The organism is Paenibacillus sp. O199 (assembly GCF_001636635.1).
Lineage (GTDB): Bacteria > Bacillota > Bacilli > Paenibacillales > Paenibacillaceae > Paenibacillus > Paenibacillus marchantiae.
The window spans coordinates 1-192,355 of the sequence record NZ_LGRP01000003.1 but is presented as its reverse complement, the minus strand read 5'-3'; the positions used below and the strand labels follow the sequence as shown (position 1 = coordinate 192,355).

The 192,355-nt window shown below is 43.1% G+C and carries 148 protein-coding genes, 5 pseudogenes and 2 riboswitches; of the genes and pseudogenes, 28 read left to right on the top strand and 125 right to left on the bottom strand.

What is annotated here, in order from left to right; all coding sequences use genetic code 11:
* Positions 1–27: 27 nt before the first annotated feature.
* Positions 28–162 carry a TetR-like C-terminal domain-containing protein gene (locus A6049_RS33900; protein ID WP_240321330.1) on the top strand — a complete coding sequence of 45 codons (135 nt, stop codon included), beginning with the start codon at positions 28–30 and terminating at the stop codon, positions 160–162.
* A gap of 344 nt (positions 163–506) precedes the next feature.
* Here the strand turns inward: A6049_RS33900 and A6049_RS06045 are convergent, their stop codons facing one another.
* Positions 507–1,340 (bottom strand): alpha/beta fold hydrolase, encoded by an 834-nt coding sequence (locus tag A6049_RS06045; protein ID WP_063563769.1) that lies wholly within the window; start codon positions 1,338–1,340, stop codon positions 507–509.
* 108 nt (positions 1,341–1,448) lie between these two features.
* Between A6049_RS06045 and A6049_RS06040 the strand changes: the two genes are divergently transcribed.
* The 3 genes from A6049_RS06040 (at position 1,449) to A6049_RS06030 (ending at position 3,473) form a co-directional block, all read left to right on the top strand.
* The gene (locus A6049_RS06040; RefSeq protein WP_063563768.1) at positions 1,449–2,006 is read left to right on the top strand and encodes a TetR/AcrR family transcriptional regulator; all 558 of its coding nucleotides are present in this window, start codon (positions 1,449–1,451) and stop codon (positions 2,004–2,006) included.
* A gap of 316 nt (positions 2,007–2,322) precedes the next feature.
* Positions 2,323–2,649, top strand: a complete 327-nt coding sequence (locus tag A6049_RS06035; protein WP_063563767.1) for a helix-turn-helix domain-containing protein — start codon at positions 2,323–2,325, stop codon at positions 2,647–2,649.
* Entirely contained in the window at positions 2,637–3,473 is an 837-nt protein-coding gene (locus A6049_RS06030; protein WP_095205989.1) for an IS3 family transposase, read from the top strand. The genes A6049_RS06035 and A6049_RS06030 overlap by 13 nt, the downstream gene beginning before the upstream one ends.
* 115 nt (positions 3,474–3,588) lie before the next feature.
* Here A6049_RS06030 and A6049_RS06025 read toward each other — a convergent pair whose 3' ends face one another.
* The 22 genes from A6049_RS06025 to A6049_RS05920 all read right to left on the bottom strand — a co-directional run bounded on the left by A6049_RS06025 (position 3,589) and on the right by A6049_RS05920 (position 34,601).
* The gene (locus A6049_RS06025; protein WP_063563766.1) at positions 3,589–5,328 is read right to left on the bottom strand and encodes an ABC-F family ATP-binding cassette domain-containing protein; all 1,740 of its coding nucleotides are present in this window, start codon (positions 5,326–5,328) and stop codon (positions 3,589–3,591) included.
* Positions 5,329–5,619: 291 nt separating this feature from the next.
* The gene (locus A6049_RS06020) at positions 5,620–5,829 is read right to left on the bottom strand and encodes a hypothetical protein (RefSeq protein ID WP_063563765.1); all 210 of its coding nucleotides are present in this window, start codon (positions 5,827–5,829) and stop codon (positions 5,620–5,622) included.
* Between the two features lie 177 nt (positions 5,830–6,006).
* The gene (locus A6049_RS06015) at positions 6,007–6,789 is read right to left on the bottom strand and encodes an SDR family NAD(P)-dependent oxidoreductase (RefSeq protein ID WP_063563764.1); all 783 of its coding nucleotides are present in this window, start codon (positions 6,787–6,789) and stop codon (positions 6,007–6,009) included.
* A 93-nt stretch (positions 6,790–6,882) separates the two neighbouring features.
* Entirely contained in the window at positions 6,883–7,458 is a 576-nt protein-coding gene (locus A6049_RS06010) for a dihydrofolate reductase family protein (protein WP_063563763.1), read from the bottom strand.
* A gap of 333 nt (positions 7,459–7,791) precedes the next feature.
* Positions 7,792–8,439 carry a hypothetical protein gene (locus tag A6049_RS06005; RefSeq protein WP_063563762.1) on the bottom strand — a complete coding sequence of 216 codons (648 nt, stop codon included), beginning with the start codon at positions 8,437–8,439 and terminating at the stop codon, positions 7,792–7,794.
* A gap of 620 nt (positions 8,440–9,059) precedes the next feature.
* Positions 9,060–10,334 (bottom strand): glycoside hydrolase family 125 protein, encoded by a 1,275-nt coding sequence (locus tag A6049_RS06000; protein ID WP_063563761.1) that lies wholly within the window; start codon positions 10,332–10,334, stop codon positions 9,060–9,062.
* A gap of 158 nt (positions 10,335–10,492) precedes the next feature.
* Positions 10,493–12,121: an alpha-amylase family protein gene (locus tag A6049_RS05995; protein WP_095205987.1), complete on the bottom strand. Its 1,629-nt coding sequence runs from the start codon at positions 12,119–12,121 to the stop codon at positions 10,493–10,495.
* 8 nt (positions 12,122–12,129) lie between these two features.
* Positions 12,130–12,957, bottom strand: coding sequence for a carbohydrate ABC transporter permease (locus A6049_RS05990; RefSeq protein WP_063563760.1), 828 nt, complete (start codon positions 12,955–12,957; stop codon positions 12,130–12,132).
* Positions 12,957–13,844 (bottom strand): carbohydrate ABC transporter permease, encoded by an 888-nt coding sequence (locus A6049_RS05985; RefSeq protein WP_063563759.1) that lies wholly within the window; start codon positions 13,842–13,844, stop codon positions 12,957–12,959. Before A6049_RS05985 ends, A6049_RS05990 begins: the two co-directional genes overlap by 1 nt.
* Positions 13,845–13,949: 105 nt before the next feature.
* Positions 13,950–15,242, bottom strand: a complete 1,293-nt coding sequence (locus tag A6049_RS05980; RefSeq protein ID WP_063563758.1) for an ABC transporter substrate-binding protein — start codon at positions 15,240–15,242, stop codon at positions 13,950–13,952.
* Positions 15,243–15,365: 123 nt separating this feature from the next.
* The gene (locus A6049_RS05975) at positions 15,366–16,874 is read right to left on the bottom strand and encodes a response regulator transcription factor (protein ID WP_063563757.1); all 1,509 of its coding nucleotides are present in this window, start codon (positions 16,872–16,874) and stop codon (positions 15,366–15,368) included.
* Positions 16,855–18,627 carry a cache domain-containing sensor histidine kinase gene (locus A6049_RS05970; protein ID WP_063563756.1) on the bottom strand — a complete coding sequence of 591 codons (1,773 nt, stop codon included), beginning with the start codon at positions 18,625–18,627 and terminating at the stop codon, positions 16,855–16,857. The genes A6049_RS05975 and A6049_RS05970 overlap by 20 nt, the downstream gene beginning before the upstream one ends.
* A gap of 246 nt (positions 18,628–18,873) precedes the next feature.
* Entirely contained in the window at positions 18,874–20,994 is a 2,121-nt protein-coding gene (locus A6049_RS05965) for a galactose-binding domain-containing protein (protein WP_240321321.1), read from the bottom strand.
* Positions 20,995–21,248: 254 nt separating this feature from the next.
* Entirely contained in the window at positions 21,249–24,302 is a 3,054-nt protein-coding gene (locus tag A6049_RS05960) for a glycosyl hydrolase (RefSeq protein ID WP_063563755.1), read from the bottom strand.
* 17 nt (positions 24,303–24,319) lie between these two features.
* On the bottom strand, positions 24,320–25,321 hold the full coding sequence (locus A6049_RS05955) for a glycoside hydrolase family 130 protein (protein ID WP_063563754.1): 1,002 nt from the start codon (positions 25,319–25,321) through the stop codon (positions 24,320–24,322).
* Between the two features lie 32 nt (positions 25,322–25,353).
* On the bottom strand, positions 25,354–26,181 hold the full coding sequence (locus A6049_RS05950; RefSeq protein ID WP_063563753.1) for a carbohydrate ABC transporter permease: 828 nt from the start codon (positions 26,179–26,181) through the stop codon (positions 25,354–25,356).
* A gap of 13 nt (positions 26,182–26,194) precedes the next feature.
* On the bottom strand, positions 26,195–27,097 hold the full coding sequence (locus A6049_RS05945) for a carbohydrate ABC transporter permease (protein WP_063563752.1): 903 nt from the start codon (positions 27,095–27,097) through the stop codon (positions 26,195–26,197).
* 79 nt (positions 27,098–27,176) lie between these two features.
* Positions 27,177–28,541, bottom strand: a complete 1,365-nt coding sequence (locus A6049_RS05940) for an ABC transporter substrate-binding protein (RefSeq protein WP_063563751.1) — start codon at positions 28,539–28,541, stop codon at positions 27,177–27,179.
* A 171-nt stretch (positions 28,542–28,712) separates the two neighbouring features.
* Positions 28,713–30,371, bottom strand: coding sequence for a response regulator (locus A6049_RS05935; protein ID WP_063563750.1), 1,659 nt, complete (start codon positions 30,369–30,371; stop codon positions 28,713–28,715).
* Positions 30,368–32,173, bottom strand: a complete 1,806-nt coding sequence (locus A6049_RS05930) for a sensor histidine kinase (protein WP_063563749.1) — start codon at positions 32,171–32,173, stop codon at positions 30,368–30,370. Before A6049_RS05930 ends, A6049_RS05935 begins: the two co-directional genes overlap by 4 nt.
* A gap of 492 nt (positions 32,174–32,665) precedes the next feature.
* Positions 32,666–32,977, bottom strand: coding sequence for a hypothetical protein (locus tag A6049_RS05925; protein WP_063563748.1), 312 nt, complete (start codon positions 32,975–32,977; stop codon positions 32,666–32,668).
* 127 nt (positions 32,978–33,104) lie between these two features.
* Positions 33,105–34,601: an alpha/beta hydrolase family protein gene (locus tag A6049_RS05920; protein WP_063563747.1), complete on the bottom strand. Its 1,497-nt coding sequence runs from the start codon at positions 34,599–34,601 to the stop codon at positions 33,105–33,107.
* A gap of 1,080 nt (positions 34,602–35,681) precedes the next feature.
* On the opposite strand from A6049_RS05920, the gene A6049_RS05910 reads away from it, so the two are divergent.
* Positions 35,682–36,980: a hypothetical protein gene (locus A6049_RS05910; protein WP_063563745.1), complete on the top strand. Its 1,299-nt coding sequence runs from the start codon at positions 35,682–35,684 to the stop codon at positions 36,978–36,980.
* Positions 36,981–37,220: 240 nt separating this feature from the next.
* Here the strand turns inward: A6049_RS05910 and A6049_RS05905 are convergent, their stop codons facing one another.
* On the bottom strand, positions 37,221–37,694 hold the full coding sequence (locus A6049_RS05905; RefSeq protein WP_063563744.1) for an HIT family protein: 474 nt from the start codon (positions 37,692–37,694) through the stop codon (positions 37,221–37,223).
* A 320-nt stretch (positions 37,695–38,014) separates the two neighbouring features.
* Here A6049_RS05905 and A6049_RS05900 point away from each other — a divergent pair, with 320 nt between their 5' ends.
* From A6049_RS05900 to A6049_RS05880, 5 genes are all read left to right on the top strand, one after another.
* Entirely contained in the window at positions 38,015–38,518 is a 504-nt protein-coding gene (locus tag A6049_RS05900) for a DedA family protein (RefSeq protein WP_063563743.1), read from the top strand.
* 46 nt (positions 38,519–38,564) lie between these two features.
* Complete coding sequence (locus A6049_RS05895) at positions 38,565–39,131, top strand: class I SAM-dependent methyltransferase (protein WP_063563742.1); 567 nt, start codon at positions 38,565–38,567, stop codon at positions 39,129–39,131.
* An 88-nt stretch (positions 39,132–39,219) separates the two neighbouring features.
* On the top strand, positions 39,220–39,900 hold the full coding sequence (locus A6049_RS05890; protein WP_079693707.1) for a response regulator transcription factor: 681 nt from the start codon (positions 39,220–39,222) through the stop codon (positions 39,898–39,900).
* Positions 39,901–39,999: 99 nt separating this feature from the next.
* Complete coding sequence (locus A6049_RS05885; protein ID WP_095205999.1) at positions 40,000–40,992, top strand: ATP-binding protein; 993 nt, start codon at positions 40,000–40,002, stop codon at positions 40,990–40,992.
* A 34-nt stretch (positions 40,993–41,026) separates the two neighbouring features.
* Positions 41,027–41,623, top strand: a complete 597-nt coding sequence (locus tag A6049_RS05880; protein ID WP_240321320.1) for a class I SAM-dependent methyltransferase — start codon at positions 41,027–41,029, stop codon at positions 41,621–41,623.
* A 218-nt stretch (positions 41,624–41,841) separates the two neighbouring features.
* On the opposite strand, the gene A6049_RS05875 is transcribed toward A6049_RS05880, so the two are convergent.
* The 6 genes and pseudogenes from A6049_RS05875 to A6049_RS32485 all read right to left on the bottom strand — a co-directional run.
* Positions 41,842–42,873 (bottom strand): phosphotransferase, encoded by a 1,032-nt coding sequence (locus A6049_RS05875; RefSeq protein WP_063563739.1) that lies wholly within the window; start codon positions 42,871–42,873, stop codon positions 41,842–41,844.
* A 106-nt stretch (positions 42,874–42,979) separates the two neighbouring features.
* Positions 42,980–46,195, bottom strand: a complete 3,216-nt coding sequence (locus A6049_RS05870; RefSeq protein ID WP_063563738.1) for an MMPL family transporter — start codon at positions 46,193–46,195, stop codon at positions 42,980–42,982.
* Positions 46,196–46,265: 70 nt separating this feature from the next.
* Positions 46,266–47,828 carry an MFS transporter gene (locus A6049_RS05865; RefSeq protein ID WP_095205984.1) on the bottom strand — a complete coding sequence of 521 codons (1,563 nt, stop codon included), beginning with the start codon at positions 47,826–47,828 and terminating at the stop codon, positions 46,266–46,268.
* Between the two features lie 267 nt (positions 47,829–48,095).
* Positions 48,096–48,425, bottom strand: coding sequence for an ArsR/SmtB family transcription factor (locus A6049_RS05860; RefSeq protein WP_063563737.1), 330 nt, complete (start codon positions 48,423–48,425; stop codon positions 48,096–48,098).
* Positions 48,426–48,590: 165 nt separating this feature from the next.
* Positions 48,591–49,055 carry a GNAT family N-acetyltransferase gene (locus A6049_RS05855; protein WP_095205983.1) on the bottom strand — a complete coding sequence of 155 codons (465 nt, stop codon included), beginning with the start codon at positions 49,053–49,055 and terminating at the stop codon, positions 48,591–48,593.
* A gap of 66 nt (positions 49,056–49,121) precedes the next feature.
* A pseudogene (locus A6049_RS32485) lies at positions 49,122–49,304 on the bottom strand (hotdog family protein); the annotation flags it as partial.
* Between the two features lie 398 nt (positions 49,305–49,702).
* Between A6049_RS32485 and A6049_RS05850 the strand changes: the two are divergent.
* Positions 49,703–49,978: a hypothetical protein gene (locus tag A6049_RS05850; protein WP_063563735.1), complete on the top strand. Its 276-nt coding sequence runs from the start codon at positions 49,703–49,705 to the stop codon at positions 49,976–49,978.
* Between the two features lie 445 nt (positions 49,979–50,423).
* Here the strand turns inward: A6049_RS05850 and A6049_RS05845 are convergent, their stop codons facing one another.
* Entirely contained in the window at positions 50,424–50,846 is a 423-nt protein-coding gene (locus A6049_RS05845; RefSeq protein WP_063563734.1) for a MarR family winged helix-turn-helix transcriptional regulator, read from the bottom strand.
* Positions 50,847–50,989: 143 nt separating this feature from the next.
* Here A6049_RS05845 and A6049_RS05840 point away from each other — a divergent pair, with 143 nt between their 5' ends.
* The gene (locus tag A6049_RS05840) at positions 50,990–52,474 is read left to right on the top strand and encodes an MFS transporter (protein ID WP_275078607.1); all 1,485 of its coding nucleotides are present in this window, start codon (positions 50,990–50,992) and stop codon (positions 52,472–52,474) included.
* A gap of 550 nt (positions 52,475–53,024) precedes the next feature.
* Here A6049_RS05840 and A6049_RS05835 read toward each other — a convergent pair.
* Together A6049_RS05835 and A6049_RS33890 are read right to left on the bottom strand one after the other, a co-directional pair.
* On the bottom strand, positions 53,025–53,996 hold the full coding sequence (locus tag A6049_RS05835) for an aldo/keto reductase (protein WP_063563733.1): 972 nt from the start codon (positions 53,994–53,996) through the stop codon (positions 53,025–53,027).
* Positions 53,997–54,259: 263 nt separating this feature from the next.
* Entirely contained in the window at positions 54,260–54,601 is a 342-nt protein-coding gene (locus A6049_RS33890) for an SDR family NAD(P)-dependent oxidoreductase (RefSeq protein WP_275078611.1), read from the bottom strand.
* A 213-nt stretch (positions 54,602–54,814) separates the two neighbouring features.
* On the opposite strand from A6049_RS33890, the gene A6049_RS05830 reads away from it, so the two are divergent.
* Positions 54,815–55,285 carry a MarR family winged helix-turn-helix transcriptional regulator gene (locus A6049_RS05830; RefSeq protein WP_063563732.1) on the top strand — a complete coding sequence of 157 codons (471 nt, stop codon included), beginning with the start codon at positions 54,815–54,817 and terminating at the stop codon, positions 55,283–55,285.
* A gap of 244 nt (positions 55,286–55,529) precedes the next feature.
* Here the strand turns inward: A6049_RS05830 and A6049_RS05825 are convergent, their stop codons facing one another.
* From A6049_RS05825 to A6049_RS05810, 4 genes are all read right to left on the bottom strand, one after another.
* Positions 55,530–55,829: an immunity 53 family protein gene (locus tag A6049_RS05825; RefSeq protein ID WP_240321318.1), complete on the bottom strand. Its 300-nt coding sequence runs from the start codon at positions 55,827–55,829 to the stop codon at positions 55,530–55,532.
* Between the two features lie 30 nt (positions 55,830–55,859).
* Complete coding sequence (locus A6049_RS05820) at positions 55,860–56,945, bottom strand: protein kinase (RefSeq protein WP_063563730.1); 1,086 nt, start codon at positions 56,943–56,945, stop codon at positions 55,860–55,862.
* Between the two features lie 73 nt (positions 56,946–57,018).
* Positions 57,019–57,531 carry a hypothetical protein gene (locus A6049_RS05815; protein WP_139295623.1) on the bottom strand — a complete coding sequence of 171 codons (513 nt, stop codon included), beginning with the start codon at positions 57,529–57,531 and terminating at the stop codon, positions 57,019–57,021.
* 300 nt (positions 57,532–57,831) lie between these two features.
* Positions 57,832–58,866, bottom strand: a complete 1,035-nt coding sequence (locus A6049_RS05810; RefSeq protein WP_063563728.1) for a glycosyl hydrolase family 18 protein — start codon at positions 58,864–58,866, stop codon at positions 57,832–57,834.
* 352 nt (positions 58,867–59,218) lie between these two features.
* On the opposite strand from A6049_RS05810, the gene A6049_RS05805 reads away from it, so the two are divergent.
* A complete protein-coding gene (locus A6049_RS05805; protein ID WP_063563727.1) occupies positions 59,219–59,665 on the top strand; it encodes a hypothetical protein in 447 nt (148 codons plus the stop codon).
* A 141-nt stretch (positions 59,666–59,806) separates the two neighbouring features.
* Entirely contained in the window at positions 59,807–60,256 is a 450-nt protein-coding gene (locus tag A6049_RS05800) for a hypothetical protein (RefSeq protein ID WP_145921902.1), read from the top strand.
* Between the two features lie 139 nt (positions 60,257–60,395).
* Here the strand turns inward: A6049_RS05800 and A6049_RS05795 are convergent, their stop codons facing one another.
* The 10 genes from A6049_RS05795 to A6049_RS34540 all read right to left on the bottom strand — a co-directional run bounded on the left by A6049_RS05795 (position 60,396) and on the right by A6049_RS34540 (position 70,654).
* Complete coding sequence (locus tag A6049_RS05795; protein WP_063563725.1) at positions 60,396–61,703, bottom strand: 6-phospho-beta-glucosidase; 1,308 nt, start codon at positions 61,701–61,703, stop codon at positions 60,396–60,398.
* A complete protein-coding gene (locus A6049_RS05790) occupies positions 61,688–62,680 on the bottom strand; it encodes an N-acetylglucosamine kinase (protein ID WP_063563724.1) in 993 nt (330 codons plus the stop codon). The genes A6049_RS05795 and A6049_RS05790 overlap by 16 nt, the downstream gene beginning before the upstream one ends.
* Before the next feature lie 113 nt (positions 62,681–62,793).
* Positions 62,794–64,437, bottom strand: coding sequence for an extracellular solute-binding protein (locus A6049_RS05785; protein WP_063563723.1), 1,644 nt, complete (start codon positions 64,435–64,437; stop codon positions 62,794–62,796).
* A gap of 72 nt (positions 64,438–64,509) precedes the next feature.
* Positions 64,510–65,403, bottom strand: a complete 894-nt coding sequence (locus tag A6049_RS05780) for a carbohydrate ABC transporter permease (RefSeq protein WP_063563722.1) — start codon at positions 65,401–65,403, stop codon at positions 64,510–64,512.
* A gap of 22 nt (positions 65,404–65,425) precedes the next feature.
* Positions 65,426–66,379 carry an ABC transporter permease gene (locus A6049_RS05775; RefSeq protein WP_063563721.1) on the bottom strand — a complete coding sequence of 318 codons (954 nt, stop codon included), beginning with the start codon at positions 66,377–66,379 and terminating at the stop codon, positions 65,426–65,428.
* Positions 66,380–66,513: 134 nt separating this feature from the next.
* Entirely contained in the window at positions 66,514–67,392 is an 879-nt protein-coding gene (locus A6049_RS05770) for an AraC family transcriptional regulator (protein WP_063563720.1), read from the bottom strand.
* Positions 67,393–67,670: 278 nt separating this feature from the next.
* Entirely contained in the window at positions 67,671–68,441 is a 771-nt protein-coding gene (gene bglS / locus A6049_RS05765; protein WP_063563719.1) for a beta-glucanase, read from the bottom strand.
* A 528-nt stretch (positions 68,442–68,969) separates the two neighbouring features.
* The gene (locus tag A6049_RS05760; RefSeq protein ID WP_063563962.1) at positions 68,970–69,860 is read right to left on the bottom strand and encodes a GNAT family N-acetyltransferase; all 891 of its coding nucleotides are present in this window, start codon (positions 69,858–69,860) and stop codon (positions 68,970–68,972) included.
* 207 nt (positions 69,861–70,067) lie between these two features.
* On the bottom strand, positions 70,068–70,403 hold the full coding sequence (locus A6049_RS05755; protein WP_063563718.1) for a hypothetical protein: 336 nt from the start codon (positions 70,401–70,403) through the stop codon (positions 70,068–70,070).
* A 149-nt stretch (positions 70,404–70,552) separates the two neighbouring features.
* Entirely contained in the window at positions 70,553–70,654 is a 102-nt protein-coding gene (locus tag A6049_RS34540; RefSeq protein ID WP_161490553.1) for a hypothetical protein, read from the bottom strand.
* An 8-nt stretch (positions 70,655–70,662) separates the two neighbouring features.
* Between A6049_RS34540 and A6049_RS05750 the strand changes: the two genes are divergently transcribed.
* On the top strand, positions 70,663–70,956 hold the full coding sequence (locus tag A6049_RS05750) for a carboxylesterase family protein (protein ID WP_063563717.1): 294 nt from the start codon (positions 70,663–70,665) through the stop codon (positions 70,954–70,956).
* 223 nt (positions 70,957–71,179) lie between these two features.
* On the opposite strand, the gene A6049_RS05745 is transcribed toward A6049_RS05750, so the two are convergent.
* A complete protein-coding gene (locus A6049_RS05745) occupies positions 71,180–71,743 on the bottom strand; it encodes a class I SAM-dependent methyltransferase (RefSeq protein ID WP_063563716.1) in 564 nt (187 codons plus the stop codon).
* Positions 71,744–72,343: 600 nt separating this feature from the next.
* Between A6049_RS05745 and A6049_RS05740 the strand changes: the two genes are divergently transcribed.
* Complete coding sequence (locus A6049_RS05740; RefSeq protein ID WP_063563715.1) at positions 72,344–72,829, top strand: hypothetical protein; 486 nt, start codon at positions 72,344–72,346, stop codon at positions 72,827–72,829.
* Between the two features lie 274 nt (positions 72,830–73,103).
* On the opposite strand, the gene A6049_RS05735 is transcribed toward A6049_RS05740, so the two are convergent.
* The 9 genes from A6049_RS05735 to A6049_RS05695 all read right to left on the bottom strand — a co-directional run bounded on the left by A6049_RS05735 (position 73,104) and on the right by A6049_RS05695 (position 90,199).
* Positions 73,104–73,976: an AraC family transcriptional regulator gene (locus tag A6049_RS05735; RefSeq protein WP_063563714.1), complete on the bottom strand. Its 873-nt coding sequence runs from the start codon at positions 73,974–73,976 to the stop codon at positions 73,104–73,106.
* A gap of 421 nt (positions 73,977–74,397) precedes the next feature.
* Positions 74,398–79,461, bottom strand: a complete 5,064-nt coding sequence (locus tag A6049_RS05730) for a golvesin C-terminal-like domain-containing protein (RefSeq protein WP_063563713.1) — start codon at positions 79,459–79,461, stop codon at positions 74,398–74,400.
* A gap of 262 nt (positions 79,462–79,723) precedes the next feature.
* Entirely contained in the window at positions 79,724–80,932 is a 1,209-nt protein-coding gene (locus A6049_RS05725) for an SGNH/GDSL hydrolase family protein (RefSeq protein WP_063563712.1), read from the bottom strand.
* A gap of 17 nt (positions 80,933–80,949) precedes the next feature.
* Entirely contained in the window at positions 80,950–83,181 is a 2,232-nt protein-coding gene (locus A6049_RS05720; RefSeq protein WP_063563711.1) for an FAD-dependent oxidoreductase, read from the bottom strand.
* A gap of 84 nt (positions 83,182–83,265) precedes the next feature.
* A complete protein-coding gene (locus A6049_RS05715; protein WP_063563710.1) occupies positions 83,266–84,888 on the bottom strand; it encodes a response regulator transcription factor in 1,623 nt (540 codons plus the stop codon).
* Positions 84,888–86,555: a sensor histidine kinase gene (locus tag A6049_RS05710; RefSeq protein WP_240321317.1), complete on the bottom strand. Its 1,668-nt coding sequence runs from the start codon at positions 86,553–86,555 to the stop codon at positions 84,888–84,890. Before A6049_RS05710 ends, A6049_RS05715 begins: the two co-directional genes overlap by 1 nt.
* A 162-nt stretch (positions 86,556–86,717) precedes the next feature.
* Positions 86,718–88,304: an extracellular solute-binding protein gene (locus A6049_RS05705; protein WP_063563708.1), complete on the bottom strand. Its 1,587-nt coding sequence runs from the start codon at positions 88,302–88,304 to the stop codon at positions 86,718–86,720.
* Positions 88,305–88,368: 64 nt separating this feature from the next.
* Entirely contained in the window at positions 88,369–89,238 is an 870-nt protein-coding gene (locus tag A6049_RS05700) for a carbohydrate ABC transporter permease (RefSeq protein ID WP_063563707.1), read from the bottom strand.
* A gap of 13 nt (positions 89,239–89,251) precedes the next feature.
* Positions 89,252–90,199 (bottom strand): ABC transporter permease, encoded by a 948-nt coding sequence (locus A6049_RS05695; protein WP_053781115.1) that lies wholly within the window; start codon positions 90,197–90,199, stop codon positions 89,252–89,254.
* A gap of 357 nt (positions 90,200–90,556) precedes the next feature.
* Here A6049_RS05695 and A6049_RS05690 point away from each other — a divergent pair, with 357 nt between their 5' ends.
* A complete protein-coding gene (locus tag A6049_RS05690) occupies positions 90,557–91,033 on the top strand; it encodes a MarR family winged helix-turn-helix transcriptional regulator (protein ID WP_063563706.1) in 477 nt (158 codons plus the stop codon).
* Complete coding sequence (locus A6049_RS05685) at positions 91,023–92,405, top strand: alpha/beta hydrolase (protein ID WP_063563705.1); 1,383 nt, start codon at positions 91,023–91,025, stop codon at positions 92,403–92,405. Before A6049_RS05690 ends, A6049_RS05685 begins: the two co-directional genes overlap by 11 nt.
* A gap of 219 nt (positions 92,406–92,624) precedes the next feature.
* Here A6049_RS05685 and A6049_RS05680 read toward each other — a convergent pair whose 3' ends face one another.
* The 17 genes and pseudogenes from A6049_RS05680 to A6049_RS05610 form a co-directional block, all read right to left on the bottom strand.
* Positions 92,625–93,425 carry a glycosyltransferase family 4 protein gene (locus A6049_RS05680; protein ID WP_240321316.1) on the bottom strand — a complete coding sequence of 267 codons (801 nt, stop codon included), beginning with the start codon at positions 93,423–93,425 and terminating at the stop codon, positions 92,625–92,627.
* A 283-nt stretch (positions 93,426–93,708) separates the two neighbouring features.
* Positions 93,709–94,938 (bottom strand): glycosyltransferase family 2 protein, encoded by a 1,230-nt coding sequence (locus tag A6049_RS05675; RefSeq protein ID WP_063563703.1) that lies wholly within the window; start codon positions 94,936–94,938, stop codon positions 93,709–93,711.
* 206 nt (positions 94,939–95,144) lie between these two features.
* A complete protein-coding gene (locus A6049_RS05670; RefSeq protein ID WP_240321315.1) occupies positions 95,145–96,392 on the bottom strand; it encodes a sialidase family protein in 1,248 nt (415 codons plus the stop codon).
* 3 nt (positions 96,393–96,395) lie between these two features.
* A complete protein-coding gene (locus A6049_RS05665; protein WP_063563701.1) occupies positions 96,396–96,761 on the bottom strand; it encodes a hypothetical protein in 366 nt (121 codons plus the stop codon).
* 155 nt (positions 96,762–96,916) lie between these two features.
* Positions 96,917–97,144, bottom strand: a complete 228-nt coding sequence (locus tag A6049_RS32475; protein ID WP_240321334.1) for a hypothetical protein — start codon at positions 97,142–97,144, stop codon at positions 96,917–96,919.
* Between the two features lie 35 nt (positions 97,145–97,179).
* Positions 97,180–97,680 (bottom strand): class I SAM-dependent methyltransferase, encoded by a 501-nt coding sequence (locus tag A6049_RS05660; protein WP_481852249.1) that lies wholly within the window; start codon positions 97,678–97,680, stop codon positions 97,180–97,182.
* A gap of 17 nt (positions 97,681–97,697) precedes the next feature.
* Positions 97,698–99,972: pseudogene (gene secA2 / locus A6049_RS05655) on the bottom strand (accessory Sec system translocase SecA2).
* 183 nt (positions 99,973–100,155) lie between these two features.
* Positions 100,156–102,462 carry a copper amine oxidase N-terminal domain-containing protein gene (locus A6049_RS05650; protein WP_063563700.1) on the bottom strand — a complete coding sequence of 769 codons (2,307 nt, stop codon included), beginning with the start codon at positions 102,460–102,462 and terminating at the stop codon, positions 100,156–100,158.
* A gap of 395 nt (positions 102,463–102,857) precedes the next feature.
* Positions 102,858–103,031, bottom strand: a complete 174-nt coding sequence (locus A6049_RS33190) for a hypothetical protein (protein WP_161490550.1) — start codon at positions 103,029–103,031, stop codon at positions 102,858–102,860.
* Between the two features lie 169 nt (positions 103,032–103,200).
* Positions 103,201–103,405: riboswitch (cobalamin riboswitch) on the bottom strand.
* 112 nt (positions 103,406–103,517) lie between these two features.
* Entirely contained in the window at positions 103,518–105,065 is a 1,548-nt protein-coding gene (locus A6049_RS05645; protein WP_063563699.1) for an ABC transporter substrate-binding protein, read from the bottom strand.
* A gap of 7 nt (positions 105,066–105,072) precedes the next feature.
* The gene (locus A6049_RS05640) at positions 105,073–105,834 is read right to left on the bottom strand and encodes a response regulator transcription factor (protein ID WP_063563698.1); all 762 of its coding nucleotides are present in this window, start codon (positions 105,832–105,834) and stop codon (positions 105,073–105,075) included.
* Between the two features lie 3 nt (positions 105,835–105,837).
* Positions 105,838–107,565: a sensor histidine kinase gene (locus A6049_RS05635; RefSeq protein ID WP_063563697.1), complete on the bottom strand. Its 1,728-nt coding sequence runs from the start codon at positions 107,563–107,565 to the stop codon at positions 105,838–105,840.
* A gap of 174 nt (positions 107,566–107,739) precedes the next feature.
* Positions 107,740–109,245 carry an ABC transporter substrate-binding protein gene (locus A6049_RS05630; RefSeq protein WP_063563696.1) on the bottom strand — a complete coding sequence of 502 codons (1,506 nt, stop codon included), beginning with the start codon at positions 109,243–109,245 and terminating at the stop codon, positions 107,740–107,742.
* Between the two features lie 83 nt (positions 109,246–109,328).
* A complete protein-coding gene (locus A6049_RS05625) occupies positions 109,329–110,258 on the bottom strand; it encodes a carbohydrate ABC transporter permease (RefSeq protein ID WP_063563695.1) in 930 nt (309 codons plus the stop codon).
* 15 nt (positions 110,259–110,273) lie between these two features.
* Positions 110,274–111,218: an ABC transporter permease gene (locus A6049_RS05620; RefSeq protein WP_063563694.1), complete on the bottom strand. Its 945-nt coding sequence runs from the start codon at positions 111,216–111,218 to the stop codon at positions 110,274–110,276.
* 232 nt (positions 111,219–111,450) lie between these two features.
* Positions 111,451–112,221 (bottom strand): annotated as a pseudogene (locus A6049_RS05615) (aldo/keto reductase).
* 168 nt (positions 112,222–112,389) lie between these two features.
* A complete protein-coding gene (locus A6049_RS05610; protein WP_063563693.1) occupies positions 112,390–112,929 on the bottom strand; it encodes a cysteine hydrolase family protein in 540 nt (179 codons plus the stop codon).
* A 188-nt stretch (positions 112,930–113,117) separates the two neighbouring features.
* Between A6049_RS05610 and A6049_RS05605 the strand changes: the two genes are divergently transcribed.
* Positions 113,118–113,489, top strand: coding sequence for a hypothetical protein (locus tag A6049_RS05605; protein WP_063563692.1), 372 nt, complete (start codon positions 113,118–113,120; stop codon positions 113,487–113,489).
* 73 nt (positions 113,490–113,562) lie between these two features.
* On the opposite strand, the gene A6049_RS05600 is transcribed toward A6049_RS05605, so the two are convergent.
* A complete protein-coding gene (locus tag A6049_RS05600; protein ID WP_063563691.1) occupies positions 113,563–114,861 on the bottom strand; it encodes an NCS2 family permease in 1,299 nt (432 codons plus the stop codon).
* A 442-nt stretch (positions 114,862–115,303) separates the two neighbouring features.
* A complete protein-coding gene (locus A6049_RS05595; RefSeq protein ID WP_240321314.1) occupies positions 115,304–116,161 on the bottom strand; it encodes a GNAT family N-acetyltransferase in 858 nt (285 codons plus the stop codon).
* Between the two features lie 274 nt (positions 116,162–116,435).
* On the opposite strand from A6049_RS05595, the gene A6049_RS05585 reads away from it, so the two are divergent.
* Entirely contained in the window at positions 116,436–116,837 is a 402-nt protein-coding gene (locus tag A6049_RS05585; RefSeq protein ID WP_063563688.1) for a VOC family protein, read from the top strand.
* A 117-nt stretch (positions 116,838–116,954) separates the two neighbouring features.
* Here the strand turns inward: A6049_RS05585 and A6049_RS05580 are convergent, their stop codons facing one another.
* From A6049_RS05580 to A6049_RS05550, 7 genes are all read right to left on the bottom strand, one after another.
* Positions 116,955–119,159 (bottom strand): ABC transporter ATP-binding protein, encoded by a 2,205-nt coding sequence (locus tag A6049_RS05580; protein ID WP_063563687.1) that lies wholly within the window; start codon positions 119,157–119,159, stop codon positions 116,955–116,957.
* A 40-nt stretch (positions 119,160–119,199) separates the two neighbouring features.
* Complete coding sequence (locus tag A6049_RS05575) at positions 119,200–119,784, bottom strand: DUF1854 domain-containing protein (protein WP_063563686.1); 585 nt, start codon at positions 119,782–119,784, stop codon at positions 119,200–119,202.
* A complete protein-coding gene (locus A6049_RS05570) occupies positions 119,781–122,078 on the bottom strand; it encodes an ABC transporter ATP-binding protein (RefSeq protein WP_063563961.1) in 2,298 nt (765 codons plus the stop codon). The genes A6049_RS05575 and A6049_RS05570 overlap by 4 nt, the downstream gene beginning before the upstream one ends.
* Positions 122,079–122,525: 447 nt before the next feature.
* A complete protein-coding gene (locus A6049_RS05565) occupies positions 122,526–123,761 on the bottom strand; it encodes an MFS transporter (protein WP_063563685.1) in 1,236 nt (411 codons plus the stop codon).
* A 244-nt stretch (positions 123,762–124,005) separates the two neighbouring features.
* A complete protein-coding gene (locus tag A6049_RS05560; protein ID WP_063563684.1) occupies positions 124,006–124,455 on the bottom strand; it encodes a nucleoside 2-deoxyribosyltransferase domain-containing protein in 450 nt (149 codons plus the stop codon).
* Positions 124,456–124,520: 65 nt separating this feature from the next.
* Positions 124,521–125,321, bottom strand: coding sequence for an HAD-IIB family hydrolase (locus A6049_RS05555; RefSeq protein ID WP_063563683.1), 801 nt, complete (start codon positions 125,319–125,321; stop codon positions 124,521–124,523).
* Between the two features lie 456 nt (positions 125,322–125,777).
* Positions 125,778–126,521, bottom strand: a complete 744-nt coding sequence (locus A6049_RS05550) for an SDR family NAD(P)-dependent oxidoreductase (RefSeq protein WP_063563960.1) — start codon at positions 126,519–126,521, stop codon at positions 125,778–125,780.
* Between the two features lie 159 nt (positions 126,522–126,680).
* On the opposite strand from A6049_RS05550, the gene A6049_RS05545 reads away from it, so the two are divergent.
* Positions 126,681–127,814: a LuxR C-terminal-related transcriptional regulator gene (locus tag A6049_RS05545; protein WP_063563682.1), complete on the top strand. Its 1,134-nt coding sequence runs from the start codon at positions 126,681–126,683 to the stop codon at positions 127,812–127,814.
* A 72-nt stretch (positions 127,815–127,886) separates the two neighbouring features.
* Here A6049_RS05545 and A6049_RS05540 read toward each other — a convergent pair whose 3' ends face one another.
* The 8 genes from A6049_RS05540 to A6049_RS05505 all read right to left on the bottom strand — a co-directional run bounded on the left by A6049_RS05540 (position 127,887) and on the right by A6049_RS05505 (position 137,735).
* Positions 127,887–129,188, bottom strand: a complete 1,302-nt coding sequence (locus tag A6049_RS05540; protein WP_063563681.1) for a sensor histidine kinase — start codon at positions 129,186–129,188, stop codon at positions 127,887–127,889.
* The gene (locus tag A6049_RS05535) at positions 129,163–129,861 is read right to left on the bottom strand and encodes a response regulator transcription factor (RefSeq protein WP_063563959.1); all 699 of its coding nucleotides are present in this window, start codon (positions 129,859–129,861) and stop codon (positions 129,163–129,165) included. The genes A6049_RS05540 and A6049_RS05535 overlap by 26 nt, the downstream gene beginning before the upstream one ends.
* A 337-nt stretch (positions 129,862–130,198) precedes the next feature.
* Complete coding sequence (locus A6049_RS05530; RefSeq protein WP_063563680.1) at positions 130,199–131,236, bottom strand: branched-chain amino acid aminotransferase; 1,038 nt, start codon at positions 131,234–131,236, stop codon at positions 130,199–130,201.
* Positions 131,237–131,520: 284 nt separating this feature from the next.
* Complete coding sequence (locus tag A6049_RS05525; protein ID WP_063563679.1) at positions 131,521–132,519, bottom strand: NADP-dependent oxidoreductase; 999 nt, start codon at positions 132,517–132,519, stop codon at positions 131,521–131,523.
* A gap of 300 nt (positions 132,520–132,819) precedes the next feature.
* Positions 132,820–133,572 (bottom strand): SDR family NAD(P)-dependent oxidoreductase, encoded by a 753-nt coding sequence (locus A6049_RS05520; RefSeq protein ID WP_063563678.1) that lies wholly within the window; start codon positions 133,570–133,572, stop codon positions 132,820–132,822.
* 83 nt (positions 133,573–133,655) lie between these two features.
* A complete protein-coding gene (locus A6049_RS05515) occupies positions 133,656–134,228 on the bottom strand; it encodes a TetR/AcrR family transcriptional regulator (protein WP_063563677.1) in 573 nt (190 codons plus the stop codon).
* Positions 134,229–134,322: 94 nt separating this feature from the next.
* On the bottom strand, positions 134,323–135,360 hold the full coding sequence (locus A6049_RS05510) for an aldo/keto reductase (RefSeq protein WP_063563676.1): 1,038 nt from the start codon (positions 135,358–135,360) through the stop codon (positions 134,323–134,325).
* A 383-nt stretch (positions 135,361–135,743) separates the two neighbouring features.
* Positions 135,744–137,735 carry a Na+/H+ antiporter gene (locus A6049_RS05505; RefSeq protein ID WP_063563675.1) on the bottom strand — a complete coding sequence of 664 codons (1,992 nt, stop codon included), beginning with the start codon at positions 137,733–137,735 and terminating at the stop codon, positions 135,744–135,746.
* 353 nt (positions 137,736–138,088) lie between these two features.
* On the opposite strand from A6049_RS05505, the gene A6049_RS05500 reads away from it, so the two are divergent.
* Positions 138,089–139,195 carry an FAD-dependent monooxygenase gene (locus A6049_RS05500; RefSeq protein WP_063563674.1) on the top strand — a complete coding sequence of 369 codons (1,107 nt, stop codon included), beginning with the start codon at positions 138,089–138,091 and terminating at the stop codon, positions 139,193–139,195.
* Between the two features lie 170 nt (positions 139,196–139,365).
* Here A6049_RS05500 and A6049_RS05495 read toward each other — a convergent pair whose 3' ends face one another.
* The 10 genes and pseudogenes from A6049_RS05495 to A6049_RS33880 form a co-directional block, all read right to left on the bottom strand.
* Positions 139,366–144,525, bottom strand: a complete 5,160-nt coding sequence (locus A6049_RS05495) for an NPCBM/NEW2 domain-containing protein (protein WP_063563673.1) — start codon at positions 144,523–144,525, stop codon at positions 139,366–139,368.
* A gap of 156 nt (positions 144,526–144,681) precedes the next feature.
* A riboswitch (cyclic di-GMP riboswitch) is annotated at positions 144,682–144,773 on the bottom strand.
* 193 nt (positions 144,774–144,966) lie between these two features.
* A complete protein-coding gene (locus tag A6049_RS05490; RefSeq protein WP_063563672.1) occupies positions 144,967–145,455 on the bottom strand; it encodes an NUDIX hydrolase in 489 nt (162 codons plus the stop codon).
* 371 nt (positions 145,456–145,826) lie between these two features.
* The gene (locus A6049_RS05485; RefSeq protein ID WP_063563671.1) at positions 145,827–147,041 is read right to left on the bottom strand and encodes an MFS transporter; all 1,215 of its coding nucleotides are present in this window, start codon (positions 147,039–147,041) and stop codon (positions 145,827–145,829) included.
* Positions 147,042–147,536: 495 nt separating this feature from the next.
* A complete protein-coding gene (locus A6049_RS05480) occupies positions 147,537–148,718 on the bottom strand; it encodes a NupC/NupG family nucleoside CNT transporter (protein WP_063563670.1) in 1,182 nt (393 codons plus the stop codon).
* Positions 148,719–148,720: 2 nt separating this feature from the next.
* Complete coding sequence (locus A6049_RS05475; protein ID WP_063563669.1) at positions 148,721–150,037, bottom strand: purine/pyrimidine permease; 1,317 nt, start codon at positions 150,035–150,037, stop codon at positions 148,721–148,723.
* 45 nt (positions 150,038–150,082) lie between these two features.
* Positions 150,083–150,790, bottom strand: coding sequence for a purine-nucleoside phosphorylase (gene deoD / locus A6049_RS05470; protein ID WP_063563668.1), 708 nt, complete (start codon positions 150,788–150,790; stop codon positions 150,083–150,085).
* A 159-nt stretch (positions 150,791–150,949) separates the two neighbouring features.
* Complete coding sequence (locus A6049_RS05465) at positions 150,950–152,386, bottom strand: AcpB/EbpR/MafR family transcriptional regulator (RefSeq protein ID WP_063563667.1); 1,437 nt, start codon at positions 152,384–152,386, stop codon at positions 150,950–150,952.
* Positions 152,387–152,960: 574 nt separating this feature from the next.
* Complete coding sequence (locus A6049_RS05460; RefSeq protein ID WP_063563666.1) at positions 152,961–153,590, bottom strand: DapH/DapD/GlmU-related protein; 630 nt, start codon at positions 153,588–153,590, stop codon at positions 152,961–152,963.
* A gap of 72 nt (positions 153,591–153,662) precedes the next feature.
* Entirely contained in the window at positions 153,663–154,220 is a 558-nt protein-coding gene (locus tag A6049_RS33885; protein ID WP_240321327.1) for an MATE family efflux transporter, read from the bottom strand.
* Positions 154,221–154,556: 336 nt separating this feature from the next.
* Positions 154,557–154,921: pseudogene (locus A6049_RS33880) on the bottom strand (MATE family efflux transporter); the annotation flags it as partial.
* A gap of 253 nt (positions 154,922–155,174) precedes the next feature.
* Here A6049_RS33880 and A6049_RS05450 point away from each other — a divergent pair.
* On the top strand, positions 155,175–156,074 hold the full coding sequence (locus A6049_RS05450) for an AraC family transcriptional regulator (protein ID WP_063563665.1): 900 nt from the start codon (positions 155,175–155,177) through the stop codon (positions 156,072–156,074).
* 265 nt (positions 156,075–156,339) lie between these two features.
* Here A6049_RS05450 and A6049_RS05445 read toward each other — a convergent pair whose 3' ends face one another.
* Positions 156,340–157,245, bottom strand: a complete 906-nt coding sequence (locus tag A6049_RS05445) for a LysR family transcriptional regulator (RefSeq protein ID WP_063563664.1) — start codon at positions 157,243–157,245, stop codon at positions 156,340–156,342.
* A gap of 129 nt (positions 157,246–157,374) precedes the next feature.
* On the opposite strand from A6049_RS05445, the gene A6049_RS05440 reads away from it, so the two are divergent.
* The gene (locus A6049_RS05440; RefSeq protein WP_063563663.1) at positions 157,375–158,388 is read left to right on the top strand and encodes an alpha/beta fold hydrolase; all 1,014 of its coding nucleotides are present in this window, start codon (positions 157,375–157,377) and stop codon (positions 158,386–158,388) included.
* A 68-nt stretch (positions 158,389–158,456) separates the two neighbouring features.
* Here the strand turns inward: A6049_RS05440 and A6049_RS05435 are convergent, their stop codons facing one another.
* Positions 158,457–158,885, bottom strand: coding sequence for a MarR family winged helix-turn-helix transcriptional regulator (locus A6049_RS05435; protein WP_063563662.1), 429 nt, complete (start codon positions 158,883–158,885; stop codon positions 158,457–158,459).
* Positions 158,886–159,043: 158 nt separating this feature from the next.
* Here A6049_RS05435 and A6049_RS05430 point away from each other — a divergent pair, with 158 nt between their 5' ends.
* Positions 159,044–160,354, top strand: a complete 1,311-nt coding sequence (locus tag A6049_RS05430) for an amidohydrolase family protein (RefSeq protein WP_063563661.1) — start codon at positions 159,044–159,046, stop codon at positions 160,352–160,354.
* A 173-nt stretch (positions 160,355–160,527) separates the two neighbouring features.
* Here A6049_RS05430 and A6049_RS05425 read toward each other — a convergent pair whose 3' ends face one another.
* The 10 genes from A6049_RS05425 to A6049_RS05380 all read right to left on the bottom strand — a co-directional run bounded on the left by A6049_RS05425 (position 160,528) and on the right by A6049_RS05380 (position 173,506).
* On the bottom strand, positions 160,528–161,514 hold the full coding sequence (locus A6049_RS05425) for a glycoside hydrolase family 43 protein (RefSeq protein ID WP_063563660.1): 987 nt from the start codon (positions 161,512–161,514) through the stop codon (positions 160,528–160,530).
* Positions 161,515–161,602: 88 nt separating this feature from the next.
* Entirely contained in the window at positions 161,603–162,625 is a 1,023-nt protein-coding gene (locus A6049_RS05420; RefSeq protein WP_063563659.1) for an endo-1,4-beta-xylanase, read from the bottom strand.
* A gap of 51 nt (positions 162,626–162,676) precedes the next feature.
* A complete protein-coding gene (locus A6049_RS05415; protein ID WP_063563658.1) occupies positions 162,677–164,233 on the bottom strand; it encodes a glycoside hydrolase family 43 protein in 1,557 nt (518 codons plus the stop codon).
* A complete protein-coding gene (locus A6049_RS05410) occupies positions 164,234–165,187 on the bottom strand; it encodes a carbohydrate ABC transporter permease (RefSeq protein ID WP_063563657.1) in 954 nt (317 codons plus the stop codon).
* Positions 165,187–166,152, bottom strand: a complete 966-nt coding sequence (locus A6049_RS05405; RefSeq protein WP_063563656.1) for an ABC transporter permease — start codon at positions 166,150–166,152, stop codon at positions 165,187–165,189. The genes A6049_RS05410 and A6049_RS05405 overlap by 1 nt, the downstream gene beginning before the upstream one ends.
* A 106-nt stretch (positions 166,153–166,258) precedes the next feature.
* Positions 166,259–167,932 (bottom strand): type 2 periplasmic-binding domain-containing protein, encoded by a 1,674-nt coding sequence (locus tag A6049_RS05400; protein ID WP_063563655.1) that lies wholly within the window; start codon positions 167,930–167,932, stop codon positions 166,259–166,261.
* Between the two features lie 117 nt (positions 167,933–168,049).
* Entirely contained in the window at positions 168,050–169,585 is a 1,536-nt protein-coding gene (locus A6049_RS05395; RefSeq protein ID WP_063563654.1) for a response regulator transcription factor, read from the bottom strand.
* On the bottom strand, positions 169,575–171,398 hold the full coding sequence (locus A6049_RS05390) for a sensor histidine kinase (protein WP_063563958.1): 1,824 nt from the start codon (positions 171,396–171,398) through the stop codon (positions 169,575–169,577). The genes A6049_RS05395 and A6049_RS05390 overlap by 11 nt, the downstream gene beginning before the upstream one ends.
* Before the next feature lie 44 nt (positions 171,399–171,442).
* Positions 171,443–172,969, bottom strand: coding sequence for a response regulator transcription factor (locus tag A6049_RS05385; protein ID WP_063563653.1), 1,527 nt, complete (start codon positions 172,967–172,969; stop codon positions 171,443–171,445).
* Positions 172,970–173,152: 183 nt separating this feature from the next.
* Positions 173,153–173,506 (bottom strand): VOC family protein, encoded by a 354-nt coding sequence (locus tag A6049_RS05380; RefSeq protein ID WP_063563652.1) that lies wholly within the window; start codon positions 173,504–173,506, stop codon positions 173,153–173,155.
* Positions 173,507–173,723: 217 nt separating this feature from the next.
* On the opposite strand from A6049_RS05380, the gene A6049_RS05375 reads away from it, so the two are divergent.
* Positions 173,724–174,188, top strand: coding sequence for a CBO0543 family protein (locus A6049_RS05375; RefSeq protein WP_063563651.1), 465 nt, complete (start codon positions 173,724–173,726; stop codon positions 174,186–174,188).
* A gap of 25 nt (positions 174,189–174,213) precedes the next feature.
* Here the strand turns inward: A6049_RS05375 and A6049_RS05370 are convergent, their stop codons facing one another.
* Positions 174,214–175,500, bottom strand: coding sequence for a cellulase-like family protein (locus A6049_RS05370; RefSeq protein WP_063563650.1), 1,287 nt, complete (start codon positions 175,498–175,500; stop codon positions 174,214–174,216).
* 97 nt (positions 175,501–175,597) lie between these two features.
* Positions 175,598–178,993, bottom strand: a complete 3,396-nt coding sequence (locus A6049_RS05365) for a DUF5107 domain-containing protein (RefSeq protein ID WP_063563649.1) — start codon at positions 178,991–178,993, stop codon at positions 175,598–175,600.
* A 127-nt stretch (positions 178,994–179,120) separates the two neighbouring features.
* On the opposite strand from A6049_RS05365, the gene A6049_RS05360 reads away from it, so the two are divergent.
* Positions 179,121–180,017, top strand: a complete 897-nt coding sequence (locus tag A6049_RS05360; RefSeq protein WP_063563648.1) for an AraC family transcriptional regulator — start codon at positions 179,121–179,123, stop codon at positions 180,015–180,017.
* Between the two features lie 117 nt (positions 180,018–180,134).
* Here A6049_RS05360 and A6049_RS05355 read toward each other — a convergent pair whose 3' ends face one another.
* The 10 genes and pseudogenes from A6049_RS05355 to A6049_RS05315 all read right to left on the bottom strand — a co-directional run bounded on the left by A6049_RS05355 (position 180,135) and on the right by A6049_RS05315 (position 192,187).
* Positions 180,135–181,364 (bottom strand): multidrug effflux MFS transporter, encoded by a 1,230-nt coding sequence (locus tag A6049_RS05355; protein ID WP_063563647.1) that lies wholly within the window; start codon positions 181,362–181,364, stop codon positions 180,135–180,137.
* 335 nt (positions 181,365–181,699) lie between these two features.
* Positions 181,700–181,849: pseudogene (locus A6049_RS32470) on the bottom strand (universal stress protein); the annotation flags it as partial.
* A gap of 66 nt (positions 181,850–181,915) precedes the next feature.
* Positions 181,916–183,151, bottom strand: coding sequence for a CynX/NimT family MFS transporter (locus tag A6049_RS05350; RefSeq protein WP_063563646.1), 1,236 nt, complete (start codon positions 183,149–183,151; stop codon positions 181,916–181,918).
* Positions 183,152–183,372: 221 nt separating this feature from the next.
* Positions 183,373–183,939, bottom strand: coding sequence for a helix-turn-helix domain-containing protein (locus tag A6049_RS05345; RefSeq protein ID WP_063563645.1), 567 nt, complete (start codon positions 183,937–183,939; stop codon positions 183,373–183,375).
* A gap of 146 nt (positions 183,940–184,085) precedes the next feature.
* A complete protein-coding gene (locus A6049_RS05340; RefSeq protein ID WP_063563644.1) occupies positions 184,086–186,344 on the bottom strand; it encodes an FAD-dependent oxidoreductase in 2,259 nt (752 codons plus the stop codon).
* A gap of 23 nt (positions 186,345–186,367) precedes the next feature.
* Positions 186,368–187,195 (bottom strand): carbohydrate ABC transporter permease, encoded by an 828-nt coding sequence (locus tag A6049_RS05335; RefSeq protein WP_083584613.1) that lies wholly within the window; start codon positions 187,193–187,195, stop codon positions 186,368–186,370.
* Between the two features lie 15 nt (positions 187,196–187,210).
* Entirely contained in the window at positions 187,211–188,095 is an 885-nt protein-coding gene (locus tag A6049_RS05330; RefSeq protein ID WP_095205980.1) for a carbohydrate ABC transporter permease, read from the bottom strand.
* 122 nt (positions 188,096–188,217) lie between these two features.
* Complete coding sequence (locus A6049_RS05325; protein WP_063563643.1) at positions 188,218–189,525, bottom strand: ABC transporter substrate-binding protein; 1,308 nt, start codon at positions 189,523–189,525, stop codon at positions 188,218–188,220.
* Positions 189,526–189,618: 93 nt separating this feature from the next.
* The gene (locus A6049_RS05320) at positions 189,619–190,386 is read right to left on the bottom strand and encodes a response regulator transcription factor (RefSeq protein WP_063563642.1); all 768 of its coding nucleotides are present in this window, start codon (positions 190,384–190,386) and stop codon (positions 189,619–189,621) included.
* Positions 190,364–192,187, bottom strand: a complete 1,824-nt coding sequence (locus A6049_RS05315; protein ID WP_063563641.1) for a cache domain-containing sensor histidine kinase — start codon at positions 192,185–192,187, stop codon at positions 190,364–190,366. The genes A6049_RS05320 and A6049_RS05315 overlap by 23 nt, the downstream gene beginning before the upstream one ends.
* Between the last annotated feature and the right edge of the window lie 168 nt (positions 192,188–192,355).

Genomic DNA, 192,355 nt, shown 5'->3' with positions numbered 1-192,355 from the left:
GTTCCAGGACAATATTTAGCTGCTTATATGGGAAGTGCGATAATAGGGGTATTTCAACAATGGTTGGAAAGTGGCACGAAAGAATCTCCTCTTGAAATGGCTCGTATCCTAACAACCATTTCGGTTAATGGTCCCTTCTTCGCAGCTGGTTTAAAAAAATAATTCACCCAGAGAATCTGATTTTGACATTAAACATGGGTCGTAAGGAATGTGAATACTAACCGACAGCGCCAGAGATCAGGACTATTGACGAATTCTTGCGAAACTAAATAACCAGCCGCCGGTAGGATTACAGCGACTGGTTACTTAAAAGAACAGTATTAATATGAAACTCTACACTTATATGCCAATGATCGGCACATAGTTGACGCTGTGTAGGGAAACTTCGAATGCAGCCAGCTTGCCTTAAACCAGGGACGGATGATTGCTCATCAACCCCTTTTAACATATCCTTCTCAGTGCTCTACTCTCAAATTCACTTTGACAGCTTTTCACCGCTTCTTACATTAAACAAACAATTCTTCTAAAGTGTGAGCAAATTCCTGCGGCTTTTGAGCATAGCCTAAATGAGCGCCTGCGATGGAGTGAATCGGTAAACCAAGTTTCTCGGATAAGTCTTTGACTACATCTTGAGGAAAGGAGCCAACGGAATCTGTTCCATTAAATAAGACAATTTTAGCTTTTTGATCGGTCAGCTTGTTGATATCGATTTTACGGCTAGTATATTGGCGAATTTCATATTTGAACCAATCAACCATTCCTTTAACCACGGGATTATCAACTTTTTCAATCGAAACTGCTGGCTTAGCCATCATCTGGGTATCCATCGGAACGGTATGCATAGCTTCAGCGAATAGTTTCATGGCTGCTGCCATTCCCTCTGTTTGAAAAGTTTCAACTATTTTATCATTCATTACTGCCCATTCTGCGGAATCAGCCAAAAATGTGTTAATAGGCGGTTCATGGAATGCAATTTTTTTAACAATATCAGGATGGTCTTGCAAGGTTTCCATTGCGACAATTGCTCCTGAACTGCTGCCTAAAATATATATAGGTTCATCACTTAGATGTTTTGCCAAAGCAGCTACATCATTAGCGTCGGTTTCAAGACGGTACGTGCTATGTGGATTGTGAGCATCTTCTGGCAACGGTGATGTTAATTCACTCTGTCCGTAGCCGCGGCGGTCATATGTTACCACAGTATATCGGCTTTGTAGAAATTTTGCGGTGCCCGTATAAATATCCCCAGTGCCATTAGCTCCCGGAATAAAGAGGAGAACAGGACCTTGGCCCACTGTTTCATAATGTAAATTGGCACCATTAACTTGTAATCTGCTCATTGGAAATCGCTCCTTTAAAAGTATTTGAAAACTATTGCTAACTCATGACATGAACTATATACTCATGGTATGAGTTGGTCAAGTCAGCAAACAAAAAAGGATGGAATTATGACAAAGAGAATTAGTTTATCAAGAGAACTTGTCCTTGAACAAGGATTAAAAATCAGCAGTGAACTGGGCTTTGATAAGCTGACCTACAACGGGTTGGCCCGTTCATTATCCATTCAGCCACAGTCGTTATATCGGTATGTAAGTAATTTGGAGGATTTAAAAAGTGGAGTTGTAGCTATCTACATAAAGGGCTTGGTCGACTTAATCTACCATGAATTATTAACGTACTCTGGAAAAGACGCGTTACGTAAATTCGCATTATGCGTAATTTCATATTCACAATCTAAACTCACATTCCCAGAAATGGTTGGAGGACTGGCTGAATTCAGCTATACCGAAGCCGTTTCGCAACAAATGGAACATTTGCATAACATTTTAGTTGAACTTATTAAAGCCATTACAAAAGATCAATCAAAGATTGAACAAAATGAACAATTATTTCTGAGTTATGTACTTGGACATCTGCAACTCATGAATAATGGGATTGCTCCGAAAAAAGTAAATATTCAACAAAACTTTGAAGAGAACATTGAACGATTATTCTCGTTATTTTAATGGAGGCGACTTTTATTATCCTTATCTGAATTACAATTATTCCTTAAAGTTGCTCATGCGGATCAGAAAGTTGGACTCCATCCTCATAGCAACAAACTATTAATGAGAAAAGTCAATGGTCCTTTATAGGAAGGAAGAATCATTATCTACTGTTCTAAAATAAAAGCACCCCAAGTGAACCACTGACTACGACAAGAACTATCAAGAAATCAATGCAATAAAAAAGACACTGATATTTTATGAAGTGCACCCCTTAGAATAGACATTGGAAAAACCCCTAGGTTTAACCGATGAAATTCTAGGGGGTGCATTTTTTATGGCGGTAAAGGGACAAAAGTTTAATACATATTCGGAGAAAATTAAAAAAGAGGCTATTCGTCTACATATTGATGAAGGATGGACTTATCGAAAGATTAATGAACATTTGGGGATTCATGACCCAGGACGAATGAAGAGATGGATGCGAAAATACCGGGAGCAAGGTGAGTTCGGACTGATAGATCAGCGAGGTCGCCGAAAAGAATACATGGATCAAGACCGCTATTTGCAAAACCTGAAACGGGAGAATGAGTTGCTAAAAAAGTGCTTGGTAACCTGGAAGGAGGAAGCAAACAAGAGAGATTTCAGATCATGGAAAAAGTAGCGGCATACGGTGATATCCAGAAACTATGCCATGTGTTTGGCGTGTCCAGGAGTGGGTTTTATGCCTATGTAAAACGTAAACGAATCGATCGCGATGCAAAGGCGAAGAAACAGGTGCTTCAAACGTATCAACGATATGAAGGCAAATATGGTTATCGACAGCTCCAGTTGTTCCTTTGGCAAGATCAAGGGATTTGGATGAACCACAAAAAGGTGCTCCGTCTGATGCAAATGCTCGGTATTCAATCTCGAATCCGTCGTAAACGACGCTCCAGCAGCTCGTATGCACCTGCGCAGCGTGTAGCAGAGAACCTCTTGAAGCGAGATTTCAGTGCAGAAAAACCGAATCAGAAATGGGTAACGGACATTACCCAGTATCGTGTGGGAGAGCGCTGGATATATCTTTCAGCCATAAAGGATCTGTTTAACAACGAAATTGTGGCTTACGAAATAGGTGAACGCAACGACAATGAACTCGTGCTCCACACATCCAGCAAGGCGTTTGCGAAGCAAAAAGACGTGACCGGACTGGTCGTTCACAGCGACCAGGGATTCCAGTACACGTCTCATGCTTACCACGACATGCTGCCAAAGGTTGGCGCCCGAATCAGCATGTCTCGCCGAGGAAATTGTTATGACAATGCCTCTATGGAGAGTTTCTTCTCGCATCTCAAAACGGAAGGACTCTATCCTTATCATATCCGAACGGTTGCTGAAGCACAAAGCAAAATCGGAAAATATATCCGTTTTTACAACCGAAAACGGCCACAACGAAAACTAAAAAAACTGACGCCGGTAGAGTACCGACGCCAGTTTGCAGCCTAGGGTCTTTTTATAATGTCTACAAAATGGGGTCTTGACCATTATTCATCAGTGTCTTTTTTATGGATACTTTTCAACCAACATCATGTTTCATCGTTGAACTCAAGACTAATTCACTTTAAAGCAACTTAATTAGCTCTTCTAGCTCATCGACCAAACCTTTTGCAAGTTCAAAATTCGTATCTTTTAAAGCCAATTCTATTTTCATTTCAACAGACTTTTTCTTTTGTTCAATTTCTAGATAGTCTTCATTAAAATGACTCGCATAAATCATCTGTCTAAATTCTAGTATACTCATTTTACTAATCGTCTTGTCCTCAATAATTAAAACATAATCCATACCATTAACAACAGAATAGAAATCATGAGAAATCATGAGAATCGCACCTTTGTAGTCCTCAATAGCTTTCTCCAATGCGATTTGTGTATAGATATCTAAATGGCTTGTCGGTTCATCAAGAAGCAGTAAGTTTGCTTGACTGGCAGAAACTTTAGCCAACTGAAGCATATTTTTTTCTCCGCCAGATAACGATTCGATCTTTTGATCCAGGATTTCTCCTTCAAAGCCATAGTTTGAAAGATACGATCTAATCTCATCATAAGTTTGAAACCCGGCATCTATGAATTCATTTAGTATAGTATTCGAATCTTTTAGCATTTCGCCTTGAACCTGAGATAAATAAGCCACATTAACGTCAGCATTTATTTCAATGGAATTCTGATTATTTTTAAAGATTTCTCGGAGTAAAGTCGTTTTCCCGGTACCGTTCGGACCGATCAGGGCTACTTTATCTGTCGATTTGATCTCGAAGTTCACATTTTCCAAAAGCAACTCGTCAAAGGAAACGCTATAATTATTAACGTTAACCACAACGGTGTCTTCCATTTCCTTATCGATACCAAAACTGATATTCGGCTGCTTGATATCGACAAATGGCTCTTTGATTCGACGTGCTTCCAATCTCTCTTGAAACTTGACTCTGGCTTTTAACGCTCTGCCTCTGGAGGCTTCCGAATTATACGTGGCGATCTCTCTAAGATTGTCGATGATGTGATCGTATCTCTCAATTTCTTCAGCTTCAGCAACCGCAATTTCTTGCAGCTCGATCTTAGTCTGAAGCAGCGAGAAGTTATAATCGATATACCGCCCATCAAACTCTTGGATCTCCGTGTTTTCAAGGTGTATAATTTTGTTGAAACAATGATTCAATAGATATCGGTTGTGTGTCACAACTAGCAGCATTCCCTTGTGGGAATTAATAAGTTTTTTAAGCGCATTTAGGTTTTCAAAGTCTAAAAATACATCGGGTTCGTCCATAATCATTAAGTCTGGACGACTGAGCATTTCCTTCATCACTTGAATAAGTTTGAATTCCCCACCACTCACATCGGATATACTAAGATCCTTGAGCTTCATGAGGTTGGCCAGGTTTAGCTGCTTATTAATGGTGTTTTCGAAATTATCCCCATCCATTGCCTCGAAGGCATCCAAAGCCAATTGAACCTTTTCCAGCAGCGAATCCATATCCGACGTGGTAGCCATCTCCGCATAAATGGCTGTGATTTCATCTTGCATCTTGATGAATTCTTCTCCGATATATTCAAAAACGGTCATTTCTTTCGTTTTTTCGATTTGCAAGAACTGACTTACATACCCAATTCTGCAAGTTGGGTCTATCTCTAACTTGCCATCGAACAAATATCTTTCCGGATCCATCAGTATATCTATCAGTGTACTTTTCCCACTGCCACTTGTTCCGATAAAAGCGCAATGTTGTGCCTCTTCAAACGTAAATGAAATGTTATTATATAGTTCCTTTTGTGGAAATGAGAAGGATAAGTTATCAACTTTTATCATAGTGTTACCTTTCTTTACAACTAAAATGGTGACTATTATTAAATATATTGTCGAACACAGACTTTTAGAGTAACACTGTTTACCCCCAAGTTCAATCTATTTGTAGCCCCTTACCCTCACTTCGAAATTCTAGTACTTTCTTTAAAATGGTGACTTGTTGGACGATTCTCAGAATTAATCATTGAACTTGTACCGTAAAAACAAAAAAAGCCGCTAATTGCGACTTTCAAAGGGATCTACCTTTCCCCCGACACATGTACGTACCGGTTCCAGTCATTTATAACACTCCCTTCACTCTTTCTTTTTTTTGAAGAAATCGAACTTGATCACATAATCAAAGAGAAAGGTGATTGCAACAGCTCCAAGTGGAATCATTGCATAGGCCCAAGGCGGATTATTCGGAGCTTCACCAGGGGGTGCGTCAATTAAAATCTCAAAAAGAACAACACAGTAAATTACGGCCAAAACAATACCTGTTACGTTCCTATCTTTTTTACGCATAGCTACTTTCACCTCCCTTACTTACGTTATTCTTCCCGTTAATCGACACCATGTTCTTATCGATTCCAGCATTCGGTACAAACTCTTATCCCTTGCCATTATTTTTCAGGAAAAAAAGCCCCAATTTGGGGCTTGTTATTGAGTCACACTATTAACATATACCCCTACATATCATTTTTATAATACAGAGGATGTACCACCATCTATGTTCACGGCAGTTCCTGTTACATAGGAGGCTGCACCCGACACAAGAAAAGCAATCACTTTTGCCGCCTCTTCTGTTTGACCTATTCTCTTGAGTGGGATACCGTGAATGGGGTTAGAAGCGAACTCCTCCCAACTCTGCTCTGGTGCTGAAGCCTTCCACATCCGCTCAATCTGATCGCTACGAATCAGACCGATGCACACGGCGTTAACACGAATATTGTCCTTGGCGAGGTCTTTGCTCATGGCCTTCGTTAGTGCAAGTCCTGCCGCCCGACTGACTGATGTTGGCAAAGATGATGCAGATGGTGTCTTCCCTACAGTCGCCGTCACATTAAGGATGGAACCGCCACCTCTTTGACGCATATGAGATACTGCTGCCTTAGAACTGTGGACTGCTCCTAACAATTTCAAATCCAGATCTGAATACCAGCTTTCGCTGCTAACCTCTTCAAACGGATTAGCCGCAGCCGTTCCAGCATTGTTAATCAAAATTTCCAATCCACCGAAATGCTGCACAGTCTGCTCTACCACACCTCGTACCTCTGCTTCTACTGAAATATCTGCAGAGATGACCAGTGCATCTGTCCCTGTCGTTTGCTTAATACGTTTCGCCGCAGCTTGAAGCGCCTCTTCGTTGCGGGCAACGATTGCCACCTTTGCGCCTTCCGATGCTAGAACAACTGCTGTCTCTAGTCCAATTCCTTTGCTACCGCCTGTTATTAGTGCAATTTTATCCTTTAATCCTAAATCCATTTGTATTTCCTCCCTTATTGCCTCCACTAATTGAACTAGACTGGTTATATTCAACTATCATTCCCGTTAGCGTAATCATCTTAAGTGACAAGGTCATCTTACCGTCTGGTAAACGAGGCCTATCGCTCCAGAATCAAAGGTCTTGTTTTCGATTAGCTTAAGATTAATCTTCTCCTTGAAACCTTGGAATAACGGCAATCCTTTACCGATCAGGACAGGAGAAACCGTAATTTTATACTCATCAATTAAATCAAGCTGCATAAGATGGTGTGCGAACCTAGGACTACCGAGGATGACCATATCCTTGCCTGGCTGCTGTTTGAGGTTATTGATCTCTTCCTCGACATTTTCTTTCACGAGTCTGGAATTATTCCATTCAACTTTCTCCAGTGTCGTGGAAAAAACGATTTTGGCTGTGTTTTCGATCCACTCGGCATGATTCCGTTCATGCTGCGAAGCTTCTGGGTTTGAAGGCACAGATGGCCAGTAACTGTGCATCATCTGATAAGTCCCACGCCCCCAAATGACAGTGTCGGCAGTACTCAGAATTTCTTTCGCGTGTTTCTCCAAATCAGCATCGTAGGAAACCCAGCCAATGTCCATTTCACCATTCGGCCCTTCTACAAAACCGTCAAGCGATGCGTGCAGAAATAGAACGAGTTTTCTCATTTTCAGTTCTCCTTTGTTCAAGAGGGATATTTACATTTTACATTTACTACATTTTACCATAATTTAAGTTGGGTTGTTTCTTATGGATTGCTAATCTCTAACCTGTCCGTTAACAAAAAAAGCAGCTGAATTTGGTATTACCCCCTTTTAGTCGATAAGGGATCAAAGACATCTTTAAGATGGACTTATCTTGCCTAACGAAGGGGATAACACCAATATTGCCACTTTCAAAGTTGAACAATTTCATATCCATCGATATTTATTCCCGACCGTAAAGTAAATTACACCATCACTCTATTAATAACTACAACGCCTTTAGCTAGTGCAATTCATTTATTGTGCTTGTTGTTCATCTGCATAATACCTTTCATATTCTTTAGTCAACGTGTATCGCTGTACACCTTTGCACGCATTCATCGCTTCCTTAGTGTGTTGGATAGCCAGTTCGCGCCGACCCAATTTGCGTTCTATTTCAGCAAGAATCGCAGATCGCATCCATTGTCTTCTAATCGATTTCAGATGCTCCCTTGCTTGCTCACTCTTCTCTTCCTCCGAAAACAAAAACGTCTCGTAATATGTACGATAATCTGATCTGCGCATCTGGAGTACCGCTTGCCGAACGGCAGTGATGTCCTTGCGATAAGCACCGTAAGCTGCCTGATATATCGCTTGCCTCGATTTTATCGTCGTCTGTTTTCTTAGTTTTTCCATCGTGATCTCGACTTCATCATCCAGTCTGTTGGCAGTCACATAAAAAATATAAATATAAGGCGTATGATGATTTTTACGTAAAAAAGCTTCCACACGGTCCATCCGGGTTTCCCATGCCATTGGGTACAAAACGTGAATCGTAAACGCAATAAGTGTGGCCACCAGCACCGTTCCTACGATAAGAAAAACAGATTGTTCATTCCACAACATCATCAGCACAAATACAAATACAACGGAATAAAACGTAACATTCCACCTACTCATTCTCATCTATCATTCCCTTCAGCATCTAAATCATGAAGTATCTATTATATCAGAATTAAAACTTTATATTGTATAAATTTAGGAGACAAAGATTGATATCACCAACAAAATAGAATTTCAACAGATATGGTGAAAACAAGTCTTCGATTGCCACTTCACACATTGCACTTTGGAAAATCAAATGATTTATTGCTTCATAATTATACATATCTGTTCAGGATCCTCGCGTTTAAGTGTTGCCGGGGTTTTGTATTGAAAATATAGCCACTCACTGGGATTACCTGCTACCCCTGGTGAGTACAATGCATATTTGAGAAACGTGCTTCCTGTACGCTGTGAGAACCATACGTATAGCTCGCTGTATGTAATGACAACAAAACAGGGCATCTTCAGTAGATGCCCTGTTTTGTTTCAAAAAATGGTCTTCCATTCATCACACTTGTTAAACACCCAAATTTGTTTTGTATTCAGCATTTTGCAAATGTCCGAATTGCTGAAAGATTCATCCCCGTCCCAGTTTCTAAATGAGCCACTGAAACAATACAGATTCCGCTTTAGGTTCGTATTAGGTTTCGGTTCTGGGTTGAGATTGGAATTGAGATTAGAGCCTGATCGAATCTCGATTCTTATTCTCCTTCATCGACATATTTCATTATCAGCTCACTGCAAATGGAGTTGGCCCAGGCGAACCAAGGTCTGGTGAATTTCCCGGGATCATTGACATCAAAACCTTCATGCATAAACCCGGTATCGGCATCTGTTGTCTCCAGCAGAACCAGCAACTGTTCCAGCTCTTCAGGGTCCTCGGTAGTCAGCCCTTGCATCGCCAAGGCAATATGCCAGATGTAATTATGCGGGGTATGCGGACTGCCAATCCCCTTTGCTTTTTCACCAGCAAAATAATAGGGATTATCCTTACTCAGAATAAACCGTCGGGTGTTCAAGTACACCGGATCATCGGCCTTGCAATATCCAAGATAAGGAAGGGACAACAGGCTGGGCACATTCGCGTCGTCCATCAGATTGTAGTTGCCCATTCCGTCCGTCTCATAAGCATAGATTCGTCCATATACGGGATGCTCCGTGATCGCATACGTCTGAATGCCTTCTTCGATCTCATCCAGCAGCAGCTGGGACCGGCGGCCGATATCCTGATGTCGTAGTACATCTTTATTAATCTCCACAATATAGCGCAGAGCCACGGCAGCGAACATATTCGCCGGAACCAGATACCCGTAAGTGCAAGCATCATCGCTTGGACGGAAGCCGCTCCAGGTCATCCCGGTATAAGCTACAGGCGTGCCGCGCCCACCATAACTCAGCGTATCCGTCTCCGGGCAGTTCAATCGCTCAAACGTGTACGGAGATTGCTCGTGGCGCTGTTCTTTTGTCCACAGATCGAGGATATTCAAAACTGCTTCCTGAAAAACATCGTCGAAAATCTCAATATCGCCGGTTGCCTTCCAGAACAGATACGCCAGCTGTATCGGGTAACATAGGGAGTCGATCTCGTATTTGCGTTCCCACACCCAAGGATTATGTTCGGTAATATCGTCCTTGTGGCCGTGATTATTGCCTTCGCGGTTGAACGCATTGGCATACGGGTCCAGATTAATGTAAAACATTTGCTTGCGGATTACCCCTTTGATCATATCAGCTAGCTCGGAGTCCTTCACGGCATCGCCAATATAGTGCCGCACCTGGGCAGAGGAATCTCTCAGCCACATTGCCGGTATATCTCCCGTAATTACAAAAGCCGTTCCGTCTTCAAGTTGCTGAAAGGTGGTCTCCAGCGTGTTGGGATAACAGTTCTTGAACAGCTGCGCCAGTTTGGGGCGGTGGGAAAGCTTGCTTGTTACACGTTCAATCGTCTCCTTGATAGCGGTGATGTCAGATTTCATTTCCATAATCCTCCGTTGTTAATTATTATTCTATCTATATTTGGGCTGAGCCAAACTCAGCGGTTCACGTTGTGAATAAAGACGCTACATATTCAAAAGGTTCTTATGCTCTATTCGCACTTTATATCAACCTCTGATTCTTAAATTCAGCCTCTATATCAGTTCCAGCTAAAATAGCCCGAGCAGGCTTCGATACTCCCCTTATCCGTCCAGTCATAATCTGAAATTACCCCACCCGATTTCCAGCGGGAAGGTGCCATATTGGAGAGCCAGTCCAATGGCTCAGAGACTGCTGTAGCTATAGCTGCCCGTTCAAAGGCTTCGGTGACCGCCTTGCGCTGTTCACTGCCCATGGCTTTGGGATCGGCCGACACGAAGAGCGGGGTGCCGCTGCGCGACAGAACATCCAGCCACTGTCTGTTCATTTTCCAATCCACATTGTTTGTCAATCCCACACAATCAGCGTCAACGGCATAGAGCGTGTCATGCTGAGGCATTCGGAAGGCCAAGGTGTTGATCCCCATCCGGCGAGTGCGTTCCCATTGAAGACCACTGGTATCGTCGCCGGTACGCTGAATTTCAAAGATGCCTGCCGACAAGTGGGACAGTGTGTTGCAGCCGATAATGAGCGTATCTCCAGCATTACGTTTGATCGCCTTGTACAACGCAAGAATAATCTCTGCAGATGTTCTGGAACGGTCGGCGAAATGCCAGCCGTCATCGGTAATACCCATGCCAAAGCGGCTGCCCCAACGACCAAACAGATCATAGGTTGTAAAATCATGCTTCAGCAACTTGTAGCCCCAGCCTGTATAACGGGCTACATAGTCTGCGATGGACTCCAGCACCTCCGGAATGCTGGGATCCAGAATGTAGCCTTCCGGCTGTTCCGCTTTTGCTAATGGATTGTTTAGCAGCCACTCCTTGGGCGAATCCATCGTTGTCAACAGCGGGCGGAACCACATGCCAGGACGCACGCCCGTCTCTGTCATTTGCCTGGCCAGCTGTTCCATATCTGGGAACAGCTGCTCGTCCGGCAGCCATGGCTGATGGCGGCTCGCGGCAAATTTGCCCCAGTTTTTCTGCCAACCGTCGTCAATGACCATGTATGGACGATTGACAGAAGAAGTGGCCAGCGAGGACATCAGCTTGCTGTCTTCAAGAATCTGTCCATGGGAGCTGTGCCCATAGGCATAATACCAGTTGTTTCCCCCATAGACGGGGAATTTCGGCAGCACCGGTTGCTCGCACATTACACGGCAGAACGCCTGCGTTGCCTCAAATGGTGTCTCTCCAAGCTCTCCCTTACGGCTGACCACTTCAGCCGCCTCGAGCTGGCGACCACTCAGTAGCACGCCCGTACCCCCACATCGCACATCAAGGACCAGCGTCACCCAGTGGGCGTCCACGAACCAACAGCATAGCGAGGCAGGCCCGGTCTTCACGCCGTAACCATGCGTGTTGCCGTCTTGGAGGGCCATGAAATACCAGGGCATCTCCCGGTCTGGCATAATACCCGCCCATTGCAGATCACCATAAGATCTCTCCCAGTGGTCGCCGAGCAGTCTAACATGCTCGCCGATCTCCCGGTTCCATCTCAGCGCAATCCGGCTAACCGGAGTCTGATCGGCAGATAGACTCACGCCTAGGCTTCCGGTCTGCTTACGTACCTCTACCCGGATATCCTTATCCGTATATACGCCGCTTTGTGACTCCATGCGGCTCCAGCTTTTGTCCTCCTGGACCAACACGATTTCGGGAAGTTCAATAAGATCAAGATAAGCCATACCATTCCTCACCCTTTCACAGCACCCGATGAGATGCCTTTAATAAATTGTTTCTGGAAAATCAGAAATAACACAATCATAGGTGCCGCCGACATTAAACAACCCGCCGCCACCCAGTTCATCTGCGATTGGTACTGCCCAACGAATCTGGACAAAGCCACCGTAAGATTCTGCACATCCTTGTTCTGCAAAATATAGAGCGACATGCCGTACTCGTTCCAGATACCCACCCCTTGTAGAATTACCACTGACGCCGTAATCGGCTTCAGCAGCGGCAGAATCAGCTTGAAGAAAATACCGATTCGGCTCGCACCGTCAATATAACCGGCTTCATCCAGTTCTTTGGGGATCGAACTGATAAAGCCCGTATAAAGAAAGATGGACATCGGCAGTGAGAAGGCCGTCTGAACCAGAATCGCTCCCCATAGCGTGTTCAGCGCATGCATTTTGATCAAAATCATATACAGTGGCACAATCAGCGTCAGCGAAGGAATGATCATACAAGCGATAAAGGTGGTATAGATCGCTTTATTCAGTTTAGACTTGTTTCTCGACAGCGGGTATGAGGCCATGGAAGAGACCAAGATAACAAGTAGTAACGTAAAGACCGTAATAATAATATTGTTCATGAAAGCTGTGCCGAGACCCGCGCTTTTCCAAGCATCCACAAAGTTCGCAAATACAAACTCTTTCGGAATGCTGATCGTCGACTTGTAGTCGGTTACATCCTTCAGTGAGATGTTGATCATCATATAGAAAGGGATCAGCGGAATCAGGCATATGATTAGACTGACAACGGCAATGAAGATTTTCTTGACGGTATTATTCCGCTTCATCAATATTCGACCTCCCGTTTCCGCAGATTACCCAGCACAAGCAGACCGACGACACCGATAATGACGAACATAAAGTTTCCGACCGTTGTGGCATAGCCTGCATCCTGCTGCCCCGAGTAGACGGAGTACATGAATGTGGACAGGGACGAAGTTGTATATCCAGGTCCGCCATTCGTCAAAGCCATGATAATATCGAACAACTTGAGACCGCCGATAAGATTGTACACGACATTAATGGTGATGGCTGGCATAAGCAGCGGCAGGGTAATCGATCTGAACTTAGCAAAAGCAGAGGCACCATCCAGATCGGCCGCTTCATAGTAATCGGAAGATATCGACTGGAGTCCAGTCAGATAGATAATCATCGCCGGTCCAATGAACTGGAACGTATTCACAATAATGATGCTGGTTACAGAGCTGCTCCATTGATTAAGCCAGTTCTTCGGCTCTATGCCGAACCAGGAAATCACTTCATTCATCGTTCCGCCGTTATATTGGAAGAAATAGTACAAGATGTATCCCATAATGAGCGGTGAGACAATAACGGGCAAATACACGATCGTACGGACAACGCCCCGCAGACGGAATTTCATATCTACAAACAGTGCATACAGCAGCCCGAATAAGTTCTGGAAGACGGTACTCAGAATTCCATATAAAAAGGTATTGAAAATGACAAGCCCCATATCTTTATCCGCAAACAGGCGGGCGTAATTTTTCCACCCAATAAAATTCCGTGCTTCAGAGTAACCGTTCCAGTCAGTAAATGAGATCATAATGCCCTGAATGAACGGGTAGGCAATAAAAACAAAGAAAAAGATCAGTGCAGGAATGTACATTACGTTGATGCTTGACTGGGAATGTCTTATCTTTTTGAAGGTGTTCATTCGGCTTTACTCCTCCTATCTGTATTGCTTATCTTTGGCCTGAAATGAAGATACCTTCATCAGTCCCAAAGAGGGAACTTATGAAGGTACGTTATCCATCAAACCTTATTTATCGAGCAACCGGGTATAGCTATCGTTCATGTCCTTGGCAAATTGATCCACTGAGTACGACCCGGTGAACAGCATTTGACCGTATTTGGAGATAGCATCCCACATTCCACTTGGCAGGAAGGCCCGGTCAAAGTAAGGCACAATTCTCGCATTTTTGGAAGCTTCGTAATAAGGCGTCATCTCTCCCAAGTCCACATTGACATCGGTAAAGGCCGAGCGGATATTCGCTTCTTCACAGAGCTGCTTGTTGATCTCTGGCTTGGCAAAATACGCGATGTATTTCTTAGCAGCTTCCATATGCTTCGTGTTCTTCGAGATCCCCCAGGCATCAGTCTCTCCACCAACCAATACAGGCTCATCCTTATCGGAGAAGGTCGGAATTGGGAAGAATCCGATTTTCACATTGGGATTGTATTTCACTGCGGAATCCTTGATTCCAAATCCGGTGATAGCAATAAGCGCCTCATTGTTAGCAATGGCTTTGGCAGTATCGTCATTCTTGGCCGTAAGAATATCCACGTTGACATAACCCTTGGCTTTCATAGTCTGGAACAGCTCGCCAAGCGGCTTATAGTGATTCCAATCGAACGTGCCGTTCTTCAATTCTTCGCCGTAGTTATTGTTGCTGTCTGTCGTAAGCAGTGTGCTGGAGAAAAAATCTACAGCCTGGCCGATCGGCCAGCCGTCGCCACCGCCAATATGGATCGGAACTACTTTACCACCACTCTCGGTTTTAACCTTCTCACACAATGCCAGCAGCTCATCTACCGTCTTCGGCACTTGAAGATTGTATTTCTCAAACAGATCCACATTGTAAGCGATTGCAGAAGTGTCAGAATCAATCGTCATAGACAGCACCCGGCCATCCGCATCCGTTACCTGCTCTTTCAGGGAAGGAATTAAGCGGGGTACCCATTCCTCATTCGAGAGATCGGCCAGTTGGTCGCTGTACTTGCCAATGGCCCAGCCATGTGTTGACCAGATATCCGGCATCTCATCCGATGACATCTTGATCTTCAGGATGTTCTCATATTCCTTACCCGGGGCATTGAAATCAATTTTGATGCCCGGATTCTCGGCTTCGAATTGTCTCGATACTTTCTCCAGAGCGGCTGCACCTTCACCACTACGCTGGGTCCATACGGATAAAGTAATGGTATCTTCCTTACTGGAGCCTCCAGATTCCTTGCTGGAGTTGGAGCTGGAACAGCCGGTAAACAGTGCGGCAGCCATCGTCAGCATCATTGAAACCGCTAACATTCTTTTCAATCTTTTTCCTTTTGCCATCTGTCTGATTTCCCCTTCTGCATTTGTATTTGTAAGGCTTAATTCAATTCTAGGGCAGCCGCAACTGAATGTGCAGATAGCCAATCTACACTCCAGGTGCAAATTTCTATAATATCGGAGGGCTCACTTCGCTCGAAGCTCCGCCCTAAACTCCGAAGGGTAACTTCCACTATGCTCTTTGAACAGCTTGGCAAAATGTTTGGGACTGTTAAAGCCCACTGCTGCCGCTACCTCCTGCACCTGAAGGTCATGTCCAGCCAGCAGTTCTTTGGCCTTAGCAATACGCAGGTGGGTCACATATTTGACGAAGGTGCTGCCTGTTTTTTTATGGAAAAGTGAGCTGAGATAATTGGGCGTGATACTGAAAATCTCTGCTACCCCCGCCACGCCTATATCTTCGGCATAATTCCGCTCAATGTATTCGACGACACGATCAATCATATCCGTACTGCCTTCGGTATCACGGAGCAGTTCCTTCTCTCCACGTTCGAGCAGTTGTCTCCAAGCTGCAGCATCAGGTAGCGACTTTTCACGGGGGTCTGTGCCTGTAGACAACGCATTGTTGAGAAAAGATCCGGCATGATTTCTGGCCTGAATCGGCAGGCTGTCGTACCCTTTATCCAAGAAGCTCCCGATCCCTCGGCTAAGCATGACATACCGGTAGTAATCCTTTTTCCGATAAGTGTCAGCAAGCTCCACCAGCGCTCTAGACCATTCCCTCGCTTCCTTAGATAGCGTGCCCACCAGCCCGGATAGCTCCTTCCAGCGGATTAGATCATTGCGAGCCAGCAAAGCCTTTATCAGCAAAGCAGCTTCAATAATAGCGATATGGGCCTCCAGTTCATGCAATCCGGCGCAAGGTTCGCCTGCCAAGGCATAGAATCCCAGACTACCACCACTCAAGCGTCCCAGCACCTTATTGATTTTGCCATAAGCGCTCTGCATCACCCACTGCTCCGTATGTTCATCTTCCCGGTCCCAGCCAAGCATGATTCCCACCGTACCTCCGGGTACAACGACCAGCGCAGCGCGCAGGCTCCGATTATTCAATTGCTGGACTGCGTTCTCCATCTCCGTATACCAGCCGGTAAGTTCCTCGGAATGTTGCCCCTTCTCCACATACCTGTCCAGTGCAAAAAGGATAGGCACATAGCTCAGTTGCTTCAGCTCATGTCCCTCCGGCAGCGTTCTGAGGCTCAGCGTGCGGTTAAATACAGCCGTCAAATTCTGCTTGAACGTGCTGCAGCGAACCTCGGTCTGTGCCAGCATTCGCTTCCTAATATCAGCCGTAATCAGCTCCAGTTGCTCCGGGGAGACGGGCTTGAGCAAATAATCTACCGCGCCAAGCTGTAGCGCTTTTCTGGCATATTCAAAATCAGCATAACCGCTGATCACAATCCATTGCGTCTCCGGAGACAGACCATAGGCCTGTTGAAATGCTTCAAGACCGCTCATCCGCGGCATCTTGATATCCAGGAACACCACATTCGGCTGAATCTCCCGAATCTTGTCCAGTACCTGGTGACCATTCTCCACCTCAATAATGGAGTACTCCTCCGTCAAAATTTCTTCCAGCATTTTTACCAGCCCGATCCGAACGTAGTACTCATCATCAGCTATGACGATCTTCATCGTTATCATCCTCCAGTGGAATGGTTATTGTAATTCGGGTGCCCACGTTCACCCTGCTCTGAATATTTAAATCGGCCTTCTTATAGGCATATTGAAGTCTGTTCTTCACATTGGTCAATCCCACACCCATCCATTTTGAACCTTCGGTCTGCTCCAGACCGGTGCCAGAATCCTCGATGACAATGACCACACAGCGCTGGAAATGCACAGTTTCTATACTCCCCAAGACCGTCAGTTGACCCGTTTCGCCAAGCGGCTCAATACCGTGCACAATCGCATTCTCCACCAATGGCTGAATCAGCAGTTTCGGGATTTTCATTGGTTCCGCTTCTGGGTCCAGTTGGATGGTGTATTCCAGCCGATTCTGGAATCTGAGCTTCTGTAGATAGCAGTATTGATTCAGCATCTGGAATTCTTCGTTCAGGGTTGTCCAATCGGCCTGCTCTGTCATATAACGCATCATACCAGTCAGTGACAGGATTGCTTGCTCCAGCACCTTGCTGTCGCCCAGACGGTTGATGCCAATCATTGTATTGAGCGTGTTGTATAGAAAATGAGGTTCAATCTGGGATTGCAGCGCCTTATACTCTGCGGATTGCTTGCTCAGAACTGCCCTATATTCACGATTCAACAGGTTGTTCACTTCGCTGAGCATCAAGTTGAAGGAGCTGCCAAGGATGGCTATCTCATCTCTTCCTCTCACTGGGACACGTACATTGAAATTGCCGGTCTCTACCTTGGCCATCACATTCATCATTTTTCGCAGGGGCTTCATCATACGTTGTGACAGAAGCGCCACCAGAAGTACAGAGAAAATCGAGACTAGAACATACACCCCTGTAACTGTGGCCTGCATAATATTAATTCTGTTGATATATTCCGTCTCAGAGACCATAGCCACCATGTTCCAATCCGTCTTCTCAATATGCTGGGTTGTTACACTGTACACCTCGCCGTGATCATCAATTTTGGAGGAATTGCTTTTGTTGCGGAGTTCTTTTAGCATCGTGTCCGATAACGGTTTGTTGGAATAGATCACATTGCCTTGCTCGTCGATAACGGACATAATCGAAGACACATTCAGTTTGATTTTATCCAGTATGACAGACAGCACCCGAGTATCCGCATCCGCCTTAACAACGGCGATTGGCTGTCTTGTATCCAGATCCTTGACCAACTTCACTATAGAAAAAACTTTATCTGCGGCCGGATCTGTCAGATAGTCCTGCTTATGCGAGCTGATGAATACCGTCTTGCCTTCGGCTGCTAACGCTTGTTTGTACCAGGTCTGTTCCGTAAAGGGATAGTCGCTGACCAGCCCACTATTGTTGGTGTACACGGCGAACACGGTCTTTGGAATGAAGCACACTAGCGTCCCTGTTATATCCTTACGCAAATTCTGTGTGTAATTGGGCAGGGTCGTGTTCATCGTTCTTGTGGCTTGCAGCTGCTCTAAGAGAGATACCGTCTTTCCGCTGTCAATCTTCCGAAAAGTGTTAAAAGCATCCATAATGGAATCATTCAGATAAGGCACCACGACGAGTCGCTCCAGATCCTCGATGTACGTGTTCAGGTTAATGAGCGCAGATGAAATCGTAGCCTGCGTGGCGAAATTTATATCATGGGTCATATTCTTGTTATAATAAGAGGGTACGAATAACACGAAGGCTAATGCTGGTATAAGTAGTCCAATTAGCGAGATACCGATCATTTTGAAGCGGACACCGAGGCGGGGTTTCAGGGTTGGTCTCATCGTTGCACCCTCTCCGGCTGGTGATTACTCAGTTGCAGATTTATCCAATTAGTCCTCATCTTGTTTTTCCTCCTTCATCCAGCTTGCCCACCAGGGACAGGGCTCTATTCCAGCATTATAGCAAAATAGTCATGATACTTAGGTCAGAATCTACTTCAGAAGAAACTAAACAACCGTCCCCCGGTAGACTCCGGGAGACGGCCAAAGCGTAGTAATGACATTCTAGTCCTATCCTACTCGAAGGAGTTATTGCGTCGGTCCGTATACCTCAAATTCCCAAATTGAATACCCATAGATCGTAGCTCGGACAGTCCCGTACATACGAACATAACGTGCTTCCACTTCGTTAAAAGTAATCCTCTCTAAACCACCTTTGCCGTTAGTGGTGCTATAAACGTCGCTCCAATTTGCCTCCTGGTTAGGAGCATCGGCTACCTGTATGCGATAACTTTTACCGTACGCGGCTTCCCAGTACAACCTGACTTCATTGATCTTTTTAGTTTCTCCGAGATCCACATAAATCCAGCCTGGGTCCACCCCGCGCTTTGAACCAAAGCGGGTTGTTAAGTTTCCATCGGTCACATACGGTGCGGTGTTCTCAATTCCATCATTGGATGAAGCTACCGCTGGGCGATGGAGCGCCAAATTAATTAAGGGAAGCGGCTCAGTATTCTGAACCGGCTTAATCGTAACTCCGCTGTAATGCTCTTTATTTAGGAAATTCATCTCTTGTAGCGTACGAGCAGGAGTGTTGCTACCAGGCATGTAGACGTTCTCAAACGTCAGATCAGTAATCATGGCTCCTTCCAATCCTTTAATCTTGGCAAAGCTTTCCCCTGCGTCACGGACCGTAATATCTTTTACTGTGACTCCTCGAATGGGTCCCACTCCATGGTTGCCACCATTAACCGTGAACAGGGTCATCCAGGCACTATTGTCTTCGTTACTTCCACTGATGTCCTCGACATCCATTGATTCAAACCTCACATCACTAACGATTCCGGTCCCATATTTATGATGAATAGCGAAGCCCACTGCGGCTTTGTAAACGACTCCGTTTCTGAATACAATATTAGATTGATCTTGCATAACTCCTTGACCAATCTTATAACCATAACATAACGTCCACGCTATCGTATCCTTGAATAACACGTTTTGAACCGGTTCTGGATTCCCCGGCCAAGGTACTTTACCTGAAGCGATGTCTGTGTCCGCTTTCCAGGCTTTCGTAGAAAATGGATCATCCAAGGAAATACCGATCGCATTTTGTACAACTACATCCTGGGATTCGCAAATATCAATGCCGTCATTCTCGCCCATTCCCAGACTATTGAACAATTTCAAATTTGTGAAGGTCAGATCGTTAGAGCGCACCGTAACAACGGCCCAGCCAGATGATTCCCGTATAAGGATACCATCCATGACAAAATTGGAAGTGGCAATGGGAACAACCAGATTATTGATCATTCCTTTACCATTGCTAGTCTTATCATCGTGCAAGGCTTGCCCGTTGCCATCAATCGTACCCCGTCCATATATCCGAATATTTTCGGATTGAAATGCAGTTGAGATCCACCAGGTAGCCGGCCTTCCCATGGAATCCTTAAACCAGTGCTCCGTATAATCAACTGTCTTTCCTGTACCGATGAACGTTGCTCCAGGCTCCATGTAGACAGCAGTATTACTTTTTAATACCAGATTACCAATATAATAAGTTCCGGCCGGTACATAGACAATGCCCTGTTTACCGCCTCCTTGAAGGGTTCCGTATTGGCTGGCATCATTAATTGCTTGCTGAATGGAAGCCGTTCTCGTGCTTACTCCGGTTGCTGGTGTGCCTGAGGACACCACATGATATGGAGCGGATGTAACATTAAAAATGCCTTCTCCGTTTGAGGCGGGAACATCCTTCTCCATCGGATCTGCAGCGATAACCATGCGTGTTTGGCGATTATTCATTGTCACGATCAGGTATTCGTCAGATTGTGTTGTGAAGGTTATCGTCCTTCCCTCTATCTTTTCAGCTTGTATACCGAGCTTCTTTGGACTTATAGAATATTCATGTACTTTATCGGTATTTAAAATCGTTAATTCATACGTAACAGGCCCTTCCGACATGGAAAAATGAGCATAGTCGTAATCACTAAATCCTTTGACAACTGGCACAACGACCCCGTTTGCTTTTAGCGTATAATTAGCCGAGTTAGTATAGCGCACTGATGGTTGATAAGTGCGAATCGTTGCTGGTGCCAAGTGAGTTTCTTCCGCATTTTCTACTCCAGATTGGGCGTTCGAGGTAAGTGTAAAAATGGTAGCAACTAGCATCACCCCCAGAGTAGAGCATAAAAATTTTCTAAACATTGTCATCACATTTGCCTCCTTTAATTTTTTGAAAGCCCTTTCAAATTAAGTTGGACTGAAATTGCAGTCCCGCCGGCATGCAATTTCTCCCAGCACAAACATTATAAACTGCATCTAAAAATCGAATAATGAGGGTAACTCCACAAAAAGGGCAGATTTCACACATTAATTATGTGAGCATCTGCCCTGAAAGGGAATCATTGATTAACACGATATGTCCTTTTATAAAGATCAAACAGACCACGTATTTTCTTGCTCTTTCAAGTCATCATAACTATTCGTGGTAATGTACTTAGTCCAAAGCGAACAAAAGCATAATGAGATTGATACAAATTGATATCTGGGTCTAGGTCTCTATCCGTCCAACCGACTCTATTTTTAAAACTGTCTGGGCCAACCTTCATTGGTTCACCTTTCACATGATGGTGAGGTCCAAGCAAGTTTCTACAACTGCTGGTCAGCTCCAGCTCAATCAGATTCTCTCCTTGTTGGAGATATTCTGAAATATCTGCTTCATAGGGTTCCCATAAAAAGGTACGAACTTCTTGTCCGTTAATTGATAATCTTGTGACAATCGCATTCGGATGTGAGCCGAATTGCCATACCCGTGAAACACTGTCTTCAAAATGTATTGCAACCTTCTGCACAAGTTGAATACTGCCTGCAAAGAACGGTAATCCCTGACAACCTAGATCAGATATCAAGGAATATTGATGAGGGAGTTCTTCAAGTATAAATGGACCATCTGTATATATAACACCATGCTCGCCATTTTTATAAGGAGATTCCGATTTCACTGCAAAATGTCCAACTAGATACACGCTTTCAAGCTCCGTATCGAATTTCAGCTTATTTCCCTCAGACTCAAAACTTTGAGCACGTTCAATAGCTGCATACGTTTCAGCAGAATTCCAAAAATCCAATGTTAACCTGATGGTATTTCGACCATGCTGAAGGAACCCACTTAGATCAATTTTCTTGAAGGATACATCTCTCCACCAATCACAGCTATGAGATGCTATCTTACTGTCATTAATAAGAATTTGCGCTTTCTCTGGATTTTCCATCACCAGATGCATTTCCCGCACGAGCGCAGGATCAAAGGCGATCTGAAATTCGAATTCCAATTCGACTTGAACAGGATATCCTATCTGAAGCAGTTCTTCTTGAATAAAAATAATAGGCTTAGGTTCCGACCAATCACCATTCTCCAGCCTGTACCTGCAAGTGTCCATCGTCAAGCTATTGTGATCGATATGGTCAATTTCCCATAACTCACTTAGTTCCTGAATGAACCTAGCTGAATTGTCTGTTTGGAGTAGAGTTACCTCATCCGTTTCCAGTTGACCTTTCGTCGGAACTAGTTTGATAACATAGGATTGGGTAGGATACAGAGTCATGTTCAATTTGACGCCGTTACCTACCCTGGTATAGTTAAGTGGCCTGATATCACCACTCTCCAAATCAATTAGGGACACTATACCCCTTCGAGGGAGAGTCACCTCTACATCTGGATAACACTTTTCTCCGGAATTCACCAGGTAATAGAGATAGGAATTTTCTAACTTAAGCGTCTGGATATTGACCATGTCCGATACGATAGGTAGTCCTTCCCTGTCAACGATAGCGATCGATGGAGAAACGGTTCTGGAAACAGATTCTACCAAGGCGTTGCGATTCCAATCGGGTTTTACTGCACCATTCACTAAACGACGGATTTCTTCACCCGGTTGTCCATTGATGAGGAACGGAACGGGTTCCAATACAACTAAGCTTCCTCCATGAAATACAAACTGATGGAGCAATTTCACCGTCATCTCGCTTAAGGTCACACTCGGTGGAACGACAACAACTCGGTAACCTATCTCTCCTACAACAAAAAGATTCCCCTCTACTCTGCCATGACGTTCAATAATTCCCTCGCTTCCATAATCATGCTCGATAAACGATTGGCACAACCAGCGAGAAAGCTGTGCAAATGATTCATGATATTGCTCAACCTGTGATGAGTTAGAACCCTCCAGTTCCACCCAAGCTGTTCGAATGGGATGAAGCAGTAATACCTCAGCTTGCCGTACTCCTTCAACAAGGAGCATGGACAAACGGGCAAAGTAATCATTAAAGTGATAATAGTACCTCCACCAAGGCTGCTGATAAAACAAAGATGGTGGATAATCCCGTTTACGAAGTCCCCTCAGCGTATAAGCTTGCAAGTGTTGACACATTAGATTCATTCCATGAACAAATTGCCATTCCCCGATCCGCTTTAAATCCTGAAAGCTGACATTCCAACCGGAACAGCCGTAACTCTCCGTGATGGCTTGCTTTTTGCCCAACTGGCGAACAACGGAGCTAACTTGCTTAGGAACAACCGGCTCTTCACTCACAGAACGTCCAAGCCAGTCACAACCGGGGATTTGCAAATATTCATAGAAGAGCAGTGGATCGCCCACTGAAGTCGCTTGACTCATAAGGGTTTGCTCGTCTACAACATGACCCGTAGCTAACCATCCCCTTTGCTCGCACCACTCTCCAATTTGCTTAGCGTAGGACTCAGTAAACAAGGTGGTGACACATGACCAATAATCATACCTGACCCTGCGGCAGTCCTTCGTTTCCAAGAACAGAGCTGGAAGTACCTTACGTAGCGAATACCCGTGCTGGTTCTGAAAGGCATCTTCGAGTTCTAACGACCACGGAAGATCTCCGCGTCCAAACTGCGGTTCATCCGTGAATATTCCTTTTAACACAGAGCCGAATTGTTCACCGAACTCCGCCCAGTAAGCATTATAGGTGGAATCAATGAACGCAGCTACAGCCTTTTTGCTTAACGTGTCGATATAATAAGGATTCAACTCGTAATATACTCGAAAGTCAGGTTTGCGTGTGTCGCCAGTAGTAAGCAGATGCAATTCTTCCTCAGACTGGACATAGGAGGCAATTGTCACTCTATTCCCCCGATTAAAAGGAGCCCATTCATAAGCTAACCGCTTCTGTTGATAAGCCACTCCAAGTGCAGGCACCTTTCCGTCAGCAAAACCACTAGGCCAGCCATTTTCATCATAGAGCCATGTTTCCATCCCAAGTTCCTGACTTTTCTTGATGCAGATCTGTATGGCCTCCATCCACTCTTTGCCCATGTACGGAACAGTAAGGCCTCCCCTGGCATGTATAAAAAAACCACCGATTCCCGCACTATGCATTTCTTCGATCTGCCGTACGAGTTCATTGTGATCTAGATCGTCATTCCAGGACCAAAATGGCACCGTACGATAATCAGCAGGAGGATGTTGTAGGAGATCCCATATGGTCATTGTCTTATTCCCTCCTGTTAACCCTTCAGACATAACTGGATCAAATCATCAATATGGGCTGTTGCGAGACATTCAATCGTGTCTGCTGCACCATAATAAATCTTAACCTCACCATCATCTTCGAGTACCATTCCGCCTGGGAAGATGACATTGTTACGGAATCCTCCTTCAATCTCATAGCTAGCTTCTGGAGCCAGCAGCGGATTCTGATACATGCCGATTATTTTTTTGGGATTCTCCAAATCAAGCAGCATTAAGCCTGCTGTATACCGTTTCTTCCATGACGTTTCCCATCCGTTCTTGCCTCTTGTAGGGTCAATATCAACGGCATGAAATGTAGTAAGCCATCCCTGCTCTGTCTTGATGGGGGGAGCTGCAGGACCGATCTTATCATTGGCAAATGGTACATCTTCAACAGCAAGCAGCAAGTCAGAATTTCCCCAGTACCTCAAATCCGGGGATTCTGAAATCCACATGTCGAATCGGTCAACTCCCCCGCGGCTGTAGACTGTAAAAGGCCGTTCAAGCCTCATAAATTTTCCGCCAATCTTCTCCGGGAATAGTACCATGTTTCGCAAATCCGGTGTCGACAAACTCAGTATTTCAAATTCTTCAAAATCGTCGGTAACGGCCACACCACCGCGGATGCCATGCTGCGTGTCTACGGCAAAGCACATATAGCAGCGTCCGTCAATTACGGTAAGCCTTGGGTCATAGGCACGAATAATTTCTTGGTCATGTAGCTTAAAACACGGCTTCGGTTGCACCTCCCAATGAATTCCGTCATCGCTGAAGGCAACACCAAGATCTGTTGTATGATGAGCCTCGATCGTCTGCTGCTCCAAAGACCCATAGTCGTTTCGAAAAACCATCACATATTTTCCATTGAATTTCGTTACACCTGCATTAAACACAAGTGCAGTGGGATATGGGACGCGAGAAGCATCTAGAATCGGGTTATTCAGATAACGTTTAATTACAGAACTTGATGCGAGTTTTCCGATATAAGGTGAATTCATTTCCATTCCTCCTGATGATGTTAAGAATACCACTAGCCCTTTAAGGAGCCCGCAGTCATTTGCATAAAGGATTTGTTAGCAAAAATATAAGCAATAAGGATCGGGAGAATGGACAGACACGCCCCCGCCATCATGAAGTGTGTCTGTGAAGCAGCGGCGATTCCGTACTTCAGATTGGCTAGTCCGACGGTCAATGTCTGCAGTTCGGGTTTACTGAGCGTAAACACAAATGGAATCAGGTATTCGTTCCACGCTCCCCGGAAGGCAAACAAGGCACACACACCGAGCCCAGGCGTAAGCAGCGGAATAATGATTCTCCAGAATGTTCTGCCCGGAGAGCACCCATCGATGCGTGCAGCCTCATCAAGCTCTTTAGGAATTCCGTTCATGAAGCTGAGCAGGATAAAGAATGCCGAAGCATGTGTGCTGATCAGAATCAGAATTACGCCCCACAGCGTATTATGCAGATGAAGTTTAATCATCAGCTCGAATTGAGGTCGAAGAACGACTGCTCCGATCGCTACAAACATAGTAAATGCCTGGATGCTGACGTATAGTTTTTTGCCAATAAAGTCCATTCTGTTCACGACATAGGCTGCCATGGATGAGACGATTAATGTTCCTATGGTTGACGCTACGGCAACAAATACACTATTTAGTGTGTATGTTGAAAAATTCGCCTGTTTCCATGCTTCGATATAGTTGGTGAACTGCCAAATAGCTGGCAGAAAAGTCGCTCCGGCAGTAAGTTCGGCATTCGTTTTAAAGGAACCAAGCAGGGTGATAATTATAGGAAACAGCGTTAGAAATGCTACTATTAACAGAAACGCCCACAGTACGGTATTCCATGCAATTCTCATGAACGTTCCTCCCTTATTCGTTATGACTCATCCGTTTTGATCCATAAAAGTAAAGTATCGTGATGATGCCAACAATAACAGCTGTGACAAAAGCGACAGCACTACCATAGCCAAATTCTTGAATTTGTGTAGATGCCGTGGAACCCGCAGGCGGGAAAAATAATTTATATACATATAAGAACATGACATTGGTTTTTCCAATTGGCCCGCCATCAGTCATCACCATAATACTCTCATAACCTTTTAGCGCATTAATGATGGCTAGCATAATGATCATTTGCATGACAGGGCCCAGCATTGGAATGGTAATGTAACGAAATTGTTGGAATTTGTTTGCCCCATCCAGAGCAGAACTCTCGTACACATCTTCGGGAATATTTTGTAGCCCTGCTAGAAACAAAAGCATATAATTGCCTACCGCCCCCCATACAGCAACGAGGATGATCGTCAGCATGGCATAATCAACGCCCAGCCAATCTATAGCACTGCCGATCAATTTATATTTCAGAAGGAACTGATTGAGGATGCCATTATACGAGTTGAAAATGGTGAAAAATACGACTGCCATAACCGCTGTACTAATGATCGTAGGCATAAATATAATAGCTCTCAGCAGATTTCTCCCTTTAATTTTCCAATTCAGGATGACGGCCAATATCAGAGCGAGCGGTATCGATAGCAGGAGCTTGCCTCCAGCATAAACGAACGTGTTGGATACTGAATCCCAAAACTGATGATCTGTCATTACGCGTTCTAGATTTGCCAGTCCTACAAATCGTGCAGTCCCAAACCCTTTGTAATCGTAGAACATATATCTCATGGCCCACATAATCGGGTAGATGCCCAGAACAATGGTAAGAATATAGCTTGGCAAAAGAAAGCTGTATGAAAAAGCTAGATTCTTTGCTTTATTCATATCCTCTCAACTCCTTGCAATCTCTGTAAGATTTAATGAAAGGATGGAGCGTGCCCCACCCTTTTTAAACACCTCTATTTTATTTTACGTATTTTCCTGCAAGTTCCGCTGGATCGAAATCTGCAATAGGCTCGGCCTTCGCTTCTCCACTCGCAATTGCTGTATCCAAAGCAGCGTTATAACGAGTATTCAAATCGTTGATAATGGTATCCAGATTACCTCCGCTTAGAATGTACTTGACGAAGGCATCGTCAGATTTCATACCGTGTACCGGCACTGTAGGGTAGACCGGCCAGACACCGTCGTACTTGTTCGGCAGGAAACCTTCTATGCCTTTAACTTCCGGTTTCGCTGCAACAGCACTTACTGAAGGGACCATGGATATGCCAAAGCCTTTCTCTTGATATTGTTGAAGAACAGATTCATTATACATATACTCCAGGAACTTCCAGGCTGATTCCTTATTTTCGGTCTCTGAACTTATTGCCAACCATTGGCCCCCTAAGAACCCAGAAGCACCATTGAAATTTCCGTCAATGGATGGTGCAGGTGCTGCAGCCCAATCAATTTTAGCTGGAAATTGAGATTGGTAGACTCCCGCTTCAGCAGAAAAGGATAAGTACATCCCGATTTTCCCTTCAGCGAATTGGGCGCGCAATGGGTCGATATCAAGCGATTCGACACCGGGCAACATACTTCCGTCATCCTTGATTTGCTTAAATGCTTCCATGATGGGTTTAAAGCCACTATAGTCATATCGAGCTGTCTTAAAATCATAACCATATCCGCCGTAACCACTTACTTCTGCAATAACACGGGCAGATCGGCCCAAGGCACTGGAAGGATTTTTAAAATTCTGTGCGAAACCGTAGGCTCCGTTTGATTTACCCACTTGCGTAATTTTCTTGGCTGCCTCAACCAACTCATTCAGTGTAGTCGGAGGTTGTTCAATACCTGCTTTGGCGAAAAGCTCTTTGTTGTAAATCAGACGCATCGTTGTCCCATAGTTCGGCAAGCTATAGCGTTTTCCATCGAAGCTGTTCAGATCCTCCATGACAGGAAATGTATCTTTCATTTTATCTGTGAGAAACTCGTCAATTGGAGCTAGGAATCCTTTTTTATAGAAGGTCTGTATGGTGTTTTCTTTAACACGAATGACATCCGGTGGTTCCGAGGTCTGAAAAGACATATCCAGCGCTTGATCGAAATCATCTCCCTTGATAACCAGTTCCACTTCGATGTTATCCTTATTGGTTTCATTGAATTTATCGATCGTTTCTTTCACGAACTCAGAATCATGGCGGTCTCCAGTCCAGTAGGTGATCTTGGTTTTAGCCGCTGCGCTTGCTCCTTTATCTGTGGACTTAGGGCTACTGCAAGCCGCTAGGCTTCCCGTGAGCACGATACACAGTGCAGACATAAGAAATTTCTTGTTTAATTTCATTCGTATTACCTCCCCTTTTTATCTGTTATTCTCTTTCTTCTTCATTATAGTTTCTTGTAATCGTTTACATAATGCGGTAAACCACACATCAAGGGCAGGTTTTCTTATGAATCTGTCATTAAAAAACTAGCCCTGCATCCGAAACTTTCGGAAACAAGGCTATCTTTCGAGTTATGATTGATCATAGGCCAGATCCACAGGCGGACTGATCTTCCCTGTACTATATAATTTGAATTCGGATGGTGTCATATTGGTATGCTTCTTGAAAATTTCGCTAAAATAACGTCGATGCTCATACCCCAATTCCCTAGCGATCTCCTGTACCTGATAATCATTGATTAGCATTTCTTTAGCTTTTTCCATTCTTTGATGGATTACGAATCGCTGAAATGAAATATTTAGCACTTTTTTGAACAGATTCGAAAAATATCCGGGACTTAAATTGAACTGCTTTGCACATAAATCAAGTGATAAATTTAAATGCAAGTTGGCACATATATAATCCTTCGCCTGATAGATCAACTTGGTCGTTTCATCCGAACGCTCGTGCTCAATCCACGAACACGCTTCAAGACAAAGTTCTTTTACCGTATCCCGCATAATCTGAAATGTAACCACACCTGTGCGCTTTACATGGTTCCACTGCTTCTCAAGGTTCTTCACCCGATCAGGCGGAAATTGTTCTAACATGACTCGACATATCTTGGATGACAGCTCATAACAAAGGTTTTCGACTTGTTGCGGTTTGGGAAGAGGATCTCGCTGCAATAAATCGTTAAAGATCTGCTCCAGAATAAGTCGGCATTTTTCTCGATTGCCCGAGCGCAAAGCCATTAAAAACTCGTGCTCCGTGGACGCAGTATAATGAAGCAAGGTTTTCTCATCATCCGATGTACTTGAATAACTGTTAACACCATTACCATCTGTATAAAAATGATAGGCCAGAGCACTTAAGGCTAGTTGATATGAATCCGGTAATTCATCGATAGATGTTACACAACTACCAATACCGATTGAGATGGTAGAGTTCGTGAATTGATAAATATTTAATCTGCATGCTTCAGAAATCTGCTCTGCGATTCTCATATCTTCACAATTGATCAGACAGATGAACCGATTTAACGCTTCACTAAAAACAACACCACTGCTAAAAGCTGCGATAGTTTCCTCCAAAATATTTCGAAGGCTGAATCTGATCAATTCCACTTCCCTTGAGGGTTGTGCTTTATATTTGTCCATAAAACGGTCTAGCTCCACAATAAAAAGATTGAAATTCTGAGGAGCAAGTTGAATGCCGAGTGTTTGCCATTTTTGAAAGGCTACGACAGCATTCGTCCTATGATGAACTAGCAAGGACAAATACTCCTGCTGCAATACAGGTAAGCTTTTTCTTACATGTTGCTTCAGTTCTATCGCCTTGCTCTGCTCCCGCCATTCTTCTTCGATTGCTGCCTTTGCTTTCAACACGACCTGAATGATTTCATCTATAGAGAATGGTTTCTTTACAAAATCAAATGCGCCTAATCGAATCGCTTGTCTCGTAAATGAGAAATCGGTATACGCGCTGAGAATGACAATTTTCGTAAAAGGAGCGTTTACGAGAATTTCTTGCGTCATGGCCAGCCCATCCTTTTTGGGCATCCGTATATCTGTAAGAACAATATCCGGTTTGGTCTCTTGGATTAGGCGAATGCCTTCCTCCCCATCGAGTGCCGTACCAACCACTTCAATATGATGTTCTTCCCAGGGCGGCTTCTGAGAAATCATATCGACTACACTTCGAATATCATCAATGATGCATAATTTAATCCGTTGGAGTTCTTCTATCATGATTCAACTTCTCCTTCTCTAATCGGAATCCAAATGTCAGTTCTCGATCCCTTGCCAGGACTGCTGTGAAGTTCGATTCGTGCTTCTTCTCCATAAAATAGGTTGAGCCGATTCACGATATTGTTCAGAGCATAACCCTTCTTGGAGACAGGCGGTTTCAACATCGCTTGACTTACCATAGCCGCATCCATGCCTGCACCGTTATCCTCAATAATCAAATGAACCCAATTGTTTTGTCTGTCCACCTGTATATGAATCTGACCTCCGAAAGTAATGTCCTTAAAGCCGTGTTGAATGCTATTTTCCACAATTGGCTGCAAGAGAATCTTTGGCAAAAGGCTGTTCAGCACAGATTTATCAAGTACAGTAACTTCAAACACAAACAGTCCTTCATAGCATTTTTGTTGAATTAAACAATACTGCTGTGCGTGCAACAATTCATCCTGCAGCGTGTTCCAATCCTTCCCCCCACTCAAGCCAAGCTGAAACATCTGGGACAAGGAGAGAATCATCTCATTGACTTCCTCATTTTCCCCCAGAACGGATTTGCAGTAAATCGTATTAAGAGTGTTATACAAAAAGTGTGGTTCCATTTGCGCAGTTAAAGCTCTCATCTCGGCCTTACGTTTTCCGGATTCGCTCAACCTTACATCATCAATGAGTCTGTTGATTTCATCCAACATGCGATTGAATTGAAAACCGACCTGAGCTACTTCATCGGACGAACGGCTGGCAAAGCGAACATTCAGGCGGTTATTCTCTACCTCGCGCATAAGTCGTTGAAGCTTGTATAGAGGATTTAGCAACAGCGCCGTTAGTTTATTGGATAAAAGGCTAGTGAACAGCAGAAAGAAAAGCATTATATAAAGGGTTGTGCGCTTTACACCGTTCATTTGTTCAAGCAGTTTATCCTTCTGTTGAATACCGAATAAACTCCAATCTTTGACAACTGTTGATCTTGTGTAATTGACTAGGTAATCCGTTTCATCAAAATTATGAAAGAAAGAGCCCATATTGCTCTCAGATACATTGTACAAGAAAGGTTTATCTTTCATTAGATTATGGCTGGATGACCATGAAGTTCGGATGACTTCCTCGCCATTGGAATCGATTACAAAATAGTCGCTGTCATCATTCGAAGAATGTTTGTTAACCAGTCCTATTAGTCCACTCTCATTTACATTCACGACAATGTATACATTTGTATTGGGGACATTCTCTTGAGTTCCCTTTGTAACAAATGAAATAGCACGCTTATTACCAGAAAAAAACTTATCAGAATGCCCTTTTATCCACTTTCCTCCATAATTCTCAATCATATCGAAATACATACTGGATTCATAAAAGGATTGTGTCTGAGAACGTCTTTGTGAAATAGGATAAAAATCTCCAATGGGCGTGGCAATAAGTATACTTTCGATTAGAGGTTCGTTGAAATAAACCTGTGAAAACACATATTGGAGCTCTGACAAATGCACATAGTAATTAGAGATATCATTACTCTGTACATCCAGCATCATATCTTTGAAGGCATAGCTAAAAGTCAGTGAACGAATGGAGTTGGAGATCCCCGTTAATTTATCATCCAGTATCTGAGTGGTTTTGTTTACGGTTTCTTGACTAGTCTCAAATGCATTCTTCTGGAGCTCTTTGGATGCAATCCAGTAGGTTGTCAGGCCTACCGCCCCAATTGCAAGCGTTATCATAGTTATGATGGATAAGCGAATTCTCTGTTTGAATGAACTGCTGTATATCAAACGATTGAATTTTTCAGTGATGTGATCTGCCCAAAGTCGTCTCATAAATTCGGTATCAACCTCTCTTGTAAATAAAAGAAGTCTTGCTGAAATTAAACTTATCTATTTGCGAATCATTTTACATTAAAATATCAATTTGGCAATACATTCTTCATGTCAATACGGATTTATTACAAATATACTGTTCCATTCGGATCATCAATTAAACAATTCCACGCTCCGGTTTAATATGTTTCAATTCTTTTGCTGCCAAGAAGAAAAAATTTATATCAACTTAAATTTATTTGACTCGCCGATATAATCATTTTACTACTAAGGGGGGCTGAGGTTTTGCCGATCAGGGAGATTTTTTGTTTAGTTCGTTTCACGCACTCAATTGGCTTAAGCCATAACAAAAAGCCGCTACATAGCGACTTCCAATGGAATCATGTTCTTGTCTCTCGACACTTCCCTTAAATCATCGTCTGTCTAAATGATCCTTCTATTTTTGGTCAACGTTGTTAGCCTTATGAATACCACATCATACGTTGGTTTAAATCACTTTAATTGTTTTAAATATTGCTCCATTACTTGTAACCACACTCTTAATTGACTCAAATTTTCTACTGAATGAGAGCCATATGGAAACAATTCAAATTGATATAGCTCTGGACTTCCAAATACATGACTAAAATTAACTTCAATTTGGTCTTTCGTAAAATTTAAACATTCATAGTAGCTCGTAATTTCTGCTTCACTATATTCATCTGGGCAGATGTAGTCGATTGCCTGTATGATTTGCTCATAATTATAATCTTCGGCTTTTACTTCAAATATGACCCTATCTTCATGTGAAAACTCACGAAACATGGTTGCCACCTACCCTAATCGTTTTTTGGTGAACGTTGCTGCCTTAATGGGGGTATATCGCAAACTTTGGGTCATAGAAGAAGAGTTGTACGTAATAGCATATCAAAATCGGTAGCCTGTTTGTAATTTATAATAGCGAGGTTACGAACTTCACCTCCTGAAAACGGCTGTCCGGTCCTTTCATTAAGATTCCGCCTTGATTCTTTAGATACATATCGAAGAAATCCAGCATATAGGCATTGATCACGGAGTTCGCTCTTTCTGGCAGAATCTTCCCTGTAATGCCCAGCATATTGAAAACCGGAGAAATGAACTGTACGTCGGTAAAATTCAAATGCTCTGTATTTTCGATATAGAGGATTTGTCCTCCTTCGTCAACCGTTTCGCGCATCCGTTCAAGCTCCAACTTTTTATCTTCCGTTACTTGATCCATCCACTCTCTTGTTGATCCCATCCGGTTAAGCTCTGCATCAGTGTAGACCCGATTATTTATCACCCTGTTTAATTCTTCGAAATAGCTTTCAGAGTTGATGAACAAAAACGGCTTTCGCAGATCCTCGCTGTCACGCAGTCGATACAGCCCTCCATCCAAGTCTATTCCGACCGTGATTCGTGGATCGTAAGAAGCGTCGTAGGCTGTCGCTCCGCCGATGGAATGACCGAACACCCCGACATGACCGAGATCAATCCTCCCTTTTAAAGGACTTGGAATCTGTCCCGATTGGATGAGCTCGAATTGGTCCAGCGTAAACGCCACATCGGCGGTTAACACTTTTCCCAACTTGTCGCGATTTTCTCTTCCCGTTCGGTAATCATCTTCGGGAGAGAATAAGTCGTTGGTTGTGCTGGTCGTGATTCGACCGTCCGGAAACTCGGTTGCAACTGTATTGTAGGTGTGATCGATCACTGCCACGATATATCCGTGACTCGCGAGATTCTCAGCTTGCGACGTATGGAGGAACCTGGACGAGCCAAAGCCGGGATTTGCAAGGATCAGCGGATATGAAGTCTGTGCCGAGGAGACTTCGGCCCCCGAATAAGCATGACTGGATACGTACTTCAAGTGCTGAAGAGTAAACTCAGGAAGGCCATAGTTCGCGGCCATATAACGTAAAATTGGAGTATCGGGAATAAAGGGAGCGTACTTGCTGGTGCCAACTTTAACCGGATACCATACCTGAACCATCAACTCTCTCTTACCCTCTCTGGCTTCGTCGAAAATCTCTTCCCTATTAGTATCCACGAGATGAAAAGTTTGCGTTCCTACCTTAAATTCGCCTGTAGGTTCAGGTAGATTAAATACTGGAAAAGCATACATGAGACCCGCTGTTACGACCAGCATTATCGCTATAACGGTATAAGCTGAACCCAACAAGAATCGCGGGATTTTTTTGGGGCCGTTTTTTCTAAAATAGCTATAACCTGAAATGGCTAAAAAAAAGATCGTTATGCAATATGAGAAAAATAGTTGAACTCTGTATCCTTCCACCGTCCAATGAATGACCAATAAAAGAGTGGCGATTCCGCTTGCAATGAATACCTTACGCCGTCCTTTCTTTAATAGGAATGTTAATGCAAACAAGCCGATGTTTGACAATAAAAGCAACAGTTCAAACAGCCTCATCTCGATTCTCCTTTTAAAAATTTTCTATTTTCGTTTGTTCCAATATTATCCTGCCAGGATGGCCTTAGCTATCGATTCCACTTACATTCACCTTACAATTTTGTAATTCTACCTTGTAACTGTGCTCATCTTTGGATAGGAACTTAGTTACTTAAATCAAAAAAAGCCGCTATAATTAGCGGCTTTGAATGTAATAATGCTCTTGTCCTGCGACAAGCATACACAGGATAGTCCATGCCTTTTTCTCTTCAATATACTTATACACAATTCGGAAATCATGCAATCAACCGCTCCATCCCATTAAAATGTATGAATTATTGCTACAAAATTGCTTTTTTGAGCCTGAATAGTGGAGGAGAACTATCAAAATCTATCCGAAGTATTGAAGAATTAACTGGTATATTGCTACGGAAAGTCCTAAAATACTCGCTTTCATTTTAGATGGATGATATCTTTTGCTGCGAAACAAGTACAGAAAGATCACTATAAATCCTAAGGGAATCCACAGCTGAAAGACACCTTCTGTTGTATAACGAGAAAAAATTGGAATAATGGAAGTACTGATCAAAAAGTAAAAGAAAACTGTAAAACGTCTTGTTTCTAATTGCTTGCTCCACCTTACTAAAATGAAAAAAATAATGATTCCGACAATTGTAATGTATAAAGGGGGGAGAAGAATAGAAACGTCCCCAAATTCGAATTCCATTTTGCATTGCCCTCCTCTTTTAAATCATCACCACTTTTTGTTCCGGATTGGGAAGCATGTACATTATATGTTATATGTTATAATTTAAAGGTTAATTTTACCAAAAGTAAGGAGGGATGTAAAAAAACATTGTAGGGTTTATAGTTTTCGCTTAAGATTTTAGCTGTATTATGGAACTATTCCAAACAGGTGGTTCCATGCAAAGAACCAGTAGATATTTAGATGTACTTAATAGATCGCGGAGCAGATATCCATGTCACTGATTTAAGAGGTAAATCTCCCATTGATGTGGCGAGAAGCTATAAACCAGACAAGATCATCCAATTTTCAGAAGAATATCAGCTATTACATCGTGACTAGGAGGACCTCATATCATGAAAAGGATCACCAAACGTACATTTCTAATCACTACTCTAACAGCGTTCCTTACTATTTCCTTAGCCCCTGTCCCCACTCTCGCTTCTGATTACAAGCAACTTCCAAAGCCAGAGTGGACCTATGACGTACCTACCGATACGACAACCCAAATACATAGTAAGAACTATTATTTCACAGGAAATATCGTCTACCCTATCGTGTCAGAACAGACTAACTCTCAAACTGCATATACATTCTTGTATCAGTCAGATCGCTCTACCGGCAAAACTAAATCCGTACACTCCTTATTAGCGATAGACGACAAAACTGGAAAACAGAAGTGGATTCATAAATCGCCTATGCTCTACAATTCGTTTGAAATAGATCAGAGCGGTGACGTCTACTACTTCGATGAGGTAAATTCCGGTAACAAGAAGGTATACCAGTTGATCTCTCTGGATTCAAATAACAAGCCACGCTGGGTCAAAACATTCAAAGAGCACTTTCAATTCAATGTCCTAGAAGATGGGCGCATAGCCGTGGTTACTTTCACAAAAGACACCAGTGTGATTACTCTTTATACAAAGGAAGGCAAGCCGCTTATCAAAAGGGAGTTTCCTGGCCACGTACGACATATTCAGGGGAACTACGTCGGATTGTTAAATTCTGATGCTCCGAGAAACACGACGACAATTGATATTTACTCCATTCCTACAGGAAAGAAGATTATTTCCGCTGTCCAACCGCAGGATCACGTCAATATTGTGCATGCTGACTTTGAAGTTCTAAGTGGCGGAACTGTGATTGTTCCCATTTACGATGCAAAGATGGAAGTGGAAACCTTGCACGGCTACAAGCCTAACGGGGAACAAAAATGGATCAGACCATTGCCTAAGCCAGCACAGGATGCCGTTTTCGGTACAACGTATGCGCATAATATGTACGATTCTTTTTACGTATCCTTAGGAAATAACTTTCTGATTCAAGAGAAAAATAAGCTTAGTCTGTACAATACTAACAATCAATTGATTGCGACCAAGACGTTTACTGATTTACCTGCACAAGGACTGTTACAACGACTAAATGATCAGAGCATTGTCTTCGGAGCCGTCGACAAAACACAAGCTTGGTATGATTCATCTAAACCGGAGCCTAAGAAAGCCGCCTACTATATTCTGGACTCTAATACACTAAAAATAAAAAACTCTTTTGTAATCGATGACGCACTTTTTCACCAAGCCGATGTTCGTTTTCACGATGCAAATACATTCTATATCCACATGAGTGAAACCATTGCCAAATACGTTCTAGAGTAGCATATGTAGGCTGGAGTAATCCCCCATTATAACGATTTATGCCTAGCCCCTCTCCAGGAGCGAAGTCATACATCGTTTCTTTTTTTATCAAATGAGCAGCCTGCAGAACTGCAGACTGCTCATTAGTTTTATTGAGATGTCGTTTCCTGTTAGCTTACTGAAACAACCTTATTTTTCTCTTGTAGGGCCCACGTAATCTTAGATTCATTTCCCACTAGAGTTATCATCCTATCCTAGATCTTAAATGTTTTTCTTTATCCAAGAACGCAACTTATCAGCATAGAAATCGCGTTCATCTGGATCGGATGGAGAACCCTTTGACAGATAAAGTTGATCATTCACATATCTAGGGTAAACATGGAGATGATAATGCCACACGTCTTGATTGCCAGCAGGCTCATTATGTTGGCGCGTAGAAATCCCTTTACATCCATATGTACTTTTCATTGCAAATGCTGTAAGCTGCGCCGCGCGGTGAATTTCAACAGCGTAATCCGCAGGGAGGTCAAAGATGTTCTCGAAATGTTGATTCGGAACAACAAGAACATGTCCTTTATTGTTTGGCCACCATTTGCTCGCTATAAAAGCCGTTACCTTTTCATTCTGATAGATGATATTCCTTTGTTTTGTCCCCTGGTTAGGTCGCTCGATACCCCAAACACGACAAAATGGACGTTCGTAACCTTCGGGCTTATGTGAAAATAATGCTGTCATCCTCCTCATTCAACTCCTTTCATATTTTTCCAAACAGCCATTATACGCAGGCAACTTCTGTTCGTTGCGTTATCCTCAACATCGGTAATCAAACTGAGCTCGCTTTTATTGCGGTATGCCCGGCTCATTTGATCACCGCTCCGGAATATATCCACCTTATCAAGTCTTGCCAGTAAGTTGGCAAGGCTTTTTTGTCTTGAACGTACCGTAGTTGTATCGCTTTGCTTATGTAATCTTTAGATTTTCTTCAGAATTATGCTTATTAATTCCTTAGTTTTTTTCATTATGATTTCTATATCGACAAGAGAGGAGGCAAAACAATGATCAGTAATACGATCTTAGAGCTACTACATCAGTATGGATATCTGATTTTTTATTTTGCCTTCTCATTAGGGCCATTTGGCATTCCAATTCCGAATGAGATCACGATTATCAGTGGTGCTATTTTGAGTCACACGGGTGTTATCAGCTCATGTATCACATACTTCTGCATTTTAACAGGACTATTAACTGCCATTACCTTTGCTTATTTTGCAGGGAAGTTATTTGGGCCCAAGATAAAACACAAATTTCAACATAATAAACACTTCGTTAAGGCTGAACTGATTCTGAATAAGAGTGGCAATTGGGCGATGTGCATCGGTTTATTCATTCCAATCGTGCGATATGTTCTCCCTCTGGTCATTGGACTGAGCGGCGTTCAGTATCGGAAATTTGCTCTCATTTCATATTCCAGTGCTTTGCTTTGGACCATAACGTATTTTACAGCGGGAATCTACTTCGGCGCTCCCATTCTATCAATGCTTCATTTATTAAAATTTTGATCGAATTTGATAAAATACCATCACGTATACGGAGGAACCACAAACAATGAATTCCAATGAACCTATTTTATTTCTGAAAAGCTTTCTTCAAAGCCCAAAACATGTTGGTAGCATCATACCCAGTTCCCGGTTTCTCGCTAACAAAATGGTGAACCAAGCGCCTTGGCTAGAGGTAAAAGCAGTCGCCGAACTCGGATCGGGCACAGGTGCCATCACTCGTTATATTCATCAACAGGCACAAGATTCGACCCAAGTGTTATTGTTTGAGATGAACGAGACGATGAGGAATAATCTAAAGACTGAATACCCTTCATTCCCCTGTTATCCAGATGCCTCTCGATTAGTGGAATCCATGAAGCAAGAGGGCGTTGAGCAACTGGACTGTGTATTTAGCGGGTTGCCTTTCTTCAACTTTGAGTCTGAATTGAGGAATACGTTGGTAGACCAGATCCATAAGGCGCTCAAACCCGAGGGGTTATTTATCGCCTTTCAATATTCGCTTCAAATGAAAAAAACACTATCCGAAAAGTTTATCATCGAAAAGATAGAATTAGTGCCCTTGAATGTCCCTCCTGCCTTCGTTTATGTCTGTCGCAAAAAGGAAACAATTTAAACAACTCAGGCTATGGTTTACACTGATATTATCCTCTTTATAAGGATTTAAAATTTTATTTAAAACAGTCTAAAAGGAGTGTTGGATTGTGAGTACCGTTCTCATTGTTGATGATGAACCCGACATCCGTGATGTCATTCATGTCTATTTACGTAACGAAGGATATCAGGTCATTGAAGCCGCCAATGGTGAAGAAGCACTAAATATTATCAAAACTACATCGGTCCAGCTCGTTATACTCGATGTCATGATGCCCATTATGGACGGAATCAAAGCCTGCTTCAAAATAAGAGAAGTATCAACCTCTCCCATTATTATGCTATCCGCCAAAGAAGAGGACATAGATAAAATTACAGGCCTGACTACCGGGGCTGACGATTACATGGTCAAACCGTTTAATCCGTTAGAATTACTAGCTCGCGTTAAGGCTCAGCTACGACGCCAAACACTGATTGGCAAAGCAGAATTCAATTCACTTATCCTGATCAAGGACCTTGTCATTGATACAAGTAAACATTCCGTGAAGTTAAAGGAGAATGACATTCCACTAACTCCACTGGAGTTTTCCATTCTGGTGCTGCTTGCCAGCCATCCTGGACAAGTATTTAGCTCCGAAAAGATCTACGAAACCGTATGGAAAGAACCTTACGGGTATTCGGATAATACAGTTATGGTCCATATTCGCAATCTGCGAGAGAAACTGGAAGTGAATCCACGAGAACCTCAGTATATTAAAACGGTATGGGGAGTGGGTTATAAACTTGATTAGACGATCTAACCCTTCTCATCGAACTCGAAAGAAGAAAATAAGATTAACATTTTGATCCGAATTATTTTGAGCACCATTGCTGCAGCTGTCTTTAATAATATGCTCATTTACCTATCTATAGATGTTTTTAAAGCTTGGGAGCAGGCTTGGTTTCGCAATTCGCTTCCGTATGTCATTACTCCAATTTTTATATTAACTTTTATCTTAACCTTCCTATTTTTAACACGTCGAATGGTTAAAGATATTATTCATTTGGAGCAAGGATTGCAATTCATTTCAGAAGGAAATCTGGACTACCGGGTGCCCGTTAATCGACAAGATGAACTTGGGCGAGTCGCTTCCAACATTAATCACATGACTGAACAGTTGCAGCTGCAGATGGTTAAGGAGCGCGAGCTGGAGAAATCCAAGATGGACATGATCACGGGTATCTCACATGACCTGCGCACACCGCTTACCAGCATCATCGGCTATATTGAGCTTCTAAGAACAGAATCATTTCAAGACAAAGCAGAGTATGACCGCTTCATCCAAAACACCTATAACAAAGCAACGCATTTAAAGAAGCTGCTCGATGACTTATTTGAATACACACGTCTAACCTCAGTAGATACCCAATTGGATTTGAAAAAGGTTGACCTATATCAGCTATTGGACCAGTTGCTGTTTGAATTTGAACCTTTAGCTCAGGAGAATGGAATTCATATTGAGAAAGAGATTGGCGATTCCCCAATCATGGCCTGCGTGGATAGTGATAAGATTGCTCGGGCCATCGATAATCTTCTTATGAACGCCCTGAAGTATTCCTTGAAACCTGGTGCGATTCATATTCGAATGAGTATGCGTCATGAGTACATTATCATTAAAGTCGAAAATAAAGGTGAGCCGCTCACAATAGAGCAAAAAAGTAAGCTGTTTGATCGATTTTATAAGGTTGATTATTCAAGAAGCAGCGAAGGTATTCAAACGGGGTCTGGTTTGGGTCTTTCGATTGCAAGAAATATTGCGGAGTTACATCAGGGTACCTTAACGCTTCAACATACGCATAACGTATTTACGTTCCAGTTAAGCTTGCCTGCCAACATCAAGTGAAACATTATTGAATTCAACAATGGAGGATACCGCATTGAAAACATCCGAACCGTTTCTTTTCCTGCAAGGATTCTTAAAGAACCCCAAACGAGTAGGAAGTGTCCTGCCCAGTTCCAAATTTCTAGCCCATAAAATCGTCCAGTCTGTACAATGGGAAGAAGTTAAAACCATTGCAGAACTGGGGCCAGGAACAGGTGTTATCACACGTCTTATGAGAGCAAAATTACCGAAATCTTCAATCGTGTTTTTATTTGAGAGAGACCCCAAAATGAGGAGTAATCTGAAGAAAACATATCCTGAATTCATGTTCCATTCGAATGCATCCTATCTTTTGAAAAGGATCAATCAAGAACATGTGCATCAGTTGGATAGTATCATTTGCGGACTACCATTTTTTAATTTTTCCAGAGAAATGAAACAAAACATCCTTTCACAGATGCATACAGCGCTTCGACCTGGAGGGATGTTAGTGTTGTACCAGTACTCACTTCATATGAAGAAACGATTGGCTGATTTATTCGATATTGAGAGAATTAAATTTGTGCCCCTCAGCTTCCCTCCTGTTTTTGTCTATACTTGTCGCAAAAAGAAAGATGAAGGACACAGTGAAACGAGGGAATCAGTATACTAACCATAACCATACGAAGTGATGTGAAAAAAAATGAGAAGTCTCTCTCTCTTCAAGCTCGAAGACGATTCTGCGTTTCCGCCCGGCTCAAGCTCGATTTTGGTAAAAGCTTTTATTCACTTCTCCGGACGGGTCCAGTTTCATCTTGAATAGAGTGCCGTAGCTTCCCCGCTTGTTGGGACGCAAACGTACTGCTAAATCGCATCTCATGATGAGACAATTTAATTGAGCTTATGAAGTGTACCGTTCTTATGTTCATTGAGCAGCTTTGAGAAAAGCTTGCTAGAGTAATCAATCCTACGCTCTGGAAACTCGCCTGTAAGTATAATCTTCAACATATGAAGCAGACGTTTACCCGTTAGTTCAGTAGGCCCGAGAGACCATTGTCTAATACTGGGATATAAGTATATCAACCCAGAGTAACGAAATGCTGCCCTCAATCTTTCATAAAAATCATCATAGCTAAGTGATATACCGTTTGCAATTAATTCCTTGTAATAAATTTTGGCTTCCTCAAGGTTAAAATAACTAGCCAGATCAATATAAAAGGGTGCATAATAACACCACCCGAAGTCAATAAAATAGGGTTTTCCATTGTAATAATGGATGTGGGAACCGTCTACGGATTGCAAATCTCCATGCGTAAGAGTTAGGCTTTCCTTCTCATCATACAAAGCCACCATATCACGTGCAAAAGCGTTTGCTTTTTCACGTAGTAATGGCAGATACGCGCCAAATTCCCTGTAAAATTCGGGGTTCTGCTCTATAAGCGTTTGAAAATGGTCCACAGACACTTGTGTAACTAAATAATTTTCCCAATAATGACGGTCAGCATGGGGGAGCCACAGCATCTCCGAACCTCTATGCATATTAAGGGCATGGATTCTGGCTAATGCCTCCGCAACTCTTGGCGACCAGTCTACGCCAGGCGGAGGAGATTTAACACTACCCAAATCTTCTATCGCCATCCATCTAGGCTCATCTGTTTCTAGATCTAGTGAAAAAGTGGCGGGTGTGTTCTGATGGCCCTGGTCAGTTAACGTTTTCATTGCCATGCGTTCTTTCAGGGCAGCTTCTTTAAATATTACGCTCTCCTTTTGACCATTTTCATAAGTAACCTCTATACGACGTACATCCGCACCAGACCACCCACGTTCAGCATCCGTCATATACCCTTGCTCTAAATGACGGATCTTTCCACGTTGTAGTTCTTCGGCTAAACCTTGAGCAATTATGATCATATTATGTTCCAAATTAATCTACCTACCGATCTATTTAATTTAGGTTTACTCAATAGAGAATTTTTTTTTTGAAGTTCTAAGAATATCTCCAAGCAAACAGACAATCCTTTTCTATTATTTAGTGCATGGAATCATGGGAGACATGCTGCTCCTTCAGTTGATGCCCGTCGCGTGCACGAGTCTCTTGCTCCTCATTCGTCCTGCGGCCCATGAAAGGCCACCAGTTCGCTGGTCCGAACGTACGGACCATAACGGGAATGAATAGCGGCAGCATGAGCAAAGCGTATATAAACAGTCCACAAAGCACAATTGTTGCAATTTGCAGGAGTGACATTACGCCAGAAGGGAGCATCGCCGCAAACGTACCGCCCAGAATAACCGCTGCAGACATAATGACTGTTCCCATGTTTTTCATCGCTTCAAGAATAGCTTCCTGCGGCGAGAGATGGCGGTACTCCTTGAACCGATCCATCAGGAAGATACTATAATCGATGCCGAGTGCTACTAGCATGACGAAGCCGAAGAAAGGAACCGCCCAGCTGATGCCCGATTGGCCTAACAGCCGTACAAATATGACCTCTGCAATCGCCATCGAGGAATAAAAGGTAATCAGCAGTGAGGCTATCATATACAATGGCATGACGATCGATCGGAACAAAATGATTAAAATAATCGATATTCCGATCAACATCAAAATAACTGTACGCGAATAATCTGCTTTCGATATGTTGCTCAAATCGTTGTTCATGCTCGTTATACCGCCACTCGCCACCTGCGCGCCGCTATATGCAGAGCCTTGAATTGCGCGATTTACAGCCGCTTCAAGACCGTCGATTTGCGCCATTGTTTCTTGGGAGTAGGGGTTACTGCCAAATACGACATCGAACTTAGCTGTTAGACGATCCTCCGACATATACACATCAAGCGCCGTTTGGAATTCCTCGTTCGCAATGGCTTCTTCCGGGATGTACCAGCCCGTCATTTGTTTATTCGGCGATCCGGCAAGGCCATTCAGGTAGCCTCCTGCCGAAGCGAGCCCATCTTTTACCTCAGTCAAGCCATCTACACTCTGATCAAGGCCGGTTGTAAGCCCGCCAAGCTGAGTATTAAGTGAAGCAAAGCCCGCTTGCAACTCTTTCTGGCCATCGGTCAGCTCGTTAAATCCTTGTGTTACGCTTGGTAGCTGAGAGACGATTTGTCCTTGGCCTGTAGCCGCCTGCGCAATCCCTTTTTGCAGCTCGGACAGTCCAGCTGCCAGCTTGCCAAGACCCGCAGCCAGTGACGACTGTCCTTCTACTGCATGTAAGAAGCCTGCATTGGCCTGCGTCATGCCAGATGAAATGCCGGCAAGCTGTTCGTTCAGCTGTTTCAATTGGCCGCTAATGCTTGAAGCTCCCACTTGCAGTTGAGCCAGTGTGCTTAGCGCTTGTTTGTAATTTGCATCGTTTTGCAGCTCTGGGTAGCTCTCTTGAAGATCTGAAAGCCCTTGCTCGACCCCTGACAAACCACTCGCAAGCTTCGCTTGGTCCGATGCAATGGCAGTGTAAGCACCTGTCAATGTTCCAAGACCTCCGCCCAGCATATCATAGCTGGCCTGCAGCTGCTTGCTTGCGCCAGCCAACTGCTCGGCACTAGCCTGCGCTTGCTTCAGGCCCTTGCTAAGCTCGCCCGCACCAACCGTGCCGTCCTTCAAGCCTTGCTGGATCCGTTTCAAGCCATCACCAAGCTGCACAATGCCATCCTTCAGCTTATTGGTACCTACAACGAGCTGCCCGGCGCCATCTACTGCCTCATTTAATTTTGGTGCATTTTCATTCAAGGCGCTGCTTGCTTCTGACAGCCCATCCCCAATTTTACCTAAGCCTTCGCCGCTTTGGCCAAGACCATCCTCCAAAGACACCACTTGATCGGAGACAAGAAATTGCTCCATAACCTCGCCTGTAGGGCGAGTAGCGCTGCGCACGGCTTTTACGCCTTGCGTATTTGCCAGTTCTCGGCTTACTTGCTCCAACGTAGCAAGCCCCTCAGGTCTATCCAGCGGCTTATCGGTTTTGACAATTACAGTTGTCGGCAGTGAATCCCCAGGGCCGAAGCTGTCTGATATGATGTTAAAAGCTTTAACCGAATCGTATTTATCGCCAATCTCGTCTAACGAATTAAAAGAGATCGTGCCTTTATGAGCTGTTAAGAACGGGACAATAATGACAGCTAATATAATGAGCGCCCATAATGGACGTTTCAAGGAAAATTTGCCGACCGCTCCCCATAGCTTGCTTGGCTTATGCTCCAAAGAACCTTTTGCCGGCCAAAACAGCTTGCTTCCGAGCAGCGCCATAAAGAACGGTACAATCGTAAATAATGCGATGAGCAAAATAGCTACGCCGACCGCAACGGCAACCGCCGAACGATAAAGCATAAACGTAGAGAAGCCAATAGCCGAAAAACCGACCAATACAGCTAATCCAGAAAACAATACGGTTTTTCCTGCTGTACGGTACGTATTGACGATCGCTTCCGTCGTATCACCGCCATTATGGTTAAGCTCTTCCTTGAAGCGGCTGATGAGCAGAATGCAATAATCGGTTCCTATACCGAACAATACGGCGACCAAAAAGATCTGCGTAAAATTAGACAACGGGAAGTCGAAGTATTCGACCAGAAAAGCAATAATGGACTGCGAAATTAAATAAGTAAATCCTACCGCTACAAGCGGCACGAACGGTGCGATGGCCGAACGGAATACTACGAACAAAATAACTAGAATAAAACCAAGTGTAATGAATTCTGTTTTCTTAAGTCCATCTTGCGAGCTTTGGAGAACGTCCTCGGAAATCAGCCAGTTACCCGTATAATAATGCTCCACTTTTACGTCCGAGATCGCCTCGTATAGGCCATTGCGAAGCTCAGAGATCTCACGGTCGCCGGCCTCGACATTCACGAGGGCAATGATGGTGTTGCCATCCTTTGATACCATCTGCTCTGCCAGCCCTTTGGTATCAAAGTGGGTCGTGACCGACAACACGCCGATCGATTTCCCATCGCTCTTAAGCTTGTTGATACCGCCCTTCACCTCTGCAAGGTCTTCAGCTGACAACCCTCCATCCTTATGGAATACAAGCACCGTTGGCATTCCGCTGCTGGTGCCAGAGCTGTCGTTCTCTCCAATGGCTTTTTCTAATTCGCGGGCTACGGTCGAGGAGTACCCATCTGGAACATTAATCTGCCCCTTTGTTCGTACCAGATCCTGCATCCCCGGTGCGGTAACCATCAGTCCCACCGTTGCAATCAGCCAAACCGCAAGTACCAGCCATCTAAACTTCAGTATTGTTCTCATTTCTAATCTCCCTCTTAATAAAGTAAAACTAAGGATTCATCATTTCCATTGCGAGTCTCGCGAAGGAAGATTAATTCCCGTTCTGTGTATTCTTTTTGTTTTTAATCAAAATTGCACTCGCGAATGTACCAATTATTAAGAAAATACCAATCAATAGTGTTACATTTTGCATACCTGAATTAAAAGCATTAAACACGAGTGACTTCATTTCATCAAAAGCTGGCATAGCTTTAAATGCTTCAGCTTGCTTGCTATCAAAAACTTGTGAACCCCCAAAAGCTCCAGCTTTATGGAAAACATCCAGCATTTGATTTCTAAACTCGGTAGGAATATTGGCTAAATTCATGATACTTGTGTTCAATGAAGCGTTATAACCTTCCGTTAATTTAATTCCAAGCATTACAACACCAAAGGAAATACCCACTTGTCTAAAAACATTTAAAATACCAGAAGCCATACCTACATACTTTTTATCAACTGAACTCATAGCAGCATTAGTAATAGGTGGATTAACTAGAGCATTGCTAATACCTAAAAGAATAAAACCAGGCATCAGATAGCTCCACTCAAACGGAGCTTTGATCATATAACTCATAACAAATATTCCGATTGCACCGATCAATAGTGCTCCACTAACTAACCAACGGTTACCAATTTTCCCCGAGATAATTCCTGCAATTGGACCAAGAACTATCGTAAAACCACTAATGAGTAACATTTTTGCACCTGTATCAAAAGCCGAGTAACCCATGTAATTTTGCATAAGAATGGTTAAATAGGTAAAGCCTCCGTATAGTCCAGCACCTAATACAAAAGCTGCGATATTAGCCCCATTAAATGTCCAATTTCTAAAAATAGATAATTCAATCATCGGCTGTTCTACTTTTTTTTCGGTAATGATAAAAGCTATAAGTAAAATAAGTGATAATCCAAGTAGACTTAAAATGTGCCAATCAGTCCATGCGTAATCTCCATTCACTGACTTTTGAATTAAGGCTAGAATCATCGTAAAAATCATCGCTGTGCTGAAAATCAGTCCCCAAATATCAATTCGTCCATTTTTGTTTGTTTCACTTTCTTTAATCACAAACATTCCTAATATAATTGCTACAATCGCAACTGGAATGTTAACAAGAAAAATAGATCTCCAACCAAAAGCATCGACTAATGCTCCACCGACCAAAGGACCACCGGCAATAGCAAGCCCAACGGCACTACTCCAAATACCTAGTGCAAGTCCTCTTTGATTTTCAGGAAAAGAAGAAGTAACTATCGTTAATGATAATGACATCATAGCTGCGCCACCAATTCCTTGAAATCCACGGAAGATGTTTAACCAAATATCACTGTTTGCCAATCCACTGGCTAAAGAGCCAATCATAAAAATACCCAATCCTAATAAAAAGACTTTTTTACGTCCGATAATGTCGCCTAATTTTGAAACTGGCAACAACATTGCCGCATAAACTAAAGTATAGGCATTCAACACCCATTGTAGATTTGAGAAACTCGATGAAAAAGCTTGTTGTATATCTGGTAATGCAACATTGACAATTGTAATGTCTAACATGGCCATAAATACGGTTAAACTTACCGTGGCTAGAACCCACCATTTTCTTTTTGATTGTGTCAAAATAAAAACTCCTCTCATGTATATGTGCGTACAAATGCATATATATATTAAAATGAAGAGCACTACATTATTTCGAATCCATGAGTGCTTTCATATTGTTAGCCGTTATCTGAATATCAACAGAGGAAAAGTTATAAAAGTACCCTGCAAGTTCACTTCATATTCCGATAATCCAGATCATGCATCTTTGATTGAATTAAAATAAACATCTTTATCGTGTATACGTGTGTACAAATGCATATATATATTAATATAAAAAGCACTGCATTATTGCAAATTCATGAGTGCTTTCATATTGTTAGCTGTTTGTTCAAATTTATCTACAATGAAATTGTTATTCGTTTTGTAATAAACTTCTCGCCCTTCTTTTCTCCTTTGAACGATACCAAAACGACTCATGAAGTCAAGGTGCCGAGAAATAACTGAACGATTCTGTGGAAAATAGTCTGCAATACCACCGATTGTCATTTCACCATTTGCAGAAAGAAAAATTAACAACTCACTCCGCACTGGATCAAGTACCGCTCGAAAAAACTCAATATCAATATTGTCTTCTATCAGCTTTTTACATTTATTTGGATCAAGATTTAATCCCATTGTCATACCCCCTGAATTCATTATATGCATTCGTGTGCACATGTCAATGTTTTCGGGAAAATTCAATGAACGAAATTTTATATTCCATACTTACACCTCCATAAAATCAGTCAGGGAGTCTCTATATCTTTTGATCAGCTGTTATTCATTTTTCTTACCTACTGCTCAATCCCAGTGCTTTTCCATGGCTTCTTCACATCGAGAAAAACCATTTTTTGAATAAAACTTTACACTCTCACTACTTGGCCAAAGTATAAGAAACTCAACCTCATTTTCTTTTGACCATTTTTCCATAGCTTTATGAATTTCTGAGCCGATACCTAGATTCCTGAAAGCAGGGCGAGTATAAACATTCGTAACGTAACCGTAATAAGGATCTGGTGATTTCCCTAGCCTCGGAACTTTATGTATTAATTGCATATACATATGTGAGACAAGACTTCCACTAATCTCTGCAATCCAAATATACCAATCTCCACTTTTGATAGCTTTCACCAAGAACTCACTACAAACCTGGTTAAATTCCTCAAATGTGACCGCAGTATCCACACTTTCCTCTTCCGAGAAGTCCCAACGCATTTGAACAAGCTGAGGCACATCCTCCAACGTGGCCAAGCGAATTATCATCATACATCCCACCTTGCTTTTAAATATCTTTAAACTTCATTTTATTATATCTTTGCGCTAACCAGCCCGTTAGTTGAATGCCTCAATAGAATTAAATGCAAACATTATTTCTGCTTCACAAACCAATTCATTGTTTACCTTTGCGATGCCTATTCCTTTGACAATCTGTCCCTTGGCTCGGGTCACTTCGAATTCCAGATGGAGTTGATCCCCTGGTTTTACTTGCTTTTTGAACCGACAATTATCAATACCAGGGATATCTATGGGGAATAAGCTCTATAATTCGATTAATATCAAGCATGGATTTCCTCCTCTAATATTGGCTTATAACCATTCTAACGTCATTTGGAGAAATCATCCATTTTTATACTAACCTGCCCCCTGTCCTTTCTCTTCTTTCACCAACCCTAATCTTCCCAGCCGCTACAAAAGTCGGACATGCTCGAGTACCCGGTAATAAAGAACAAGGAAAGTCAATAAGCGATTGGACTTCTGCATTGTGGCTATGAGTATGAGAAATAACGATGCTCCTATTCCTAACAATTAACAGATAACATAAATACCGCTTTAACAGAACGTACGTTCCTGTTATGATGTAATTATAGTGTTTTTGTTCTGGATTATATTTCTACTTAGAAAGGATACATAATATGAATTTATATAAGTTTGAATTAACGGTTAACGGATTTCTTTTACGCGTTCATTTTAGTGCATCTGAAGAAAGTGGGCTAAAATGGTGTAAACGAATTGCTTCTGAATTCCAGAGTCATGTTGCTAATTTGGAGATAAAAGTTGATATACATAAAAAGGAGAAGCAAAAGAATGCATGGGAATATCACGGAAAACCTTATTTATATGATCGAACACTGAGGAAAAAGCCGCTGACAAAGAAAAACAATGTAGCTGAATCAACTGCTGCTATGTAAAGGGAATTATAGAGACGGAGAATTTAGCATACTGGAACATTTATTTGTTGTGTTTGAATTTCACGTTAAGTACGATACTGAAAATAAAATATTTTTATTGAAATCGAGGAATACTTTCAACATTAATATTAACTTCTCGCCATAAGCTCAGCTCAAGCATAGTTATTTTAGGATTTAGTGTGGGCGGATTTTGGGCTATCTCTATTGCAGTTAATATACCCACAAACCCAATCTGGGTATAACGGATCGAACCCAGCTTTTTTACAAACCCGTTCAATCAGGCCGGAAACATGCCGACAAACAGTACGATCAGGCAAATCGTGGCTACGACTGACAGAGCCGGGATCATGATACCGATCACTCGGGCAATTCCCAGATACCCGGTCGTGGTTATGATCCATTCTTTTCCGGCAATATCCGCGTCAGTTGCTATGAACTTGATAATCTAGCCCTGTTTGCTGTCGTAAATTTTTTTCAGCAGGTCCGCAAACTGCTGTTTATCGCTTTCGGACAAACAATTCGTCATCTGAAGGCTGAACTCATCCAAAATCCGTTTCAGCACAGGTTCGAAATCTTTCGCTTTTTGCGTTGGATAAAGCAGGTATGAACGACGATCGCGAGCATCCACCGAACGGTAAACGTATCCAGCCTCCTCTAGCTGCTTGACGCAACGGGTCGTAGTCGCTTTATCGAACTTCACTTCATTTGTGAGCTGGTCCTGGTTAAGCCCGGGATTCGACAAGATCGCCTTAAGATAACTGTGGTGCCCGCCCCCGCCGATATCAAATGGTTTTAATATACCAGCCAATTCTTTTTGGTTAATACGATGAACGTAGGACAACATTTTGCCAATCGAAGGTTTCTTCAACCCAGTACCTCCTTAAAATCTTTTGTATCCAAAAATTTTACCTCATGCAAGTTGCGTACGCAACTAACTTAAAGTATAATCAAAACCAAATTAGTTGCTAATGCAACTAATTGTTTTTGACGATAGTAAGGAGTGATTATTTAGTGAAACTGAAACTGGAAGACGAGAATCGTTTCATTACTTATCAAGATGACCCAGTTATCCAGAAAAGACGTTGGATCATCCTGATAGTCCTGAATTTATTTACATTTATGTCGACGCTCGACGGCAGCATCGTCAATATTGCTCTGCCCGTTATCGCGAAGCGGATGGATCTGACAGTCGCTGAAGCGGAATGGATAGTCACCGCTTACCTGATGACCATTTGTGCAGCGATCCTCTTTTTCGGTAAGCTTGGAGACATTGTTGGTAAAATTAAAGTGTTCAAATGGGGTATGATTATTTTCACGCTTGGTTCCCTTCTGTGTGGGTTCAGCTTCAGCCTGCCGCTTCTCCTGGGTTCACGACTACTCCAAGCCCTGGGCGCAGCGATGACGATGGCCAACAGCCAGGGCATCATTACAGACATCTTCCCAACAACAGAACGTGGAAAAGCATTGGGATTGATCGGGACATTTGTCTCCCTTGGCAGTATAGCTGGACCGAGCCTGGGCGGTTTTATCGTATCCGGACTGGGTTGGGAGTATATATTTTTGGTGAATATCCCGGTTGGGCTGATCGCGATTGCGATTGGGTGGAAGGTACTTCCTGCTGATCGCACCAAACTGAAGGTCCGTATTGATAAGGCCGGGGGTTTGCTATTCCCTCTATTTATCATAGCTTTGTTTTCAGGTCTACTGCTCGGGCAGCAGGTCGGTTATGGAGATATGCGGATCGTCGCTGCATTAATCATCTCCGCCATTGTTTTTGTTATTTTCCTTTTCGTTGAGATTCGTAAACCAGAACCCATGCTAAAGCTTACCCTGTTTAAAAATCCGCTGTTCAGCTTAAGCATTTTATGCGGCTTTCTGGTATTTGTGGCCAACTTTTGTTTTAACATCATCGCACCGTTCTATACGCAAAGTATTTTGAATCTTACACCCTCCCATGCTGGGCTCCTGCTAATGCTGTTTCCGATTGTCATGGTAATCGTAGCTCCACTCAGTGGCGCACTATCGGACAAAATTGGTTCCGAGCTGCTCACTTTTGCAGGACTCATTGTGATGGTTATCGCTCAAGTCGGACTTGCACGACTTCATAGCGGCAGCTCTATCATTCTGGTTGGGAGTTGGATTGGTATGCTCGGTCTCGGCAGCGGTTTGTTTCAATCACCGAACAACTCGTTGGTAATGTCGAAAGTGCCTAAAACCCAGCTCGGAATTGCAGGGAGTATTAACTCGCTTGTCCGCAATATGGGCATGGTCGTGGGAATTACGGTTGCTACTACCACCCTATTTGGTGTTATGAGTAACTTAGCTGGTCATAGGGTTACAGGACTTGTGCCGGGCCGCCCCGATCTTTTTCTATCGGGCATGCACGTGGTTTTCATGACCTCCGCTTCAATATGCTTAGTAGCTGCAGTACTTACGGGTTGGAGGCTGTGGTCGGCAAAACGGACTTTACGCCGCGAACATTTACGGTCTCGATAATAATATACTGGAACTGTAAATCAACTGAGGTGCTGTTCTAGTCAAAAAAAATAAATTATGTGAAAAGTAAAAATGTTAATTAGTAAAATTATTTATGTACTCTTTTTTTTTCGGGCATAAATTAGATTGATACCCAATCATAAATAAAGGCACTCAGTAATTGCGTGCCTTCTATGCCCGATAGGTACAACCCTTTTCACTTCTTATCCTCCGCAAAATGGAAAAACCCTCTCTAATACAGCTGACCTCGTGTTAATTGTTAACCGTATTTTTTGCGCTAACGATCATTCAATCCATGTTCAATAGATTAGGGGTTATTCCAGAAAGTTCCCCGCCATTTTGCCTATAAGGTATGCCTGAAACCAGGTTTACCGTTTTTTTAATCGGCTCCCAAATGTCTTCAACTGCTTGTCACATCGAAAAAGCGAATAAACTCTTCAAGGATCGCATCCAAGAAGAGTTTATTACAAAAGTTTTAGCTTATAGAATCGATGTTGTTGGTGAGGATATCGATACAGAACGGTATCATAATAAAGGATATGTGTCCAATTTATACTAATGCATGTGGTATATAAAGTTCTTCTAAACGGGTAATTTCTTCAGACGTTAATTTAACCGATAACGCTGAAACCGCATCTTCAAGATGGCTGATTTTGGTCGAACCGATTATTGGTGCTGTGACCTCTTCCTTTTGCAGCAACCATGCAAGAGCAACTTGTGCGCGCGGAATCCCTCGGTTAGCGGCAACTTCTGCTACTCTTTCAGCAACTTTGCGATCAGCTTCTTCCGTTTTAATAAACAACGCTTTTGCTATTTGGTCGTTCTCGGATCGCGAGGTCTGCTCATTCCAGTCCCGGGTTAACCGGCCTGCCGCCAAAGGCAGGTAAGGAGTGATGCCAACGCCCTCATCTTTGCAAAGGGGGAGCATTTCTCTTTCTTCTTCCCGATAAAGCAAGTTGAGTCTATTTTCCATGGAAACAAAACGTGTCCAGCCATTGCGCTCCGCGACATGCTGCGCTTTCGCAAATTGCCATGCCAACATGGAGGATGCTCCGATATATCTAACCTTTCCCGCCTTAACTAAATCGTGAAGAGCCTCCATTGTCTCCTCGATTGGTGTATTAGGATCCCACCGATGGATCTGGTACAAATCGACGTAGTCCGTTCCAAGCCGTTTTAGACTGTTATCAATTTCGGTCATGATGGCTTTACGGGAAAGTCCCATTGCATTCGGACCTTTGCGCATCGGAACAAATACCTTTGTAGCAATGACGGTTTCATCACGACGGGCGAAATCCTTTAATGCACGTCCAAGAAATTCTTCACTTGTTCCATCCGAATACATATTAGCAGTACTAAAAAAATTAATGCCCATTTCGACTGCTTCTTTAATGATCGCTCTGCTGCCCTCTTCATCCAATGACCATGGGGTATTGCCGCGTTCAGGTACGCCGAAGCTCATGGTTCCAAGACTTAACTTCGAAACATCCAAACCGCTTTGTCCCAGTTTCACATATTCCATTTAATAACACACTCCTTATATTTGTAGGCGTTACGCCTTATATTATCTGTAGATCTTCTGGTGAGTCAGTACTAGAGATTAAATCACCAAAGGAACTGGCGTATCTCATTTGAGAACGTTCCCGTCGGCCTGTCTTCGCCGAGCATAGCAAGGCGCACAGGATGACGAGCAGCCTGTTGGACGGTGCCCGTGCCCTCAAAATTGTTTTAAATTCCGTTGCGATGAAGCTCCGGCATACAGCATTGACCTTAATTCCTGTGGACTCAAGTTCGATTGCGAAAGCAAGGCACCGAACACATTCGTTTCGAAAACTGTGCGTATCTCGTCGAGAGACGCGATGCTTGGGGAGCGGACCTTCCAACTTCCTCCAGTGGCCTACCTGGCAGACCTGCGGATGATATACCCGCGTTGTTAACAAGCACGTCAAGAGAGCCGAGTTCGCTGCGAATACGTGCTGAAGCAGCTGAGATGAAATCCTGATTCGTGACGTCGAGCTGTAGAGCACGAGCATCTTCACCGATACTTTTCTCTGCTGCCTCCCCTTTTTCGAGATTGCGCGAGCCGATGAGTACCGCAAAGCCTTGTGACGCGAGAACTTTCGCTATTTAAAGCCCGATTCCTTTGTTTGCCCCAGTGACCAAGGCGACAGGTTTATGCATTTTTCACTCCTTCCTTTACATCCTTTGCAGAACTTTATAATTTTCATAGGTTGACATATCAACCTAAAGACAAATTCAATTCCCTTGGTTGATATGTCAACTAACAAAACAAACTGTACCATCTTGTGGTTGACGTGTCAACCATGGTATTATATTGGCATGGATATTAATGAACTAAACGACGACGAAATGCGACTATGGAATACATGGAAAGGCTCCTTTAAACGAGTCTTTGGCCACGTTGTAAAAGAAATGTCTGAATATACAGGACTATCAGAAGGTGATTTTGGAGTATTAGATCGTTTAGTCCAATTTGGGGATGGAAAACTTCGCCAACAGGAATTAGCTGACTCGATGGACTGGGATAAGAGCCGACTATCTCATCATCTAACGCGTATGGAAAAACGAGGTCTAGTTCTGAGGAAACCACTGGACACAGATCGCGGTGTGCAAGTCATTATTACTCCCGTCGGAAAGTCAGCCTTGGATGAAGCCCTTCCCATAGTCTCAAAGGCAATACGCAAGTATTTTCTAGATCTATTAACTGATCAAGATATTAAGTCAATAACTGAACTGGCGGAACGAACCAAAAAAATTGACAGATCGCCTAGTAACGACTCTTCATCTTGATCGCTGTTTTGGATGGCATGCACAACATATAAGTACTGCAATTGACAAGTAACGGGCCTCTCTCGCTAAAAATAGCGGAGGGGTCAGTTTAATTTTTCCAGTTGAAGTCGTATAGGTGTAATGCAGTCGAAACTTTATTAAATAATCATCAAATCAGTAATGTTATTGTTTTTTTATTTGGCACTAGTGTCCTAAAACAAGATTAGGGCAGCGCGATAGAACACATCGATAACTTCCGTAATTATCATCTTTCTATGCTTGAAGCCCAATTTTTAAAGTGAATCAGTATCTCTTCTAGATTCGTTGCTCCGCCTGCACCATGAAATACTCCATCCCTCACAATACAGTAGAACCAATCTTCATCAGTTCTCTCTTCTTCTATCGAATCAAATGGCGTATCCTCTAAATAAGTTTCCGCCAAATTGATTTCAATAGACCAACCGGGATTATCCACTGTATCAATTTTCACACCATATGAATGTTCCCAATCTCCATTACAGTTTTCATAATACCAGTTCTGAAGCCATTTTAATGTATTCATCATCTCTACCTCTTCTTTGGAATTCCGTCTGGTCTAGTTAGTCTTACTACTACAGATCCGTTCAATCTCCTCAACTGGAAAAATCGTAGTTCTGCTCATCGAAACGAGATTAGTGTAGAAATCATTCATCACTACGGCTATTGGAGCGTACCGCATGATAATCTTTGCTGCTGAATCCATCATCTCTGGCAACTCGTCGCGCTCAGTACAACGGCGTATGTAGTCTATACGTTCAGTTCGGTTTACCGTGCCAACTAATGCCGTTACAAGCCAGTTCACTAACGTTGTTACCACATAACACCCATCATGAGTCTTGTTCACTTCAAGAAAATTCAATTCAGAATCGGACAGTTCAAACCGAGAAGACGTCGCAAGACCAAAGTCCGAAATATAAACACGGTTTCCGTCGGTTAAAACATTCTTAAAGTGGAGATCGAAATGATGTAACTTGTTTGCATTCATAAAGGAGACAGCGGATCGCAGATTCAAATCCACCATGGACAGTGCTGAAGCGGCTTTACTCTCACCAATAGCAATCTGTTCGGAAAGCCAGTCGTGCAGGTTGTAGGGAATGTACTCACAGAACAGTACAACACTGTACTCGGATTGTTCAAGTGCCTCAATACGGTCACCCATTTTTGAAGTATCCCAAAACTCAACCATACGGGAAACATCGCTCAGTTCATCAGAGATTGGAGTTCGTCGTTCTGGACTTTTTAACACCCGCCAGTGGTACATTAACGGAAAACTCGCACAGTGATTTGCCAGCACCCAGTTGGTGGTCATGGTATGGGCTGCAACCTCGCGCCACACACTAAAACCTGGAGAACCTATGCCATACTGGCAATATGGAGGAAGTTTGAAAACGTTTTTCGTGGACATGGCATTTTCAGTGAGCCTTTCTTTTTCCGTAAGTGGTATTATTTTCACGAAGATGGGCGTTTCCTCAATCTGCATCAAAACCGTTGCACCACCAATGCCAGTATCAAGACCCGTAGCATCTTCTACTCGTTCTCGAAGCTGTTCATCACTGAGCAATGTTACGGCAGTGGACACGATAGCATAGCGGGTAAGGCGAGTTTCATGAGACACATAAGACTCCTTCTGTGATGATGTCATAGGGGGTATTCTCCTTTTTTCCCAGATCGGATGGCGTGAAGTATGTACATTTTGTACATTGACATAAAGTTCCCTAACTTTCTCTGATCATAGCATATTTAACGACGTTCCATTGCCCTTGCTGGTAAGCAAGTATCATGTCTAAAGAGATTGATCCCTCGTTTGAACGATACTTACTAACCTCAATAGTCATCTCATCTGGGTTGATCGATTGCTTCTGTTTTTCAATGGTTAGAAGAATGCCTTTAAGCATCGTTTTCCCCTGCTCATATAACTTTTGCTCTATTAATTGTTCATAGTTGTAGTTATAAATCTTGATGTTATATTCTTTTTGTAAGTATTCTTCAATAACTTGTTTATCAGAACTTTTCAAAATAACTCCCTCTTCCCAAACCAGAGAAATGTACTCCATATCGGCATTAAGAGCTGTATCATTTGAAATCACTTCATCCAACGCTACGCGATAAGGTCCAGTAAGATCCTCCTGTGAAGCTGAACTAGTCAAACTGCTGGAGCAAGCTGTTGTTAGAATAATCAGGATAATGTTGAGAATAAAATATAAATATTTTACTTTTATTATAATCATCCCCTTTAAAGTACTTACTTAAATGAACGCAATACAACTATATAATGTTGCCATACAATGGAAAAATGTTCTTTTCCCTCGACTTTCCCCTCTGAACACAGTCTGTTAAACGTGTATAAAACATCGTTGTTAGCCTTATGAATATCACAACATACGTTGGTTTAATTCACTTTAATTGTTTTAAATACTGCTCCATTAATTGATTTATAAAAAAAATAGATTTTGATTCTTGCGAATATGCAAGAATCAAAATCTATTCATCTATTAGCTTAGATGATCAATACTAACTCACCTTATACTTTACTCTTTCAATCCAGCTGATATGGCTTGCCAGAACCCTGAATCTTCAGTTCCCATAGACCAGATGGAGATACCCGCGAGGTTATACTTTATTGTTAAATGAGTTTTTTCCTGGATACTTGCTGCATTTTCGTACCAAACCACATGTTTTGAACCATCATCAGCCTGATAGCGGAGAGATATTGAAGACGAAGACTCATCCCATTCTGGTTTAGCGCCTGTTGAAGCAATCAAAGCAGGAATTTCTTTTAGAGCTATAATATCTCCATTCTTCTTCGTTTCATTCCAATTATAACCATAAGCTGGTACTCCAATAATTACTTTTTGAAGAGGAATTTCAGATATAGTGTACTGAATGGCAGCCTCCATCCAATCTTTACCTGCTACTGGTCCAGAAGGTCCCCATGGACCATTCTGGTCATAAGTCATAACTTGAATATAATCAGCATGCTTGCCTAATTCCTTGTAATTGAAGGCACCTGACCAGCTATTAGTAGGATCATTTTCAAACTCAGCTGGAACCGATACCATTGTTAGATATCCCTTAGGTCGTAACGTTTGAGAAATCTCTCCAATAAAACTACTGAAAGCTTTACGATCCTTAGCCTCAATATTCTCAAAGTCGATATTAATACCTTTATATTGATTCGTTTTAACTAGGTTAAGAATACTTTTGATAGCCTCTTTCCTTACTTTAGAATCGCCTACAATTTTGTGAGCTAGTGCCGCATTGAAGTAATCTCCTTGCCAATTGGAAACCGCTGCGAACGTTTCAATATTTTTCTTATTAGCAAAAGAAATAGCTTCCTTGGGGGCAGAACCAACAATTTTACCCTTCGAGTCGAATGTAAATGAATCTGTAGAAACTTGAGTGAGGTGAGAATAATTAGTAATAAGAGAGTCATAAGCATTTTCATCTTGAGCATAGTATCCCAAAACTATTTTGGAGTTGGAACCCGCTGAAACATAACTCGACGATAAAAGAAAACTACTTAATATTGTGCTGATTATGGAGAGATATAAAAGTTTTTTCATTACAATACACACACCTCGTATTTAGTTATTTATTAATTTATCAGTATTTATGAATTGATTAATCTCTGGCATGACGTCATACCCAATTTCCCTAACGAACGTTCGTTAAGCCACTGTAGCATAGCGTTTTTTTGAATACAATATATATAGATATAATCTCATATTATTAGTAATTCACTAAGACATTAGGATAGACAAATATAAGTGCCTCCCCATTCCTTGCCATTTTGCACTCAAGAAACTAACACTATTTATTTTAAAATTGTAATGAAATTTACTTTATTTTCTCTTTTGCAACAATTTGATATGTTGCTCCGTTAGAGGTGCTGAATACATCCTAGGAGGAAAACATATGAACACTCGTAACAAAAAAATAGCCTTAACTTTAGCCGCAACGATTATAGTTGGAGGAGCTTTGTCATTTACTAACTTTAACAGTTCCGATGCGGCAGAACTTAATTCAACTAAGGAAATCCACATTCTTCCTATGAAGATTTCAGAGCAACTGAACAATAAACTAAAAAATGTTAAGCTCTCATATCAAATTCCGAGTATCGTTATTTTCAACAAACATCTCAGTGATAAAGAATATAAGGATTTAGAGAAGAAGATTGGTAAGTTCCACATCAAAAATACGTATAGCAAAGTTCTTGAAGGATTCTCTGCAAATCTCGCAAAAAGACAAATTGAGCTGTTAAATAATGTCTCATTCGTGTCTTTAATTGATTTAGATTCAAAAATTTCATTGGGTAAAGAAATTACCATAACATCAGATTTTGTTAAGAATAGCGACCAATAGTCCGCCGGATTCGCAGATTACCCCAAAAAGGATCGTTCAATCTATAAACTGAATTATTCGTTTAATTCACTACCGAAAGAAATCAATATGAATCAAAGGGGGCTGTACCTGAGTGGTGTTAATCGTAGTGATGATTTATTCATGTTCGTGAAGAAAAAAATAGATAAGACATCTAAATTAAAGCCAAATCAGACCTATCTTGTAACCTTTGATTTTGATATTGCGACTAACGCAGCGAAGGATAGTATGGGTGCTGGTGGTTCTCCAGGAGAGAGTGTGTATGTAAAAGCTGGAGTAACTAAGCAAGAACCCAAATCGATTCTAAATAAGGATTATTTCTATCAAATGAATATCGATAAGGGCCAGCAGTCTCAAGAAGGCAAAGATGCTTTTGTGCTCGGAAATTTATCGAAGAGTACATCTACAGATCAAACATATGAAGTAAAAACGTTCAATAATAAAAACCGACCTTTTCTCGTGAAAACGGATGCGAAGGGAGAATTGTGGATTATCCTTGGCACGGATTCAGCATTTGAAAGCGAAACCAGTATTTATATCACAAGAACTAAAATAACCCTCAAAGAAATTTAGATTTTGAGTAAGGAGCTGTGCTAATGACAGCTCCTTTTATCTTTTTACACTCGCAGACGAAAAGTCTCTTTCTTCTTTTCTTCACTCCGGTTTTCAGTGTTGAGATCGTCCAAACATGATCTCTTTTTATTTAGAATCCTTACCTCCCATGGAAGAACTGCGGCAAATATTTACGGTTCTGCTCCAGCATTTCATTCAGCATCTCTTCTGATATACACACGGAATCGGTTAGCGGATGAGAGCTAAGGGCGAGCAGTGCCTTCTCCCTGCTTCCCGAGACTGCCGCTTCGATGGCCAGACTCTCATAGGTCTTCACCGCTTGAATCAGGCCAACTGCGGCATCCGGTATTCGTGTAATAGGTACCGGAACAGCTCCTTTCTTCGTTACCAGGCAATTCACTTCGATACTGACATCCTGTGGCAAAAAGTCCAGGGTATCGCCGTTCATGACGTTTAGCGTTAGAACCTCTCCGCTATCCGTATGAATCGCCTTCATCAGATTGACAGCCGCCTCGGAATAATAGGCACCTCCACGCTGCTCCAGCTGCTTCGGTTTCTCCACTAGCTCTGGCCGCTTGTAAATCTCAAATAGTTCATCCTCAAGGCGCTTGACCATCTCAGCCCTCGTCTCGCCTATGGCTGCGGCAGCCTGCTGCTCCGCCAACATCTCACGGTGAAGGTAATAATATTTCAGATAATAGGACGGAATAGCGCCAATCGCCCGAATCAGCGTAGCGTTCCAAGCAAGCTGTGGCACGTTACTGGCCGAGTAGCTTCCCCCTGCGTCCAACATCTCCTCCATCTTGGACTCTCCATCAATCTCGATCCGGCTGATCCAGTGCAGATGATTTAACCCGACAAACTCGCAATAGATGCGTTCCTCAGGCACCTGGTAGAGCGCAGACAGCCACTTGTAGGCGGCGATCGGGGAATTGCATAAACCAATGGAGCGGATGCTGGAATGCTTCATGATGGCTTCCGTTACCATTCCGGACGGATTCGTGAAATTAAGTAGCCAGGCGTCAGGACATAATAACTCCATATCCTTGCATATATCCAAGAGTACAGGTATGGTACGAAGAGCCTTCATCATTCCGCCGGCTCCGGTCGTCTCCTGCCCGAGCATTCCATATTTCAACGGGATCGTTTCGTCCCATGCTCTAGCCTCCAGCAATCCTACCCGCATCTGTGTAGATACATAATGGGCATCCCTAAGTCCTTCCTTGCGGTCCAAAGTTAAAGTAATATTAATCGGCAGTCCGCTTCGTTCAACCATTCGCTTCGCCAGCCCGCCAACAATGGTGAGTTTATGAAGGCCTTCCGGAATATCCACTAGCACGATATGCTTAACAGGAAAGCTCTCATAATGACGGATGAAACCTTCGATCAGCTCAGGGGTATAGGAAGAGCCTCCCCCAATAACAGCAACCTTTAATCCAGGGCCCATTTCACATTCCTCTCCTTTACGGCAAGTCCTTGGTGCAATTGGTCATATACAATGGAATCTGGTTTCACTCCGTTCTCATCCATTGCGAGCAGGATGGCACCCGCTGCTGGCTCAAGGTCCAAGATACGCAACCTGCACTTCGGTGCTGCTGTAGTAACCTGAGACTCGATATGCCGAACCACATAATCTCCTTCTCCACGAGTTAGCACGCTCCCGGCCAATACAACATCAAAGGAATCATTGCCCATACCTAGTTTATGAATAACTGCACTGGCGACTTTCCCCAGCTCCAAACCTTGCCTTTCCAATATTTTTCTTGCGACTTCATCCCCAGGCGCAGCCTGAAACAGCAGTTTCGCCAGCGTATGTGGTGCCCTTCTTCCATCGTCCAAAAAACGGTGGTACATCTCTTCCACGGTCTCGAAGGTAAGCGCATTCAACGTAAGCGAGGTCAATGTAGTAGGCTGCTCCCTACCTTCCCATGAACGAATGACTGTCCGAAACACCTCGACGGCCAGATCACCGCCTCCGCCGAAATCGCCGAATTCATAACCGAATCCGCCGATCTGAACCTCCTCGCCTGCAACGTTAACACCATATCCATTCGTCCCGCTTCCGCATATAAGGACAACCCCATCCGTCTGCCTTGTGCCGGCTCTCATTGCAATGACAGTATCGCATACGATACGATGTTTCTTTAAACCCATTGCACCTATTATTGGACGTAAGATGCGGAAATCCGCCTCACGATCGGCTCCCGCAAGCCCGAATGTAGCGTAAGTGATATTCTCTTTGCCAAGCCTCGCCTGTGCATACGCCTCATCAACGGCCTGGATTATACTGCTCTCTGCAATGGCAGCACCAAGCTGATGATTGCCACAGCCGCTGATTCCCCTGCCTAATATTCGTCCCGTTTCGTCCGCCACGACGGCCAATGTCTTACTACCTCCACCATCTACTCCCAAGTAATAGTTCAAGTATGATCTCTCCTATGTTTCTCGGCTAATGAAGCCGCCAGCCAAGACTCTCGGGCGAAAGCTAAAGCTTCCCGCAAAAATCTTAACGAAAGGGCTGCTTCCAACCATGACTTTTATTTCGCAGCTGCCATTTTCGCCTTATTCTCCTGCCATCTCGCTGTTTTGTACTTCAACAACTTGTCATAACCGGATTTTTGCGCATCCGCCTCAGCCTTATCCAGAAGCGAAAGCACTTCCTGATCCGAGGTCGTGGAGCTTATCGCTTTAGCTCTAACTTGCTCATAGATCTCAAACACCCGCTGCGCAATAATGCCTTCTTCCGAATCGCTTGCAGGATCCAGATTGGCGAACTCCGTAGTGTTCATCTGCGTCTTCCACGTAATCTCCGATTGCCAATACGTTTCAAAGTTTCGCTTCTCTGGCGGAAGTTTAGACTCGAATTTCATCTTAGAATTGTCCACATAGACTGTGTTACCGTTCCACTGAAAGTTGACGGTTGCGTTCATCAACTCATCACGACCTTTAGCATCGCTTGTGAATTTGTCGGTGAACAACGGCATATCCTCCTCGTCCGTTCCATCCCAATATAATCCTTCTGGCCCCCACATAATCGTACGTTGGCCATCAGGACCTGTGAACCAATCCAAGAAGGCGAAGATGGCCTCTGGATCTTTGGCCGATTTCGTAATGACGCTGACATTCCAGCCTAGCTGTTTATAATCACCCGGGAAAATCTTGTTGCGATCCAACTCCGCTTTGTGTACAGGCCATACCATGATGTAACCAGCATCCGGGTCTTGCGCTTTAAGCAGATTGTTGCCCTTGGAGCCAAACTCGGTGGGACTGGACGCCACATAAATGGCTACTTTGCCGTTGATAACCTTCTGCTCGACCTGCTCCAGCTTCTGTGTGAAGGCATCCTGAGTGACAAGTTTTTCACGGTACAGACGGCTCATATACTGCAGCAGCTCACGATAGACAGGATCCGTGAACAGCGATACGAGTTGATCCCCTTGTGGAACGGCGATCATACTGTTGAATGTATGTGGGCGATTTTCTGCAAACGCAGATACCATGATGTCCACTCCTGCAGCAGTTTGACCAACCTCCAGCGGAACAACATCTGGATACTTTGACTTCACTTGCTTCAAATAGACGTACAGATCCTCTGGTGTTTCCAGGCTCGGCGAGCCGAGTTCCTCGTAAATCTTCTTATTGACGAGATATCCTGCGTTGCCGTTTGGCTGCGTGGTATACCAGTTAGGGAACTGATATAGCTTACCGTCAGGTGAGCGAAGCAATTCGAGCGTAGACTCCCCAGCCCACTTTTTCAGATTGGGGTATTTATTCAGATAATCATCGAACGGGACCAACATCCCCTCAGAACGGAGCTTTTCGACATCCGCTCCACGATCCATCCATATAACATCCGGCAGTTCACCGGCCACGATCATGGTACTGAGCTTGTTCTTGGCGACGCCACCGGAGCTGATCGGCACTACGTCGATCTTTTTATTCTCTTTGATCCACTTCGTCGAAGCATCTTTACCCCAATCCGGCATTGTGTACCAGTCATAATGGCCGTAGAATGAGAATTCCAGCGGTTTCTCTCCCAGTACAAAGGTATCCCCCGAGACTGGGTAATTCTTCTCTTGGCTTGCAGTATTACCTCCTGAACCCGAACATCCCATTAAAGCCATGACAATGATAAGTGTGAGTGACAAGCCAGAGAGAAGGTTCTTTTCCCCTTTTTTCATTATGAGTGCTCCCTTCGCGATTCATCTATGGTCAAAGCGGACGCTTAAAGCCTTGTCCGGGATTTGCTTGAATTACTCCTTCAAAGAACCGATTAATACACCCTTCACAAAATATTTCTGTACGAATGGATAGACGCAGAGGATCGGAATGGTTGCCACCATCATCGTCGACATGGACAACGATTTGGTAGTTACGGTTTTCATCGCGCTCATCCGGCCCTGTGCAGCAGCATCCATGTTCTGCATCTGTTCCATCATGATATTGGCATTAAGTATCTGCTGAAGCTTAGTTTGAATGGGTAGAAGATCCGTGTTAGATATGTAGATACTTGGCGCAAACCAATCATTCCAGTGATACACTGCCGTAAACAGCGACAGCGTAGCAATGACCGGTCCCGATAAAGGAAGTACGATTCGGATGAATACCCCCCAGTTCGAGGAACCGTCGATACGGGCGGACTCCTCAAGCCCGGGCGGGATACCCTTAAAGAACGTCCGGAATATGATCATATTCCACACGCTGATAATGCCTGGTATGACCATAACCCAAAAAGAGTTCATCAGACCCAGCTCCCGAATGAGCAAGTAGTTGGGTATAAGTCCGCCGCTGAAGTACATCGTTATGATACAAGTTACCATATAAAAGTTGCGACCCATCAATTCGCGTTTAGAAATGCCATAAGCTAATATGGCTGTTGCCACAATGGAGAGCAGTGTACCCAGCAACGTTCGGAGCACCGAGATGATGAAACCGTCAATCAGTCGCTCATCCTTAAACACCACATGATAATTTTCAAGCGTGAATTCACGCGGCCAGAATGTAATGCCGCCCTGCATCGTATCTGTCCCGGAGTTAAATGAAATGGCGGCAGCGTTCCAGAACGGATATAACGCAATAAATGTAAACAAAGCCAATGAGACGTAAATTATGCCAACAAACCATCGATCCCCATTCGACAGCCTCATGTGTATCTCTCCCCCTTCTCTCCTACCAAAGGCTGTTCCCCGATCGACGAGCCCAATAGTTGGCTCCGGACAATAACACAACGCTGATGATGGCCTTAAACAGCCCTGCCGCCGTTGCGTAGGAGTATCTGCTGTTCTGAATGCCAATTCGATATACATAGGTGTCCAGCACGTCGCTGACATCTCGCAAAACCGGATTGCCTCCCAGCAGCAATATGTCCTCAAATCCTGCATTTAGGAAATTACCGATTGCCAGAATCGAGAACACAACGATAATTGGCATAATAGACGGAATAGTGATGGAAAAAATCTGCTTCAGACGGCTCGCACCATCAATCGAAGCCGCTTCATACAGCTGGGGATTGATGCCCGCAATTGCCGCCAGATACACAATGGAGGAGAAACCAATCTCCTTCCACACATTCGTTACGGTCAAAATACTCCAAAAGTACTTTGGCTCCGACAGAAAGTTAATCGGCTCATCGATAAGACTCAGCTTCTGCAGCAGTATGTTTAGGCTGCCGTTGTCCGTAGACAAGATGGAGATCACAAAGCCCGATACGATGACCCACGACAAAAAGTGAGGCAAATAACTGATCGTTTGAACAATTCTTTTGAAAGAATGTTTCCCTACTTCATTGAGCATCACCGCGAGAAGGATGGGGGCAGGAAACCCGATGCACAGTTTAAGCATGCCAATGACGAGAGTATTCCGCATAATGGTCCAAAACTCCGGCGTCCCGAAAAACGCCTCAAAATGTTTGAAACCTACCCAGGGACTGTTCAGAAACCCTTTGAATAAACTGTAGTCCTGAAACGCCATCAGCACTCCGTACATGGGAATGTAGCTGAAGACCAGGATAAACATCATGGCCGGAAGCACCATAAGTTGAATATCCCATTGCTTCAGAAAGCGGTGCAGGTGACTTTTCTTAACAAGCGGCTTCGTTTTGCTGCTCATCTCCACTTGCGGCATAGGCATCTCCCCTTTTTTAATTTAGTGTTAGATTTATTAACATAATTATGAGATGCTTGCCACTTCATTGTATCTCCTGCACCAGTTCATTTCTCTGCTAAAACCAGTAAAATATAGCACTATATTACTGATTTCTAGGGATTTTGCTTTTGTGAAGTCTTTGGCGTCATGCCGATGTGCTTTTTAAACAGCCGATTAAAGTTGGTCAGCGTGCGGAAGCCACATTCCAGAGCAATATCCATTACCTTCATATGGCCTCCCTCCAGCATTGTGACAGCTTGCTCCAGTCGAATATGGATCAGGTACAGCATCGGAGGCATGCCGACCGCGCGTTTGAATATTTCGCTGAACCTTGAAGGACTGAGATAGACAAGAGAGGCCAGCTCCTCCAGCGTCCATGGATGGGCGAAGTTTTGTTCCATAACCATAATCACCTGACGTATTTTCTCATACTGTCTCTCACTGATGAGGTGTTGACTACCGCAAATCCCCTCTATTCGACACTCCCGATTTACTATAGTCAGAAACTGGAGTATAAGCGAATATACAACCGTAGCGTAGGAACGCTGCTCCCTCTCATGCTCCAATTGGAGTTCAAGAAGAAGTGACCGCAGTCTGTCCATGGCCGGATGATCACGGTGGATTAGATTCGTGTAATGTTTGTCTATGTCGCGGAACGGGCTGAATAGCTCCGGATCGAATCGGAGATTATGAATAAACCAGGTCGAATCGAACGTAATGACAGTCATGACAAGATCCTTCGTTTCGTAAGCGCAGTGAAGATCATTCGAATTGATGAGCAGCACATCTCCCTGCTGGAAATCAAATTTTTGACCGTTGATGATGTAGTAGCCCGTGCCGGATTTGATATAATTAATCTCCAGAACATTATGCCAATGAAGCTTTTGATAATGGATAGTCACACCAATCGTGTCGCCGATATAAACTGGATAATTCTTATTCATTTTTACCTTTTCCTTCGGAACCACTTCTTCCCTTATGATAGATGGCATTCATAACTCCCCCCACAACTTTTCTTGTAAGCGCTACCAAATACATATCTTGTAAAAAACTCTATCACCTATATTCCATTGTTGTAAATAAAAAAGCTATCCCAAGAGCCATTACTGACCCGGGACAGCTTTTTAAAAGTAAACTCTGTAGTGCCTTTCAGATACACCTTATCGCTGCTAATTCTTCAGGACTTCAACTTCTGCCATATCGTTCAGAGTTATATTCAGATTATTTCACCTTATTTGTAAGTTTCGTTATAAATTCCATCTTTCGAACGTCAGTTGGCCGGTTTAAATTTGATCCAATCAAAATAGGCCCGTACCGGCATACCTGGGTAATTGAATTTTCCTGTCCATATTTCAGCCGGTCCCGAGCCCGACCACAGATTAACCATAATATAGCCAGGACTGGTCGGAAGTGTTCCACGTGATCCAGTCTCCGTGTGTACCAGTTTACCGTCTACATACCACTTAATGGATGATGGCGACCATTCGAACGCATAATTATGAAAATCGAGCGAGGCATCAAACCCCAGATTGATGATCGTGCTATGCTGGCCTACGCCATTCGTAAAATAATTAGTTTCCATCTTCGTCGTGTCTTTGCCCAAAATTTCAATGTCGATTTCGTCATTGGATGTGCCTGTTCCTTGCCCGGAATACGTGAAGAGGCTTGTGACGAGACCGACTCCTGAAGCCGCTTTTAAACGTGCTTCAACCCGGCCATAGCCATACTTCACATGGGTCGAATATTCAGCGGAAGCATAATTTTTCCCCGAGCAACTTGCGGGACACCCAGTATTGTCAAGTCGCAGAGCCATAATTCCATTCACGAATTCCTGATTAACCGCCTTCCAGCCCACTCCGAAATCTGGACCATTAGCCCATCCATCTGAGGTATAGAACAAATTAGGATTCACGCCGTTTAAAGGTTCGTTAAAAGCAATGTCTGCCGCCGACGCTTGAATGGGCAACAGCATCGCGCATATCAGGCCACTTGCCATTAACACAGCCGACATTTTCTTTCTAAAATCCATTAACTTTTTCATAAACAACACCTCTTCCTTGGAATGTAATTAAGAAAACATAAGCACGAGAAGTTATGCACTTCTGGGATTCCGGAATGAATAATTCCATCCTGAATCAACTTCATACTACATGTAAAAATGTAGTAAATCTCAATCATTTCAATGATTAAACTGCACTATTTAACGGTTTTTCGCATCAGTCCATTAGTTAAAAGGCTACAAACAGCCTATAGTTCCTTCCTGTTACGGTCTTCTTCAGCCTTCTTATCTCTAATCTTAGGCAGCGACCTGCGATACTATTTTGCAAATATTCTCGGAAATCTGTGCATATTGTAGCACTATAGTGACGCTATTGCCAATGAACTGTCCTGTCGGTTAGTTAAACAAGAAGACAGCCGATCGTGATCGGCTGTCTTCTTGTTTTTTTGCTCTATCGTGTCCCGTTTGCTTAATGATGTGTGTTGCTTTATTTCTTGTATCATGTATTCAACGAATGCTAAAAAAATTTGTAAGTCAACATTACTATTATCTATCTGTTTCTCTTTTATCTTAGTTAAGATCCATATTTCGCATCATGAGCACTTGCTCAACATTCGTTGTGAAACCTAATTTTAACAATAGATCGTTCAGAGGTTGATTGGATTTACGCAGGTTAGATGTCCCTCGTCTGCAAACATAGTCTAACGGGGCGAACAGTTCACTGAGTGCAAGCTTATAAATCTCCTCTGCATCTTCCCGCCCTGGAAGGACCTCACATTGATAGAGCGAAATGGTTACCATTTTACCCTCATGATCAAATGTTCGCTTATACAACGCATAGCATACAGGCTCGCTATCTTGTCTAATGATTATAGATTCACCCTCCTTCATGCTAGGCCATTGTGTCTGCCAAGCGGATAAACCTCGATAGAAGTCTAGCGCATATACATCACGGGGCAATCCTTTGGTGATAGAAAAGGGATGCTCAACAGATCGCTTCAATAATTGGGGATCTATTGTACCCGTATGTTGTAAAATCATTAATCGATCCGTAATTTCATACCCCACATACTGATATAGCTTGATCGCACTCTCATTCTGCGTGAGCGCTTCAAGTAACGCAAGTTCCACGCCTTGTTCTCGGTACAACTCTAGATTTCTTAACATGAGCGCTCTGCCAATGCCCTGCCCTCTAAATGCAGGCGCAATACCTGTCCCACCGTTCCATGCCACTTTCTTTCCATCTACGTCACGAAATCCATTCATGACAAACCCTGCAGGTTCACCATCCACATAAATAGCGAGTGAATTCTCCAAGGAAAGTCCTTCGTTAACAACCCTGGTCATCAAAGCATCAATCGTCATGACCATCTGTATAAAATAGCCCTCGAATCCTAGATTCCAAATACGTACATTTTCCTCCATCGATAGCTCACTTAGTTTCCTAAACGTCATTGTCATAAGTACAAACCTCTCTTTTACTTCGTTTAATGTGATCATTTTCGTATTTTCGTCCAACCTATATGCATTCTACTTTAACCGCTCGATAATGAAAAGTAAGGGAGCCATGGTCGAGTCGAACAACTAGTTCAAATCTCCATCTCACGCCACCGGCTTCATCGCATTTTTATACCGTGTATTGGAACTATGTTCAATAAATATTAAAATCTATCCTAAATATTGAAGAATTAACTGGTACATTGCTATAGAAAGCCCTAAAATACTCGCTTTCATCTTAGAAGGATGATTTCTTTCGCTGCGAAACAAGTAAAAGAAAACCGCTATAAATCCTAAGGGAATCCATAACTGAAAGACACCTTCTGTTGTAGCACGAGAATAAATGGAAGTAATGAAAGTACTAATTAAAAAGTAAAAGAAAACCGTAAAACGTCTTGTTTCTAATTGCTTGCTCCACCTTATTAAAAAGAAAATAATAATTATTGCGATAATTGTAATGTGTAAAGGGGGTAGAAGAATAGCAGCGTCCCCAAACTTGAATTCCATTCTACATCGTCCTCCTCATCTTTAATACATCGCCAAATTTGATCAATATGCAAATCTTGATCAAATTCAAACTGCATATACAGCTATCTTAAGATAGATTAAGAATTAATTACAGGTTAAAGAAGGCCCCACTACATTTATTCCGAACTTCAAATTAATCTGTTGTAGTTGGACAATAGTTGATGCATGACTATTTCGGCCATATCTTCGGGGGATTCGCGTTGGTTATTCTTAATCCACTGGACCAGCACACCAATCGATGAACCAACATAATGAAAAAATAAGTGAAGACAGCTTATATTTAAATGTATGGTTAGGTGCTAAATCAGATCAGAAGAAGCTGCCTGTATTGGTGTACATCCATGGAGGGACATTTAAAAACGGATCAGGTTCCATGGACTTGTACAACGGCGAAAACATGGCAAAAAAGGGAGTTGTATTCGTAACGATTAATTACCGACTCGGTATTTTCGGCTTTACGTATTGGGTAAATTTCGCCAAGAGTAGCGACCCTAACGATGATATACTACCATTTTGGGCGCCATTGAATTAAGATCTTCATTTAAAGAATAAAAGACATTCGTAAAAGTTTCCGATTATGAGAGAAGAATCTACAATTACACCCTGTATGATCAATTCGATAAGCTTTCAACTCCTCTGTTATTTCCGGATACAACCAAGTTTCTTGTCTTGTCTCAGAATAAGAACTTAATATTATGTAGCAAAAAGGACGGCTTCGCCGTCCCTTATGGGAACTATAATTGAAAGCAGATTCACTAGTAACCCTTCTTCTGTGCAATAATGATATAGACGGGTTGGTTAGCAACTTGTGTTGGTGGATGAATCGTATCAATAACTGTAAAACCTGCCTTAACGATTTCTTCCTCCATCTCCTTCGATGAAACCCTTGGAGCATTAGTCATCTCCGTCTTCTCTAATTCAATGCACAAAAAGATCCCTTTGTCTTTTAAAACTCTGTGGATTTCATCCAACACCAATGAAAGAGGTTGAACCTCGTGTAACGAGATTGAAGCAACAGCTTTTTCGAATCTATCGTTCTCTAATGGCATTTCTTTAAAGTTTGCAGCGGTGGTCTCAATATTGGTTATCCCTTTTTCCTTAGCTTTTAGCTCTAGATACTGTAAAATATCAATATCGTAATCAAACGCAACTACCTTTTTCACATATTTAGCAAAAGAAAAGCTTATATAACCTGTACCAGCTCCAAGATCTAATAGTTCATCCTCTTTATTAAGCTGTATAAACTTAAATAACTCCTCTGCTGGGAACCTCTCAATATTCTCCAAGTGCTCAATTTTTCTTTGTAGTTTTGGATTCATTTTTATACTCCTTGTATAATCGTATTTGTAAAAATATTTTGTTTTTTTCCAGCTGACGTCGAGGTAGATCCCAGTCTTGCCTGTTGAACTAAGGGATCAACAAGTTCTGCTTAGGAGATTTTCTATAGGCTTTTTAGTTCATATATTATTCTAACCACCGAAATTACCTCTCTGAGCACATTAAAGATATTAATTATCCATAATAACTATAATGTATAAAATAAGATTTGTAAATAACAATGTTTAACACACCAACCCCCTAATTTCCTACACTTGACCTAACCCGATATTTCATAAAAATTGGCAGAATCCTCCATCTATCACCAACGATCCAAGCTGGCATGAAACATGGAGTAAGGTGCTTGCTATCGTTCTCCTCAGTCTTGTAAGTCTGTTGGGTACTCGACCATGAAGCCTAATAGCCCGTCGCCAGAAGCTCTGCTAAAGTTAATGAATCGCGATCTCCTCATTCAGAGAACAGGCCGTTTGCGTATGACAGTCTCTTGGCAGGCGAATTTTATTCAATTTTTATCCATAAAAGAAAAATATATGATATATTTGATAAGTCACTTAAAACATATCAGGAAAAGAGGATGTTCTATGAAAAAAGTCTTTTTATCATGTATTGCCATGCTCTTGTTTTTGATTTCATTTTCCCCTGTGACTTCCGCCGCCAGTGGGGATCGTCTGATTTATGACACGATGTATAACGTCGCCGGTGGGGGATTAGTGTCAAACAATATCAGGTTTTCGTTTCAATTTGATAATTATGGTGATGCGCAGATCTGGGACGTCAAGGCACGCAAGATGATATGGAACAGCAAAACCAAGGACACAAGAATACATAAACTCCAGATTAATTATTTCAGCGGGAAGTTGGTTATATCAGATCCGCAAAACACACCTTATTGGACGTCAGATAACCTAGCATGGTCTAAGACATATTATGGAGCAGACAATGTGCCAGCCAATCTTAGAGGTAATGTGCTGATCATGCAAAATGACGGCAATCTGGTACTGTACAACAATGAAAATCCGGCCTTGGGCTGGTATCCTGTCTGGGCTTCCGATACAGGTGGACATTAAACACCATAACAGTACCTTGCAAATGGATTCACGCACTCATCTGCAATCATTATGTAATGTAATCTGATTCTCATTAAACAGTTGTTGTACACCAAAAGATCTCTTCAATAATGAAGAGATCTTTTGGTGTTTCACATATAACCGACATTTGCAACTCAAAAATTCAATAATTCTCGCTTGCTCACTACATAGGAATACAAATTGAGGATGGGACTCTTCTTTATCCGCGATTTAAATCTATTGTGCCACCCCACACTTATGAAGATAAACAGCTTTATCTCTTCCGTATTGGTATCCATATCTCGCTTCTGTATTGCAAAGAAGTAACATCCTTATGCTCATTCCACAGGATTTCCGGTCCTTCGCTCAGCTCATAATCTGAAGAAGGAAACCACTCGGAATAGATTCTTCCCCAGATATCCTGAAGCGTACCGGGAAAAGGACCAACGACAGTAAACACTGCCCATGTCGAGGAAGGCACTTCCAGTTGTGCCAAACCCTCAGGAGCCTTTTGGGTCGTAGCTGCACCGATATAATAATCTAGTTCCCCCTTTTCCTCCATCCGTTCCTCACTAAAATGAGCCGAAGCACTAATTAGCCCAAGCGGCTGAACATTGGATATCCTCTTAATCGTCTCAATTAATTCCGGCGTAAGACGTTGATACATCGCAGCAATGTCCGGGTTTACCCCGTTGAACACGATCGGCACCCTTTTACTGATACCCACAACCCGAAAGGCCTCTTTGTCTTCAATACGGTAGTTCATTTCGCTTCCTCCTTGAATGGTCAATTGGAATGTCATTCGAGGGAAGGCCTTGAGTGATGGACCATGATTTTTCGCTTCCGAGGGCGTAACCCCATGCATGCTCTGAAAAGCTCTAGCGAAGGAATCCGGAGAAGTATATCCATATTTGAGGGCAACATCAATGACTTTACTGTCATTCCGGCTTAGTTCCAGAGCTGCCAGCGTCAAGCGCCGACGTCGGATATACTCTGACAAAGTAATGCCGCTTAGAAAGGAAAACATACGTGTAAAATGGTATTCCGAGCAGCAGGCGATTCGTGCTACCTCTTTCATATCCACAGAATCCGTTAGATTCTCCTCAATGTAGCTCAAGCCCTCATTCAATCGTGCTAGTGCATTCATGATCTTTCCCTCCCTCGTTGATCTAAGCATATCAGAGCCTTTCTTCTCGTATCCGACATTCCCTGCACCATTTTGCAGGCATTCCTTCTTTCATGATTTCCTGACCAGCCCCATTAAACGCCTCTCCGCTCTTGTCCAACACTGCTCAACGTCAAGTTGATGACCCATGGCAAACCTGTATTAATTTACGTCTACTTGTTATTAGATAATATATTAAATTACTAATCGTGTCTTTTTAAAGCATTTGCAAAAAGGAGCGCCTTCAATGGGAACATGTTCTTGTCCCCCGACCAAAAAAGCCGAATGGATTGTTCTCATCCACTCAGCTTTTAGGGTAATTTCACAATAATTTGTATAGCATCACCTCAATAACTCACAAGTACAACTAACTGCATCATGTAAGCCTGTCGCAACACCGCTATTATTCAGAAAGTATCGGTTCACCTGGCTCCTCATTTGCAAGCAGCTCTGAACCATCAGAATGCCGTTCGAACATAACTGCGTCAACTCTCGTATAGATCATATCGGCAGGAAGCGTTGGCGGGTCTACGGTTGTAGGAGTAACCCTGGTTAACCGGACATACTCGCTACCGTCACCCGTAAAGTCGAACGTTCCTAGATTAACCCAACCCGATGAGCCGATCGTTGCATCGATATAGGTGACCTCGGTACCCGTCTTATGCTTCACTTCCACTTTGACATTATTATCATTTCCCGTCGTATGGACGAGCTTGTAGATCGCGACTGTATATTTCCCCTCTGGAAACTGGCCTTTCCACGTTGCGGATGATCCTTGAACTGTAGAGTAACGGGACTTAACCCCAATTTTGTATCCGGCTAAATTACTTTGACTCCAAGAGCCTTCTGTCGTGTATAACCCAGTTGTATTTGTACTATCGACGATAACCGTTAGGTCCTTGATCGTGATGTTCAAAGGTGGTGTGGTTAAGGTCACTCCGTCAATCGTGACAGTAGCCCATACCTCAATGTGATCCGTGTCCCCATCGAGATTAAGAAGGGTCAACACCCCACTGCTATCCACTTCGGCCAGATCCGTACGATCAACGAAATACTGCACATCGGCCTGTGTTAAATCACCGATCAAACCGTTATCCAAATAGCCGGTTACGCTCAGCTGTGCGGTTTGAGTCATCTGCAGCTCGTTCCGATCAGACAGGATCACAGCAGACTCCAATTGCGGTACCCTGTTCGGGTCCACCCACATGATCGCATCGGCAATGACCCTGGACTTGTTGGCTTTATTGGTTAGTTCCACGTACCCACTATCGCCTGCAGCAAAAGGATAATCCCCTAGGTGCACCCAAGTACCATTCGCCGCTGTCTCATCAACAGTAACCGTCTCGGAGCCCCCGCTATAATAAACAGTAAAAGAAGCATTCGTTGCCCAATTTTCACTCGCAGCGGTGATTTGCGGAATCTTGTAATACACACTGTAAGTGACACTTTCCGGCAGCTCAGGCCGCCATCTCATTTTGCTTGTCGCGTTGCCGGCCGTAGATTTGGCATACACATAGTTATCATAGTAATAGTTGTCAGCCGTCGTATCCCTTATCCAGACGCCTTCTGTCTCCGCCTCCGTATTATCCACAATGATAGATGAACTCTCCTGCCCATCGGGTTGGACTGGAGTTTCCGTTACCTCATCAGGCAGATAGAGTGTCCGCTTACGGGTCTGTTTCCCCTCCGATTCCACGTAATACGTGAAAGTTTGGGATAAATCATTCACCCGTATCGACCATTCCATTGGGTATATCGTATCTGGGATGGTCGTGTACGTGGCCCCTCCATCCAAGGAATAATGAATGGTCGCGGGTTTCGTCGTTTTGGCCTGCACATAAGCATCATAGACCGTTTCGTCGGGCTTAACCATCAGCATGCCTTTAACAGCATCAATTGGACTGTGGGTATCAAAGAAATAGCTTGCATCCGATAGTTCAGCCGTTCTAACCTGATGCAGCGGCACATCAATGTTAAGTCCTTCTACAATGATCGCGGTGATGCCCTTGCCTGAAACCGTGGCTTGAATGATTCCGCCACTCATAACTGCTTGCTCTGGTGTACCATTGTCGCGGATGATCGTTACGGTATAATCCTGTGTCGGGTTGAATCCAATGATTTGTTCATTCAATTCGATCGGAGTCTGAACTTCTTCTGACGATGCATTGCTTAGCCCGATGTAGAATTTATCACCGCTCTCACCCGTTATCCAATTCAATTGAGGATGGTTGGTCTTAATAATCCCCTTGGGCATCCAAAGCCAAACGTCGGAATTACCATAAAATTGACCTGGTTTATTCCCATAGAGGTGATATTTGAACCATAAAAAATTCGTTTCAAATACGGAAGGAAATGTAATGCTTCCATTCGATTTTAATGATTGTTCGCTGATCAAATAATCCATCGTTTGCCCAAGCTGCCCCGGAATATGGTGGTAATAGATGGATGTAGCCCCGCTGGGGCCTTCCAGAGGAAAGTCCGGTTCAAGTTGGCTAACGGCGAAGCCTTTATAGTAATAACCTGGATAACTGGAATATCTGCCAATAACCGCATTATGAGCAATATCCTGCAGCAGTTTATCCCCTGTATAGAGCGACAATCTCAGCATGAATGGAGCTTCCTGAGCGTTCATCCGATAATAGCCGGTTGTACTTCCTGCTTCAAACGTCAATCCGCTCGGTGAAACAAGCCAACGATCCGCCTGAACGCCTCCGGCTATATCTTCTGGAAGCTTGAGCCTAGGATATTGAAATTTACCACTTTCCGGCCAATGGAACGACTCTGCGTAATTATACGTCTCAGGCTGAGGAATCGTAACGTTACCTTCAGGAACTGGACGAGCAACGAACATGGTTGCATACCGTTTGGCTTCCTTATAAGCGGCATTCAAGTATTTGGGATCCTGAGTTTCCTCATAAAGCTCCAAGATCTCCATCCACAGCTTGCTATAATAATAAATGAACTCATTTTTACTCACATCTACGGTTGCAGGCGTATCGATATATTGCAAGATATAACTATCGGCTGCATCCTTGGCAGCCTGCAAATACTGCGCCTCTCCTGTCATACGATACATCATCAGGGGTTGAATGACAGGCCCCCGGTCTTTCTGGTCCGGGTCTCGCATGAGGTACTCTTCCTGTGCCAGCGCCCCAATTCCTGCCGAAGTGCCCATCATCTGATTGACGGCGGCTACGCTTGAAACATCGAACGGCAGAGTAGCCATTTTCCATAAGGAAGGCACACCGTATACTTTCTTCTGCGTCGGCGACCAACCGATACCATTTCGCGATACGCCATACTGGACGGACGGCAGTGCTCTCGTATCGTAAAGCTGGTCATCCCCAGTCAAATAGTAAGCCCCCAAAAGAACCGCATTCGAGCTTGTTCGGACGCTATCCTCGTTTTCGATATCAATAAATCCCTTGGCACGGCTCCACCACCCGCTGGGTGACGGGACATAATTAACAGAGTCGTCCCCTTGCGGCTCAATCTTAAGTAAATCGATCATATTGAACATCGCGTCAGTAAGCGACTGATCTGACACATTTTCGCGGTATGCTGAATAACCGTACTCATTGCGAAGAATATCCGCGTAGGATTCATACAGATTGCTTTTTTGAGCGATTAGCCCCATATGAAATTGATAAGTGCTCTCTGCGGTCATTTGCGAATAAGTTCCTAATTGAGGCGCATACAAGATTGGCTGCACGCTGCCTTCGTTGTTGACCAGGCTCATGCCAAGCCGTTGTTTCGTAACGCCTCCCGTCGGTTCAAATTCAACCGGAAGCTCTGCCGAAGGTACAAATACACCATACGTTAATGGATTTCCCGAACCATCATTTTTCTCAACCAGGCTCATCGGAGCGCTCAGCTCTCTCAAGCTTGTTGATTCCACTGTACCTACCATTTTGGCATGTGACCTGAATCCATTTAACACTTCATTGATGCCCGAGACTGCCTCTGTTGTGAAGGACTGATATCCAATCACATAATTGCCGTCGCGACGAGGCGTAAAGGCGAAAGAAACATCTGGTTTTTCCCCTGCCATGGACCAGTTCACTTCAAAATCGTAATCACTGCCATGCGTAGAATCGGTTAACACCGCCGTGTGGTTATCGGGAAAATGGACCCCATCGAATGTAATCCAGCGTTTGTTCATCGTATCGTAGTAATTGGTTCGGCTGCCCGCATTCCCATCTAATAAAACCCATTGCTCCTCAAGTCTTTCCGATACGTTATTGATTGGCGTCCAGTTTCCCGTGTCCGTGTTCTTATAGAACATGTCACGAACGATGGATTTACCCCCATCCCATGCTGCCTCATAGAAGGTCGCCTTATAGTTAGCATTTTCGATGCTGCCTTTTTCCGTATAACTGAGATTCGCTAATGTGCGGCTCCGCAGCGGGGGCAAGGGTGGTGCTTGCTGCCGGATATTTCCTTCGAACTTGACTGCATCGGCCCGAGTAATAATCGTACCCGTCGTAGGTTGCGTTCGAGTCAGCCTGACAAATTCGCTATCATCACCACTAAACTCATACTCCCCCAGATCCACCCATCCAACCGATGGACCTGACGAAGGTCTAAGATCCATAAACTTAACATCCGTAATCCCGTTATGAACAATCTCAATCTTCACATTACTATCTGCTTTATCCGCCCAATCCAGCTTATAGAACGATATTTTCGCCGTCCCTGCTTCCAAGCGCGGATTCCATGTGATAGTTCTACCTACAGCATCCGTATATTTGGAACTGGAATTATTGTATCCCTTTACTCCTGCGCTTGTGGTCCAATAAGGAGCGGAGAACCCGTTATTGACATTGCCTGAATCAACAGTGACGACATTATCAATTGTGAGGCTTCCATCATCAATGATGATCGTCTTATGTGGTTCTTTCTGCTTTATATTCCCTTCGAACTTGACCGCATCCGCACGCGTAAGGATCGTGTTCGTGGTGCCCGCAGACCGGGTCAATTTAACGAATTCTTCACCAACTCCGGAAAAATAGTACTCTCCCAAATCAACCCAACCAGCTGGAGCGCCAGATGAGGGTCTTAGATCCATAAAGACTACATCCGTCGTTCCATTATGAATAATTTCGATTTTCACATTGCTATCAGCCTTATCCGCCCAATCCAGCTTATAGAAAGATATTTTCGCCGTTCCTGCTTCCAAGCGTGGGTTCCATGTTATCGTTCTGCCTGCTGTACTCGTATATTGGGTGCTGGAAAGATCATACCCCTTCACCCCTGTGCTTGTGGTCCAATTTGGAGCCGAATATCCATTGTTCTCGTTACCCGCATCAGGTGTCACAACATCATTAATCTTAATGCTCCCGTCATCGATGATAATGGTCTGATAAGGTAAGGTCTCCGCATAAGCGGCCCTTATTCCGATCAGGCTGGAAGGAACTACTATCGTCAACATGAAAACGATGAAGAAAAAAAGCTTCCTTTTGACCATACAACTCACAGCCTCTCCTATTAATGATAACGCTTCCAAAAAAAGATTACCCTTTGCTCAAATGATCGTAAAAAAGGAATTAACCTTAGCCTTCTGGCTAATCCCGCTCTGTCGTTTCTATCTTAGCATGTCACATCACCGTGAAATTTCTTTCATTTTAAGAATTTCTTATACGATTTTAAGTAAAAAAAAGAAACCTACATCCTAATTGAGCGCTCATTGCAGTCAGATAGAATATAGGTCTTCCAAGTAGACCAATCAATTATAATGGCGGCTGCACCAATAGCAACTTCCCAAGCTGAATGACCGTATGATCATACCAAGCCGGATGTTGTCGAACATGTTCCATACCTCTTTCATTGCCACTTGCCTCAAACACGGCCGCTTTGTCTGTCTTCTTGTGATCGATTTCGAAGCGAACCGTATGTTTCCCATTCGGTAGCTCCGGTAAGTAAACATATTGATTTCGATTATGATCGTTATATGAAGTGAATCGATCGATAAGGAAGGGTTCACCCTCATCCACCGTCACCTTCAATCTGCCGGAATCCGGCCCCCCAATATCGAATAATCCGATGTGGGTTCCCTCAAACTCCACTGTGATCGTCTCTCCGGGATCGACTGCTCGCCATAGACCGGGGAACAACCATTCATACTCGCGCACTAAAGGAAAATCATCAGGGGTCATGTAAGACCACCCCGCGGAAAAATGAGTAAGACTATCCAGTGGCAGCATGGTTGCATACTCCCAAGGATTGGCCGGGACCAATGGATCCTGCGGCAAGTGATGTTCGACTTTTCCTACGTGATCTCGAAGCTCTCTGATTTTCTCAAACGACCGGGTGATTGTATCCGTGTAAATCTGATGTCCTTCGGGAATCGTTGGATGGATCGAATCATGCGTAAAAATAACGGCTCCGGGAATAGATACGTCTGCTCTTAAGGTGAAAATGAGCTTTCCTTCCAAAACCAATTGACTGACTGCTACGCCCAGATGAATCGAAGGAATGCCGTAATAGTCAGCGACTTCCTCTTGCATACGAGCGCCCTTCTGGTATTGGCCCGATTGAAATGAGGTCAAATCCCGTTCCTTAACCGTATACACAAACAGAATATCGGTAAACCGGCTGTGCTTGTGAATCTGTCGGACGATGCCTTCGATCCGCGCCTTGGATTCGGGAACTCCGCCATCGTTACCAACAAATTCAACAAACACTAGATCAGGCTGATGACGCAGTACATCTGTCTCCAAACGGGCGCAGCCGAGGTCCGATCCTGTCCCATCAATGCCTGCGTTCACAGAGCGGATATCTGCATGCGGATATTGCCCTCGCAGCCAATCCGCCGTCATGACCCTGTATCCTTTAGAACGTGTATTACTGCCGCCAAAATAGACAATTGTTACTGTTTCCCCATTTTCCAACTTTTGAATGACATTAGGCAGCCCTCTTCGAGGGAAAAATTCCTTCATCGTGACTTCACCCGCCCTCACTTAGCGTTTTTAGGAGCAAAAAATTTGACAGCAAATACTTCATAATAAGGCGAACCATACGTTGCACAGAAATCAAACCGGATTTGGGTTACACCTTTTGCATGCACCTGATGTTTATTCAACGAAAGATAATTTCCGCGGACTTTAATTTCACTCTTTGTTCCGTCCTCTAACGTTAAGGTCACATCATAATCCTGGATCAGTGGCTCGATTGGATCGTCGAAATGCTCCAAATTCAGCTGCGAATTGAAGACAAGATGGATTTCATCCAGATTTTTGGGGCCTGCAAAACCAAATTCCAACCATTCCTGTCCTTCTGTACGTTCCGAAATCCAACCGTTTGGCAGACCATAAGGTCTGGAGAAACCATTGACGACATTCGCGGGATTATACATATCCTGGGATGGTTTCAGATCCTTGAAGCAAATGCTCTTATTAAGCTTCTTCAGCCTGGACGGCTCTTCCGGTTTATAAAAGAAGCTCACCACTCCAGTCATTTTCTCTTCATTCGTGTGTATCGAAAGGCTCTCTGAACCTTCCAATACGATGTAGACCTTGTCATCAGCCGGTTTCTCGCAGCCCAGTTCCAGCGTGATCCATTCATCGTAACCCGCTGAAATAAGCAAGGGATATTTTTTCAACTCGCTGGCGGGAATATAGTTTTCCTTCCGCTCCCCGCCAAATAGCTTCACTTGCAACATTTCCGAATGCTCGGATCTATTTTTAATTTTGATCTGCACACTTTCAGCTACGGATGTCTGAATTGGCAAGACCAAACATAACGCTTTCTCCAAGGAGATCTCTTCAGTTGGATGAAGATGTTCATAGCTTCGCTGAGACGAGGCACGAATCGTTAAGCCGTCAGCAAAATAAGGATCCAACTGCTCTTGAAACCCTACAATCGTTTGCCCGTCTCGAAGCAGCTGCGTCTGAAGCTCATCCATATGCGCTTTGACGATGTCCGCGGGGTCTGTATCATATTTTACGCATAACGCAGCAGCCGTTCCTACCGCCTGCCCCATACAACCACAGGTTGCCATCACCCTTGTAGACCCGAAAGCCACATGGGTAGCGCTTATATTGCGGCCAGCGAACATGAGATTGGGAATATTACGTGAAAATAAGCTGCGGAAAGGGATATTATACAACCCCGGCACAAAATTCCAAGCTGTAGCCGGCCCTTCATCGTAAATGCCTTTATTCGCATGCAGATCCATATACCAGCCTCCGACGGATACAGCATCTTCGAAGTGAGTCTTTGCTGTAAGATCGTTCTGAGACAGCATGTGCTCCCCGATAAACCGTCTTGACTCCCGCTTTCCCGGAATCGGGCATACATAATCCAAGATGAGATTGTCTACATCATCAAACTCACCGCTATTTTTGATATAATCCCATATCCCGTACACCAATTTCCGCAGTTCCAATGCGATGTCTTCATTATTCTTGATAATATCCATATGACCGCCGTATTCCAGCCACCACAATCCGCCAAGCCCGTTGATTTTCCTTGGAAAAGACCGATGGTTTAATCCTTTTCTGATACTATCGAAAAACTCCAGCTTCGTGATATCATACGCAAAGCCAGGCCTTTTGTAAGGAACGGCATAGTTTACGTCACGGGCTTGAAACAGAATCGTATCGCCCATCGTGTAATGATCCGCCACTTCTGGAGCGAGCTCCTCCTTGTATTCATGCTTCGCTTCTCTTCCCCATCGGAAGTCAGCACCTGCTTGGTATCCAACTATTCCATCACCGGAGCAATCAATATAGGTTGGGCTTTCAAAACGAAATTTTCTTTCGGAAGCTAATTGAAGACCCTCCACCCATTGAATTCTGCCGTTCTCCATGCCCGTTTCATGTACACATGTATTCAGAAACAGAGAAATGTTAGGCTCATCATAAACCATGTCGAGCAAGACCGTATCCGAAAGCGAAAGCATAAGCTTCTTGTTGTATAACGGATTATAATGAAAGATCTTCAGCTTGAGTTCTTCTACCAACCCGCCCTCGCGGGCATAATAGGATGGACTATTTCCAAGATATGCCGACCCGTTGATATGAACTCTGACCTCGCTGCTCGCATTTCCCCCAAGCACCGGCCGATCATTAATAAGTGAAACCTGCAGACCTTGGCGTGCAGCCGCAATGGCAGCGCATATCCCTGCAATACCTCCACCTACGACGGTTACATCTGCTTTCATAAGCTCCATTTTGATAACCTCCATGATTAGATGCTCCTATCATGGTAATAGTTTTGGCTCCTTTTTTTTTACAGGATTTCGCGAAAAAATCATACATTTTTTGCATCCTTATTTGGATTCGTACCGTGTCATTTTTATCCGATATTGCTTAGGTGTATCACCCGTATATTCTTTAAACAGTTTGCAAAAGTAACCTTCATTGACGATGCCTACTTCCTCGCACAATTCCAATAAAGAATAATCCCGGACGTTTAACAACTCGAGAGCAAGATGGATTTTTTTACGGTTGATGTAGCTGATCACGCCTTCGCTCATTGTTTTTTTGAATAAGCTGCTAAAATACGATGGCGCTAGATTCACTTCCTCCGCAATTGCCTCCAACGTTAAGCGTTGTTTCAGGTTTTTCTCGATAAAATGCATAGCACTCATGATTTCTGCACGATGTAATAGTTGGCCCGCGTGTACGTATTCGAATGTGAAGTCACCAATATAGGCAAGCTGCTCCTGAAAAGCCATAAATTCCATGGGGAAGTCTGGGACTTCCGTGGCCATCTTGTTCCCTGATTTAAACTTTACGGTAATGTCTCTGTACAAGTCTCTAATCATGGGCGCCATGATGGACTTGTGGATTTTATGGTCCGAAACAAATTGAGACAGATCGGCAAGTGCATTCTCCAGCTCTTCCTTGGAAATCTTCCTTTTCATCCGTATAAGAAAATCAGCCAGCTTCTGCTGAAAGTCTGCTTTTTTGTCATTATCGTATTGGAACCGATGCATCGGTGTTTTCACTACTTTTTCTGTATGATAATAGAAATCCTCACTCACATTTTTAGCTTCCGTGTATGCCTGTTTGATCGATTCCCAGCCTCGGTGTGGACCACCAAAAGCGACGGATACCCTTTGATTCAAATATTGATGCAAATGAGAGACGATCTGCCCTCCCAGTGATAGGCAAGCATATTCCGTTTCCATATCACTGCGGTTATTTTCCCAGGATAGAAAGCCAATAAAACGATTATCGGACAGATCCGCAGCTACCCCACTGCCACCATTCATTACCGTTTCTTCGATGATATTCGTAATCGCATATTTCAAGATGTTTTGATCTGCGGCAGCGTATTCGTTGCGGAAACTTTCATACGTATTCATCTCAACGATGAAGCAGCAATAGTTGGCTTGAAAGAAATGGAACTGCATGCGATTAGCAAAATCCGATGCCCGATGAGAAGGAATTTCGCCTCTGATCAGTTCGTTGAAAAATTGCTTGCGCACTCTATATTTATTTTCAAGCACGGATACGTTTAACGATTGAAATTCCGCTTCTTTTTTCTTGAACTCATTTAAAATTCCGGCTGCCTTATCCAAAGCTCGATTCAAATCCGCTTCCCTCAGCGGAACCTTTACAATGTACTCCAATACGTTGGCTTGAATCGCTCGCTGGGCGTATTCAAAGGATGAATAGGCGGTCAAAAGTATGTATTGCGTATGGGGGAGCTCCGCCTTGAGCTGCTCAATCATGGAGATTCCGTCCATTCGCGGCATAACGATATCGGATATGACGATGTCCGGCTTAAGTTTTATGATCTCCTCGATCCCATTCTGCCCATTATTCGCTTTGCCCACTAGAACAAATCGCTTATCCCTATGAGAGAGTTCATTAAAAAACAATTCCAATCTTTGAATGATCAGGTCTTCATCGTCAACAATGAAGCAGGTATAATCTCTCACCATTATGCATCTCCTTTTTGCAATTCTGCCGGGAATACAGCGCGTATACGGGTTATTTCCTTAGGTATGCTAATGATTTGCAGTCCAAATTGATCGCCATAGTGAAGTCTTATTCGGCCATGAATATTATTTAGCCCGATTCTTTTCCTTTTTAATTCCATTTCACTCGGTTCTGAGATTAAAATATGCTTTATTTTATCAGCTGGAATTCCCTCGCCTTGATCAACAACTTCTATGATGACGATACCGTCCTCCCTGTACGCATGAATCGTAATCGGTCCCTCAATTCCCCCTCCGTTATAACCATGGAAGATGCTATTCTCCACAAGAGGCTGCAGCAGCATTCGAAAAACAGGAAAATCCATTAACCCTGCTTCGATATTTTCAATCAAGTGGAAGCTTCGGTTATACCGAATGTTCTGGATCTCGATATAGTCTGCTACATTGCGTAGTTCCTGACTTAAGGAAACCTTCTCTGAAGCATCGTCTATCCCGTATTCCAATAATGAAATGAGCGATCCGATCACCACATCTACTTTCTCTATTTGTCCGAGACGTATAACGTTGCTGATCGAACCAAGTGTGTTATACAGAAAATGAGGGTTAATTTGAGACTGTAGCACCTGGATTTCCAACTTCCGCTCAAGTTCATTATGAAGTTCCGCTCGCCGAATCAGTTCCACAATTTGCTGCAGCATACGATCGAATGCTCGTGAAAGATCTCCAAACTCATCGTTTCGATTAACCGTAATTGTCGTTGTGAGTAAGCCTTGCTCCACTTGCTTCATTTTTGTTTTGAGTGTATAGAGTGGTTTCCTTATATATTTGGCAACCAAAAAAGAAATGATCAAACTTAAGAGAAGACCTGCAGCTAAAAGCTCAATATAATAGGTTTCTAATCTGGACAAAGCTGCTTTCAAGCGTGATTCATCATTGATTGAGATGATGGTCCAGTTGAATTTCTCCGTCGGTTTTTTTAGAAGGGAGACCGGAATGCCATCCATGGTATGCAGTTGAAGACTTGTTTCTGTCGTATCCAGGATTTGTTCAGCTGACGTTTCCCCGATTGAAAACGTATGATCTTGAATATTCAGTAGTCCTTTATTTTCAGAAAATCCGGCAATGATTTTACCTGAAGCTGTAATCAGAGCCAGATTCATTTGTTCTTGTTTATTAATCTTGAACAAGGTTTCTTCAATGGCATTTAGATCCAAGTCAACCGCAATGGCCATTGGAAACGAAGCGCCGTTCAGATATCGAACCATCGTAACGGTCCAGCCGGAATACTTCGATTTGTAAGGTTCACTAACAAAAGTAGTCCTTCTGTTCTTGTCAGCCGCATCAAACAAAGGTGCTCTTTCAGATAAAGGTTCATCGAATATTCGGGTAGCTGTACTTCCGCCTAGAATGGATAAATCACTTTTGATCAAATAGATATTACTGACGTAATTACTATTGAGTTCATACAGTTCTCTTAATTGCTTTTTAATCACTTCCGCATTGTCAATATTGGCTTTCACTGATGTTTCGACTGAGAAGAGAATCGTCTGGAAGGAGGAAAAATTCACAGTGAAGTACTGGTCTACCTTGTCAAGGATTTGGTTGGTGTAAAAAATGTCATTGGTTCTTATTTCCTTTTGGACATAGCGATAAGACAATTGGCTTATCAAGATGATGCAACCTAATACAAACGCAAACACGAGAAAAAATAATTTTAAAGGTAAGCTGATTCTTCTTCGCATCGATCATCTTCCTTTTAGTTCCGTTTTAAACTAAGAATAGCATATGATAATAAAGAGAGGGGCTACGAATAGCCACTCTCTCCGTTTATTTTACTTGATAAGGCCGGCCTCTTTAAATTGCTTGATTGCTGTTTCCTTATATTTCTGCATGTCAAACTTAGTATCCAACGTTTGGAGGAAATTGTCCCAGTTCGAAAGAGGTTCTTTGCCCGTCATAAATTTAACTAAGCTTTCATTAATGAAACGAGTTCGGTCAGCATCCAAAGTATCGTTGGGGTCTGGAGTCAATAAATTTCCGGGCAACGTTGGCCCCACATATTGCTGATTGTCCTTGAAAGCCTCCGCCGTCTTAGGATTCTGGAAGCTGAAGTACTCCGCATCATCACCACGGCGCGGCATTCTATAATGATCGACCCACAGGTACTTCTCTTTCATTTCCTTCGATAACTCGGAGGTTTTATTTTTGATCTTGCCGTCCACCACATCCCAATGAATACCTTTAATTCCGTATGCAAAGTTAGGATAAGCTTCTTCGTCTGTAAAGAGATAATTCAGCATGGACAAGATCCGAATGATTTTGTCCTTATCCGCTTTCGCGGAAATGGCCCATGAATTACCTTGGAATGATTTTCTTTCTACAATTTGATCCCCGTAAGGACCTTTCATCGGAGGAATGACGATCCATTCCGGCACCTCGCCACTAATCTCTTTCATTTTCTGCTGATAATCCGGCTCCAGCCTACGGGCATCTCTGATCATGAAGCCAACTTTACCCTTAAACATCTTTTGGTCCAACAGATCAGGTGAATTCATCGTCACCCAGTCTGGGTCTACCACGTTGGCGGCCATCATTTTGTTAATGTAAGCAAGCGCCTCTTTCATTTTGGGATCGATAAACAGAAATACCGGTTCATTATCTTTTATCTCAACGGCCGAAGGAGGATTGACACCAAACATCCACATCAAGCTATCGAAGCCATAGGTTTGCAGATTACCTTCTTTATTCATACCGCCGATAAATCCGTACGTATCGTTTTTACCATTCCCGTCCGGATCTTTCTCTGTAAAGGCTTTCATAACTTCGAACAACTCATCCGGTGTCGTTGGTACCTCCATATTCAGCTTTTTCAGCCAATCATTGCGGATGAAGAAGCTTCGACTGATACCGTTAACATTATCATAGCCTGGAACTCCAATCGTTTTTCCTTGATAGGACATTGCATCCCATGAGTCGTTGCCAAACCGTTTCTTTAATTCAGGGAATTGATCCAGATACGGTGTCAAATCCGCAAGAACGCCTTGGTCGTAATATTGCGCGAGATCAGCCCGACTCTTCAAGAAGATCAAATCTGGAATATCTCCGCCTGCAATGAGTGTATTCAGTTTGGTTGTTGCTTGCCCAGCTTGAGGAATCATCATATCCAAGTCGATGTTCATCTCTTTTTCCAACATTTGACGTTGAACATCTTCATCACGTGGAGGTACCGGAGCAGCAGCGTTGAAAGTGCCTTGGTTAAACATTGAGATTTTCATTTTGGTTGCAAACTGGCCAGACTGCCCTTGCGAATTACCCGAAGCTGTCGATGTAACTTCTTCATTTCCCCCACATCCTGACAGTAGCGTTCCCAATCCTAAGATTGCCGACAGAATAGCAAATGAAATCTTCTTACGCTGCATATTGACCTCTCCTTTGCTTGTATATTATCACGGTTTCCCCGTAATAAGTTAGGTTGGAACACTTTTAACCTTTAACGGATCCCAAGAGCACACCTTTGGTAAAATGCTTTTGTAAAAATGGGTAAACGATTAAAATCGGAATCGTAGTCACAACAACTGTAGCCATCTGCACAGCGAACGTACTTACAGCTCCGGAATTGGCGAGCGACTCAGCGCTTTGTGTTGCGACGTTAAGCAGGATGTTGCGCAAGACTACTTGAAGCGGCATGAGGTTGGAATCATTGATATAAACAATAGCATCAAAATAACTGTTCCAATGCCCCACTGCGTAAAATAAAGAAATGGTGGAAATGACGGGCAAAGACAGTGGTAAAATGATCCGCCATAACGATTGAAGTTCACTTGCACCATCAACCCTCGCTGATTCCTCAATTTCACCAGGCAATTGCTCGAAAAAGCCTTTAATGATCACCAGATTAAATGCACTAATGAGATTTGGAATAATCAATACCCACGGACTGTTTAGCAACCCCAGAGAGCGAATTAGTAGATAAGTCGGAATTAACCCCCCACTGAACATCATGGTAAACACAATGAATAGTAAAAACGGACTGCGTCCCGGCAAATATTTTTTGGATAACGGATAAGCTGCTAAGACCGTAAATAACACATTAAGCACCGTGCCTACAATCGTTCGAAACAACGTAATTTTATACGCCTGCCAGATCCCATGAGAAATGAACACTTCTTTATAGGCCAGAAAGGTAAAAGATTCTGGTATAATCACAATCCCTCTTCTTAACACTTCCGATTCTGGCGTCACGGAGACAGCAATCACATACAGAAAGGGTAGTAAGCAAAGTAGTGATAAGAAAATAAGAATCACATAAACGACGGATTGCCAGACTTTTTCCCCGATTGTCAAATTGATCATTTTAAAAACCACCTCACCAAATTTGCCCATCGAATTTTTTGGCGAGCTTATTGGCTGCCAAAACTAAACCAAATCCAATGACAGCTTTAAACAATCCTACAGCAGTAGCCAAGCCAATCTTAAGACGCTCCAACCCTTCACGGTATACCCATGTGTCGATAATGTCGATCTTCTCCTGGTTAAAGGTGTTGGCAAACATGAATATTTGGTCAAAGCCAGCATCCAGAATATGGCTTAATTTAAGAATCAGCATCAGAATAATGACTCCTCGAATGCCGGGTAAAGTGATATGCCAGAGCTGTCTCCATTTGGAAGCGCCATCCATTCGAGCCGCTTCATATAAGCTTGGATCAATACCTGCTAATGCGGCGAGGTACAAAATCGCTCCCCATCCAATGTCCTTCCAAATTTCAGATGCGATGACCAGCAGTCTCCCCCAAGCAGGCTCCGTTAGAAATGAAATGGGCTGAAAACCACTTTCCTTCAAAATCATATTAAAAAGGCCATCACCTGGGGCTAATAAGGCTACCATCAATCCATATACAATGACCCAAGACAGAAAGTGGGGTAAATAAGTAATGGTCTGTACGATTTTCTTAAACCATTGGGTATGAACTTCATTGAGCAGTAAAGCAAGTAAGATGGGAGCGGAAAAACCGAACAATAGCTTATAGAGCGAAATAACAATCGTATTTTTCATGATGTCCCAGAAATAAACGCCGTTCATAAAATCCGTAAAATTTTTGAATCCCACCCACGGGCTATCCCAAACGCCCAAAGCCAGGTTGTAGTTTTTAAAAGCAATCAATATTCCCGCCATAGGAATGTATTTGAATACGGCAAAATAAATTAAGGCCGGTAATAAGAGAGCATACATCACTTTATATTTTTGGATCGTCCTTATCCATGACTTCCGCTTTTTGGAGAGGGGAATGGCGTCCGCTGCCAATTTCACTTGCATATCATCACCTCGTCTTTGTTTGTATTTGTATATTAGCACCCCCCTATCGGATAAATTTCTGAAATTTCAAGAATTTCTTATAAGATATTAAGGATGTGTGTCTTGGATCGTTCCAACAGCTCATACCGGAAAGTGGGACAAGAACTTGTATGGCTAAATAAAAAAAGCCGCTAAAATAGCGACTTTCAAATGGGACTATGTTCTTGTCTCTCGACAAGTGTTTAGAACGGAGAATCTTAACTAACAATAACATTTGTCTTTTTTCAATTGTTGACTTACAAAAAACATGCTGTTAATATTAGTTTCACAATCTAACCGTTAGACAATGAAACTAATCTCGTAAAGGAGCAATTAACTATGGATATGGATAGAAAGCAATTAGAACAACATATTGATCTGTATACTCAGAGAGCAATATCAATTTCAATCAGTATGCAATCTATTCAAAAGAATATTTCAAAAGATAGCAGTGTTACTCCAGACCAGTTTAATTTATTGAATGTCATTAATACGACTGATCATTGCACAGCCAGTTTTTTAGCTAAAGCACTTAATGTCAAGAAAAGTTCTATTACTGCTATCGTGAATCGATTAACGGATAAAGAATTAATTAAACGTGAGTACAATGAAAAAGATAAACGAGTGGTCTGGCTTGAATTAACAGAAAAAGGACAGCACATTGTGTTGGAAGAGAGACAGAAAATACTGGCTGTATTGATGCCTTTAGGAAATAAGCTCACTGTTAAAGAGCTGGAGGAATTAAACCAATATTTATCTGTGATTGATACACAATTAAATAATATAAAGAAGGATATGGTTAAAAATGAAATTTAGTATGAGGTTATACGGAGTTATTGTAGGGTTAATTACGATTTTATTGTCTTGGTCACAGTCATTTTTTATCAATTATCTTATCCCATTAGGAATCGTAGCCATGGTTGTGTCTGTAATTAATATTCTAATCGTTAAGAAGCACTTAAATGAAAAGGTCTATCGTGCCTGGTTAGGTATCTCGGCTTTGTTTATAGCTACTGAAATCTTCTGGATGATATTTGATAAAATCGGATTATTTGTAGTTGCACAAGTTTCATTTGCAGCAACCGGGTTTGCATTAATTATTTTTGCCTTAGGCATGCATAAGAAAATGAATCGAAGTTTCAAATCATTAACGTTGAGAATTAGCAAATGGGTTCTCGTCCTTGTCTTAATGTTGGGGACATCCATATTAATATTATTTACAGCTACGCCAAAACCAGTTGCTTTATATTTGCAAAGCAGTTCTGGAGCAGAAAATACTTATACAGCAGAACCATCTACTACCACAACTATTGATGGTAAATATCAGTTAACAACGAATATTCAATATGGAGATAAGTATCCAAGAAGTTTTTTAAATATCATTACACCCGATGGTCAATTGGATGAAGAACGTCCAACATACTTTTATGTGCACGGCGGTGGCTTTATAGCGGGAGATTCAATTGGAGGTGATCCTAACGCAGGAGCGGCTTCAAATACAATGTTATATCATTATGAATTAATGGTTGATCATGGTTATAATGTGGTGACCATAAATTATGCTTTAGCTCCTGAATATATACACCCTACACCCATAAAACAATTATCAGAAGCGGTGCAATATATGCAGCAAAATGGCAAACAGTACGGAATTAATATGAACAATGTAATCTTTGGCGGGGGAAGCGCAGGTGGATTTATCGCTGCAGACTTTGTGACAATTCAAGCTAACGCTGAGTATGCGAAAGAAATCGACATTAATCCTGTCATAGAGCTTACGGATATCAAAGCTTTAGTATTAGAAGTACCCATTCTTGACTTTAGTCGGGGCCATAGAACCGTAACCGAAGACATCGTGACTGACTATATTTTCGCTCAATCAGGAAGTGCATACATTGGTCAGCCGGTGGTTAGCGCTGATAAAGATATCTTGCAATCCTTAAATGTAATACCAAGAGCGACGAGTAATTTCCCTCCAACTTTTATAACGGATGGAAACACGGGGACATTCACAGATCAGGCTGAAGATTATTATAACCGCTTAAAAGAATTAGGGGTCAAGACAGATTTATATATTCCTGATATCCATGAGAGCAAAGAAGTTCATGGATATATGAACACGATTGATACTAAAGCAACTCGAACTTATATTCAGAGAAAATTAGCCTTCTTGGATAGTTTAGATTAATCATGATCGAAATTTAAAAACAAAAAATCGTTGCTTACTTTTCACTTAGGCAACGATTTTTTTGTTGAGTATACCATTGATAGCAAACGTTTGATTCATTCCAGTTAGGGAACGCAGTGAACATTGCATCAATCAGGGTAATCAAACAAACATTCATCATTTACTTCACATTCTAAACCACTGCAAATAATCGTATTTTTTTGAGTTAAACCATAAATTCTAATGGGCAATCTTATCTAACATTGATGTGTACATCGTAAGGAATCTACTAACATATAGTTCGGGGTTCAGATTAACTCGGACATGCTCCTCGGCTTCGTGTCTAACAGAAGTTCTAAAAACCTGATTATTCATCAATAACAATGCCTCCGAAACGGCTTCCTCAATATTCCCTCTGCTGTATATTTTTCCGGTTTGATTATGAATAACCAACCTGCGGATTCCGTCCGAATCGGTGGACAACACAGGACAACGACATAACATGGCTTCTGCTACCGCATATCCAAATCCTTCCAGTATGGAGGTGGAACACAGCAAACCTCCGGAGTCGCCAATGATACTTAAGTAGTCGGCCATATGCTCATGCGGAATGTTTGAATACAAAATCAGTTTGGAAGCAATTCCTGTTTCAGCGATAAATTGATCAAATCTAGCTTTCTCTTCTGGATCAGCTAAAGTGTCATCTTGAAAAATCCATAAATACATTCCTGGCTTGCTACTCAGCAACTGTATTCCGATCTGTAGAAACTCCTTCCAATTTTTATTGGCTTGAATTCGCCCAATCCACGCCAGAACCGGGTAATTTTTTGGTGGATATACTGTATATTCGAAGTAAGGAAGACCAACAGGATTATCAAAACAGTAATGCGGCATTGTAGGAAGGTACTCCCCTAGTAACTGCTGCAAATGGGCAGTCTCTGGATACAGCAGAGCATCTGTATACAGACTGATCCGGCCAGCAAAGTTAGCGATAACCGCTCTAGCTTCCTCCAATTCACCCAGACCTTGCAGCTCGAACACTATCAAGCCCCTATAACCAAGATTTCTGATTTGCTCTGCCAGGTCAATATCCGAGTTGACTACAATCAAATCAAACTTTTGTGAAAATAGTAAATTGGAAATATCCTCGTTGCTGTGGATTAGATGAACAGGAAAATTACGGATATTCCTCCGACCTTCACCATTATGAGTGTACAGCATATGACATTCAATTCCCCTTGTAGTTAGAGCTGCGCAGCGGACCCGGTTTAAGGTTTCCATCCCCCCGCTGGGATTAAAGAACGTAAATAATACTTTCATATTATCACTCTTTTTCCTCCGTATTTGTAATCATAATCTGACTATACAACTCCAGCAGTTCCACGCTCTTGAATAGTTCATTAGTTATCGTTTTTTTTACGTTAGGCACACCCTTATGACGATAACCGATTAGAGTATGATCCTCAGTATAATAATTGCTTATAGCCAGATGCTCATTTTTAATCAGGTTCTCCACCAAATACTGGATATCCATATAGGATGGAAATAGTTCAGGGCCATAGATCATAGTGTATGGTGTAGTTACGCTTAAGAGCATTCGGTATATAGCATGCTGAACAGATGCGCCAGGAATCCATATAAACTCGGTTATTGGATGTGAAATCTCTGCAAGTACGGATTTAGGCTGGCCATCATGCGACAAATCTATTACCCGAAAAATATAGTTACTAAAAGTCTGTTCATAAACATCCTCTATCGCTTTAATGTGAGAAAGATCTGCTGTCTGTACCGGATATAAGATCGTTAAAACAGGAGCAATTTCTCTGCGGCAACGGGCCTGTAACCGGGCTAAATGATAGGTATATCTCCATCTCCGATGATGCTCTGTTGTATGCAGTTGTGCCGACACACTGAAGGAAGAATTCACACGATACTTCATAAGTTCCACCGGAAGAAAGCGAATCTCACAGTATTCCACCAGACGCAGCCAATATTCATAATCTTCAACAGGTTGCATCCGGTATTCACCAACAATTTTGGCGAGTTCGGCTTTGTACATAAAAGAAACACCGATAATTGAAGAATCGAGTAGTTTTTCTTTAGACTGGCCTTGATATTGTCGAAGAGCAGCCAATTGGTGCTCGTCACATAGGAGGTTACCTTCGTTATCTATGCTTTGAAAAGAACTATATACAATGCCTAATGACTTCGGCCCCTTAATTAAAGATGCACGAAGAACATCCAGAAAGTGTGGATCATATATATTGTCGCTTGATACCCAAGTTAAATATTTGATGTCAGGATTGCTTAAAAGCACATTAAATCCAGTATTAAGCGCGTGAGCTACACCTTGATTAATTGGATATGAGATCACGGATACCCGTGAATCATTGGTGGTATAGAGTTTGACAATGGGCTCCATCTGCGGGTCACCATCTATTACAATGACTAGTTGGTAATCGGTGAATATCTGCTGTAAAACAGACTCTAGAGCTTGTCGCAAAAAGTCTGGTTTTTGCGTATACACAGGCATTACAATCCCTACATCCGGCAAGTCCCCCACCCTTTCTCTACAAGCATAAAATTAGTTTATTACATTCCCTGCAGATTGCCTGTGTGTACGCCCTTGGCATCGTAACCGATCGGGTTCTTTAAGATGGAGAATGCTAAGTTTTATATATAAAATAATAAAGGATGCCGTTTGTTAGCTCGGCATCCTTTATTACATAAGGATATACTTAAATTATATGCAGTAATAGCTCACTGATTATCACCAAACCAGATGTTCTCCGTACCGGTCCGCGTGTCCGTCCATACGCTCACTAGACGGCCTGTTTGAGGGACAATCGCATTGCCAATGTAGTCCCCGATCAAGACATCGCCGGTGACATCAAAGGAAGATGTCGTTATACGGGTGTTCGTAAAAGTCAATGCGCCATCTCTCGATGTAGCTAGATAAACATCAATGTTGAGGGGATCAACCCGATTAGTGTAATAGGTAACAAATACTGCACCGTCAACAGGGGACACGGTGATAACTGGAAAAAAGTTCTGAGAGCCCACTGGGCTTCCCGTAATGGATATTGGCGTCCCCCAGTCCACACCAAAATTAGTGGAAGTAGCAAGAAAAATATCGGAATAACCTTCCCGAAAATCTTGATATACAGCATAGACATTACCTTGCGTCGCCTGTGCATTGGAAATATCCGCTGCGAGGGAAGGATATGTCAGACATCTAAATTGGTATCCCGGTAATGGGTCTGGCGGAACCACAACGGAATCAACCATAGTTTCATTGGTGAAAGTGACCCCACCGTCTGGGGAAGTACGAATTTTAAGATCTGTATTACCAGGGGGTTGATTGATCCAACCCACGACGACAATCCCATTTAATGTAATGGCGATGCCGGGGAATTCTTCAAATTCTTCGATCGAAGACAGCAGAGCGGGACTGAAATAGGTATTACCGCTGTCTAGGGAGCGATTGAAAAATATCGTATTTCCTGGTATGAATTGCGTGTTGTAATCATGTGTATAACCAGTATATACATTTCCAAAGAAGGGACTTGATCCCGCCTTGTCCGTGACAACAACCACCTGGTCATCATTCACAAACTGCCCAAACCCTTGATTTACGATAACTGGCGTTCCGAATGAAGAAGCGTTGTCGACTGATGTATAGGAAACAATCGACCCGCTAAGACCGTCTGAATCGAAGGCATGGGCCAACACTACGAACGTGCTCGGAAAAATATAATCAATATGTGGTGCTTCGATGCCTGCAAATCCTGTGGGTAGTGGTAATAACGTTGTTGTCCAAGTTGCACCTGCGTCAATAGATTTGTATAAACCTATATTGGGAGGACCTGATCGAAGATCTACGGCTACAACAACCATAACCGAAGGATTAAGCCAATTTACCGCGATGGTGGGCTCGAATTGAGAGCTTGTGCTCGGCGAAATTTGAATATTAACCATCTCAAAACCCTTTCGTAATAGAGACTGCACTACCTACGGGTTCAGCTGAGCGATGAAGGTAAGTTCGGATTGCAGAACTCTTTGATGGGGGATGACGTTTCCTGACGAATCCGTTCCGAATACCGTAATAATCGTGTCTGTCGGTGCACTTCCAGTTACAAGGAATTGGACTTCATAAGCTGAATTGCCTGCTATATTAAAACTGAGAATCTGACTAGTGTTCGCATTAATATTCAATGAGTTGGCGTAGATTAAAGCCTTACTAAAAATTGTATTCCATACGTAAATGTGATAGACCACGTTTGATGAAAAACTAAGGTTGTCATTGTCGATGTTAACGATCACGGTGGATGCTGGGGTAGTCCCTGTGTTCGTTAGGATACCTGTTGTGGTTGCCATGAGCTTCACCTCTTTTTTTGGTTTGCTATAACTATATGAATTGAGGGTTCATTGCGCTTGGACAAGGTAATCAGGTAATTAGTGGAAAGTCAGAAATATAAAAGTCCGTATTGGAGAGGAAATCGTCTATATAATGGGGCATAAGCGAACAGGATTTATTTGGCCAACCCACTACTAAAATGAATGCGACTTGTTCTTGTAAAAATGAGAGATGTGAAATAATGTCCTTGTTCCAGATCTTCGAGAAGTCCAAACTGGACAGGTTTCCAGCCTAGAAGCTCCTTCGTCCCTTCACTTGATCTTGCTAAGTCAAGTGACGCGACCATGCCTAGAAAACCGAAGATGGCTTGTGTATACTTCTCCCCAGAAAATCTCAGTTTCATAATCAAACTCAACAATACCATCTTGATTATTTTTATCAAATAGATTCCGCGTAGTCGGTTCCGTATGTATGAAGCAGTTGATTGTACTCTTCACGAAATGGAGTACCGTTTGTAAGACGTGAATTCCAGATGAGTATTACTCTCCCACCTGGCCGTAAAATTCTGCGAAACTCCATTTGGGCTGCGGAGCGATCGAACCAATGAAACGCCTGAGCGCAGACAATAAAATCAACCGACTGATCAGGTAACCCAGTAGATTCTGCAGAACCTGATGTACTCTGAAATTTCGGATTACTTTCTAACATTTGCTCGGCGGCTTCCCGCATTGCCTGATTTGGCTCGACCGCGATAACATAGCTTCCGCGTTCCAGAAGTAGCTTTGAGATGATCCCAGTACCTGAACCGATGTCTGCTATGTTGCTGTTCGCACGTAAACCGACGACGTCGTACAAATGGTCAATAGCCTCTTTGGGATAGCTCGGGCGGTATTTCAAATACGAATCGACCCGACTCGAAAACCGTTCTCTGTTGTTCATCGATCGTCACGCTCCCATCAATATTTTGACATCCTATATATCGGCCACAGTACCAGCTTCAACATCTTACTGCCCCAAAAAGCCAATACGGTCGTTCCGGTCCATGAACTGCGCTTATCTTGGCTGTATTGATCGTTGATCATATAAGTCCGAGTCGAAATAGGACTCTTCAGACCGAACTGTTCCCATTTCGCCGGATCATTCGAACCTCCGAGTTTTCTAAGCATATTCGCCGACTCATGATCTATTTTAGCCGGAATTTGCTCGAATGCTTGGGTGATTTGCGTATGAAACTCGTCGATCGGGTTGCGACTGGTAATGCTCTGGAGATGGATGCTTTCGCGAATGTAAGAAACGTATGCCAAATGGTCAGCCCAGAACTCGTCGATATAAAAAAGCCGTACCCGCTGCTCTGAAGGACTCATCTTCCTCTCGCCTTTCAATATTTCGAGCCGCTCCTCGTATAGAATTCGCCTCTGATCCTCCACCATATCCGAATATCAGTTCAATTCCCGCTGAATATCGAAGTTTTGGCCAATAATCACGCGCTGAATATGCTCGATTTTGCTGCGGAGCGCTGGATCATCAAGAACCTCGTCCTGCTTGGGAGAGCGAAACAATTTATGAATGCCCAAGCGAAGCATCAACTCGTCTTCCAGGCTTATATAGAATACGGAAGCACCCGGATCACCTTGGCGGCCAGAACGCCCGCGCAACTGGTTATCTATCCGCATGCTTTCGTTCACATGTGTACCTATCACGTATAATCCCCCTAGCTTGGCAACCACTTCTGCCTGAGCGGGATTACCGCCGCCCAGACGAATGTCGACGCCGCGCCCTGCCATATTCGTAGATACCGTTATGGCCCCGATTTCTCCCGCTTTGGCGATGATCTCGGCTTCTTTCGCATCGTTTTTCGCATTCAGAACCTGACAAGATACGCCGGCAATCGCAAGCGCCTCCGCCAGCATGTCAGACTCCTCGACGCTTGACGTACCAATAAGAATGGGGCGTCCCACCCTATGGACGGAAGAGATTTCTTGTACAAGCGCCTTATATTTGGCTTCTTTATGGGTGTAAATTCGGTGCTGGTGGTCGATCCGTATGTTTGGCTGGTTCGGCGGAATTTGCACGACCTGCAGCGCATAGATATCTTCGAATTCCATTGCTGAAGCGAGCGCCGTAGCCGTCATTCCGCAAATTCCCGAATACAGGCTAATGAAATGTTGAATGGTGATCGTACCGAGAATTCTACCACCGGCCTTCCACTGCAACCCTTCTTTCGCCACCAGTGCAGCTTGCAGCCCGTCCGGAAAATACCTGTTCTCAGCCACACGGCCGGTATGTTCTTCGATTAACTCAATTTCACCATCCCGGACGATGTAATCGACGTCTTTTTTTAATAACGCTTCCACATGCAGCGCACAATTCAATGACGTTAACAAATGACTATTATGGCTATCGTACAAATTGCCGCATCCCAGCAGCAACTCCGCTTTCGCAGCACCCGCATCATTCAAGTAAACGTTCCGCTGGAACTCGTCAAAATCGTAATGCTCTGCTGGCTGAAGCTGCCGGGCCACTTCTGCGAAAAGAATACCGTCATTCTTGGAAGCGCTCGAATCGCCACTAATGACTAGCGGCACCCGCGCTTCATCAAGAAGCAATGAATCCGCTTCGTCGACGATGACGTAGTGGAAAGGACGGTGTACGGTATCAGCTTCATTTAATGCTATTGTGTCACGCAAATAATCGAACCCTGCTTCTTTAGCCGTAACATAGGTTATATCCTTGGCGTACGCTTCCCGTTTCTCCAACAGGCTCATGCCCGCTTGAACCGAGCTTACCGTTAATCCGAGGAAGCGGTAGATCGGACCCATCCACTCCGCATCTCGATTTGCCAAGTAGTCGTTAAAAGTGAGTACATGAACGCCTTCGCCTGTCAACGCGTTTAACAGCAGAGAGTGTTTTTCCTTCACCGGTATGCTGCTCGATCAAAAATCTCTCGTGCAAAGCGATAGCAGCCATAATCTGGACATCATAAGGCTGTAATCCGAGTGTTCTCTTCGCAGCCTCGCAGACTAACGCATAAGCATCAACAAGCAGCTCATCCAAATGCGTGCCTGATCGTGCTTCTTCTTGCAGCCGAAGGGATTCCACTTGTAGACGCTGATCTTCCCAAGCTTCCAAATTCCGTTTCCTGATAAGCTCCACTTTGTCTCGATAATCTTTCAACAAACGCCGGGTATCGCGCTCCTTGAATTCACGTATCAACTTGACGACTACATTCATCGGAATTTGATTCCTCCTCAGTAGAAATAAGCGGTTCTATAGTGGCTTTTTAAGCAGCATCCATTCCGTATATCCTCATATCCCCAGTGAAAAGAAAAGACTCCTTATGGAGTCCTTCACTTCGATAGTTAATACGCCAACCCAATCATTCATTCCCGCTCTAGCTTATGAGAGACAACTTCATCACTTCTCCGATGGGAGCGGTGTAAAGAGTAGATTAACCGGCAGGTTGCTTCCTGGCGCGGCAGAGAAAAGAATCGTTACGCTCTCTCCATATGCCCCTGTGCGGTAAAGAACGCTTTGTTCACTTGAATTGCTAACAGCAACGTTACCATCGGCAATGGATACAACCTGATTGTTCACTAGAGCCACTCCTGAGTATTTCCCTCCACGAGGGTTAAATGAGATTAACGTACGCGGAGCCACATTATTCAGCGTGATTTTGTACAATACGCCAAAATTACCCGCGTTGGATGCGTCTGTGTAAGCCATTGGATCTGTTCCAACCAGATTGGGATCGCTTGCGTTATCACCCAGTGGCAGACGAGCAGGTTTGACTCCCACTAGCTGATCATACGTAATGATACGAGTCGCATTCGGGTACGTTCCACGATTGTGCACACCGTCACGATCAAGCACAGGTAGCATTGGTAAAGTCTCGAACGGATCTTTATTTTCTTCGACGAGGATAACGTTATAGTCCAGGGAATAATCACTATAAGCATCCGAATAGAGTGAGATCACTTGTCCTTCTTTCATCGGAGTTTTATTTAGCTCGGTCAAAATCAGTTTGCTTTCTCCAGGTTGAATAACTTCTTTCTTCTGATCGGCTCCGGTCTGAATCGATCTGAACCATTTATCAATGGACAGTTTCCCAGCTACGGTAGCATACGGTGTAGGCCCAGCAAAGCCCATATTTTGTTGTTCGAATACGGCCGGATTGGGGTTGTTATTGGTTGCAATAACATACATTTTCACTCTTTTGCCTGTATTGTTAACATGATGAATCATGAAACGGGTCTGCCCTGAAGATGATTCTTTATATACGATGCCTTCCGTATTAACCGTTTCAGGACTGTTGCTGCGGATCAGCAGACTTGGCTCATCCCTGTACGTATAAGGTACTTTTTCCATAGAAGTCACTTCGCCACCGTTGAAGGTGAATTTCTGTCCTACCGGCGTGAAGAGTAAATTGAAATCGGAAAATGAATATAATGTCTCATTGGTTATGGTTATAACTTTGGAGTACATGTTCGTCGCGCCGTGATTGTCAGTAACGGTGAGTGTTACCGTTTTTGGACCGGGTTCAAAGAAGGCCAGCGAATTGTTTTCCCATACCGTTTTTTCAATACTGTTTTCATCATCTGTACTTTGGTCGATGTATGTTATTTTTTCGCCCATTTTATATTGTTCCTTGTCTGTAGTGAACATGGCTACAGGAGGAAGATTAGGACTCAGTACTTGAATCGTCATCGAATAGGGATCGCTCCATTGACCGTTGGAATCCTGTACTTGATATGAAATCGTATATGTACCCGCTTGATCAAATGATTCCTGACGACCTGTCCAGCGTTCATCTAGGATATCCAGACCATTTGGAGAACTGGAAGAAGTCACATAGTCCACTTTATCGCCCGCAAAAATTTCCTTTTGGGAAATCACAAAGCTTGCAACGGGTTTAGTATTGAGATTCAGCACAACCATTTTAGCCGACTGATTCACTTTATAGGTGATGTTCAGAGCTTGAGTAATGGAAGTTAACGGCACCATGAACGTATTTTTTTGCTGATAAGCAGGGCCTTTCATCGTTCTGGACTCTCCATTTACGGTATAGACCGTGCTGTTGGTTTTGAATCGGAGCTCATTATCGCCACTGATGATGATCGTTTCCTTGGTTTTATTATCGTATTTGACCCCGTATCCCACACGGTCCACCAGTGCACGGATCGCAACATAGGATACGCCGTTTTTTACAGTCATTGGCTGGCCAGCAAGATACGTTTTGCCATCCTGCTCCATTTTGTTGCTATTCATGTACAACGTCAGATTGCCGCCTGCTGCTACAGCAGAATTTCCATCAATGGATGGTTGCTCTATTTGAGCAGGCGTAGCTGGCGTTTCAACATCCTCAGGGGTTCCCTCTTGATTTACAGGTTTCGTACTCGTACTCGTTTCGTTTGTAGTCGACCCTTCGCCATCAATGGCGGATTTCTCGATATCTGTTTTGGGTGTTTCCTCAGTGCCTGTCAAAGTTCCGGTTTCTTTTCCTTTAGTGGACGGCGTATTGGTGGATGCATTATTGCTCCCTGTCTTTACTTCACTCTCAGCGATCGGCTGCTCCTGCTTCAATACCTCAACCGATTCTACTTTGGCCGTATTTACTGATGCTGTGTCATCTTGCGGTGCTGATTGCGCACTCACTGAACCGACTGCAAATGCTTGAAAAACGGCTAAAGCGGTAAAAATGGACAATTTCTTCTTCATATTCATGCTTTGTCTTTGGCTCCTTCTGCTCCCAAGTAATTGTTATCCTCTCAAAAAGTCATACTATTAGACGCTAGATTTAGGAAAAAGTTTCTAGTAAACTTGTAAATTATGGATCGTGTTCAGCTATTTTCAATGGAAATACTATTTAATCAACAAATAAATTATAAAAGAATCATTTAAGAGTCTTCAAAAGATTACCTTTTAAGCAGCGGATAGCGCAAACGTATAAGCCTTCACTAACATTACTGGCTAACCGTAGTAATACAAAAAGCCGCTATAAAATAGCGACTTTGAATTGGAACAATCGTTTTCTCCCTCGACAATTGATTTTTCTTACGTTCTTTATGCATCGATTTTACCAGCCAGAATGTACTATAATGTCCTACTTGCTAGCAAATCTAACTTAGTACTTTTCGTAGTATCTTCTGCCAGCGCTCTTGTGTGTCTGGAGATGTATATTCCAGATGATGAAGCAGGTCGCCATATGCATCGGCATTTAAATTTCGAATGACTCTGATCATCGTTTGTTCATTTTCTACGTGAGACAAAAAATGGACTAATTCATACCGCATTGATGGACTCCCTCCTCATAACCCACAACCTTGTGGACATCTGTACTCATGACATCTGTAGACAACCAAAAAAGACGTCTTTCCCCTGAAAAAGCATAGGGAAAGACGCCTCCATAATTATGCAAATTATGACGGTTCATCTAACACCTTCCTATCTCCCGTAGGTACAGCAGTGCTGTCGAAACAGGCAGGTCTCCTGGCTCCGGAATCGTCACATGGCAGCGGCCTTCCCGATTGATCTCAATCAGTGGCTAAGTAGGCTACCTGCTCCTCCGTCACAGTGGCGGGACCGCGTCGGCATCGCACCGACTTCCCTTTTAAGTTTGGCCGACAAGCAATGTTTGCGACCAGACACCTGTTCCCGATATTTAATTTGGGTATTTTAAAATCTCTTACATCTTACTCGACAACGAAAGACAAATACAAGCGTTCAATTACAAAGGAGTAAATACCACATCCTGAACACCCTTTCAATTAGCAAATAATTTAGTGAGCTTTTTGACGAACACTGTGAATGCCATGCATCTGATCAACACGCCAAACGTCAAGTTGCCTCTGCACTTCTGTCCGCACCTCGTCCAGACCTGCCTGCTTCAGCTCCTCATTAAATTTGGGCAGTACCCTGTCCACATCCACACTGCCGGTCATCAGGCTTGGATAGTACTTTTCCCAAACCATTTTTATGAGGTTGACCTGAATGGACATACTGGTTAAATTCGGCGTAAATCCGAGCAACTTCGATGTAACGTATTCCGCGTTTGCTGCTCGGTACTGATCCCACTTATCCAACGGATCGGGATATTTTCCACCGATCGTTTTGAGAATGAACCAGTTTCCTTGTGTATATTGCACACCTTCATAGCCGACTTCTGATACCGGATCATTGCCGCTGTCTCCCGAAGATTTCAGCAGCACCTGCCCGTTCTTGTCCAACGTATAATGCACACCTTCAATACCGTAATTAAACAGATTGCGGATCTCCGGGTCCGTGTTGAGCAAATTCAAAAACTTTAAGCTTTCAACGGGGTGCGCTGACTTTGCGTTTATTGCCATAATCCCGCCGCGAACGGATTCCGTCGTGATTAGTGGCGGGGTCACAGGATAAGCAACAACCTTATAGCCGCGATCCTTGCTCCAGCTGTTTTCCGAAAGTGGTCCCCCTCCCGCAGATTTCCAGAAAACCCGTTCTTCGCGTTTGAGATTTTGGCTCTCCCGCAGGGCCGCGTCTTCATTGATGTAACCCTTGACGTAATAGCTGCGGAGTGTATCCAGCACCTGCCTTGCTTCCTTGGCCTCAAATATATTGATCACATGCGCGTCGGGATCCAGAGAACGCACCATGAGCGGTAGCGGTTTGTCCAGCACATATTCGTAACCGTACATGGCGAAGAAGTTCTGGGAATCCTTGTCCATCTCCATCAACTGATAGGAGGGTTCCTTTTCCTTGATCATTTGGAACAGCGGATCCAGAGATTCCAGGCTGTTGTACTTCGTAATATCAATGTCATACTTTTGGACAAGCGTCTCCGGATACATCCATTGCATGCGGACCGCAAGCTCCTTATTCGTGGGCACGCCGTAGATGCCTCCGTCTTCCATGCGAACGCCCTGCCATAGAACGGGGTCGATCGCGTCGTACATATCCTTGCCGAAGTTGGATAAGTAGCTGTCCAGTCTCAGCCATGCTCCCCGTTGAACATAGCTTGAGTAATCCGTGGTAAAAGCGATATCAAAAGGAGTTCCCGTCGAAATTAGTGTATTGATCCGGTCATTGTACTCCTGCCAACCAATCTTGATATATGTAATAGTGATTCCGATTTTTTGAGCCAACACTTCATTGATTTTATCGTTTACCATCTTCAGATCCGGATCAGAATTGCCAAGCGTATAATAAATCAGATTCACTGTGTTGATATTTTTGTCGAATTCCTCGTTCTTGCCCGATATGGAGATACACCCGGACAGAAGCAGCGTCAACATCACTGTAATCAGGATAGCCTTGATAAATGTGTTCCAGATACATGAATGTATCATTTCTGAACTACTCCTTTCTCCGCAGATCGGAAGGCGATTTGCGGAAGTAGGCTTGGAAATGCGTGTAAAAGTAGTTTAGATTGGCGTAACCGACGGAAAGCGCAATCGTCGATATCTTCTCGTTTGTAGCCTGAATACGATCTCGCGCACATAACATCCGGTAAGCCATAAGGTACTCCGAAAATTTCATCTTGGTTTCCTTCAGAAACAACTGTCCAAGATAGGTTCCGTTCATGCGAAAACGGCTCGCCAACTCTTTGAGATTAAGATTTTGATTGTATTCAGCCTTAACCATTAGCAAAATGCGGTTGGTTAGCTTGGATAAGCTGTCGTAGCGCACTTCCAATATGGGGTCTATATCATGGTGGCTCAGATTTCTTCCCTCCAGCGTACCGTTCAAATTTTCGACGATGACTCGTTCAATCAGAGCTTGAAGCTTTGCTCGCTCAACGGGTTTGAGTAGATAATCCTTAACCCCACAATGAATAGCCTCCAGGGCGTATTCGAACTCACCATAACCGCTCATCATAATATAGGTAGTCGGGAGCCCGAGTTCATTAAGCTTGTGAATGGCGTTATAGCCGCGATCCTTGCCAATGCAAACGTCAAAGATTGCTAGGTCCGGCCAAAACTCCACGGCCTTTGTTAGCGCATCCCCATAGGTTTCGCTGGTCTCGATCTGTCTGAAGCCAAGCATTTCCCAATCCAGCGTTCGCTTGATTCCTTCCAGAATTAGCGGCTCGTCATCAACGATTAGAAGTTTGTACATACGTTATGCCTCCTTCGCTATGGTTAAGGTAACTTTGACACCAGCTTCCACATTATTTTCAATTTGCATGGTAAAGCCTTTCCCATAGAAAAAATGAAGCCGTGTATACACGTTGCGTAGGCCAATGCTCTCCGATACCGAGTCTCCGATAAAAGACAGATTGCGGCGGATATCAGCCAATCGATCTTCCGAGATCGAGTTCCCGTTGTCTACAATCTCCAATACGTATGAGTGGTTATTTTCAATGCCATTCACAACAAGCAGATTAAATTCATGGTCCGAATGGAAGCCGTGAACAAAAAAATTCTCGGCGAGCGGCTGCATCCAGAATTTAACGGTAGGCAGAGACAGTAGTCCCTGGTCCACATTGATTTGATAATAGAATCTGTCCGGATATTTAAATTCCATGATCTTTAAGTATTTTTCAAGCAAAGCCAGCTCACTGCCCAACAGAATAATATCTTCGTTCTTCACGATTGCACGATATAACGAGCCTAGGGTAGCTACCGCTTCAGCCGTATCAACTGCGCGGCCGGCCAGCGCAAACGATCGGATAATTTCAAGTGTATTGTACAAAAAATGAGGGTTAATTTGATTTTGAAGCGCTTTCATTTCTGTTTCCTTCTGTTTCAGTTTTAGCAAGTACTCGGTTCGAATATGTTGGTTGAGCTGATGCGTCATATCGTCGAGTTCCCTCGCGATCATTCCGTACTCATTCTTTCGATAGCGGGTCGGACTGATTGGCGTAAAATTGGCGGATTTTACACGTTGGATGGAATAGATAATTCGTTGCAGAAAACCTGCGTCTTCACGAAGATTGTATCCGATTAAAAGGAGAAAACTGACCATAGCTGCCAAGAAGATCAAGAACACGATAAGCAGCATACCGGTTTTTTGTCGGATAAGCACTGCCATGTCTACAATACTAATCAATTGGTAATCGTAAGCATTGGACGAATGGGTCACATAAAATGCGCGATCCAGCTTGCCTAACTGCATAAACCCCTTGGTACGTTCTTTTGAAGCAGCCTTTATGAATAATTCCTGGGTGGCTCTGCCTCCAACGTCCATGAGATAGACATCCCCAGCCGCGCTGACGACTCCGTTTTCGATCCATTGATTGTTCTGCACGCCTTTGAATAATACATCGCTGCTGACCAAAAAACGAAACTCACCGAGCTGGCGTGAGATTTGATTTTCGTCCAGCAGCTGCTTACGGATGACGAAACCTCTTTGGATTGTCTCTCGAAATATATCATCCGTGTTAGGCAGATTAAACAAAAAGCTCGTCGCACCGTTACTGGCGAAACGTACTACGTTGCCTCGTTCCTCGGTATGCAGACTCACCTGGATAATATCTTCCTGCCCACTGCCGAGAAAAGCTTTCACATCCTCTGGAAACGATGCGAGAGGCTGATCATAGCGGCTGTTCTGGAGTCTTCCCGTCAGATAACCTTCCGCGCTGTTGGCGAGAAAATAACGAACGTCTGCCACCAGACCGTTATTGGAGTAAACTCGCTGTAAATAGGATTCGATCCGCTCAGCATCGTTTTGAAGAATGCTTTCAACCCGGGAGAATGCATCTGCCGCTTGATTCTGAGCATTCTCTAACCACTGCTGCAGCAAAACAAGTGTGGTCAATAGGCTTAAAATCAGACCCATGAATAACGTAAAAATCGCGTAAGCAATAAATTTGCGGCGGTAGATTTTGATTTGAAAGAAGGAAAACATGCAGCTCTCCTTAGCAGTTGGATTATATTGAGACTTATAGTTTTACCATATAGCTATTTGTCGGACAAATCAATCCGTTATAAACTCAAATTAAATGCAAATGTCTCCAGTAAGATTGGAAAACCCGAACGGCCACAACGGCTCCGTTCGGGTTATTGTCGCAAGTCTCAAGGATTATGATTTGAAATATGCGTTGATCTGTTCTTGTGCGGCTTCCATAATCTTATCCAATCCAGCTTTCTTCAACCCTTCTATAATTTGCGGTATCTTTTTTTCCGGATCGGATGCGCCAGTGATCAGCTCATAATTGTATTTGTTCCATACAGCCTTCACATTGGCTACTTCAGTGCCGAGTTCGCTAATATCCAGTGCAAAGCCAAGGATCGAAGATGAGGTGGCTGCTTCATTCAGCTTGCGGACCTGATCCCACTGATCTTCAGGTGCGCCTTTTGTGACAGCCATGTTGAAGAACGTTCCTTGTGTATAGGCCGCCAGCGGCCACGAATCCGTTTTCCGTTCAACTGTATTGTCGTTTACATAATCGAAATCGACACCCTCTTCGCCATAAGCAAGCATATTGCGCAGCTTGGGGTCGGTGTTTACCAGTTCCAGATATTTAAGCGCTTCTTCCTTGTACTTGGAGTTGGCAGAGATTGCGTTCATGGATCCCTGGATTGTGCTGGTTGTATAGATCGGACCCAGAATTTGAACCATGTCGTATTTATCAATACCCGCCGAGATCTGCCAATTCACTTCTGCACCAGGGAACGCCTGCGCACTGAAGAACGGGCGATAAGGGTCGGCCTCGATCTTGGTTGGCGCATCCGGATTGATAATGCCGTCCTTGTACCATTGATGCATGAGCTTCAGTTTTCCCTGTATATCCGGTTGTTCCAGAACAGAAACGACTGTACGGGATTCATCTTCGGCCTTTACGCCGATCGGCTGAAAGCCGAGAGTCATATCGTCATAGTCATTAAAGAAACCGTTAATGCCCTCTCCTTGAGTCAAGGAAAGTGGATAGAACCCTTTGCCTTCACCAGCCTTGATGTCACGGAATGGCTTGTCCAGATCCTGTAGTGTCTTGATGCTGCCGAGGTCGATATTGTACTTTTGAACGAGCGCATCGTCAAACACCCAGTACTGGGTTAATGAAGAATCCTTGTACGTTGGAACAGCGTAAATCTTGCCACCGACTTTCGTTCCATCCCACACCAATTCTGGGATATAGCTGTGCAAGTCCGGTACCGTACTTGGCACAAGGTCGGTAATATCCGTGAATGCGCCCATGTTGACCTGTTGACTGTATTTTCCGTTATTCGTAAACATAATGTCGAAAGCTTCACCGGAGTTTACAATCGTATTGATCTTCGTGTCCCAATCGCCCCAACTGGCAACGCGGAGATCGATTTTCACACCAATCTTCTCTGCCGTATATTCGTTTATCTTCTCAATTGCCTTATCAAAATTGGCTGGCACTTGTCCGCCGATCGTCCACCACACTAGCGTAGGTACCTCGCCGGAACCTTCGGCTGCATTCGATCCTGAGTTTTCCGCTGACGTGTTGTTTGACGCGTTATTGTTGTCTGAGCCGGAACAGCCTGTTAAACCAAAGATAGCCAGCGTTACCACTCCAATCAAAAGCGGAGCTTTCATCCATGCTTTAAACCTTGTCCTCATTCCTCTATTCCCTCCCTTAAGTTAACACACACCGATCCTGCACAAAATTATGATAAACCTGAAATTTCCAGATTTATTTCGATTTATCCCTTAACTGCACCCACCGTCAAACCGGAGATAAAGTATTTCTGGAAGAAGGGGTAAGCCAGAGCAACGGGCAGTACAATAATGATCGCAACAGCCATACGTGCCGATTCTTTGGGCATGGTGGCGACAAGCTCAGCGTAGCTTATGCCCATCGTCGAGGCGTTTTTAGCCAGCGCATCAACGTTGCTCATCAGGCTGTTCAGTAGCGCCTGCAGCGAATACAAGCTTTGGTCGTCAATATACAACATCGATTGAAACCAGTCATTCCAGTACGAGAAGCAGAGAAACAGACCAATCGTCGCTAGAACTGGCAGTGAGATCGGGAGCACGATTGTGAAGAAGATGCGGAATTGACCTGCTCCGTCAATTTCAGCCGATTCGATCAGCCCGTCCGGAATGGTCGTCTTGAAAAAAGTTTTGCAGATGATGACATTAAAGGAAGAAACGGCTAATGGTAAAATCAGCGCCCAGATTGTATTGCTTAATCCCAACATCGTCGAATTGATGTAATAGCTGGAGACAAGACCGCCGTTAAAAACCATCGGGATGAACACAATCCATGTCAAAAGTCCTTTTAGCTTAAATTGGGGACGGGACAATGCATAACCCATCGTAGTGGTGAGCAGTACGCCGATCAGTGTGCCTATTACCGTAACGAATACGGAGACTCCGAGCGCACGTACAATCATCGAGCCCTGCTTAACGATATAGTTGTAGGACTCAGCCGAGAATGCCGACGGCAGGAGTTGGTAACCGGTCTCTCGAATGGATGCTTCGCTAGACAGTGAAATAGATAGCACCACGACGATAGGGACTACGCATAACAAAGCTAAAATGATAAAGATGAGGTGAAAAAAAATGTTCGTTCCTTTGCCGACTCGGTTAAACTTTTCAAGACCGGAATCGTAGCTTGATTGTGTTGACATCTTCCTGCCTCCTCTCTAAATCAGTGCGCTTTCTGGATCAACTTTGCGAACGATCCAGTTCGCGAATAGGATCATTCCGCAGCCCAGTACAGATTGCATGAAGGCAGAGGCGGACGCCATCCCGACCGTCGCGGTTTTGAGTTGTTTGTACACAAGCACATCGACCGTCGTGGTTACATTGTAGAGAGAATTGGAGTCCCGCGGCACTTGGAAGAACAAACCAAAATCCGTGGAAAAGATGCCTCCGACTGACAGGATAAACATCAGCACGATAACAAATTTCATTAAAGGCAGCGTAATATACCGTGTCTGCTGCCACTTACTGGCACCATCAATGACGGCGGCTTCGTAATACGTTGAATCCATGCTTGTGATTGTCGCCAAGTAGACAACCATCCCATAGCCGAGACCCTTCCACATGTTCATAAACACAAGGAGATAAGGCCAATACGATGGTTCCATGTACCAATTTTTTGGATCCTGGTTGAAATGGGTCAGAACTTGATTGGCAATCCCCTTGTCATAGCTCAAGAATGCCCAAAGCACCGCAGAAACGACAACCCAAGATAGGAAATACGGGAGAAACATCATCGTCTGATAGATCTTGGCTGCCTTGCGGCTGTGCAGCTGTCCAACCATCAATGCAAGTGACACAGGCACGATGATACCCAGAATAATAAAAATCATGTTGTAACCGATTGTATTGCGAATTACGATCCAGACGTCGTTCGAACTGAACAGGAATTCAAAGTTTTTGAACCCGATCCAGTCGCTGTTTATAACATTACTGAGAAAATTCCCGTGAATCTTGAAATTCTTAAAAGCGATAATGACACCGAACATCGGCAAGAAGCTGAACAAAATGTACCAGATTGTGGTCGGAAGCACGAGCAGCGTGAGCTCGGTATCATGCTTGCGCCAGCGTGTTCGTACTCTTTTGCGGGTGACTTTTGCTCCCATATCATTCTTCCCTTCTTGTAGAACCTATCCTCGATTAGTTGTAATTCTATGTAAATCACCAGATGATTCCTAGATCAAAAACGTTAGATAATAGTCAAAAAACAATAGGTTTCAGTATATTTAACATCGATACTGGGTGAGAGAATATAAGAAAGACCTTGAGAGTTTACCACCCTCAAGGTCTGGAACTATCTATTAACTTACGGACGAACCACAACACCATTTTTAAAATTCATCTGCGGAAACTCCCACCTGCTATTTCATTCTCTGGAATTGCGGCTTCAATTCTTTTCAGGTCACTTTTAATAAATTGGACATCCAGAGACCTGATTGATTCCTTAAGCTGATTTACTGTCCTGGCACCAATTAGTGGAATAATCTCATCGCCTTTAGCTAAAACCCACACAATAGCAAGCTGCGCCACTGTCATTTGATAATCCTCAGATATTTCAAGTAATGCTTCAACAAGAGAAAGATTTTTATCTATATTGTTTTCGGAGAATAGTGTGATATGGGCATTGCTGGGATCAACTTTATCTTTTGAAAAAGTGCGGCCAAGCAATCCATGGGCCAGGGTTCCAAATGCTACAACTTCAATGCCTAATTCTTTAGCAATTGGCAAAATGTCCTGTTCAATCTTTCGATTGAACAGAGAATACTGATACTCTACCATCCTAATTGGATAAACAGAATTCGCCTTTCTTAATGTTTCCGCATCAACTTGAGTCAATCCGATATGTTTGACATATCCAGCCTGAACCATATCGGAAACGGCTTCAATTACTTCTTCAACAGGGATATCCAAATCGGACCTGGCAGGCTGATAAAGATCGATATATTCTACGTTTAACCGTTTTAGCGTGTAGGCCAGATAATTTTTTATATGTTGAGGCCTAACATCCAGGCCGTACATGAATCAGTCTAGCGCCACTAATGCTCCAAACTTTACAGCTAAAAAAGCCTTCTCTCTTTGGCTGCCTTTAAGTGCCTCGCCAATAAGCATTTCGTTATGTCCGCTGCTATAAAAATCAGCCGTATTTAAATGAGAAATTCAAGCATCCAACGCGGCAACCACTGCTCAAAATAATGAATAAGGGACTCGATTTCTCCACGAAACTGCTCTAAGCCCTTAAGTTTTAGATCCGTCTCAGCAAGGTGTTCACGAAGGGTCTCATCGTGAAATCGACATTATGATATCCTGGGTATCGCTTAAAGAAACAAACCAGTTTTGTAGAAGGATATTATGATGTGTAATGATTTGATCTGCAATTAAAAAGGAAGAGTCCGCAGTACTGTGACCATCTTTGGCTAAAATAACATCATATCCTAAGCTAAATGCTCTACGACATGTAGCATCAACACATATCTCAGTCTGAATTCCTGCGACAATCAGTTGATTAACGTCTAGCTGATTTAAATGTGATTCAAGGGTGGTATCTTGAAATGAATCTGGAAAGTCCTTTTCAATTTTCACATCTTGAGCGATCAAGGGTAAGGCGGGATGAAGACTCCACCCTGAGGATTTTTTTGAGGTTAGCGTCCCTAATTTCCCATTATGCTGCGTAAGTATGACTGGAATCTTACTTATGTGGGCCCACGTAATAAGTTGTTTGATATTATCTAATAATTTTTCACTGTTATGTATAAAGAGAGGATTCATAAATGATCCGATTTGTACATCTATGATCAATAATGCTGGCTTGTAGATCATAACTTTCCCCTCCTCATCCTAGATACTTCTTCATTCATTCATTCTAGAGGTTAGAATTGCCCGTAAGCATAATTATATTCATCATTTTATACACCTAATCAGTTATGAGACAAAGTTCTTGCCCTCTGTTTGGTACAAGAACTTTGTTTTGAATAAACTCTGAAATACTCATACTTCTTATGAATTCCATGCGTGTTGAGGAGGCTCAAAAAAAGCTGCTTCAAAAGTATGTCTCTATAGATAATATTGATAAGGTGTTTCCAGAGGACATCTCTAAGCAAACGTACTTGGATGGACAACTTTATAATTTGTTATTGCTTGTCCATCGAGCTATCGTAAAAGATCTTAAACCAGACCATCCTTTCCTACAGCAGCAGTTGCATGGCATATTTGCAGATACTCCATTACGTAATCTCATTTTCAATGACGAGGCAAATAACGAAGAACTGTATAAAAACGTAAAACCCTATGAGTCGTTGGTGCCTAAGCATACTATGGATTTTTTAATAGAAGCATTTGAGGTATTAAATACGAAGAAGAATTCTTCTCTAAAGGATTAAACCGAGGGTTACATATAAATAAGGAGAACTGCCTATATATAAGCAGTTCTCCTTATTTGGATTAAACAGTTTCTTAGTGGTCCAGGAATACAAGCTGGATGAAGAACAATACCGCAAAAATGTAGAATATCGGATGAACATCCTTGCCCTTTCCGCGAAGCAGCTTGAGTACCGGATAGAAAATGAATCCAACACCGATACCTGTCGCAATACTGTGCGTCAATGGAGTAAGTATGATAATCAGAAAGGCAGGAAATGTTTCTTCGAGATCCTTCCAATTGATTTTGCTGATTACGCTAATCATAAAGTAACCCACAATAATCAGTGCCGGAGAAGTAATCGCCGGGATACCTGATATCACACTAACGATAGGTGTAAAGAACAAAGTAAGAGCAAGCAGTACACTTACCGTGACCGCCGTCAGTCCTGTTCTTCCTCCTGCAGCCACCCCTGTGCTGGACTCGATATAAGCCGATGTTGGGCTCGTTCCGAGCAAAGCGCCAGTCGTAGTCCCTACAGCATCTGCCAATAGGGCGCCGCGTGAGCGCGGAAACTTACCTTCCTTCAGCAGTCCTGCTTGTTCAGCAACGCCGAGCATTGTCCCCGTCGTATCAAACAGCGTGATCAACAGGAACGTGAATATGATGGTATACAAACCATTAGAGAATACGCCTGCCAAATCCAGTTGGAAAGCCGTTGACGTGAGGCCTTGCGGCAAGGATACAATTGACTCCGGCATTTGAAATAGTCCCATGATCCAGGCAAGAACCGCTGTTACCACCATTCCGATGAACAGATAACCTTTTACATTGTAAGCCATAAGCACAACCGTGATAATCAAACCGATAATGGTCAGGTAAGTCATAGGCTCTGCCAAGTTCCCGATCGTAATCAAATTTGATTCTGAATCGGCAATAATCCCGGAATTTTGCAGGCCGACCGTTGTAATAAACAATCCAATCCCTGCTGTTATCGCGTGCTTAAGACTCGCAGGAATGGCATCAAGCAGCATGTAACGAAATGAAGTAAGCGATAAAATAATAAACAAAAGCCCTGCTATAAATACAGCTCCTAGTGCAACCTGCCAAGACACCCCATATCCAGCAACTACACTATAGGCAAAGAAAGCATTCAGACCCATGCCAGGCGCTATGACAATCGGATAATTGGACCCGATTCCCATAATCAGCGTCGCCACAATACTCGCCAACACCGTAGCAATGAATACTCCGTTAAAGTCCATTCCTGTGCTGCTGAGTATTCCCGGGTTTACGATAACTATGTATACCATTGTGAAGAAAGTCGTGATCCCTGCGATGATCTCTGTTGAAACAGTCGTACCTCTTTCTTTTAGTTTGAACCAATTGTCCATGATTAAAGCCAGCCTCCAACTTTCAAATTATTCTCCAGAGCAAAAACAAAAAAATCCTAATCATCGTAATAGGATTGTAATATTACCGCTCCTATATTCGTCATTAGGATTAAAAAGCTAAGATTCTAAACCAATGATAAGGATACTCATATCTGCTTTACCCTGATGCCCTTTCGAATTTTAATAAATATAACACTCATTGTCAATGAATTAACGTATTGTTCACAGTTATTTACGAACTATATAGAGATGACATTAAGTATTCATTCGTTTTTCTGGAATAAGTTATACTGAATTTAATTCCCAATTCGCATGTATTTGCTTAAATGTTTTTAATTACGGCGATCAAAGAAAACGCTGATATACGGCAAAAGAAGCCCATTCCTTTAATACTTATACCCATAAAACAAAAAGCCGCTGAAATAGCGACTATAAATTCGGACTATATTTTTGTCGTGGATAAAGTAAAATTCACAATAGAAAGTTCCATTGTTGTTTGATACCCCAAGCCTTCATATAAGCGAACAGCAGGCAAGTTATTTGCCAATACACCCAGATAGACATCTGGTGACAGTTTTTTACCGAGGTGTGTCAATTCACTTGTTAGGCGTTTAGCTAATCCTCTTCCTCTGTAATCTAACCTGGTAACAATGTTCCCAAGCTCTACTAGCTGAGAGTCATAAAAATGGTATCCGCCCACAGCTATGAAATCTTCACTTTCCTTAATTCCAAGAAAAGGATAATCCACTAACTCACTCCTTGTGAAAAACCTCATTTCCCCACTATGTAAAAAATCAATTACCTTAGAATAATCATTTTCATTTATCCTTTTTGCAATGTTAGATTCAAGGAGTTTCGATTCATCCTGATGTTTCATAGTTAAAAAACGTTGAGGAATTCCTTTGATGAGACCGAAGGATTGAAAAAGTTCAAGGTCCCGTTGACAGAGTATCGTGCCACATACAGCACTTTCGTCAAGTTGGATCGTTTCTCTTGTAAAAGCAATGAGTTCTGGAAAAAAGATATCACGATCTTCAACTCGGAAGAAAGAAAATGCAGGAAAGGATAGTTCGCTAAAATAAGCTAATACGGCTGTAAGTTGACTATTCGTAAATTGACCAACATATTGAGCCTTATCCTTACGTTGCGTTAAATAACTATAAAAAAGCAAATTTTGTTCTGTATTAATGTGGGGCAATAATTCAAGAATTGTATCGTGAGTAAGCAATTGATGCGAAACCATTTTAACACCTCGCAAACTATAATTTCTATTCTGTTTTTTTATATTTTTTTCTTTCAACAAATACCCAGATATAGTACGTCAACCAAAATACAATAGGAACAAAGAATACATAAGCTCTCTGATTTACTGGAAGAAAATACATTATAAACAGTCCAATTATTAACATCGGTGGCATCAGGATAAAGTACTTTTTCTTATCTATGTTCATCCCTCCATTTGTTCAATATTCATAATAATAACATTCATTTATTTCTTTGATAAGATTCGCATCTGCTGCCAAAAGTAGAGTATAGTAGGCGTAGTTAAAATTATATTCTAGGAGGCTACAACCATGTCACAGGAGATCTGGATTAACCTGCCTGTCAAAGATGTTGAGAAGTCAACTGCCTTTTTCAATGAAATTGGATTCCATGCGGTGAGCGTTGGGAACGAGAGAGCCCAGCTTTCCATAGGTCAAACAACGATTTTGCTGTTCCCGGAGTCGGCGTTTGAGAAATTCACAGGTTCAAAAACAGCAGATACTTCCCATAGTGCTGAAGTAATATTTTCCATTGCCGCTGATAGCAGAGAAAAAGTAGATGCCTTTATTCAAAAAGTAGAGTCTGCCGGAGGAAGCATCTTTGGCAAACCGAGTGAAATCGACGGCTGGATGTACGGCGCAGGATTTGCCGACCTGGACGGTCACCGCTGGAACCTGCTTTACATGGATGAGAGCAAAATGCCGAAAAAATAAGTGAAAACGCCGGTTACCTGTTTAAGGTCATCGGCGTTCCTCCTATTTCTAAGTACAACGCAGCTGCCGGAGCATACATGTGACGAACAAACTACAAAATGGATTGAGATGGATGAGTTACCCCGTCTGCTCTTTCTTCGACATCTCCCTCTGGGCTGTAATCAGTGTGTAGTAAATGCCCTTTTTCTCTATTAGCTCGGCATGGGAGCCAATTTCTGCAATCTTGCCTTTCTCCAGTACCATCAGCCGGTCGGCATTGCGGAGAGTTGACAGCCTGTGGGCAATCGCAATCGTTGTCCTTCCTCTCATTACCTGCTGGAGCGCCGTCTGAATGACACTTTCCGTCTCAATATCGAGTGCAGAAGTCGCTTCATCCAGAATAAGAATTGGCGGATCATTCAGAATCGCTCTTGCAATTGCCAGACGCTGGCGCTCACCACCGGATATATTGTTCCCGTTCTCCTGAAGCAGCGTGTCGTACCCATCCGGCAGATTGATAATAAATGAATGCGCATTAGCAATCCTGGCCGCCCGGATGACTTCTTCCTCCGTCGCTTGCGGCTTAGAGTAACGGATATTATCAAGTATCGTGCCTGTGAATAGGAAGGTCTCCTGAAGCACGACACCAATCTGGGAGTGAATGTCATCCTTCTGGATGTCCCGAATGTCTACACCATCAATTTTAATTTGACCTTCATTCACATCATAGAAGCGGGAGACGAGATTAATCAGGGTAGACTTGCCCGATCCCGAATGACCCACCAACCCAATCATTTCCCCATTACGAATATCAAAAGACACATCCTTCAGCACCGGCTCATAGGAGTTATAGCCAAAGTACACACCGCGGAACGAAACCTCGCCATGAATCGTATGTCTCACTGTTTTATCAGTCTCCACTACCTCTGGCTGCTCGTCAATGACCGAAAAAACGCGGTCAATGGAAATCATCGCATTGGAGACCCATCTTGGCATGAACATCATCCAGGCGATCGGTCCAAACACCATGGACGCATACATGCTGAACTTGATCAGTTCACCTACATTCATCTGATTGTTCAAAATCATGTTAGAGCCAAGCAGCAACACAACATATTGGCCAAGCTGAATTAAATAATTCGTTATCGGGGCCAGCATGTTGAACAGACTCTCGGTTCTTATCGTAGCGGCAGCAAAATCACTGTTATGGGACCGGAATTTTTTGATCTCCGTGGCTTCCTTGCCGAATGCCTTGACAACCCGGATTCCGCTCAGCACATCATGCAGAAAAGAACTCCCCCGGTCGTAGATTGCCCACTGTTTTTGATACAGTTTCCAGAGCACATGTTTCCAGATGTACATATTCATGTAGGCGACAATAGGGGCAGGCAACAGCACAACACATGCCAGGCGCCAGTCAGCGCTGAAGAGTAAGCTACTGGCCGCAACCAGCAAAATCATTTGATAGATTGCTGTTGTGCATAGCTCTTGAATCAATTGCCGAATCCGGTCTGTATCCGCCGTTACCCGGTTCATTATATCTCCCGCCCGTTGAGAGGTCATGAAGCCAAGCGGCAGGCTCAGTACTCGTTCATACACCATTTTGCGCAGATCGGCGGCAATATTGGAGCTGACATTCGCCATGACCCGTGCCCGAATAATCGCCAGCAGTTCTCCGGCCACAAGTCCTCCGATCATGGCGGCAAGTGCGAGATAGAACAGCTTCATGCTCGGACTATGTCCGTCAGACGGCTGCAAGACACCGTTAATCAGAATTTCCTGAAAATAAGGTCCTGCCAGTGCAATAGCGGAAGCCGCTATCATGACAATAAGACCCATCGCCAGCGGCTTCCAATGCTGCTTCGAGACACCGAACAGCTTTTTGAACGCCGCGGACTTGCTCATGCATCTGGGGCATACACGGGTTCCTTGCATTAGTCGATCACCGCACTTAACACAGACGTTTTCCTCATCATTATTGAAAATCCGAACTTTGCGGGCTGCTGATTTATCATTCAGCACTTGTGCAATATAACCGAAGCGTGGAGCATGCTCCATGGAGGAGCGGACGAGGATACGCTTTCCCTGCTCATCTTCGGTCTCCAGCACAATATTTCCGATAAGCGGAATGACTTTGTACTCCCATGAGTCAGCAATAATACCGGTTTCCTTCGCTTGACCATGCTCGATGTAAGCCCATTTATTCTGCCCGATAACCAGAAATCCGGCCGTACGGTAGCCAAGTAGCGACAGATTAGCGGGCACACAATATTCAATGTCAGTTCCGACAGCCTGCACAGCAGCTTTCACATCCGGCTCTGCAAGCGAAAAATTCAAATCCATAGGCATTCACCATCCTTCATGTCCGCTCTAGTCAACTTGATTAACCATACATACATAGCTCTACCATCCGGTATTCCTTGTCTGTCAGCTTATTTATATTTGGGATGACAAACCGATTACCGTCCACGTCAGTGACGAGCAGTCGGTCTGGGGTTACCAGCTTGGCGTTGCCACCACCACCTCTGACTGTGAATCGGCATAGTCCGCCTGTCGTCTCTGCTTCCCAGTAGGAGTAGCCAAACTCCTCCTTCACGTTAATCAACCTGCTAATTTCTGGAGTGAAATAACGGATTTGCAGCTGCTCCTCTAACAGCTGCGCTGTCTCTTCCGTAAAATCCTCAAGACTGTGGATCATACCAATTTCCTTGTTTTCAACCGTCCGGATGGACAAATACATGCGTCTATTCGTATGAGGGAAAGAGCAATGTACATACACGACTGGATGCGTCTTTTCCCCCACCGTTACGGATAACATCCGACCTTCCGTTTTATGAAATGTTGCATTATCCTCTGTGAGATAGTGAATGTCGGCGGCATCGGACAGCGAACCGGCCACGCCCTTTTCCTCCTGTAGCTCTGTATCCTGGGCTGGAGTTGTCTTCTTCTGTGATGCAGACGAACTCATGCTGAAATCACCTCGCTTATTTTTAATGCTTCATCATGCTTTTTCACCAATTGATAATAAGCGCCCTCGGTACTCATTAGCGATTCATGTGTTCCTTCTTCCACAACCTTGCCCTGATCCATCACGACCAGATAGTCGGCATTGCGAAGCGTGGAGAGCCGATGCGCAATGGCAATCGTTGTACGTCCCTTGATAAGTTTATCCAGCGCCTCTTGGATTTGCAGCTCGGTCTCCGTATCCAGAGAAGCTGTCGCTTCATCTAGAATCAGTATTATTGGGTTATGCAGAATTGCCCTCGCAATGGAGAGGCGTTGCTTTTCACCACCTGACAGATTGTATCCGCCCGTACCCACGATCGTATCGTAGCCGTCCGGCAGCTTCTCAATAAAATCATGGGCGTTGGCTATTTTCGCCGCATGAACGATATCCATGACACTGCAATCCGGCTTGGCATAGGCAATATTTTCAGCAATACTGCCTGATAGCACGTACACATCCTGCGATACGATTCCGATATTGGAGCGCAACGATTCAGCAGCCAAATCCTTCACATTTACTCCGTCGATCGTAATTGCACCTTCATTCACATCGTATAGCCGGGAAATGAGGTTGACGAGAGTTGATTTTCCTGCTCCAGATTGTCCGACGACGCCAATCATTTGTCCTGCCTTCACCTGCAGCGTAACATTCTTCAGAATCGATTTATTCGGCTCATAGCCAAATACAACATTTGATACTTGAATATCTCCCTTCATGACTGGAATCCGAATCGCATTCTCCTTCTCCTTCACATCAGGGCTTGCGTCCACAATTTCAAATAATCGCTGCGAAGCCGTCATGCAACGCGACCACCAGCCTACAATATTGTTCATAAACTCAATGGGCCCATATAACATATACATATAATTGACAAAGGTCAGCATAAGCCCGAACGAAATTTCACCCTTGAGTATCATCCATCCTCCAAATCCCCAGATGAGCATACCTCCCATTTGAGTCAGCCCATTAAGTACTGGAAAGATCGTACCGCTCAAACGGTTATAATTTTGCTCCGAGCCGGAGAAGTTCGCATTTGCCTGCTGGAAGCGCTGCATTTCTTTGTGCTCCATGCCAAATGCCTTGACGACCCGGACACCTTTGATCGAGTCACTAATGATGGAGTTCAATGATGATACCTGGCGGTTCATCCGCCATGATAGCCTCGACAGCTTGGGGAATACTTGGCGTGCCAGAAAAATAACAATCGGCATCGGCAAAAAACATAGCAGTGTGAGCTTCCAGTCCAATACCAGCAAAATGACGGTAATGCCGATGATATTCATTACATTCACAACAAAATAGGACAGTACATCAATGAAAAATATTTGCAGTTCAGCGGCGTCGTAATTAACTCTGGTCATCAGCTGTCCGGTCTGCTTCCGCTTGAAAAAGTTTAGTGATAAGCGCTGCATTGCAGTAAAAATGACAGATTTTATATCAAAAACAATGTTTGCGGCCAGCCTCGCATTGATGATTCCGAAGAAGACACCAAATAATAGAGATAAAGTGCGAAAAATAATGACTAGCAAGATGACTAGCCCTACCTGTCCGCCAAAATATCCTTCGCCTTTTAGCGCCTGATCAAATAAGGCCGTACCCGTCAAATATGGAATGACAAGCCCAGTCACGGAATTTAAAAGCATCAACACAATAATGAGCAACAAAGAGGCTCTATAGGGCTTGGCAAACGATAGCAGCCGGAGGATCAATGCGCTTTTCTTCATGCATTTCGGGCAAATCTCTCGACCTTCTTCCGGGTAAATCCTCCCGCATTTGGGACAAGAGGCATTTGCCTCCTCATCCTCCAGTAGCTCGCTGTCCACCTCCTCCTGCTTTTTCAGCTTCGTAAAGATTGCTGCCAGCCTGGATGCTTTGCTCATCAGTCCATTCGTGAACGCCGCTATGATTCGCTCGTCTGGAGCCTTCATTACAAGCATCCCGGATGCAACAAGGTTCACAATGAAAACGGATTCAAATCCACTGATTTTCAACGTTTGAACCGACCATTTCCCCTCCTCCTGCGGAACCTGACGTGGATAACTTTTGACAGGGATCGAATAGCCCTTAAAGGTCTTTTCGTGATCCGGTTCCTTGAGACTTGTTGCAATAAGCATTTCATGCTGGGACAAGGCTATGTATGTATCGAGAAAATGCCCCTCTGGCGTACGATCACATGTCATTTCGAACAGGATATCCTTCTCCGCCCATTTCTGCTGCTGCAGCAATATTAATTTTTCTGTAGAATGAATAGTCATCAACTCCATATAAAATATCGAAACAAAATCCTTTTTTTACTAATTTAATTTTTAGAATGCTTCTATCTTATTTTCGGACCTTTACTTTGTCAACATTTTTGTTTAAAAAGTGTTGGATTCTGAATGCTCAATTCACATCGTAAATAAATTATCTTAAAAGTGCGTATTGACACTGAAATAATTGTGTATTAAAGTTACGTCATACATTTTACACTTTTATATTTAAAAAGTAACAAAGTGAATATTGATAGGTTTTTGCTGAAAGAAATGAATCTGAAGTAGACGCTCAATAATCGAGATAGAGGGGGATTTTGAAGGCTTTGTTGTTCAAAAATCAAGGGACTATGTTATATAAAGAAAGACTATCCATAAGTTCTGGATAGCCTCGTCATAGGATTCAACATTTTTAGCTGACAAAATAGAATATAAATCTCACTTCATGAATACTTAACTCACCGTTTCTTCCGTATCGATGTATCTATTTACTTTTAGTCCATTCCTCCGATACGTAAGAGCACCGATAAAGGAAAGAGAAAATCCAATTGATGCGTAGATGTAGAGCGTTTGAATACCTACAGTATCCGCTAACCAACCAGATAATAATAATGATACACCATATAGAATTGAGGTAAGTGATGATTGGGCCGCAAATAACGGTGGAAGCTCTGAAGCGGGAACGCTTGTTTGGTAAGAAGTACGTTCCGCTAAATCCTTTATGGCTTGAGAAGCCCCGATTGCGAACATGATAAAGAGTGTCACTAACGGGCTAGTAGAAAAACTGAATGCGAGTGTTAGCGCAGCAACGCATCCACTGCCCACCGCTAGCATGCCCCCTAGATTCCAGTTTCCGTTCGATAAACGGCTCATAAGAATGCTAATGAGAACGAATCCACCTAAATTGGCGCCATTCATCCATCCCCACCATACTTCACCCACATGTAGTCGTTCTCCTACGAACACGAGCAATAGCGCCCCTGCGAATGCACCTCTAAATAAGCCTTCCCATACATCCATCCATAACAAAACACGTAACTGCGGTAACCTAAAATAATTCTGCCATCCATCTTGAAGTGATCGTCTCCAAGAACCCACTAGTGTTTGGTGTGTACTGTTTCTGGTTTCGTATATCATGGAGGATGATAACCAAGCACCACCTAATAACATTGTAGAAAGGAGCAGCACTTGACTTGCACCAAGCCAACTGACTGTCATGGATCCGAACGCCCATCCGGCCAGAGAACATGACTGTACAATACCCACTAGCACGCTGTTCGCTTTAAGCAACGATGCTTCAGGCACGGTTAGAGCAACAAGAGAAGATCTTACTGGGCCCGCTACCCCCTCCAGAATTGATATCCCAAAAACCATTCCGATCAATATAGCAATATTAGGATTGTCTTTGCCCATTAGAAACATATATATGGTGAGCAATGCCAAGCCAAGAGTTTGCCCTCCAAGACTAGATGCAAGTAAGCGGTTCAAGCGCAACTTACGCATGATAAGAGGAGCCGTGATGCTGCCGATTGTCATACCAGCAACTCTAAGTAGGGGATACAAAGCCGTTACGGTAGCAGAACCAGATAGATGGTAAAGCGTGACGACAAGCGCCAAAATGTACCAGATGTCTCCTAAAGTAGATAGAGCCTGACTAAGCCAGAGTCTATGAAATGATTTTGTAAGCATTGTACTCATCCTTTTCAATATTCAGTTGTATTCAGGAAAAGGAATGAGATTCTACAATGGTCTGCCTCCGATCAAATTGAAAAAGATTTTTTTATTATAGCATTTGTTTTTGATTTTAAATAGTTTTGTACCTACTTTATATGTGTTGGAACTAATCATGTTATGACCTTCATGATCACTCTCATTCATTGAGGATACTTCTATCTCACCTATTTGTTCAGCTAGTTCATTCTCTGAGATGATATCATTTCTTGTTATATGAACTACTTTCTTTAGATTTATCATTTTGTAATGTAAGATCTAATTGTTCTTTGAGTTCTTCCACATTATGACAAACAACTGAAGAATTCATCAACATCAGATGTCCCCATTGATTGATATTGAATTCACCTTCATGTAGACAAAAGATTGGTTTCTTATGCGCATAAGCATAACCAAGCTCCCAGCAGGTATTACTTAAATTCAAGCCATTGTTGTTTAAAACAGCGACAAACATATCACATTCTTCTATTGCCTTAACTGCAGATTTGAACATTTCATCTCCACTTTTTGAGTGTATAGATTGATTTTCTATGTCTCTATGTGGTAGATGTGTGGTTAAGAAGTGTGCTTCCATAATCGTATTTAACCGTTCCAACTTTCGTCGTTCCCCAGAAGTAAGTATAGAGCCTGACAAATATACATTTTTACGCAAATATCCCACGCTCCTTTCACAGGCTTCGTCATATAGTAATTTCTATTTGAATGATTAGAGCAGTCCTACTGTAAATCCATCATTTTTTGAATGGTTATAAGAACACCATTTTCTTCATTAGATTTTGTGATGAAACTTGCTGCTTTTTTGGTGTTCTCGCAAGCATTGCTAACAGCAAAGCTGTATTTAGCAATTGCCATCAGTTCAACATCGTTCTCTCCATCACCGAACGACATCGTTTCCTCCGCAGTTACCCCCAGCATATCCTGTAATTTTTTTACCGTTTCGCCTTTATGGGTATGAAGAGCAGTAATATCGAGCCACCTGGCTTCAGAGTCGACAATGTAGATTTGGCCATTTAACGTCTGTTCCACATGTTTTCTAAGCATTGTGCTTCTGCCTTCTGTATCAAATACGGTTATTTTGATAAAATCACTATCGATTTCGGAGAAGGAATCCATTTTTATGACTTGTTCATAAGAGCCTTTAACTACGTTGTACATATCATCAGAGATAGAGGAATGTACGTATGCTGCATCGCTTGCACATACAATGATTGTCATGTGGGGATCAAAACCTTGAATTTCTTCAATGGCTCGCAGAACGAGTGTGCGATCAATGCTAAACTCTTTGACGACTTTTCCATCTTTCTTGATTCTGGCTGCGCTATCTCCAAGAATCCAGATCCCTTTTCCATGGTCACCAAACAACTTTTCTACTCGTTCACACTGTTTTCCCGTGCAGGCTACAAACGTTATTCCTTTCTTTTGCATTTCATCATGTACTTCATTAAAAAGTTCAATATCAAACGAACCTTGATTATTCAGAAATGTTCCGTCCAGATCAGTTACTACGAGTTTAATCATTTAAAATCCTCCGAGTTCAAGTTGGATTTATTATTCATCTTTATAAAGTTAACTTATTAAGTATTCATGGCAAAACCTTTATCTATTCAAAGAGATCATTAATTGATCGAATTGGCTTCACTTCTATAGGCTGATTCGACGATTTCAAAGCCGCATATGCCCCAATCCAAATGATAACTGCTAAAATTATATATACCATAACCCTCACCTCCCGTATTTCCGTAGATCCTTCTAATGTAGCCAGCGCTTTTTGTAACCCTCTTTATAAAACAACTTTATAAAGTCAGTATGCAGCAAACCTTAATGCTCTGTCAAAGGGTAATTAAGGAATCTTCTATAGCCTCCGCCGTATGTAAAAGAAAACCTCTACATCAATGAAGAAGTCTTCAATGATATAGAGGTTTATTTCGATTTGAAAATTGGTTTTCAGGTAAATTATCTTTTATCTGACCTGAATTAATGTGCGGTATAGCCTCCATCAACAAGCAAGGTCGTACCATTCACGAAACTAGCATCATCGCTGGCTAAGAACAACACAGCTTTTGCGACTTCTTCTGGTCGTCCAAGTCTGCCCTGTGGATGAAGTGAAGTTAAATATTCTTTGCTTTTTGCATCTACGTTCTTCAAGAGAGGCGTTTCAATGTATCCAGGACATACGGCGTTAACACGGATTCCCTTACTGGCATAAGCAGTACATAAATTCTGAGTTAACAGTTTAACGCCTCCTTTTGCCGAGGCATAAGCTGTCGTTTTAGGCAATGCAACAAAGCTGTGGATTGAGCCAGCATTAACAATAACGCCGCCATTTCCTTGCTTAAGGAACTGCTCAATAGCATATTTATCGGAAAGAAATACACCTGACAAGTTAATATCGATGGTTCGTTTCCATTTATCATATGACAATACATCAGCGGCTTCGTCATCGGCAACCCCTGCATTTGCATACATAATATCCAACTTACCATATTTCTCAACGGTTTCATTAATCATGTGTTTAATATCTTCTTCTTTAGTCACATCTGTTTTGACAAATAACGTATCATGACCTTCCCCATTGAGTTCGGCAGCTAGTTCTTTACCATGTTCAGAGAAGTCAGCAATGACCACTTTTGCTCCTTCTTTTGCGAAAAGGCGAACGGTGGCTGCACCAATTCCACTAGCACCACCTGTAACAATAGCTACTTTTTCATTTAATTTCATAAGATTCAACCGCTCCATTTCTTCATAGTAAGATTCATGAACTTGTACTCCTCAATCTTACTCCTTTAATTTTGAAATACTATCCTATAAAGTTCTGTGTAATAATGGATTGTATACCCCCCATTTGTAGGGTATTTCACTTGAAGGGAACGACTTATTATGACACAACATTTTCATCCATATACTGAAATGACTTTTCAGGAATTTGTATTATTTTTCAAAACGCATAGCAAACAGCTCGAAGAAAACACAAACATTTACCTGATCGCGGAAGCTAATATTTCTGAAACACATCGTATCGAAACGGAAGTACTGATGAGATCCTTTTTTCAGATGTTTACTTATTCAGACTTGGATCATATGGATAATCATTATTCTTCTTATTTGGATACCTGGGTTCAATCCCAGCTAACTATTTTAAATATGGCAAGCTTACAATGGCTTCAAATTATATTGGAAAAATCTTTACTAACACTATTAATACAACTGAAACATCAACGGATGTTGGACCCGCTTATGTTCCTGTTATCTGTCTTTTCGTATCTGATGCATAGCTTTCATAAGTGGGCTGATACGGAGTCTGGTAATCATGAAACGGAGGAAAATAACGAATTAATAAAACTGCGTCTGTTGGACCAATTAAACCAACTCCTAGTCAGTTCTTCGGGAGCTTCAGATCTCGCCTTTATCCTGAAAAAATGTGAGAAGTATTTCAATTATAAACGTTGTGTCTTCTATGCCTATGTACCTTGGTCCAACCAGTTCTATGGGGTCATTGGTGAAGAACTTCCGAAAATTCAGAGTATGAAAGGACAATTGACCGAGCAAAATCTGATCTTCAACTCTAAAAGACCGATCTATTTGAAAGACCCAAAACCTTATTTAAGGGACGAGCATATCCAGTTATTTCAGTTGTCTTCGATTATTTTTATACCGATTGCCCACGATCATCAATTGTACGGCTGGGTCACTTTTGACCAAATGGGAGAATCATTTAATTGCACAAAGGATGAGCTGGATTTGCTTGAACAAGTGGGAAAGAGAATTGGTTTGTTTTTATCCAGGAAAGAGAAGGAAAACACCGCCAAAACGATGGCCATCGCTTTAACAGAAAGGGAGTCTACCGTGCTCGAACTTCTGGCGGAAGGTTATGATAACAAGAAAATCGCTTCCTTGTTGTTCCTCAGCGAGTATACAGTAAGAGATTACGTAAGCAGCTTGATGACTAAGCTGCGTGCAAAAAATCGAACACAGGTCGTTGCCTATGCTTTTCGTTGGGGGTTATTGAGTTAGTACCTTTGAATTTAGTTCGTCAAAAAAATAAGATCACCAACATGTGTATCATGTTGGTGATCTTTTATTCATTCAGCCCTTCTTGGGTAAATGCACAATAACGTTGAATTGATCGCCGTGAATCTCGACCTTAATCTTGCCTCCATGCAACTCAACGATGCTTTTCACAATAGCCAGCCCTAGTCCCGAGCCTTCTGTCTGGCGGGATTCGTCTGCTCTTTTGAAACGTTCGAACAGTTCTTCCACATCAAAATCAATCTCATAGGCAGAGGTGTTTTGAATTTTAAACCTTACCAGATCATCCGTCTCGTCCAGATAAATATAGATGCGGGTTCCTGGAAGCGAATATTTCTGTGCGTTGCTAATTAAATTTTCGAATACACGCCATATTTTATTACCATCCAAATTCGCATGGATCGGAAACTTGGCAATCCTCTCCCGAATTTCGAGCGACGCTTGTCCCATATGGGTGTTTGATTCTGCTATCGCTTGTGTCAATAACGTTGCCACATCGACATACTCCATATCCAGCTCTATTGTACCGCTGGCCATCTTAGAGATATCGAACAGGTCTTCAATTAATAGTTTCAGTCGAAGCGCCTTGCGTTCCAGCGTTTCAATATAGGCTCGGGTTGTTTCCGAAGGATGATTTTCTTTTTTTAATAAATCGACATAGTTGATAATTGAAGTAAGCGGAGTCTTCAAATCATGCGATACGTTGGTAATCAGTTCCGTTTTTAACCGCTCGCTTTTCATTTGATGTTCCAACGCGCTTTGATACCCGGCTTTCATATTGTTAATATAGCCGGCAAGTTCAGATAGGGAATCGTTTCCGTTATCTTGAATTGAGTTCTGAATATTCCCTTTGGCAATCTCTTTACTTCCATTGATGATGGCCATGAAACGCCCAAGCTTGGAGAGCATATAAGGAACCAGAAACAGCACAAATAGCAACAAATAAAGAATGAGCCATCCCTGTCCGTAATATGTGACTGCTTCCCAAAAACAAATGCCGGCTAAGGCGGTCAGCAGAAACATAAGAATGAGGCCAAACGTTAGTCTCCCGTTTTGCAGACTGGCTCTAAAGCCGGTTCTCCAAATATGAAAATAATCTATCAACACACTGCCATCCCAGAAGGAACGTTTATTATGTGGTGCCTTAAAATAACGAAACAGTCTGGCTACCAACAAACCCAAGATAATACTGGAAAGCAATTCCCAGATGAAACGTGAAGTTGAAAATCTCAGACTCAACCCCAGGTATAAATACTCGTTTATAAGTATAAAGATCCCTATAATAACTGCGATGATGATGACAAGAAGGTCGATTCCAATCTTTCGATCTTCTTTACTTTTTCTCGATTTTGTATCCAATTCCCCATACCACCTTCAAATATTTTGGGTCTTTAGGATTGATCTCAATTTTCTCACGAATGTTTCTCACATGTACGGCAACCGTATTCTCTGAAGCAAAGACCGGTTCATTCCACACGCGCTCATAAATCTCTTCAATCGAGAAAACTCTGCCCTTGTTTTCCATTAACAACTCCAAAATTTTGTATTCCTTCGCCGTCAGTCTAACGTCCTCTCCATCCACTTCAACAGTCTTGGAGCTTTTGTTCAGCACAAGTCCTTTGACTTGAATGATCTCTTCTCCAATGGATTGAAAGGAACCTAAATTCGTAAACCGGCGCAGCTGGGATCGGACTCTTGCGATCAGTTCCAAGGGATTAAACGGCTTCGTTATATAATCGTCAGCTCCAACATTAAGTCCCAAAATCTTGTCACTATCCTCCGATTTGGCGGAGAGCATAATGATTGGTATATTTTTATCTTCACGAATTTTAAATGTCGTCTTGATTCCATCAAGCTGCGGCATCATGAGGTCCATGATAATAAGATGAATCGTTTCTTGTTCAAGGATCTCCAGTGCCTCCACTCCGTTAGAGGCCGTAAATACGTCTACATCATTGCTTTTTAAGTAAATAACGAGAGCTTCTCGAATTTCCGGTTCATCGTCTACAACAAGAATATTATTGATCTCCATATTTCTCACCTTCATCGCGTAATTGCTCCTACAACTCTACAATACTTTCTGCGGAGGCACCAGTTATGTAAAGCGAATACATTTTTCCATTTTCGTTTCATCAGACCATCATACACAATCTACATGAAAAATCTCTGGTATAAAAACGAAGGAATTTATGAAGTTTTAATACATCGTTAGATAGTGATTGAGAACTTAATGAATCTCATGGGCAATGTTTATTCAACATGGTTATTCCCTTCACATACGTTTATGCGTGTCGAAAAAAAGGATGAAATCGAATAGATATCATTTTCCCTCTATGCACCCTTACATTTCAACAGAAAAAAGCGGGGCATTAAGCCCCGCCAATAGTAATGTTTGTAATCCAGCCTTCAGGCGCTGGGAGAACTCCCATCTGGATACCAGTAAGAGTTTCTAGTAGTTTCTTTGAAATAGGTCCCATTTCTGACATACCACTTGGGAAATATATTTCTTTACCATGGTCATCTATTTTACCCACAGGAGAAATAACAGCTGCAGTTCCACATAAACCACATTCTGCAAAATCTTTTACCTCTTCGAAAAGAACTTCCCTTTCCTCAACTTCAAGGCCGAGATATTTCTCAGCAACGACCATTAAAGATCGTCTGGTGATGGACGGAAGAATACTTTCTGACTTAGGTGTAACAACTTTATTGTCTTTGGTTATAAAGATAAAATTGGCCCCGCCTGTTTCTTCAACCTTGGTTCTGGTTGCAGCATCCAAAAACATATTTTCATCAAATCCATTTTTTTGGGCTGTTCTTAGCGCATGAAGACTCATGGCATAATTCAATCCTGCTTTGATATGTCCTGTACCATAAGGCGCAGCACGATCATAATCACTAACACAGAGGGTAAGGGGCTTGGCTCCTCCTTTAAAATAAGGGCCTACTGGTGTAGTAAATACTCTAAACTGATACTCTTCAGAAGGTTTAATCCCAATAACAGGACCACTTCCGAATAGAGTAGGTCGTATGTATAGTGTAGCACCAGAGCCATACGGTGGTACATATGATGCATTTGCTTTTACTGTCTCGACAATAGCATCTATAAACCTATCCTTTGGAAAGGGTTGCATATGAAGTCTTATAGCGGAATCCTCCATGCGCTGTGCATTTAAATCCGGACGAAAAATAGCAATTTGTCCGTCTTGGGTGGTATAGGCTTTTAAACCTTCAAAGCATGTCTGCGCATATTGGAGAACGCCTGCCGATTCGTTGAGCACTACATTGGTATCCTCTGTTAAAATTCCATCATCCCATTTTCCTTCTATAAAATTTGAAACATATCGTTTTTCTGTCTTTCTGTAATTGAATCCGAGATTACTCCAGTCCAAGTTTTGCTTTTCCATTTTGTCACCATACCTTTATTTTATCATTTCATTTTTGAACCATTTACTGCGATACTGCCTTTTCTAAACCTTTAGGAATTCTTCCATTTGTAAGTTACACAATTAAATTCTATTGTCAAAATAACACGTTCAAACAATTCAGGTCAATTAATAACAATAAAAAGTTGGAGTTGTTTAAGTCATATATGTATCTATCCCCGTTCTTTCTTTAATATCTAAAGAAGAACGGGGATCTTCATTAATAACATCAACCTTAGTAACGGGACTCAGGTTTCGTAATACCTTTAGAAGGTCAGAATCACTTTTCCCTGAGAGTGACCCGTCGACACTTTATTCAATGCCTTTTCGATATCATCAAACGTGTAGGTTGAGTCTATAGATGGCTTAATATCATCTTTTTCTATTAGGCTTGTGATCTCTTGTAATTGAATTCCACTGGCTTGTACAAATAAAAAGCGGTATTCATTCTGATTCTTACGCGCTAGAGAATCCAATCGAGCACCTGCCAGACCAAACAATGCTTTTTTCCACATCGGAAAATCATTATCAACCGCAAAGCGATAATTAGGGCCAGCTTTCAAGGATACCAATTTCCCATGTGGTTTTAGAATACCCAGTTCAGCTTTGATATCTTCGGCACCCAAGGTGTCTATCACATAATCGATATCGGACAAGATGTCAGCATAATGTTCTTCCTTATAATTAATGAATTGATCTGCCCCGATTGATAATGTACGTGATCTGCCTCTTTCACTGCCACTTGTAATAACCGTTAATCCCATGGACTTAGCAATGGGGATAGCCATCGCACCGAATCCTCCGGTTCCTCCAGGAATAAACAGCTTTTTATTGGTTTTGGCTTGAAGTACATCATGTAACGCTTGATACGCAGTTAAGGAAGTAAGCGGTACGGCAGCAGCTTCAATAAAAGATAGATTCTCGGGCATCATGCATAAAGCATCTTCATTCACAGCTGCATATTCAGCAAAAGCACCAATTTTATTCAGCGGCAACCTTGTGTACACAGGGTCCCCTACTTTAAAATTCAAAACATCTTCACCAACAGCTTCAATCACACCAGATAGTTCATTCCCTAGAGTTAAAGGCAACTTATAGTTGGCAATCATCCGAACGCTGCCGTTCATATTCATGATATCCAGTGGATTGACACCCGCAGCTTTTACTTTGACAAGGACCTCTCGACTATCGATATGAGGGATGTCCATCCGGTTTAATTCTACATGAATGGTTTTGGAATACTTCTGTATTTGAGCTGCTCTCATCATCTTCCTCTTCCTCTGCTATTAGACTAAAAATATGGCGTACAATGTTCAGTTGTACGCCACGTTTCACGCTTGATGTTAGTGTAGCTCCTCTGTTGAGCTAATTCTTTTACAAGGTAGATATAAAGTTCAGGACCTTATTCACCATCTTGGACTCCACCCAGAGGTGTATCCTCTCTGTCATGGGTGCCATCGCGAGTTGATGGGGCAATTCTATCTTACCAATTTTCGTTGTACTCCATAATTTCACCAATGGATTCACTGCTTTTTTGATGTATTCCACAGCTATGTGAATTGAATTTATAATTCTGAAATAACTGGATAGATCGGACCTCTCAGATTGAAATTATAGTTCTGATCTACGATCCCTACCACTTCGTTGTGATCATACAGTTCCACCATAAAGCCCGCCATTTCTTTAGCCGTGTGGTACTTAGGCATGTTTGCTTTGTAGTCAAATTCTTCAGCATCTATGGATCTCTTCACAAATTCCGTTTCCGTTATCGCGGGTGCCAGGATTTTCGCTTTTAGTTTTGCACCTTTCAGTTCCAGTTCTTTGGCAAGACCTTCTGTGAAGGCACTAACATAATATTTCGATGCAGAATAAGCAACACTACCAACAGCAATTACATATCCGAGTGCGGAAGAGACGTTAATTAACTGAGTACCTTCAACCTCAGCATAATCTCGCACATACAGTGTAGAAAGGATGGTCAGGGATTCAATGTTCACTCGTAACATCGTTTCAACTTTATCTAATTTCTGTTCTGCTATAAATGAACCTTCACCGAGCCCTGCATTATTGATCCAGGTCTCAATCTGGTATTCCTTCAGATTGTTATATAGTGTGTAAGCCTGATCTGTAACAGATAGGTCACTTGTCTGAACAATAACATTTACTTGGGGATCTATACTTTGAATGGTTGATTTAAGCTCCTCCAGTTTATCCAATCTTCTAGCTACCAAAATCAAGTTTTTTCCACGTGCTGCAAATGCTAATGCCGTTTCATATCCAATCCCTGAACTTGCTCCAGTAATCACTGTGTATTTCATCATAATCTCTCCTTAGGTTCCTACATTTTTTTAGAATGATCGTTCTCTAATGTGTAAAAAAACAGTTAGATCTAACTTGCTGTTTAATCTAAAGCAGAGAGTGTCATATCAATAATATTCATTATTTTTTGTTGATCTGTTGTTGTCTTAACCAACGTACGCAGTCCTAGCCAAGCGTTCATTAGATAATGAGAAATAACGACCGAGTCAAGATCAGAATTAATCTCACCCGTTTGTTGCCCCTCCAGAACAAGGTTAGTCAAACATTCCTCGGTTCGCGCATAACTCTCACCCACGAAGCATGAAACTTCAGTGTCTAATACACCTAACTCCACACCTGAATTCACCAAAAAGCACCCCAGAGGTTCTCCTTCGTTTCTTACAGTAAACTCAAACATCTCACGGATTAATTGTTTGATTGGTTGTTGTTTTTCAATCAGAATCTTCATTCTGCTGGTCTGCTTCGTTTCATATCGTTCCAGAGCTTTCATAAATAAAGCATGTTTATCCCCAAAGGTATCATAGATACTTCTTCTATGAATACCCATAAACTCAACCAGGTCTTGCATTGAAGTTTTCTCATATCCTTGTGTCCAGAAGCGATGCATTGCTTTATCTAATACTTCATTAACTTCAAATTCTTTGGATCTTGCCATCGTCATCACCTCAAATAATCATTATACATTAAGTGATTGTTCGGCAAACTGAGATAGTTAAATTGAACATATCTCAGTGATAAGACATGTCGAATTAAGCCTGGATTCTTCGTTTGTTTGCTTGTAGCCAATCCGGTGTCCAACCTTTTTCCATAGCATCCAGGGTCACACCCGGCGGAACGATGGCGTCGATTGCATCCAGGATATCAGTGTTTAACCGGATATCGCTGCCTTTTAATGTTTCACGCAGTTGCTCAATTGTTCTTGCCCCCACTATTGCAGAGGTAATCGACGAATGAGCTTGTGTAAAAGCCATGGCAAGATGAGGCAACGTTAATCCTGCTTCATTTGCAAGGGTTTGGAGCTTGGCAACGGCTTCGAACTTGGTACGATTTTCTTCTCGATTCGGGTCGACAACAACCGAAAGTTTCCCTAGTGATCCCGCTGCTCTTGAATCTGGAGCAGCCGCTTCTCCCGAGCGGTATTTTCCAGTTAATAAGCCACCCGAAAGCGGGCTCCAAACCAGGACACCCATTCCATATTTCGCGGTCGCGGCAAGCAAATCGAATTCGATACTCCGATTCAAAATGGAATAAGGGGCTTGCTCAGATACGAAGCGTGCCATATTTTTACGTTCACTAGCCCATTGTGCTTCGGTTACCTGCCATGCTTGAAAATTGGATGTACCGATATAGCGAATCTTCCCTTCACGAACCAAATCCGTCAACGCGTCAAGACTCTCTTCAATATCGGTATGGAGATCTGGCTGATGCAGTTGATACACATCGATATGATCCGTTTGCAGCCTTCTCAAGCTTCCCTCGACTGCACGCTTGATCCAATACTTCGAGTTACCAGATTGATTAAGTCCACTGCCCATGGGCATTCCGCCTTTTGTGGCTAGAATAACATCCTGTCTGCGGCCCTGTAGGAGCTTACCCAGAATCTCTTCGGATTGACCACTGGAGTAAACATCCGCCGTATCAATCAGGTTAATGCCTCCAGCCAAAGCCTCATCCAACATGACTGCAGCCTCTTTTTCCGTATTATTTCCCCAAAAACCAAATGTGCCTGTACCTAATACAAAACTGCTTACTTTAAGACCTGTATTTCCTAATACACGATACTCCATGTTCAATTCATCCCTTCTACATATTGATATATTGAGAACGAAGATTCTAATATAGGCATTAAACTACGTAGTAAGATCTTACACCGAGCCCCATCACTCTCTGCTTCGTAATCGTGTATATCTCCTACGCCAACAATATAACATATCTAGAACGATTGGTAAAGAATCCTTTTATAACTGTCTTGTGATCGTTATTAGTGAACTTATAGGATAGTAAAATCCCCTTTCAGCATCCTCGACTTCGAACAAGAACATGTACCGATACAACAAAAAAAGCCGCTGTAATAGCGACTTCAATGGTTTTGTCCCACGATACTTTGTCACGGATGTTAATTGTTTTTCAACGGGTTAACATGTTGTTCCATATGCTCTTCTCATAAATTCTAAGCCATTGCCTCTTCTCGCAGATCATGCTCCATGAAGAGAATATCACGTTTCATTTCTTTCATGCCCTGTCTTGAAATCCGCCCTGTCTCAAACATAGATTGAATGTTGTCTCGCTCCAGTTGAATTCCGACCCGGCCCAGATCCTGCATCGATAGGTCGAACTCTCGTCGGGAGTATGTGTCCGATTCGTTTCTGGTCATACGCAGCAGTATACTTTCATATTGCAAGATCAGTGAGCTGACTGCCTCTATATCTGATTCGCCTTCTGAAAGCAGACCTTTTAGCTGCTCAATGACATAAGCCATATTTTGAATTTTGAGTCTGGTCAATTCAGCGCGTCTTTCTCGAATGCTTAGTCGGGCAGGATTCAGCATCCCGAACATTTCGACCCATTGCTTAATGGGAAAAACCTCTTTTTTATAGCGGACATCTCTTGTGCGCATAAACAACAGTTGGTTAATTCTTTTAAGGTAATTGTACGCTGTATATGGATTTACTTCTTTCTTTTCAAGAGCAAGCAACGTATTCTCTCTTTCCCATTTCATGACAGACAGACCCAAGGACCGCTGTGTCTTATCTTTCTTTTCATCTTTCCTAAGTGTTCGGATTCTGGAAGTATACATATTGATAATATGGGCGGTCGCAAGCCGGTTCTGGTCCGTGGTCAGTTCATTTAATCCGGTAACCACATTCCTCAGAATCTCAATTTTCGCCTGAATTTCGTCCTCTTCCTGCTCCGTTTGTGTTTCTTTACCTAATAAAAGCGGCAACAGATAGTTGGATGCCAGAAGAGTCCACAAGATAACTCCAGCCGCAAGGAAAATGATCAGATCTCTGGCTGGAAATGCAGTTCCATCATTCAGAAAAAACGGCAGTGACAAGGTACTCGCCAGTGTAATCGTTCCCCGGACTCCCGATAGACTGAGGATAAGCGCATTCTTCAACCGGAGCCGCCAAGGTTCGCGCGGTTTGGCACCTTCAGGATTATCCATTAGCATTGCCCAGATGAGACGCAGCCCGAGTACAGCTAAAGTCAATAATAGTGTGTACATAATGACTTTAAAATTCCCTATGTCCGGGTTACTCCAAATCGTCTGGATAATATCAGGAAGCTGTGTTCCAAGTAGTAGGAAAACCAGTCCGTTCAATACAAAGATAATGACCGACCAGGTGCTTTTGGATACAACACTCAGCTTGGCTAACTCGGGGTTCATTTTCTTGTAACCAAAAGAATGGGCGATTCCTGCGGCGACAACAGCCAGGATACCGTTGACCCCTAATTCCTCCGCAGCCATGAAAATCAAAAAAGGAGTCAGGATCTCAATCAGCATGTGGAGCGTGACATTTTCCATCCCCAATTTGCGCAACCACTTCACCACACCATATTTTACTAAGGTAAGCAGAAGGCCTAACACCACACCGCCAAGTGAAATGGCAATAAAACTGATACTGGCCGTTTTGAAAGAGAATACACCTGTGACCATTGCAGCTACAGCGAATTGAAAGGAGACCAGCCCTGATGCGTCATTTATTAACGACTCTCCCTCAAGAATTTGCATCGTCTGATGGGGGATCTTCACTTTCTGCTCCAGTGCACCCACGGCCACAGCATCGGTAGGTGCTAGTGCAGCTGCCAATGCGAAGGCTGCCGCCAGCGGGATGACCGGAAGTAGCCAATTCAGGAAATATCCCATCACGGCTACCGTTACAAACACCAGACCCAGCGCTAGCAAAAGGATCGGTTTCTTCAGCTTCCAAAGCGCTTCTTTATCCGCATGCCTGCCATCATTGAATAGCAACGGGGCAATGAATAAAAGCAAAAACAACTCTGGATTTAATTTCAGTTCATAATGCAAGGGCAGCAAAGTAATTAACATCCCCAGCGCAATTTGAATAATAGGCACGGAGACCGAAGGGATAAACCGGTTTACTAAATTGGATAAAGAGACTGCCGCCAGCATCAACAAAATAAATTCAAACAATTCCAAACGTATCTTACCTCCATATTTATCTGCAATAAGCAGCTTTTCGTAAAACAGGTTTCTAACAAGAAGTCATCTTATTTTAAAATGCATTTATGAACTGTATATGAATCGCTTTGCACCTAGCCTGCCCAGAGCAATATTCTATAATCCACATAGGTATTTTTATCGGAATTGCCGATAATTTCATTAATACTTTCTAATCGAAATTTCTTTTCAGAAGGTACCCCGCGCTGTTGAAAAACAAAAGCAGCCGCTTAGCGGCTGCTTCTGCATAACTACATTCATATTCAGTTCACAAAGCTATTTTATTCTATACAACATCATTAGAAATATTATGGATCATGGGAGGAACGAATATGAAAAAAAATATTCTAGTTAGCGGGGCGAGTTTCGCCGGAATTTCAACAGCCTACTGGATGAAGCAGTTTGGCTACAACGTGACCGTTGTTGAGATCGCTGAAGGTCTTAAAAAAGGCGGCACACCTGTAAATATCCGCGAAGACACCGCCGACATCGCGAAACGTATGGGGCTTCTAGACCAAATCCAGTCGAACAAAATAGACATGGAATTGATGGAATTCAAAAATTCCGATGATGTCACTGAAAGAGTCGAAATCCGTGAGCAGCTTGCAGAAGATGAATATGAAATCGAGCGAGATGTATTGCTGGATATCATGTTCGAGGCTGTCCAAGATGACGTTGAGTTTATTTTCGGAGATAGCATTACGTCATTAAAGGAAGAAAGTAATGGCGTTGAAGTAGTTTTCAAAGGAGGACAAAAGCGCTCGTATGACCTGGTATTCGGCTGTGATGGTATTCATTCGGCCGTCAGAAAATTATGGTTCGGCGAGGAAGCGGAATTTTCGCATTTTCTTAAAACGTATTTCTCTATCACAATCGTGGATAAGTTGTTGATCCGGGAGAATACGACACAGATGTACAACGAGCCGGGCAAGGCGGTCATGCTGAACTCTTATAACAATAAAACCGATATCGTGCTCTGCTTTTCTTCGGAGAAGGAACTCCCTTACGACTACCGAAACGAGGAACAGCAGCGGGATATCATTTTGAATCAATTTTCCGGACTAGGCTGGCGAACGCCGGAATTGCTGGAAGAAGTGAAGAACTCAAAAACTTTTTACTTTGACAAGCTGTGCCAAATGAAAATGCCGTCGTGGACAAAAGGCAGGGTAGCCCTAGTCGGTGATGCTGGATACTGCGCCTCTCCGGCTGCTGGCATGGGTGGATCACTCGCAATAGATGGAGCGGCAGCCTTGGCTGATGCTTTCCAAAAAAACCATGGGAATTATGAACTTGCGTTCCAAGAATATAATCAGAGTTTCCGTCCTTTCATCGAGGAAGTTCAAGCAAACGCAGAAATGATGGTAGATTTTCTAGTCCCACGAACTGAAGAAGACATTCGCGAAAGAATTTCGCAAACGGCATCCATCAAGGACATATAAGGACCGATCTGTAGGATATTGAGACTATCCTTTGAGGGTATTTTTTCAGTGTGTATTTGTTGAGTTTAATGATTAGAATCAAGTTCTTGTCCTCAGTTTGGGGCAAGAACTTGACTCCTCAAACAAAAAAAACCGCTAAATTAGCGGTTTTCAATGGATGCATGCAAAGTTTATTGGTGATTTATCATATAGATCAATCCTATAAGATTACCTTTTACCTCGTATACCAAGTTAAAGGTGTAATATCCTTTTTCTTCATTGGACATATCTATAGTGAACTTGTCGGGGCTCTTTTCCCATTCGCTCACATTGATCAGTGTTTCTTTAAACGTTTTATTGTTTCTAACACTTGCTGAATAGGGGATCACTTTATTACCATCTATTCCTGTAACCAAATTTGTGACTTCAATGCTAGGGCCCGTTAGCTCTCCTACTTCAATGATTTGAGGATTTGCCAACAAGTTAGCGAGTTTGGTTAACCCTTTTAATGGCGAGAAATCCGTAATTGCATTGCCTGTGATATCTAACGTCACCAAGTTATTTGCGTACTGCAACCCCTCTAGGGATTTAACTCTTCCAGATTTACTATTAAGTGTTGTCAACTTCAGCATATCGCCAAGGGTTAGATCTCCCGTTATTCCTAGCGTTGTCTTAATAGAGTCTCTTAAATATTCATCTTGTATGACAATCGACGCAGTTAAATCAACTTCGGTTAATCCAGCTATTGCTGCCTGTAATGCCGCTAGTGCTGTATCCACTTCTTCTTGCTTAACTTCCTTATTAGCCAGGATCTCCTCGGCGGCGGATAAGCTAGCGGTGAACGCCGCAGCACTCTCCTCTGTGTACCCATCAAGATTAATCACTTTAGCATCTGTAACAACTTGTTCCAGATCTCCAGTATATAGTCTAGCCGCGTTGACAAAATGTAGCTTTGTATCTCCCCATGTGGCATGGTCAGATCCATTGCCATTTCCACCATCTGTCACGACTAATTTAAGCTCTTTCGCTCCGTTAATGTCTACTTCAATGAATTTTTGCGGATCTCTAGAGTTCATAACTCCACTGTCGAATTTCTTATCTCCATCCACATAAACCTCAAAGCTTACAGAGCCGACAGAACCATACATTTGCCGATCTACACCCACATAGGACGTGAAGTAATCATAATTCTTATCGCTTAAATCATACACAATCGTAGAGTTCGAATGTGCTCCAATGCCTCTGTCATAGATTACTTCACGATTATTCTCATGCGTTAATCTCAAAGCATGATTACTAATCGAAATATCCTTTTGCGGAGCAGCATAGCTATTTTGGGTAGAAGTCCAATCAACATCTGTCAGATACTTGTAATCCTCCATGTTAACGACAGCGATCGTACGTGTTTGCGTCACTACATTACCATCGCTATCCGCTACAGTGTAAGTGATTGGATATTCTCCAACTCGATTGAAATTCACTTGCTCTCTTCCCGTAACCACTACACTAGAAGTTAAATCCCCATCCTCAGCATCCACGGCTTTATAATTTTCATCGATCTGGAGGGTTTGTCCTACTTTCATCGATATCGATTTCGGTATCGTAAGTGTTGGCACACTATTTAGTACAAGGAACTTTGCATCTGCAAAATCAGCATGATCAGAAGCATTTCCGTTACCTGCATTATCTACGATTAGCTTCAATTGCTGTACACCCGCAAGCGGGATTTGAACCCTTTTGGCTTCTGTACCATATTTCATCAATCCACTGTTATACACTTCTTGGCCATCTGCCAGAATACTGAACTTCACGCTGGAGTTATTCTGCTCCGGAATATTGCGATCGACACCTACGATCGTTTCAAAATAGGCGTAGTTATTATGGGCAAGATTATATACGATTTCCGAATTGGCGTGTGTTCCAATTCCCTTTTCAAACTCTTGAATTGCACCATTGACGAGTAACTTGATTGGATTGTTCGAACTGGCTTTATCTTTTCTAACCACATTATAATCTGTTTTAGCCGACTCCCAGTTCAAATCGCTTGCATAGGGGCTGGCGCTGTAAACAACGATTTGTCGTATCTTTGTAATGGCATTTCCATCGCTGTCAGTCACTTTGAATTGGACTTGATACGTTCCAGACTTACCTGGATTGAAACCATTCAAGTTCACTTCAACTTGTGATGTTAAATTACCATCTTCGGCATCAAATGCTTCTACGCCCTTCAGCACATCAAACTCACTATTTAACTTCACTGTAGCCATTTCTTCAGGAACCGTTAACGTAGGTAGGCTAGCATTATTTGTGAACTTTGCATCTGCCCATACCGTGTGATCCGCTGTATTTCCATTGTGGTTCGCATCGGTTGTGACGAGCTTCACTTCTCTTGCGTCTGTTACAGGGATCTGTACAAATTCATGTTCTGTACTCGATTTGAACACATCACTGCTAAATTTCTGTTCCCCATCGACGTAGATTTCGAACGTTGCAGAGGAAGCTGCATTACCTTTCACAGCCTGATCGATACCAATATAACTCTCGAAAAAGTCATACCCTTTGCCTTCAATGTTGTACACAACTTCAGAGTTGGCATGAACACCTAACCCCTTAGTATACATTGCAGCTAGACCTTGTCTTACTAAAGTAATTGCGCTACCTGATGGTGCCTGGTCCTTCTTCAAGGAGCCCCAGCCTACACTAGCTGATGCCGTATCCAGATCGGAGGCGTACACATAATCACTTGTTACGGTTACGTGCGCCGTTTTGGTTTCGGTAGTTCCTTCATTCTTGATTTCATAGACAACCTCATAATTTCCTTTTGTCGTGATATCCACGTTATTTGATTTTACAGCGATAGTATCGGTAAGATCTTTCCCTTGATAATTCGCTGCCTTAACGTAGCTGATTGGATCAAAAGCCTGATTCAGCTTGAGCGTAATATGCTCTTCAACCGATAGCATTGGTTTGAATGCCTTAACCTCTACCGGGCTCAGCGCATTCAATTTTTTATCATAACCAATGATCTTATAGGTATAGTTTTGAGCCATATCGACATTGGCGTCTACAAATTGGTCCGTACCCGTAAATCCAACTAAGACATTGTCCCGGTATATTTCATAACCCAGGAAATCTTCCTTGTAGGCTTTATCCATATTAAAGGTCAACGTATTCGTTTTTGCTGCTGCATTCGAGCTAATATTGATGTTGATAGGGACATTTTTATTAGAGATCCCTGTTCCTTCATAGTGGACGACTGAATTATTTAAATACCATAACTTGTTGGACGCCGGGTATTTGCTTACCTTCACTTTGGTCTCGGGATTAACTGTAAAACCGTGTCTAGCAAAAAAGCTGCTCAAATCCTGACCTAATACTTCTGACGAGAATTCTACTAAATATTGTTGTCTGGAGCTTTCCCCATTAGGAAGGGATACTTTACGATCTCGATATAGACTATTTAACTCCGCCCAGTACCCTGGATGGGCCAATTCTAATTGCCAGAATGCGCCGAGTCTCGCAAAAAGACCCTGCTGTTCCATCGCTACTTTATTTTCTTGAATAACATATTTATAAATATCCGATTCAAATGGGATGCGTGTATCTATGGAATTACGCTCTACTGACATCAACATAGGTAACATGTTATTGCTGACCTCACCATACTCCCGTTCACCTACAGCCATGCGGTGCCCGATCTCATGCGATAAACCCCAACCTGGATATACCTTGCTGAAATCTTGTAGAATCAAAGGTACGGTTTCAGCCTGAATTCCAGTATGGTCACCTGCTGCATACATCGCACCATACGGCTGCATTAATCTAATATTCTCTCGAATAAGCTTAGGATCATGGTTCTCACTGCGGCCATCTAGACCAAAGTAATCAAATAATCTATTAATCCATACATCATAACCCGTTAAGGTAGCCACAGGATTTTGACTCTTCGTAATAAACTCATTGTAGGCTTGTGTAGCCGTACCTGTGAAAATAATACGATCACTCACCATTTCAACTACGTCGATCATTTCACGGTCTTTAATGTTCGGATGGGCTGCTTTATCTGCATCTAATCTTTGTTTATAATCGTTCAAGAAAGCTACAAATTCGGCCGGATCAGAGTCCTGCGTCATCATCGGGAATCGTTCTACACCTTCAAAACGAATACGAGGCGCTTGGCCTTGCTCTTCAGACGTATAAGGATTAACGATGTAGATAGGTCCACCTTTTGTTACATCATGGGCGTAAGCACTGGTTGTAGGGTTTTCAGGTACCACGATCGTATTTTTTCCAAGACGCAATTGCACTCCTTTTGCCCAGCTATTCCAAGCACCTTCTTGCTGCGAAAAGATTAATGAAGGCACTTTATCAGTAGAATCGACATCCACATATACGTTAATCGTATCGCCCGGCATGGCTACAAGTCCGGTAGGCTGGTTATTGGTGCCCATACTAAATCTTAAGTTTTGCTGCGCATGCTTCTTCATATCGCCATGTTGTTCAGCTGTAATGATCATTCCTGTGGTTTGCAGTTCACCGCTCACGATCTTTTGGGCTACATCAAGCTGAGCTTTAAACTGAGAATATAAAGGATGGGACTTTGCCTCATTTTCCAAAGCAGTTATTTTCTCTATTGTGTTAAACTCCCCGCTAACCTGACTATATGTATTATCCGTAAACAGTTTGTTCATCTTATCCGACAGAGCATCTTCTTTATAAAAAGCAAACTCAGCCGCACTCGCCCAATCTTGATTTGCCTTCTTGAAGACAAACTTGATTCGCTTAAATGCTGTTGGCGCAAATTTCATTTCAACTACGTCACCTGTGGAGCCTTTATACTCCCCCGTGGATACTAACGTGAAATCATCGCCTGCATCCGTCATTGAACTGTAAATCTCAAACTCTTGAGCGAATCCTTTCCCTTTAGCTCCAGTTTGTCTAGCTGCGTACACGATTCTATTTAATGTAGTCGATTCATCCAAAAGAAGTACGACCTCATTTGTAAATGTTGAAGAATTGGGTTTACCTGTTTCCCAGTGTGTATTTATATCTCCATCAATCCCCTTATTTATGGTGGAACTTGAGTAGTTCCCCCCATTATTAGTGATTGACTTAATATGAGTAGTGTTCATTTTAAAGACATCATTATAAGCATTTAAAATGTCTTTTCCGTATAAATCAAACAGTTTAACGGATGCCACAGTCGGTACAATAGTGCCACGATCCCCTGCCTGGTTTGTCACAGTAGCATTAGAAACACTGGATAGTTGACTTCCTGCAGCATACCCTGCTTCACTTGACAGGCCAACGAGTAGTGCTGTAGATGTAGCGATTGCAATCATTTTTTTCATAATTGTTTCCTCCTGATGAATGATAGTTATGACAACTGACCTAAAATAGCGCAAAAAAAAACTACCCATAAGAGTAGTTTTATTGCACGCAAAGCTATTAAAAGATGAAGACTTCACCTTTTATAAACTTCTAAGAACAAAAAGCATCATATACTCTTTGGCAACTGGCTGACATTGTCATAAAACTTGAAACTTTAGTCCCTGTAGCTTTGCGTCCCTACGTTTCCATAGGTTTGCCTATTCAGTTGTAAGTACATTTAGACATATTATCACAGCAATACATCAATCACATGGTTAATTAGTATGATATAGGACTAGGTAATTTAAATTATTTTTTAATGATTCTTGGCAGCTAATCACGTTGATTAGCTGCCTTCTTGATTTTATTGATCTATCGTTACTCGTTAGTGCAAAGTTTTTTAAACGCAAACCCACTTACAATTAAACACGCTTTTGAAGCTTGACATCACATTCTGACATATTCCCAGTGACGTATTCGATATAATCCACAGAGCCATTAAAGTTCAAATATGCTTCATAACGCATGCGGATGGCGGGTAATGTAATCCAATCCAGAACATTTTCCTTTGGAACCCAACTACATTCGCTCGTTTCATCAGAAGTCGCTAACTCTCCACCTACAGCTTTGCACACGAAATCAAACATAACCTTTGTGGGAACATCCGTCACACCGTCATACCACTTATGTATCGCTGTATTCGAAACAACATTAATTAAATGGTTAACCTCCGCGTCAATTCCACTTTCCTCTTTTATTTCACGAATCACACCATCAATCAGATTTTCTCCAACTTCAGTTATACCACCAGGATACACCCAACCATCATCATGGGCTTTTACTAATAGGATATTTCCATTTCCATCTTCTACAATTCCACCTGATGAGACAATGTGTGTCGGAAACGTCATTTCACAACCTCCAATTTCAGTAAATTTGTATATTTATTCCACAGACTCCCTGAATTGTCCTCCTTTTGTGAACATACTTGAAAGTGGCTTAAACTCAGCTTAAGCTTATTTCCCGAACAAGATCAATGTATGGAGATCGAAACTTTAGTTTTTGATATTCTAAGGACCTTAGTCGACGAGGATGGCACCATAAATCGTGAGGTATAGGCAAAATGAGCTGAACCTACACGAAATTGCAATAAGCAAAAAGTCATTTGTATCTAAATCTGAATTTTGATTAAAATCATTAAAATTCAAAAAGGGATCTGAGATAATTTGTTTAATGTCCGAATCTTAATCTCTGGACCATCCTCCACAGTCCGCTCAATTCATTAAGTTCGTACACGCTGTACGCGCTTTATTCCTGTGCGCAGTGAAAGCCCAAAGCAAAGAATCAGGATGATTCCGGCAACCACATAAGGGTAGTTAACATTGATATCAAACATCAGTCCAGCTACTACCGGCCCGATGATATTGCCAAGGCTGGTAAAAGCGGAGTTAAGTCCAGCCAAATATCCTTGATGTTCTTTTGCGACCATGGACATTTGAGTGCTGATGGCCGGACGCAAAATATCGATGGACAAGAAGACAACAAAGGTGACCGCGAAGATCAGCCAATATTGGTGTACGAACAACGTCAACAGAACAAATACCCCGGCAAGGATCAAGCAGACTGTAATGACTGTTTTCTCACCATAACGGCTTATAATCCAACCGAAAATGGTTAACTGAATCAACGCGCCCCCAATAGAGCCGAATGTGAAAATGAAGGCAATATCCTTTGGTGTGAAGCCAAACTTATGGTCAACGAACAGACCGTATACCGCTTCATAGTTGGCAAGTCCAAAGGACATGACGAACACAATAATTAAACTGATAAAATAAGGCTCGCGGTATGTAAACCGTAACTGTTGAATTAGACTTCTTTTGGGTTCCAGATTAGGCATTGCTTTGTCGCTATTCCCATTACCCTTTACAAGGGATGAAAGAGATTCCGGCAGGACAATCATAGTAAGGATCGCAGCGATTAGACCAGCAACCCCCGCAGCATAGAACGGAACACGAATGCCGAATTCGGCAATATAGCCCCCGATGCCGGGGCCAATGATGTAGCCTGTCGAGATCGAGGCATTAATGAATCCCATTCCCTTCGCACGATCTTCCTCGGAGGTTACATCCGCCACATAAGCCATAACCGTTGGCATGATGAGTGCTCCACTAACGCCACCCATCATCCGGGATACAAAAAGCAGCAGAGCTGAGTCAGCTAACCCAAATATCACCTCGGCACAGGCGAAAACTAGCATTCCGGCGACAATCATTCGCTTGCGTCCTAAGGAATCGGATAATCGTCCCGCCAGTGGTGAGAAAATCAACTGTGTAAATGCAAAGGAAGCAGTAAGCATCCCAGCAATCGTACCGTTAATATCTAAAATAGTAATATATTGCGGTATCACTGGTATGACCAGACCGATACCAGCAAAAACTAAAAATAGGTTAAACATCAGAAGCAGCAGAGCGCCCCGATTTTTGAATAATAAAGCCATCTAAATTGTCCTCCCTAAATCAAATATTGAATATGTATGCTAAATATGTAACTTCCGCAGACGCTGATCTAACCCATTGTGAAGTGAAGAATAACCAACATATGATACCTATTTTCATTCAAAGATACTTTTTAAATATAAATGTTTAAAAAGTATGGAGTTAAATGTAATACACATTTTTTCCGCTGTCAATATATACTTTCTTAAATTTAATGTGTTGATCGGTGAGTGAGCCGATTCCCTCGATCGGACGTATTGGACTGACAGTCTGTAATTATTCAATGTACAGTTCAGGCTGAAAACCCCGGTCTGACCGCTCGTGACTATATAGACAGCAACCGGTACGTCGTCCCAAATATGAGCAAACAGACGAAAAAAAAGCCGCTAAAATTAGCGACTTTTAATGTGATAATTTTTATGTCCCTCTGACATCAACTGTCTTTTTGGAACAGCTCCATTTCGAGTTCAATGGTATTCAAAATAGAAATGATTCAACTAAAATATAATTCCGATAATTATAGCGGATAAAACGCTTACAAGTGTTGCGCCATATAACAGCTTCAATCCAAAGCGAGCAACAATATTCCCCTGTTTTTCATTCAGCCCTTTTACTGCACCCACGATAGTACCAATGGACCCAAAGTTAGCAAATGAGATTAGAAAAACGGAAACAATAGCTGTAGTACGGCCACTTAAACCGTCTTGAATCTTAACAAAGTCTAGCATGGCAACAAATTCATTCGCAACCAGCTTCGTTGCCATGATACTCCCCGCATGAACCGCTTCATGCCATGGCACACCGATCATAAAGGCAATTGGTGCAAAGACATACCCTAGAACTCCCTGAAATGATATTCCAAATATGCCACTAAAGACCCCGTTAATTAAAGCAATGATTCCAACAAAACCAACTAACATTACCCCAACTACGATGGCTACTTTAAATCCATCCATAATATATTCGCCCAGCATTTCAAAAAACGTTTGTTTGCCCTCTTCCTTAACTTCAACGATATCTTCTTCTGCTGTAACTTCATACGGATTAATGATGGATGTAATGATAAAGCCGCCAAATAGGTTTAATATTAATGCAGCTACTACATATTTAGGTTCCAGCATCGTCATATATGAACCAACAATGGACATCGATACCGTCGACATTGCAGATGCACATAATGTATACAAGCGATGTTTTGGCAATAATCCAAGCTGATTTTTCACAGAAATAAATACTTCATTCTGTCCTACAATTGCGGCTGCAACCGCATTATAAGATTCCAATTTCCCCATGCCATTTACTTTACTTAGCACCAGACCAATATACTTGATAATGAACGGCAGTATTTTGTAATGTTGCAGGATTCCTATTAATGCTGACATAAAAACAATTGGCATCAACACAAACAGGAAAAAGGTATGAGCTCCTTCATTGGCAATCCCACCAAAAACAAAGTTCGTTCCTTCGTTGGCATATCCAAGTAATTTCGAAAAACTATCGGCAAACCCTTTAATTAAGAATTCGCCTATACTCGTTTTTAGTATAATTAATCCCAAACCTAACTGAATAACAATCATTATGATGATTGGACGATATTTGATTTTCCGTTTATTATTACTCGCAAGCCAGGCTAGTAATAGAACAATAACCAGACCAACAACAGAAATTAGATAATGCATAATTAACCCTCCAAATTATCGATACTTTTTTTGGAATCCTCATATCGATTTGCATCTTTCCACATTAACCCTTGTTCCAAAATAATCGCCAATAGACTTCCGCAAATTAACCCATTATTCAAAATGGCTATTACAATCGGAGATAAATGGCTCGTAGCGGATGTAGGAATAAACATTAAACCCACACCAACTAAAAGAGAAACTCCGCTAACAACAAATGTTCGTTCTTCATGCAGAACCTTCTTCAATTCCTTCAGCGATAATCCAACCATCTTCACAAAGATAACGAATGTAACGGCATAGCCTATAGGCGCTGGAATACCGGATATTACGTTCATTATTGGCGGAAACAAGGATACAGAGATGACTAAGATGCATCCAATTAAAAACGATTTCCGTTCCCTCATCCCTGTTTGTTCAACATATCCCGCCGCTCCCGAAATAGGCACTGAGCCAATCGCTCCGAAACTGCCACCAATAAAATGGGTAACGCCAGAAGTAAATCCGGCACGCAAATAACGCTTATGATCCAATTTCTTTTGTTTCATAACGGTCTCCATTAACCGAATAGACGCAAGCGCATTGGTTATTAACAATAGTGTTAATAGAAAGGCAGTTGTGACTGTCCCGCTATCAAATCTTGGACTTCCAAAAGGAAATAGTTTTGGCAGTTTAAATAGTGTATCCGCCGGTGAAATCACCGGCATCTTGTCGCATATGATAAACAATAAGCAGCCTATCGATATACTGATTATTACTGAAAATTGGCGCAGCAAAACAAAGCGACTGTTCCCTAACCCAAAGGTAATGCAAATCACAATCACACTCAGCACGAACACTTTAACATCTAACAAGGTGTGGCTGGACGTGATCCCCATCATACCTTTCATAAAAGAACCGCTTAATTGAAAGATCAATAAGAGCAAATATATAAAAGTGACCGTTGGCGTAAATAGACGAGCGATTTTATCCATCAGCTTTAATGCTGAGATTAGGATAAATAAAACCCCACTACAGATCATTCCCCCACTTAAAGCTTGCAGGGCAGCAATATTCGAAGAATACAATACCCCCACTAAACTTGCGTAAATAGTGAAAATGCTCCACCATAACCCTGCTGGACCTTCATGAATAGGGAATTTATGGCCGATGACGCCTTGTAAAAATCCAGCTATTCCTAAAGTAATTAGTGTGCTCTGGATAAGTCCAGAAGCCTCCATGGGTGTTAGGTTATATAAATCTGCGATAGCAATTGGCGCAGCAATTGCACCTGCGATCATAAAAATCATCCACTGCAATCCAGACAGTACTACCTTCATTTCTTTCTCACTCTCTTTTCTTACTACACTACTCTTATCGGTAGATTAGCTCTCAATGGCTGTGTTAAGAGCGATTTCGACCATTTCATAAAATGATTGTTCACTTTCTTGATGAGTTAAGTGCTCCTGTGTTAACAATTGACTACCTACTGTCAAAATAGATAGCGCTTTCACGCCATATTTAGCGGCTAACGTATATAGGGCTGTGCTTTCCATTTCAACTCCTAATACACCAAAATCCATAAACTTGTGAAGTCGATCTAAGCTCTCACGGTAGAATTCATCGGAGTTATAGATGTTGCCGACAAAGACATTTACGTGTTTAGCTTGTGCTTGTTGATACGCTTTCATTAACAATGAGAAATCTGCTGTAGGTGCATAATTACAGCCATGGAAGATCTTATCCGTCATATTACTATCTGAAGACACGGATTGGGCTATTACAATATCGCGGATATTAATTTCTTTCTGCATCGCGCCACATGTACCAATACGAATCAATTTCTTCACTTCATAATCGACAATCAATTCCGTTGCATAGATGCTCATCGATGGATTTCCCATCCCTGTCCCCTGAACTGATACCCGTATCCCCTTGTATAATCCAGTGTACCCATACATGCCTCTTACTTCGTTATAACAATTGGCCTCATCTAAAAAGTGTTCTGCTACAAATTTTGCACGTAAAGGATCTCCTGGAAGCAAAACGATGTCCGCTATTTCTCCTTTTTTCGCGCCTAAATGCCTACTCATATTTCTGCCTCCTACTCTCAATGTTGAACTCAGGCTTACCGAAATCTCTTCCGCTTGCCTTCAAGAAAATCTGTTCGGAAAGTACATTGAGCATAAGATTTTTCAGCATAACAAACTAGACCAAAATCTTACGGAGGATACGGGAAATAATTGATCAAATTATAAAAGTAATTCTTTACGAATATTGTCCAGATCTCTTTTAGACGGGATCGTAGAGATAATAACAACAGGCACGGTCTGCAATGCAACAGGGATATTACTAATGACAAAATCAATCTGATGTTGCTGCATCATTTCGTCGGAGAGCCCTTTCATTATGGAAGTATTGATGATCAGTTGATCCCCAATTTCCTTCTTGATCAAATCCGCTATGTAATGCCGAATTGAAAATTCTTCTCCAATTACCAAGAAGGCCCTTTTCCTTTTATAACGTAAATTGGAACGAACAATTAAGGTTAGCTTGGTTAAATGAAAATTATTGTACAAGACGGCTGGATAAGCTTTACTCCACGTTTGCATGCAGGTTTGCAGTTCTTGATAAAGCTGTTGGCATTCCTTTTGAACATAAGCCGTTAAATTACTTTGTGAAATCATCATCCATTCAGGAATTGCATTATCGATTAATAACTTGTCAAAGAACGCGTATATCTCCAATAGAAATCGTTCTTCCATCTCCAAGTTAGGGTATATTTTGGCTAGCAGCCTTAGAAGCAGATTACCCATTTGATATTCTTCTTTGTCCTTATGCAATTCAACTTCTTTCATCGGCGTTATTTCTGATCCTTCATAATAATGATATTGGCTGAGACTGACCAGGGATTGCATAAAGTAAATTTCACTATGGGGAAAATCAATGGTAAGCTTCTCTCCAAGACTCTTGGCGAGGGTCTTCACAGGCATATAAAACATCCCCTTTTCCCAAGGGTAAGCACTTTCGTCGATTTTTACGTATTTCCCTTTAGCGACTCTTTCCACAACAATGGCCAACAAAAAAGATAATCTCCGTTTGGAATTGATAAAATACACAATATTTTTCTCATTCTCTGTATTTGTGATTAACTGATTGATATATGCAAAATCGACATTCGCAAAGGGCCATCCTGTGAACTCATACGCATCACAATATAACTTCCAATAGAAATATCGGATATTCATTTCATTCCCTTTGATCATCGGGGTTGAATATGTAATGCGTAACTTATACGCTTTTAGATCATTATTATTTAATTGCACGATCAGTTTCTTCAACGACGAGGTACTCATAAACATGACTCCGGCAAGCTCCTCCACGGACAGTCGATCCACATTCGTGAACAAAACATTCATCAGTCGATAAAAGATGGTTTGTCTGAACATTGAAGAAATCACTTCACTCATCGTCTCACTTCGCCCATCGCGCCGAAGAACGATTCCCTTTCCTCTAGAAACTTCTATGGTTACCGTAGGGGGTAATTGCTTGCTGATTTCCTCAACCATCTTACGTATGGTTTTATCGGAGATACCTAAACTTTTTTCAACTTCAGCTAAAGTAAACCATCTTTGTTCCGTATCAAGCAGCGTTAATAGTTGATTAGCTAATGTAAATCCTTTATCCATGTTTCCACCCTATTTCAATGTGATTTGAATGTCACCGTGTTTTTGGCTAATGAAACGTCAATTCCCTCATAAGAAAAGAATCGGCTCTTTAATGTATTTAAATACGATCTATGATAAACCAGTGTGAATAAGCTTAAACTATCCAATGCGTTAGTTCAATCCATATACAAGTCGACCCTTTCGGCCACACCATGGATATAATTTTCCTTTTTTATCCATAAAAAAATCCCCTCCGCTAGACAAGATTAAGTCCATCTTAACAGATGTCTTTTTTTTCTTGTCTACGAAAAGGGGATAAAAGCAATTTATATCTATAGATCTTATACTTTAATATTCAATTTGTGTTGTCTTCATAAAGATTAAGATTTCTTTCAAATTGTTCTTCTAAATGCTCTGCGTAACTGACAACTCGTGGGGATTCCAATAACCTACCTACTACACAATATAATCCAATCAAAATACATACAGATATAATGATTTCAACAATGAATGGCATCATTCTTCCATATTCTCTCCTTACCAGGTAACGTCTAAGTCGGCCCACGTTAGATTTGATTATTTGCTTGGTTATCCACTACCATTCGACTTGGTCGAAACGCATGTTTTTGTAGTAATACTCTCTGTCATGATCGGTGATTTCACGAAGGACCCTGCAGGGATTACCCACAGCGATAACATTACTAGGAATATCCTTGGTTACCACGCTTCCTGCACCGATCACACTACCCGCACCAATAGTAACTCCTGGCACAATCACAGCGCAGCTACCGATCCATGCGCCATCCTCGATGACTACCGGTAGGGCGAACATTCCACCTTCTTTGCGCTTTTCTGGGTGTACTGGATGACTGGTTACAGCAATCGTGACATTTGGACCAAACATGACATCGTTTCCAATCGTGACTTTATAGTCATCGACAACAGTTAAATTAAAGTTGATATAGACATTGTTGCCTACTGTAGTGTTTGATCCATACGACATCCGAATAGGAGGTTCCATCCAAACATTTTCACCAATACTACCGAAAAGTTGTTCCATCAGAGTCTTACGCATTTCAATATCATCGGGATGTAAGCGATTGATCTCATAACATAGTGCCTTTCCTCGTTGACGCGCCCGAGCCAGATCAGAAGCTTCCTGTGGATAATTCGCATCGTGATCCGTAAACAGTTGTCGGCTTGCCATTCGTTCTGTAATATTCATGCCTTAGTCTCCTCTGAATTTAATCTAATCTATTTATTTTAGTTGACCTTACATTCTTTGACCGTCTATTTCTTAACCTACTGGTGAAAAAGTCCTTGTAATATTATTTAGCCATTTGAATTGGCGATAACGGTAAAATGCCAATGGCAACTTAATGATCTCATCCAAACTAATGACGATATATAATACCAGGGGTGATACGTGCCAGACAAAAGCACAGAGATAACCAAGCGGTAAAATAATACCCCACATTACAATCGAATCACACCAAAAGCCAAATTTAGAGTCACCACCTGCAGTAAATATTCCTGAGATATTAGTGGCATTAATGGATTTAGCAATACAATAAAATGCACTGATATATAACATTCCATCCAAGTAGTTTTGAGAAATGACATTTAGATTTACTACGGAGAAAACAAGCGGTTTTATCAGGATAATTGTACATCCTGCTATTATGCCAAATAGTAAAGCATAAAGATTCATTCTGCTTCCCACCTGTTTTGCTTTGTCGATCTCCCCTTTACCTAGATATTTCCCAACCAATATAGATCCCCCACTAGCAATACCTCCACACAGGACAATGGTTAAATTCTTAACCACGGATGCAACAGAATTCGCTGCAACCATATCAGCACTTACATGTCCAATAATTGCGGCAGTCGCAGTTAGTGCCCCTCCCCAAACAATATAATTGCCTTGCACAGGCATGGTGTATTTCAGGAAATCCTTTAGGAGATTGCGCTGAATTCCATCCCATTTGGGAAAACGAAAACGAATTGATCCTCTCGTCACTGAATATATAACACAGCAGCCCAACTCAATAAACCGAGCTAAAACTGTAGCAAGAGCTACCGCCATGATTGCCATTTCAGGTCTGTCTGGGAAAAGGACAAAGATGCATAACGCATTAAACAAAATGTTTAACATTAAACATAGTGAACTAATCCAAGCGCTTAGTTTTGCATTTTCCATACTTCTAATCACGCTAAGATACATTTGTGAAATGCCCATTGCAAGATAAGAAAACGAATTCATCTTTAGAAATATTGAACCAAATCGAATTAATTCACTATCATTTGTAAAAAAACGCATTAACGTTTCAGGATAAAAATAGATACTAAAAAAAACAAAATAGAGATACTAAATGAGAACAAGCAGGCAGTGCTGAGAATACGCTGTATGGTTTGTACATCCTTCTTCCCCCAATATTGTGCAGTCAAAACCCCTGCTCCCGTAGCCATTCCCATGTAAAACAATGTTAATGCGAAGGTGATTTGTCCCGCTAGCGATACGGCCGACATTGTAGATTGGCTAATCATTCCCAACATAACTACATCAGCTGATATAACTGTGGCTGAGATTAGATTTTGTAATGCAATGGGAATGACAAGCGTGATTAATTCCTTATTAAAATCTCGCGTCATAGGAGTAGTTAACTGTATGCGCTTTTTCTTTTTAACGTACATCCACTCCTCTCTGTTGGTATCCATATTATCAAGATAGGATAAATTCATTGTCCTTTCCATAAATATTGGCTATACTTTTGTCAAAATCGTATATTTATTGGAGGCACTTTGTTGGATGAAAAATTTAGAGGTATTTTCTGATTTATCGGAAAGATTGAATTATAATCTACCTGACCTACCCTTGTATGTCCGGAGAGGAAGCTTGAATGAATTTGATAATTTTGCAGCTGCCGCTCATTGGCATTCGGATGTTGAGTTCATTTACATTCTGGAAGGCTCCATGGAGTATTCTGTTAACGGACAGACCATTAAATTAGAGCAAGGAAATGGGATTTTTGTGAATAGCCATCGTTTGCATTTTGGTTTTTCTCACAGTCATTGTAATTGTTCATTTATCGTTATAGTGATCCATTCCTCTCTCATCGGGGAAGGTTCGTTCATACGAGCTTACTGGGAAGAGAAGTTTGGGCCAAACATGGATGATTTTGTATTACTAGCAGAACAGATCTCCTGGCAGCACGAGATATTGTTATCCATTCAAGCGATCTATGCTGAAATGCATAATAGCTTTGCTCCAAATCCGTTCCGCTTAACTTCTCAGGCTTTATCTTTATGTGCTGGTATTGGAGATCACTTGCAACCGAAGGTGGGAGATAGCCACGATGTGCAATTATGGACAAATATTCAGCAAATGACTCGATTCATTCATCAAAACTACGAGCAAAAAATAACTCTTGAAGACATTGCGTCCTCAGGAGCCGTTTGTCGAAGCCGCTGCTGTACTTTATTTAATAAATACGTGGGTCAAACTCCCAACAACTATCTAACTCGATACCGCCTTCATAAAAGTTGTGAGATGTTGAGGGAAACCAAAAGATCTGTGAGTGAAATCGCACTTGCCTGCGGCTTTCAAAGTGTGAGCTACTTCTCATCCCTTTTTCGCAAGCACATAGGATTAGTCCCGCTAGCATATCGAAAAAGCGACATAAATGGCTTAAGTAAAACGGAGAATTAAACCTATAAATTACTTAGAGTGGACCTTTAAACAACACGATTTAAAGTTCAGTTCTGTCCCGCCAAGCAAACCAGTATCTAAAAAAAGATTTTCCACAGTTAGCGATCTTCCCTCGCGTGGGAAAAGAACTTGTAGCAATAAAACAAAAAAGCCGCTGAATTAGCGACCATCTTTATCTTTTTTTCATTTTCAACGTATCTATTCTCGGGTTAACGCGACCCTCCTTAGAATCCTTTCACGGGCTTTGCCTTTGGTGTTCTCCCTCTTATGAGCCAGATACTTCTTCCGTTTCTAACTCACTCTTTGCGATATCGATGAAGGCAGCCATTGATGGAGAAATCCATTTCTCACGATGCCAGAGCATCTGTGCGGAAAAGGATACATGCGATAAATCCCACGGTAAAGCAACTAGTCTACCCTCTCTTAATTCTTCCTTCAAAGCCATCTCAGGTAACAGGGCGATCCCAAGACCAGCCCCAGCACATTGTTTAATTGCTTCGACACTATGAAACTCCAGTTCTGTCAATGCATCGGCTCCTTTTTTCAATAAGGACTGGTTAAAAGGAGTGCGATAAGAACAGTTTTTTTCAGTCAACAAAAAATGCTGTTTGTGAAAATCATCAATGATCAATGAGGAGCGAGTTGCTAACATATGATCTGGAGAAACCACCATTTTAAAATACTCATCTTTCAAAAATTCTGAATGAAGATCTTTGGCTGCAACGAATTCATCCAATACAAATATCACATCTGTAAGCCCTTCTCTTAGGCTATTTTTAAGCTCTTGTCCGGACAAGGGACGAAACAAAAGACGAACGTCTGGGTAGTTCTCCCGGAAGCGTTTGAACAAAGCAGGAAGAAAGTATGCACAAATAACTTCGTCTGCCCCGATAGTAACCGTTCCTGTCGTTTCCCCGTGCTGACTTGATACACACTTGGCCTCTTCTACATCGTTCAAAATTTTAGTAGCATAAGGCAAGAATTGTTGGCCGGCATCCGTTAACATGACATTTTTGCCTAGTCGATCCAGCAATTTTACGCCCAACTCTTCTTCCAAGGATTTGATCTGCATGGTTATGGTAGATGGTACATAGCTCAATAGTTCAGCAGTCCGACTAAAGCTGCGTGTAGAAGCCAGAGTCCAAAAGGTTTTTAGTTGACGTATTTCCATAATCGAACACCTTCTTTGTTCAAAAAAATTGAATGTTACCTTCAAAAACGTTTCGTTGAATTGATGATAAGCGTATTGTAGAGTGAAAATCAAGTTATTACTAATTTGGTTATGAAGGAGCATCCATCAATGAAAGATTATGAAACGTATCCCGTTGGAGATCTATTGCTACAATCCGGTCAGCAACTCCCTCAAGCATTTATTGCTTATAAGACCTACGGTACCTTAAATGCCGCAAAAAACAATGTTATTGTGTATCCGACTTGGTTTGCTGGTCTTCACACCGATAATGAATGGTTAATTGGAGAGAACAAGGCACTAGATCCTAATCGATATTTTATCATTGTGCCCAATATGTTGGGTAACGGATTATCGTCCTCTCCCAGTAATACTCCCGCTCCTTTTGATAAATCCAATTTCCCTATCATCTCTATGTATGACAATGTACGTGCTCAACATCAACTCATGACTGAAAAATTCGGTATCAGCAAAATCAAGCTAGTTGTGGGTTGGTCTCTAGGAGCAATGCAAGTTTTTCAATGGGGAACAAGTTATCCTGAAATGGTCGAACGTATTGCACCATTTGGCGGAACGGCGAAAACGAGGCCGCTAGCACAACTGGTATTCCAGAGTATGATCGCAGCACTACAAGCGGATTCAAAATGGGAAAGAGGACTTTACAAGCAACCACCTGTTGACGGTCTCGCAGCGATGGGGAGAGTTTATGCCCCTTGGGGATTTTCAAATTCATACTATTTGGAGAGATTGTATCAATCCGAGGGATACAGCTCATTGAAACATTATGCAGAAGAATACTGGGACCAAGTATTTTTGTCCTTTGATGCGAATGACTTGATTGCCATGTTACGTACAGGAATAAGTGGAGACATTAGCGATAATCCCGTGGACGACTACAACTTCGAACAGGCATTACGTAAAATCTCCTCTCCTGCACTCGTTATGCCGGGATCAAGTGATTTGTTTTTCACTCCGGAGGACAGTGTGTATGACGTTCAACATATGTCGAATGCTGTTTTTCAACCCATAGAATCCAAGTGGGGACACTGCTTTGGAATCGGTGCAAACGAAGCGGATTCACTCGTTATAGATAGTCATCTAAAGCGATTTTTGGAATTAGGCTAATTAAATAGGGACTTTCAGTGGGACTAAAACCTTTTAATCAGCCATCATTTCATAGGGAAGTGTCTTCTTTATATAGTCTCATTGATTTTGATCAACAATTTCTTTAATACTTGCTTCTCTTCGTCGGTAAGGACTTGAATGATTTCTTCCTCCACCTTTTGGAAAGAGTCTTGAAAGTCTTCAATCAGTTCAATCGCTTTTGGCAATACGTATATGTTTTTTTGCCGTTCATTATTGGCCGGGATTTTACGCTCGATTAACCCTTTTTGCTCTAGAGCTTGAAGCATACTTGTAATGCTGGCCCGACTTAGATGAAACCGATCTGCAAGATCCATTTGAATAATATGACTATTTTGGTTTTCGTAAATATAATCGATTACTTTTCCTTGTTGAGCGTTTAAGCCCAGCTCTTTTATACTCTCGTCCGCTCTTTTCTTTAACTTAAGACCGATAATCTGAAATAAATCCAGATAAGGTGTTTCCTTTCGGGATTTCATAATCTTCCCTCCTGTAATTGTTAGGAATCTAATTGTAAGTAAATAAACTATACAGCTATCCTATTGGCTTGTCAAAAAAACATTAGCTCATTGACAGTTAGGAGACTAACAGTTATGATTCGAATTGTTCGATAAACAAACACTTGGGAGGAATTCAAATGGAGAAGGTAACTCAAAATGCTGCGTTAGATCAAGTTACAGTGATTACAAATGTAAGTATCTTTGATGGGGAGCAAATCATTGCGCCTAGACATGTTGTCATTAAAGGGAAGTCTATTGTTTCAGTCGGTGGAGACCTTCCGGCGGATGCAACAATTATCGATGGAGAAAATGCTACTCTAATGCCTGGTCTGATTGATGCACATGTCCACACTTCCATCGGCGGATTACGAGATGCGCTAAAATTCGGCGTTACCACTGAACTCGAAATGAACGGTGATTTTACTAAACGAGGGCGCGAAATTCAGTTGAAAAATGTGAATGACATCGCAGATGTCCGTTCTGCTGGCACAGCAATCACCGCTCCGGGTGGACATCCGGATGAATTATTGCCGGATGGAGATGAAATACCTGAATTCGTATTAAAGGAACTAGAGAAGTTATCGGAGGAAGATCGGGAAGCAATGTTAGCCGCATACGCTCACGATCACGATGAAATACCGCAAGTGACAACAGTCGAAGAATCGAGTAAACATGTGCATACCCAAGTCGAGAATGGGGCCGACTATATTAAGATCATGATTGAAGAAGGAACGGTCATGGGTGCACCTGGCCTGCCTGTATTAAGCGACGAGATTCTAAAAACAGCCGTGACAGAAGCCCACAAGTCCGGTAAGCTGGTTATCGCCCACGTCTTGACGGCTCTTTCATCGCAACAAGCCATCGATTTTGGAGTCGACGGTTTGGGCCACTTGTTTATCGACAGACCCGAGTACACCTCCGAGTTAGTGAAATCCATAGCAGCTTCAGGCGCTTTTGTTACACCGTGCTTGGTGTTGAATTCGTCGATTATCGGAAATCCGGCATCCGAATTGGCCAATGATCCGCGTGTTCATTCCAAATTAAATTCTGATTGGATTGATATTTTGAACTCAAGCTTCAATACGTTCCCACAAGGCAATATGGAGAACAGCTTTAAAAATGTGATGGACCTTCACCGAGCCGGAGTTGATATTCTGGTAGGGACGGATGTCGCGCCGGTTCCCGTTCCAAACCTCGGTGGCCTTGCTCATGGGGCAAGTGTCCACCACGAAATGCAACTGCTGGTGAAGGCTGGGTTCACTCCGATGGAAGCTCTTCAGTCGGCCACTTCGAAACCGGCTCGTTGCTTTGGTCTCCATGATCGCGGCCGTATTACTGAAGGTGCGCGCGCAGATCTTATTCTCGTGGACGGTGATCCAACAACTAATATTTCGGATACCTTGTCGATCAAATCCGTGTGGTTTAATGGTTCGCAGCAACTAGGTTAATCCCATTCGATCTGCCCGTATATTGGAAAACTCCGTGCTTTGGCACGGAGTTTTAAGCATTTTCCTCTTTGAAAATCGTATCCTTGCCCTGAAATGCGTATTCACTCTAGGGCTCTTCAGGATCTACAGTTATAGGTAAAAGGATACGGGTTACCGTCCTATTCACATCCATTTCACTTGTCTGGATACGGATCAATCATGCGAATCGTGCCATCCGGATTGTACGTTAACTCAGCAAACTTTACGCAGCGCTTGTAATCGACGCCGCCAGAAAGGGAACAATCGTGATAGAACAAATACCACTTTTCCCGAAATTGTACAATCGAATGATGCGTTGTCCAGCCCATGACTGGCGGCAAAATGGTACCTTGGAATGTAAACGGACCCATCGGATTGTCGCCAATGGCGTACACCAGCTTGTGCGTTGTTCCTGTGGAGTAGGACAAATAATATTTCCCGTTATATTTGTGCATCCAAGGGCCTTCAAAATATCTGCGATCCTCATCCCCAGCGGTCAGCAGCTTTCCATCCTGATCTACGATGGATAACTCCAGCGGCTCCGACACCATCGAGAGCATATCTTCACTCAGCTTTACAACTTTTGGGCCGATCGCCGGAGCATCTGGAGCAGGGCCTTCCGCATGTTCCACGTAGCTTCCTGTCTGCCATTTCTCCAACTGTCCCCCCCACAACCCGCCAAAGAACATATAAGCCTGCTCATCATCGTCTACAAACACAGCGGGGTCAATGCTGAAGCTGCCCTGAATATATTGCTCCTCCGGTTTGAACGGCCCTGTCGGTGAAGACGATGTAGCCACGCCGATGCGGAAAATGCCATCATGGTCCCGAGCCGGGAAAAACAAATAATAGGTGCCTTTTCTGTATGCGGCATCCGGAGCCCACATTTGACTGGACGCCCAAGGGACATCCTTCACATGCAGAGCTTCGCCATGGTCCGTCACGGCTGAATTCATGTCCGCCATAGAGAGTACATGATAATCCTCCATCTTGTACTGATCTCCATTGTCATTCACCGGACCGTCGTGATCCAGATCATGGGAAGGATAAATATAAATACGATCCTCGAATACATGCGCTGACGGATCAGCAGTAAATATATGGGTAACTATAGGTTGATGCGGTTTAGGTAATTCAGACATACAAATGGCTCCTTCCAATAGATATGTACTCCCAAGTATCTCTTCGAGATGCTGTGGGTTAAACGAATCGATATTGATCCGTTTCATGTCACTTGGGTACAATGATTCGCGCAACACGCTGATACGCTTCCTTTGGACGATGCAACTCATCGAACAGGAATGGCCAGTTTTTTCGCCCTCGAACAGGGAAATTGTCAAGCCAGGTGTAGTCGTCGGCAGCCCCCCAGAATGTCACAGCGCTAATATGCTCCTTATATTCGTGGAGCAGGCGGAAGATGGATTCGTATTGCTCGGCTTGCAATTCCAGCATCTCTTGCGATGGCTGAACGAGATCTGTACGTCTGTCTTCAAAGCGAAATACCGATACATCCAGTTCGGTGAGCTGAAGCTGCAGTCCAAGCTGCGCATACCGCTCAATTGCTGCGCGCATATCATCCAAGGACGGATCATACAGATTCCAGTGCGCCTGCAGACCAACGCCATGAATTGGCACGCCTTGATCGAGTAATGAACGGACGAGCCGATAGATGCGTTCCCGCTTATGTGGATCAGATTCGTTATAATCGTTGTAGAACAACAACGCTTGCGGATCTGCTTCATGCGCGAATTCAAACGCTTTGGCAATAAAATCCTCTCCGGCGATATCCAGCCATTTGGATGGGCGCAGGAATGCATTTGCATCATCCGCATCATCGGAAATAACTTCGTTTACAACGTCCCAAGCATAGATAACGTCCTTATATCTGCCAACAACGGTCTCAATGTGTGCCTTCAATCGCTCCAGCAATACATCGCGCTCCACCAGTCCGCCAGTTTCATTCTCGAACAACCAATCCGGAGTCTGGTTGTGCCAGACCAGCGTATGACCACGCAGCGCCATGCCCTGCTCTCTGGCAAAGGAAGCGATGACATCCGCATCCTCAAACGTATACCGTTCCTGCTGCGGATGCACACTGGAGAATTTCATTTCATTTTCTGCCGTCAGACTGTTGAAGTGATAGGCGAGCAATGAACGCTGGCTGTCAATCGTCTTCGGACTCACTGCTGCTCCAATGTGGAATGCATCCTTGTACAATTCCTTCAGTGAAGCCTCTTTTCGAAACGAACCCATAATTTCCCTCCTTTAAATTTCCTTCTTCGCATTGATTTATTAGCAACTGAATCAGACCGAGTACTCGAACCAATCAAAATGGGCAGGTGTGCTGCTTGCCTTACCATTGCCGGTAGCGTATAGTCCGACCACCGCTCCGGTAAAGCACATTTTGTGCACAAAGTCCTCCGGTGATATGGCACGTGCCGAGCCTGAACCCAATGCTGTCCAGTTCTGTCCGTCCTCGGAACAAGTCAGCCTATATTCCTTCTCTGTCGATTCGATTCGGAGCGACAGCCGCTCCGTTACAGTCTCGCTCTCGTGAACCATGTTCGACTCTCCGCGCACCGTCAAGCGAGCAAAGAGTATGTTTCGTCCGTTCAACCGTCTTATGCCAATCTCATAGTGTGCATCCTCATCCCGGCGAACACATAATCCCGCTTCTTCTCCATCGGCAACTGGCATGAAAGTCAGGCAGGTCGTAAAGCTGGCATGAATATGCTGCTGCCTGCGGCCAACAAACGTGATCTGACCCACGTCTTCAAGACTTCCATCCTGCCCATACAACGTCAGGTAACCTGGTTTTTCTGTAAGCGAGCATGCTCCTTCTGTAGGGTTGCGCACAAACATCCATTGCGACCCGAGTTCTCCGTCGAATTCGTCCCGGCCGACAACGATGGCAGTATGGCTCCCGGGCAAAGAAGGTAATGTCATTGGCAATCGCTGGACCTTCATGTCCAGACTCACTATTCCTTCATTGTTGTCAATGTGGGGCCACCCCTCGTTCCAAACGACCGGGGCGAGGAGGGTTTCACGTCCAAGCACACTATATCCTTCCTCTGTCAAACGCACGCCAAGGAAAACGGCCCACCAGTCTCCGTGGTGATCCTCCACCAGATCGGCATGACCCAAATACTGGATCGGATGGTCCAGATGGCGATGGGTCAGGATCGGCTCAGGATAGCGTTCAAACGGACCATAAGGTCGATCGCTTCGGCCGATGATCTCACGATGATCCTTGGCCGTCCCACCAGAAGCAGACATCATGTAATACAATCCATTGATTTTGTACAGATGTGGCCCTTCGGTCCATGGCCCTCCATCTCCGTGCCAGACAACTTGTGGTTCAGAGAGAGCCTCACCTGTAGCGATGTCGATCTCATACTGGATGGCATGAGAATCGTAATCGGCACCTTGTTGTGCGGTCACGTACACTTTGCCATCGTCGTCAAAAAACAGCGATGGGTCAATTCCACCGTATGGAATACGAATTGGATCAGACCAGGGGCCAGCAGGGTCGGTTGCCGTCACGTAGAAATTGCCGATGCCTCTCACATCTGTCGTAATCATGTAAAATGTACCTTCATGGTAACGCAGTGCCGGAGCATAAATGCCGTCTGAGCTTTTCCGTCCGGTCAAATCAAGCTGGCTGACCCGATCCAACACATTGCCGATTTGCTCCCAGTGAATGAGATCCCGGCTCCGAAAGATCGGCACTCCGGGAAAATACTCAAATGAACTGCAAATGAGGTAAAAAAATTCTTCAGCCTTCACAATGCTGGGGTCCGGATAGAATCCAGGAAGGATCGGGTTGGAATAACAGATCGTATTAGCTTGAAGCTGCTTCATCTATTCCTTCACACTCCCTACATTTAGTCCAACGACAAAGTATTTTTGCATAAACGGATACACCAGCAAGATCGGAACAGAAGCGACAATTGTAACTGCAGCACGAATGGAAATTGGAGTTACCTGTGTTGAATGCTCCACCCCCACGCCGTTGGCAACGGAAGGATTACTGTTGGCATTCATACTGGAAGACAACAGCTTCATCAGTTCGTATTGCAGTGTGCTGAGCTCCTGACGTGATGACGTGTACAGAAAAGCATCGAACCAGGAATTCCACGCGCCGACTGCGACAAAGAGCGCAATGGTCGCCAGCACAGGCTTGCACAGTGGAAAAATAATTCTCCAGAAAATTCTGAAATCTCCTGCTCCGTCAATTTTGGCAGATTCAATCAAGCTTTCAGGGATCGTGTATATATAAGTACGAATGACGATCAGGTTAAACGCACTAATCAGCGATGGTAAAACATATACCCAGAATGAATTGATTAAGTGCAGGTCCTTCATCAGGAAGTATCCCGGAATAAGCCCTGCGTTGAAATACATGGTGAGTACAAAAATGGTCGTAATCAGCTTGCGGAAAATATAATCGCGCCGACTCAGCGTATAAGCCAGCATGGTGGTCAAGAAAATGTTTAAAACGGTGGATAGTACTGTACGTGCAACGGAAATCAAAAATGCGTTATAAATTGTGCCTGATGCAAATACTGCTTTGTAATTCTGCATGGTGAAATCGCGGGGCCACAAATATAAGCCTCCTCGAATGGTGTCATTCCCTGCATTAAACGAAACCACAATTGTGTTCAAAAATGGATACAACGTCACAATCACCAGCAGAACCATGAAGATGGTGTTAAAGGTGTTGAACAGAAACGGTTCCATGCCTCTGCCACCTGGGCGGCGTACGGAAAGCGCCGCTGTATTTCCTAAACCAGACAATGGTGTTTTTTTCGTCATTATAACAGCCTCTCTTCCCCAAGCCGCTTGGCGGTCCAATTCGCTACAAGTAACATCGTAATGCTGACCACGGTCTTGAATATTCCGCCTGCAGTTGCGAGCGAATAGTTGCCCTGTGCAATCCCGTATTTGAGCACAAAGATATCAATCGTTTCCGACCAGTCCACAACGAGTCCGTTGCCCAGCAAATACTGAACCTCAAAGCCGGCTTCCAGAATATGTCCAATCGACATAATCAGCAGGATGACAATGGTAGGCTTGATTCCTGGCAAGGTGACATTCCACATTTTTTGATATCGATTGGCTCCATCAATATCGGCTGCTTCATACTGTGCCGGGTCAATAGAGGCCATGGCCGCCAAATAAATAATGGTGCTCCATCCGACTTCTTTCCAAATATGAGAACTTGCAACAACGCCCCAGAAATACTTCCCTTCCGTCAGCCACAAGATCGGCTCGTTGATTAAGTGCAGTTTCATGAGGATATCGTTGACAATGCCGTCAGAAGCAAGCGATGTCGCTACGATGCCGGTAACGATAATCCATGATAAGAAGTGAGGAAGATAAGAGATGGTTTGTACCGTCCGCTTCCACATGATCTTCTTGATTTCATTGAGTAACAATGCCAAAACAATAGCGGTAACGAAACCCAAAATCATGTTGATGATACTCATGGCAAGCGTATTACGAAGCACGCGCAAGAAATTGTCATCCGTGAACAAAAATTGAAAATGCTTGAACCCTACCCACGTTTGCTGCGAGAAACTTCTGGCCGGTTTGTAATCCTGAAAAGCCATCGTCCAGCCCCAGACAGGCACATAAGCAAAGATAATAATGTACGCAAGCAGAGGAACAGACATCCATATGAGCTGTCTCTGTGCTTTGATATTTTGCCAAGTAATCCGCCTAATTTTCGGTTTTTTCTTCGGTCGGAGCGGCTTGGTACCCACTACAATTTCCTCCATAATATCAGGCTCCTATCCATCTTTATATTGAAAGGAATAACGTCCAGCGATATGTTCTTTAAAAAAATCAGGAAGGAAGGTAGCCCTCCTTCCTGACAGCATTTTCTTATTTCACTGACCAGTTATCGATTCTCCACTGCAATACTTCATTGATACGGCCTTCGAAAGCCTTGATATCCAGCTTTTGAATTTCGGAAACGTATTCGCTCCATACACTGCTGAATTCGGATGTGTTAGCCAAAATCGCTTTCGGTAAATATTTGGTTGATAATTCGTTCAGCTTCGTATTGGCAATTTTGGCTGGAGATCCCTCAACCAGATCGACGGACCAAGCCGGGTAAGTAACCGGATTCTCTGGTGGAGCACTGAAGAAATCCACATAGCTGTTGAAACCGTAGGCGTCCAAAACTTCCTTATCAAACGGTCTCAAGCTGGCTTGATATTCTTCCGGCTGATTGCTTGCTGAAGTAGCGTTGCCATCGCTAAAGTAACCTTCCATCTTCGGTGCGGTTCCATAGAAAGCATCTGCTTTATTGGCCAGTTTCCAGGCCGCATCTGCGGCATTGTCGCGCTGCTCTTGGGTTTTCATGAAACGGCCTTCGTCATTCACGTAATAGTCTTCATCCTGAATGCCCCAAGTGAGTGTCTTTTGCCAATCTTCTTCCATAAGCTTGTCGAGCGCTTTAATAATTTTCACAGGGTCCTTGGCACTTACAGTAATGCCGTAACCATTGTTCAGGTTGAGCGCCGCGCGGTCGCGATAGTAGTCCTTCGTGCTGCTGTCGTATACCAGCGGGAAGCCGACGTACGTGCGTTCAATTTTGTCCTGAGTTATGAGCGAATCTTCCGCGCTGAGAAAATTCCAGTGTTGGTCGAACATGCCGAGTACTGCCCCACTGGACAATTTGGCCATATATTGGTCGTAGTTTTGTGCAAAGGCCTCCTTGTCGAGCAAGCCTTGGCCGTTAATTTCATTAAGTTTCTCATAGTAGGTTTTGGCATAATCTTTGTCTGCAAAGATCTCTGCTTTGCCGTCGTTTACAACGACTCCCCCGTCATTCGGATGACCAATCAAATGCTGTGGCGGGTTCAACAACCCCCAGTTTTTCCAGTCATAGTTCAATACTTCAAAGCCAATGGTCGGCTTGCCGTCGATCGTGGGATACTTCTCCTTGTATTTGGCGATCAAGTCAAAGTACTCGTCCAATGTTTTTGGCGTAGGATAACCAAACTCTTTCAACACGGCTTTCTGAATCCAGAAGGCAGGTCCGCTGTAGTAGGTGTCCGACACCTCACCGTTGTATGCACCATAGTTGGGCAAGTAATAGATATGTCCATCGTTAGGGTCCTTCATCTGGTTCCAGTACTTCTCATAATGCTTCTTCAGATTAGGCGCATGCTCCTCGATCAGGTCTTCCAACGGAATGACCGAACCGGCTGCTGTCAGTTTGGTGTCCGCAGAGATCAGATCCGGATAATCTCCTCCGGCAATCATAACGCCAAGCTTTTGGTTTTTGTCGCCAGCCAAAAATTCAAATTTGAATGTAACGCCAAGCTCATCCTTGATTTTTTTGTAGATTTTGTTGTCAGCGGTTGGCTGTTGTCCGGCCTCGTTCAGGAATACCGAGATTTCTAACGGATTGTCAGCCCCCACCTCACTACCTTTACTACTCTCTTCTCCACTGCCTGAATTGCCGCCTGAGCAACCTGCTAGCACAACACTCAACGACAATAACAGTGTTGCCCCCATACGGAAGAATGATTTTTTACTGTCCCCCATAAAGCACCTCCAAAGTTTGATCTCACTATATGAAAGCCCTTTCATTTGAATAATTTAATTATAAATTTACATCTCTATGGAAACTATATTCGAATTATAGCTCTTTCCGAGAAAAGCTCAGGTTTTCTTGTATTCGTTAGGAGACATGCCCATACGTTTCTCAAATTGCTTTAAAAAATGATGGTAATTGGCGTATCCAACCTTTTCCGAGATCTCGCTATTTTTGTACTGATTCATCTGTAGCAACCGACATGCCTCCTCAACCCTCAGGTTATGAAGCAGTTCATTGAAGCCGATCCCATTTTTGCGTATCAACAGTTGTCCCAAGTAGGCCGGATGCAGGAAGAAACGTTCCGATAGTAACTTAATAGTCAATCCCTCCTGGTAATGCGTATGAATATAATCGTTGATTTCCTGTACAATACCTTGCGCTTCGAAGACGCTCTCTTTAAGCAAAAACTCAAAGCAGACTCTTCCACACGAATGCAGCATGCCGATCAAATCATCAAGGGTTAACAGTGCTTCATCCAGTTCCGGAATTTCGAACATACGGTAATTCTCTGAATCTTCTGCCATTTGCGCCCTCATGTAAGCACGAATTTCATGAAGAAGGTAAATCACAAATTTTCGGGCTTCATCCGGGTGGACCCGCATCTGTCGAAAGGATTGCTCAATAAACTCCACAGCGGACTGGTAGTTGGCGTAATCAATGAGCTGAAGTGCTCCCAGTACTCGCTCGATCAGTTCAACCTGTTGGTTATGCCTTTGAAAATCGTGGTTCTGGATATCGGCATAATCCATTATGCTGTTCTCTTCCGCTTCATAAAAAGCGTGCAGCAACGCCTTCTCTGCTGTTATGCGGGAGTTGCTGATGTGATGAAGAGAGGATTCGGTTGAGCCAATCGCCATATATGTACGAAAGCCCGCCAGACGGCGAGCCAGTGTTTCTAATTGTTTTCTAAAATTTCCGCTCGTTCTCTGAGGTCCGGGGGAAACATCGCCAAACACAATGGATACAAGATCATTTCGCATACGAATGATATAGAGGACATCCCGTCCGTTCAGAATCTCTGAAGCAAGACTGCTCCACCGGCCAAACTCTTTCTCCGATACCTGAACCAGGCATACAATCCAGGATTCAGCTGACTGGGAAAGGGACTGCATCAATTGAGTACCCTCAGCAGACAGCACTTTGCCTAATAAAGCCTGCTTCATCGTCAACATTTCCTGCTCTCTCAATGCAATCTGCCCAATATAAAGCTGCTCTTGCTCCTTCATCAGTTCCATGCCCATCATGCGAATCTCGGACTCCGCCTGTTCCTCATCCAATGGTTTTAACAGATAACCGGAAACTTTGAATTTAAGCGCTTTTCGCGCAAACTCGAAATCGCTGTACCCCGTAAGAATAATGAACTTGGTCGACCAGTTTCCTCTACGTCGCCATTCTTCAATCATCTCTAGCCCATTCATAATTGGCATTTGAATATCAACCATGACAAGATCCGGCTGTAACTCTTCCATTCGTTCCAACCCTTCCGCACCGTTGCCACACATAGCGCATACCTCAAAGCCAAGACTTTCCCATGGAATCCACAGCTGCAAGCCCTCTAGCGCCCATGGCTCGTCATCAATCAGCAGCGCTCTAAATGCCATTGTCCTTACCTCCTTCTTCACCCTGATGATCTAACAGTTGCAATGGAATTTCGAAGGAGACCTCTGTCCCTTCTCCTATTCTGCTCACCAAGTTAAAATCCACTTTATCGTCATAATACAATTCAAGACGGCGATATACGTTACGTATGCCAATGTTACTCCCTCCGCTCTCCTCCTTGCTCCGCATATGATACAGAACCTCTTGCAGCCGTTCCTTATCCATGCCCTTACCATTATCGGATACAACGACGCGCAGGCGTTCGCTCACAACTTCCGCTTTAATCTTCACATACCCTAACCCCTCAATAGCCTGAATTCCATGTTTGCAAGCATTCTCGGCCAACTGCTGGATACTCATTTTTGGAATTCTATACTGCCTCGCCTCTTCGCTAATATCAATGTAATATTCAAACTTGTCTCGAAAACGGAACTTCTCGATCCCCAGATACATGACCGTAAAACTCATTTCCTCTTCCAGGGTGACCACATCGTCCTTCCAATTCAACAGACGGCGAAGCAGCTTGGATAGGTCCTTGATAATATCCTTGACATCCGCATAATTGTTTTTGGTGCTGACCACCAGCAGCGCATTGAGCGTATTGAATAAAAAATGGGGATTCATCTGGCTTTGCAGCAAATTCAGTTCAGCGCGAATGCGCTCAGCCTCCTGGCTCCGCTGCTGAATTTCAAGCTTGTACACATTATTGATCAAGGAATGGATCTGAGCGGTCATCATATTGAAATTACGAATCAGATGACCTATCTCATCCTGTCCCCCATCAATGTTGATCAGATCAAATTTCTCGTTCCCCACCTTTTGCATATGTCTGGACAGACGTTTCACTCGATAATTGTATGAGCGCAGCATGACATAGATGAAGATGGAGGTAACCAAAGTAATGATACCAGCGAGCATACCGAAATAAAGCTTCATGGAGAGCATCGCTTGTTTGACACGTGTTTCCTGAGGTACGCCAATGAGCTTCCAACCTTTCACATAGCTGGCCTTGCCAATCGGTACGATATGTAGGTCCTTGTCCGCCGCCTTGCTCGTATCAAATAACGCATAATCACTATCTACCTCACCCTGATACTTGTCATCTGTGGACACGATAATCTGATTCTTCGCGTTGACCAGATACAGGTCCAGCGAGCTTTTCTCTCTCGCAATAACGTCATAGAATCGATTAAGGTAAAAATCAATGCGCACTAACTTCTCGTAAGAGTTGTCTGCGTTATAATAGTCCATTTTTTCAATCACGCTAAAATACGACGAGGTCGCCGCGCGATCATTCGCTGCCTGATCGCGATAAGCGAGTACACTTAGTGATTCCCCTGCTGCTTCCCATTGTCTGAACCAGGCACTGGCGTTCATTGAGCTGTCCAGATAATAATAATCCCCTCCAGACACAATCGTTGGATTATCTGTGTAGATGCCGATCCGCTGGATTTGATTGTTCACGGGAATATAGGAAGTCACTCGATGGCGAAGCTGTTCATCGAATGTATTGTAGAAATCCAATTGGTCTTTGTATACACGATCCATGGATTCGGACAACAGCTTGTCCGTGATTAAGGCGTGACTGACAGCGATCCCCCCGTCAATCATGGTGTGAATGTCCTTTCTCGCCCGCTCCAGCGATATTTGCAGATTCTGCTCTTCCCGCTCCTTGATTAGCCCCGACATACGATCCATGAACAAATAATTGCTTGCTATGATCGGAAGCAAAATACCGATAACATAGATCAGCATAAACTTGTAGTTCAAAGGAATATCGTTCACGATGCCGCGAAATCGGAATTTCTTAAACATGTCTTCCATCGCCATCCTTCATTCATTACTTGTCGAGTCCCAATCTATGGTTGTTTTCGATACGCGGAGGGAGCCATCCCCGTCATTCGCTTGAACTGACTTACAAAATAGTCGGCATTAGGGTATCCTGAATGGACCGCAACTTCGGCTATGCTACAACAGCTCTGACGTAACAGTCTCTTCGCCTCCTCGATCCGTTTATCATTCAGATATTCCCGAAAAGACTTGCCAGTCTGCTGTCTGAAGGCTTGCCCCAGATAGTTGGCATTCATATGAAATTTCTGTGCAATCTCCTGGAGCTGCAGCTTCTCCCGAAACTCATGGTTAACATATTGCACTACACGAAAAATCGTGCTGCATTCTTTTTCTTTCCGCTGCTCCTGCAGAGCTCTCAAAGCGTTGAGACTTAATATAAGTGCATATTCCCTAAATGCAGGAAAGGAATCAATGTCAGATAAATCGCCCAACATATGTTGTAACTGCAACACAAACCTGTCTACATTCCCATCCAGCTCCTTCATTTGCTTGAGAACTCCCATTTCAAGAGCAAGCAATTGTACCCGAACATATTCTATATCCGACACAGACAGCCCTGAATCTGGACTCGCAAGCAACTCGTGTACCTCTCTCTCCAACCCATTCTCTTCACCCGTTAAAATGGTTTTAAACAGGTTACTCAACGCTTTTTGATTTACAACCGCCATGTTACTATGCCGTGGCAAATCTTGATCGCGAATAATGCCGCTTCCTTTTTGATAACGCTTCCATTTCAAAGCAGATAACGCTTTTTCAAATGCTGACCGCATAGCGACTACTCCACCTGAGTGATATCCAAATGCCACAATAATTGATCCATGACCGGAGTAAATCTCAAACAAGGTTCTCCCTAGCCTCTCAAGCCAACTCAGAGAATCTTCAATTACAGCAGCAAACACACCCATTCTTCCTTCAGCATCTATAAAAAATTCGTAGTGATGAGCGTTAGCAAAACGCTGTACCTGTGACTTTATGTCTTCATTGCAAATATCCGTTTCAATTAAAAGACAGGCCATATTCTCATGACCCTCCATTTGCAATATACTTTCCACTTCGGCTTGCAGTTCGCTGCTATCCTCCCCCTGAAACAGACGGTTGAACAAGCAATTTACATATAAAGTACGCTCGTGTTGATGCAATTTCTCTGCGACAAGCTCGTTCTGAATTTTACGACTCATCTGTTCTAATACGTTTTCAATCTCAACCTCATCAATGGGTTTGAGTAAATAATCCTCCACACGCTGTTCCAGCGCTGTTTTCGCATAATCAAAGCTATCGTATCCGCTTAATATGACAAATCGCGGCGGTTTGGCTAGTTTTTGTATCGAGCGGTCAATCAGTTCGAGTCCGCTCACTGAAGGCATATGAATATCTGTAAACACCAGGTCTGGCCGAAGGTTCTCAATAATGGACCAAGCAGCGTTCCCGTTCTCAGCCTCTCCACAAATTTGAAAACCGTATTTGTTCCAATCTACCATTGTCCGCAGACCTTCCAGTACCCATGGCTCATCATCCACTAACAAAACATTCATCATTCTTGTTTCCCCCCGTTAATAGTGATGAATTTTGTCATTGTACACCTTGAATTTGCGACTATTAGTTAATCATAACATCCGAGCAAAGAATGCCAATACTTCAAACCAATATACAATAATTTTTAAAGAAAGTACTTTAATTTGAACAGTAACTCTGCTTGTATACACTCCCTGACAACTGATTTAATGTCTATGAGCAAGGATATTGATCAACTTACCAAATGGATCACGGACATAGAATCGACGAACTCCCCAAGGCTCATCCGTAAGTTCATATTCTATTGTATAACCCGCGCTTTTCATGCGTTCGTACACTACATCGACATCATCAACTTCAATCGAAAGGTCAGGTGTAGGTGTATTGGAGCCACCTTGTGTGGCGATACTTATTTGAACGTTCTCCTCTCCAAGTAATCCGTATGTTTCAATCCAACCATGATTCATCAATAAATCAAGTTCAAGCACATCCTGGTAAAAGCTTTTTGCTGCTGGAACGTTTTGTGTATTAATATTGGTGACAATTCGTTTCACCCTCATTTTCAGAACCTCGATTCAATTAGTATATTCCCCCAACGAGGAATCCTCGCCCTTATTTTACATTATCATCTAGTACCACGTTATTCAATCGACAAAAAGACCAACCAAGGGATTCTGGCTAGCCTGATAATACAAAAGTGGGATGCATCCCTTATGAAATTATAAATTTGGTTAATAATAAGAAATTATTCAGGTGAAAACCTATGGGAGTGATTCGATGCTGGGGAATGTCATTTTTGGTATGGTTATCCCCATCTTAATCGGTGGATGGATTCTACGTAGAAACGTCAACATCCTCTTAGCTTATTATCCGCTGGGAGTAGCCACCTCTTCTTGTTTAAACAGTGCGGGCTTCAATTTTTTCTGGAATATCCTTCCCAATACCCGTAACCAATCATATGCGGGGCTCCCTTTCGACTTAGGTATATACCCTATTGCTGGATGCCTCATGATATACATGATTCTTGAAAAAAATACGAAGTCGTGGCTAGCAATCTTAATAACCTCTTTTACATTAACGCTGATCGAATGGTTGGCTAAAGAAATGGGTAGAGTTCTTTATTTTAATGGCTGGAATATCTATTGGACTTTCTTTTCTTATTTTCTTCCTTTAGTCGTGGTGTACGGATATAGTAAAGTATTCACTCTGATGTACAACGTTTCTGATAAGAGGAGAACATAAAGTTTGGTTCTTTCCAACATAACAATTATTGCGATGAAAGAATATATCGATTCCATTTCTGTTGCCAGGGGATATCGTCCCAGAAAGGATGATGCGGCGCACAGTTAGAGCATAGAGTCATTCCCCAGAAGCCAAGAGCCATTCCTTTACGCAGCGCGTACTCTGCAATGAATTTCCCAACAGGCCCCTCTTCGAATCCCGCTAACAGCGGCGTATAACCAACATATCCTTCCCCAATAACGACCGGCAAGCCAGAATGAGCCGCCCATTCGTGAGCTTCCTCGAAGCGCATATCTGCCTTTTGCAGCATAGCCAGCTTATGTTTACTATAATTGTCGTATAAAAAAAGATCCCATTTATCCGGCTCCACCCAGTCATGCAGATAGAGCAGCCTTAACCCTACCGGATTACCTTCCATTCTCCATTCTTGGTCGCGCGGTAGCGTATACTCTTCAAATGGAGGCGCATCCTCCCGCAGGAGCGATTGGACAAATGAGCCGGGAAAAGGCGCCTGCTCATCATCAATTCCAGCCGCTTCGGTTAATTCATTCAATACCCCTTTGATATAGAGATGGAAATGTGCAACCTGTAAATTTCCCGCTACATAGGATTTGGGATAGGCTTCATTTAGTGTATAGCTTGCTGTCATCAAAATATCCGGGTGGACACTTCTAAGATAACCTACGGCCTCTTCAATATAAGGCTGCATGGCTTCCACCAGTGCTGGTACATTGGACGGGGCAATGCCTCGAGCGGTTCCAATCTCGGTCAGTTGCCCGAACTCCACCTCATTATGCAGCTCCGCGTAGACGATCTGCTTGTCGTATCCTTCCGCTTTTATATACCGGATAAGCTGATCCATGGATCTCGCAATAGCCATAAACCGCTCCTCCGGAGCTATGGCAGCCAGTTCATCGCGCAACCCGGGAAATGCCAGGAAGCTGGGGCTCTGCTGATATTCCCAAGAAGACAGGATGATATAACAGCCATGGGCCTTGGCCTGTCTGAACAACTCCAGTAAATGCGCATGTCCATCCAGCTCGGCGCCGCCCCGGCAGTTATACCAGCGTGTCCGCTGCCCGATCTCTCCAAGGCTACCGAAGTGTAACGGACCCGGCCGCTTGCCTTCCGCCGTGAACAATAAAAAGGGCATCGCACAGATTCGGATCGTATTGTAGCCCCTCTCCACTGCTTCCTTAAATCTCGCCTCAAGGTCGCTATAGGGTTCTCCCGGTAAGGTCATGGTGTACCAGGAAAAATCCCACATCGTGATGGTCAGTTTGCGCGGCAACTCCCTACGCCCTACATCCATTATCATTACACCTTCCTTTTTGTTTGTAGCAATACAGGTTTATTCTCTATAATACAGCCAATGGACAATATCTCTACATCTCTTTGATGATGGAGCATTAAGGTTGAAATCCTTCGCGCAGTCGTTGGGAATACCGTCTATGAACCATTGCCCCTTGATGATTAGGCTCCATTTCCAGAGCCAACTCAAGTTCGGTTCCGGCCTCTTTGTCACGGCCAAGCCCCAGAAGTCCCAATCCCCTCATGTACCGGCAATGGATTACATTTCGCCGGTTCAGATCATCCTCAAATACTAGGAAATCCGGCAAGGATACCGCAAAATAATCCATTTTGATATCGTCAAAAATATGCTTTTCAGCATAATCAATCAGTTTATTAAAACGGCGCTTAGCTTCCTTCCCGTTACGGAGCTTTAACCAGGCCAACCCTTGGTAAAAAATCATTTCTGGCGGCTGATCGTTGTAGAACAACGCACTTGTCGGCTCGGCTAGACCCTGTGAAGCTATGGTATAACTAGCGATAGCTTCTGTTTCCCGCTGCAGACCTTCGTAAGCCATGCCTAGATAATAATAAATATTATTCTCCTGAGTTCCTTCCAACTTACCTTCTCCCAGATTCAACGGATAGACTAATGCTTGTTGTAAATGCTGAACTGCTGCTTCATAATGACCGTTTTGCAGCGCTTGTTTACCAAGCTCAGTATGAGCCAACTTATATTGCCCAGTCACTTTCCCTTCTCCACCTTCCCACGGATGGAAATTGCGCAGAGCCAAGGCTGCGATTGCCTCTTGATAACGTTCAAGATTGTTTAGCAGGGATACGTATTCCACATACAGATCATCTCGCTTCTCGACCAGATCTCGCCGCTCTTCAAGGAACTGGAGGCGTTTGTCTGTTGACCACGCAAGCTTCTTACGCAGCTGATCCAGTTCAAAGAAAATACGACCATCATCCGGTGCATAAGCAAAGGCCTGTTCAAGCGAAGCTAGGGCCGCTTGCGGATTGTTCTGTTTGTTGTAATAGGCCAGCCCCAAGTTGCGGTGTACCGTCGGAAAATCATCCCGCAGTTCGCGGGATTTCTCCCAGCTCGCAATCGCCTCGATAGGTCGTTTTTTGTCATAATAAAAGTTTCCGAGGTAGTAATGAGCCTTGTCGTCCTTCGGGTTAGCATGAACTGCACTTACCAGCAGCTCAAGTTCAAACAACGTGTTCGGGAAACAATAGGTTGGATTGGCCAATTGTCCCTTACGACGTGCTTCTTGAGCATGTTCATGTTGTCCGATACGTTTATATAATTCAGCCAGTGCATAATGCAGCATCGGATAGACTGAATTTTCCGGGTCCACTATTCTTTTCCCTACTGCAATGGCTTCTTCATAGAAACCGCTGTCCATATAATCTGCGATGACATTCAGATAGTTGTGGGCGTCATCTCTCATCAATTGCTGTAATTCAGTCAGAATACCTTGTGCAGCATCCTTGTCTCCCATAGCTGTATGAGCCAAAGCCAACTCATTATAAGCTCCAAAATCCGCAACATCCAATTCAAGGGTTTCAAGCGCATAGGCCTTTGCATTATCAATCAGACCAAGCTTGCGCAGCAGTGCGGCTTTCAGATTACGTGCTTTGTAGTTTCGTGAATTGCGGATGAGTGAACGTTCGATCTGCTCCAGTGCCTCGGTGTACTGGCCTTTCAGGCTGGAAATCTGAGCAAGAGAGAAGTACCCAGCATCCTGCCACGCTGCCGACCAGACCGATTTGTGGAAAGCAGTAAACGCTTCATCCAAACGGCCTTGGCCACGAAGTGCTCTTCCCAGCTGGTAGTAGGCCTCGCTCTCATATGGGTTCGGATTACGCCAGGTCAACCGCTCAATAGATTTACGGAAATACTGCTCGCTGTCTATGTATAATCCACGACGAAGTAGTAACGTTCCATAAGCTACATTTAACCGGATATCTCCGTTATCCCGCTTCAATCCTTCCAGATAGTACGCTTCAGGCTCAAACGTAGCATGCCGATATTGCTCCAGATGCTTGCCTGCCAGATACAGTTCTTCGGTCGAACGCAGTTCTTCTGGTGCTGCCAGTGGTTTAGCAGCTTCAGGAATCTGTTCAATATCTGGACGTTTCGGTTGATAGGAAATCAGCACTCTGCCTTCCCTATTTCGAACCAAAAGCTTCAGATCATGCTCCTGCTCCCCGCTCTCCAGCGGAATAACCTTCTGATATACATCTACAGGGGACAATTCAACCGTTTCCTGCAAATACCGGGTTGCCGCCCCACTCAACTCCACAACGGCATGTTCGAGTTTAGATGTTGCATATACCTTGATCACTGCCTCTCCGGCTTCAGCATCAACTTCCAGATTGATGGCTGCTTCGATGGAGGCATTTTTTACGACACCGATGTTTTTGTAAGGCATGAAATACTGGGTAAAGGTCTTCTCCTCGTAGGGCTGTAGCCAAGTGAAGTCGGGCTGATTGTCTGTGTACACTCCAGTCATAAGTTCAATGTATGGGCCATCTTCATCCGTCAATTGACGGTCCCACGCCTGACCGAACTCCCCATTCCCCCAAGTCCATTGTTTCTTGCCGGGAGAAATATGATGATTCGCCACATGCAGCAATCCGGCCTCTACGCCGTGATCATATGCGCCGACGAAATTATAATCGGATTTATAAGCCATGTACGAAGTCGGAACCGGGATGTTCTTATACCGGGAAATATCAACGCCTTCCGAGTAATCCTGTTTGTAATAAGTTCCGGTAGCAATAGGAAAACGGGAGACATCCCTTTTGCCATGATCGAATACAGCCGTTACGTCTGGTGGAAACACGGATTGTGTATATTCATTAACTGCTACGGCCGGATTTGCCCACCACAGAAAGGTCTGTGGCTCAGGTGTCCGGTTGTATAATTGAGCCTGGATCTCCAAATAGGCTTTATCCGGATAGAGTTTGAAGGCTGCAGTGACTTTTGTACCGTACATCCGGTCAATCTCACTAACCCATACTGTAGCACTGCCATCGCCAGTTACTTCGTATTTGTATTCAACCGGACCAAATGTATTAGGACGGTGATGCTGCGGCCAGTTAAATTCAATTCCTCCGGAGATCCAAGGACCAGCAAGGCCCACCAGTGCAGGCTTAATGACGCGGTTATAATAAACAAAATCATAATTGTTCGTTTTATCAAGCGCACGATAGATTCTACCGCCGATTTCCGGCATGATCTCCATACGGATATATTGATTCTCCAGAATAACCAATTTGTAATTTTTATCATGCTTCACATCCGAGATACTCTCGATCACTGGATGCGGATACACACGACCGGTGCTTCCCTGATAGACTCTTTTCTCCAGAAACATCGGATTTGGGTCAGCTTCACCCGCCTCATATGTAGGTATCAACACGCTTGTCTCCCACACTTGTACCTGACTGGATCCGGTTGGATCCGCCTCCAGCTTGTGATCCACAGCCTCATGCTTCATGTTAGAACTGCCTCCCTTGTCTTGATAGTTATACTGTATATTCTGGCAAGGAAGGTTCCAATTGACGAAATGCGGGAAGTGATGGATTATATTCTTATTCGGATTATGAATTACGGGGGTAACTGGAATGAGTCCTGACCACATACGCAAGCGTGAAGGATTTGCAGAGGAGAAGCTATATGTACTTCCTGAATACTGGATGAAAGAACTGGAACAAGAAGAACTAACCTCTACCTTATTTATTACGGACATCGGCTATTTCCCCAACGCTCACTATCATTTCAGGGAGCGTCTGGAGGGCAGCCCCTCGCATATTTTCATCTTTTGCGAAGCGGGAGAAGGATGGGTTGAGTTGAATCAAGGAGAGCGATTAATCATGCAGCAAGGAGATATGATGATAATCCCACCCGAAACTGCACATCGTTACGGGGCAATGCAGGAGAATCCATGGAGTATCTACTGGTTTCATTTCAAAGGCAGCCATTCGAATCGATTGGTGAAGATGTTTGGTTTATCTAACGCCACACTCGCTTTATCCCCAAGCGGCAAGGCCCGTTTAATGGAATGGTTCCTACCTACCTATGAAATGCTGGCCGAGCGGACATATGCCCTGACTACCCATGTACATGTGGCCCAAACTACTAGACAGTTGCTCTCCGGGATTGGCTTAAATGCCGTCAAATCGGCACAAGAGAAGAAACGTGAAACTTATCTGGAACAGGCCATTCAATACATGAATGTACATATGAGTGGCTCTATTTCTCTTACGGAGTTGGCTAATCATGTCGGGGTGTCGAAACAGCATCTGATCTTTCTGTTTAAATCTGAAACGGGCGTCGCTCCGATCGAATATTTTCTACAGCTCAAAATTCAGCGGGCAGGTCATCTTCTGGATCTTACCGAATTGAGTATTAAGGAAGTCAGCTATGCAGTGGGCATTAGTGATCCCTATTATTTCTCCAGGCTCTTCAAGAAGATATCGGGATTCTCCCCTTCCAGCTACCGGAAGATCCCGAAAGGCTAGCCTTTCAAAAGTTCTTTGCCGTCTTTCCTTCATTACCATAATAAAAAACCGTTGAGTCTTTAAATTAAAGATCAACGGTTTTTTATATCTAATAGGATCAATCCCTCATATTCTCAATTAAAAGTTAGCATCAGACTGAGCATGCTGAGGTGTGTGATGCGATATTTTTTTAACGAGTAGGAAATACGTAAGAATCGCAACGAGACTGGTCATTAATAAAGTGAGTCCAAGTGGGACGGCAGTGTCTTCACCTGCGATACCAACCAGAGGAGCAACCAGCGCGCCTAAAAGGAAAGGAACAACTCCGAGTAGCGCTGCTGCACTTCCAGCCATCTTGGCTTGGCTCTCCATCGCAAGCGGAAATGCTGCAGTAGACGTAATACCTATGGAGCAAACAAAGAAGAACAATGGAATGACCAATGCGAACAGCGGGCCATGAACTATGGTTACCACCAAAGCTGCAACGCTTGCCGCTAGAGCAAGCCACAGTCCAGATAATAGAAGAGTCTGCTCAGGTATACGTTGTGCTAACCGACCCACAATTTGGGAACCGATGATCAAGCTGATCCCGTTCGAAGCAAACAATATAGCAAATACAGTTGGTGTGACTCCATAAATATTTTGGTAAATAAATGGTGTTCCTGCTACATATGCAAATACCCCAGCCGTCATGATTCCCTGTGCAAGCATATAGCCGACAAACTTGCGGTCACGTAGTAGCGTTCTGTAATTGCCCAACTGTTGTTTGAAGTTGGGAGCCATACGTCGTTCAGGTGGGTTAGACTCCTTCAAGCCCCACTTTGTCATTATTAATAAGAAAACGCCCAAAAATGAGAGTGAGATAAACACTCCAATCCATGTCGTGAATGAAAGAATGCCACTTCCAGCGATCGGTGCTGCCAAAGGCCCTAAATTCCCTACAAGCAACAGCAAAGAGAAGAATTTAGTGAGTTCATGTCCACTGTACAGGTCTCTAGCTATCGCGCGAGAAATAACAATTCCTGCTGAAGCCGCAAACCCTTGAGTGAACCGAAACAAAATCAATAGTCCGATATTAGGAGCAAAAGCGCACGCCAAGGAGCAAATAATATAGGCTGCCATGGAGATTAACAACGGTTTACGTCTACCGTGAGCATCACTCAAAGGACCCATAACGAGCTGCCCCACACCTAGACCTAATAAACAAGCAGTAAGACTAAACTGAACAAGTGATGCACTTGTATTGAAATTCTTTGCAATCTCAGGAAAAGCCGGTAAATACATATCAATAGTAAATGGGCCTAATGTTGAAAACAAACCCAGCAACAATGCCAGGCCAAATACATTCCAATTATTACTCTTTATCATTGTTGATTAAATCTCCAATTCATTACGTAATTTAGTTTATTTGAATCGTCATTACAATCCATTTAGCGTTACCTATCCCCCGTTCACACCCCACGTCTTATTGATCCTAACAAATTGTAACTGCCCTACTCCAGAAAAGCCACTTATTTTTCTTTCCTATTCGGAGTATAGGACATAGAGTTAACTGTAAGTCAATAGTTCGTTTAAAAGCAATCATAAAACCCCCTACTAGAGCAAATTATAGTTTTGCTCTAGTAAGGGGTTTTTAGACTATTAATGTAACTCGTGTTCCGCATTAGTATATCAATGCATCAGCCTTGCAGTTTCCTAAGGATTTAGTGCACAATGAGCACTGGGCATTTCGATAACTGTGAAACCTTGTGGCTGACACTTCCAAGCATCATTTCTTTTATGCCACTTAGCCCCCGGCTACCAATAATAATAAGTTGCTGCTCAGTATCCTTAGCATATTTTAATATTTCATGTTGCATTGAGAAGTTTGTTCGTTATTCCAGCTTGATCAATTGCCACAATAATTTTGTCAAACATAGTTATCGTCCTTTCCGTGGCAGCTCGTAACGACTTCCGCTACCTACAAAACGGTTTCTTGCTGCTCCCATTCCGGCTAACAAAAGTAAGACCGAAGCGCCCAGCAGAATGAAAAGTGGCATATCCCAACTATTTGTCGCATCATGCAGATATCCAATAAGTGCAGGACCAATTGCGGCAAGAAGATATCCGATCGATTGCGCCATGCCAGACAATTCCGCTGCTTGATGCGCATTTTCAGTGCGTAACCCAAAAAACATCATGGATAAACTAAAGGCGAAACCTACACCAATTCCCAGTATTATGATCCACAATAATATAATATTGGAGCTTCCGTAAAGAAGCCCGAGTGTTCCCGTCAAAAGCAAAATGGTTGTGATAACCACTAACAAACGTTGGCTAGACATGCGCCCAGCAATAACAGGAACAATAAATGTAAATGGAAGCAGTGCTAACTGCATTATCGAGAGGTACCAACCTGATTGGGTTGAATCAATTCCTTGCTGCTTTAAAATTTCAGGTAACCATGCGATCAACACATAGAAAACCATGGACTGTATACCCATAAATAAGGTTACCTGCCATGCAAGAGGGGACCGCCAAACATTCAAATCGTTGCTGGCCCTCTGCTGACTGGTCGTGACTGTTTGCTTCGATTGATTTCTTAATTGGGGTAACCAACAGAGAATGGCTACAAAACTTAGAACCCCCCATATTCCTAATGCTCCCTGCCATTTTAGACCTGCGTTCACAGCTAGCGGTACACTGATTCCTGATGCAATGGCTCCACATAAACACATTGAAACGGAGTAAAGACCTGTCATAGAGCCAATTTTATTGGGGAAATCCCTTTTGATTATACTTGGCAATAATACATTACATATGGCAATTGCAAATCCTAGAATTACTGTTCCAATATACAGATTAGCTGCACCAGATAAAGAACGTATTACAATGCCAATTGTCAAAAAGATTAGGGCAAGCAAAATGATACGTTCAACCCCATACTTTCGGCCTAATTTCGGTACTAGAGGCGATAATAAAGCAAAGGCTAGCAAGGGTAAAGTCGTTATCAAGCCCGCTAATGTATTTGAAATATGAACGTCATCCCTTATTAGACTCACTAAAGGACCGACTGATGTTAAGGGAGTACGTAAATTAGCAGCAATAAAAATAATGCCGAGAATGATAAACCCTATAGAGGAAGGTAGGGCTTTTGTATTTTGATTGTTCAGCATTCTTCAATTCTCCTTCTGAAATCACAGGTATTATTTGTTCCCTGTTGATTGTAAAAATGGTGCAATAATTATCCGCGCGGACAACAAAAGTATATTATAGTATATCATTATTTACAATAAGTATTTTATAATATAATTAAATTGTCTAAAAAAACAAAAATACAACTCTGAATTCCGGTGATGGAATTCGGAGTTGTATTCATAAGTGGAATTTGCGACTTTTAGAAACCATACTTCAAGGCTATATGCAGCACGGTTTCACTATTCGTATGATTAGTATAAGAGTGAGGAGAATCAGCACGAAAACTAATCGTATCGTATTGATTCAAGATGTGAATCTCTCCATTGACTTGAATTTCAATGGATCCCGTCATTACGGTCGCAATTTCAGTTGTATTCACATGATGTCCTTCAGGATGGTAGGAGCTATTGGGCTGTAAGTAAGCCCGACACATTTCAATATCGCTGCTAGCGTTTTTAAAGACGGGTTCAATAACCCAATTTTTTTGTTCATTAGAAAACCGCAGTCCTTCGCCTGCTCGATACAAACTTACAGGGTCTTCTGATTTGAACAAAGCCAAGAGTGGTAAAGATATGCCTTTTGAGATTTTCCATATGATCGCCAAAGTTGGATTTGTCTCGCCACGTTCGATATTTCCCAGAGTAAGTTTGCTTACGCCTGTCAATTCCGCTAAGTCATCTAAGCTCATGTTGTTTTCTTTTCTGTACCTTTTCAAGGCAGCGCCAATTTGTAATACAAGTTGTTTGGATTCGTCGACTTCTTCCATTAGATATTCACCTCAACAAAAAAGCAGTTATAAGCTAGTATATCGTTTATCTAGATTCTTTTCCATACGATTAGAGTTCAGAAGAAGAAGGCGAGATTTCGGCCAATCATTTATTTGTGGATGCTAGCTGCGGAACACGGGTGCCGTCATCTATAAGAATCATATAGTCGAATTTCAAACACTTCTGCCCGATCGCCACCGTGCGTTTCCTTGATGATGACCCTAATCCGTTTTGATTGGATCGGATTCTCAAGGCGATGAATCTTTTTGCGAGTAAGGTTATGGCTATCAACAGCAAAACGTTCCCATTCCCCATTAATATATGCCTGCACCTCGTAGCTCTTAACCAACTCGGGAATGATCAGAAACGGTGTCTCGTGATGATGCAAATTGATCAAATCCTCATTAACATCGTCATTAAAGGTAAGGTGGATTTCCTGAATATCCACTGGTTCTGGAAGGTTGACTTCAATCCATTCTTCACGGCCATTAGCGATGGGTTCCGATACCCACAGCTGTGGACCGCCAAACGGGCGGACATAGCCGTTGATGACTTTATCAGGTGAATAAGCGCCAGTCTCAACTGCAAAACAGAATGGCTTTCGGACAAGTCGCTTCATCGACCATTCGATAATGGGCTGATTCGGCTGATGATCCTCCAGATCAGAGCTGACTATTGGCTTAACTCCCCGCTCAAACGCGAGGACACCGCTGATCGGGACAGCTGATGTATAGAGACTGACTGCTTCATTCGCACGAACAATGATAAATACATTACAAGGATCGCCTCCAAACATTGCACTGTCTGCAAGCACATCCAACCATTGATTTTCACCTGCATCGACCTGGATATGCAAAGCTTGCTTGAAGTTTGCCGGTACATAATTCTCATGGCGACCGGTATCCCATAGTTCTATAGTGAGACTTGTAGCCTCACGGGCAGAGACCAACAGCCTAAATCCTTCAATTCCCCCATCGGTCGGGAACAGCCATCCAACGTCAGCGAGCAGCAGGTACTCTTCGGAAGGTTCGTTGATCAAAATTCGGGTCATCGTGCTTGAAGCCGTGATGATCCCCTTTCTCGCAATGTCAGCAGAATCCATATTTCTCAGTCCTATAATTGAGGCATCGGTCCGTAACATCGTTTGCTGCAATTCGGTTAAATGCTCCTCACGCAGCTCACGAGGCGTGATGCCTTTGATTACCGATAAGGCAGCGCCTACACCTGCCGCTTCTCCCATTACCGCACAAGTTGCCATGACGCGGGTTGTTCCGAATGCAACATGCGATGCACTGATATTACGTCCCGCAAACAGCAGATTGCTGACATTGCGGGAGTACAGACATCCAAACGGAATATGATAAATGCCATCCGCATGCAGATGTTTGGAGCCGCTCTCGCTTGCATACATCCCTTGTGGGGGATGCAGGTCGATGGACCAACCACCAAAGGCGACCCGGTCTTCGAATGGGCGTTGAGAGATAACATCGTTTTGCGTCAGAATCGTATCACCAAGGAAGCGGCGGTATTCGCGTTTGCCTGGAATCGATCCTACCCATTCCAGCGTCATCTCCTCGGCCTGAAACTTGCCGGAGTTCTTAATATAATCCCAGATGCCATAAATAACAGACCATAACTCATCCCGAATCTGCTCATTCTCATGTACTGTATCCAGCTCGCCGCCCCATTCAATCCACCAGTAATGACAGCCAGAATCTCCACTGCGGATCACACGCTTTAGCGGAATTGGGGTTGTCGTAATGTCTTTAGCAAACGATGGAGCTACAAACCGTACCGGTTTTCCGGTATCTTTCGTATAGAACAACAGTGTGCTGCCAAGCGTAATATCATCAGCAACTTCCGGTGCCCATTCTTCCCCGAACTCATGACGGGCTTCACGGCCAATCCGGTATGCTGCTCCAGCGAGAAATCCGACGAGTCCGTCACCTGTACAGTCAAGAAAGATCTTACTTTCAAACGTAATCTCACGCTCGGAGCCCATCATCCAGCCTTTCACGCTACGAATTATCCTTGCATCCTTCTCACCGTCTGCTTCTACTTCTCTAACATCCGTATTCATAAATAGAGTCAGATTAGGTTCGGCTCTTACCGCCTCCAGCAAAGTAACGTCCCACAAATAGGGGTTGCCTTCCGGATTCCGTTGTTGATTTTGAATGAATAATTCACCCATAATGCCGGTCTCCCGGGCGTAACGGTTCACGCCATGCCCCGTTGCACCGCATACCCATACACGTACCTCGGAGCTGGAATTGCCGCCAAGTACAGGACGATTATGCACGAGGGCAACCTTTTGACCTAATCTTGCCGCTGCAATAGCGGCACAAATCCCGGAAAGTCCTCCGCCAATGACCGTAACATCGAATAATAGTTTCTCGCGTCTCATTAATTATATAAGCCTCCTTTGAATTAGCCTTTTACAGCTGAACTGGATACACCTTGAATAATATATTTCTGACCAAGCAGAAAGATTAAAATCATAGGGATAATCGCTGCGGAAGAAGCTGCCATCATTCCGTTATAATCAACGTTGTTTTCCAAAACGAAATTTTGTAGACCAAGCGGAATCGTATAAAGCTTTGGACTCTGCAGGAAAACCAGAGCATTCTCATAATCATTCCACTGCCAGGAAAAATCGATAATCGCAAACGTTGCAAGCGCTGGTTTGGCTAACGGTAACACAAGCTTGAAGAAAATTCGAAAATGACCCGCACCATCGAGTAATGCAGATTCTGTAATCTCGTTCGGTATACTGAGAAAGAATTGACGGAGCATAAATACGCCAAATATCGAGAACATGGCTGGCAGAATTAATGCCCAATGCGTGTTATAAATATGAAGCCAGTTAAACAGGATAAACTTCGGAACAAAAACGACTTGAGGAGGAATCATCATCATGGATAGATACACGATGAAGAGGGTATTACGTCCTTTAAATTCCGTACGGGCGAAGCCATAAGCAGCAAAGGCCGACAAAAAAACGGCACCTGCTGTACCAATCACGGCAATCTTAATTGAGTTCAAATAATAAGGGAGAAAGTTATAGTTTCCCGTCCAGATTCGCTTATGGCTGGTCCAGTCCAGCTTCGAAGGAAGCCATTGGCGGAATACCTCACTAGGGGTCTGGAAGGAAGTACTGAGCATCCATAAAAAAGGGACAATCATAAACAACCCTGCAATCAGCATAAGGATCGTGACAGAAAGCTTAACCGAGCGTGTCTTCGTTATTCTAAACATAGAGCCAGCTCCTCTCTAGTAATGGACCCAGCGTTTTTGGCCGACCCATTGGATAATGGTAATGACAAGAATAACCGCAAACAGGAACCAGGAAATGGTTGACGCATAGCCCATCTCATAATAGCTAAATGCCGTTTTGTAGACGAACAGCGACAGAATCGTAGTGCTTCCGCTTGGGCCGCCGCCCGTAATCGCTTGGATGAGAGAGAAGGATTTGACCGTCATAATCAGCCCCGTAATCAATAGCATAAATGTCGTTGGACTAACAAGCGGCCATACAATCCTCCATGTAATAGTTGCTTTCCCTGCACCGTCAATACGTGCCGCTTCAAGTTGCTCAGTCGAAATCTCCTGCAGGGCTGCCAAATAGATAATCATGTTGTAACCTAACATAAACCAGATTTGCACGACGTCAATGGCATACATCGCCGAACTTGAATCGGCGAACCAACCCGGAGGCGATACAATGCCGATAAAGCGAAGTACTTCATTAATTGGCCCCTGGGACGGCTGGAACAGCAGCATCCATACAAAAGCAACAGCAACACCGCTTGAGATATATGGCAGGAAGAACATGCCTCTAAGCAATCCTTTCAAATACACGCTCCGGTTAAGCACAAGAGCAACGAGAAATGCAATTGCTAATGAGACCGGAACGGACATCAGGAATATGATCGTATATTTGATTGAAGCATAGAACTGATCATCACCAAAAAGGCGTTGGATATTATCTAATCCGGTGAACGTCCAATTCGGATTGGCGAATTGATAGTCCGTGAACATCATAAAGAAGGAGTACAAGGCAGGCAGAATAAAAAATGCCAGGATACCGAGCATATTAGGCAAAATAAATATGTAGCCCACCCAGCCTTGTTTCCGAATCCAGCTGTTCCTTTTCACAGAAAACGCCGCCTTTCTTCTCGTATGAAACTTTTTAAATACAGCAAAGAGAGAAGACGGAAGCGAAGAATCCTTCTTCTCTCTTAAGGATATTGTCAATATTCGATTATTCGATTATTTGATTATTTGATATATTCCTGATGGCGTTTGGCCATATTCTTAAGCGTTGTATCAATATCCTGCTCATTCAGGAAGTATTTCTCATATTCTTCCTTGCGGGCATCCAGCGCTTGCTGCGGTACATTCAGCTGGAATGATGGGAACTCACCGAACACAACGCTATTCATCGACTCTGTATCGTATTTGTCTTCAACACCTTTGAGCAGCAGGTCCATCGCCTGCTTGTTATCAACGCTCTTCGAGGATGGAAGGCGCCCTCCACTTGCCATCGGCAACATTCCGCCGTCCGCATACCACTTTGCGAACTTCCATGCCGCATCCTGATGTTTGGATTTTGCGTTAACGGAGAGCATATCACCTAAACCACCAGCATACTTATAATCCTTCTGATCGGCAGATACTTTCGGAATTGTAGCGAATGCGATTTTGAAGTCATGTGGAAAATCCTTCAGGTTATTGGCGTTGCGGAAAATAAATTCTCCTGCGGCTAACATAGCTGCTTCCCCTTTAAGGAACATTGTGTCTACCGGCATCTTGCTTGTTACTTGTTCTCCATATTCGGGCGTCGATTTGTCCACAAACATCATGTCATGTACGATTTGAAGCTGCTTTTTCCAAAGATCATTATTAAAGTTAGATGTTCCTTCCGCCGTGGTTACCCCAAGACCCGCTATGGTACCGTCAATTGCGGCGGTAAAGGCAGCATCATGCTGCATAAGACCGTACACATTTGATTTTGTTAGCGCTTTCGCATATTCTCTCAAGTCATCCCATGTCCAATCAACGGGAGGAATCGGAAGACCGGCTTCATCCAGCATGCTTTTGTTAAGCCAGATGAATAACATGTTTTTCTTTGTCGGAATGCCATAATACTTATCCCCGATTTTCCATTGAGCGGCGTCTACCCCCATTTGCTCGTCGATGTTGTAATCTGTTCGGCTGCTCAGATCCAAAGCGACTCCTGCATCAACACGTTTCTGTAAACGGTTAAGCGTGTAGTTGACGAACAAGTCTGCGTCCTGACCCGTCATGAGCGCCGTATCCAGCTTTAGGTTACCGGGGTCATCATTTACATAACGGAAGTACTCGACCTGAATGTCGGGATTTTCTTTGTTCCAGCTGTCAATCACTTCTTGAGGTCCAGCCTCGGCAGGAACAGCTCCCCAAAGCGTGAGGTTGATGGTCTCACCGGCATTTTGATTTGCCGATCCTGCACTCGCTCCCTCGTTGTTAGCCCCTCCGCACGCGCTGAGCATCGAAGCTGTCAAAGTCGTAATCAAAGCTGCCTTTAACCAATTTCTATATTTCATTTACAGTCCCCCTTATCGAGTTGATAAGCTGCTTGCTACGTCTTTAACTTTATCACCAGCCTGACATTGGGGGTATGAACGGTGTTTGGATATTCATAGAACGATTTTTTGTTCTTTCCGGTATTCGTTCGGGGTCAACCCACACCACCGCTTGAATATTTTAATGAAATAATTGTCGTTCTCGAAGCCTACCAACCTGCCAACTTCACTCACCGTTTTCTCCGTCTCTGTCAGCAGCATTTTCGCTGCTTGAACGCGGCGGTTCTGAATAAAATGCGTCATCGTGATCCCCATCTTTTTCTTAAATAAGTCACTGACATAACTGGCATCCATGCGAACATATTCAGCCAATCTCTTTAATGTCACATCCTCGGCGAAATGCTCCTCAATGTAGGTAATCATTCGGTTCAGCTCTGGATGATCTGTTGGTTCTTGGGTAGTCTTATCCGGGAACCATTTATCTGCCAAGCGAAGCTTATCCATTCTTGTCAGCTCTCCGGCTACTTTGTCCATGGTTTGCTTCAGTTCCTTCAAATCCAGAGAAAGTTTCATCAAATAACCTGAAGCCCCGTATTCCAATGCTTGTCTGGCATACTCGAATTCACTTACTGCCGTCAACATAACGAATCGGCATTCATGTCCTTCCTTTCTCGTGAGCTGGAGTAAACGGATGCCATCCATTAGCGGCATGAAAATGTCGGAAATGACAACATCAGGCTGCAGTTCCCGAATCAACTGCAAACCTTCCTCGCCATTTACCGCCTCACCGATAATTTCAAACGGAATATTCGCCTTTGTAAACAATTTGCGCAAGCTTGCTCTTGCGTACTGTTCATCTTCAACGATCAATGTGCGCCACAATGGTGCTCCCCTCCTTCAAATAGGGTTTGGATAACAATAATGGGAAATGCATGATGACCTGCGTCCCTTCGTCCGTCGACTCTATCCGAAGTCCTGTTGGCTGGTTCTTAAACATAAGCTCCAAACTCTCGCGAAGGTTCTGTACACCAATGCTTTTTCGTTTCCGGTAGGACTGATTCGCCTGGGATTTTTTCATTCCTATGCCATTATCCGCGACCTCCAAAATAAGCAGAGAGTGGTGGCATGATGCACGAATGTCGATCTGCCCCTCAAGCTGTGTTTGTCCAAACCCGTGAATCAATGAATTTTCTACCAGCGGCTGTAGACAAAATTTCGGAATCAACGCATACTCCAGATCTCTGGAAACTTCATAGTGGAGCTCGATGCCATGTCCAAACCGTTTCCGTTGGATATCCATATAGGATTCAATTAGCACAATTTCCTCCTTCAGAAGAATAAGATCAACCTCCAAATTCAGCGTAGTTTCTAATATTTTTCCTAGCGATACACAAATCTCGTAAATCTCATCTTCATCCTTATCCAGTGCAATGCTCTTGATTGTATTCAGCGTATTCAGCAAAAAATGAGGGTTCATCTGACCAAGCAACACCTGAAATCGGACAAACTGCTTCTGCCGCTCCTCAAGCTTTAACTGTTCCAATAGATTATTGATGTCTGTGATCATGAAATTGAAGCTTCGGGTTAGCGCCAGCAATTCACCTCTGCCTTGTTCCGGCAGCTTTGTCTTCAAATTCAATTTTACGGTTGTCTCCATCTTTCGTTGAAGATGCTTTAAAGGACCGGTAACGGTTGAGGAAATGAAGTAAGTCAGCAACACAAACAGCAGCAGGATGGCCCCATATACGGTATAGAACCTCAGCTTCTGTTTGTTCACTTCTTCAAATAACAAGGACAAGGGAATCTTTTTCACAAGATAACCGTCAAGCTCTTGAATTTTGTTATAGGTATACATCATATGATTGTTCACAATGGATTGGGAGGAGGTATCCTGTCCCTGGCTTTGACTTGCTGCTGTTATGGCAGATGACACGGTAGAGGGTATGTTCTGCCCCGACTTGGATTGGAGCATAATATTACCATATCCATCCATTAGAAAATAGGCTCCTTCGCTATCGCTGCCGAATGTATTTCCCTCCGTTTTTTCCTGAAACCATGCTTCATAATCGATACTAAAACGTCCATAAGCAAATGGTTTTAGTCCGTCGTCACGCAGCACTTCGTAAAGGCTCAGCATCCGATTTCCTTTTCTCTCACGAACGCCAGTCGTCAAATCATTGGATTTCCATACGTACCGTTGTCCCTCAGTCCTCTTCAGCTCCTGTACCCAGGGCTCGGAACTGATGTGGGCATAATTCAGAGAATTCTCTGGCGTATACGAAGTGTAAGCGTTTCCTTTTAAATCGATCAATGTGTAGAATACGGTAGCTCCTGTAAGGAAAAAGCTGTTTTCAATACTAGCGAATTTATTTTCCACAATCCGCTTTCGATGGATAGCATCATATAATTCCGGCTTCTGCATCACTTCCCGGAGGACAGAATCCTGATCCAGCAGCATCCCAGTCTTCATCACAAGACTCATCAAATCAATAAGATCGGCTTTGATGCCTTCGAGTTGCTTGACGTTAATGTCCGAAGCATCCCGCTGGAGCATAACTTCCGTTTCTCGGAAGTTGTAGAGAACTAATATGGCTATAGGCATCAGGAGGAATAACAGAAACGAAAATAGTATTCGGTGTTTAAACGTGCCAGGCGTTATTCGTCGCAGCCATCTGGTCAACATGATTATTGCTCAGCCCTCCCATTGGTGTATACCTCCCAATTTACTGAACATTATGGGAGATCGCAACAGTAAAATGTAAGCGCTCATATGAGAAGTTGGGAATCTCCTCTTTCCTATGGATAAAAAAACGACAGCCAAATAATTGACTGTCGTTAGGTTGATGCTATT

What these genes read in the sequence shown, in the direction of transcription:
- A6049_RS05945 (WP_063563752.1), bottom strand. Translation starts at nt 27,097, where the DNA reads ATGAATAAAGCAAAGAATCTAGCTTTTTCATACAGCTTTCTTTTGCCA.
- A6049_RS05660 (WP_481852249.1), bottom strand. Translation starts at nt 97,680, where the DNA reads ATGAACAACAGAGAACGGTTTTCGAGTCGGGTCGATTCGTATTTGAAA.
- A6049_RS05640 (WP_063563698.1), bottom strand. Translation starts at nt 105,834, where the DNA reads ATGTACAAACTTCTAATCGTTGATGACGAGCCGCTAATTCTGGAAGGA.
- A6049_RS05910 (WP_063563745.1), top strand. Translation starts at nt 35,682, where the DNA reads ATGAAAAGGATCACCAAACGTACATTTCTAATCACTACTCTAACAGCG.
- A6049_RS05430 (WP_063563661.1), top strand. Translation starts at nt 159,044, where the DNA reads ATGGAGAAGGTAACTCAAAATGCTGCGTTAGATCAAGTTACAGTGATT.
- A6049_RS05685 (WP_063563705.1), top strand. Translation starts at nt 91,023, where the DNA reads ATGAAATTTAGTATGAGGTTATACGGAGTTATTGTAGGGTTAATTACG.
- A6049_RS05810 (WP_063563728.1), bottom strand. Translation starts at nt 58,866, where the DNA reads ATGAAAAAACTTTTATATCTCTCCATAATCAGCACAATATTAAGTAGT.
- A6049_RS05940 (WP_063563751.1), bottom strand. Translation starts at nt 28,541, where the DNA reads ATGAAATTAAACAAGAAATTTCTTATGTCTGCACTGTGTATCGTGCTC.
- A6049_RS05815 (WP_139295623.1), bottom strand. Translation starts at nt 57,531, where the DNA reads ATGATTATAATAAAAGTAAAATATTTATATTTTATTCTCAACATTATC.
- A6049_RS05510 (WP_063563676.1), bottom strand. Translation starts at nt 135,360, where the DNA reads ATGGAGTATCGTGTATTAGGAAATACAGGTCTTAAAGTAAGCAGTTTT.
- A6049_RS06020 (WP_063563765.1), bottom strand. Translation starts at nt 5,829, where the DNA reads ATGCGTAAAAAAGATAGGAACGTAACAGGTATTGTTTTGGCCGTAATT.
- A6049_RS05750 (WP_063563717.1), top strand. Translation starts at nt 70,663, where the DNA reads ATGAACCAACATAATGAAAAAATAAGTGAAGACAGCTTATATTTAAAT.
- A6049_RS06000 (WP_063563761.1), bottom strand. Translation starts at nt 10,334, where the DNA reads ATGAAATCTGACATCACCGCTATCAAGGAGACGATTGAACGTGTAACA.
- A6049_RS05855 (WP_095205983.1), bottom strand. Translation starts at nt 49,055, where the DNA reads ATGATGATAATTCGCTTGGCCACGTTGGAGGATGTGCCTCAGCTTGTT.
- A6049_RS05905 (WP_063563744.1), bottom strand. Translation starts at nt 37,694, where the DNA reads ATGACAGCATTATTTTCACATAAGCCCGAAGGTTACGAACGTCCATTT.
- A6049_RS05930 (WP_063563749.1), bottom strand. Translation starts at nt 32,173, where the DNA reads ATGAGACGACTTTGGGCAGATCACATCACTGAAAAATTCAATCGTTTG.
- A6049_RS05820 (WP_063563730.1), bottom strand. Translation starts at nt 56,945, where the DNA reads ATGACATCATCACAGAAGGAGTCTTATGTGTCTCATGAAACTCGCCTT.
- A6049_RS05960 (WP_063563755.1), bottom strand. Translation starts at nt 24,302, where the DNA reads ATGACCATATGGGATCTCCTACAACATCCTCCTGCTGATTATCGTACG.
- A6049_RS05495 (WP_063563673.1), bottom strand. Translation starts at nt 144,525, where the DNA reads ATGAAAAAAATGATTGCAATCGCTACATCTACAGCACTACTCGTTGGC.
- A6049_RS05460 (WP_063563666.1), bottom strand. Translation starts at nt 153,590, where the DNA reads ATGAATATTACAGAACGAATGGCAAGCCGACAACTGTTTACGGATCAC.
- A6049_RS05635 (WP_063563697.1), bottom strand. Translation starts at nt 107,565, where the DNA reads ATGTTTTCCTTCTTTCAAATCAAAATCTACCGCCGCAAATTTATTGCT.
- A6049_RS05575 (WP_063563686.1), bottom strand. Translation starts at nt 119,784, where the DNA reads ATGAGTTCGTCTGCATCACAGAAGAAGACAACTCCAGCCCAGGATACA.
- A6049_RS05315 (WP_063563641.1), bottom strand. Translation starts at nt 192,187, where the DNA reads ATGTTGACCAGATGGCTGCGACGAATAACGCCTGGCACGTTTAAACAC.
- A6049_RS05980 (WP_063563758.1), bottom strand. Translation starts at nt 15,242, where the DNA reads ATGGCAAAAGGAAAAAGATTGAAAAGAATGTTAGCGGTTTCAATGATG.
- A6049_RS06015 (WP_063563764.1), bottom strand. Translation starts at nt 6,789, where the DNA reads ATGGATTTAGGATTAAAGGATAAAATTGCACTAATAACAGGCGGTAGC.
- A6049_RS05935 (WP_063563750.1), bottom strand. Translation starts at nt 30,371, where the DNA reads ATGATAGAAGAACTCCAACGGATTAAATTATGCATCATTGATGATATT.
- A6049_RS06005 (WP_063563762.1), bottom strand. Translation starts at nt 8,439, where the DNA reads ATGAGAATGAGTAGGTGGAATGTTACGTTTTATTCCGTTGTATTTGTA.
- A6049_RS05525 (WP_063563679.1), bottom strand. Translation starts at nt 132,519, where the DNA reads ATGAGAGCAGCTCAAATACAGAAGTATTCCAAAACCATTCATGTAGAA.
- A6049_RS05850 (WP_063563735.1), top strand. Translation starts at nt 49,703, where the DNA reads ATGAATTTATATAAGTTTGAATTAACGGTTAACGGATTTCTTTTACGC.
- A6049_RS05355 (WP_063563647.1), bottom strand. Translation starts at nt 181,364, where the DNA reads ATGATAAAGAGTAATAATTGGAATGTATTTGGCCTGGCATTGTTGCTG.
- A6049_RS33885 (WP_240321327.1), bottom strand. Translation starts at nt 154,220, where the DNA reads ATGGTTGCAGCGAATTCTGTTGCATCCGTGGTTAAGAATTTAACCATT.
- bglS (WP_063563719.1), bottom strand. Translation starts at nt 68,441, where the DNA reads ATGAAAAAGTTAATGGATTTTAGAAAGAAAATGTCGGCTGTGTTAATG.
- A6049_RS05895 (WP_063563742.1), top strand. Translation starts at nt 38,565, where the DNA reads ATGAATTCCAATGAACCTATTTTATTTCTGAAAAGCTTTCTTCAAAGC.
- A6049_RS05390 (WP_063563958.1), bottom strand. Translation starts at nt 171,398, where the DNA reads ATGTTTAAGAAATTCCGATTTCGCGGCATCGTGAACGATATTCCTTTG.
- A6049_RS05480 (WP_063563670.1), bottom strand. Translation starts at nt 148,718, where the DNA reads ATGCATTATCTAATTTCTGTTGTTGGTCTGGTTATTGTTCTATTACTA.
- A6049_RS05425 (WP_063563660.1), bottom strand. Translation starts at nt 161,514, where the DNA reads ATGTCTGAATTACCTAAACCGCATCAACCTATAGTTACCCATATATTT.
- A6049_RS05745 (WP_063563716.1), bottom strand. Translation starts at nt 71,743, where the DNA reads ATGAATCCAAAACTACAAAGAAAAATTGAGCACTTGGAGAATATTGAG.
- A6049_RS05345 (WP_063563645.1), bottom strand. Translation starts at nt 183,939, where the DNA reads ATGGAAGAAGTCGACGAATCCAAACAACTTGTATTACAAATTGGCGCT.
- A6049_RS05515 (WP_063563677.1), bottom strand. Translation starts at nt 134,228, where the DNA reads ATGGCAAGATCCAAAGAATTTGAAGTTAATGAAGTATTAGATAAAGCA.
- A6049_RS05620 (WP_063563694.1), bottom strand. Translation starts at nt 111,218, where the DNA reads ATGGGAGCAAAAGTCACCCGCAAAAGAGTACGAACACGCTGGCGCAAG.
- A6049_RS05580 (WP_063563687.1), bottom strand. Translation starts at nt 119,159, where the DNA reads ATGGATTTGAATTTTTCGCTTGCAGAGCCGGATGTGAAAGCTGCTGTG.
- A6049_RS05360 (WP_063563648.1), top strand. Translation starts at nt 179,121, where the DNA reads ATGAGTCCTGACCACATACGCAAGCGTGAAGGATTTGCAGAGGAGAAG.
- A6049_RS05770 (WP_063563720.1), bottom strand. Translation starts at nt 67,392, where the DNA reads ATGCCATCTATCATAAGGGAAGAAGTGGTTCCGAAGGAAAAGGTAAAA.
- A6049_RS05605 (WP_063563692.1), top strand. Translation starts at nt 113,118, where the DNA reads ATGCGTGTTGAGGAGGCTCAAAAAAAGCTGCTTCAAAAGTATGTCTCT.
- A6049_RS05800 (WP_145921902.1), top strand. Translation starts at nt 59,807, where the DNA reads ATGTTCGTGAAGAAAAAAATAGATAAGACATCTAAATTAAAGCCAAAT.
- A6049_RS05490 (WP_063563672.1), bottom strand. Translation starts at nt 145,455, where the DNA reads ATGACGTTTCCGACACACATTGTCTCATCAGGTGGAATTGTAGAAGAT.
- A6049_RS05530 (WP_063563680.1), bottom strand. Translation starts at nt 131,236, where the DNA reads ATGGAAAAGCAAAACTTGGACTGGAGTAATCTCGGATTCAATTACAGA.
- A6049_RS05545 (WP_063563682.1), top strand. Translation starts at nt 126,681, where the DNA reads ATGACACAACATTTTCATCCATATACTGAAATGACTTTTCAGGAATTT.
- A6049_RS05990 (WP_063563760.1), bottom strand. Translation starts at nt 12,957, where the DNA reads ATGAAGCGGAATAATACCGTCAAGAAAATCTTCATTGCCGTTGTCAGT.
- A6049_RS06010 (WP_063563763.1), bottom strand. Translation starts at nt 7,458, where the DNA reads ATGAGAAAACTCGTTCTATTTCTGCACGCATCGCTTGACGGTTTTGTA.
- A6049_RS05870 (WP_063563738.1), bottom strand. Translation starts at nt 46,195, where the DNA reads ATGAGAACAATACTGAAGTTTAGATGGCTGGTACTTGCGGTTTGGCTG.
- A6049_RS05465 (WP_063563667.1), bottom strand. Translation starts at nt 152,386, where the DNA reads ATGGATAAAGGATTTACATTAGCTAATCAACTATTAACGCTGCTTGAT.
- A6049_RS05535 (WP_063563959.1), bottom strand. Translation starts at nt 129,861, where the DNA reads ATGGAGATCAATAATATTCTTGTTGTAGACGATGAACCGGAAATTCGA.
- A6049_RS05690 (WP_063563706.1), top strand. Translation starts at nt 90,557, where the DNA reads ATGGATATGGATAGAAAGCAATTAGAACAACATATTGATCTGTATACT.
- A6049_RS05995 (WP_095205987.1), bottom strand. Translation starts at nt 12,121, where the DNA reads ATGGCTTATCTTGATCTTATTGAACTTCCCGAAATCGTGTTGGTCCAG.
- A6049_RS05705 (WP_063563708.1), bottom strand. Translation starts at nt 88,304, where the DNA reads ATGCAGCGTAAGAAGATTTCATTTGCTATTCTGTCGGCAATCTTAGGA.
- A6049_RS05860 (WP_063563737.1), bottom strand. Translation starts at nt 48,425, where the DNA reads ATGGGATTAAATCTTGATCCAAATAAATGTAAAAAGCTGATAGAAGAC.
- A6049_RS05405 (WP_063563656.1), bottom strand. Translation starts at nt 166,152, where the DNA reads ATGGAGGAAATTGTAGTGGGTACCAAGCCGCTCCGACCGAAGAAAAAA.
- A6049_RS05435 (WP_063563662.1), bottom strand. Translation starts at nt 158,885, where the DNA reads ATGAAATCCCGAAAGGAAACACCTTATCTGGATTTATTTCAGATTATC.
- A6049_RS05785 (WP_063563723.1), bottom strand. Translation starts at nt 64,437, where the DNA reads ATGAAAAAAGGGGAAAAGAACCTTCTCTCTGGCTTGTCACTCACACTT.
- A6049_RS05385 (WP_063563653.1), bottom strand. Translation starts at nt 172,969, where the DNA reads ATGATGAATGTTTTGTTAGTGGATGATGAGCCATGGGTACTGGAAGGT.
- A6049_RS05340 (WP_063563644.1), bottom strand. Translation starts at nt 186,344, where the DNA reads ATGAGACGCGAGAAACTATTATTCGATGTTACGGTCATTGGCGGAGGA.
- A6049_RS05920 (WP_063563747.1), bottom strand. Translation starts at nt 34,601, where the DNA reads ATGAGGCTGTTTGAACTGTTGCTTTTATTGTCAAACATCGGCTTGTTT.
- A6049_RS05720 (WP_063563711.1), bottom strand. Translation starts at nt 83,181, where the DNA reads ATGGAGGTTATCAAAATGGAGCTTATGAAAGCAGATGTAACCGTCGTA.
- A6049_RS05410 (WP_063563657.1), bottom strand. Translation starts at nt 165,187, where the DNA reads ATGACGAAAAAAACACCATTGTCTGGTTTAGGAAATACAGCGGCGCTT.
- A6049_RS06030 (WP_095205989.1), top strand. Translation starts at nt 2,637, where the DNA reads ATGGAAAAAGTAGCGGCATACGGTGATATCCAGAAACTATGCCATGTG.
- A6049_RS05570 (WP_063563961.1), bottom strand. Translation starts at nt 122,078, where the DNA reads ATGACTATTCATTCTACAGAAAAATTAATATTGCTGCAGCAGCAGAAA.
- A6049_RS05730 (WP_063563713.1), bottom strand. Translation starts at nt 79,461, where the DNA reads ATGGTCAAAAGGAAGCTTTTTTTCTTCATCGTTTTCATGTTGACGATA.
- A6049_RS05805 (WP_063563727.1), top strand. Translation starts at nt 59,219, where the DNA reads ATGAACACTCGTAACAAAAAAATAGCCTTAACTTTAGCCGCAACGATT.
- A6049_RS05780 (WP_063563722.1), bottom strand. Translation starts at nt 65,403, where the DNA reads ATGAGGCTGTCGAATGGGGATCGATGGTTTGTTGGCATAATTTACGTC.
- A6049_RS05400 (WP_063563655.1), bottom strand. Translation starts at nt 167,932, where the DNA reads ATGGGGGACAGTAAAAAATCATTCTTCCGTATGGGGGCAACACTGTTA.
- A6049_RS05450 (WP_063563665.1), top strand. Translation starts at nt 155,175, where the DNA reads ATGAAAAATTTAGAGGTATTTTCTGATTTATCGGAAAGATTGAATTAT.
- A6049_RS05795 (WP_063563725.1), bottom strand. Translation starts at nt 61,703, where the DNA reads ATGGGCCCTGGATTAAAGGTTGCTGTTATTGGGGGAGGCTCTTCCTAT.
- A6049_RS05365 (WP_063563649.1), bottom strand. Translation starts at nt 178,993, where the DNA reads ATGAAGCATGAGGCTGTGGATCACAAGCTGGAGGCGGATCCAACCGGA.
- A6049_RS05735 (WP_063563714.1), bottom strand. Translation starts at nt 73,976, where the DNA reads ATGAATGCACTAGCACGATTGAATGAGGGCTTGAGCTACATTGAGGAG.
- A6049_RS05955 (WP_063563754.1), bottom strand. Translation starts at nt 25,321, where the DNA reads ATGAATTCACCTTATATCGGAAAACTCGCATCAAGTTCTGTAATTAAA.
- A6049_RS05440 (WP_063563663.1), top strand. Translation starts at nt 157,375, where the DNA reads ATGAAAGATTATGAAACGTATCCCGTTGGAGATCTATTGCTACAATCC.
- A6049_RS05985 (WP_063563759.1), bottom strand. Translation starts at nt 13,844, where the DNA reads ATGAACACCTTCAAAAAGATAAGACATTCCCAGTCAAGCATCAACGTA.
- A6049_RS05825 (WP_240321318.1), bottom strand. Translation starts at nt 55,829, where the DNA reads ATGATGAATACATTAAAATGGCTTCAGAACTGGTATTATGAAAACTGT.
- A6049_RS05485 (WP_063563671.1), bottom strand. Translation starts at nt 147,041, where the DNA reads ATGGCTTTATTATTCAAAAATCGGGGCGCTCTGCTGCTTCTGATGTTT.
- A6049_RS05725 (WP_063563712.1), bottom strand. Translation starts at nt 80,932, where the DNA reads ATGAAGGAATTTTTCCCTCGAAGAGGGCTGCCTAATGTCATTCAAAAG.
- A6049_RS05630 (WP_063563696.1), bottom strand. Translation starts at nt 109,245, where the DNA reads ATGAGGACAAGGTTTAAAGCATGGATGAAAGCTCCGCTTTTGATTGGA.
- A6049_RS05740 (WP_063563715.1), top strand. Translation starts at nt 72,344, where the DNA reads ATGAAAAAAGTCTTTTTATCATGTATTGCCATGCTCTTGTTTTTGATT.
- A6049_RS05610 (WP_063563693.1), bottom strand. Translation starts at nt 112,929, where the DNA reads ATGATCTACAAGCCAGCATTATTGATCATAGATGTACAAATCGGATCA.
- A6049_RS05370 (WP_063563650.1), bottom strand. Translation starts at nt 175,500, where the DNA reads ATGGATGTAGGGCGTAGGGAGTTGCCGCGCAAACTGACCATCACGATG.
- A6049_RS05475 (WP_063563669.1), bottom strand. Translation starts at nt 150,037, where the DNA reads ATGAAGGTAGTACTGTCTGGATTGCAGTGGATGATTTTTATGATCGCA.
- A6049_RS05375 (WP_063563651.1), top strand. Translation starts at nt 173,724, where the DNA reads ATGCTGGGGAATGTCATTTTTGGTATGGTTATCCCCATCTTAATCGGT.
- A6049_RS05755 (WP_063563718.1), bottom strand. Translation starts at nt 70,403, where the DNA reads ATGGAATTCAAGTTTGGGGACGCTGCTATTCTTCTACCCCCTTTACAC.
- A6049_RS33190 (WP_161490550.1), bottom strand. Translation starts at nt 103,031, where the DNA reads ATGCGGTATGAATTAGTCCATTTTTTGTCTCACGTAGAAAATGAACAA.
- A6049_RS05760 (WP_063563962.1), bottom strand. Translation starts at nt 69,860, where the DNA reads ATGACAATGACGTTTAGGAAACTAAGTGAGCTATCGATGGAGGAAAAT.
- A6049_RS06035 (WP_063563767.1), top strand. Translation starts at nt 2,323, where the DNA reads ATGGCGGTAAAGGGACAAAAGTTTAATACATATTCGGAGAAAATTAAA.
- A6049_RS05965 (WP_240321321.1), bottom strand. Translation starts at nt 20,994, where the DNA reads ATGACAATGTTTAGAAAATTTTTATGCTCTACTCTGGGGGTGATGCTA.
- A6049_RS05500 (WP_063563674.1), top strand. Translation starts at nt 138,089, where the DNA reads ATGAAAAAAAATATTCTAGTTAGCGGGGCGAGTTTCGCCGGAATTTCA.
- A6049_RS05335 (WP_083584613.1), bottom strand. Translation starts at nt 187,195, where the DNA reads ATGTTTAGAATAACGAAGACACGCTCGGTTAAGCTTTCTGTCACGATC.
- A6049_RS05695 (WP_053781115.1), bottom strand. Translation starts at nt 90,199, where the DNA reads ATGCAAGTGAAATTGGCAGCGGACGCCATTCCCCTCTCCAAAAAGCGG.
- A6049_RS05665 (WP_063563701.1), bottom strand. Translation starts at nt 96,761, where the DNA reads ATGGCAACCACAACAGGTATCCTAACGAACACAGGGACTACCCCAGCA.
- A6049_RS05350 (WP_063563646.1), bottom strand. Translation starts at nt 183,151, where the DNA reads ATGCTGAACAATCAAAATACAAAAGCCCTACCTTCCTCTATAGGGTTT.
- A6049_RS05775 (WP_063563721.1), bottom strand. Translation starts at nt 66,379, where the DNA reads ATGCCGCAAGTGGAGATGAGCAGCAAAACGAAGCCGCTTGTTAAGAAA.
- A6049_RS05925 (WP_063563748.1), bottom strand. Translation starts at nt 32,977, where the DNA reads ATGTTTCGTGAGTTTTCACATGAAGATAGGGTCATATTTGAAGTAAAA.
- A6049_RS05555 (WP_063563683.1), bottom strand. Translation starts at nt 125,321, where the DNA reads ATGATTAAACTCGTAGTAACTGATCTGGACGGAACATTTCTGAATAAT.
- A6049_RS05900 (WP_063563743.1), top strand. Translation starts at nt 38,015, where the DNA reads ATGATCAGTAATACGATCTTAGAGCTACTACATCAGTATGGATATCTG.
- A6049_RS05950 (WP_063563753.1), bottom strand. Translation starts at nt 26,181, where the DNA reads ATGAGAATTGCATGGAATACCGTACTGTGGGCGTTTCTGTTAATAGTA.
- A6049_RS05625 (WP_063563695.1), bottom strand. Translation starts at nt 110,258, where the DNA reads ATGTCAACACAATCAAGCTACGATTCCGGTCTTGAAAAGTTTAACCGA.
- A6049_RS06040 (WP_063563768.1), top strand. Translation starts at nt 1,449, where the DNA reads ATGACAAAGAGAATTAGTTTATCAAGAGAACTTGTCCTTGAACAAGGA.
- A6049_RS05325 (WP_063563643.1), bottom strand. Translation starts at nt 189,525, where the DNA reads ATGAAATATAGAAATTGGTTAAAGGCAGCTTTGATTACGACTTTGACA.
- A6049_RS32475 (WP_240321334.1), bottom strand. Translation starts at nt 97,144, where the DNA reads ATGAAACTGAGATTTTCTGGGGAGAAGTATACACAAGCCATCTTCGGT.
- A6049_RS05830 (WP_063563732.1), top strand. Translation starts at nt 54,815, where the DNA reads ATGGATATTAATGAACTAAACGACGACGAAATGCGACTATGGAATACA.
- A6049_RS06045 (WP_063563769.1), bottom strand. Translation starts at nt 1,340, where the DNA reads ATGAGCAGATTACAAGTTAATGGTGCCAATTTACATTATGAAACAGTG.
- A6049_RS05650 (WP_063563700.1), bottom strand. Translation starts at nt 102,462, where the DNA reads ATGAATATGAAGAAGAAATTGTCCATTTTTACCGCTTTAGCCGTTTTT.
- A6049_RS33900 (WP_240321330.1), top strand. Translation starts at nt 28, where the DNA reads ATGGGAAGTGCGATAATAGGGGTATTTCAACAATGGTTGGAAAGTGGC.
- A6049_RS05585 (WP_063563688.1), top strand. Translation starts at nt 116,436, where the DNA reads ATGTCACAGGAGATCTGGATTAACCTGCCTGTCAAAGATGTTGAGAAG.
- A6049_RS05445 (WP_063563664.1), bottom strand. Translation starts at nt 157,245, where the DNA reads ATGGAAATACGTCAACTAAAAACCTTTTGGACTCTGGCTTCTACACGC.
- A6049_RS05380 (WP_063563652.1), bottom strand. Translation starts at nt 173,506, where the DNA reads ATGAGGGTGAAACGAATTGTCACCAATATTAATACACAAAACGTTCCA.
- A6049_RS05975 (WP_063563757.1), bottom strand. Translation starts at nt 16,874, where the DNA reads ATGAAGATCGTCATAGCTGATGATGAGTACTACGTTCGGATCGGGCTG.
- A6049_RS05645 (WP_063563699.1), bottom strand. Translation starts at nt 105,065, where the DNA reads ATGATACATTCATGTATCTGGAACACATTTATCAAGGCTATCCTGATT.
- A6049_RS06025 (WP_063563766.1), bottom strand. Translation starts at nt 5,328, where the DNA reads ATGATAAAAGTTGATAACTTATCCTTCTCATTTCCACAAAAGGAACTA.
- A6049_RS05420 (WP_063563659.1), bottom strand. Translation starts at nt 162,625, where the DNA reads ATGGGTTCGTTTCGAAAAGAGGCTTCACTGAAGGAATTGTACAAGGAT.
- A6049_RS05885 (WP_095205999.1), top strand. Translation starts at nt 40,000, where the DNA reads ATGCTCATTTACCTATCTATAGATGTTTTTAAAGCTTGGGAGCAGGCT.
- A6049_RS05415 (WP_063563658.1), bottom strand. Translation starts at nt 164,233, where the DNA reads ATGAAGCAGCTTCAAGCTAATACGATCTGTTATTCCAACCCGATCCTT.
- A6049_RS05520 (WP_063563678.1), bottom strand. Translation starts at nt 133,572, where the DNA reads ATGAAATACACAGTGATTACTGGAGCAAGTTCAGGGATTGGATATGAA.
- deoD (WP_063563668.1), bottom strand. Translation starts at nt 150,790, where the DNA reads ATGAGTAGGCATTTAGGCGCGAAAAAAGGAGAAATAGCGGACATCGTT.
- A6049_RS05550 (WP_063563960.1), bottom strand. Translation starts at nt 126,521, where the DNA reads ATGAAATTAAATGAAAAAGTAGCTATTGTTACAGGTGGTGCTAGTGGA.
- A6049_RS05395 (WP_063563654.1), bottom strand. Translation starts at nt 169,585, where the DNA reads ATGGCATTTAGAGCGCTGCTGATTGATGACGAGCCATGGGCGCTAGAG.
- A6049_RS05565 (WP_063563685.1), bottom strand. Translation starts at nt 123,761, where the DNA reads ATGCTTACAAAATCATTTCATAGACTCTGGCTTAGTCAGGCTCTATCT.
- A6049_RS05970 (WP_063563756.1), bottom strand. Translation starts at nt 18,627, where the DNA reads ATGAGACCAACCCTGAAACCCCGCCTCGGTGTCCGCTTCAAAATGATC.
- A6049_RS05715 (WP_063563710.1), bottom strand. Translation starts at nt 84,888, where the DNA reads ATGGTGAGAGATTATACCTGCTTCATTGTTGACGATGAAGACCTGATC.
- A6049_RS05700 (WP_063563707.1), bottom strand. Translation starts at nt 89,238, where the DNA reads ATGATCAATTTGACAATCGGGGAAAAAGTCTGGCAATCCGTCGTTTAT.
- A6049_RS05835 (WP_063563733.1), bottom strand. Translation starts at nt 53,996, where the DNA reads ATGGAATATGTGAAACTGGGACAAAGCGGTTTGGATGTTTCGAAGTTA.
- A6049_RS05600 (WP_063563691.1), bottom strand. Translation starts at nt 114,861, where the DNA reads ATGGACAATTGGTTCAAACTAAAAGAAAGAGGTACGACTGTTTCAACA.